This is a genomic window from Saccharobesus litoralis, from assembly GCF_003063625.1.
Taxonomy (GTDB): domain Bacteria; phylum Pseudomonadota; class Gammaproteobacteria; order Enterobacterales; family Alteromonadaceae; genus Saccharobesus; species Saccharobesus litoralis.
Map to the genome: position 1 here is coordinate 2,018,500 of NZ_CP026604.1, position 230,686 is coordinate 2,249,185.

At 41.9% G+C, this 230,686-nt stretch carries 118 protein-coding genes, 3 rRNA genes and 2 pseudogenes (2 of these 123 running past the window's edge); 72 read left to right on the forward strand and 51 right to left on the reverse strand.

Annotated elements, in window-relative coordinates:
* The 3 genes from C2869_RS07115 to C2869_RS07125 all read left to right on the forward strand — a co-directional run.
* Positions 1-3,002, forward strand: the 3' portion of a protein-coding gene (locus tag C2869_RS07115; RefSeq protein WP_108602289.1) for a glycosyl hydrolase. The gene continues 655 nt to the left of window position 1, outside the view; 3,002 of the gene's 3,657 nt are visible here — the last part of the coding sequence; its start codon lies off the left edge, out of view; the stop codon is at positions 3,000-3,002.
* Between the two features lie 335 nt (positions 3,003-3,337).
* Positions 3,338-4,885, forward strand: a complete 1,548-nt coding sequence (locus C2869_RS07120) for a BNR-4 repeat-containing protein (RefSeq protein WP_108602290.1) — start codon at positions 3,338-3,340, stop codon at positions 4,883-4,885.
* Between the two features lie 108 nt (positions 4,886-4,993).
* A complete protein-coding gene (locus tag C2869_RS07125) occupies positions 4,994-6,436 on the forward strand; it encodes a hypothetical protein (RefSeq protein ID WP_108602291.1) in 1,443 nt (480 codons plus the stop codon).
* Positions 6,437-6,516: 80 nt separating this feature from the next.
* Here the strand turns inward: C2869_RS07125 and C2869_RS07130 are convergent, their stop codons facing one another.
* The 8 genes from C2869_RS07130 to C2869_RS07165 all read right to left on the reverse strand — a co-directional run bounded on the left by C2869_RS07130 (position 6,517) and on the right by C2869_RS07165 (position 14,421).
* On the reverse strand, positions 6,517-7,989 hold the full coding sequence (locus C2869_RS07130) for an MORN repeat-containing protein (RefSeq protein ID WP_108602292.1): 1,473 nt from the start codon (positions 7,987-7,989) through the stop codon (positions 6,517-6,519).
* Positions 7,990-8,147: 158 nt separating this feature from the next.
* Positions 8,148-8,543, reverse strand: coding sequence for a hypothetical protein (locus C2869_RS07135; protein ID WP_108602293.1), 396 nt, complete (start codon positions 8,541-8,543; stop codon positions 8,148-8,150).
* A 167-nt stretch (positions 8,544-8,710) separates the two neighbouring features.
* A complete protein-coding gene (locus tag C2869_RS07140; protein WP_108602294.1) occupies positions 8,711-9,445 on the reverse strand; it encodes a hypothetical protein in 735 nt (244 codons plus the stop codon).
* 143 nt (positions 9,446-9,588) lie between these two features.
* Positions 9,589-10,548 (reverse strand): 5-oxoprolinase subunit C family protein, encoded by a 960-nt coding sequence (locus tag C2869_RS07145; protein ID WP_108602295.1) that lies wholly within the window; start codon positions 10,546-10,548, stop codon positions 9,589-9,591.
* A gap of 7 nt (positions 10,549-10,555) precedes the next feature.
* Positions 10,556-11,290 carry a 5-oxoprolinase subunit B family protein gene (locus tag C2869_RS07150; RefSeq protein WP_108602296.1) on the reverse strand — a complete coding sequence of 245 codons (735 nt, stop codon included), beginning with the start codon at positions 11,288-11,290 and terminating at the stop codon, positions 10,556-10,558.
* Between the two features lie 10 nt (positions 11,291-11,300).
* Entirely contained in the window at positions 11,301-12,035 is a 735-nt protein-coding gene (locus C2869_RS07155) for a 5-oxoprolinase subunit PxpA (RefSeq protein WP_108602297.1), read from the reverse strand.
* 186 nt (positions 12,036-12,221) lie between these two features.
* Positions 12,222-13,280: a GGDEF domain-containing protein gene (locus C2869_RS07160; RefSeq protein WP_108602298.1), complete on the reverse strand. Its 1,059-nt coding sequence runs from the start codon at positions 13,278-13,280 to the stop codon at positions 12,222-12,224.
* A gap of 547 nt (positions 13,281-13,827) precedes the next feature.
* Complete coding sequence (locus C2869_RS07165; protein ID WP_108602299.1) at positions 13,828-14,421, reverse strand: AhpA/YtjB family protein; 594 nt, start codon at positions 14,419-14,421, stop codon at positions 13,828-13,830.
* Positions 14,422-14,633: 212 nt separating this feature from the next.
* Between C2869_RS07165 and serB the strand changes: the two genes are divergently transcribed.
* Entirely contained in the window at positions 14,634-15,650 is a 1,017-nt protein-coding gene (gene serB, locus C2869_RS07170) for a phosphoserine phosphatase SerB (RefSeq protein WP_228710795.1), read from the forward strand.
* A 44-nt stretch (positions 15,651-15,694) separates the two neighbouring features.
* Here the strand turns inward: serB and C2869_RS07175 are convergent, their stop codons facing one another.
* The 3 genes from C2869_RS07175 to norR form a co-directional block, all read right to left on the reverse strand.
* Positions 15,695-16,423: an esterase family protein gene (locus C2869_RS07175; RefSeq protein ID WP_108602300.1), complete on the reverse strand. Its 729-nt coding sequence runs from the start codon at positions 16,421-16,423 to the stop codon at positions 15,695-15,697.
* Positions 16,424-16,438: 15 nt separating this feature from the next.
* On the reverse strand, positions 16,439-17,392 hold the full coding sequence (locus C2869_RS07180) for an acetylxylan esterase (protein WP_108602301.1): 954 nt from the start codon (positions 17,390-17,392) through the stop codon (positions 16,439-16,441).
* Positions 17,393-17,910: 518 nt separating this feature from the next.
* A complete protein-coding gene (gene norR / locus C2869_RS07190; RefSeq protein WP_108602303.1) occupies positions 17,911-19,506 on the reverse strand; it encodes a nitric oxide reductase transcriptional regulator NorR in 1,596 nt (531 codons plus the stop codon).
* Between the two features lie 357 nt (positions 19,507-19,863).
* Between norR and C2869_RS07195 the strand changes: the two genes are divergently transcribed.
* Both C2869_RS07195 and hmpA read left to right on the forward strand, forming a co-directional pair.
* The gene (locus tag C2869_RS07195; protein WP_108602304.1) at positions 19,864-21,075 is read left to right on the forward strand and encodes an NnrS family protein; all 1,212 of its coding nucleotides are present in this window, start codon (positions 19,864-19,866) and stop codon (positions 21,073-21,075) included.
* A 368-nt stretch (positions 21,076-21,443) separates the two neighbouring features.
* Positions 21,444-22,631, forward strand: a complete 1,188-nt coding sequence (gene hmpA / locus C2869_RS07200) for an NO-inducible flavohemoprotein (RefSeq protein ID WP_108602305.1) — start codon at positions 21,444-21,446, stop codon at positions 22,629-22,631.
* A 373-nt stretch (positions 22,632-23,004) separates the two neighbouring features.
* Here hmpA and C2869_RS07205 read toward each other — a convergent pair whose 3' ends face one another.
* Positions 23,005-23,769, reverse strand: coding sequence for an NUDIX domain-containing protein (locus C2869_RS07205; protein ID WP_108602306.1), 765 nt, complete (start codon positions 23,767-23,769; stop codon positions 23,005-23,007).
* 155 nt (positions 23,770-23,924) lie between these two features.
* On the opposite strand from C2869_RS07205, the gene C2869_RS07210 reads away from it, so the two are divergent.
* The 3 genes from C2869_RS07210 to C2869_RS07225 all read left to right on the forward strand — a co-directional run bounded on the left by C2869_RS07210 (position 23,925) and on the right by C2869_RS07225 (position 29,030).
* A complete protein-coding gene (locus tag C2869_RS07210; RefSeq protein WP_108602307.1) occupies positions 23,925-25,844 on the forward strand; it encodes a serine hydrolase domain-containing protein in 1,920 nt (639 codons plus the stop codon).
* Between the two features lie 1,307 nt (positions 25,845-27,151).
* Complete coding sequence (locus C2869_RS07220; RefSeq protein ID WP_159084079.1) at positions 27,152-28,258, forward strand: sensor histidine kinase; 1,107 nt, start codon at positions 27,152-27,154, stop codon at positions 28,256-28,258.
* 10 nt (positions 28,259-28,268) lie between these two features.
* Entirely contained in the window at positions 28,269-29,030 is a 762-nt protein-coding gene (locus C2869_RS07225; protein WP_108602310.1) for a LytR/AlgR family response regulator transcription factor, read from the forward strand.
* Between the two features lie 117 nt (positions 29,031-29,147).
* Here the strand turns inward: C2869_RS07225 and C2869_RS07230 are convergent, their stop codons facing one another.
* Positions 29,148-30,065, reverse strand: a complete 918-nt coding sequence (locus tag C2869_RS07230; protein WP_108602311.1) for a family 16 glycosylhydrolase — start codon at positions 30,063-30,065, stop codon at positions 29,148-29,150.
* Positions 30,066-30,256: 191 nt separating this feature from the next.
* Here C2869_RS07230 and C2869_RS07235 point away from each other — a divergent pair, with 191 nt between their 5' ends.
* The 8 genes from C2869_RS07235 (at position 30,257) to C2869_RS07270 (ending at position 42,568) form a co-directional block, all read left to right on the forward strand.
* Entirely contained in the window at positions 30,257-31,270 is a 1,014-nt protein-coding gene (locus C2869_RS07235) for a LamG domain-containing protein (protein ID WP_228710796.1), read from the forward strand.
* A 462-nt stretch (positions 31,271-31,732) separates the two neighbouring features.
* Complete coding sequence (locus tag C2869_RS07240) at positions 31,733-34,096, forward strand: beta-galactosidase (RefSeq protein WP_199915667.1); 2,364 nt, start codon at positions 31,733-31,735, stop codon at positions 34,094-34,096.
* Between the two features lie 174 nt (positions 34,097-34,270).
* On the forward strand, positions 34,271-35,425 hold the full coding sequence (locus tag C2869_RS07245; RefSeq protein ID WP_108602312.1) for a mandelate racemase/muconate lactonizing enzyme family protein: 1,155 nt from the start codon (positions 34,271-34,273) through the stop codon (positions 35,423-35,425).
* Positions 35,426-35,440: 15 nt separating this feature from the next.
* Positions 35,441-36,745 carry an MFS transporter gene (locus C2869_RS07250; RefSeq protein WP_108602313.1) on the forward strand — a complete coding sequence of 435 codons (1,305 nt, stop codon included), beginning with the start codon at positions 35,441-35,443 and terminating at the stop codon, positions 36,743-36,745.
* 2 nt (positions 36,746-36,747) lie between these two features.
* Positions 36,748-37,413 (forward strand): bifunctional 4-hydroxy-2-oxoglutarate aldolase/2-dehydro-3-deoxy-phosphogluconate aldolase, encoded by a 666-nt coding sequence (locus tag C2869_RS07255; RefSeq protein WP_108602314.1) that lies wholly within the window; start codon positions 36,748-36,750, stop codon positions 37,411-37,413.
* A gap of 180 nt (positions 37,414-37,593) precedes the next feature.
* The gene (locus C2869_RS07260) at positions 37,594-38,688 is read left to right on the forward strand and encodes an SMP-30/gluconolactonase/LRE family protein (protein WP_228710797.1); all 1,095 of its coding nucleotides are present in this window, start codon (positions 37,594-37,596) and stop codon (positions 38,686-38,688) included.
* Positions 38,689-38,839: 151 nt separating this feature from the next.
* Positions 38,840-39,502 carry a GntR family transcriptional regulator gene (locus C2869_RS07265; protein WP_108602315.1) on the forward strand — a complete coding sequence of 221 codons (663 nt, stop codon included), beginning with the start codon at positions 38,840-38,842 and terminating at the stop codon, positions 39,500-39,502.
* Between the two features lie 699 nt (positions 39,503-40,201).
* Complete coding sequence (locus C2869_RS07270; RefSeq protein WP_159084080.1) at positions 40,202-42,568, forward strand: glycosyl hydrolase family 28-related protein; 2,367 nt, start codon at positions 40,202-40,204, stop codon at positions 42,566-42,568.
* A 141-nt stretch (positions 42,569-42,709) separates the two neighbouring features.
* On the opposite strand, the gene C2869_RS07275 is transcribed toward C2869_RS07270, so the two are convergent.
* From C2869_RS07275 to C2869_RS07285, 3 genes are all read right to left on the reverse strand, one after another.
* Complete coding sequence (locus C2869_RS07275) at positions 42,710-45,862, reverse strand: chondroitinase-B domain-containing protein (protein ID WP_199915635.1); 3,153 nt, start codon at positions 45,860-45,862, stop codon at positions 42,710-42,712.
* Between the two features lie 241 nt (positions 45,863-46,103).
* Positions 46,104-46,976 (reverse strand): cation diffusion facilitator family transporter, encoded by an 873-nt coding sequence (locus tag C2869_RS07280; RefSeq protein WP_108602317.1) that lies wholly within the window; start codon positions 46,974-46,976, stop codon positions 46,104-46,106.
* Positions 46,977-47,151: 175 nt separating this feature from the next.
* Positions 47,152-47,397 (reverse strand): YfhL family 4Fe-4S dicluster ferredoxin, encoded by a 246-nt coding sequence (locus C2869_RS07285; protein WP_108602318.1) that lies wholly within the window; start codon positions 47,395-47,397, stop codon positions 47,152-47,154.
* A 250-nt stretch (positions 47,398-47,647) separates the two neighbouring features.
* On the opposite strand from C2869_RS07285, the gene C2869_RS07290 reads away from it, so the two are divergent.
* Positions 47,648-48,733, forward strand: coding sequence for a mechanosensitive ion channel family protein (locus C2869_RS07290; RefSeq protein ID WP_108602319.1), 1,086 nt, complete (start codon positions 47,648-47,650; stop codon positions 48,731-48,733).
* Between the two features lie 141 nt (positions 48,734-48,874).
* Here C2869_RS07290 and C2869_RS07295 read toward each other — a convergent pair whose 3' ends face one another.
* Positions 48,875-50,371 carry an AbgT family transporter gene (locus tag C2869_RS07295; RefSeq protein ID WP_108602320.1) on the reverse strand — a complete coding sequence of 499 codons (1,497 nt, stop codon included), beginning with the start codon at positions 50,369-50,371 and terminating at the stop codon, positions 48,875-48,877.
* 721 nt (positions 50,372-51,092) lie between these two features.
* Here C2869_RS07295 and C2869_RS07300 point away from each other — a divergent pair.
* The 3 genes from C2869_RS07300 to rrf all read left to right on the forward strand — a co-directional run bounded on the left by C2869_RS07300 (position 51,093) and on the right by rrf (position 56,070).
* Positions 51,093-52,622: ribosomal RNA gene (locus C2869_RS07300) — 16S ribosomal RNA — on the forward strand.
* Positions 52,623-52,918: 296 nt separating this feature from the next.
* A 23S ribosomal RNA gene (locus C2869_RS07305) occupies positions 52,919-55,791 on the forward strand.
* A 164-nt stretch (positions 55,792-55,955) separates the two neighbouring features.
* Positions 55,956-56,070 (forward strand): 5S ribosomal RNA (rrf, locus tag C2869_RS07310).
* The 16S, 23S and 5S rRNA genes sit together here, the layout of an rRNA operon.
* 194 nt (positions 56,071-56,264) lie before the next feature.
* Here the strand turns inward: rrf and C2869_RS07315 are convergent.
* Together C2869_RS07315 and C2869_RS07320 are read right to left on the reverse strand one after the other, a co-directional pair.
* On the reverse strand, positions 56,265-60,458 hold the full coding sequence (locus C2869_RS07315) for a calcium-binding protein (RefSeq protein ID WP_108602321.1): 4,194 nt from the start codon (positions 60,456-60,458) through the stop codon (positions 56,265-56,267).
* Between the two features lie 2 nt (positions 60,459-60,460).
* On the reverse strand, positions 60,461-64,585 hold the full coding sequence (locus C2869_RS07320) for a calcium-binding protein (RefSeq protein ID WP_108602322.1): 4,125 nt from the start codon (positions 64,583-64,585) through the stop codon (positions 60,461-60,463).
* A 297-nt stretch (positions 64,586-64,882) separates the two neighbouring features.
* Between C2869_RS07320 and C2869_RS07325 the strand changes: the two genes are divergently transcribed.
* The 6 genes from C2869_RS07325 to C2869_RS07350 all read left to right on the forward strand — a co-directional run bounded on the left by C2869_RS07325 (position 64,883) and on the right by C2869_RS07350 (position 124,279).
* Positions 64,883-104,515, forward strand: coding sequence for an Ig-like domain-containing protein (locus tag C2869_RS07325; RefSeq protein ID WP_159084081.1), 39,633 nt, complete (start codon positions 64,883-64,885; stop codon positions 104,513-104,515).
* A 52-nt stretch (positions 104,516-104,567) separates the two neighbouring features.
* Complete coding sequence (locus C2869_RS07330) at positions 104,568-105,389, forward strand: peptidylprolyl isomerase (RefSeq protein WP_159084082.1); 822 nt, start codon at positions 104,568-104,570, stop codon at positions 105,387-105,389.
* The gene (locus C2869_RS07335; RefSeq protein WP_108602325.1) at positions 105,389-106,240 is read left to right on the forward strand and encodes a peptidyl-prolyl cis-trans isomerase; all 852 of its coding nucleotides are present in this window, start codon (positions 105,389-105,391) and stop codon (positions 106,238-106,240) included. The genes C2869_RS07330 and C2869_RS07335 overlap by 1 nt, the downstream gene beginning before the upstream one ends.
* A 79-nt stretch (positions 106,241-106,319) precedes the next feature.
* Positions 106,320-116,921, forward strand: coding sequence for a thrombospondin type 3 repeat-containing protein (locus C2869_RS22815; RefSeq protein ID WP_108602326.1), 10,602 nt, complete (start codon positions 106,320-106,322; stop codon positions 116,919-116,921).
* Between the two features lie 6 nt (positions 116,922-116,927).
* Complete coding sequence (locus C2869_RS07345) at positions 116,928-123,428, forward strand: LamG-like jellyroll fold domain-containing protein (RefSeq protein ID WP_108602327.1); 6,501 nt, start codon at positions 116,928-116,930, stop codon at positions 123,426-123,428.
* On the forward strand, positions 123,413-124,279 hold the full coding sequence (locus tag C2869_RS07350) for a hypothetical protein (protein ID WP_108602328.1): 867 nt from the start codon (positions 123,413-123,415) through the stop codon (positions 124,277-124,279). Before C2869_RS07345 ends, C2869_RS07350 begins: the two co-directional genes overlap by 16 nt.
* A 204-nt stretch (positions 124,280-124,483) precedes the next feature.
* On the opposite strand, the pseudogene C2869_RS07355 reads toward C2869_RS07350, so the two are convergent.
* A pseudogene (locus C2869_RS07355) lies at positions 124,484-124,687 on the reverse strand (IS3 family transposase); the annotation flags it as partial.
* Between the two features lie 18 nt (positions 124,688-124,705).
* Positions 124,706-125,011, reverse strand: a pseudogene (locus C2869_RS07360) (transposase); the annotation flags it as partial.
* 90 nt (positions 125,012-125,101) lie between these two features.
* On the opposite strand from C2869_RS07360, the gene C2869_RS07365 reads away from it, so the two are divergent.
* The 6 genes from C2869_RS07365 (at position 125,102) to C2869_RS22980 (ending at position 133,720) form a co-directional block, all read left to right on the forward strand.
* Complete coding sequence (locus C2869_RS07365; protein ID WP_108602329.1) at positions 125,102-125,941, forward strand: REP-associated tyrosine transposase; 840 nt, start codon at positions 125,102-125,104, stop codon at positions 125,939-125,941.
* A 110-nt stretch (positions 125,942-126,051) separates the two neighbouring features.
* A complete protein-coding gene (locus C2869_RS07370) occupies positions 126,052-128,823 on the forward strand; it encodes a LamG-like jellyroll fold domain-containing protein (protein WP_159084083.1) in 2,772 nt (923 codons plus the stop codon).
* Between the two features lie 11 nt (positions 128,824-128,834).
* A complete protein-coding gene (locus tag C2869_RS07375; RefSeq protein WP_159084084.1) occupies positions 128,835-129,725 on the forward strand; it encodes a hypothetical protein in 891 nt (296 codons plus the stop codon).
* 248 nt (positions 129,726-129,973) lie between these two features.
* Positions 129,974-130,813 carry an REP-associated tyrosine transposase gene (locus tag C2869_RS07385; protein ID WP_108602333.1) on the forward strand — a complete coding sequence of 280 codons (840 nt, stop codon included), beginning with the start codon at positions 129,974-129,976 and terminating at the stop codon, positions 130,811-130,813.
* A gap of 84 nt (positions 130,814-130,897) precedes the next feature.
* Complete coding sequence (locus C2869_RS07390) at positions 130,898-133,573, forward strand: LamG domain-containing protein (protein ID WP_159084085.1); 2,676 nt, start codon at positions 130,898-130,900, stop codon at positions 133,571-133,573.
* Positions 133,574-133,585: 12 nt separating this feature from the next.
* Entirely contained in the window at positions 133,586-133,720 is a 135-nt protein-coding gene (locus C2869_RS22980) for a hypothetical protein (protein WP_268958811.1), read from the forward strand.
* On the opposite strand, the gene tnpC is transcribed toward C2869_RS22980, so the two are convergent.
* Genes tnpC through tnpA form a run of 3 tightly spaced genes read right to left on the reverse strand, consistent with a single transcriptional unit; the run spans position 133,709 to position 135,915 of the window.
* Complete coding sequence (gene tnpC / locus C2869_RS07395) at positions 133,709-135,256, reverse strand: IS66 family transposase (RefSeq protein ID WP_108602335.1); 1,548 nt, start codon at positions 135,254-135,256, stop codon at positions 133,709-133,711. The genes C2869_RS22980 and tnpC overlap by 12 nt on opposite strands.
* 27 nt (positions 135,257-135,283) lie before the next feature.
* Positions 135,284-135,619: an IS66 family insertion sequence element accessory protein TnpB gene (gene tnpB / locus C2869_RS07400; RefSeq protein WP_108602336.1), complete on the reverse strand. Its 336-nt coding sequence runs from the start codon at positions 135,617-135,619 to the stop codon at positions 135,284-135,286.
* Positions 135,616-135,915 (reverse strand): IS66 family insertion sequence element accessory protein TnpA, encoded by a 300-nt coding sequence (gene tnpA / locus C2869_RS07405; protein ID WP_108602337.1) that lies wholly within the window; start codon positions 135,913-135,915, stop codon positions 135,616-135,618. The genes tnpB and tnpA overlap by 4 nt, the downstream gene beginning before the upstream one ends.
* 185 nt (positions 135,916-136,100) lie before the next feature.
* On the opposite strand from tnpA, the gene C2869_RS07410 reads away from it, so the two are divergent.
* Positions 136,101-136,679, forward strand: coding sequence for a hypothetical protein (locus C2869_RS07410; RefSeq protein WP_108602338.1), 579 nt, complete (start codon positions 136,101-136,103; stop codon positions 136,677-136,679).
* A gap of 17 nt (positions 136,680-136,696) precedes the next feature.
* Positions 136,697-137,182, forward strand: a complete 486-nt coding sequence (locus C2869_RS07415; protein WP_159084086.1) for a hypothetical protein — start codon at positions 136,697-136,699, stop codon at positions 137,180-137,182.
* Between the two features lie 353 nt (positions 137,183-137,535).
* Here C2869_RS07415 and C2869_RS07420 read toward each other — a convergent pair whose 3' ends face one another.
* Positions 137,536-138,453 (reverse strand): integrase core domain-containing protein, encoded by a 918-nt coding sequence (locus C2869_RS07420; protein WP_108602340.1) that lies wholly within the window; start codon positions 138,451-138,453, stop codon positions 137,536-137,538.
* Positions 138,454-138,549: 96 nt separating this feature from the next.
* Here C2869_RS07420 and C2869_RS07425 point away from each other — a divergent pair, with 96 nt between their 5' ends.
* The 4 genes from C2869_RS07425 (at position 138,550) to C2869_RS07440 (ending at position 139,878) form a co-directional block, all read left to right on the forward strand.
* A complete protein-coding gene (locus C2869_RS07425) occupies positions 138,550-138,822 on the forward strand; it encodes a hypothetical protein (protein ID WP_108602341.1) in 273 nt (90 codons plus the stop codon).
* Positions 138,823-138,894: 72 nt separating this feature from the next.
* Complete coding sequence (relB, locus tag C2869_RS07430; RefSeq protein ID WP_108602342.1) at positions 138,895-139,107, forward strand: type II toxin-antitoxin system RelB family antitoxin; 213 nt, start codon at positions 138,895-138,897, stop codon at positions 139,105-139,107.
* Positions 139,091-139,366 (forward strand): type II toxin-antitoxin system RelE family toxin, encoded by a 276-nt coding sequence (locus C2869_RS07435; RefSeq protein WP_108602343.1) that lies wholly within the window; start codon positions 139,091-139,093, stop codon positions 139,364-139,366. The genes relB and C2869_RS07435 overlap by 17 nt, the downstream gene beginning before the upstream one ends.
* A gap of 179 nt (positions 139,367-139,545) precedes the next feature.
* Positions 139,546-139,878 carry a hypothetical protein gene (locus C2869_RS07440; protein WP_108602344.1) on the forward strand — a complete coding sequence of 111 codons (333 nt, stop codon included), beginning with the start codon at positions 139,546-139,548 and terminating at the stop codon, positions 139,876-139,878.
* A gap of 203 nt (positions 139,879-140,081) precedes the next feature.
* Here the strand turns inward: C2869_RS07440 and C2869_RS07445 are convergent, their stop codons facing one another.
* A complete protein-coding gene (locus tag C2869_RS07445; protein WP_108602345.1) occupies positions 140,082-141,008 on the reverse strand; it encodes an integrase core domain-containing protein in 927 nt (308 codons plus the stop codon).
* Positions 141,009-141,378: 370 nt separating this feature from the next.
* Between C2869_RS07445 and C2869_RS07450 the strand changes: the two genes are divergently transcribed.
* Complete coding sequence (locus C2869_RS07450) at positions 141,379-142,740, forward strand: ATP-binding protein (RefSeq protein ID WP_108602346.1); 1,362 nt, start codon at positions 141,379-141,381, stop codon at positions 142,738-142,740.
* Positions 142,741-142,822: 82 nt separating this feature from the next.
* Here C2869_RS07450 and C2869_RS07455 read toward each other — a convergent pair whose 3' ends face one another.
* The 7 genes from C2869_RS07455 to C2869_RS07485 all read right to left on the reverse strand — a co-directional run bounded on the left by C2869_RS07455 (position 142,823) and on the right by C2869_RS07485 (position 148,776).
* A complete protein-coding gene (locus C2869_RS07455) occupies positions 142,823-143,320 on the reverse strand; it encodes a hypothetical protein (protein WP_108602347.1) in 498 nt (165 codons plus the stop codon).
* A gap of 104 nt (positions 143,321-143,424) precedes the next feature.
* On the reverse strand, positions 143,425-144,429 hold the full coding sequence (gene nagB-II / locus C2869_RS07460; RefSeq protein WP_108602348.1) for a glucosamine-6-phosphate deaminase NagB-II: 1,005 nt from the start codon (positions 144,427-144,429) through the stop codon (positions 143,425-143,427).
* Between the two features lie 18 nt (positions 144,430-144,447).
* Entirely contained in the window at positions 144,448-145,350 is a 903-nt protein-coding gene (locus C2869_RS07465) for a BadF/BadG/BcrA/BcrD ATPase family protein (protein ID WP_108602349.1), read from the reverse strand.
* A gap of 17 nt (positions 145,351-145,367) precedes the next feature.
* Positions 145,368-145,943: a BON domain-containing protein gene (locus tag C2869_RS07470; protein WP_108602350.1), complete on the reverse strand. Its 576-nt coding sequence runs from the start codon at positions 145,941-145,943 to the stop codon at positions 145,368-145,370.
* 21 nt (positions 145,944-145,964) lie between these two features.
* Positions 145,965-146,552, reverse strand: a complete 588-nt coding sequence (locus tag C2869_RS07475; protein ID WP_108602351.1) for a D-sedoheptulose-7-phosphate isomerase — start codon at positions 146,550-146,552, stop codon at positions 145,965-145,967.
* A gap of 15 nt (positions 146,553-146,567) precedes the next feature.
* On the reverse strand, positions 146,568-146,966 hold the full coding sequence (locus C2869_RS07480) for a YraN family protein (RefSeq protein ID WP_108602352.1): 399 nt from the start codon (positions 146,964-146,966) through the stop codon (positions 146,568-146,570).
* Positions 146,932-148,776, reverse strand: a complete 1,845-nt coding sequence (locus C2869_RS07485) for a penicillin-binding protein activator (protein WP_108602353.1) — start codon at positions 148,774-148,776, stop codon at positions 146,932-146,934. The genes C2869_RS07480 and C2869_RS07485 overlap by 35 nt, the downstream gene beginning before the upstream one ends.
* A 196-nt stretch (positions 148,777-148,972) precedes the next feature.
* Between C2869_RS07485 and rsmI the strand changes: the two genes are divergently transcribed.
* Together rsmI and C2869_RS07495 are read left to right on the forward strand one after the other, a co-directional pair.
* A complete protein-coding gene (gene rsmI / locus C2869_RS07490; protein ID WP_108602354.1) occupies positions 148,973-149,806 on the forward strand; it encodes a 16S rRNA (cytidine(1402)-2'-O)-methyltransferase in 834 nt (277 codons plus the stop codon).
* 467 nt (positions 149,807-150,273) lie between these two features.
* Complete coding sequence (locus C2869_RS07495; RefSeq protein WP_108602355.1) at positions 150,274-151,176, forward strand: PhzF family phenazine biosynthesis protein; 903 nt, start codon at positions 150,274-150,276, stop codon at positions 151,174-151,176.
* A 263-nt stretch (positions 151,177-151,439) separates the two neighbouring features.
* On the opposite strand, the gene C2869_RS07500 is transcribed toward C2869_RS07495, so the two are convergent.
* Positions 151,440-153,785: a TonB-dependent receptor gene (locus C2869_RS07500; protein WP_108602356.1), complete on the reverse strand. Its 2,346-nt coding sequence runs from the start codon at positions 153,783-153,785 to the stop codon at positions 151,440-151,442.
* A 194-nt stretch (positions 153,786-153,979) separates the two neighbouring features.
* Between C2869_RS07500 and C2869_RS07505 the strand changes: the two genes are divergently transcribed.
* Positions 153,980-154,354, forward strand: a complete 375-nt coding sequence (locus tag C2869_RS07505) for a SemiSWEET family sugar transporter (protein WP_228710798.1) — start codon at positions 153,980-153,982, stop codon at positions 154,352-154,354.
* Positions 154,355-154,544: 190 nt separating this feature from the next.
* Here C2869_RS07505 and C2869_RS07510 read toward each other — a convergent pair whose 3' ends face one another.
* Positions 154,545-155,978: a sulfatase gene (locus C2869_RS07510; RefSeq protein WP_159084087.1), complete on the reverse strand. Its 1,434-nt coding sequence runs from the start codon at positions 155,976-155,978 to the stop codon at positions 154,545-154,547.
* Between the two features lie 191 nt (positions 155,979-156,169).
* Between C2869_RS07510 and C2869_RS07515 the strand changes: the two genes are divergently transcribed.
* The 6 genes from C2869_RS07515 to C2869_RS07540 all read left to right on the forward strand — a co-directional run bounded on the left by C2869_RS07515 (position 156,170) and on the right by C2869_RS07540 (position 165,378).
* Positions 156,170-158,560: a DUF5060 domain-containing protein gene (locus C2869_RS07515; protein WP_108602359.1), complete on the forward strand. Its 2,391-nt coding sequence runs from the start codon at positions 156,170-156,172 to the stop codon at positions 158,558-158,560.
* A gap of 124 nt (positions 158,561-158,684) precedes the next feature.
* Positions 158,685-159,458 carry an SDR family NAD(P)-dependent oxidoreductase gene (locus tag C2869_RS07520; protein WP_108602360.1) on the forward strand — a complete coding sequence of 258 codons (774 nt, stop codon included), beginning with the start codon at positions 158,685-158,687 and terminating at the stop codon, positions 159,456-159,458.
* Positions 159,459-159,917: 459 nt separating this feature from the next.
* The gene (locus tag C2869_RS07525; protein ID WP_108602361.1) at positions 159,918-161,582 is read left to right on the forward strand and encodes a ribulokinase; all 1,665 of its coding nucleotides are present in this window, start codon (positions 159,918-159,920) and stop codon (positions 161,580-161,582) included.
* Positions 161,582-162,274, forward strand: coding sequence for an L-ribulose-5-phosphate 4-epimerase (locus tag C2869_RS07530; RefSeq protein ID WP_108602362.1), 693 nt, complete (start codon positions 161,582-161,584; stop codon positions 162,272-162,274). The genes C2869_RS07525 and C2869_RS07530 overlap by 1 nt, the downstream gene beginning before the upstream one ends.
* A 44-nt stretch (positions 162,275-162,318) precedes the next feature.
* A complete protein-coding gene (araA, locus tag C2869_RS07535) occupies positions 162,319-163,821 on the forward strand; it encodes an L-arabinose isomerase (RefSeq protein ID WP_108602363.1) in 1,503 nt (500 codons plus the stop codon).
* Between the two features lie 318 nt (positions 163,822-164,139).
* Positions 164,140-165,378 carry a hypothetical protein gene (locus C2869_RS07540; protein ID WP_108602364.1) on the forward strand — a complete coding sequence of 413 codons (1,239 nt, stop codon included), beginning with the start codon at positions 164,140-164,142 and terminating at the stop codon, positions 165,376-165,378.
* 434 nt (positions 165,379-165,812) lie between these two features.
* On the opposite strand, the gene C2869_RS07545 is transcribed toward C2869_RS07540, so the two are convergent.
* On the reverse strand, positions 165,813-166,952 hold the full coding sequence (locus C2869_RS07545; protein ID WP_108601389.1) for an IS110 family RNA-guided transposase: 1,140 nt from the start codon (positions 166,950-166,952) through the stop codon (positions 165,813-165,815).
* A 192-nt stretch (positions 166,953-167,144) separates the two neighbouring features.
* On the opposite strand from C2869_RS07545, the gene C2869_RS07550 reads away from it, so the two are divergent.
* Together C2869_RS07550 and C2869_RS07555 are read left to right on the forward strand one after the other, a co-directional pair.
* Entirely contained in the window at positions 167,145-169,310 is a 2,166-nt protein-coding gene (locus C2869_RS07550) for a hypothetical protein (protein WP_108602365.1), read from the forward strand.
* A gap of 73 nt (positions 169,311-169,383) precedes the next feature.
* A complete protein-coding gene (locus C2869_RS07555; protein WP_108602366.1) occupies positions 169,384-169,755 on the forward strand; it encodes a hypothetical protein in 372 nt (123 codons plus the stop codon).
* A 93-nt stretch (positions 169,756-169,848) separates the two neighbouring features.
* On the opposite strand, the gene C2869_RS07560 is transcribed toward C2869_RS07555, so the two are convergent.
* From C2869_RS07560 to C2869_RS07575, 4 genes are all read right to left on the reverse strand, one after another.
* Positions 169,849-170,883: a glycoside hydrolase family 43 protein gene (locus C2869_RS07560; protein WP_159084088.1), complete on the reverse strand. Its 1,035-nt coding sequence runs from the start codon at positions 170,881-170,883 to the stop codon at positions 169,849-169,851.
* A gap of 295 nt (positions 170,884-171,178) precedes the next feature.
* Positions 171,179-172,018: a 3-keto-disaccharide hydrolase gene (locus C2869_RS07565; protein ID WP_108602368.1), complete on the reverse strand. Its 840-nt coding sequence runs from the start codon at positions 172,016-172,018 to the stop codon at positions 171,179-171,181.
* Positions 172,019-172,123: 105 nt separating this feature from the next.
* Positions 172,124-173,440 carry a glycoside hydrolase family 27 protein gene (locus tag C2869_RS07570; protein WP_108602369.1) on the reverse strand — a complete coding sequence of 439 codons (1,317 nt, stop codon included), beginning with the start codon at positions 173,438-173,440 and terminating at the stop codon, positions 172,124-172,126.
* A 17-nt stretch (positions 173,441-173,457) separates the two neighbouring features.
* The gene (locus tag C2869_RS07575) at positions 173,458-175,224 is read right to left on the reverse strand and encodes an SLC5 family protein (protein WP_159084089.1); all 1,767 of its coding nucleotides are present in this window, start codon (positions 175,222-175,224) and stop codon (positions 173,458-173,460) included.
* A 144-nt stretch (positions 175,225-175,368) separates the two neighbouring features.
* Between C2869_RS07575 and C2869_RS07580 the strand changes: the two genes are divergently transcribed.
* From C2869_RS07580 to C2869_RS07645, 14 genes are all read left to right on the forward strand, one after another.
* Entirely contained in the window at positions 175,369-176,583 is a 1,215-nt protein-coding gene (locus tag C2869_RS07580; protein WP_108602371.1) for a glycoside hydrolase family protein, read from the forward strand.
* Positions 176,584-176,705: 122 nt separating this feature from the next.
* Complete coding sequence (locus tag C2869_RS07585) at positions 176,706-177,422, forward strand: FadR/GntR family transcriptional regulator (RefSeq protein ID WP_108602372.1); 717 nt, start codon at positions 176,706-176,708, stop codon at positions 177,420-177,422.
* Positions 177,423-177,712: 290 nt separating this feature from the next.
* A complete protein-coding gene (locus tag C2869_RS07590; protein WP_108602373.1) occupies positions 177,713-179,302 on the forward strand; it encodes an arylsulfatase in 1,590 nt (529 codons plus the stop codon).
* Positions 179,303-179,362: 60 nt separating this feature from the next.
* Positions 179,363-180,847, forward strand: coding sequence for an arylsulfatase (locus C2869_RS07595; protein WP_108602374.1), 1,485 nt, complete (start codon positions 179,363-179,365; stop codon positions 180,845-180,847).
* Between the two features lie 18 nt (positions 180,848-180,865).
* Entirely contained in the window at positions 180,866-182,497 is a 1,632-nt protein-coding gene (locus C2869_RS07600) for a sodium:solute symporter (protein ID WP_108602375.1), read from the forward strand.
* A 407-nt stretch (positions 182,498-182,904) separates the two neighbouring features.
* Positions 182,905-184,905, forward strand: a complete 2,001-nt coding sequence (locus C2869_RS07605) for a winged helix-turn-helix domain-containing protein (protein WP_159084090.1) — start codon at positions 182,905-182,907, stop codon at positions 184,903-184,905.
* 431 nt (positions 184,906-185,336) lie between these two features.
* Entirely contained in the window at positions 185,337-186,332 is a 996-nt protein-coding gene (locus tag C2869_RS07610; RefSeq protein WP_108602377.1) for a family 43 glycosylhydrolase, read from the forward strand.
* A 137-nt stretch (positions 186,333-186,469) separates the two neighbouring features.
* Positions 186,470-188,020, forward strand: a complete 1,551-nt coding sequence (locus tag C2869_RS07615) for a sulfatase (protein WP_199915637.1) — start codon at positions 186,470-186,472, stop codon at positions 188,018-188,020.
* Entirely contained in the window at positions 188,020-189,468 is a 1,449-nt protein-coding gene (locus tag C2869_RS07620) for a sulfatase-like hydrolase/transferase (RefSeq protein WP_108602378.1), read from the forward strand. Before C2869_RS07615 ends, C2869_RS07620 begins: the two co-directional genes overlap by 1 nt.
* A gap of 44 nt (positions 189,469-189,512) precedes the next feature.
* On the forward strand, positions 189,513-190,949 hold the full coding sequence (locus tag C2869_RS07625) for a sulfatase family protein (protein WP_108602379.1): 1,437 nt from the start codon (positions 189,513-189,515) through the stop codon (positions 190,947-190,949).
* Positions 190,950-190,954: 5 nt separating this feature from the next.
* Positions 190,955-191,299 carry a glycoside hydrolase family protein gene (locus C2869_RS07630; RefSeq protein ID WP_108602380.1) on the forward strand — a complete coding sequence of 115 codons (345 nt, stop codon included), beginning with the start codon at positions 190,955-190,957 and terminating at the stop codon, positions 191,297-191,299.
* Between the two features lie 21 nt (positions 191,300-191,320).
* On the forward strand, positions 191,321-191,527 hold the full coding sequence (locus C2869_RS07635) for a hypothetical protein (protein WP_108602381.1): 207 nt from the start codon (positions 191,321-191,323) through the stop codon (positions 191,525-191,527).
* Positions 191,528-191,571: 44 nt separating this feature from the next.
* Positions 191,572-192,723 carry a cellulase family glycosylhydrolase gene (locus tag C2869_RS07640; RefSeq protein ID WP_108602382.1) on the forward strand — a complete coding sequence of 384 codons (1,152 nt, stop codon included), beginning with the start codon at positions 191,572-191,574 and terminating at the stop codon, positions 192,721-192,723.
* 110 nt (positions 192,724-192,833) lie between these two features.
* Positions 192,834-194,291 (forward strand): sulfatase family protein, encoded by a 1,458-nt coding sequence (locus tag C2869_RS07645; RefSeq protein ID WP_108602383.1) that lies wholly within the window; start codon positions 192,834-192,836, stop codon positions 194,289-194,291.
* Between the two features lie 266 nt (positions 194,292-194,557).
* Here the strand turns inward: C2869_RS07645 and C2869_RS07650 are convergent, their stop codons facing one another.
* Positions 194,558-197,263 carry a TonB-dependent receptor gene (locus tag C2869_RS07650; RefSeq protein ID WP_108602384.1) on the reverse strand — a complete coding sequence of 902 codons (2,706 nt, stop codon included), beginning with the start codon at positions 197,261-197,263 and terminating at the stop codon, positions 194,558-194,560.
* A gap of 190 nt (positions 197,264-197,453) precedes the next feature.
* On the reverse strand, positions 197,454-198,035 hold the full coding sequence (locus C2869_RS07655) for an RNA polymerase sigma factor (protein ID WP_228710799.1): 582 nt from the start codon (positions 198,033-198,035) through the stop codon (positions 197,454-197,456).
* Between the two features lie 402 nt (positions 198,036-198,437).
* On the opposite strand from C2869_RS07655, the gene C2869_RS07660 reads away from it, so the two are divergent.
* Entirely contained in the window at positions 198,438-199,418 is a 981-nt protein-coding gene (locus C2869_RS07660; RefSeq protein ID WP_159084091.1) for a winged helix-turn-helix domain-containing protein, read from the forward strand.
* Between the two features lie 11 nt (positions 199,419-199,429).
* Here the strand turns inward: C2869_RS07660 and C2869_RS07665 are convergent, their stop codons facing one another.
* The 4 genes from C2869_RS07665 to C2869_RS07680 all read right to left on the reverse strand — a co-directional run bounded on the left by C2869_RS07665 (position 199,430) and on the right by C2869_RS07680 (position 208,799).
* Positions 199,430-200,608: a hypothetical protein gene (locus tag C2869_RS07665; protein ID WP_159084092.1), complete on the reverse strand. Its 1,179-nt coding sequence runs from the start codon at positions 200,606-200,608 to the stop codon at positions 199,430-199,432.
* A gap of 251 nt (positions 200,609-200,859) precedes the next feature.
* Positions 200,860-202,002, reverse strand: coding sequence for a hypothetical protein (locus C2869_RS07670; protein WP_108602387.1), 1,143 nt, complete (start codon positions 202,000-202,002; stop codon positions 200,860-200,862).
* Positions 202,003-202,805: 803 nt separating this feature from the next.
* Positions 202,806-204,701 (reverse strand): hypothetical protein, encoded by a 1,896-nt coding sequence (locus tag C2869_RS07675; protein WP_108602388.1) that lies wholly within the window; start codon positions 204,699-204,701, stop codon positions 202,806-202,808.
* A 30-nt stretch (positions 204,702-204,731) separates the two neighbouring features.
* Positions 204,732-208,799, reverse strand: a complete 4,068-nt coding sequence (locus tag C2869_RS07680) for a hybrid sensor histidine kinase/response regulator transcription factor (protein WP_228710820.1) — start codon at positions 208,797-208,799, stop codon at positions 204,732-204,734.
* A gap of 672 nt (positions 208,800-209,471) precedes the next feature.
* Here C2869_RS07680 and C2869_RS07685 point away from each other — a divergent pair.
* The 5 genes from C2869_RS07685 (at position 209,472) to C2869_RS07705 (ending at position 222,737) form a co-directional block, all read left to right on the forward strand.
* Complete coding sequence (locus tag C2869_RS07685; protein WP_108602390.1) at positions 209,472-212,843, forward strand: TonB-dependent receptor; 3,372 nt, start codon at positions 209,472-209,474, stop codon at positions 212,841-212,843.
* 33 nt (positions 212,844-212,876) lie between these two features.
* Positions 212,877-215,615, forward strand: a complete 2,739-nt coding sequence (locus tag C2869_RS07690; RefSeq protein WP_108602391.1) for a hypothetical protein — start codon at positions 212,877-212,879, stop codon at positions 215,613-215,615.
* A gap of 128 nt (positions 215,616-215,743) precedes the next feature.
* Positions 215,744-218,491: a hypothetical protein gene (locus C2869_RS07695; protein WP_108602392.1), complete on the forward strand. Its 2,748-nt coding sequence runs from the start codon at positions 215,744-215,746 to the stop codon at positions 218,489-218,491.
* Between the two features lie 562 nt (positions 218,492-219,053).
* Positions 219,054-219,275: a cysteine-rich CWC family protein gene (locus C2869_RS07700; RefSeq protein ID WP_108602393.1), complete on the forward strand. Its 222-nt coding sequence runs from the start codon at positions 219,054-219,056 to the stop codon at positions 219,273-219,275.
* Positions 219,276-220,091: 816 nt separating this feature from the next.
* Positions 220,092-222,737, forward strand: a complete 2,646-nt coding sequence (locus tag C2869_RS07705; RefSeq protein ID WP_108602394.1) for a PKD domain-containing protein — start codon at positions 220,092-220,094, stop codon at positions 222,735-222,737.
* An 89-nt stretch (positions 222,738-222,826) separates the two neighbouring features.
* Here C2869_RS07705 and C2869_RS07710 read toward each other — a convergent pair whose 3' ends face one another.
* From C2869_RS07710 to C2869_RS07730, 5 genes are all read right to left on the reverse strand, one after another.
* Positions 222,827-223,876 (reverse strand): CNNM domain-containing protein, encoded by a 1,050-nt coding sequence (locus C2869_RS07710; RefSeq protein WP_108602395.1) that lies wholly within the window; start codon positions 223,874-223,876, stop codon positions 222,827-222,829.
* Between the two features lie 129 nt (positions 223,877-224,005).
* Positions 224,006-224,974: a hypothetical protein gene (locus C2869_RS07715; protein WP_108602396.1), complete on the reverse strand. Its 969-nt coding sequence runs from the start codon at positions 224,972-224,974 to the stop codon at positions 224,006-224,008.
* A 259-nt stretch (positions 224,975-225,233) separates the two neighbouring features.
* Positions 225,234-226,448, reverse strand: a complete 1,215-nt coding sequence (locus tag C2869_RS07720; protein WP_108602397.1) for a family 43 glycosylhydrolase — start codon at positions 226,446-226,448, stop codon at positions 225,234-225,236.
* Positions 226,449-226,483: 35 nt separating this feature from the next.
* On the reverse strand, positions 226,484-227,755 hold the full coding sequence (locus C2869_RS07725; RefSeq protein WP_159084094.1) for a nucleoside hydrolase-like domain-containing protein: 1,272 nt from the start codon (positions 227,753-227,755) through the stop codon (positions 226,484-226,486).
* A 375-nt stretch (positions 227,756-228,130) separates the two neighbouring features.
* Entirely contained in the window at positions 228,131-229,708 is a 1,578-nt protein-coding gene (locus C2869_RS07730) for an alpha-galactosidase (RefSeq protein ID WP_199915638.1), read from the reverse strand.
* Positions 229,709-230,456: 748 nt separating this feature from the next.
* Between C2869_RS07730 and C2869_RS07735 the strand changes: the two genes are divergently transcribed.
* Positions 230,457-230,686: the 5' end (the start) of a sulfatase family protein gene (locus tag C2869_RS07735; protein WP_159084095.1), read on the forward strand. Its footprint extends 1,189 nt past the window's final position; 230 of the gene's 1,419 nt are visible here — the first part of the coding sequence; the start codon lies at positions 230,457-230,459; its stop codon lies beyond the right edge, outside the window.

A 230,686-nucleotide genomic window follows, 5' to 3' on the forward strand; every position in this document is an offset into this window, starting at 1 on the left:
AATTACTGGCTTTTCAAACGCCAAAACAAGAGCAACAACGCTTGAGTTTTCAGCAAACAAAAGTCAAAGTTAAGTATCCACAACACTCTACGTTCGCGCACCCGAGCAACAATCCGCAGCAACTCATTGATGGCGATCATCAATCGGTTTATCTCTTTCCGACTGAAGTTATAGACACCAAAAACAGTCGGGTGCGGTTCGATTTTAAACACAATGAACTATTATCCGCTCGCACGTTAGAGATATACCCGCACGATACGTTTTCAGCTAAAGCAACTTTGTCGGCTAAACAAGCCAATGGTGAGTACAAAGTCATTAAAACCTTTGTTGTGCAAAGACCACGGAAAATGGCTGCGATTGGTCCCGATCACGACGCACCTATTGTGGTTAATTTTACTAAAACTCCAGCCAGCGAATTTCGCTTAACATTAAACAATATCAAACTGGGTCGCGGCGGCAAAAATAGTGTACCAGGCATTAAAGAATTGGTTTTATCCAGTGGCTATAAACTAGAACGCTATGTTGAGAAAAAGCTGGCTAAAGTCCACCCCACACCTCAACCTAAACACGATAGTTATCAATGGCCTACGCCTCTAGCAGCGGATGAGCCTAGCTTAGCTATCTCCGCTGAAAAAGTACTCGATATCAGCGAATTCATGAAAGGCGAGCGAGTCAATTGGTCAGTACCAAAAGGTGAAGAGTGGACAATGGTGCACTACTTTATGCGTTCAACGGGCACAACCAATGGCCCATCGAGCAAAAATGCCAAAGGGCCTGAAATAGATAAACTCAGCAAAGAGATTGCCCAATATCATTTTGATGCGTATATCGGCAAAATTTTACAGAGTATGCCAGCGCAAAAACGGACTGCATTTAAATATGCCGTGGTCGATAGTTACGAGCAAGGCGCGCAAAACTGGACCGATGGCTTTGCACAAAAATTTGAACAGCATTATGGCTATGATCCCATACCTTTCTTACCGGTTTACACGGGGCGTATTGTTAATAGTGCGGAACAAAGTGAGCGCTTTTTGTGGGATGTTCGGCGTATGGTCGCTGACCGCGTCTCTTATGAATACACGGCAGGTTTGCGCGAGCGCGCCCATCAGCATGGTTTAAAACTATGGTTAGAAAACTACGGCCACTGGGGCTTTCCAGGTGAGTTTTTACAATATGGTGGTCAAGCCGATATCGTTAGCGGTGAATTTTGGGCATCGGGTAATTTAGGCGCAATTGAGCTAAAAGCCGCGTCTTCAGCCGCCCATATTTACGGCCATAAAACGGTAATGTCGGAGTCTTTTACCGCAGGGCGTAGCGACAGTTTTATTAACCATCCATGGAACTTTAAAAAACGCGGCGATTGGTCGTTTGTTGAAGGTATTAACCACACTTTATTACATGTTTATATTCAACAAGCTTATGAAGATAAGTTGCCCGGGGTAAATGCTTGGTTTGGCTCAGAGTTTAATCGCCACAATACCTGGTTTGATTATATGGGTAGCTGGTTAGACTATGTTAAGCGTTGTAATTATTTAATGCAGCAAGGCCACTACGTGGCAGATATTATGTATTTTATTGGTGAAGATGCGCCGAAAATGACGGGCGCCTTGCAGCCAGCATTACCGGCTGGCTACGCCTACGACTTTATTAATGCCGAAGTCATTCTTAAAGGTTTATCGGTTGAAAATGGCGAGTTTGTGTTACCCAGTGGTATGCGCTTTAAACTACTGGTATTGCCGGATTCAAGCACAATGCGCCCTGCTGTATTAGAGAAAATACAATCGCTGGTTGCCGCGGGGGGCACTGTTTATGGGCCTAAACCTAAACAATCACCGAGTTTACAGGGTTATCCGCAAGTGGATCAGCAAATACAGGCGATGGCGAATACCTTGTGGCAGGCTATCGACGGTGAAAACGTCACACAGGCTAACTATGGTTTAGGGCAGGTGTTTTACCAAACGCCTGAGCAAGCGGATCTCGCCCAAGTTATGCAAACTATTTTGCGCCAGCCTGATTTGGCCGATTTACCTGCAGATGTCATTTGGAGCCATCGAAGCAGCAATACCCATGACATATTCTTTATTGCTAACCAAACGGATAGTCCGGTAAATATTAAGCCGAGTTTCCGCTTAAGCGCGAAATGGGCGCGGCCTCAATATTGGGATGCAGTAACAGGGCAAATGCAGACACTCGCTCAATATCAAATTGATAAAGGCCGCTTAACAATTCCCTTGTCTTTACAGGGCTTAGGATCTGCTTTTATTGTGTTTGAAAAATCTCATGCCAAATCACTATTGGCTTCTGACTCTGTGCAATCTATTCAAGCTATTGATCCGCAACAAGCTAAATATAGGCCGTTGGTTACAAGCGCCTTCGATAGCTCGGGTCAGCTTGTACTGGATATTCAAACTAACGGCAAATATCTGGTACACACCAATACCCGCCCAGCGCAAACACTAACTATCGACGATTTACCACCGAGTCAGGTTTTCACTACGCCATGGCAATTGACATTGACAGAGGGGCGCGATGTTGCAACCCAATTGCAGCTAAGCCAATTGGTGTCATTAACCGAATTAGAACCATTAGCATTAAAACATTATTCAGGTTCGATCATTTACCGTAATCAATTGGCCATGACCGACAATTTATTGCGCGACGATCAGCGCTGGATATTGGATCTAGGTCAAGTCGGCGTTATTGCAAAAGTAAATGTAAATGGTGTGGATTTGGACGATGTTTGGAGTCGACCTTTACAAGTCGACATTACGGACGCGCTGCAAGTTGGTAACAACCAAATTGAAATTAATGTTGCAACCACTTGGGTTAATCGCTTGGTCGGTGATCAAAAATATCCTGAGCAATTTCCAGATAGTGCACAAGCTAAGGCATTTAATAGTGAAATCACTTTTGCTAGTAAAGTCACCAAAGATACACCATTACAGCCAACCGGTTTAATTGGCCCTGTAAAACTTACCCCTTTACGTAAAGTTAAGCTTTAATTGCTAATGCTAAGAGAGCATTTAATTCGGTAATCCACCCAATGTAGCGCCGGCTTTATGCCGGCGAAAGAGTGCGCATTATTAAATTGAGACATATTTTTACATGAAGACGTGGCATGAGTGGGATAAACCCATCCTATGTAGGGCCGGCTTTATGCCGGCGAAAAAGTGCGCATTATTAAATTGAGACATATTTTTATATGAAGACGTGGCATGAATGGTGATAAACCCACCCCATGTAGGGCCGGCTTTATGCTGGCGAAAAATTACCTTATGACATGGGCATTTATGCCTATAGAAATTGAAATCAGTTGAACAAAATATTGAGAACTAAAATGCGAAATATCAAACAATATTTAACGGCTAGCTTAATGTGTTTATTAACCGCGAGTTGTGCTGTTACACAAGAGAAAAAACAAGAGAGTAAAAACGAGATTAGCCAAGGCCTAATTTACCTAGAACGCGAAGTAAAAGTTACCGATAGCGCCTTATTTTTTGACGGTAAAAAGCTCGGTAATGTGCGTAAGTCTGTAAATATAAAGAATGATCCCAATGGCAAGTATGATTACCAGTACGGTTCAGCAATTGCTCCTCACGGGGATGCAATTAAAACCTATCAACATTATGTGTTTATGACTTGGTATCGCGGTGGCAAGTATGACCGCCATATGATGTTATCACGCCTCAACCTTAAAACCGGTCAACTTAAGCATATTGAGTTTCCGCACCAACATACCGGCTTAGTTGGACGCTGGTGGATAGGGGAAACCCATAACACCATAGCCGTTGGTATAAGTCCTAAAGATGAAACCATTCATTTGGTGTTCGATTTACACGCATACAGCAAACACTCTGACACTGGCGGTAACGGCAGCTTTGCAAAAGACTATTTCCGTTATTCGTATAGTTTACCCGGTGCCGCCGCTGTTAGTGATGATGAATTTACCTTGGACTTATTTGTAAAAGATACTAGCAGCCATAGCGCTGGTCCGAATGACTATAATCACTTGTCAATGACAGGGGCGGAAGATCATGCCGCGCATTCCAAATTAACTTACCCTAAGTTTTTCTTAAATGATCAAGGCGATCTGTTTTTCTACATTCGTCAAGGCACCTCGCATGATGGTAAAGGCATTTTTAACTATTACAAAAGCAATGGTATTTGGTCGTCATTTAAAAGCATAAACAAACTTAACGTTAAGGAAGACGGCCTTGCTCATACTTGGAGCAACTATGGCAACATGAAGTTTGCTAACGGCAAACTGGGTTTTGCTTTTCAACCACGAATAAACAACAAAACGGACCGATACAAGTATCAAAATGGGGTTTATTTTATGTACTCGGATGATCCCATTGGTCAGTTACAATGGAAAAACTACAAAGGTCAAGACATTAACTTACCTTTGATAGATCCTAAACCGGCATTTGTCACAGAGCCGGGGGATTGGGTAACTAGTCAGCAGCCAAATAAAATTGTTATTACCGGTAGTTTTGATTGGACTATTACGCAAAAAGGCGATGTGCATATTATTAGTCGGGTACGTGATACCGAATACAAAAAAGACGTTTATTTGCATCATTATAAACCTGCTGGGCAAAGCGAATTTATCACCACAGATAAATTTGTCGGCGCTAAAAATCTTTATACCTCTGGCGATAATATTTACATTATCGGTTTAGATAATGGCCAACCTTATATTGAACAAGCAACAGGTGGTACCAACCAATTTAAGCGGGTATATCAAGGTAAAAAACAAGCGGCAGATTTCAAGAAAGGCATGGTTTATATTGCACAAGGTAAGCTTTATTACTACCTGTTAGCAGAAGGGCAGGGGGATAAACGTACCACTTACTTGCAAATTATCAATTTGGAAGGGCGTTAGCCATACACTTCTTACTTTCTCAATAATGCCCATTTTCAGTTTACTAAAGTGCTGCATGGGCATTTTAAATTCTCTACAAATGATAATGACCAATGGAATTCATCTTTAATGTTTAGTGCAAACCTTTCAATCTCGAAATTACTTTTAATTGCTTGTTTCACTAGTGTGCTATCAGCATGTGGTGGTGCCGGATCTTCTAATGCAGCAGATAGCGCAGCAGATAAAAGTAACGAGGAAACTCAAACGAATATTGATCCTCAAACTGATTTAGAAACTAAAGCTATCATGGCTTTATTCGATACTTGGGAAAAAGCAACTAATAGTGACGGTACTGTTGATGCCGAGCAGCTAACTAAAATACTACATGACGATTTTACGCTGCATGATGGACAAACCCAAAAAAAGGATATGATTGAAAGACTTAGTACGTTAAATGATGGTAGTTCTTTTGTTGGTTCTGTACCTGAAACGAGTCGACGGATAGAAACTTACGAAAATGTCAGTGTTAGTGATTTAAATATTGATGCTGGAACAGCTAACGTGAGTTTTAGGCCTTTTTCACAAGGCGAATACTCGCAGAATTTCAACTACAGTTGGCAAGCCATAAAACACCCTGCACATGGCTGGCAACTGCTAGGCGAACCATTGCCAATACTATTTAATAGCCCAACGGTGCACTGTGTAACTGATCATTACTTTGGTCATCCAACTTCCTCGTATATAGAGCGAACGGAGGAGGATTACACAAAAGCCTATTGTTATATGAATATTACCGCAAAAGATATTAATTGGGATAATAACTCTGCGTTTGGTATGGAGGAAGGTCAATTTAATTTAGGGGTTGGAAACTTAGTTTCCACCGTATTGCCGTTTGCCGCGATTAAAATTGAGGTAGTTTCACCTCAAAATGAAATACAACAAACATTATATTTGGCTAATGTTTTTTACGATGAAGCCGCAAGCTATTGTTATCAAAAAAGAAGCTGTTTTAGTTTAATCGACCCAAATGGCAAGGGCTTTGTTGAAAATTATAATAGTTCGTTTGACCATGATTTTAGTATTTTTCAAGAGGGCACAACCTTTCGCTACAGTGTCTATACCCAGCCGCTAGACTATTCAGATGCGACTAACCCTGTAGTTGATGAAGGTTCTTTAGCATTTCAGACTGAACGAACCATGTTAGCGCCGTCTTTCACGCTTGGTGAACTCGGTTCTTTTAATGAATACCCGCCATCGGTTGTTGAAAATACATTTTTAAATGGTGGTCAGCTCAATATTAGCTGGCAACGTCCTAATGGTTTGAATACTAAAATGATTCGTGTAAATACACATATTTTTAGTAACAATGGTGGTCGCATCAGAGATAATTATGAAATGAAAATAGTGGACAATGACAATAGCGCTACCGTGGATATGAGTGAGACCTTAGATAAATTAGCGCAAGCTGGTGGTCTAGCAGACGTCGATTCTAATTTGGTTGTTATCAGTGTAATATTTGCTGATCCTAGATCAGGAGCAACGAAGAAATTAAGTACTTCTGTTTATTTTTAGCAAGTACTTGCTTATTGATACTTGTATTAAAACAAGTATCAAAAAGCTAAATACTTAGTGCATGAGCGAGGCTGTTATCATTACCGTACAGGCACTGGGCTGGTTGCCGCGCCGCTAATATAGCGCCCGTCAACAAAGTCGCCTTCTTGTATGGTGCCATCGGTTTTAGTGAATTTACCTTTGCCAGAGCGTCTGTTGTCTATAAATTGTCCAGTATAGACTTCACCACTTGCCCAAGAGAATGTGCCAATACCGTCACGTTGACCTTTTTTAAAGTCACCAACATATTTATCGCCATTTGGCCAAATGTAAGTGCCTTTACCGGTTTGTTCATCATCTTGATACTCGCCGCTGTACTGCTCGCCATTAGCCCAAGTAAATACGCCTTTACCTGATTTGATACCGTTTAGCACATTTCCTGTGTATTTATTACCATTGGTCCACGTGAATGTACCGAAGCCTGTACGGCGATCTTGGTCAAAATCACCGACATATTGGTCGCCATCGGCCCAAGTAAATTTACCCTTGCCCGATTTTAAACCGGCCACAAAGTCTCCAACGTATTTATCGCCATTTGGCCACTTGTAGGTACCTTTGCCTTGCATTTTTCCTTCGGCGAATTTTCCGGCATACATTTCTTTGTTGGCAAAATAAAATACGCCTAATCCGGTACGCTTATCATCTAAAAAGTCACCTGAATATTTGTCCCCTTCAGGCCAAGTGATTGTTCCTTTTCCTGTACGCCGGCCGTTGACAAAATCGCCAGTATAGCTAATGCCATTAGTCCAAGTAATAGTGCCTTTGCCTTGCATTTTGTTGTTTACAAAGCTGCCTTTATAACCATTGCCGTTTGCCCAAGTAAATACACCTTCGCCAGTTCGTACACTATTAACCACATCGCCAGTATATGAATTACCGTTAGTCCATTTGTAAGTGCCTTTACCTGTTTGTTGATCGTTAAGGTAATCACCAGAGTAGGTTGCCCCATTTGCCCAAGTATAAAGTCCTTTGCCAGTTTTAATGTCGTTAACAAAGTCGCCTTCATAACTGTCGCCATTGGCTAAGGTTAGTTTGCCTTTGCCATGAAACTTACCGTCTACAAAATCGCCTGCGTACTTTAAGCCGTCGGCTTGGCTATAGTTGCCTTTACCGGTTTGCTGGCCGAGTTGATATGTTCCTGAATATTGGTTGCCATTAGTCCAAGTATATGTGCCTTGGCCATGAAACTTATTCTCGACAAAATCGCCTTGATAAACATCACCATTCTCAAGCGTGAGTTTTCCTTTACCATGTGCTTTGGTTTTACCGTCAACCTCTTGTGTTTCCCCTTCATAATGGCCATTGGTAAATGGGTCGTTTTTCGGGTTAGTGACATTACTTATGGCAGAACTCGCACTGTTTATACCGGCTTTAACAGATTGGCCGGCGCTATCTATGGTGTCCTTAACTGATTTACAGCCTGTTAAACTCAAGCTACAGATAAGTGAAAGGGTTAATAGGTTTTGTTTGAAATTACGCGATGGGGTTGCTGAGCTAAGGCTATACGACAACATTTTCGTCCTCTAAATGAATTTTACCTGTCGTGGTTAAGTTAATAATAGCGTAACTTGGCTAAGTGTTTAATTGTTATATTGAATTTACTGCGTTTCTGTTTTTATCTGGCAATGTTGAGCCGCTTGTTACTTGCTACAAAAAAGTGATCAAGTCAGGATTAAAAATAAATGGCCACGTTTTGTAATTGCCCCATCGCGTTATCATTCAAGGCTTGTTGGCGTTCAGCTTCGGTTAAAATACCAACAAACGGCGTTTGTCTACGCCATTTACGCATTTTAGGTGTGTCTTCAGCAATACCGGAAATAAACGCCTCTCGGCTAGTAACAGTTTCTAATACCGATAACCAGTGAATATAGGCACCGTATGTGAGTCGCCCTTGGGTTTTTCGCTGTTCAATGGTGGTAATAACTTGCGGGATTAGCTCTTGCTGCTGCCAAAGTTTTAGTGCAATAGCATGATGAATAGCCGTAATTTGTCGATCGATATTTTCGTCTTGAATGCTACGTTTTTTCGATTGATAAGGGCGTTTTTTCTTACGCTGCTGCGAAAACATTATCACATTTAGTTTAATACAAGGTTGATTCAGTATAGGTGTTAACTGTTCTTTTATCCAGTTGATGGTGCGCTTTTTATGGTTTTATGTATCGTATTGCAGGGTAAGTGTGATTGGGTTACACGTTTTATAACAATGGCGGTGCGAGCCGCCACTGTTTGGGCTGGTTAATCAATCTCAATTAAATTCAGTGCCATTTTACTTAAATAAAGACTGGTTTTGCCTTCAAAGCCGGAGTCGATACCTAACAAAATCCAAGCTTGACCATTTTCATCTGTCGTAAATTCTAGTGTTTTGTCTAAGCTGTTGCTGGTTATCATTTGATACTTTTCACCAGAGCAGTCTAAATTGGGGCCTGTTGCTGTACCTAATACGACCGCATTGTCACCGTCGTTGGCTTGTGAGCCAATATCCCAATTCATTCGATACATATCAGGCGTACCTTGCTCTATTTCAGAGACAGGTTCATCAATGCCTATACCCGCTTTTATGTACACACTGTCGCTGGGTGAGCCACCAATACCTGTGCAGTTTGGTCCATAATTAACCGCTAGTTTTAAGTAGAATATGGCAGCGTATGCTTGGTTAGCTTTTAAATCGTCCAGCGGCGCTTTTATATACATAAATAAGTCGTCGGAATAATTAACCCCGCTGAGTAAGTGACCTTCAGATTGCTGGTCTTCGCCGTGAGCTTGATAAGTAAAGCTACTAAATGGGGTACTGGTTAACTCATAGTTTTGCTCTTCGCCGACGGGGTAGTCAGCAAACCCTGCTGTCCATACATCTGAATCGACTGAAAATTGATGAGTGTAGGTTGTGGTATTTGATGTGTAATCGTCGTTGTTACAGCCAATAGCAATAAATGCAAATAGTGCGAACATAGAGTGTTTTAAGTTAAGCATAAGTCACCAGTTTAAAAATTGAGTAAAGAGTATTTAATTTTTAAGGTGCTATTAGCTTAAATTGTTTGCGGCGGTGTATTTGTAAAAGATTGTATTAAGGCTGTGAATTCTTGTAAGCCTTTCAGTTCAATTGTAACCCTTAGCTATAATTGAATAAGCTGTGTTTGCTTAAAACGCTGTTGCGCGAGCTGAATTAAATGCTGAGCATTGTCTAATGACACACTACAAAATTGTATGGTACACCCTGTTGTGGCTTGCATGATCTTGTCCATGTCGATGGATAACACGCTGCCTATTTTGGGATAGCCACCTATTGTTTGTCTATCTGGCCCTAACACTATTGGTTGACCATCAAGTGGGATCTGCACAGCGCCAAAACTAATGCCTTCTGAATATAAGTTTTCAATATCGTGCTTTATTGGTTCGCCGGTTAAGCGATAACCCATTCGATCAGCTTGTTGGCTGACATGGTAGGTTTGCGCAAAAAACTGCTTTATGGCAGCTTGACTAAATGCTTGGTACTGATAACCCAGCACAAGCCTGATAACTAAATGGCGCTTATAACTTGGGATTGCTTCTTGTGGTACGGCTTGTAAGGGCATAACACTAGCGCTTGGTCTGTTTACGGCTAATGTTTGGCTTGTTTGTAAACTTTGCCCTTGAGTTAATCCGCCGATAGCTTCACGACAAACGGTCGAGCGACTGCCCAGCACTAAAGGGGCTGCAAATCCGCCGTGTATCGCTAAATAAGCTCGGCATCCATGTTGTGCAAAGCCAAACTTTAAAATGTCGCCTCGCTTGATGCGATAGCTTTGCCAAGTTTTGATGGGTTGCTGGTTAAGGCTGACATTTTGCTCGGCACCCGTTATCGCAATACAAGAATCGTTTAAACAAGCTAACTCTAATCCACCTAAGGTTATTTCAATACAACAGGCGTTATCTGGGTTGTTGACTAGGCGGTTAGCCCATGCAAAAGCTTGTTTATCCGCTGCGCCGCCCGAAGTGAGCCCGAGATTAGCATGGCCATAGCGCCCGAGATCTTGCAACAAGCTGAGTGCACCAGCGTTAAGCACATTAAAAGCGGCGGTAGTATGGTTTTGCATATGGCGTTTAACCTTGATTTAACTGATTAATATCGGGTAGTTCGCCACCTAATGCTAAATATTCCGATTGGTTGATTGCTTGAAAACTTACCAACTGACCTATGCTAAAAGGCATGGGCGGATCTTGTTGCAAGTTAAATAACTGAGTAGGGCATAAGCCGATTATATTCCAGCCGCCAGGACTGCTTGCAGGGTAAATAGCGGTTTGTTGATCAGCAATGCCGACAGCCCCTTGTGGTACCCATTTTCGTGGTGTTGCTAAACGAGGCATAGCGATACGCTTATCGACCTCTGCTAAATAAGCGAAGCCGGGGGCAAAGCCGATTGCAGCTACGCGGTAGCTAGATTGGCTATGTATTTGAATAACATCTTCAACGGGCAAATTAGCCTGTTCGGCAATGGCCTGCAGATCAGGGCAATAAAGCGCATCATAATATACGGGCAAACAAAGGGTTTTAGCTTGCTCAAATTCCTGTTGTGTATCTAGGGTATTTAAGGTTTGGGTTGTTTGATCTAAGTAAGCTTTTGCTTGCTTGGCTTGAATCGCGCTTAAGTCATAAATAACTAGCAAAGAGGTAAATGACGCAATACTGTCTATAAGTGCTGTGCCAAACAGTTGTTTAACCCTTGCTTGATATTGCGCGATGCTAGCCGAGGTTGTGACATTACTGTATTGAGAAAAATACACGATATAGGCATTTTCACTAGCGACTTCAATAATGGGGAAAGGAGGCGTTAACATATTATTAAGGCTATAAACTAGACTGGCAAATTTGTTTGATTTGTTTAACTAGGGCAATGGACTCTGGGTTATCGCCATGCACACAGAGCGTATCAGCTTTAAGTGTTATGGTTTGGCCGGTGTTTGTTGTTACAGTGCCTCGCTGCTTAAGCTGTTCGACTTGCTGTAAAATTTGTTGCTTATCTAATACGGAACCGGCTTGGCTTCGGGGTTGTAAATAACCGTGGTCGTCATAACGCCTGTCAGCAAACGCCTCAAAAAACAGCTCAAGCCCAAGTTGCTCCGCTTGCTTAGCATGCTGTTCCGCTTTGCCTGTGGCTAAAATCATTAATTTTAATGGCTTTTTATAGCTAGCGACAGATTGCATAACGCTGGTTAATATTGCTTGGTCGCGCATCATGTCGTTATATAAAGCGCCATGGGGTTTCACATAGCTAACAGACTGGTTGTATATGCTGGCCATGCCATCGAGTGCTGCAATTTGATAATGCAGTAGATTAGTGAGTTCTGTGCTTGAGCATTGCATTGAACGACGGCCAAACCCTTGACGATCAGGGTACGAAGGGTGGGCGCCTATGATATTTTGGTTTAATTGCGTTAATTTAAGCGTATTGGCAATAACACAAGGGTCGCCGGCATGAAAGCCACAGGCAATATTGGCCATATCAACATGTGGTAATACATCGGTATCGAGCCCCATTTGCCACTGGCCATAGCTTTCACCAAGATCGCAATTTAAATACATACTAGAGTTGTGCGCTAACTATTTGCAAACGAGTATAACCTAAAGTGCTTGTTGCCACTACGTCATTACGACTTGTGTTATAGGTATCTTTGCGTGGTTAGCCAGTATACAAGATTTCGTTCTCGGCAAAGCTTTTAAGTTCCAGCATCCATGCTGGCAAAAATACCCAGTGTTTAACCGCTTGGGTTAAACGACTTGATTGCGGCCTTGTGATTTGGCGACGTATAAGTTCTCGTCAGCTTGTTTTAATGTTTGAGTTAAATCGTCATTTTGAGTTGCGCAGGCCACCCCAAAACTAGAGGTTAAATTTAAGTCGTGTGCTTGCAGCGCAATGGGACTGTTTTCTAATACTTGGCGAATGTTTTCGGCCACTTTATGCGCGACTTCCGCACCGGTTTGTGGAAAGAAAAACAAAAACTCTTCGCCGCCGGTGCGCGCAACAACGTCACTACTGCGGATGGTATTTTGAAATAACCCTGCAACGTGGCGCAATACTTCATCGCCTATATCATGACCAAATTTATCGTTAACTTGTTTGAAATGATCGATATCGGCCATGACAACCGCTAAAGGGAAATACTTGTCTGGGTGTTGGCTAATATCCGGCAGTAAAGATGAATCGATAAAGCGGCGATTAGGTAATTGACTGAGTTGATCTGTATTGGCTTGCAGTTGCCTGTCTTGATTGATGCGACTTAACTCAAAATGACTGCGCACTCGGAAAAATTCAGTAATGTAAATAATAACGACAGTACAAAAGTACGAGCTGAGAAAGCGGGTTTTATCGGCATGTGGGTAGTTTGCGGCAATCAACTCAGGATTGAATAATAAAAAGGCAAAAAGCCCGAGTAATACCAAATTAAAAATAGCGGCTAACCGATACCCCAACAATACAAACAGAACCAATGGGAAGGGATATAACCAATATAAAGCGGTATTTTCATGCCCTCCACCGTACAGTAAAAACAGCATAAATATCGATATGACTAAGCCGGTATTGAAACAAAACAGGTTTAGTAAATCGAACAAATAGGAGGTTAGAACATTAGTCACTAAAAAAGCGGCGGTTAAATATAATGTCCACTTTAAAAAATCATCATCACTGTTGAGGTGCTGGCTTGCAAAAAAAATAATTGCTACGCAGCCAAAGTAATTACAAAAGTAAAATACCCATTGTTTTCTGCGTGTTTCGACATTAGCGGCAGATTCACGATCTTTAAAATCATTCCACCAATCGGATTTCATTTAGTACTTCCTAAACCATTTTCAGAGCAAGAGCATTATTGTCTTGGTGTGTTATAGTCTTCTCGCTCAGATTTTATGGTTCATTGTCTGCGCTTACTCGCCCCAATCACATAATAGAGCATATGCTCATGGGGTCTCGAAGCTTGACGGCTTCCCCTAAAACCCGATCGCTTTGACTATTTTGACTATACAACTATGCTTAAACGTTACGCTCAGTTTTATTAATAAATTTGAATGTTTTTGTTTACTTGGTTTATTTGATAATTCAGGAGAAAAACATAAGCCAATAATAAGGCAAGATAGCCCGATAACTTATCTAGTGCTCCGACACAAAAGTTATGACATGTTGAGCTCGTTTTTATTCGCAATCATAAAGCGTGCGAGATTAAAGACCAATTCCATTGTAGAGCCGAATTTATTTCGGCTAACATAAGGTTTGTCGATGTAAAATCGAACCTACAATTTAGCAAATGGTTATAAATTCAACCGTTCAAAACTTTTGAGTTAAGGTACTAGTTTAGTACAAATTATTGAATTGATTAATTTTTTATCGACGTTTTGAAAATATCCGCGTAAATACAATACCAATAATAAAACACAGTAAAAGCATTAAGCGAGTTTGGCCGCTAAATTCCATATGAAATGGTAATGTTTGATTGTGAATAGCGTGATAATCGAACGTGACTCTTATATACGCTTGTATGGATCCATCGACCATTATGGGTTCAATAATGGGGATTAATTTGGTTTGTTGGGGATTTTCTTTTAAGCCAGTGGCTTGCAACACGCTTAATGCGTCGTCAGATTGCGCTAATACCACACCTTTAGCATCGTAAATATTGGCGTCAATTACGATCTTTGATTGGGCAAGATTATTCACGGCCATTTTCAATAATCTATCGTCAGCGGCTTGTTGGGCGAATAAATAGCTCAATTCAGCCTGCTTGACCATTTCACGGACAAGTGTGTTGGCTTGATGCTCGAATGTATCGCGTCCTTTGTCGAACGTAGTTGTCCAAACCGTCATTACGATTAAAATTAAACCTGCGCCAATACTGGTTTGTACCAGCTTTCGCCATGCCCAGCGGAGATTTTTTTGGCTATCTTTGGGTGGTGTTTCTATAAGCGAAGGTTGTTGCACGCTGACCTATATGAGTTATCTAGCGATTATCGATAGGTTAGATTATAAACTGGCGGTTCCGTGAAAGGCGAATTTTTCTGTCATTTTAGTCTTTTGCACCGTATTGGGTATAAGTCATATCCAGAAAATTAATAGCTGTCTTCGTTTTGGCATTTTAAAAACTGTCTATTTCGCTAAAATAGTGCGCAATTTTACAAGACTTAGGTTTATTTGTGTCTCAATATCAAACTCTTTCTTTACCTGCGAACCTACAGCATATCGCGTCGGCTTTCGCAAGCGTTGACCGCCAAGGTCAAGTGATCCAACTTAACCCGAACGATCCAAGCCAATATATTCTTGCTTCTCGTCACAATGGCACGAGCGTAACTGTTTATGGCAAAAAGTTTGATACTGTTGATTATCAGCAACTAGCAAGTCAATTGACCGACACTGGCCTAACCGGCGTGCAAATTATTGATGCGCTTGACGAACAGTCTGATGCGGCACTGAGCTTTATCTACCAAGGTGAACTAGCAGATACCACTTGGACAGCAATTAAAGAATGGGCATTAGCCAACACTTTGGATGTATGGCGCTTAGCTGAACGACCGACCATTAATCAACCCGGTCTTTTGTTAATGGATATGGATTCAACCACTATTAAAATTGAGTGTATTGATGAAATTGCAAAATTAGCGGGCGTGGGTGAAGAAGTGGCTGCCGTTACTGAAATGGCAATGCAAGGTAAATTGGATTTTGCTGAAAGCTTGCGTGGCCGTGTGGGTACGTTAGCCGGTTCAGATGAAAGCATCATTGCACAAGTTAAAGATAATTTACCATTAATGCATGGCCTAACGCGTTTAATTGCCGTACTTAAGCAGCACAATTGGCGTATTGCGATTGCATCTGGTGGGTTTACTTATTTTGCCGATAAACTTAAAGATGACTTAGGTTTAGATGCCGCAGTGGCCAATACATTAGAAATTGTTGATGGTAAGCTGACTGGTCAAGTGTTGGGCGGTATTGTTGATGCACAAGTTAAAGCTGACACGCTAGGTGAGTTAGCACAACAATTTGGTATTGATGCTAAGCAAACCGTCGCTATGGGTGATGGGGCTAACGATTTAGTCATGATGGCAGCAGCTAGCTTAGGTGTAGCGTTTGAGGCGAAACCCTTAGTTCAAGAAAAAGCTGACGTGGCAATTAACTTTTATGGCTTAGATGCCTTGCTCTATATTTTACAACGTTAGATTTTTAAAGAACCCGGCTTATTGGCCGGGTTTTTATTATCTGCTCACAAATATTCGGTGACCATGCGTCGCCAATAGTAACCGCGATGTGCGCGCTCTCGCCAAACATGTAATTCATGATCTATGCCTTTTTCATGCAATATTTGACTGAGATGTTTGTTATTTTCCAAAAACGGATCTTCTTCCCCTATCACCATCACAATATCCATATTCTTCAAGTTATTTAGTGTGTCGTTGCACTGTAAGTTAGGCAAAAAGTGGGTTGGAGTATTAAAGTAAACCTCATCATTGTAGTACCCGTCTAACAGGTCATCGAAATATTCAACTTGTAAGGTTAAATCGTAACGACCACTAAACGCACATAGCTTTTGGAAAAGGTGAGGGTGGCGAAAAGCCACGTTGGCAGCATGAAATGCGCCTAAACTACAGCCATGACTAATGGTGCAATAGTGGGGATTTTGCACATTCATAAAGGGCACGACTTCTTCAACAATATATTTTTCATATTGTTGATGGCGGGCAATTCGCCCACTCGGGTGCGCCCAAAAACAATAAAAGCTTTCTGCATCGACACTGTCGACACAAAATAATTGCATTTTACCAGATTCAATTTTGTCGCGAATGCGGTCTACCATACGGATGTTTTCGTATTCATAGAATCGGCCACCTCGAGTCGGAAAAACAAGGACTTTGGCACCAGCATGGCCGAATACCAGCATTTCCATATCGCGTTCCAAGTTGTGGCTCCACCACTTATGGTATTCTCTGTTCATAGTGTTTTCGATTAGTTAAATGGGAGAAAAAAACTCCACTAATTGTTGTCTTAACTCTATTTTTTGTTGTTCCTGAGTTGGATATTCAGCATGGCCTTCATCCAACACATAAAGATGTTTTTCACATTTTAGCGCATTATATACAGCAAACTGCCCCGGCGGTGCCACAACCGGATCTTTTAACGCTAATGCACAATGCACAGGCATATTAATGCGCTCAGCGGCATTGGCCGCATCAAAATATTTTAATGTATTGAGCAACATATCGGGCTTTTTCCGATAAAACTGCCTTAATGACTCGCCGCTTCCCCAAGTGGGTAACTTTAACCTAAGTTGATGGTTGCCAAATGTGGGTACATTAAAATGGGCTCGCGCTATTCGCTTTTCATAAGCCATGGCTAACGCGCCAACGCCACCGCTAAAGCTAACACCTAGGTAACCTAAGTGACCGGCTAAATAGGGGAAAAGAGCCAACAGACAAGACACGGCAAGCCAAGTGTCTTCTACGCAACCGCGTATGATATATCTATCGGGCTTATCTATGTCGTGTAGAACATGCCATTGCGGGTTACTGGATATCGGAAAGTTAGGGCTTTTTGATATTCCACGGCAGCAAGGAAAAAGAATAGCGGCATCATCAAATGGTAAGTTGTAATCAGGTTCGTCGCGCCCGCCATAGCCATGGCCCACAACAAAGCCACGCGTGGGTGGTTTGTCTTGTGGGATCAATATCCAGCCACCAATTTTCATGTCATTCGTGGAGATATACTGAATTTCAAACACACGCCAATTTTTATGAATGGCGCCTGTGTCGATAAATTTAGGTTTAGGTTGAATATCGTGGCAATCGGCGTAGGCATTTTGCCAAAATGAATCAAAGTCTTTTGGTGCTTCAGGCGTAGTTATAGCGAGAAGGTCGGTGAGAGAGTAACCATAGGAAGGGTCAAATTTTTCTGCTTGGTTCGACATTATAAATTATTGCTCAGACCTTATCTTACGCGCCCTGCGGAGAAAACAGTATTGCTAATTAAGTTAACATAACCACTGCTTATAACAATATCTTTTTAAGAAATAGAACAAGAAAAGTAAAATTAAACTCACTCCATCTAAATGGTTAACGGTCAGTTGTTGAGGCTGTAACAAGCTTTTAACTTAACCATGATCATTTATGTATATTTAACTTGTGTAGTTAACAAGGTGAGATTAAAACGATTTGTCATTATTCAGCGCAATGAAATTAATCTATTGGTTGTTGTGGGTAACAGTGGACGAGCATTTATGCTTGCAGGACCTGCAAACCAGTCAGCCCAGCAGAGCAAGATTACTATATTTTGTACCAGACAAATCTTAAGTTTTGTTATCCATGCCAGTACCAAAGTAGGGGGGCTGCCAAGTCTCGCCAAACAAGGCTTACTATGTTGTAACTTGTAGGGTGTTTGAAGCCACAACTTGAAATTCTGCATAGCTAGGGTTAGTTAACATGGAGATTAAAATGATTTTTTAACGCGTATCCCTAAGCGTTTTGCTAAACGGTTTAAGTTAGCTCTGTCGGTTTTTAATTCGCGAGCCGCTGCTGCCATATTAAAATCATTTTGTTGTAATGACTCAACGATGATTTGGCGTTGAAATGATTCTGTTGCCTCTTTTAACCCTAATGGTTGAGTTGCAACATGAGTTGATAAGTTAACTAATGGGTTAGGTTTGTCTGGCGTTGATATGGCGCTTGGCGGTGAAAGGTGCTCACTTGCCACATCCACATGGCTTAAATCGAGTTTGACTTGGCTGCTGTTTTGTTGATTTTTGGCTTTAACGGTTGCTCGGTCAATAACATGTTCTAGCTCTCGCACATTACCTGGCCAACTGTACTGATTCAACTGCGCTAATAAATCAGAACTAAATCTAACCTGTGTTAAGCCTAGTTTACGTCGCGCTTGTTCTGCGAAATACCCTGCAAGTAGGGTTATGTCAGTAAAGCGTTCGCGCAAGGCCGGAATTTTGATCGGGTAAACACTGAGCCTGTGATAGAGATCAGCGCGAAAACGACCTTGTTGTACTTCTTGTTTTAAATCGCGATTGGTTGCCGCTATAACACGGACATCAACTCTGGTAATTTGGTCTTGGCCGACTTTTTGTATTTCATTATTTTGCAATACTCTGAGTAATTTACTTTGCGCAGCTATGGGTAATTCGCCAATCTCGTCAAGGAATATTGTACCTTCATGAGCCAGTGCAAATTTACCGGCTCTGTCGGATTCAGCTCCTGTAAAAGCACCCTTAACATGGCCAAATAATTCACTTTCAATTAGGTTTTCAGGTAACGCGGCGCAGTTTACATAAACCAGAGGTTGTCGGGCACGCAATGATTTTTTATGCACATGGCGGGCGACTAATTCTTTACCCACGCCAGTTTCGCCCATAATTAGCACGGTAAAATTAGAAGGCGCAATAATATCCAGTTCATTACGTAAATCACGCATACCTTGACTATCACCAATCAGCTCGCCGCCATCACGCTGTAATGCGGCTTGGCTGAGTTCGGCAACCACTTGTTGAGAATGGGTAGCTTGCTGTTCGAGTAAATCTAAGGTTAACGCGGTATTTAATGTTGCCGCTGCAATAGCGGCAACTATATCTAAGGTGTGCTTAGGAATATTGTCGAATACCTTGGGGGTTAGGCTGTCTAAGGTTAATAGTCCAATCAATTGATCTTCAAAATACAGTGGGATCCCCATACAGGCGTGGATTGGTAACTCTCCTTTGCGATTTAACAAAAGCCCGTCATAAGGGTCGGGAAGCGGGCTATCGGCCGCAAAACGGGTTGCTTCGCGATGTTTGCAAATTTCGGTAAACCTAGGGTGTTCGTGAATAATAAATCGCCGGCCTAAGGTATCTCGGCTCAAGCCTATGGTTGCTAACGGTTTAAGCGTATCGCCCTGACAAGCTAATATGGCAACAGCATCGCAAGAAATCGTTTTACTGACTGTTGCAAGTAGTCGATTAAATCTATCTTGATTGACTAAGCAGCTAGCTAAATCCAACGCCAATTCAAGTAAAGCTTTGCTATTAATTTGCTCAGTGTTCATAACTATAGTCTTCCCGCTCAGATTTTATGGTTCATTGTCAGCGCTTACTCTCGACTTTGCTTACATGGATGTAAGTACTTAGGTTTCGTCTGGAACTAGAAACCTGCCCCTAAAACCCGATCGCTTTGACTAAATTCATGTATTTTGAGGTTTAGCGTTACGGTATCAATATAACTCTTATGAGTCAAAAAGACTCTGGTATTTTAGAGTCTAAATGACTCGATAAGTTGGTGTTTTAAAATTGTATTGAGTTAACTTGTTGATATTAATATAAAAAATAATATTGGAATGCCGTTTGCTCTTATCCTAATGAGTTAATCGAATGTATTCGTTTTTATTTAGAGAGCTATTGCTACTATGCTGCAAATATCAGAGCCAATAAATTCCCAAGCCGCTAGCCACAAAGTGTTTAGTTCACAAGCTTTGTTTGAATTGGCATTTAGGCCGTTCTTCTTGTTAGGTACTTTGTCTTCAATCGCAGCGCTAGGTTATTGGATATTAATGTTAAATGGCTATGCTGGTTTTTCTTTGTCGGGCTTAAATCCAGTTGTTTGGCACTTGCACGAAATGTTGTTTGGCTTTGGTGCGACAGTCGCGGTGGGCTTTCTATTAACGGCAGTGCAAACTTGGACAGGATTAAAAAGTATTAAAGGCTGGGCGTTAGCCAGCTTAGTCGGCTTATGGTTGGCAGTTAGGCTATTTATTTGGCATAACACGCCAGATAGCTTAGCGTTCGCTTTAGGGTTACAAACACTATGGTGGTTGGGCGTGATTGCGGCAATGGCTAATTTAGTTTGGCGTAGTCGCAACAGTCGTAATTATCTGTTTGTTCCTTTGTTAATTGCGTTAATGTTGGTTAACAACGCCATTTTATTGGCTGACATTCAAGCGAACGTACCTTTAGCTCTACATTTAGGTCGAGTTTGTGTTTTGCTTTTTGTGGTTATGATGAGTTTGGTGGGTGGTCGTGTTATTCCATTTTTTACTTCTCGCGGGGCGCAAGTTGGCAGCATACAGCCGATTCATTGGTTAGAGCAGGCAGTAGTGGTATCAAGCTTGTTAATGGTCGTAACCTATTTTGCTAGTTATTTTGTGGCCAGTTTGACGATATTCAGTCATGGCTTGATGCTTATCGCGGCGTTACTGCACATGGCGCGTACCTTTAATTGGCAAACAGCTAAAACCTTATTTGTTCCCCTTTTATGGTCGTTACACTTGGCATATCTTTCTATGGCTATTGGCCTTTTTCTGTTAGGGCTTAGCTATTTTGTAGAAGTGTTAACCCTAAGCAGTGCGATGCACGTGATTACTATTGGTGCGATCGGTTTAATGATATTTGCCATGATGGCACGGGTATCACTGGGCCATACAGGTCGAGTATTGCAGGTGCCGCTTTTAGTTGGCGTTATGTTTGGCTTGGTATTTGTCGCGTTACTGGCCCGAGTGGTATTGCCTGTCTGGTTAGATACCTTATTGGCGTGGAACATTAGTGTTGCTTGTTGGATAACAGCCAGTGGTATATTTTTATGGCGCTACATGCCAATTTTGACTCGCCCTAGAGTTCGTTAGAAAAGCGTAGAAAAGGTGTTATTTAAGTATTTATATTGATTGCTCCCCCCACTCTCTACTAACGCTATAAAAGCTGTAGAGCTAGCGCAGCACAAGGACGTGCAGTGCACCCAGTGGTCGTTATGTTTAATTTAGATTCAGGTGCAATTAATTCAGGAACAATCAATTCAGGACCACTAGAGAAAAGTACCCAATAATAAGACAAAAACTAGATTAAATCTGACCAAGATCAAATTGTAAAACCGCAAACAGGATAAAAATAAGACTGGTTAACAGTCAATGGCGCCTGTTTTTTGAAATACCCGAGCAATGACAAAGAAGCATTACGAGCGTATTTCTAAATAATAGAAAAATATAACGGAGTTATTATGCTAACAGAGCAACATATTGCCACCATCAAAAGTACTATTCCTATTTTAGAAGAAGCAGGGCCCGCATTAACCGCGCATTTTTATAAGCGCATGTTCGAGCAAGATCCTCAGGTTAAGCATATTTTTAATATGAGTAATCAACGCTCAGGTGGTCAACAGGCCGCTTTATTTGAAGCGATTGCCGCATATGCTAAAAATATTGAAAATTTAGGGGCGTTAACCGCTGCGGTTGAACGCATTGCGCATAAGCATACCAGTTTCAATGTGCAAGCCGAACATTATGAAATTGTTGGCAAGCACCTTATTGGTACGTTACACGATTTATTGGGCGAGGCTTTTACTCAACCCTTAGAAGATGCTTGGACAGCAGCATACCTGTTTTTGGCAAAAGTATTTATTGATAGAGAAGAACAACTATACAGCCAGAATGAAACCGCTCAAGGTGGCTGGCGTGGCTTACGAGACTTTACTGTAGTTGATAAAATACCAGAATCAAAATGGGTAACGAGTTTTGTACTCAAACCACTTGATGGCGGTGAAGTTGTTAGTTATCAAGCAGGACAATATTTAGGTTTGCAGCTAGAGCCAAGCGATTCTGAGTATAAGGAAATTCGTCAATACTCGTTATCAGATAAACCGTCTGCTGATCATTATCGCATTTCAGTTAAACGAGAAGCCAATGAGAATCCAGGGGTTATTTCTAACTATTTACATGACTGCGTTAATGTCGGTGATGTAGTTAAGGTGATGCCTCCGGCGGGTGACTTTTTCTTTGTCGATAAAAATGCTCCCGTTGTTTTAATTTCGGCGGGCGTTGGTGCAACGCCAATGCAAGCTATGCTAGAAACACTAGCCGCACAAGATTACCCACAATCAGTTAGCTATTTGTACGCCTGTGAAGATAAAAGTGAACATACTTTTGCTAAGCGTACAGCTGAGTTAACCCAAGCTAAAGCTTGGCAAAACTTCGCTTGGTATCGAACCAATAGCACTAAAGCACAAGGTGTAATAAATGGTTTAATGGAGTTAAAGCCGTTAGCTGAGCAGCTACCGTTAGCCGATGGCGATTTTTATATCTGTGGACCTGTCGCATTTATGCAGTTTATTAAAGGCCAATTGCTCGAACTTGGGGTGACAGAGACACAAATTCATTACGAAGTATTTGGTCCTCATAAAGGGTTATAAGGTTGATGCGGTGAAAATAGAACCATGTATTAGTACCGATATTTCACCGGTTTTCTTCCACTAGCTTCCTTCCACCAGCTCCTACTTAAGCGGACGGGTTGCTGTGGCCAAAGGCGGTCATAAGCAACCTTGTTCGCGGTTTTGTTCGCCGCTTTTAAATTTATTCTTGCGTAGGGTTTATGGTTTGTTAGCGCTTACTATCTATTGATGATTCATTTCTGTGGGTGAGCATTTATGCTTGCAGAGCCTGCACACCTTTCTAACCAAGAGACAAGGATGCAGGTAATTAAGATTTGCCGACAACAAAAATCTTGGATATTTGCAGAGACTCTAAACTAAAATCTGTGGTTTTGTTGGCTTTATTCTTTAGCTTTTATTTATGCTCGGCCAAAAAAATCTCATTTCTAGGTGTCGAGCCAAGTGGCTTATCAAAACGTTTTAAACCTTGGGCTTTAGCGAGTTTCGCGACTATGGTGCGGTTAAATTCGCTATTGGTTTCGTCAGCTAAAAAGCTGTCGATATCCAACCATCGTGCATCAAGAATTTCATCAGGTTGGCTAATAATAATTTCTTTGTTTAATGGTTTTAGCTTGCAAATAAAATAGATATTCGATTTACCGAAACGATAAGGGTGTTTCGTGCCAAAGCCCATGAGTGCTTCAAATTCGGTTTTAATACCTGTTTCTTCTTCGGTTTCTCGCATGGCGGCTTCGGCGATATCTTCACTCAATTCTACATGACCACCAGGTAGTTTAAAGCCGCCGACTTTTTGTGCCGAGTCTTTAACTAGCAATATCTGATTGTTATCGTTAATCACTAAGGCACCAGCACCGATTGAATGTGTAGGGACAAATGGCGCGTAAGCATTAGGCTGTAAACGTAAAATCAAGGTGATTTCTTGTTCTAAACAGTTATGAAAAACAAAACCTTGCTCAGTACAAATTGGAATGAATAGGGCTTGCTCATGGGTTAAGGTAAGCCAGACTAATTGTTTGCCATGCTGTTGAAAGGTGTCTAAAGAAATTAATAAAGACTCGGTAAATTCATCCACGTCCTTTGGAAGCTGGTGGCTATCAATAATAACACCATTAAACGGATCATACTTAAAGTCGAGCAATTGAGTGTTCCCATAAATCATATTTGCCCAGCAGTTTATAATTTTTAGTTGCCTGACACCACTTATCCCGATTATTTACCGCTTGGCACCTTTTTGCGCTGTTCAACTCATTTTGCTGCCATAGTTTAGCCATTGTTAAAACATTCATTGTTTAATGAGAAACTAAGGACAGAAACATGCAAGCTCTATCACTTTTACAAACAGTGCTTAAAAGCCGCGCGTTAAAGCAATTGATCATAGCGATAGCTACCGTAATCGTTTTCAGTACGGGCGTAAATGCCGAACAAAAACCACCAGAAAACATCGATGCATTAAAGGTTGCCGTGAATAACCTTGTTGAGCAAAGCCAAGCGCCAGCCGTGAGTTTAGGCGTTATCGAACAGGGTGAATTGGTGTGGGTACAAACTTACGGTTATGCCAACAAAGCGCAAAATATTGCTGCAACTAACGATACTCTATTTCGTATAGGCTCAGTTTCAAAAATGTTTGTGGCCTTGTCAGTTATGAAGTTGGTTGAACAAGGGCAACTCAATTTACAAGACAAACTGGCAGATTTAGCGCCCGAGATTGTATTTACTAATCAATGGGAAGATAAACATCCGATTAGATTAGTCCATTTACTTGAGCACACAACAGGCTGGCCCGATATTACATTGGCTGAATACGCAATGGATGGCAAAGATGCCGTATTAGCCGAAGTGTTAATGCGCTACCCAGAAACCCGCACTTCTCGCTGGCAGCCAGGAACACGCCACGCTTATAGCAATGTTGGTTCTGCTATTGCCGCTTTGATTGTCGAAAAAGTCACTGGGCAATTATTTGAAGACTATGTTGCGGGCCATTGGTTTAGGCCCTTGGGTATGCACAGTGCCACATACTTTGCAGCCACGCAGCCAACTAAAACCATGGCCACGGCTTACACTCCTAAAGGGGAAGAACCTTATTGGCATATTGCCTATCGCCCCGCTGGCTCTATTAACAGTACAGCTCAAGATATGACAAACTTGATCCAATTTTTTATTAATCGCGGTGCTGTTAACGGTCAAGCGTTATTGTCGCCTGCCAGTATCAAGCGTATGGAAACACCAAAAAGCAACTTAGGCGCTGAATTAGGGATAACTCATGGATACGGTTTAGCTAACTACTCGTCGGGTATTAAACGTATCGCGTTTCATGGGCATAATGGTGCAGTGACAGGGGCATTTGCAGAGTTGGCTTATTCACCGCAACTACAAAGTGGCTTTGTTGTATTAACCACAGGGCAAACCCCTGCTAATTGGCAGATTGCGCAAAAAATAAAACAATATTTGGCGCGAGATCAAAAAGTCGTTAAGCAAAACAACATGGCTTTGCCTCAAACCTTTGCTGATCTCAATGGCTACTATAAAAAAATTAACTATCGTAATGAGCATTCAGCGTTTATGTCAGATGTATTTGGCGTACATCAATTTTCGGTTGAGAATAACAAGTTCCGTAGCAAGCCATTGTTGGGCGGTTGGCTAAGTTCGGCCATTTGGTTAGATTCCGGCTCGGCAAATAGCAAGAGTACTGTGTTAACCGATGCTTGGGTTGGCTTACCTGCTGTCGCAAAAGTTATTGATCCACAAGTGGGTGAAGCCATTCAAGTCGGTAGTAATTTGTTTATACAACAAACGGCATGGCAGGTTTGGAGCAAATTATTATTGGTGATCTTAACTGTGGTTATTGCCTTGGGTTATCTTGTTTATGGACTGATTTGGTATGTGCGCTATATTAGCCAGCGCAATTTATCAGCTAGTCAGTTGTTAATTCGTCAATGGCCAACTTGGAATGCGCTGGTGTTTGTTGCTTGTGTTCTAGGTTCGGTATTTATTCCGGCAGTAATTGGCGTACATGGACTTAGTCAAATTGGTTTTTCAACCTTACTCATGTTTATATTCAGCAGTTTATATCCGTTAGTCGCTATAGCTGCGATAGTGCAGTTGCTACGCAACTGGCCAAAAAATAAGGTGACAGTGGGCTATGCTTGGGCATTGACAGTATGTTGTATGCATATTGCGGCTAATGTGTTGTTATATAGCTATGATAGTTTGTTTGTGCGAGTGTGGTTACTTTAGTACTCCGATACAAAAGTTATGACAGGTTGAGCTCGTTTTTATTAGTAATCTAAGTAGAAAAGCGTGCGAGATTAAAGATCCGTTCCATTGTTGGACTGAATTTGTAGGGCCGAATTTATTTCGGCTAACACAAGGTTTGTCGATGTGAAATTGACCCTACAATTTAGCAATTGGTTATAAATTCAACCGTTCAAAACTTTTGAGTTAAGGTATTAGAGCTTTTTAATTAACTTTGATTAGTTGACGTTGTTCAGTATAGGTAGGTCTTTAGACCGATGGGTACGCGAGTTACAAAGGTATAGATATTGGCCTGAAGGCCAACCTAGTACGCCCAACAGGGTGCTAAATCAGCATGGTGTAAGTCCATGTCAGAGTATGCCAAAGCTCTGTAGTTGAAAGTAACTGCGTCACTGTGAAGTGGGGTGGAGAGTAACTGGAAACGAAATACCAGTCCGTAGGAGACGAACCTGATTCGGTTTGATGTTGCGACGAGCCTTCTAGGTTATGGCGAAGTCTGGAACACACCTTATACGCTGTTTTGGTGGCTAAAGCGATATAAGGGCGGCATTGGATGGTTGAGGATGGAATGGTAGGAAGGTATAGCATCTGGACTGGGGATGGCTCCCGTTGGAGGTGACCGATGGGAGAGGTCAGAACCTTGATAGTACCGTGACGGCATCTTGGCTGCTATGGCCGCGTAGTCAGAAATGACTCGCATTATGCCCTTGAGTGGTCGTAACTCGCCTACGGCGTGTCTGAGATGTTCGTGAGAAGCTTGGTAAGCAAAGCCATGCTTAGGAAAGGAAGGTAGGAAGGAAGATATGTTTGGTATTGTAAAGGCGAACAACAGAGATGTTGACCTTACATATTACCGATTTGGTTAGAAGATAAGGAAAGTGAATACTCGTGAGAGTATTTGCACTTGTCATATAGATATCAAACATATGCTAGCGGCGTGGGCGGCTGCGCTAAAGATTTTGGTAAGTTATCTGAGCAATATCACGCATTTCACTGACTTGATGCCGTGATGGCGTAAGCTAGTCCCGATGTGGAAACGACCGACTGGAGAGCCGTATGCGGGAGAACCGCACGTGCGGTTCGGAGGGAGGGGCGAAAGTCCCTACCCCTATCAAGAAATTCAACTGAACATTTGGCTTCGTCGCCCTTTAATCAAACTTGTACCTAAGGGCACTGTCGTTTTAATCGAGGTTAGCTTAAGGCATACAATCAAGCAAAATGAGTAAAAGACCTTCGCATTTTTAAACAAGCAGGCTACAAGGACTAAAAGTAAAAAGATGATAAACAAAATGAATAACAAAATAGCACTGCAATTTTTCCCGCAAGAAAAGCTTTTTTGGCTATATCATTTTGCGGCTTATGGCTTATTTACGCTGTTTCAATCGGTTAATTTTTACCTGCGTGAAATGTTCTTCGGCTACAACATGTTGGCGACCGCTATCATGGTGCCCATTTTTACTTTCACCGTGCTGTTATTTCGCTGGGTATATAAAACACGACGTTGGCATGAGTTAGCTATGGGTAAGCAAATGGGTTTAGTTTTACTCAGTGCTTTTATTATGTCGATTATTGTTGTTTTGTTACTGTCTATTACGACACTGCCTTTTTATTGGCATGATTTGTTTAATGAAAAAATCGGCAAAATGGCAGGCTTTAGTAGTCCGATGCAAGGCTTTCTGCAGTTTTTTGTATCGAATGTCATTGCTCAAGCGTTTATCTGTGGCTTATGGGGTTATATGTACATTGGTGTCAGTTATAGCCGCCGCGCCAGACAAGCCGAGCTGGATGTACTGCGTTTAGAAAACAGTTTAAAAGAGGCGCAATTAATCAGCCTATCTAATCAACTTAATCCTCATTTCCTGTTTAACAGTTTAAATAATATTCGTTTTTTAATTCACGAAAATCCAGACCAAGCTGATGATATGGTTACTGCATTTTCGGAAATATTGCGTTATTCACTGACTCAAGGAAAACAAGAAAAAGTCAAATTGGCGCAAGAGCTAGAGATAGTTCAGCGTTATATTGAGATAGTCAGCGTGCAATTAGAACACAGGTTGGATTTTCAATTAACTAAACCCAATGGACATGGGGTGGATGAGTACGTATTGCCACCCATGACGTTACAATTACTGGTCGAAAATGCCATTAAACATGGGGTCGACAACATTCGGCAGGCGTCTACTCTTAATGTCGATATTAGCCTTGTCGAAAATCAAATATTTATCCAAGTGGTTAACCCTGTATTGCCACATACCAATAACATAGAGTCAACAGGCACTGGCTTGGCCAATATTCGCCAGCGTTTAAAACTGCTGTATGCTGATAACGCTGAGCTAATGACACAATTACAAGATAATCAATTTACGGCTCGGTTGACTTTACCCGCAGAAAAATAGGGACATGATAATGAAAGCGTTAATTGTTGAAGACTCTCGTTTAGCTCGCGAAGGGCTGGCAAGAATGTTAGCTAATCACTCAGAAGTGGAAGTGATTGGCACGGCGGCTAATGTTGCAGAGGCGTTGCAAATTATTCAGCAAACCGATGTTGAGTTGCTATTTCTTGATATTCACATGCCAGAAGAAAATGGTTTTGATTTGCTAGGTCAGTTGGCCTATCAACCTAAAGTTATTTTTACTACGGCTTATTCTGAATATGCTATCCAGTCTTTTGAATACAATACCATTGACTATCTGTTAAAACCCATCAGTAAAGCCCGTTTGGCAACCGCAATCAACAAATTACTTAAAGCTGAACCGACAGCAAGCAATGATTCTCAAATAGCTAGCGATGTCGTTGTTAGTGATGCAGTGGCAAGTGAAGTAGAAGAAAAATTGAGTTTGGACAGTAAAATTTTCGTTAAAGACGGTGATGAATGTCATCTGATCAGTTTAAGGGAAATAGAATACATAGAAAGTTGTAAAAACTATGTCAGGGTGTTTTTTGGCGGGCACAATGCGTTTATTAAAAAGTCGCTTAGTCAGGTGGAATCTAGGTTACCCGCTCGTTGTTTTTTTCGTGCCAATCGCCAGTATATTATTAACCTCAATTTTGTTAGCCAGATAAATGAGAATTTAACCGATGGCTATGATGTAAAATTACAAGGGGGCAGGTTGATAGACGTGTCGCGTCGCAACGCCAGTAAAATGAAAGAATTATTAAGCTTGTAAACGGCTATATGTAGCCAAAGTGTACAGCTAACCTTTACGTATACTGAGCATACACAGGGCATATACTCTGCGTATGCCAAGGCTAGCTTCAATACTGATTATTTGTACTCATTTAGGTTAAACATCTACAGGTTTGTACACTCTTACCCAATCAACATACATTTTATTTTTAGTCTCGTCGGCTAATTCTTCATCTGTTGCGACATGGCCTTTTTTCGAACGCCAATCATGATCTTCTATATCAAAAATAATGTGCATAGGGCGATCTAAGCCTAAGTTTTCAGGGTCATTAATATCTTTGCGACGTAATTCACGAACTAATTTGCCATCGATATAAAAATCCACTGTCCAAGCGTCACGCCAATATGCGCCAAACGTATGGTAATCCAAGCGATAAGGTTCGTTATTGGGTAGGGTAAATTTTTTCGGCGTGTGTAAATCTTTAATGATGTCGTTAGTTTCAGGATCACGAATAAATACGTGGTAGTTCGTTGACGCTCGCAAGGCGAAATACTCGTGATCAGGGCGATCACTGCCATATATTTCTAATATATCCATTTCCCGTTTGCTGTCATTACTGAGCAACCAAATATTTGATGATAATACTTGATTCGCGACTTTTATTTTTGCTTCGATAAACACCGGATAGGTAACTGGTTGCTTAGATGTCACAATGCCAGTATTAACTCGATTAGAGTTGGGTTTACGCGACGCGCTAAGGACTAAATTACCGTTAGCAATATTTGAGTTATTAGTACTCCATTCGGTTAAGCCAGGACCACGCCAACCACTCATATATTTGTCTTGCCAGTTTTGCGTGAATTCGGCTGATTTTCCTTGATAATTAAAGCTATCCGAAAATTCCTCTATCAATTGCCAAGATTGGTTTTTATCTAAAGTAGCCGGAATAGGCTCAGAATGCCAATCCGGTTTTGACTCGGTATTTTTCGTACTATCATTTGTTGTAGTAAAGCAGCCTGACAGCAGCAAAGTTGACGCAGCTACTCCACTCAGTAATGTGTTATTTAATGTCATATATAAAAATTATTATTTGTTTTTGATTTCATGTTAACAATACGCAATTTACAATATCTGTCAAGATTTTAATCTGGATAAGTTGATTTTGATGCCGTTAAAAGCATGGTTTTGTCAGTTTTGCTTGGCCAACACTTGCAAAAGCCATTTATTAATATATTGTTAAGTCTTTTAGATATTTTGGTATACATATGATAGTTAACAATGAGCGGTGCTATTGGGCTTTACTTTTGGCTTTAGGCTTATCTTTAACAGCATGCGGTGGTGGCGGTTCAGAATCCCCACCTATTGTCGATACCGCCAACGGTAATCAGCAGAAAGAGCAAGAACCTGAGCAAAAAGAGCCGGAAGATAAAGAAGAACAAAAAGACGAAGAGCCTCAAGCGGTATTTATTGATGTTGATGCTGCAAATGCCAGCAACCCGAGTTTTACTTCTTTTAATGACACCACGCCTACAGGTATGAAGTGGCAAAAAGTCGACGAATTATCAGATGAATTTACCGCTTGGGATAATAATAAGTGGGTTAAAACCAACTGGAATTACGGCAATACTCCAGTCAATATGCTTAATAAAAATTCAGGGGTAAGCGATGGTAATTTGTGGATAAAAGCCACGCTTGATGATAGTGGCACAGACCAATGGTTTGAAACGTCACGCGTGCGCTCGCGCGCTAAAATTAAATTCCCTATGTATACAGAAAGTCGCATAAAAACCGCACACATTTCAGCCTATAACACCTTTTGGTTGAATAACGGTAATATTGATGACAGAGACGAGATCGATATTATCGAGAATAACTCTAACCCATCTACTGATTACAATAACCCAGATTACCCATGGCAAATGCACTCGCAATATTTTGTGGTGAAAAATGGCGTAACTGAGCGTAATAAAGGCAATTTTGATAATCGCAATTTATCCGATGGTAACAAGTTGAAAGGGGTTAAATGGAACGAAGCGTATCATGTGTACGGCGCGTGGTGGAAAGATGAGCACAACGTACAATTTTACTTAAATGGCGAACCTGCTGGCAGTATTAAAACCAAACAACCTTTCACTTTAGAACAGCACTTGATTTGGGATCTTTGGACACAAGACTCATCTTGGGTAGGTGGTTTACCTGCTAAAGCCGATCTTAAAGATGAAACTCGTAACACCATGAAAATAGACTGGGTCAGAACCTGGCGTTTGGTGGCTGAGTAATCTTTTTTGTTTAGATAGTTTTATCCACGTTCGAAAATAGAAAAATGGGATTAACCAAACTTCATTAACTTGAGGAAAGGTTGGTTAATCCCACAAACAACACACACGATAAAGACAAGCTCGCACACAAGTGCGGCTCGTTTAGTAAGACGAGCCTAAATCATTTTTCCGCTATTAGTTTTTGACAATTTTTTATCTAATTTTTAACTGCTGTTTATTATCCTCGATCTTTCACACCTCATGTTTTCCTCTACAGGCCAGTAATGGCGAGGTTTTCTCTGCAATCTAAACTCAATATCCGACCTAAGTAAAAACCTATTTATGTTCAATAAATAAGCTAAAAATTCAAATTATGTGTAATTTATTATTGTTTGTGTGTAAATAACCTGTATATTGTTAACCAGATGTAACGATAAACAACACACAATCAGTATTAATTTCTAAAAGTCGGAGTAGCACTTGATGAAACAACAAGGTGTGATTGCACTATTAATGGCTAGCAGCCTAACCGTGGGTTGTGTGCCGGAACAGTCAACGGTTAAAAACGACCAGGCAACAGCAAAGGGCGAAAATTTAAATTCGAACGCTAAAACTAATAATGCGGATAATCAGGTTTTGACCTTGCTTGATTTTGAATCATCCTCTTTGCCTGATGTTGTCGTGGTTGAAAATGGTTTAGCTAAACCGATACACAAAACGCAAAATCAAGCCGGTGTGACCAGTGGCAATCAAGCGCTTTCTATTCAGTTTTTAGCCAAAGAAAACTATAAATCGTCAATCAGCTTTAAACCTAAAACGCCGTGGGATTGGAGTGAGTTAGGCGATTTTAGTTTAGCGATGGATATTAGTAATCCGTTAGATGAGTCAACGCATATTTTTGGTCAAGTGTTTGACAAAAAAGGCCAAACCCATACCCGTAGTGTCGTTATTCCTAAACGTTCCAGTAATACTTATTACATAGAGCTAAAAGGGCATGATTTAACCTTAGAAACCGGTATCCGCTCTAATCCACCTTCATGGCAATCAGATGATCAGCAATTTATATGGCGCTGGGGTACTAAGCAATTAGACGTAAGTGCGATTAGCGCCGTTAAATTAAGCGTTACGAGTTTGTTAAACGACAAGCCTTTAATTATTGACAACCTACGTTTGATTAAAAACCCGCCAGTCGATGGCAATTACTTAGCTAATTTAGTAGATGAATTTGGTCAAAGTACCCGCACTGACTTTAAGCAAAAAATTGATTCGTTAGCTGAATTAAACCAAGTGTCACAGCAAGAGCTCGCCAGTTTAGATGGCCAGTTAATGCCAGACAGATCTAAATTCGGTGGCTGGAAAACAGGCCCTAAATTACAAGCAACAGGTTTTTTCCGTACCGAAAAAATAGGTGATACATGGACCTTGGTCGATCCCGAAGGGTATTTGTTTTTCTCTCACGGAATTGCCAACGTTCGCATGGCGAATACGTCTACCATGACCGGAGTCGATTTTAAACGCGGTATTGTGGCGCGCGCAGCGGATGATGTAACACCTGAAGATTCAAAAGGATTAAATGGCGTGAGTGTTGAAGCTCAGCAGAGTGCTTATGTGAGTTCAGCGCTGCGACGCGACATGTTTAGTTGGTTGCCGTCTTACGATGATCCGTTAGCACGTCATTATGGTTATCGACGTGAAGTGCATAGCGGTGCATTAGATAAAGGTGAAACTTACAGTTTTTATCAAGCTAATTTGCAGCGTAAATATGGTGATAATTTTATTGAACAATGGCGAGATGTCACCGTTGATCGCATGATCAATTGGGGTTTTACCTCATTTGGTAATTGGATCGATCCTATGTTTTATCATCTTGATCGCTTTGCCTATTTTGCTAATGGTTGGATCATAGGTGATTTCAAAAAAGTCAGTTCAGGTGCCGATTATTGGTCGCCATTGCCGGATCCTTTTGACCCTGTATTTCGTGAACGCGCAGCGGCCACCGTGGCGGTAATTGCCGATGAGGTTAAGCAAAACCCATGGTGCATTGGCATATTTATCGACAATGAAAAAAGCTGGGGTATGACAGGTAGCCATGAAGGTCGTTATGGTGTGGTTATTCATACGCTGGGTCGATCCAGTCAAGATAGCCCAACGAAAGCGGTATTTAGTCAGTTGATGAAAGATAAATATGGCGATATTCGTCAATTAAGTGAAGCGTGGCAACAACCCATTACCTCATGGCAAGCGTTTGATGCTGGCATCGCTACGCAAGATTTTACCCCTGCGCAGTTACAAGACTTTGCCTTGCTGCTAGAAACCTACGCCGCCGAGTATTTTAAAATTGTAAAGCAAGAGGTTAAGAAAAAACTGCCTAATCATCTTTATATGGGCGCGCGCTTTGCTGATTGGGGAATGACACCTGAAATAGTTAGCGCGGCTGCCAAACATGTCGATGTCATGAGCTACAACTTTTATAAAGAAGGCTTGCATGCTAAGCATTGGCAATTTCTTAAAGACGTAGACATGCCTAGCATCATTGGTGAGTTCCATGTTGGCGCAACTGATACAGGCCTGTTAAATCCCGGCTTAGTCCATGCGCAAAGCCAACAAGACAGAGCAAACATGTACAGCGATTACATGAACACTGTGATCCCAAATGATTATTTTGTTGGCGCACACTGGTTTCAATACACAGATTCACCACTGACGGGGCGCGCCTATGATGGCGAAAACTACAATGTTGGTTTTGTTAGCGTTACTGACACGCCATACCAAGAAATAGTTGAGGCTACCAAGAGCATAATGCGAGATATTTACCCCAATAAATATGGCCATTTGGTGGCTAAGTAAGGTTGAAGTGGCGAGGCTTAAGCCTTGCTATGTTTGGTAGGTTGGGCTGAAGAATGAAGCCCAACAAAACTAATGCTTGTGATGGACTTAAGTTAACCGCATTGGCATCAATGCTCACAAAATAAATAGGGGTCGAGGCAAGCCTCGACCTACAAAATATTGCTAGGAAATAAAATGAAAATTACCAATGTAAAAGCATACGGCTTTTGGGCCTGCTTTCGTAATGTTTGTTTAGTTAAAGTGGAAACCGATGAAGGTATTTATGGTTGGGGCGAATCAGGATTATCAGGACGCGAAAGAGCGGTAATAGGCGCGGTTGAACATTTCCGTGAATTTTTAATTGGTCAAGATCCGCGCAATATTGGCGCACTTTGGCAAGAGATGTACCGTAGCCAATATTTTGAAGGCGGACGAGTACTCTCTGCTGCTATTGCTGCTATTGATATTGCTTTGCATGACTTGGTAGCCAAAAGTTTAAACGTACCGGTTTATCAATTATTGGGTGGTAAACAACGAGAAGCGATCCCCTTGTTTGCGACAAGCATTAAACCCATGGGACCGGAACTGATTGACGACTTGCTAAAACTAAAAATGCAAGGTTGGGAAGTATTACGCACAACCACTGGGGTACATGGTACGGCTAATCAACCTACGTTATTTGAGCCACGCCAATCAATCAGTCAATGTGCAGAATGGTTAATTAAAGCCCGCGAAGTATTGGGTAAGGAGATCACCCTAGGTATCGATTATCACCATCGATTATCTGTGCCTGAAACGGTTTCATTTATACAACGTATGCCAACGGGCACTATCGATTTTATCGAGGAACCTATTCGTGATGAATCGCCACAAGCTTATAAAGCGTTGCGCAGTATGTGTGATGTGCCGTTTGCGATAGGAGAAGAGTTTGCCAGTAAGTGGGACTTTATGCCGTATACCGATGCGGCGTTAACCAATTTTGGCCGAGTCGATATTTGCAATGCGGGCGGTTTTACTGAATCAATGAAAATAGCAGCGATGTGTGAACTGCATTATATCGACATGATGCCACATAATCCGTTAAGCCCAGTGTGTACCGCAGCTTCTATTCATTACTGTGCAGCCATTAATAACTTAAGTTGGTTGGAATTACCGCCTTATGATGGTGACATGAGCGACTACGATAAGTTCTTTGTAAATCGCCCTCAAGTGGTTGGCAATGCATTACCTGTACTAAATGAACCTGGGCTAGGTATCGATGTTAATGAAGATCTGATTAAAGATTTAGACTTTAAATACTGGGAAGCGCCAAGGTTGCACAAGGCTGATGGCTCTTATACAAACTGGTAAAAACGGAGCGCAAAAATGCAAACTGTTTCGCAAGAAAATTCAATTGCCACAAGCCACAAACGCTATCAAATATTAGTGCTGATTTTTATTAGCGTAGTGATCAACTATATGGATCGCACCAATATTTCTGTGGCGGCTTCTGCTTTGTCGGATGAGTTATCCTTATCTGCGGTGCAAATGGGCTTAATTTTTTCCGCATTTGGTTGGACTTACTCCGTATTGCAAATACCCGGTGGCTTGGCGGTGGATGTTGTCAAAGTGCGGATTTTATATCCATTTATTCTCATCGCTTGGTCATTGGCGACATTAGTACAAGGCTTGGTTAGCTCTTTTGCCGCGTTAATTGGTTGTCGTATGGCAATAGGGGTGTTTGAGGCGCCTTCATACCCTTGTAATAACAAAATTGTCACTAGCTGGTTTCCGGAAAACGAGCGGGCGTCTGCCATTGCTATTTACACCTCAGGCCAATTTATTGGTTTAGCGTTTTTAATGCCAGTATTGGCCTTGATCCAAGATCAGTTCGGCTGGCGAGGGTTGTTTATTATCTCGGGGCTAATTGGCATTGTTTGGGCGGTAATTTGGTATGTGTTTTATCGTGATCCACAAGATCATCCAAACGTTAGCGAGCGAGAACTTGCGTTAATTGAGCAAGATAAAACCGACCAAGAAAATACTAATAAAGAACAAGCTGAAGAAAAGCCTAAATTTAGCAGCGCCGACTTTGTTAAGGTTTTTTCTAGTAAAAAGCTTTGGGGGATCTATATTGGGCAATTCTGTTTAGGTGGCGTGTTAATTTTCTTCCTCACTTGGTTTCCTACTTACCTAGTTGAATATCGCAATCTTGATTTTATTAAATCAGGCTTTTTAGCCTCTTTGCCCTTTTTAGCCGCATTTTGTGGTGTGTTGGTATCCGGTTTTTTATCAGACTTTTTAGTCCGACGTGGGATCTCGAAAGAAGTATCACGTAAAACGCCGATAGTGATCGGTATGTTACTTAGCATGTGTATAGTCGGTGCCAATTATACCGACGATACGTTTTGGATTATTACCTTTTTATCGATTGCCTTTTTTGGTAATGGCTTGTCGTCTATTGCTTGGGTGTTTGTATCGTTATTGGCACCCAAACGCTTGGTTGGCTTAGTTGGTGGTTGCTTTAATGCAATAGGAGGCTTGTCAGCGGTCACCGTACCTATTGTGATTGGTTGGTTAGTTAATGACGGTGACTTTAAACCGGCACTTCTGTTTATTGCGAGCTTAGCGGCTATCGGCACCTGTTCTTACCTATTTTTAGTCGGCAAAATCGACAAGTTAGAGGATTAAATATGACTCAGCTCAACCCGCAAATCCAAGATAAACAAATTCAGCGTCAGCATAGTGCAGAACTTATTCGCGCCGCTAAATTTGTCGCAATTATTCGTTTAGCTAAGTTTGAAGAGATAGCACCAGTGATTGAATGCTTAGTCGCTGGTGGCATTAAAGTGTTAGAAGTGACAGCCAATACGCCGTGTTATCTTGATGCCATAGACCAAGCTCGCGATTTATACCCAGATGTATTGATTGGGGCTGGTACTATTATTAATTTAGAGCGAGCTCGACTGGCGATCGCGGCCGGTGCTCAGTTTTTAGTAACACCCAATACTAAACCCGAAATTGTGGAATATGCTCATCAACAGGGAGTGCCTGTTCTTTTGGGGGCGCTAACGCCGACAGACATTATTGCGGCATTAGACTGCGGAGCCGATTTTATTAAGGTGTTTCCCGCAGGCTCTATGGGCATTGATTATTTTAAAGATTTAAAAGGCCCTTATTCAGACATTGATTTAATGCCAGTAGGAGGGGTTAATGTTGATAATGTTCAAGATTGGTTTGCTGCCGGTGCTGTGGGCGTTGGCGTAGGTAATGACTTAACGCAAGCGGTTTATAGCGAACAGGACAAACTGCAACGCATTGCTCATGTGAAAAAGTATTTAGATCAAGTACCGATTTAGCAGTCAGCGAGTTGGAACATGTCGAAATTTATTTCGACAAAAGCAGCAGGGCAGTTACAGACTAGCTTGATTATTTGCAATCTTTGTCGAGGCGCTAATAACATTTGTCGCTTCGTCCTTTGCCGAATGCGCAAGGCAATAATCAGCATCAATACTAAACAGGTAAGTAAAATAAAAACTATGATGAAAATAAACCTTTTAAAGCAAACTAAGCGCAAAACTAAAAACGCTTGGCTAAGCCAAGTGTTGCTTTTAACGCTTGCTAGTGGCCTAACCGCTTGTCAAATGACGCAACACGAGCCTGTCACTGTTGAGCATCAGCCAATCCGTGTGATTAACAATAGCGTTGAAATTTACTCTGCAGAAGCAGAGCAATTTTTATCAACAGATACGCCATTGCAAGTGCTAAGCGAGGGATACAAGTGGACAGAAGGCCCATTGTGGGTTGCCGATACGAGTTTAGCGAGTCAAGGTTATTTGCTATTTTCGGATATTCCCAACAACAAAATTTATCAATATATTCCGGGCCAAGGCACGGCTTTATATTTACAGCCTTCCGGTGCAACGGGGTTAGTTGATGGGGATTATGGCCAAGGTTCAAACGGTTTGCTGCTCAATCAACAAAATCAATTAGTGTTAATGCAGCAAGGTGATAGGCGTGTAGCGGTTATGCAAAGTGCGTTAAGCGCACCGCAACCTAAGTTCAAAACCTTGGCTGGCTATTATCAAGGTAAGCGCTTAAATAGCCCTAACGACGCCGTTTATGATAGCCAAGGTAACTTATACTTTACGGATCCTCCTTATGGTTTGGCCAAAATCTTACAAGATGAGCGCAAAGCGTTAGATTTTCAGGGCGTGTATCGTTTGAGTAACCAAGGGCAATTAACCTTACTGGATGACGAGATCACCTTCCCTAATGGTATTGGATTGTCACCAGATGGCAAAACATTATATGTGGCCGTTTCTGATATTAATAACCCAGTTTGGTATGCCTACGATGTTGCTAATAATGGCCAAGTGACGAATAAGCGTGTGTTTTTTGATGCTAAACAGCCTAATCAAAAACCACACGGTTTACCTGATGGTATGGCGGTGCATTCCAACGGCACGTTGTTTGCGACAGGGCCAGATGGCGTTTGGCTATTTAACCCCAAAGGGCAAGTCATTGCTAAAGTTAAAACGGGTAAATTAACCGCCAACTGCACGCTAGCAGAAAACGAAAAAGCCTTGTATTTAAGTGCGCATGACACCTTAATGCGCATACCACTTAAGTAACAACAAAACTTAAACGGATAAAAATTAAAGCTCAGGTGGCTTAAGTTAGCCACCTTGTTTAAAATACACGACGATCCATATTGTTGCGGGTTGGGCTTTAGCTTTATTACCTTGCAAACACAACTTCAGCCACTCTATTTTGTATAAAACTATGCCAGAACCTGTTACGCCGCCAGCAATGTCTCCATTGTTATTAAATGATAATTCAATATATGCGCAAATATTAAATGACATTGCCGAAGGCGTGTATATCAGTGGTGATCGCCTAGTCACCACGAGTTTGGCCAAGCGTTATCACACAAGTATCAATCCTGTTCGTGAGGCATTAAAACAGTTACAAGGAGAAGGGTTTGTTACTGTACAGCCCAATAGTGGTGCCCGGGTCGCAAAATTTGAATATGCGACTATGCGCGATGTATTTGAGTTACTTGCGTTGTTAGAGCCTTATTTGCTTGAGTGGTTTGTCACTGAACATAGCCAAGAGCAACTGGAAAAAGTAATAGCCATTCAAGGTGAAATGGAAAAGCTAACCGAAGCCGAGCACTTAACTTATCGAGCCTACGATAATCAATTTCATTGGTATATTTACAGCTGTCATTATAACCAAACCACAGTCGAGCTATGGCGGCAAAAACGTTTAATGTTACACGCCATGCACGCCAGCTTAACGTTAACTCAATCGCGTATGCAGCAAAGTATTTCGGAGCATAGGCAGTTGATCCAAGCCATCAGTAAGCGCGATGTTGATCAAGCTTTGTCTATTCTTAATGGCCATATTTCACATAGTGGTCAGTATTGGTCGCGTTACTTATAACTACTCAGCGTAATATGTTTTACGTGCCTTATTGCTAATTAACTCATCTTTGCCGAGCTTGCATGGGTGCAGATCTGTCTCTTGATCACAAGTTTCAGAAGCGTTCTTTTACGTCAAAAGGTTGAAATTTTATCACCTAGGCTTAGGAAAATACCCTCGTCATCCTCGCGCATGCGGGGAGCCAGCGACTTTTGTTGGATAAACATAGTTTGGTTTAAGTAAAAGCCACTGGGTTCCTGCCTGCACGGATGCAGGTACCAAAAGTAGGCGCTTTAAGCGAGGGGCGATAGCAGGACGCGGTAGCTTTGACGGCTTTGCTTACATGGATGTAAGTACTTAGGTTTCGTCTGGAACTAGAAACCTGCCCCTAAAACCCGATCGCTTTGTCTATAGTTACGAAAATTTTTACTTTCTATCATTCACTTCTTTATAGCAATTAAATCAAGAGCTTAGCTCAATCCATTGAATACATCATATGTATTCAATGTTATTATCTTGTTAAAAATATTGAAATGGGTGTTTAAATTATCTTTTTTTGTGATAAGTTATTTGGGCAATCGCTTGTTCAGTGACTGATGTTAGATGCTCAATATTAGGTATTTAACATTAAGCATCTAACAAATATCTCTATAGAAACGCGTTTTGCACACTCATACACAAAACACATTGGCAAATGAGAAATGACAAATGGGAAGCACTATGATTAATCGAAATGATAAACTGCGTGGCGTAAACAAAAGAATAATTAAAAATACGTCAATAGTTAGAAAAGGTTTGGCGATAAGTGCAAGCGCTTTCGCTTTGGTGGTAGGACAAGCTTATGCTGCTGATTTAGCAAAGCCTTCTACTTACAGCGATCACAGCAGTGCATGGCAAGGTAACTATGCTAATGCCTATGATGGTAATAATGGTAATGAAGCAAGAGCTAATTCGCGCGGCACGGCATCTGATGTTTGGCTTGAGTTTGATTTTGCTAGCCAACATACCAACTTCGATATTACCTTTTTAGAAGATAATAGTTATCCGTATGCGGTTTCTCGCTGGAAAGTACAAGGTTGGCAAAATGGTCAGTGGACTGATTTACCTTCGGGCTGGCAAGCTCACAACAGTACTGATCTCGATCCGGCTTATCCAATAGATAGCAGTTATAGAACAGACAAAATGCGGGTTTTATTCCAAGCCGGTAGTGGCAATGAAGTGGGATTAAACGAATTGAACATAGCGGGTGATCCCGTGTCTTCAACTGTTGAATTAGCAACCACGGCTAACTTAACCGATTTAACTCCAGCGTGGTGGAGCAATCATGTTAACGTGTTAGATGATGTTGACACTAATATCGGTCAATCTAGCGCCCGCGAAGTGTATATGGAGTTTGACTTCGGTGCGACATACAGCAATTTTGATATTTCGTTCCTAGAAGATAATGTCTATCCGTATGCGGTATCGCGTTGGAAAATACAAGGCTGGCAAAACGGTGCATGGCAAGATATAGCAGGCTGGCAAGCGCATAACAGCACAAGCTTCGCCCCTGTTTATCCAATAGCTAGCAACTATGCGACCGATAAAATGCGCGTGTATTTTCAGGCGTCTACGGATGAGCGCGTTGGTGTCAATGAGTTAAATATTATTGGTACGCCACAAGGGGCGGGTGGATCAGGGCCCACACCTATTGTTGATAGCCAATTTTATACTGAGCCAACCCAGTCAAGCGGCACTTTTAACTTGGTTAACGACTATGGTGTCAATAACTCTGATACCTCAGATGACACGGCTTTACTGCAGCAAGCACTAGACGAAATTAGCGCATTGCCACAGGGCGGTAAGTTATTTATTCCGGCGGGCGATTACTATTTACTGGATGTCAAATTACGCTCTAACGTGCATTTGGATATTGCATCCGGTGCTACTATTTACCCAACTTGGAATGGCGATGGTCGCAACCACCGTATTTTTGAATTGGGAACCGTGCGTGACGGTGTTACCGAGCCGAAAGTGGAAAACTTTAGTTTGATTGGACGCAATAATGGTTTTGTGGTGGATTTTACTCAATCGAACGATCCGAATCTCGCCGTGTTTAACATGGGCGATATGCAAAACTTCAAAATTTCTAATATTCGTATCAAAGATAAAAAAACCATCTTCGCATCGTTTTTAGTTGGTGTGACACGTAAAGGTAATAATTTATATTGGCCTAAAGACGGTATTATCGAAAAAATTACCCAAACCGATGCATTATTTGGTTACGGTGTTATTCAAACTTATGGCGCTGATAATATTCTGTTTCGTGATTTAGACGGTGAGGGCGGTATTACACTGCGCATGGAAACCGATAACCTTGTGATGAAAGACTTAAAACAAGGCGGTATTCGTAACATTTACGCGGAAAATATCAAATGTACAGATGGTTTAGCAGCAGTTATGTTTGGCCCACACTTCATGCAAAACGGTGCGGTGCAAGTCAACGGGGTAGAGGCTAACGGTTGTGGTTTTGCCGTGCGGGTTGATACCGGCTATGTTGAACTGTTTAGTCCTGCTAACGAAACCCATACAAGAGACAGTTGGAAAGCGGCGGTGAACGCTGAGCTAGGTAGCGGCTGTGCGGCTACGCCATATGCACGTGGCAATGGCGGTACGCGTTGGGCTGCGCGAATTAATGATGTTGGCAACTGTTTAACCAATGTTTACAACAACTACGGCCTTAAACCCGGCACCTTCGAAACGTCTGATATCTATAATGTTAACGCAACATTTGGTACAGATGCTCATCTTAAGCAAGATCAGTTGGATTACTTTGAATTAAGCAACCCTACCTGTGACAACGTATGTTTACCAACGACTAGCCAATGGTCAAAGCAAGGACAAATATACTTAGGCCCATCGTTAGGTGGTGTGATAGATAAAACAGTTGATGGCAAAAGCTACGACTTTGATGTCAATATTCATAATCTAAATATGAGTGGCTATCCAACGCCTTCGCACGTTACGGTAGATAACAATACATCAAGCTCTCGTGTCTGTAGTTATTATGGTATGAGTGCTTGCCCAAATAGTCGCTGGAACAAGTAAATCGAATAAATAAGGGACATTCGACCTTGGATGTTTTCACGTAAAACGTGAAGGCACTTAGAGGGTAATCTTGCGAGAAGACTGTAAAAGGCGGTCTCGCTCTTTGAGCTAGCCGCCTTTTTAATTTAACCTATTTTGTTGCTAGTTGGCTGCTTGAGTGTGCGACACTAAACGCAAGCTATCGAATAATGCCACATCGCCTGCGATAGGACTGCCATCATAGGTTAGGCTAAAGTCATCAACTCGGATCTCTGAGCCATCTCCTTGATACTGCGCGAACACAGTTAGCTTGGTATTAGTGCCTGAGTTAAATGTCAGGGTTGTTTGTCTAAAGCTGTCATCCCCTTTAGGTGCATCACCTAATTGACTAACATCAGCAATATGACTGGCTAAAATGTTGGCGATATCCGTTGTGTAAACACCGTATTTAACTTGTGCGTCTTTGTTACTTTTTTCCAGCACGTACATAGATAAGGTGTAGTCAGTGTTGGCTAACACATCGATTTCTTGCGCGATGTAAGGATCATGTGGCGTACCATTATCCCCTTTGGTGCTGTCGTACTTAAATTTAATAGAGCCATCTGCGCCTGAGGCTGAATTGCTCGAATCTTGCACCTGACCTATGCCAGAACCTTCATACACTTGCCAATCCGTTTGCTTGTTATCAAAATTTGCATTAAGAATATTCGCCTTTTGTTTTACGGTGTCGTCCATGACGGCGCGCAATGTGGCTTGGGTTGCACTACCTGAATGGAAGCTAACGCTGGTAAATTGATAATTGCTGTTATTGACATCTGTACTATAGGTTTGGCCGTCAACCACGACACTTAAACGACCAATACCTTTAATAAATGCTGAAAAGGTGTAGTACGTATTGGCTTGTATATAGACATTTTGTTCTATATTGGCATTGACCGAATCTAATTTAATACTCGCGCCTCGAGAAAAAACATCTTGCGTATCTGAGGTGATCTGTGCGCCATTATTTGTCCAACCTGATGTATCACCTGTGTCAAAGTCGTGATTGCTTATCATCACTTTTTTCACATAGCCTTTACTGTAGGCTGGTCGATAGCTTTTCGGCCCAACTTGGCTGGCTGTCAGTGGGGCCATTGTGACACTGTCGTTTGACGAGGTATCGGCACCGACTAGGTTCGTAGATGAGCGCGATTGGCCGTCCATGTCATGGGTTGGTAAGGTAAAGTTACCTATTGCTACATTGGTGTCGGCGTCTAAATAGCTGCTATTGCTACTAGGGCGGTATAGGTTGTCGCTGGCGAGCTCTAGTTGAGGATCGCTAAAAGTTAAACCACTAATAGAGCTAGCACCGTTGTCAGCTAAGCTTTGACCATAAACCGTATTGTTAGAAAAGGTCGAGTTGCTCGGCATGTCATTGGCATTTTTGACAACAGCACCTATTGCATTGGCAATGAGATTATTGACAAAATAAACACTATCGGCTTTGGTACTTTCTTTACCGCCAAATACATTTAAGCTGTTTACACTGTCGACTATGGTGTTATGTGCCACTAAAACGTTTTCAACATCCTGATAGCCATTGCTAGTTGAACCGTTTGAACTGGTTAATACAATGCCTCCATTCCAATTCGAGTTTTGATAACGCGCTCCCTGCACATAGTTATTTACCACTGTATGATTTCCATCGACAATACGAATACCGCCTGAGAATGGGTGGTCGTCACCAAAAATAAAGTTATTGTTAATAGTGGCGTATTCACCGTGGCGAGTAACAATAGATCCGTAGCTATCGCGGATCGTATTATGGCTAATGGTGTTGTTACCGGATTTGTTAGAGATAACCTCAGCTTCACCTTGAATGCGCTCGAAATAGTTGTATTTGACTTGGCTATACGAGTCGCCCATATGCGAATCGCTGGTGCCAATGCGAATGGCTTCATATTCGTTATCACTGCTGGCGGCATAGGCTTGGCCATTGACTGGAGGGCGATCACCAAAATAGTTATGGTCGATAATGGCATGGTCCACTTCCATGTCTTTTATATCGACACCATCGGGCTTATAGCGGTCGATCGCTAACAAAGCGCCACGGGTCGTTTTACCCGCAAACCAGTTGTGATCGATTCGGTTGTATGCACCATAGATATACAACCATTTTGTACTGTCAGTTAACCCTTCATCCATGTCGATAATGGCATTTTCGGTAATACGGCAGTAATTACAGGGCGTGCTGCTGTTGGCACGAGTTTGAATGATGGTGTTGTCAATAGTACCATCTTTAAACACAAAGCCTTGCAACACCACGTATTCACCTGTCATCGCCACCGCAACTTCACCACCTATGATGACCTTACCGGGCTCTTCAGCCGCGATGGTGATAGGTTTATCCGCACTACCCACGCCACCAAACTCTAAATCGAGTCCAGTATAGTTGCCTGCGGCTAAACATAAGGTTTCACCAGGCGTCATCGTGAAACTAGCTGCGCTTTCTAGCTGGTATATTGAGTTTACTGTTTGCGTACAGTTAATGGTTGGGACAGTATCATCCGGCGTTGTCACAATTGATGGTTGGCTTGCGATGCCTTTGACCTCAATCGAGATTGCACTGGCGGTGCCATCAACCGAGTAAATGTAAATATCCTCATACAGTTGATTACCGTCAGTTAAATTACTGATCTCTGGTTTACTTACGTTCAATTGGTAATTCCAATTTCCGCTACTATCAATTGAGAATTGTCCATATGTGGTACTAACGTTAGTTTGTACTTGGACAGCGTCTTCGCCTGTGTCGATATCGCTAACGGTTAACTTGCCTGAAACCGCTTGACTGTGGTTTTGGTTAATACTTACCGCACTGTCACCGCTAAAAGTGGCCGCATGGTTGGTTTGTTGATTTTCAGCACCGTTTATTTTTATGTTAATGGTGACTTTGGTGCCATCAACTGAGCTAATTTGAAAGGTGTCTGTAATGGTTTGACCTAAGCTAAGCGCTTTAACATCGGCGTTGGTGCGATCAAGTTCGTATATCCAGTTACCGCTAGCGCTGACTTCATAAGTACCATACTGGCTAGCTGTGGCTGGTACGACGGTAAATTGCGCTTCGCCTTCATCTGGATCGTCAATAGTCAACTGGCGGTTTACTGTGATGTCGTTGGGTTCGGTAACCGTGGCCGTGATATCACCTGTGATCTTGGCTGCCGTATTTTGTTTAGGTTGCTGAATATCATCATCTACAGTGGTGGTGTCTTCACTACCCGATCCGCAACCCATTAATGCCGCTGTTAAAAATGTTGCTAAGCTGGTCCTTTTTATCATAACTTCACCTTTGGTCATTCCAATTTTAGTTAAGTCTACATTTGGTATGTATTATTGGTTGATCAAAAATGTAATGTCAATGTTAATTTAACGTTGTTTTTAGTTTGTTTGTTTTTACCAATTAGACGGCGCTTCCTCGCTTATCAAGTTGAGGTGGAGCAGATTTATATTTAGTTATTTTCAGAAATGGATAGGTGAGACTATAAGGAAACTTAAAATTTAAAGGATACGTGCCGTGTGATTAAACTGGATCTTGATGCAAAATAACTTCTATTTTGGGATAGCGTTGTTTTAGTGCTAATTCCGCATTGGTAGTGATAGCATGGGCTTGTTCTAGTGGTAATGTTTTGTCTATTTCAAGATGACATTGCACAAACCAAGTATGACCTGCATCACGAGTGCGTAAATCATGAAACCCTTTAATGCCTTGTACTTGTGAAATTTGTTGTGTTATTTGTTCCACTACATGAGATTCAAGTTCGTGATCCATCAAGGCATTGACTGACAGTTTTAAAATTTGCCAAGCGCCTGATACTAAGTATATCGCAATGGCAATCGCAAACCAGCCATCGAAACCTTGATAGCCGAATGCGACTAAACTGAATAATACCAGCACTCCTGTATTCATGAGTAGATCACTACGGTAATGCAAGCTATCTGCTTTAACCGCCAAACTATTGGTTTGCTTTACTACCCAGCTTTGAAAAATAATTAAAATACCAGTGACTAACACTGAGAATAAACTGGCATAAATTCCCCAAACCGGAAACGCGATAGAGGTGCTCGTTTGCCCAAGCTTTTCAACGCTGTGTAATACCAACAACACACAGGAACCGAGAATAAAAGCGCTTTGTGCTAAACCTGCTATGGCCTCTGCTTTACCATGACCAAACTTATGATTATCATCGGCTGGTGTTAGCGCGATACGAATGGCAATAAGATTGGTTAATGATGCCAACATATCAAACACAGAATCAGACAAGGAAGCCAATAGGGTTGCCGAGCCAGTTACATACCAAGCAAAGCCTTTAAAGAGTAACATGAGTAATGCCGCGCTAATGGCGGCATAGGATGCAAGCTTAACTAAGCGTTTATAGTTGCTGTTGTCTGACAAAAAAGTCTCCTAGGTTTGATTGGCTAAAGTGGCTGGAGATTTGCTTTCCTATTTTAATATTACCTTAGATTCTCGACCTTTACCGAGGCCAGCGTGGACCTTCCAAGTATACGAAATTGATTGCTTCTTTGAGAATAGCACCAATTATGCAAGCATAAATGCTCGTCACAAAGCATTAACTGGTTAATGCGACAAATTTTTCGGCAAGCTGTTCTGTGGTTTCTTTACGTATAGGATCTTGGATAATGCAATCAGTCGAGCATACGGCAACACATTGTGGCTCGTCATAGTGACCGACACATTCCGTACATTTATCTGGATTAATTTCGTATATCTCTTTACCCATAAAAATGGCTTCGTTAGGGCATTCAGGCTCGCACATATCACAATTGATACAGTTGGATTCTATTAGTAGGGCCATGGCATTGTTTTCCTTTGAAAATGTAATAAGGACAAAGGTAGATGAAGTGCGTTTGTCTATTTATATTGTCATTGTTTGTTATCCATTTTAGCCTATTTCCTCCCTTTGCTTATTTAACACATATCAAACTTTTCTTGTTATTTGCTCGACTTTGCGAATTTTTATTGGCTTAGCTAAGGCTGCATATAAACGGCTAATTGGACACAAGATTGCATGTGCTTGCTTATCCATTTGTCAATTTGAGGTCTTTATGGATAAAAACACCATTTTTGAAGAGATCGCTAGCCTGTTTCCGAGTTGGCTAATTGATTTATCTATCGTATTTATCCTTATGGCGGGACTACTTTTTATCAAACGCATTATTTTTGTGCAACTGATGAAATTAGCGGCTAGAAAACGCAATGATGTAACGCAATTGATTATTAAGTCCACCAAAACGCCATTGGACTTAGTTATCTTATGTGTTGGTTTGGTATTAGGTAGTCGATTGTATTCAAATAATGGATACATTTTTTCGTGGATGCCAGATAACGGGCTGACAATTGTATATAAAATTTTGTTAGTGCTAGCTGTTGTTTTGTTTATTGATCGATTTGTTTATGAGTTGGTTAGAAAATTTGCTAAGCATTCAATTACCTTGCGAAATAGCCGGGGGGTGATTCAAGCCATTAGTCACGGTATAGTATTCGGTGTTGGATTGTTAACCTTGCTCAGTACACTTGGCATTTCAGTTACCCCTATTATTGCTTCATTAGGTATTACCTCACTTGCCATTGCATTGGCGTTAAGGCCAACACTAGAAAACTTATTCTCTGGTGTTCAATTAATTATGGATAAACCAATCCGCATTGGTGACTTTGTTGAACTCGATTCAGGTGAACAAGGCTTTGTTGATAAAATAGGCTGGCGCTCTACGTGGATCAGGATGCTTCCTAATAATACCGTCATTATACCTAACAGTGTGTTATCGCAATCTAAGGTTATTAATTATTTTTACCCAGAAAAAGAGTTGTCGGTGCCTGTTGATGTCAGCGTTCACTATAATTCTGACTTGGAGTTTGTTGAAAAAGTCACACTCGAAGTCGCTAAAACTGTCTTAACAGACCATGATTGGGGAGTAACCGATTATGAAACCTTTGTTGTTTACACATCGTTTGGTGATTCAAGTGTTAACTTTACGGTAATGTTACGAGCCAAAGAGTATTTTAATCGTTTCTGGCTTAAATCAGCTTTTATAAAAGCTTTACATAAACGGTATGAGCAAGAGGGTATTGTTATTCCGTTTCCCATTAGTGCCATTAATCTAGAGCAAGAAGGCGCTAATAAAGTCCTGTAAAGTTGCCAATAAACTTATTTTATAAAATGAAAGAAGTTAAATGCTGGCTTATTTAAAGTGTCGGTTTGGAGCTCAGCACCTTACTTCCTTGTAAGCACTGGTTATCAAGATAATCTTCACATTAAATTTCAATACCAACAGTTAAAACCCAAAAGGCAAATCCGTTAACCACCATACAGCAAAAAGTATCGTCCATATAAACGCGATCGAGATAGAAATCGGGAACATCCACGCGATTAAGGTTCCTAATCCTGCATTAGGGATATAGCGTTGCACAAAAGCTAAAACGACTGCCAAATAGGGCATTAATGGGGTAATTACATTTGTGCTACTGTCTGCAATTCGATAAGCAGCCTGAGTCTTGGCCGGATCGATATCTAGTAACATAAACATAGGAACAAACGTTGGGGCGATTAATGCCCATTTGGCAGAGGCGCTGCCAATAAATAAATTAAGCAACATTACCATTATCATGAAGCCAATGAGTAGGGCGAGACGGTTGATGTCTAACGCATGGAGTAATTCAGCTCCTTGAATTGCGAGCACTTGACCAATACCGCTCCAAGAGAATAAAGCGACAAATTGAGCGGCAAAAAACATCAGTACGAGATAGCCACTTAAACTAGCAAAGCTTTCTTCCATTGCACGGACTACATCACTAAAAGAATTGAATCTGCCTTTTTTATAGCCGTACACACATCCCAAACAAGCGGAAACAAGTGCGATATAAACGACAATGCCTTTCATAAATACAGAATCGAGTATACCTTGAGTCTCTGGGTTACGTAGTACGCCATTTTCTGGTAGCAATCCGATTAGGGTTAAACTAACGATCAAAGCTAAAGTGGCTAACGTATATAAACTAGCGTTAGATTTAACTTGAGTACTACTAACCGTATTTATATTTTCTGATGGCACTTGATAGCTGTGTTGGGTGATCACGGGCTCAATTAGCCGGTTGACGATGAAAGTGATCACCTGAGCTATTATTAAAGTTGACGCAGCCATAAACCAATAGTTAGCACCGGCGTTAATTTCTATCTGGGGATTAATTAGTTGCGCAGCGTTTTGAGTGATACCAGCCATTATCGCGTCAAACGGACCAATTAAAAAATTAGCGCTAAAGCCAGCAGAGACACCCGCGAAACAGGCGACTATACCGATAACAGGATGACGACCTGCAGTATGAAAAAGTACGCCTGCCAATGGAATTAAAATAACGTAACCCGAATCAACCGCGACATTTGAAAGAATGCCAGCTAAAACGACCATCAACGTCAGCGCATTGTTTTTTGCTTTTAATACCATTCGAGATAATACAGCATCTATCAATCCGCTCTTTTCCGCTATACCTAAACCCAGTAGGGCAATCATGACAGAGCCTACAGGCGCGAAACCGGTAAAGTTGGTGACCATTTTAGACCAAAATAAATTTAGCCCTTCAACAGATAATAAGTTTGTAACGACTAAAGGTTGTTTTGTAATGGGATGAAGGGCCTGCCAATTTAGATAACTGCCAAGCGCAGAAAACACCAATACGACTAATATAAGATAGATAAACAACAATACAGGGTGCGGAAGTTTGTTTGCTAAACGTTCGAGTTTAACTAATGAGTTTACTAATAAGCTTTGCTGCATAACTGAATTATCTTTTATTAACTAAGTAAGGTTTGAATTAAAGATACGCATCATCTATTCGCAAATCAATTGGCCAAAACTAGCAACTGTGTTCGTTGTTACATTAAGCAATTAAGATATTACTGGTTTATCAATTGAAAATCGTAAAAGATAAACTTTCGGCCTTACTTAAAAAGATAGAAAAATAGCTTAAATGGTGAATTTTCTAATTAAGAAGCCTAAAAAGTGAGTTTTTATAACAGGCTATTTACATCAAGGCCTTATTTGACCGTATATAGCGCAGTATTTGAGCAAAAAGACAAAAGGTCAAATTATTTCAAATTTATTTCAAAAAAGTGCTTGACCAAAAATGAAAACTCCCTAAAATGCGCGCCACACAACGACGGGGCAGCAAACAAACGGTTTTACCAAGTTTTGTTACCCATAGCTAAAAAGCTAACGTCGAAAAAACGATGTCAAAAAAGTTTAAAACTGCTGTTGACATCAAAGAGGTTTAGCGTAGAATGCGCGCCTCACTTCAGGGCGCTGGTCTTGAGGAAGCACTTTAAAAGTGCAGTTCTTTAACAATTTGGTAGCTTACTTATCTGTGTGGGCACTCGTAAATATTCAGGTATAAAAAATTACTTGATGAAGAATGAGTGACTTATACAGTCTTAAAACTTACTTCAACGACTTTGGTTGTTGAGTAAAAAATCAGAATTCATTGAGACCCAGATTTACTTTTTTGAAGAGTTTGATCATGGCTCAGATTGAACGCTGGCGGCAGGCCTAACACATGCAAGTCGAGCGGTAACATTTCTAGCTTGCTAGAAGATGACGAGCGGCGGACGGGTGAGTAATGCTTGGGGATGTGCCTTGAGGTGGAGGATAACCATTGGAAACGATGGCTAATACTGCATAGTATCTTCGGATTAAAGGGGGCTTTTAGCTCTCGCCTTTAGATCAACCCAAGTGGGATTAGCTTGTTGGTGAGGTAATGGCTCACCAAGGCGACGATCCCTAGCTGGTCTGAGAGGATGATCAGCCACACTGGAACTGAGACACGGTCCAGACTCCTACGGGAGGCAGCAGTGGGGAATATTGCACAATGGGGGAAACCCTGATGCAGCCATGCCGCGTGTGTGAAGAAGGCCTTAGGGTTGTAAAGCACTTTCAGTTGTGAGGAAAGTTGTGCGGTTAATACCCGTATGATGTGACGTTAGCAACAGAAGAAGCACCGGCTAACTCCGTGCCAGCAGCCGCGGTAATACGGAGGGTGCGAGCGTTAATCGGAATTACTGGGCGTAAAGCGAGCGTAGGCGGCTAGATAAGTTGGATGTGAAAAACCGGGGCTTAACCTCGGCCGTGCATTCAAAACTGTCTGGCTAGAGTCCTGTAGAGGGGGGTAGAATTTCAGGTGTAGCGGTGAAATGCGTAGAGATCTGAAGGAATACCAGTGGCGAAGGCGGCCCCCTGGACAGTGACTGACGCTGAGGTTCGAAAGCGTGGGTAGCGAACAGGATTAGATACCCTGGTAGTCCACGCCGTAAACGATGTCTACTAGCTGTTTGTGTTCTTGAAACGTGAGTGGCGCAGCTAACGCACTAAGTAGACCGCCTGGGGAGTACGGTCGCAAGATTAAAACTCAAATGAATTGACGGGGGCCCGCACAAGCGGTGGAGCATGTGGTTTAATTCGATGCAACGCGAAGAACCTTACCATCCCTTGACATCCTACGAAATTAGCAGAGATGCTTTTGTGCCTTCGGGAGCGTAGAGACAGGTGCTGCATGGCTGTCGTCAGCTCGTGTTGTGAAATGTTGGGTTAAGTCCCGCAACGAGCGCAACCCTTATCCTTAGTTGCCAGCGATTAGGTCGGGAACTCTAAGGAGACTGCCGGTGACAAACCGGAGGAAGGTGGGGACGACGTCAAGTCATCATGGCCCTTACGGGATGGGCTACACACGTGCTACAATGGACGGTACAGAGGGCGGCGAGCCAGCGATGGTTAGCGAATCCCTTAAAGCCGTTCGTAGTCCGGATTGGGGTCTGCAACTCGACCCCATGAAGTCGGAATCGCTAGTAATCGCAGATCAGAATGCTGCGGTGAATACGTTCCCGGGCCTTGTACACACCGCCCGTCACACCATGGGAGTGGGCTGCACCAGAAGTGGATAGCTTAATAATGGGCGTTCACCACGGTGTGGTTCATGACTGGGGTGAAGTCGTAACAAGGTAGCCCTAGGGGAACCTGGGGCTGGATCACCTCCTTACCTAAGACTTGAAATTTACTGAGTGTTCACACAGATAAGCAGTTACCAAAGTGGTTAGAGACCAAATCATTGACTCATCTAAATTGAGTTAATCAGTTTGGTTTCTCATCGAATTTCGTTCCTGACGAATTCGATATACCTACATCCTTGTAGGCAACCAAATGTTCTTTAACAATTAGGCAAAAGTAATAAGTTCATCCATATAGTGAATTTAGTATTCAAAATTTAATAGGCGCGTGAAAGTGTCATTTTGATTTATACGATTTGAATAATCGAAAGGTTATTTCGGGTTGTATGGTTAAGTGACTAAGCGTACACGGTGGATGCCTTGGCAGTTAGAGGCGATGAAGGACGTGTTAATCTGCGATAAGCCTGGACGAGTTGATAAAACGCGTTGAGTCCAGGATTTCCGAATGGGGCAACCCACTCTTAGGAGTATCTTGCACTGAATACATAGGTGTAAGAGGCGAACCCGGAGAACTGAAACATCTAAGTACCCGGAGGAAAAGAAATCAATTGAGATACCCTTAGTAGCGGCGAGCGAACGGGGTTCAGCCGAGATATTACACTTCAGCAGAACATTCTGGAAAGTTTGACCATAGTAGGTGATAGTCCTGTATGCGAAAAAGTGTAATATCCATATTAAGTAGGTCGGGACACGTGATATCTTGACTGAAGATGGGGGGACCATCCTCCAAGGCTAAATACTCCTAACTGACCGATAGTGAACCAGTACCGTGAGGGAAAGGCGAAAAGAACCCCTGTGAGGGGAGTGAAATAGAACCTGAAACCGTGTACGTACAAGCAGTGGGAGCAACTTCGTGTTGTGACTGCGTACCTTTTGTATAATGGGTCAGCGACTTATATTCAGTAGCAAGGTTAACCGTTTAGGGGAGCCGTAGCGAAAGCGAGTGTTAACTGCGCGTTGAGTTGCTGGGTATAGACCCGAAACCCGGCGATCTACCCATGGGCAGGTTGAAGGTTGAGTAACATCAACTGGAGGACCGAACCCACTAACGTTGAAAAGTTAGGGGATGACCTGTGGGTCGGAGTGAAAGGCTAATCAAGCCGGGAGATAGCTGGTTCTCCCCGAAATCTATTTAGGTAGAGCCTCGGACGAATACCATTGGGGGTAGAGCACTGTTAAGGCTAGGGGGTCATCCCGACTTACCAACCCTTTGCAAACTCCGAATACCAATGAGTACTATCCGGGAGACACACGACGGGTGCTAACGTCCGCCGTGAAGAGGGCAACAACCCAGACCGCCAGCTAAGGTCCCAAAGTCATAGTTAAGTGGGAAACGATGTGGAAAGGCATAGACAGCCAGGAGGTTGGCTTAGAAGCAGCCACCCTTTAAAGAAAGCGTAATAGCTCACTGGTCGAGTCGGTCTGCGCGGAAGATGTAACGGGGCTAAACTATGCACCGAAGCTGCGGCTACATGCTTTGCATGTGGGGTAGGGGAGCGTTCTGTAAGCTGTTGAAGGTGAGTTGTAAAGCTTGCTGGAGGTATCAGAAGTGCGAATGCTGACATGAGTAACGATAATGGGGGTGAAAAACCTCCACGCCGAAAGACCAAGGTTTCCTATCCCATGCTAATCAGGGTAGGGTAAGCCGGCCCCTAAGGCGAGGCCGAATGGCGTAGTCGATGGGAAACGGGTTAATATTCCCGTGCTTGAATATATTGCGATGTGGGGACGGAGAAGGCTAATTCATCGTGGCGTTGGTAGTCCACGTGAAAGTATGTAGGCTGGAAAACTAGGCAAATCCGGTTTTCTAAGGCTGAGATACGAGACGAGACTCTACGGAGTTGAAGTGAATGATGCCATGCTTCCAGGAAAATCCGCTAAGCTTCAGATATATTCGAACCGTACTCCAAACCGACACAGGTGGTCAGGTAGAGAATACTAAGGCGCTTGAGAGAACTCGGGTGAAGGAACTAGGCAAAATAGTACCGTAACTTCGGGAGAAGGTACGCTGTTGTTTGTTAAGCCCTTGCGGTGTAAGCGAACGACAGTCGCAGTGACCAGGTGGCTGGAACTGTTTATTAAAAACACAGCACTGTGCAAAATCGCAAGATGACGTATACGGTGTGACACCTGCCCGGTGCCGGAAGGTTAATTGATGGGGTTATCTTCGGAGAAGCTCTTGATCGAAGCCCCGGTAAACGGCGGCCGTAACTATAACGGTCCTAAGGTAGCGAAATTCCTTGTCGGGTAAGTTCCGACCTGCACGAATGGTGTAATCATGGCCACGCTGTCTCCACCCGAGACTCAGTGAAATTGAAATCGCAGTGAAGATGCTGTGTACCCGCGGCTAGACGGAAAGACCCCGTGAACCTTTACTACAGCTTGGCAGTGAACATTGAGCCTACATGTGTAGGATAGGTGGGAGGCTTTGAAGCAGTGTCGCCAGATATTGTGGAGCCATCCTTGAAATACCACCCTTGTATGTTTGATGTTCTAACCTCGTTCCCTGAATCGGGAATAGGGACACTGCCTGGTGGGTAGTTTGACTGGGGCGGTCTCCTCCCAAATAGTAACGGAGGAGCACGAAGGTTGACTAAGTACGGTCGGACATCGTACGGTTAGTGCAATGGCAGAAGTCAGCTTAACTGCGAGACAGACACGTCGAGCAGGTGCGAAAGCAGGTCATAGTGATCCGGTGGTTCTGAATGGAAGGGCCATCGCTCAACGGATAAAAGGTACTCCGGGGATAACAGGCTGATACCGCCCAAGAGTTCATATCGACGGCGGTGTTTGGCACCTCGATGTCGGCTCATCACATCCTGGGGCTGAAGTCGGTCCCAAGGGTATGGCTGTTCGCCATTTAAAGTGGTACGCGAGCTGGGTTTAGAACGTCGTGAGACAGTTCGGTCCCTATCTGCCGTGGGCGTTTGAGAATTGAGAGGGGCTGCTCCTAGTACGAGAGGACCGGAGTGGACGAACCTCTGGTGTTCCGGTTGTATTGCCAAGTGCACTGCCGGGTAGCTATGTTCGGAATCGATAACCGCTGAAAGCATCTAAGCGGGAAGCGAGCCTCGAGATGAGTTCTCACTGGACTTTAAGTCCCTAAAGGGTTGTTGGAGACTACAACGTTGATAGGCAGGGTGTGTAAGAGTTGTGAGGCTTTGAGCTAACCTGTACTAATTGCCCGTGAGGCTTAACCATACAACGCCGAAGTGGCTTTGGCAGTAATTGTTCCAGACAATTACATTGCACTTCCTCCATCCATGGAGGTCGTGTGAGAAATGACACTAAAGACCCTATTAATAAATACTAAACGAACTATAAAGAACGAACTTATTACAAGCCTAATTGTTTAACAGTTTATGCCTGACGGCGATAGCATTGCGGAACCACCTGACTCCATCTCGAACTCAGAAGTGAAACGCAATTGCGGCGATGGTAGTGTGGGAGGTCCCATGTGAGAGTAGCACACTGTCAGGCTCTTATTCGAAAAGAAGCCCTTAGCGAAAGCTAAGGGCTTTTTACGTTATGGCTAAAACTATACCGAGGTAGGCGAGCATTTATGCTTGCAAGCTTTGATAAAACGCCACTGCTTCTACAGTAAATCTTCGTTAAAGTGTTTCACTAGCGTCTCTAACACCTCATACATAGCTAAGCCTTGTGCAAATTCATCTTCATTGACTTCTAAGGTTTGGATCGTCATGGATAGTGCCATAGTTATGCCGCCCCGAGCTAGTGCGATATAAGTGCCAAATATCATGGCCGTCACCATGACCAAATAAAATAATGTCTTCGCCATCTCCGGTGTAGATGGTGTCGTTTCCGCTTCCACCATCTAGTGTGTCATTTCCGTTATGACCGTAAATGATATCGTTTCCGCCTTGACCTTTAATGGTGTCGTTAAGGCTCATGCCGTTGATAACATCATCGTTATCCGTTCCGGTAAAAATACGATGGAATAGGTTTGTTTCATTCCACGTTGTACCATCTGCGAAGGAAGCTTGCGAGAAACGATACCTGTAATTATCATCTTTAAAGTAATTGACAACATTGGCAGTATCTCCGCTAGAGATCAAAGTTAGTATTAAGTCGTCGCCAATTCGTTGGAATTGAATATCATTTTCTAACACACCTTCTTTAAAGTGCAGCTCGTTACGCCGCCCCGAGCTAGTGCGATATAAGTGCCAAATATCATGGCCATCACCATGACCAAATAAAATAATGTCTTCGCCATCTCCGGTGTAGATGGTGTCGTTACCTGTTCCACCGTCTAGTGTGTCATTTCCGTTATGACCGTAAATGATATCGTTTCCGCCTTGACCTTTAATGGTGTCGTTAAGGCTCATGCCATTGATAACGTCATCGCCCTCGGTTCCAGTAAAAATACGATGGAACAGGTTTGTTTCATTCCACGTTGTGCCATCTGCGAAGGAAGCCTGTGAGAAACGATACCGATAGTTGTCATCTTTAAAGTAATTGATAGCATTGGCGGTATCTCCGCTAGAGACCAAAGTTAGCAATAAATCATCGCCAACTCGTTGAAATTGAATATCACTTTCCAGCACACCTTCTTTAAAATACAGCTCGTTCCGTCGCCCCGTGCTGGTACGATATAGATGCCAAATATTGTGGCCGTCGCCATACCCAAACAAAATGATATCTTCGCCGTCACCTGTGTAGATGGTGTCGTTACCTGTTCCACCGTCTAGTGTGTCATTTCCGTTATGACCGTAAATGATATCGTTTCCGCCTTGACCTTTAATGGTGTCGTTAAGGCTCATGCCGTTGATAACATCATCGTTATCCGTTCCGGTAAAAATACGATGGAATAGGTTTGTTTCATTCCACGTTGTACCATCTGCGAAGGAAGCTTGCGAGAAACGATACCTGTAATTATCATCTTTAAAGTAATTGACAACATTGGCAGTATCTCCGCTAGAGATCAAAGTTAGTATTAAGTCGTCGCCAATTCGTTGGAATTGAATATCATTTTCTAACACACCTTCTTTAAAGTGCAGCTCGTTACGCCGCCCCGAGCTAGTGCGATATAAGTGCCAAATATCATGGCCATCACCATGACCAAATAAAATAATGTCTTCGCCATCTCCGGTGTAGATGGTGTCGTTTCCGCTTCCACCATCTAGAGTGTCATTGCCGGAACGCCCGTCTAAGGTATCATTCCCAGCATTACCGTACATGACATCGCCATAACCATTTAATCCAACAAAGGAATCATCACCAGAGCCACCAGTAAAAATTCGTTCAAGCACTTGGGTTTTATTCCATGTTGTCCCATCTTCAAACACGACGTTGTGTATGCGATAGATGTGTTCAGAGTTTTTAAAGAAATCGACAACGGTGGCAGTGGCCTGATTTTCGTTTAACGAGATAATTAGGTTATCGTTGTCCTGTATCAGTGCGATATCGTCAGGGGTGACACCTGGTTTGAATTGGAGTGTGGTGGTGTAGTTTGTGCCCCAGTGGTAATTCTTCAGATGCCAAGAGTCATGACCATCATCAAATCCAAATAGAAGGGTGTTGTTATGAAACCCAGTATAAATGGTATCATTGCCTTCGCCGCCATCTAGCGTGTCGTGTCCATCACCACCGTATAACGTATCATCGCCAGTATCACCGTAAAGCATATCATTGCCGGAACGCCCGTCTAAGGTGTCATTCCCAGCGTTTCCGTGCATGACATCGCCATAACCATTTAATCCAACAAAGGAATCATCACTAGAGCCACCAGTAAAAATTTGCTCAAGCACTTGGTTTTTATTCCATGTGGTACCATCTTCGAACACTATATTGTGTATGCGATAGATGTGTTCAGAGTTTTTAAAGAAATCGACAACGGTGGCAGTGGCCTGATTTTCGTTTAGCGAGATAATCAGGTTATCGTTATCTTGAATCAGTGCGATATTGCTAGGTGTGACACCTGATTTAAATTGGAGTGTTGTGGTGTAGCTTGTACCCCAGTGGTAATTCTTCAGATGCCAAGAGTCATGACCATCATCAAATCCAAATAGAAGGGTGTTGTTATGAAACCCAGTATAAATGGTATCATTGCCTTCGCCGCCATCTAGCGTGTCGTGTCCATCACCACCGTATAACGTATCATCGCCAGTATCACCGTAAAGCATATCATTGCCGGAACGCCCGTCTAAGGTGTCATTCCCAGCGTTTCCGTGCATGACATCGCCATAACCATTTAATCCAACAAAGGAATCATCACTAGAGCCACCAGTAAAAATTTGCTCAAGCACTTGGTTTTTATTCCATGTGGTACCATCTTCGAACACTATATTGTGTATGCGATAGATATGTTCAGAGTTTTTAAAGAAATCGACAACGGTGGCAGTGGCCTGATTTTCGTTTAACGAGATAATTAGGTTATCGTTGTCCTGCTTCAGTGCGATATCGTCAGGGGTGACACCTGGTTTGAACTGGAGTGTGGTGGTGTAGTTTGTGCCCCAGTGGTAATTCTTCAGATGCCAAGAGTCATGACCATCATCAAATCCAAATAGAAGGGTATTGTTATGAAATCCAGTGTATATTGTGTCATTACCAGCCCCGCCATCTAAGGTGTCGTGTCCATCACCACCGTATAACGTATCATCACCTTCACCACCGTATAGCATATCATTGCCGGAACGCCCGTCTAAGGTATCATTTCCAGCGTTTCCGTGCATGACATCACCAATGCCATTTAGCCCAACAAAGGAATCATCACCAGAGTCACCAGTAAAAATTTGCTCAAGCACTTGGTTTTTATTCCATGTGGTACCATCTTCGAACACTATATTGTGTATGCGATAGATATGTTCAGAGTTTTTAAAGAAATCGGCAACGGTGGCAGTGGCCTGATTTTCGTTTAGCGAGATAATCAGGTTATCGTTATCTTGAATCAGTGCGATATCGCTAGGTGTGACACCTGATTTAAATTGGAGTGTTGTGTTGTAGCTTGTGCCCCAGTGGTAATTTTTTAGATGCCATGAGTCATGTCCATCATCAAATCCAAATAGAAGGGTATTGTTATGAAATCCAGTGTATATCGTGTCATTACCAGCCCCGCCATCTAAGGTATCGTGTCCATCACCACCCAATATTAAATCGTGGCTTTGAGTTCCTATTAAAATGTTACTGGCATTATCACCGTTGATAATTTCGCCTATATTTCCTTCATCTATTTCGAGATCATAAAAGGCATCAAACCGATCTGGGTCTTGCTCTTCGACGGCAATAAAATATTCTCCGGGTTGAAGGATTTGCCTAATTGAAAAGTGATCTTGGTTATCACTAAAATCTGAATAAATAAGCTGGCAATTGGTGTTGTAGAGTTTTCCAATTGTGTTGGCTTCGCCCGTTGTCGTTAATTCTACAAATTGTGTTTCATTAAGAGTAAATTTGAAGAAATCTTTATCACCTGCGAATCGAATATCTTCGTTAGCAAAAACATAGTTTAACGGTATCTCTCTAGCGCTATTGCAGTCATTTCCTATGTCGCATTGAGGGTGTTGTACACTGATTAAGCCAGTTGCTTGACCATTAGTATTTAGCTCAATAATCGGAATACCATTTATTTTTCCTTCGTAAAATAGTTCAGCCTTAGGATGCTCAATAAACCACTCGTGTTTGGCAATAGCGATAAATATATCGTCTGGTATTACAGCCAAACTTTTTGATTTTGTTACTGGATACCAAAGGTAATCTAGCGTGTCTTCACAATTAGATTGCTCAAGACTAGCAATTTGAAGACCAGATTCTTTGGGATGCCAGCTTTTAGCTAACCAAACTTCTCTTGCTAATAGGCTCTCCGTAAACAAAAAGAATAAAGTTAAAACTACATATAAAATCCATTTCATCATTTTTACAACATGCTTTTAATTGCTTCGTAATTCCACTGAGTATCATCACTAGCAAACTCAATTGATTCTAGTCGGTATGCATAATATTCACCTTGGAAATAAGCAGAGACGATAACTTGGTCGGTTGAATTATTAATGGATAGGTGCAATGCATTACCTTGCCGAGAGACCGAGATATCGGAGGGTAGAATAGGATCTGCGAACAATAATTTAGGTTTATTAGATGATGAACAACATCGGTCGACATTAATAGTATCTTGTCCATCTCCAGGGCTAAAATGGATGACAGGGGAGTTGTATCGAACATTGATAATGTCATTACCGAGTCCGCCATAGATATGGTCATTGCCATTGCTCAAATGTATGGTGTCATCGCCTTCACCTGCATAGACAGTGTCATTACCGCTATTAGGGGTGATAGTGTCATTGCCTTTTCCTCCATAGAAGGTTTCACTTAACGTGTTGAAACCCACTATGGTGTCGTCATTATCAGTTCCTGCATTTAATACGGTGGTCAATGCTGCCCAATCCCATACAGTACCATCACTAGCAAACTCAATTGATTCTAGTCGGTATGCATAATATTCACCTTGGAAATAAGCAGAGACGATAACTTGGTCGGTTGAATTATTAATGGATAGGTGCAATGCATTACCTTGCCGAGAGACCGAGATATCGGAGGGTAGAATAGGATCTGCGAACAATAATTTAGGTTTATTAGATGATGAACAACATCGGTCGACATTAATAGTATCTTGTCCATCTCCAAGGCTAAAATGGATGACAGGGGAGTTGTATCGAACATTGATAATGTCATTACCGAGTCCGCCATAGATATGGTCATTGCCATTGCTCAAATGTATGGTGTCATCGCCTTCACCTGCATAGACAGTGTCATTACCGCTATTAGGGGTGATAGTGTCATTGCCTTTTCCTCCATAGAAGGTTTCACTTAACGTGTTGAAACCCACTATGGTGTCGTCATTATCAGTTCCTGCATTTAATACGGTGGTCAATGCTGCCCAATCCCATACAGTACCATCACTAGCAAACTCAATTGATTCTAGTCGGTATGCATAATATTCACCTTGGAAATAAGCAGAGACGATAACTTGGTCGGTTGAATTATTAATGGATAGGTGCAATGCATTACCTTGCCGAGAGACCGAGATATCGGAGGGTAGAATAGGATCTGCGAACAATAATTTAGGTTTATTAGATGATGAACAACATCGGTCGACATTAATAGTATCTTGTCCATCTCCAGGGCTAAAATGGATGACAGGGGAGTTGTATCGAACATTGATAATGTCATTACCGAGTCCGCCATAGATATGGTCATTGCCATTGCTCAAATGTATGGTGTCATCGCCTTCACCTGCATAGACAGTGTCATTACCGCTATTAGGGGTGATAGTGTCATTGCCTTTTCCTCCATAGAAGGTTTCACTTAACGTGTTGAAACCCACTATGGTGTCGTCATTATCAGTTCCTGCATTTAATACGGTGGTCAATGCTGCCCAATCCCATACAGTACCATCACTAGCAAACTCAATTGATTCTAGTCGGTATGCATAATATTCACCTTGGAAATAAGCAGAGACGATAACTTGGTCGGTTGAATTATTAATGGATAGGTGCAATGCATTACCTTGCCGAGAGACCGAGATATCGGAGGGTAGAATAGGATCTGCGAACAATAATTTAGGTTTATTAGATGATGAACAACATCGGTCGACATTAATAGTATCTTGTCCATCTCCAGGGCTAAAATGGATGACAGGGGAGTTGTATCGAACATTGATAATGTCATTACCGAGTCCGCCATAGATATGGTCATTGCCATTGCTCAAATGTATGGTGTCATCGCCTTCACCTGCATAGACAGTGTCATTACCGCTATTAGGGGTGATAGTGTCATTGCCTTTTCCTCCATAGAAGGTTTCACTTAACGTGTTGAAACCCACTATGGTGTCGTCATTATCAGTTCCTGCATTTAATACGGTGGTCAATGCTGCCCAATCCCATACAGTACCATCATTAGCAAACTCAATTGATTCTAGTCGGTATGCATAATATTCACCTTGGAAATAAGCAGAGACGATAACTTGGTCGGTTGAATTATTAATGGATAGGTGTAATGCATTACCTTGCCGAGAGACCGAGATATCGGAGGGTAGAATAGGATCTGCGAACAATAATTTAGGTTTATTAGATGATGAACAACATCGGTCGACATTAATAGTATCTTGTCCATCTCCAAGGCTAAAATGGATGACAGGGGAGTTGTATCGAACATTGATAATGTCATTACCGAGTCCGCCATAGATATGGTCATTGCCATTGCTCAAATGTATGGTGTCATCGCCTTCACCTGCATAGACAGTGTCATTACCGCTATTAGGGGTGATAGTGTCATTGCCTTTTCCTCCATAGAAGGTTTCACTTAACGTGTTGAAACCCACTATGGTGTCGTCATTATCAGTTCCTGCATTTAATACGGTGGTCAATGCTGCCCAATCCCATACAGTACCATCACTAGCAAACTCAATTGATTCTAGTCGGTATGCATAATATTCACCTTGGAAATAAGCAGAGACGATAACTTGGTCGGTTGAATTATTAATGGATAGGTGCAATGCATTACCTTGCCGAGAGACCGAGATATCGGAGGGTAGAATAGGATCTGCGAACAATAATTTAGGTTTATTAGATGATGAACAACATCGGTCGACATTAATAGTATCTTGTCCATCTCCAAGGCTAAAATGGATGACAGGGGAGTTGTATCGAACATTGATAATGTCATTACCGAGTCCGCCATAGATATGGTCATTGCCATTGCTCAAATGTATGGTGTCATCGCCTTCACCTGCATAGACAGTGTCATTACCGCTATTAGGGGTGATAGTGTCATTGCCTTTTCCTCCATAGAAGGTTTCACTTAACGTGTTGAAACCCACTATGGTGTCGTCATTATCAGTTCCTGCATTTAATACGGTGGTCAATGCTGCCCAATCCCATACAGTACCATCACTAGCAAACTCAATTGATTCTAGTCGGTATGCATAATATTCACCTTGGAAATAAGCAGAGACGATAACTTGGTCGGTTGAATTATTAATGGATAGGTGCAATGCATTACCTTGCCGAGAGACCGAGATATCGGAGGGTAGAATAGGATCTGCGAACAATAATTTAGGTTTATTAGATGATGAACAACATCGGTCGACATTAATAGTATCTTGTCCATCTCCAGGGCTAAAATGGATGACAGGGGAGTTGTATCGAACATTGATAATGTCATTACCTAGACCGCCATAAATTTGGTCATCACCAGATACTTGATTTATCACATCACCAAAATCTGTCCCAACAATGGTTTGATCATCAGAAGTGTCGTTAAATGTTTTTGCACTAGCTCCGGCCACCAAATGCAAATCATAGTAGTCTCCAAAATGTTCACTATCTTGATCTTGCAATTGAATATAGTAGTCACCGGGTTGCAGAATACGTTCGATATTAAAGTTATTGGTTTGATCAAAGCCCTGGCTGACTTGAATAGATTGGCAACTGGAGTTTAAAAGGGTGCCAATTACATTTGCTTCACCTGTCGAGTAGAGCTCAATGGTTTTAAGCTCTTCAACATTAAACTTGAAGACGTCTTTATCACCAGCGTAGCGGATATCTTCGTTGGTAAAAACATAATCAAGCGGTACTTGTCTCGCTGTATTACATGAATCGCCAATATCGCATTGTGGATGCTGTACGCTGACTAAACCAGATGAAATACCTCGGGTGTCTAATTGGATAACGGGAATGCCGTTTTTTTTGCCTTCGTAATACAGTTTTGCGTTTGGGTGATCAACAAACCACTCGTGGCTGGCTATGGCAATAAAGATGTCTTCTGGTATATCAGAATGACTTAAACTTTTTGATTCAGTGACCTGATACCAGAGGTAATCTGCAGTATCTTCACAACTTGATAGGCTTAATTTTGCGGTTTGAATACTTGCCGAGTTTGCTTTGTTCTGCCATTGCTGCGCTAACCATACTTCCCTTGCTTGGTTAAGCGATGCAAAACACATAAGTAAAATAAAGATTGAAACTTTTGTGTTTAAAAACATGTTTATTATCTCTTCCCTGACTCAGTTAAATCAAACTGATGAATACTCTTAAATTTATAAATAAATTTCTTAATTGGGGGATTCTACCATTAGTAAATAAACCACTTATATTTGTTAGTTATAAATCCTGTAAAAATGATTAGCTATATTTGTAAGGGTTTTAGGTTTGCTTAAGCTTAATTCCCTTGTTTTTGCTGTTTTAAAATAGTTTAATTGCGGTGTGTAACACCCCCTTAGATACAACGGATGTATTATCCCTCAAAATAAATAGACTTATTTAGAATGAAATTTCCCTTTTTGAAAGCGCTTGTAGTTACTTGTAGTGCGTTGCCTCTAGCTTTTGCTTGGGGTGCTAATAAAGATATACGTGTTAATGGCAGTTTGGTAACTGAGTCACAACAGCAAAGTTACTATTTAGTTGTTGACCAATGCTCGCAAATTACACAAATAGCCACACAAACGAATATGGGCTTCAGTGACGCAGAACTTTCTGATTTAGTTCATATCGATACAGATACTTGTCAATTTAAGTTTAACCAAGCAGATGAGTATAAATGGCAGCCTGCTGTTAAGTTGACTTATGCAGATGGCATTGTTGAACAAGTGACGGAATCGTTTAGTTGGGAGCAAACGGCACCAGAGATCAGTATTCAAGCGATAGACTTAGTTGAAGTAGCAGGGGAGCAAGGGGTTGCTATTTCGATTATTGCATCAGATAACACTGATCTAACGCGCCTTTCAGCTAATGTTTTAGGGCTTAAAGCATCTGATTTAAAATCTGTTGGTGGTGTTATTGATGACGCCAAACAAACTGCATTTATTCAAGAACAAGAGTTAATTCTACACCCACAGTACGATGGACAATCTGAATATTCTTTCTTTTTTCCATTCAGTCAAAATTTAAGTCAGGCAGAGTTTGCGGCTAATGGTCTATTGGTTTTAACTGTTAGTGCAGAAGATGCAAGCGGCAATATTAATAGCTATTCCGATGTAAGATTAGCCGGCGATAATATTTCGGAGGAGGTGCTTGGTTTTTCAGTATCGCCACAAAGTATCACCATTACTGATCTTCTTCAGTCTGTTAGCATTTTACCGGAAGTGGAATTTGAATTTAGAGGTGCAACACTATTACCCGGCGCAGGAAACGGAGTCACTTATACATCAAGCCAACCTGATTTGGTTGATGTTACTGCGGCAGGTGTGGTGTACGCTAAACGAGATGCACAAGGCGAAACGGCCGACATTTATGTAAATTATCCCGGCCAAGCCCAGCAAGTGGTTTCTGTTGAAGTCAACTCAGCAAGGCAGTTAAGTGGGTTTGCATTTAGTAGCGACAACAGTTTATCTAACCTTAGTTTATCGCAACTAAATCAAGATTTTGAATTGCCTGAAATTTACGCTGTTTTTGATGATGGCAGTATCAATCAAATTTCTAATCAGTTTGATATTTCAATTAGTTTACCTTCACAAGCCAATGGCTTACTTAGTTTATCGCAGGATGGCACTAGTATTCGCGCGCTTCAGCCAGTAGCTGAACATTTAGCTCAACCGCTGACAGTGACCTGGTTAGATAACCCAGCCATCAATGGTCAACTCTTGGTCAGTGCGACGGATGCATTGCCCAATATTACTTTGTCAGCCGCCAATCAGGTGGTTATCAATAACGACTTACTAGTTAACGCGCAAGTATCTGACGATGTTGGTATCGAATATGTTGAGTTTTATCTACATGGGCAGTTAGTAAACAAGGATGGCAAAGCACCTTATCAGTTGAATTTGCCTGTTGTGTCAGAATGGCTAGGTACCGAGTTAGCCATAACCGCCATTGCTTACGACAGTCGTTATCAACAAGGTTTTTCTAATGTGGTTAAAGCCGTTGTACAGAATAAGAAATCGATTGATGTGCCCGAATATTTATTTGAAAAGCCCGTTAATAGTCAACGCATAGTGGAACAAAGTGCTAGTGCATTACAGATAAGTGTGTTGCTAGGTGATAAAGAAAGTGTCAGAAACTTTAAGTCGGGTATATCGGCAGTTGAATTTTTTATTGATGATGCATCGGTAGGTAAAGTTCGTGTTCCCTTGGTAGATATTCGAAAAGAGCAAACTCTGCAAGGTGAACAAGAACTCGTTTACGAGACTTGGATGCTGGATTGGGTTGCACCAGATATCAGTTTAAGAGAAACCAGTACCACTATTTACGCTCATGTCTACGTTGGCAACGAGTTTGAAAAATCGGAAACACGGTTGATTAAACTCGTTGAGAACCAATCACCAGTCGCGACTATATTATCGCCAGTGCAAGGTAATGATGTGGTAGCGGGGCAAACTTTAAAGGTTAAAGCGATCATTGCTGACGATACTTTATTTCTTGGCACCAATGTTCAGCTATTAGTGAATGGCAGCAAGCTACAAGAACAAGATATTTTAGACCCCAGCAAACAAACATCTGATTTATTTGCGCAAAGCGAACAGGTGGAATTCGAATTTCCTGTGCTAGCTGAATCGGTAGGTAGTAGTTTAGATATTCAATTAATTGTTACGGATGTTAATAACCAAAGGGTAAATACTGAGCCCATTAAAGTAGTGGTTGCCAATGATCAGCCGCCGACTGCAGCCATCTCGCATCCGTCAATAGGAGCACAGTTTATTGGCGGTCAAGCTATCGAAATTAGAGCATCTGCAACAGACGACGTTTTAGTTTCTAAAGTCGATTTTTATTTGAACGGCGCATTGCTAAATAGTGATGGTTCCGCTCCTTACCGCGCAGTTTTTGAAGCGCCCACTGTCACTAGTGTTACACAACAATACGAAGTATCTGCTGTTGTTTACGACAATCAAAACCAATCAGCGACCTCACAAGTCGTTACCTTTACTGTTGGTAAAGATGCCCAACCACCTGTAGTCAATTTAGTTTCTCCCGTTATCAATGGGAATTTTGGCGAATCAGCGGTTGCTAAAGTGACTGAAGGCAGCAGTCATTTATTAAAAATTGCTGGCTATGACAATGTTAAAGCGCAAAGCTATGTTGTTTCTGGTGTGCGTTATAACGCTGGTCAAGTTGAAATTACTGGTGATAGTAATAACCAAGTCACTGAACAAGTGTTTGCCTTGCAGCAAATTCCTGACGGGCTGAACGCGTACTCGGCGTATATGCGTTTTGTTGCGCCAATATTTGAAGGTAAAAACGGCGAATCGCTTGATCTTTACCCTATTACGATTGAAGTAAAAGATGCGGTCGGTAATGCTAGCGTTCAGTTCGTTTATATTGGCGTTATCGCAGACGCTATTCCAGAAATAAAAGATGTTCAGCTTGATAAAGCGAGCTACTTTACTAGTGATATTGCTAACTTGGATGTTTTCGCTAGTGATGATGTCGAAATAAATGCATTCGAAATTGAAGTCCTGCAAGGTGAGCAATCACTGTGGCAAGCAAGGCAAGACGAGTCGACGGGGTTAATACCTGGCATAAATGGCAAAGCAAGTTTTGCCATTAACTTGGCCGATTTCAACTTAACTAATGCTAGCGCTGCATTAGCGATAAAAGTCACTGCCTTTGATAGCTCAAATCATGTCTCTGACGCTTATGAGTTGGCGCTGCCTTTAATTGCCGACCAAACAGCGCCAATTGTTTCTATTAACTCGCCGCAATTGGGTACAACTTTATACCGAAACCTTACTCAAATTTTCCATTTTGTGGCGAAAGACAATAGTGCGATTGCCAATATTCAATTCTCAGTTGGTGGTCAGGTATTCGATTTTGACCCTGCGGACTCTGGGCAAAATACTAAGCAATACACAGGGCAGTTTAGTTACTTATTGCCAGATAATGCGTCTAATTTAACCGTGTCAGCTGTTATTACAGATAGCCATGGCAATCAGTCTTCACCTAGTTGGCGATTCGATGTTGCTCAAAATACACCGCCGCAAGTGGACTTTGTGTTACCGGCTGCCGGCACTGGTTACTTTGAAGGTGAGCAATTTTATGCTGCGATTAATGTGCTTGATGATGAACAAGCCATTGATGGAATTACTTTGGAGTTTATCGACGGCGACAGTCAAACTTTTGCAGCCAATATATCATCAAGCCAAGTGCAACAGGCGCTAGATGCGGGTAAGCCAGTATCGGTTGCCTTAACTATGCCTAGTTCTAGCAGTGAAACGATCCAACTTAGTGCTAAAGCTAATGACAACCTAGGCCAAGAAGGCCAAGCCCTATTAAATCTTCAAGTATTGCAAGATACCAAAGCGCCTAAACTCAGTGTGACTGAACCGACAGAATCTATTCAGGTTAGTGTAGATCAGGATTTCATTGTGTCAGGAACGGCTATTGACGATGTTGTCGTTGATGAAATTGTAGTACAGATCTTGTTAGAAAATGACTCAGTAGTCGATTTACCTTGGAAGACAATTACCCGCGACGACAGGCAAGAAGAAATTGAAGTTGCTAATCCACTTAGCCTTGGTGGCATTGCAGTCTCACGTCAGTTTGTTTCAGACTTTAATGGTACACTTAATTTAGACTTTGCCAGTTGGCAGCAATATATTGGCCAATCGCTGACTTTACGTATTCTCGCAAATGACAAAGGGGTTAATGCTAGTGCGCCAATTTTAATTGACCTTGAATTACTGGCTGATGAACAAGCACCAGTCATTGATTTGGTTTCGCCTGGCACAACTGAACTGACAGAGCGACAACATATCGCTTTTATCGCTGCGATTAAAGATAACTTGTTGTTAGCGTCCGCTAGCATTCGTTTGCTAGATGGTGAACAAGAACTCATGTTTTGGCAACAAGACAATATCGAAAGTGCCAGCATTCAACCATCAAAAGAACAAGTCACCTTCGATTTATCTGCCATAGGCACGATAGATAGCAATGGCCATGAATTAACCTTAAAGGTCTTGGCAAGTGATATCTTTGGTAATCAATCTAGTCTAGAGCATACATTTACGGTTTTACCAGACCAAGCCCCGAATATTGCAATATTTAATACCGAACCTGCCGCCCCGGTTATTGGCCAGCCACTACTGGTTCAAGCTCAAATATCAGACGACTACGCGCCAAGTGATGAGCCAATATTAGTTTGGCCTTTTGTTTCAACTTTTTCAGATGAAGTCTTAGCCACTAAAGTCGATAGCCGCCTTTCTGAACATCAAGTCACGACATCACTGACGCTTAATAGCCCAGTTAACGCAGATTTAGGCGTTATGTTAGGCAGTGAACCACTATTAAGCGCTTCCAGCGATACATTGACATTGAATTCTGTCAAAGCGGCTACGCAATTGGAGTTATTACAACTGTCGGTAGCGCAAGGGGTGGTTTTTGAATACGAGATCACGAAAGCGACGGATAATGTCTGTCCAACACAAATTACTACGTGGCGAGAGAGCTCAGCTGATTTAGATCTTAATACTTTAGCTGCTGATGCATCTTGGCTTGAGATCCAACCTATTTGGCTAAGTGCGACTGGCAACGAGCCTATTTACTTGTCTAAGATCCGCTTAGATAAAAACAAACAAAATGTTGCTGAATATATAGGTGAACAAAACCGCCAAAGTGTTAATAAACATAGTTGGTTAATTAGCCTTGAGTTTGATTTTGTTGATAGCCTAGGTAATACAGGCAATAAAACCTCATGGATTGCTTATCCAACCTATACCTTTGCATCGTCTAACACCAAAGAAACCCGGGTCAACGAACAATTTAATCAATTAATTCCAACCCAACATATTACGCAGCCGAGTCGCTTAAATATTAGTTTATTAGGTTACGACAGGAATGTTGTTCATCAAGCCGCAGCCAATGCCATGGATTCTTATTCGTTTAATCTATTAAACGATAGCGAGTTACCACAAATTAGTTGGCTGCAACCTGTTACTGATGCTGTTTTACGTCCAGGTCAAAAAATAGCGTTAAAAACCAATGCTGAAGATAATTCCAACAATATCAAACAGGTCGATTTCTTGTTTGAAGGGGAGTTGATCGCACAATATTCGCCAGCCTTGAATCAGGCTAATGCTGAAATTTTGTATGAAACACCAGACGATTTAGTTGCCGGGCAAGTTGTTGAATTTAATGCAATTGCGTTTGATACCCAAGGTAACTCCAACAGCCAGACATTGCGTTTGGCGACCGATGTTAATCAAGCGCCGATACTTGAACTCAACCAGTTTAAGTCACATCGTGAAATTACAGACAAAGCCAGACTCGAATATGGTGAGTTCTGGGTAAGAAACGGTGGTGAATTTTCGCTTAACTTAACGGCTATCGACGATACAGGCCTTGCACAATATGCGTTTTACCGAATTGAAACGGATGGTTCTAAGACGCTAATCACTAGCAATACGTGGTCTAGTGAGTGTCATCAAAAATTTGTGTTAAACCAAACCTTTGTTTTAAATACTGTATTTGAACAAAATGAGCCGACAGAATATTTAATTGAACTAATCGATAACATAGGTCAAAAAACGGTTAGGCAAATACTCGTCAATCCTCTGCAAAATGTCGCGCCAAGTATAAAAATAACTAGTCCTACTGAACAACAAATGGTCGTTGCTGGCACATTCAATATGGTCGCCACGGCTATTATGGTGGATGATTTAGCTTTGGATTTGGACAAAATCCAAATCTTGGTAGACGGTATTCCAGCCGACTTAAAATCAGCAGGTGTGACGCCGTCAACAAGCGCTAAAAACCAAGCCTTGGATAAAATATACGACGATCTGAAAAAGCGTTACGGGCAACATATTGCCGAAGAGCTTGTCGTTACAAAGCAAGGTGATATTCGAACCAAGTCTTGGATATTGTCCATTCCGGATACGGTTATTCGGGCAAATCAAGATGTTGAACTGGTTGTCAAAATAGAGGATGAAGACCAAGCGATTGGCACCGACACTATTACTTTTATCGGCGCAGCCGATGTTATTGCTCCAGAAATCGCGATTGTTGATCCAGAAATTGGTTATCTGGCCACAGAGGGTTCAAATTTACAGTTTGCCGTTCGAGGTTTAGATAACGTTAAAGTCAATCAGATCGATGCGAAATATACCTTTGTTGCTCGTGACAAGGGTCAAGATTATGTCGCTGATTTAACGCCTGAAGTGAAGTTTTCTTACACGAGTATTCCGGCTCGTGACACTAATCCGGTAACGACACAAAGCATTGATTCTCCTGTGTTTAAACAATTAGTGTCGATCCCTAAGTTGCAAGAACTTAAAGATCAGTACTTCTCACAGACATTAAGCGAAAGTGCGGAATTATTTTTAAGGTTAGAGGCAAAAGCGTTCGATGCTGCTGGCAACCAATCGTTAAAAGATCCAACTCATGGCGTGATTGGTTTCACCCAACGTGATATCAAGCTGAAGTTGGACGAGAGACCTGTTATCGATGTAAAAGAGCCTGTTGCCGGTGCAAGTGTCGTTGAACAAAGTAAATTAGCGGTTAATGTCACCGCGTTTGACGACATAGGGATTAGCTATGTTGAACTGAATGTCACCAATGATGTCGGTCAATCTGTTTACCAGTTTAAGCAATATGCCGCACCGTTTAGCTTCCTATTCGATGTGCCTGCAATTGATGCTAATACTCAGAACTTAACGCTTACTGTAACTGCTTTGGATACCTATGGAGAAGAGACGGGGATCCTTGATGGTCATCAGGTGTCTGAATCATTCTCGGTTAGTTTGGTACGCGATGAGCCACCTATTGTTGAAATCGCTGCTCCAAAAAACCATGATGCCTTCTTAGAAGGTGAAAACATCTTGGTCCAGCTAAATGCAATTGATGACATTGGTATTAGCAGCACAACCTTGTATGTGGAAGGTCTAGTTACGGGTGATCTGCAATTAGTTGATCAACGTGCGCCTTTTGAATTCTTACTGCCTATTCCTTATGGGCAAAGTGGCACCCCGATCCGTTTATCGGCTGATACTGTTGAAACACGTTTTGTTGGTGTGGCTCAGACAGCGCAGAGCTCGGTTATAGAGATAAATATTGATAAAGACGTTGAATCGCCAACGCTAACGGTGAGGCAACCTATTGCAGCTGCACAAATTGCAGAACAATCCAGCTTGGGTTACCAACTCGAAGTTTTAGACAATGTTGATGTTGCCAGCGTGCAAGTTCGATTGCTTGCCGATAAAGATAATAGCAATGATTTTGATGAATCAGAGGTTATTCACAGCCGTACTTTAGTCAACGCGCCTTGGTATGGTTCGATAGATCTGCAAACCATTGATAGTTATGCACCAGAGCTGGCTGTAACTGAGAAAGGTTTAAATTTACGCTTCGAAGCCACCGCATTTGATGGTGCGGGCAATAATACCGTGGTCAATGTGTCGGCAACGTTAATCACAAACCAACCTCCACAGATTAGTAGCATCTCAGTATTAGATAAACGTGGCTTTAGTATTGCGGCAGACCAAGTCACCGTCGGCAGGGATATTACCTTAGCTGTTAATGCAGCCGACCCTGAAAAGGGCGTACGCCAAGTTAATCTTTATCGAGCCATTAACCCTGCTTCGGATCAAGACTTTAAGCTGATTGGTTCAAGCAGTAATGCACCATTCCAGTTCGCACAATCGACAAGTGAATTTAACGTTGGTGAAACGCTAGTTTACAAAGCCGTTGCCATTGATATCGATGGTTACGAATCGACTCTGCAAGATTCTATTAGCCAAGAAATCACCCTAGTTGCTGATATGGCACCGAGTGTAGATATCATTAAGCCATTCAATGATGAGTCGTTTATTATCGCAGGGCAAAGCTTTGAAGTGCTGGCTGAAACCCAAGATGACCTTGGCTATGAGGGTATAGACAGAGTTGAGTTTTGGGTTAACGATGTTTTATACACCAGTGTTAATCAGTCACTGTCTGAGTTAACGGGTAGTGCAGCGCAATTTAATGTTTTCCGCGCTGAAATTCTGCCGCCAGAAAACGTTGATGGTTTAGTCATTGTTGCCGTCGCCTATGATGTTTTGGGGCAGTCTGCATCTAGCCAAGCTATTCGAGTCGGGCAATTACAAGATACAGTACAGCCAGAAATTGTTGCGGTAGAGCCTATAGACGGGGAAATATTAACGTCAGGCGACGCATTATCTCCGTTGGTTGTGGTGCGTGATATTGGCTCTGAACAAGATAGGCAAGTATTCCAAACCTACCGTCGTGAATATCAAGATTCTAACGAGTCATGGGTTACGTTAGCTGAGCTTGAAATCGAATTGTTAAAGCAAAGCCAATTGCCAACTCTGTATCAAACTGAACAACAAACCTATCGTCATGCTTATTTTGGTAGTATGGCTGATGGCAATATATTGCAACGTAGCTTTAAACGTAACGAGAGAGTTAGGGTTATTACTCGTGTTGTTACCGCGCAGCACACGGTTGAACATGAAACTTATTATGAAGTTGGATTAACATTAGCAGAACAGGTTTACCTGCAAACCACGGCAGAGGACACTGGTACCAATAAAGCGGTTTATCAAACAGCGTTGCAGCAGTTTAGCCAAGTTGATAATCAACAAAGCCTAGTAGCCGCTTGGTCAACAGCACCGGCTTTACAAAGTGCGGCTATTTTACCTACTCCAAGCAATCCTAAAGATGTACTAAAAGCACCTGAATACACGGGTCTTTGGTTGGCCGATTATTTTGATTCGAGCTTGCCACCACAGAATGCAGAGCGAGCTGTTTACTCTTCACTGGTCAATGGCGCAGCAGAGATCTTCCGCGGAACCATTACTGATTTAGACAGCGATGCGCAATTTGTGCTAGCGGCTAAGTCAGGCGTGACATGCTTCACCAAGTGTGATGACAATCCAACCGCAATCGATTTTGTTGCAGAGCTAGAAACTGAAATCGCAGAGTTTTCCGAAACTGGTGCAACCTACTATGACGAACTAGGTGCTGAATTACTGATTTTTGGCAGACAAAATGGTGACGAGCAATTTGGTATCCCTTATTTGTTACAAGGTCGGATTAACTTGCCTTATGACGAAGTCTATGCAGTTGAAAAAGTTGGACAGCTTGCTCTAGTCGCTAACGGTAATGGCGGCGTTCAGGTTATCAATATCGAGGATCCGCAGATCCCTTATCATGTTGATTTTATTAAACCGGATGGTTACGTACGCGACGTTAAAGTTTATCAAGGTTTTGCGGTTATCGCTTCATCATGGGATGGCGTAGCGATTGCTGATTTACAACAGCCGGGTTTACCTATTATTGCCAAAGTGGACACGGCAGGGATAGCGAATCGTTTAGTCGTTGATGGTAACAAGGTATACGTGACAGATACTCTTGTCGATGGCAATACCAATGCGTTTCACGTTATTGATATTGCAGACCCGTATCAACCTAAGCTGATTAGAACCATAGAAACGGACGTAGATAGGCAAGATCTACAATCGATTGGTGGGTATGCAATCAAAGCGCTAGGGCAGCAAGTATGGGTCAGTGCTTGGCGTCATGACCAAGAAGCGAACAAGGCCGAAAATGTTGTTAGCTTGTATAATCTATCAGCGGATACCACTCAAGATATCAGTGTGCCACTTGTCGTTAATCGACCTATTAGCGCAAATGATGTTGTGGTTAATCAAATCGATTTTGCCGCAGGTAAAATTCAATTTGCAGCGGGTAAAAAAGGTATTGCTTCAGTCAACTTGCCACAACTGAGTGTTCTTGGTCATCAGCCTCAGCAATCACAAACCCAAGTTTCAACTCAATTATCAACAATAGAAATCGAGCTGTCCGGTTACCTTGATAGCAGTATCGATTTAAGTTCATATGTTCGGGTTAATTTAGGTCATGCTACGCTAGGGCAAGATATTACCGAAGATTTTACCCTGACTGTGATACCGCTTGAGGGTGATGTTGTTGGTCGAAAATTACAGTTAACCCCAAGCACTGAGTTATTCGAAAACCAATCGTACCATGTCACGCTTGAACAAGGTTTGCCGCAATTTTCTGGTTATCCGTTAGCGGCTGACTATACCTTAAGTTTTTATACTCAATCTGTTGCGGGTGAAATAGAGCCGAAAATTCTTGGGGTTCAGCCTAGTAAGGGCGACGTTAAAGGTGGCACTGAGTTAATTATTCAGGGTCACAATCTGTCTGCTGATTATCAAGTTTGGTTAGCGGGACAAGAACTCACCGTCAAAAACTTTATCGCTGCACAAGACTCAGATGATTTTGATCGCTTGGTTGTCGAGACATTACCGAGCTATGCAGGCTCAGCTTCGTTAGTGGTTAAGTCATCTAGTGGCTTGCAAGATGAATTAGTCGGCGCTTTTACCTATGTTGATGAATTGCGCATTAGTTTTGTTACCCCAGCCGTGGTTAATGTCAATCAAACCGGTGTGGATGATAGGGTAGATGTTATCGGCTATGGTTTTAGCCCAGATATGCAAATTACCCTGTTGCAAGCTAATAAACCTGAAACCGCTATAACGTTAAGCACAGATGATGACTCGGTTGATTTATATTCGTCTGAACGCTTCAGCGTATCCTTACCTGATTTCGGAGAGCAGTATCGTGGATTTGCTGACCTGCAAATATCAGATTCACGCGGACGCGTAGCATGGTTACCCAATGCTATTTTTTACGGCCAGTTATCTAACGATAAAACAATTGATACACGTAGCCCGCTAGAGCAAGCTGATATTAGCCGCTTGTTAAATGGTGACGGATCCTTATATGCCGAATTAGATAAGCTGCCTCCGGGTAAGATTACCGATTTGCAAGTCGATCACGAGTTGAACCTTATCTATGTTCTTGGTCAAGGGATCTTGAAGTTAAAGCCTGAGCTGCAGCCGTCATCTATCACCGAAGTATCTGATTTCGAAAATTACTATGCGCCAGGCTGGCTTGCGGTTGTTCATTATCAAGATGAGCTGGTTGAACAAGCAGCCACTATGCATGGCTTAGGTTATTACGACCTGCCGCAAGACGTCGACCCGATTGCTATAACAATGAGTGACGACCACTTGTACGTCAGTGCCCAAGGAAAACACTTCTCGTTTATCGATACCCAATATGAAGATGCTGCGCACCTGTTTGTTTTCGATCGAATTCAGTCGTTGCCCAATCAAGAAAATGGTCAAGAAAGTGAGCAAGAAACCAGAAGTTTGGTTTATTCGACTACCTTGGCGCTATCACAAGCTCCGAGCAAGTTATTGGTTGTTGATAATTTACTAATTGCGGCCAGTGAAGATTCAGGGATCAATCTATATATTCGAGATGGTAATCGCGTATCTGCGCTTAAAACTATTGCAACCTTGGTCACGGCTGATCAGCAAGTTAAGTTTAACGTTATTGATATGGCCGTTGTGGATCAGCGTTTAATTTTTACCGCGGATTCAAGTGAAGGCGCCCAGCTTGGTCGATTTAGTTTAGACCTTAGACTACCGCATTTACCTATTACTAAAATTGACAATATAAGTGAGCAATTTGCGGTTAATGACAATTTAAATATTGGCCATCATTCGGCTTCTATACTAGCTAAGGATATTTGGTCTCAGAACCAGCCGAACGAAGTTGGAGTTATTGATACCTTTGGATTTTCTGTTCCGGGGCGTTTAGTCGCTATAAACAGTCTAGCTAACACAGCGACACAAGCTAGACTGGTGCCGGGCAGTGAAACCCAACCGCAAGCAGCATATATCTCGATATTTGATACTGAAAACCATGATGTTCTGCGCATGGCGGATATGTATGAATTGTTTGAATGTCAGGGCAACGATTGCCTAGTTGCTCAGTCTCGATTGAGTCAAGATGGCTTGATTGTTTCTGCTTGGAATAGCAACAAAAACCACTCGCATCTATCCATAACAGATACTTTGCTCAATGACTTAGTCGCAGTACAACCGGCTATTGAATCTAAGTTCGACCCGGCTACTAATATTGTTCTACAGTTTGCTCAAGCTGTTAAAGTTCCAGAAGGTCAAACCGCTCAAGAGTTTGTCGATACTTATATCCAATTTGTGCAATTAGATGGTTCTGAAACAGGTATCCCTGTTGCTTTTGACTTCAACTTGCAAGATAACCAAATTGAATTGATCCCTGCTAACGAGTTACTAGCAAATTCTCAGTACCAAATTCGCCTAAGTTCAGAGCCGTTAAGCCGCCGTTCTCTCGGTCTAGTTAATCAAACGATAAATTTCGGTACCGCGAATGCCTCGGGTATTCCACCACAAATTGTTGAAGTACAAACCAAAGGTATTTCTATATATGGCGGTGAATTAAAAATATTAGTTAAAGATGGCGAGCAAGCAAAGTTTGAAGTGGCGACAGGTAACGCTACGGTAACAGCTGAAGAAATCGTCAGCGATGGCACTCTTTATACATTACAGATCCCCGCTAGCTTGGCTGGTTCTTCATATATCAAGGTTGTAAACAGCAACGGTATGTCTGATTCGTTACTTGGGGCTTTTGTTTATATTGAGCCTCTGGTGTTATTGGATCTTGATGTCACTTCGGGCAGCTTAGCCGGAGGTCAAAAAGTACGAATCAACGGCCGTGGTTTCACACCGGGTGCACAAAATATAGAAGTTAGATTTGGTGATGTTCTCGCAGCCGATTACAAAGTTCTCGATAATCAAACTCTGGAAGTCACTGCACCAGCCAATCGTATTGGTCAAGTTGATGTATCAGTTAACTACATAGGTGGCGAACGCTTAACACTGGGCAATGCATTTACTTATCAACAACCGAGCCAAGCCAACATAAGTGGGCAAGGGATTGTACGAGACACCTGGCTTGATCCTACTGGTAGCTACTTATTCGTCGCTGCGAGTCAGTTTGGTGTTTATGTTTATCATATCGATGGTTCGAGTTTCGTTAATAATGCTGAAAATCCTCTAACACCAGCCGACTTATTAGAAACCATTGATATGGATGGTGACGGTGTCGAAGATCGTCTTGTTTCACATATTGAATTACCACAAGGGTGGCAGGCAACTTCGATTCAAGGCTATTTTGAACGCAGTGCTGATAAAGTCTTTGTTACTGCCAATCAAATAGGTTCAGCAGGCAGATCGCAAGCCAGTAAGTTATTTATATACGCTTTTGATGAGTTGCAACCGTCTCGAACTCACTTGGTAGCAGATTATCCTCTAATTGGAACATCTGCGACCTCAGTGATTGCCAATAACCATAAAGTGCTAGTCGCAAACGGAGAGCAAGGTGTCGTCGTTGTCGATGGCTACTTGCACAGTAAACTATACCAAGTTGACCAATTAATCTTACCTAACCAGCACTTTGCTCTAGATATTGTTGAACACGAATTGCCACACGATAGCTCCGTTTATTATGTTGCATCTGGTGATTACGACTTCGCGCAACAACTCGTTACAACGGACGATGTTAGTTCGGGTGGCATTTATGTTGTATCAAACAATGCTGTGGATGGCTTTAATACCATCGCCAGCATACCTTATCCAGCATCAAAACTAGTTATCGAGGGTAACTACTTATATGCAGCGGCTGGCGAGTTGGGCTTATTAATTATTGATGTCAGTCAGCCTCACGAGCCTCGATTACTGACTCGAATCGATACATTAGGCGCGATCCATGATGTCGCTATACAAGGTAATTTGCTTTACGTCGCGCTTGGTAACAATGGTGTTACAGCATTAGATGTTAGCCGACCTAGTCAACCTGTTGTATTAGAGAGCTTACAAGCGCAACAAGGTTACGCAACAACACAAATTATAAGTACGCCATACTCAATAATTGGTTCAGGTTATACCGTTCTGGAAGGTAAATCGTTAAATCGTGTTTCTACATACAATGATGTTGCACTTAAAGTTCATGCTGTCGAGCCTAGTTCAAAAATTGTGTTTGCGGATGATGACGCTGGCGCGATTAGAGTTAGATTTAATAAAGACATCGCCGAATACAGTAATAACCAAGACAAGTTTGTTTTAACCCACAATGGCCAACTTGTTAACTCACGAGTTGAATTGGTTGGTAACGATGCCATCGTGTATCCACTGCCTAGCCAGTCAATCGATGATGGAGCATCACTGCAGCTGGATATTCTGCAAGGTGTTAAATCAGTTAAACCTGTTAGCGGCGGCTACATAACTTTATATGAATTACAGCAAGGGCAAGCACATAGTTTTACTTGGTTAAATACACAAGTCGAGCAATCTGAGTTGCAAATTGGTCAAGTGTTGCCGCGTCGTATGTTAGTGGCGAGCTCACAACAATTTACTGTGGGTGTGGTTGGTTTACCTGCTCAATATGACAGTTTGAAAGTGTATATTGGTGGGGTACAAGCGTCTATTATTGAAGTGCGCCAAGATCAAGATAACGAACGAGTCGCCTTGATAGATGCTGAAGTTAATCATATTAGTCAGCCGGGTTTATACAAGGTTAGAGTTGAAGCTGAGTTTGCTGGTGTAAGTAAACTTGCGGAACGTAATGGTGCCTTCGTTGTCGATGAAGCTCTTAGCATTGAACACTTGCAACCAAGCTGGACGCAGCCTAATGGCGGTGAGTGGATCACCTTGTCGGGCACTGGATTTGAACCGGGTAATACGGTTATGCCGGGTATCAATATTTCTGTCGGCTCAACGCCGGTAACTGATATCAAAGTCGAATCGAGCAATTCATTACGTTTTGTTGCACCAAGATCACTGCCAGGCAAATACAATTTAGTTGTCAGTAACCGTTATGGTGATGAAGTCACCAGCGATATCGTTCAGCTTGGTTATGGCTTACGTAAATTCAGCCACGTTAAAGGCGAAAATGTTAACCCTGTCGATATATGGGTAGATCAAGATTCTGGTGTGGCTATTTCATCGTCTGGTTACTATGTCGATGGTCATAATACGCAGTTAATAGACTCGGTTAACTTTGTTGAAAAACTCCTAGCTGTTAGTTACAACTTGCAAGATGTCACTCGTCCTGTGATGGTTGGAGGTGCTAGTTCCTTACCATCAGATCCAGCAAAAATTGCTGAAATAGTTGAAACCAATAGAGTACGACAAATAGCGGTTAAACAAATATTGAAAGATCCGTTAACCGATCAAGAACAGAACTATATAGCCTCTAGCAACGACTATTCTTATACCTTTGCAGTAGATTCAATCCAATTACAAGCAACAACTGAGCTAGAAGAAGATGTACTTCGCAAGCGTTTATATGTCAGTTCGGGTGCGGGTGGTATTGCAAAACTTAACTTGGACGAGCAACGCGGGCTGCAAGTTATTAATCAAGAAAATGTCGGTGGTTTAGTATCTGGCTTTGTTGTTGAAGATGACTTGTTGCTGGCGGCTACCTATAGCTCAACTGCAAAAGCGCCTGATATGGTTTGTCAATTTGGTGTTGGAGCAGGCAGTTCAGGAAGTTCAGTTGAAATTAACTATGCGGACCCAAGTGATCCGGTTCGCTTGCCGACCTATTATCAAGCGAATGGCTCAGCGGTTAGCTTTATCAATGCTAATGGGCAATTAGTCTCAGGTGGTGTTGCTGGCGGCACAACTTGGCAAATGGGGCCTCCATGTCCGGAACGTCACACTGCAGAACAAGTTCAAGCGACAGTAGATACACAACACAATTTAGTTATCCAATCTTTAACAGATCCAAGTCTGCTACGTGAGATCCCATTTGCATCCAATATTTATGATGCCGTGCAATATGGTCAGCATCTAATCACAGCACATGGCGACACAGGTGTAGCTATATTCCCTATCGAGCAGCCAGATAGTAAAACTTGGTTGCAAATTAATTCTGATATTCAGTCTGCGCCATTTAGTGCGGTCAAACTAAGTTTATACGCAAATTTATTGATTGTATCAGGTGACCAAGGAGGCTTTGCGGTATACGACCTAGTTAATTTAAGTGAGCCAGAACTGGTTAGTGCCGGTAACACAGAAAAAACGCTAGCAACAGATATATTTAAGCAAGGTTTGCTATTGGCTAGTCGTAAACAAGGTGTGACGAGCATGGAGCTGCCGGGGGCTGTCGTGCTTGATTTTAACGTTAGCCAGCTAGGAGCATTAAGCCAAAGCCAACCATTGAAATTCCGCTTCAATCAATTTGTAGAATTGGATTCAGTGCAACTGACATTACTTGATACTGCCGGTAATGCGGTTGACTTTAGTTTGTCACCGCTTGATAGCAATGGCACAAGTGCTAGTCAGTATGCTGTAACTATTAATTCAGTTTTGGATCAAAGTGCTGAGCAATTGTTGTCTTTACAAGTCGCCGATGTCAGAACAGTTGCTGGCACGGGTTTATGGCGATCAGTACAACTTGAATTCTATTTAAGTCAAGATATTCAACCGCAAATCAGTCACATTGAGAACGGGATTGTCCATCATGGCCATGAACAAAATATTGATATAGTCGGTAGCGGGTTTACCTCGGATAGCGAAGTTTATTTGGGGCCATATCTAGTCGACAGTATTTTTGTGGATGAAAATCTCTTACAAGTAAATTCTAAGAATCTTGAGCTATTGCCTTTAGTGCAAGGTCATCAAGTTAGTATTTCAGTTAACAATGGTTCCCTGAAAGATATCTATCTTGGCGGTGTGGTTTATTTAGCAAATAGCCTTGAAGCTGAGTTAAATCTCTCGCGTACTTCGGGCAATATGCAAGGTGGCTATAAAATCGCTGTAAGTGCTGATTCTCCAGTCATTGCGCCGGGTAGTAAAATAATGTTGCGCGATGTATTAGGCAATGAAATTGTTACGCAATTAGCTGATGCCGGGAGTAGCAATCGTGACTTGAAAGATGATGTAGTGACTCCGCAGTTATTTGAATTTATAGCTCCAGCGGTCGAAGTTCCGGGTATCTACCAAGTGGCGTTACTCATGGCGGGGCAAGAGGTTTCAGTCGGTGAATTCAGCTATACCCTTCCAGCGGGCGAAAGCATTGATTTACCAAACTATCCACCTATGCAAATTGGTGCATTAGCTAATGTTGATGATTTGCTTTATGTTGGCGTAAAAGGTGGAACAGTTGCACCATCTAATCCTTATCTAATGGAAGCAGGGATTGAAATTTACGACCTTTCCATTCAAGAGCAACCTATTCGTTTAGCGCAACTGAGCCTATCAGAGCCAGCACATCAATTAGCCATTGCTGACTCATTGGCCTTTGTCGCCAATGGAGCTAATGGCTTAACTGTGGTTGATGTTGGCCAAACTGAGCAGCCTTTTATCGTTAAGCATTTACCAATTGCCGGTTACAGAACGGTAGATTTGACGCTAGATCAATCAAGTGGTGTTTTAGCTGCGTTATCAATTAGTGATTTGGGTGATGGCTTCATTCGTTTCTTTGACATTAGTGATCCAGAATTTGATCAGCCTCTAGGTTATCAAACAATACAATTTAGCCAAGGTACTCTAGTTGGCCAACCGCAATCTATGTCTTGGTTCGAAGGTGCGTTATACGTTGTGTTTACACAAGATGGTAAGCAAAAACTCGCCGTATTTGAGCAACTGGCACAGTCTAATTTTGAGCCAACGATATTTGAGTTAGGTGAGAACAATGCAACTGGCTTAACGCGTTTGCAAGTCGTTGCAGGGCAAATTACGGTAGGTGATAACGACGGCCTGACTATGTATCAATATGTTGAAGGTCAAGGCTATCAAAGATATTACTGGCAACAAGCGAGCGATGCCTCGGTATTAGCTGATGTTCAAGGTAACATTTTAACTTCGGATGGCGATGGCGTCGTATTCTTGCCAGCTAGCCAATTAGCCATAACTAAGGTAACGCCGACAACTGGCGAAAATTTAGCGCAGCAAGAAGTCATATCGATTCGATTGAATGGCAGAATTAATACTCAGCCAGAGCATTTGCAACAAGTCGTTGAACTATCGACCAATGGCCAACCACTGCAACCAACTGACTATACTATCGTGGCAACTAACTTTATTTCAGGTGCCGAATTGTTGATTGAAATTCACCAAGGTGTTGATATATCAAGTGGTGTTTCGTTAAGGGTCGATAGCGACTTACAAAGTGTAAATGGCAACACATTAGCGCTAGCTTACAACCGACATTTCAACTATATCGATGACACGCGTCCGCAAATTAATCGTGTCGCACGTCAAGTCAGTGATCAAGGCTCTCTAAAGGACTCGGGACATTATTTCCATGCTGATGGAACTGAGCTTGCCAAATTATATGGGCTTGGGTTTGGAACGGATGCTCAAGCTATTCAAGTTACCGTAGGGGACATCCAGATTGATGCCAGTGATATCTCTCAGGTTACTGATAGCGAGATCACATTCGAATTTCCACAATGGGTTTCGGCTAATGTGGTGGCACCGTTAACCGTTGAAATCAATAAAGCCGGTTTGTCTGCCAGAAAAGTCGGTGCCGCGCTAATAATGCCGCAGCTAGCGTTACAAGATATGAATCCGCCGACAGGTCCACCACAAGGCGGTAATCAAATCACGCTTAATGGTTATGGATTTAACCCAAATACGCAAATTTTCATCAATAACAAACCTGTTAACCACTATCAGTCAGAATCTAGTTGGTTAGCGAATATTACTGCGCCATCTGGTCAATTTGGTTATGCGGATATCACAGCGGTTAATCCACAATTCCCAGATGAAGTTGCAACCCTAAAAGACTACTTCTATGCCGGTAAAGAATTAGCCAGTGTTGATGTGGCTGGTGAAGAACAGTCACCGCTATCTAATATTGTTGCTGATGAGCAATTGCTTTACTTGCTTAGCGGTGGTGGTTATCAGGTATTTGATAACCAAGGAGAGGTAATCTCGGAATTAACCACTAACAATGCGATGTTAATGGTTGCTGATGTCAGTAACCCAGTCGCGCCAAACGTTATAAGTAAAGAAACTGCTGCTGAAACTCAACCTTACCATTTCAAAACCAGTTTAGCGCCTAGCGGTTTTACCCATACGGTTAAGACTGAGCAGTTCTTATACGCGGCAGGCAGCAAAACCTTAACCCAATTTGATTTGACCTTGTCAGCCGAGCCAAGCCTGCATCGAACTTATCAAATGACTGCGCCTATTACTGGGTTGGCAAGTGACGGTAGGCTAATTTTTGTTGCGACTCAAGATGACGTATCAGTTTTCCGTTTAGATGAAAAGTTAGAACTAGAGCGGATTAAACAGCTAACTAGCCAAGAACTGGGTGCTGCGGTTGATTTAATCAAAGTAGCTGAAGATAAATTGTGGTTAGTGCAAAACCAAATTAATCAACTACAAGCCATTGAATTGGTGACAGGTTTATACCAGATTGAGAATAGTATTAAGTTGACTGATCAATTTGGTTTTAGCTATGCGGCTGACGATATCATTATTCACGGTGATTTAGCGTTTATTTCCACCGGCTCTCAGGCGACTGTTGAATTGTTCGATAGTGCGGCGCAATCTGAAAATGCGCATCTAGCCAGTTTGAATTTATCCTACCTTATTCGCCAAGGCGATATATATGCAGGCAAACTGCTGCGTAGCGGCCAAACACTATATATAGCGGCTGGGCATGGCGACTTGCAACTGTTTGATATATCTAGTTGGTTAAACCAGAACTATCGAAGCAGACCAAAGTTAGTTCATTACTTTGCGGTGACAGGTGCGGTTAATGATGTGGCTATTGGCCCAGGTGTTATCTACGCGGCCACGTCTTATGCTCAGAACCATCGTGGAGAGGCGATAGAGAGCCCTGTTCCACAAGGTCAAAGTTATGCACGCTTGGGTGGTGGTTTAAATACAATTGAAAATGATAGATTAGATATCATTGAGCAAAATCCAGATGTTGGCGGTGTATTAACCCAAGGTGAATATATCACCCTAAGTTTTAACCGCATCTTAGACCAAAATCAGTTCCAACAATCGGCGCAACAGCTATTTAGTCTAACCTTGGACGGTGTTCCTGTAGTTGGTACTTGGCAGCATAAGCTTAGCCAGTGGGGTAGCGAAGTATACTTCGTACCAGCGCAACCACTAGAAGATAAAAAGCGCTACTTACTTACTGTTAGCCAATTAGTGTCCGATCTAAACGGAGTGAAACTAGGCGCTGATTACCGCAGTTACTTAATTAACCAAAATAGCCAATCGCTGTCGATTGATAGAGTTGAACCACAGCAAGCCAGTTGGCGCGGTGGCGAAATCATTAGTCTATTTGGTCAAGGTTTTAGTGTTGATACAGTTGTGCAATTGGGCCAGCAAGTATTAGAAAATGACCAATTTACCTTGGTCAGTGACAGTGAAATTCAGCTAACCATTCCAACATTAGATACGTCGCCAACTGAGAATTTATTGGTTGGCCTGCGCGTCAGCCAAGATTGGTTATCTGCGCAATTACCAGCAGCTTTTACTTATATTGCAGACCCAAGTATTGAACAGATTGGTGAATATACAGACAACCGATTAGTTGATGCTGATAAGTCATTACATTTGGGGCAATACAACCGTATTGGCATCCGTGGCGCTGGGTTAAGCAATATCACCCAAGTTTGGATCAATGATGTTTTAGCAAGTGACGTCAAATTAGTTGATGAGCAAACCTTGAGTGTTGCCATCCCGAATAACATGGTCGGCTCACTGCGTATTGCCGTGTCCAATAGTACCAATCGATTAGATCAAGTGATTGATGAGTCATTATTTGTTTATTTGCCAGTTAACGAATACAGCCGGTCTGGTGTCACTGATATGGCACGAGCTGGGGATATTGTCGTTAGTGCAATTGGCGCGGATATCTACTTACAATCGACTTTAGCCGATAGTTCACCAGTGTTATTAAGTCGTACAACACTTCAATCAAGTATCAAAAATATTGCGCTTGATAAACGTTATATTGCCGCGCAACTGCAAAATGGTAACGTCGTTTTACTGGACTATATAAACCCGTATGCCCCAGAAACGATCCATCAAATCTATAACCAAACGCAGCTGGATTTCAGCAATTTAACGATAGATAGCGGCGTGTTGTTTGCTCAAGTTAATTCCAGTTTATATCAGGCTAATACCAACAGCCCTAACTGGCAGCCAGCGTTAGACAATGTCGAACAATGGCAATTGTTCGATGGCGAGTTAATTTTGGCGTCTGGCTCTGAAATAGTAGTGTTAGATGCTGGGATCATTACCAACGAAAAAGCGCGTTTTGACAGTCAGCAAAATGTTGAACAGCTGATTGTAACTGCCGACAACTTATTGTTGGTAGGCGATGATAGCTTGGCGTTATGGCAACGCAATGGCAGCTACTTTGCCCCTAGCTATGAATTGCTAGGTCATACGAGTTTTGTCAAAGAGGGCATTTGGCAGCTAAGCGGAGAATTAGCCGCACTATTTAGCGAAGGTCAGATCCAGTTATTTGATTTAGATGCGTCTGCTGGCCAACTGACTATTAATGAGCTACTGACTTTGGATGCCGATGCTATTCGTTTAGATAAGTTGGCAACAACCAATTTACGAGGCAGTTACCTTGATTGGTTGCAATCGGGCAAGCTCTACCATCAAGCATTACCACTGCCTAATATGTGGCGCGATAAGCGCCGCGATATCTACACTGAATATGCAGCTTTAGCTTTCAATATTGCAGGCCAGAATCTAGCTTGGAGTAATGTCGAACTAAACGTCGAGAGCAATAACCTAGAGCATCAGGGCTTTAGCCAAATTAATGGTCGCCAACTAGCCTTTACACCGCTTGAAAGCTGGGTATTAGATAGCCATGTAACCAGTCACTTATTTAATCAGCCAACGCAGAGTATAGACGGCGCGCAAGTGCAATTTGACCAAAGCGTTAATCAGCAAGTCGCCAACATACTACCGACCGAAGATGCTTATTTAGAAAAGCTGACACCTAACTACACTATCACTGGGCGGGCAACCGACTTTAGTTTAGCTGGCGTTAATCTGCACTTACTCGAATCTATTCAAATCGGTAACCAGACCTTTAGCCAAGCAGATTTTGAAGTAGACAGTAGTGGCCAAGTGATACGTTTCAGCCATGCATTTAGCGATGCCGCGTTACTGAGTGTTGAAGCAAGCTACGCAGATAAACAAGTCGCTTTGCCAGCTGCATTGCAGGTTGATCAGGCGTTAGCCATTAGTGCTATATATTCAGACAACAACATTGCTAATGACAGACTAAGCGATAGTGGTGGTAATAGAATTACAGTAGCTGGTAAAGGGCTAAAAGGACAACTGGGTGTTCACTTAGTGTTGGCTGATGGCAGCCAGCCGTTATCTAATACTAATAAAGTTAGTTACGAATTAAGTGCCGGTCAGCTGAGTTTTGTGGCGCCAGCAGCAATACCCGATTTTGAGTATCGCGTTGTTATCACCAAACCATCGACGCAAGAGCAGCATTCCTCTTCTACAACCATGCTTGGAGTTGATGATACTAAGCCAAGGTTCGTTTCGTTACAGGCGCTTAGCTACTTTAAACCGCTAACTTTAACCTTTAACGAAAATATATCTATTAGTGATTTTACCGTTATCAAATCAAAGCAGGATTATTCGGTTGCGCCAGATGAGGATATTTCTGCACGCTTTGCTCTTAATGTTATAGATAACCAAGTTAGCTTGGCGCTTAAACCTAACCAAGTACTTGAGCATAATGCAGTTTATACCGCGCAATTGCAGGGCATTGCCGATTTAGCTGGCAATCAAGTTCTAAACTATAGTCAGGCTTTAGTTGATGGTAATTGGCAAAGTGCGTTTATAGCAGAAGACAGGTTAGCACCAAGAAATACGCAGTTAACTAGTCAAGGTGAAGCACTGTCGCTATCTGTGTCACTAACAAGAGGCCGCAGTTATAGCTTTGAATTAAGCGCTGAAGATAACTATCAGGCGCAATTAACCCATAAATATAGGGTGTCTACCGATGGCGGTGTTAGTTTTGGTAATGAGTTATCCGCAACACAAGGCCGTTTTGAGTTAAGAATTTTAGAAGCGTTTGCTCCGCAATTAGTGGTAAGAACTAAAACCATTGATGGTAATGGTAACTTCTCCGAAGCAAGCTTTAACGCTAGTATCGTCGATCCTAATATTCAAATTTCAGCAGTGAGTACAACGCCACTCGAAGTCGAAGAACTAACGGCTTCTCAAGTGAAGTTTGAATTTACCGGTGACACGGACTTAATTAATAGCGCCGATATCAGAATCAACCAAAGCTGGTATCACGCAGAACTGCATCACCAAGGTTTAGGCAATGCCTATGCTCAAGTTCAGCATTTAAACGGCAGTATTCCGCTTGATGGTCAAGGGTCTAAGCCTGATACCTATCAACAACCTGTCGAAATCCAAGCTTTCTTCGGCTACACCGGAGTTAAAGTTATTGAAGATAGCTTTACTTTATACAAAGACAAAACACCGCCGACGATTAGTTTAGTATCGCCGCAGGATGGCGATAGGATCCCGCTTAATGAAGAAACCGAGTTACTATTCCAAACGTTTGATAAGTACGGCATAGACAAAGTCGAAATATCGTTTGATGCGGGCGCTACCTATATCGAAAGTGACTTTGTGAATTCACACTCGCTTGAGCCAACATCCACCGATCCTGTTTCAGTATACGCCCGTGCTATTGATACCAACGGCAATATTAGTTCAGTTGAACAGGTTACATTACAGCCATTTGATGCTGCTCTCGGCGAGCCAGAGGTAAGGTTAATTCATCCGGCTAATGGCTCGGTATGGCGTGAAAAACAGGCGTTAGAAATCGAAGTGTTATTACGCAATCTTGATAGTGCCCAGCTTAATATTTTGGTCGGTGGTGATCCGGATCACGTTAATAATCAAACCATTAACTTGGAACGTACGGCAGATTTACCCGAGCGCTTTAAGCAAAGCATCCAATTACCAGCAACAGGGCAAGATCTTGTCTTGTTGCTTGAGCTTTCGCATCAAGGCCTAGTCGACCGCAAGTTTATTAATGTTCTGGCCGATGGCAGCGTTGAGCAAGAAGTTGAGTTAGTCACTTCACCTTCAAGTCAGGTTTTACAAGGGGCTAGTGTTTTAGTTGCAGCTAAGTTGCCTGAGGATATGCCAGACTTTGCAGAAGACTCAGAACTTAAGATTATTGATGGTAAAAACAGTGTTGAATCCACTCGAAAACTGGATGGCAAGTCTTGGGTTTACAGCACAAATTACGATAGTGGCAGTTTGACGATTGAAAGCCGCTTGCGTGATGTGTCTGGTAACGAAAAACTGCAATCTACTTCAATTGAGAAATTAGCGTTCTTAGACGAACAACAGCATATCGAACTACAAATAGACGATAAGCTGCAAGCAATTGATTTCCTTGACGCAATACCTGGTCAGCAACAATTTGTGGCTGGTATTAATCAACTGCAGGGCGGATTGCAAATTCGCTTAGGTGCAACCAGCTTAATTGAGCAAAACCAAGGTTCTGTTTTGCAATTGGCGGTTAATGGTCAAGGCATATGGGCGGTTATCGACGAAAACGGTAATCAAGATTTATTACGTTGGGATCTAAACGGTACTGCGATCAGCCAGCAACGTTTATTCGGCGATGTTAAGTTAATCTCGGATAACTATGTAGTTGTGCAATTGGCCGACAAACTGCAAGTTTGGATGGTCGATAGCAATGCGTTAGTTCCGCTTAAGTTAATGAGCTTAGATAGTCAGTTAGTTGACTTAGTCGAGCTAGCTGATGATCTTTGGTTACTTACTGAGTTCAGCTTGCAACGAATTGGCACTGATTTAAGTTCACTTGAAGCTCAAGTTGTAGCCACTTGGGAAGCCAAGCCGGGTGCGTATAAGCTAGCCATTAATGAAACACAAATAGAGCAGTGGACTAAATCAGCTGTCTATCCATTTGTAGTCAGTGGTGCTGATTTAATTGAACTTGATGCAATATCAACAGACCATGAATTGTTAGCTATCGCCCGTTTTGCTGATGTTGAAGCTAAACAAATCGTCTCGGCTAACTATGGTGCTTTATGGCGTTTATCAAATAGCAATCAAACACTTGGTTACTTGCAAGGTATTGAAAAGCTCAGCGCCAATAGCCAGTTTGCTTGGTTTACCGACGGTCAAAGCATTTGGCGTCAACAATGGTCGGCTCGTTCATTAGATGTCCCAGTTATCGCAACTGAGGAATTACCTCATTATCTGCAGATAGGGGTGTCTGATCCGCAAGCGCAAGTTTGGTTTGAAGATAATAATGGCCAATTACTGGCAAGCAAAACGCAAAGATTGGCAGACAAAGTTGTTCATTTGGTTGCTCGTAGTCATTTTGCCAACAGTGTAATCGTAAAAGTGCAACAGCGCGGTGGCGATATCATTGAACAGGTGCTGAGCTTAAATGAAAGCCCATATGCTAATGTACTGACGCAACTGCCAACCGATAAGCATTATGCTAGCGACGCTTTATTACCTGCCAAAGTTGCGTTATCGAGCGATGCTCGAATCAATAGCTATCAAGTCAGTCATTCTGGTTTAAACCAAGCTTTTGTTAGCCAAGGTAGTGATCTAGCCGGTTGGATTAGATTATCAAATCAAGCTAATCAAACCACTGATATCGAGTTAAACGGTGGCGATTATAGCGCGGCAATAACAACCGCGGTGATCGAACCCGAGCAAGGCCAAATCAAGTTACTTGCACCAGCCAATAACAGTCGCTTTACCGAGGGTGATTGGCTCGATGCACAATTCCAAGTTAATGGATATGAGACAAACGAGTTCGCCTTTGTAGAAGTGGCGTTATTAGATTTCAATCGCAATGTTGTCAGCAATTGGGTGGTAAACCAACAACTAGGTAGCGTTTCATTCCGTCTTTCGGCTGTGTCAGAAAGTGACGCTTATTATTTGCGCACTCGTGCATACCGATTAGATGATTACGCCTTTGTGGAAGATGAAGTGGGTATTCGAGTCTTGCCGCAGCAAAGCAAAATTGCTTATCAAGTGAACGGCATTCCAGACAGTATCTTTGTCGATTCGAATCTAAACATTGAAGTTCAAGAGACTGGTTCTCAACAAATTAAGAATGCTGATATTCAAGTATTTGCTGCCGATGGAAGTCTAATCGCTAGCGAGTTATTCCGTTTGCAAATGCAAGTGCCGATTACTGACAAACTCATAGTGCAAATTAACTTGGATGATGGTTTAGGCAACGTTGAGCAATATCGGGAAGATATTTTGGTGTTGTCGCCATGGACATTACAAACAGCGGATAACAATATTGATTTCAGCGTGGTGCTGAATGCCAGTGATGATGTTTACTTCTTCAGAGAAGCAGAGCTAGTTAACCAAGCTGGTGATATTCTGCATAGCTTTGATGCTGAAGTTACCGCGGCTACCTTCCTACATGACAGATTGTTGGTTGCTTTACAGGGTATTGGACTGCGCTTTTTTGAAATAGTGGTCAATCAAGATACTAACCGCAAATCATTAAGATTCTTGGGTGAACACAAAGTTGATGAGCAAATCAATCAGCTCGCCCATTATGGTGAAACCGTTTTAGCTTATACCCAAGGTGGTTCGTTACTGAAATATAAAGTATCGGGTAATGCCTTAGTGCTTGATAGTGTGAAAGCCTATAGCGCAATGATTAATTTAAGTGCGATAGAAGATGGCTTTAACTTGGTATTACAAAACCAAGTTATCAAATTGAATAGCCAAGGCCAGAGGGTATCTTCGAATAATCTAAATAATATAGCCGCTAGCATAGAGCTTGAGACTGGTTTATGGTTAATAGACAAACGTGGTCGTTTGCTCAATTTAAATAATGGCTCTGTGAGGACACACGAGGTAAGTGTTAATGCTCATAGCTTGTTAAGTTACAGCCATTATTTAATTGCATTAGATAAAATTAATGACCTGTTAACGGTTATTGATATTGATAATCCGCATAACCCACGCGTGGTATCGGCGAATGAAGTGGTACTGGGTGACCATTTAACTAAAGCCAAATTCATCGCGGGACGCTTGTATTTGCCAACTGCAACCGATCTAGATTTAGATATAGCTGCGCGTGTGCCGAACAGCTTATATCGCACAGCGCAAGTTAAAGGCAATGCGGTTGACGTCGCCATGAATCAAGGCAGCGTGCTAACTGCGTTTGAAGCCTATGGCGCGGTATTACAAACAGAATTGCCATTTAGCAGCAGTCAAACGGTATTACCGGGTGAATATGCTGGCGTAGTCAGTAAAACGTTGCTACAGCCAACTCAACACTTGTCTTACTACAATCAAGCAAACGATACATTAACCCTAATTGCTGAAAATCAGTCGTTAACTAAGCGAAAACTAAACCACTACCAAGCAAGATTCTATAGCGATATTGATCTTTATTGGTTGGATAACAAGATCAAGTTTAAGCAAGGTAATGTCCAGAGTGAAGTTGAACTAGATGCAGGTGAACAGCTAGCACAAGTTTATCAATGGCGTGGTAAATATGTGGCGGTCAGTCGCCATAAGGTTTATCTGATCTCAACGGGTGAATTGCCAATAGATGAGTTCAATTTACAAATCAACTTGCTGTTTGCATCCGATGAACCAATAGAGCAATTAACCCTAGCTAATGATTATTTAGTGATGGCCGTGGCCAATAATTTAATCCGCTACGACTTAAATCAAAATACCAGCTCGTCAATCGCTTACACCGATCAGTTAATTGATATTCAATTTGCGCAGGGCTGTATTTGGTTTAGCACGCTTAATGACCTTAACCGGGTAGCGCTAGATAATTGGACGGTTTCAGAAAACCTATACACTGCAACCGCTCCAATTAAAGGCTTGTCGGTTAATAACAGTCATGTTGCTTTAGCCCTAGGTTTGCAAGGTACTGAGCTTGTCTCTATTCCGCACACTAGCTTAAACGCAAGTACCGCACTAGCTGTGCCAGTTGATGTGCAGAACTTACAACCGGGTGAGTGGATAAAACTGGGTGTAACATCACCGGAAAATATTGACTCGGTTAGTTATTTTATTAACGAACAGTTGGTGGCGAGATCGAATAGCTATCCGTTTGCCGTAAACATACAACTGCCTGCCGAGTTAAAGAATGGTAGATGGTTTGATATTAAAGCGCAGTTTAGCAATTTACACGGCGAGGCTAATCAAACTTCTGTGGTGCGAGGCTATTTAAGAGGTGATGCATTACCGGCTAATGATTTTAGTGTTGAATTGCAAATGGCAGCCTTAAGTTACATGCCTAAACCGCATCATATGCAGGCGTTTGTTTACAACAGCGTAGAAGCTATCAAACAAGTTGAGTTTTATATTGCCAGCGATGCAAATGGCCCGTATGAACTTATGCGTAAGCATTATGGTCCTGAATATATAGTGACTAAAGCAGTTGAAGCAAATGATCCTAATACTTGGGTCAAAGTGCGAGCTGTTGATATTTACGGTAATTATGCGGAATCATCACCGCAGCAATTTACCCGAGTTAATGACTTATTCCCGCCGCAGCTGTCTATGCAGCCACAAAATCCAGTGTTGTTAGGCTCCACGTCAACAATGTCTGTCTTGCCGGAAAGTGGTGAACTGAACTTGGAATTCAGTGTGCAAGATGACCGCAGTGATATTGAACTCGCCTTATTAAAACGTAATGGTGTATTAGTATGGGCTGGGTTTACTTCCGGGGTCTATCAATATACAGATGCGGATCTCATTGCAGGACAAGATTATTTGTATGAGTTGACTGCAGTGGATAATGCCACCCAGCAACAAGCACTTAGCCACACTGTAAGAGTTGTGGAAGACAAAGCACCTACAATAACTGATGTGCAAATACCAAGTGAAATTCTTGAAAGCTCTGGCTTTAACCTAGAGTTTAATGCAACCGATGATGTCGCGCTGCAACAAGTCAAAGTCACTTGGCCAAATTACGAAGTGGTTCGAGATATTCAAGGCGCTCAGCAGCAAAGCTTTAGCATTGCCTTAGCTGATATTCGTGGGCCGCAGCAGCGATTGCAAAATGTTCTGTCTAGCACAGCGGTAATTGAAGTTACTGATAGTTTTGGTCAGGTTACTCGCAGTGATCACATTGTCACGGTTAAACCTGATTTGGCTCCTGACGCCTCATTAGTCACAGTGATTATGGAACCATATGCTATCTACGACAGTAATATTAGCTATCAACTTATTGGCCTTGAATCGGCTGATGACGGTGGCTTAGCGCAACTAAGAGTTGATTTAGTTAACTTAGATACTGAGCAACGATCGTCAGTATGTACCAATAGTACGCTGCAAAACTGTCAGCAATCGCAATATCATCAAGGCGCTATTTCATCTCCTGATAAACCAGTTGCCAACAATAGCCATAGATATCAGTTTGAACTAACCGATGGGTTGCAACAATCAGATAGAACAGCAGAGCAAATCGTTAACTTTACTCATAGACCAAACTTATTACGCTTTGTTAGCACAGAGCAACCGGGTGTTAACTTAGGTACGCTCCTAGCTGGCATTGGCGGCTCGTTCCAAGTTGAAGTATTAGATTCCGCTTCGTCTGCAATACCACTTCAAAATATTGAATGGAAATTAATAGGCGGACAAAGTGACGTCAATTTAGGCTCGTCAACAAGTGACGCGGCAGGTATCGCCTCATTGCATTGGGATGCCAACGGTTTAAGCGCAGGCACTTATCAAATCGAAGCCTCTTTGCGTGATTGGCCAACATTCCCAGCCACTGTATTTAGTATCGATGTGTTACCGGGTACGCCACAAAAAGTCAGAATAGAGCACATTGCCGATACGATTGCGGGAGAGGCTTTCTCTATTAGAGCGACCTTGTTAGATGCTGCGAACAACTTGGTCTACACCGAGAATGAGCTGAGATTAACGTTTGCTACCAACCATAGTGATTTTGTTATTCCGTTTGCTGAGCATGTTAACTTTGTCATGATGGGTGATTATCCAGCTGCTGACTTGGCATTTAATGCCGGTTTAGGTGAGTTGCAAATGCAAGCGACGACATTAGCGGGTAATTACCAGTTAACGGTTCTTGATGAGTACGGCCAAAACTACCCGGTAGAGTATTTTATTGAGCTTCAAGATACGCAGGCGACAGATGTTTCATACCTGCCTATTAATGTTCAAGCTTCATCAGCTACTGGCTTTACTATAAAGCAAATAGCCCAAACCAACTCAGCACAAGGTCGAGAAGACGTGTTAGAAGTGGGGGAAAGTGCTCAACTGGAAATACAATTAGTTGATGAGTTTGGCAACGCCGTTTCGAAAATCAGGGATGATAGTCAGCAAAGTCTTAATTCGCAAAATGATACTTGGCAAGATGCAAACTTTAATCTTGATATCGCCGCCAGTGAGTTTGGACTAATTAACGGCACTGCCGATAATGCATCAATATCGCTGCAATCCGGCCAAGCATCAATCAATATTGAAGCGCAGCAGCCAGCCGAAATAGAGATTGGTCTAAATAGTCAGGACAGTGACTTAACGCTTGATTTAAATGCGAAGCAAGTTTTAGTGTTCTCGAAAACGTTGCCAGCGATTTATACAGCAAGTTTTGTGCAGCTGGTTGATAGTCTGGCGTTGCCGTTAGATATTGAGTTTAACGAAGCCGTAGAACTCGCTTTTGGTGACGAATACTTAATGGTGTTGGATGAAGCCTCGCAGGTGGTTTCTGGCAGCACAGAACAAGTATCTGACACTGTATTAAGATTTACTCCAGAGCAAGACTTGCAGCTTAATCAGTGTTTCTCGGTTGATACACAATCTAGTGTGCTTATCGGTGTCGCTGAGCGAGATCCTGTTTTACCGCAAGTATTTAGTGCTTGTACGCCGCAAATCGGCTTATCAACACCACCAACTCATTCTGTGTTGGAGAACAGCCAAGTTAGCTTGCCAATCGTTTACGGCACAGGCATTCAGGCGTCAGAGTTAGTTAATGGTCAAATATCAATTAACTCAGACATGCAGCCGCTGTATTTTGAAACGCCGCAATTTACGGTTCCTGATGCAACTAGCTTGGGTTGGCAAGATGGACAAACGATTGAAATCAGTGTCAGTGCGAGTCGTTTTGAGCAAAGTGTTAGTGTTGCAAACCGTTTAAGTTATCAGGTTCTAACGGCAACAGGCGACTATGATAACGACGGCCTAGATAATGCGTTAGAGCTTAGTTTAGGTCTAAAACCTGACTCTGCTGATAGTGACGGTAACGACATTCTTGATGGTCAAGAAGACAGTGATAACGATGGCTTATCAAATATTGACGAAGTTAGCTACGGTAGCCAGCCAAATGTCGCCGACACCGATGGTGATGGCATCAGTGATGGTGACGAAGTCAATCGTGATGGCACAGATCCCCTCAGCCAAGATACGGACAATGATGGACTGTCTGATTTGGCGGAATTTGAGTTTGGCTCTAATCCGTTAGATGAAAACAGCCGAGCGTTAGATACCACAGCTATTACTGCCATTAGCTTAGCGCAAACTCAGTTTGATTATGATAAGAGTGCCGATACCGGCAATATTGTCTTAACAGTACATGCGACCATTAGCATTAATGATCAGGAATTCACCATTGATGTTAGCGATGTCGGCTTTTATCCATTAGATTTCAGTAGTGCAGACCATGCAGTAGCCGAGCCTGTGATTGGTGGTTTTTATCCAGTCGGTGAAGGCAGTACTACTTTAACTGTATCCTTGGGTGAGCATCAGGCAAACGCATCTTTAAATGTATTAGATGCAGTTTATCTGGGTGAGAACGCAGTATGGGAAAACTTACAACAAGATTATTTGCGCAAGGTACGCGTAGGGAACTTAACCGTGCGTGGTACAAACCAGGTATCAATAACGGGTAACTTGTTGGTCGAAGGTGATCTCATTATTGAAGAAGGCGCTAGCCTCGAGCTTATCGTTGACCACGTTACAGTACAAAATGACTTGAGTTTAGCAAATTCCAGCTCGGTACAATTCTTATCTAGCGCGTTGCCGCAAAATTCAGAAAGCGAACCCAAGTTACCATTTGACTTGGTATACAGCGGAGCCGATGTTCAAGTCGCAGGTACATTGCAATTAGCCGGCTCAATTCGTGCTGCTGAATTGCAAATAACAGGTGATATCGACGTAACTGGCAATGGTGCACTTGAAGCCTACGGTATCTCTGCCAACGCGATGATCCTGAACAATGCAGCACTTGCCGTCAAGGTCAGAGATGATATTTCTCTTACCAACAACTTGTCGTTATCCAGCAGTACCATCACCCACCTTAACGATAGTGACGTTAAGCCATATGCAACACAATGGCGAATAGCGGGCGATCTAATTGCTACGGATAGCTCAATTACCGCTAAACATGATGTCGAGATAGATATTGCCGCAATGGCAAATTGCTTTGGCGCTAGCGCAGGCTTGGGTGCTCTAGGTGAAGATAAGTGTGTAATCAGCCATTATTTAGATACGCAGAGTTTAGGTTTAGGAGGCTCGCGCAACGGCAACACAGTAGTAACCGGTGGTGCTATTCAAATTGAAGCTGCCAATGTTCAAGTTTCAGGTACACAGACATTTATTGATGTATCGCCAGTTGGCGGTGCAGCTGGGGCATTTGGTTTAAATACCCAGTCTATAGATGTATCTGGCTTCAGTGGTGTATTCGTTGATGCTAGTGGCGCAAATCGTCATATTATTGATGCGAGCGAGTTGGCTTACGCTAATTCTGGCGGTCGAGTGGTCATTAATACTGCTAGCGTGATTGGCGATATAGATTGGGCGCAGCAGGTTAATACCCAAGCCGGTTCGTTGACCATTCCAGCTCAATTACTTTCACTATTCGCAGATTGTGAAGATCAAGATTGCTATCAAACACAAGGCGTCGTGGAACTTAGCCCTGCTGCCAGTGGAACGTTAGTCCTGACAATAAATAATGATTCCGCTTTGATTTCACAAGGCAATGACAGCTTTGTCGCACAAGGGGTAAGCCTAGCTAACCACACTGTATTGCCAAGCCAAATGCAGACAGTCGGTTATCATTTTGTTGATAGTGCAGCTGTTGATGAAAACGGCTTAGTTATTGATGTTAGTGGAACACCTTGGTTAAACAGCTTAGGCGATGTGTTACCACTAACGGGAGTTGAAGTTGAACTGAATACTGGTGCTAGCACAGAAGTTGTCACCATCCACCATAATACAGAGTCGCAGCTGGTAACGGATATCCCAGCTTCTATCAATATTATAGACATTGTCAGTATTCGTGGTATTCATCGCTTTACCCAAATCGAGCTTGGCCATAGCTATTGGCATTTCGGTCAAGACAAGCTGCAAGTGTTAGATGTTGCAGGTAGTAAACTACATAACTCGCAAAATGATAGTTTGGATATTCAATCTAGAATTCAAGCCGCAGAAGTTTCTGATGCGCTGGCCTTGCGCGTATTGACCCATGGTGGCCGAATTAAGGTCGAGCAGGAGCTTAACTTTATCGGACGAGAATACCTGCGCCCTGAAGAAGTTGACACTGAAACCAATGAAGTCACAGTGCTTGATATTCCGCCTGTTGAAATCGTCGCAAGCCAGATTAATTTTGATGGTGATTTGTTACTCAACGATGCTTTAACTTGGGGCTTAGCTGCAAATAGCATTAACGTAAATGGTAATTTCACTTTACAAAACCAAGCCACTTTAACCTTGCCGCGAACAGAAGTTCAGGGCAATCAACCATATGCTTTAAACCTTAACGTAACAGGTGATATCAGTATCGCCCGCCCTGAATTAGCGGATGGTCATTTAAGCTTGGTTGCGCGTGGTTACTTACCGCAAGTAGGTGAGTTTACTCAGTCAGTATATGGCTTAACCCAAGCTAGTGATGCTGGTTTTGGGGCTGTGATTGATGATAGCAATAGCAAATTAATCCAAAGCTTACTGCCTATTGTTGCGCCTGACAACATGCTTGGCGCTGGTCAAGCCAAGATTACAGCTAATCAAGCATTAGTTAGCCATGATATTGATTTAAGCGGCCAGTCTCACGATTACGTTGTGGTGCAATCGCCAAGTGCCGGTAGTTTAGTCTTTAATCTTCAGCAAGCTGATATCTATGGACTGATTGATGCCCGAGCTGGTGTAGCAAATAAAGCCAATGCAAAAGTAGGCTTGCCGGGTAAGGTAATAATTAACGCTACAAATACGAGTCTCTCTGGCTACCAGTTAAACCAAGCCAGTAATAACAGTGCTGCTGCATCCAGCTTAATTAAGCTGGATAGCAACTCAACATCAGCAATAGAAGCCTACTTTGGTAATCCGCAGTTGGCCATGAGTTGTAGTAAAGCCCAAGGCTGTGAGGTGCAAACCATTAAATTACCAAGCTTTGGCCAACGCCTCGCTAACAACGCAGTGCACTTAGGTAGACAACAATGGCAAATAGACGTGAATGCGGATTGGTCGGTTTCACCTGACGTGTTTGCTCAACACCAAATCGCTTTTGATATAAACAATGTTGCCAATAGTCTTGCGCAAATTTCAGAGGTTGAGGAGCTAGGTAATAATCAATATCGAGTTACATTAGAGACAGAGACTGATTTAGCCGACATTGCTCAACAGCCGATAATTGGTGTATATCAATTTACTAGCCTTAATTTAGCTTCGAACGTCGAATTGGATTTTGGTGATGACTACCTATTACTGACTGAAAACAGTACACTGGATCTGGCTAACAATAGCCTAATCAAAGTTAAAGAGTCTTCTGCTGACGCGATTGAGAAATTGGCGGCGAGTGATGCAGGTATTTATCAACCACAAATTTATTTAGATAGCTTGCCAGATATAGCAGGTGAAGACAGTTATCGCTTTAGTGCTGAAGATATATCTTTAGCCGCTGGCAGCTTAGCAGCAGAGAATAAAGGCTATCAGTTTAATGCGAGCAACAATATTAATGTCACCGACTTAATGGTGCAATCCAATGCCAATGTCAATTTAATCGCGCAAAACAAAGTCAACTTCTCTGGTGATTTAACATTGACCTCTGGTTCTTGGACTTATCTGTATTCAGGGCAGCCATTGGTTATTCAAGGCGATTTAACGCTGGATAGCGGTTCATTCCTGCGAATTGAATCAAATGCTGGTATTCAAGTTCTTGGCAATATCGATATCGCGTCTGACGCTACTTTAAGTTTAGCTGGTGGTATGCCGGGCTTAGTATTAGATGTTGCTGGTAATGTCGATATTAACGGTGAAATAAAAGCTATTAGTCATCAATTTGATTTTGCTCCGGGTGAAAATTGCCACGCTGGTCAAGCAAATGAAATAACCGATGCCAATAACCAAAATACGGACAGTAACATTGACTGCCAATTCGGTTATTTCCGTAAACCAGCTTATCCTTCGCAAGGGCATGGTGATGGCGGTTATCTGAAACTCATCGCCAATCAAGTTACACTGAACGGTACTATTAATGCCGCTAATCAAGGCGATGCAACTTATGTCGGTGGTAGTGTTGTTATTGAAGCCGATAGTTTCACGGGCAGTACTCAAGGTATTATCAATGTTTCTGGCTCAGATGGCGTTGGTGCGGGTCGTATAGCGGTTAAGTCGCCACTTAATACTTATTTAGGTGAGTATCAAACTGTGCGAAATGGTAATCATCTAGGTGCCGGTGTTGGAACCTTGTTCTTACAAAATAGTGCCACTGACTTAGGTCATTTAATTGTAGACGGTGGCGTGACTGAAGTCAGCGACATAAGTCAGGCTAAAGTCTACTCAACTTCTATTCGCAATGTTGGTGAAGGTGACGTTGGCTGTATTGAATCACTTGGTCAAGACAGATACAAAATTTCACCACAAGGCTTATGTGCAGAGACTTGGCCAACGCTTAATGGCTCAACGACTGAGGGGCAATTGCATTATCAGTTATTAGAACTTACGCACGACGCTACGCGTATCAATATCAACACCTTACCGCTCGGTGGGGCGACACCTAAAGTTGCTATTTATGCTGGTGATATTGATGACGTAACAGGCTTAACACCAGAGTATCAAAATACCATTGAGACTCATCGTCACTGTGGTCACGATACAACCGAAGCTGAAGCGCAAGTTTACCTTCCAGCAGGCCAATACACTTTGGTGGTATCAGATATAGACGACTGTGCAAAACCGGCTGTCGATTACCATATTGCTTTCAATCAGCCTGAAATTTTATGGCATGACTCAATTGTTAATCCGATGCAAAGCTTGATGGGGCGTTTTGTTGATTTATCCGGAGATAGCCAAGAACATTTGGAAATTATAGCTAATGATAACTTTAGCTTTACGGTAGAAAGTAGCGAAGACATCAGTGCAATAACTGGAAAATATCAAGGTGTGATCCCACTTAGAGCGTTATCAGTGGTTGGCGGTGCTGCTGTTGACCTAGGTAAGGACAGGGTAACGGTATCTGAGCCAGAAAATTCACTATTTGATAGTGATTCTGCGATTCGTATAGCCGCAATGGGACAAAACTTTGTTAATCGTATTGTTGATTCGGGTATTGCTGCAGAATTGACCGGCCCTTTGATACTCACTGCCCAGCATTTCAATAATGAAAGCAAAACCTTCGAAGCAGATGAAATTATTATTCAAGGTAATTTTTCACTAGAGTCTAATGCGGATGTAACAATTATTAGTCAGACACTTGTTATCGAAGGCAGTGTCGCGATTGAAAACAATGCTCGTCTAAACTTGAATGTTACGGGTACAGCTGTTGTGAAAGGGGATCTTCAATTAATTAATAATTCTCATATTCGGAGTGATGCAAATCTGGATATTAATGTTCAAGGTAATATTTATATTGACGAGTGGTCTTCAATTTCTTCTTATAATTTTATTGGTTCTACAAAGTATCAGTGCCATGCCACCTATATTAATCAATACATTGATGAACCTGAGAATCCAGCTTCATGTATATCTGGTTACTATCGCTTTGCTAATACCATTGGAGTTCGGTCTCAAGAGTTCTTTGCTACAGCAGGTGGAGTTGTTTCGTTATCGGCAAAAGAAATTGAGCTGGAAGGGAAATTGCTTGCTGACGGAATAGCAGAAATAGGTACGGCAAGTGGCGGGTCAATTAATGTAGTTGCTGAGCGAATGAGGTTTGGTTCAAATGCCGAAATAGATACCAGTGGCGTTAGCGATAATCGATATTTTTATAGAATCAATGCAGGTCGAATAGCTTTGCAAGTTGATGAGTTAGTCGACTTCAATCATGAGCGGCACATAGAAAATAAAGGTGGAACTACTTTTTATAAACAGATATCTGACCAACACGGTCATCTAATTGTTAACAGCGATACTTTTATTCGCGGAGCTGGTAAGCATGAAATTAAGTGTGTTGAGTCGGTCGGCGATGATTTATGGAAAATCGGAGTTAATGATTGCGGGCATGCTGACAAGACCCCTTGGCATGATAGCGAAGAAAATTATGCCCAAAGTTTAGTTGGCCGTTTTGTAGTACTAGACATTGATGATCCTAACGCACCTGTTTATGAGGTTTATGCCAATACTAGTGAAAGCTTGGTTATACAAACTAACGATAACCTAGAATCTTATATTGGTAAAACGCTGATAGGTAAAGTGCAGTTCGATTCGTTAACAGTAAAAGAAGAAACTTATTTTAATATTGATGTAGGTGATAATTGGTTGTCAGTTGATATTTTCAAAGTAGATGATGTCGTCTCGGATTTTTATGTTGGTGCCTATCGTCTTGATATTTACACCCCGGCAACTATTTCAAATATTAGATACTTTGACACTGAAGTGCGAGGTGAAGTAAATGTTTGGGGTGACGTTATATTTCAAGGGCTAGGTATTTTCAGTCCTTTGAATTTAAATATTTCTGGTGACGTAACATTCACCAATTCTATCTATTCATATTCATTTGATGAAAAAGGTATTGAGATTAATGCAACAGGTAACGTTACGTTTAACGATAGTGTTGATACCCCGTCTGTGACAGTAAATAGTGAAGGTACTATAACGGTTAACGAATACATTTCTGCCAAATGGGTTGTGTCAAGCTGGGGCTTCGATCAATCTGGTGATGTTTCCAACTATCATTTACCAGATCGCATAGCAGGTTATTGCCACGCATCAGTACCTTGGTTGTTTACCGAAGAACAAATGAAAGCATGCACTTTAGGAAACTTTCACACCGCTACTACACCGGGCTTTTTAGGGTATTCAGATTGGGATGAACTTGGCAGTGTGATTAGCTTAAATGCTAAACATGTAGTTTTAAACGAGTTATTGACAACTTGGTATTCAGACAATAACGGTGAAATCAACATCCATGCAGATAAATTATCTATAACTAATAAAAGAGCGTATTTAGGAACATACAGCTATGGTAATTATAACGGTGCTGACTATCATGTTGGTGGCAGGATCGCTATTTATACAGATGAAGTAGAGGTATTGATAGATGGTATTGCTGGAACGACTGAAGATTTAATTGCTGAAATCTATAACTTCGGTGGAACGACTTATATTGAAGAAGGCGGCTATAGTTCACTTTTAGTTGATAACGACGCTGACCAACCTTACTCGAATGTAACCTATATTCGAGGCATGGGGAAACATGTCATTCGGTGTATAGAAGCGTTAGGATCTGACTTATGGTCGATTAGTATTGATGAATGTGGTGAGGAATTAACCCCTGAGTGGTATAGTAGTAAAACTAGGCCTGAATTGAGCTTAGAAGGGATGTTTGTTTCTTTGGATATTGCCAACCGAAGTAGCAGTGTATACAAGGTCGAATCTAACACAAGTAATGCATTAATCGTGTCAAGCTCTGATGATTTGACCGCTTTCTTAGGTAAAACTTTGCAAGGTTATATCAGTTTAAATGAGTTGCGAGCCACTTCAGGCAGCTTTGTTCATTTCTCTGATAACTATGTGGAAGTTAGCGATGTTGTTGTTTGTGATGCCTCGAGTAAAGTTTTAGTCAGTGATGATTCGATATCTCTGGTTGAATCTTTGCAAGCGGTAAATCCAGATTGTCGAGTATCAGAAATGCCTGATGTTCCCGCGTATTCGATTCCCTGATGTCAAATTAATAAAAATGGAAATAAAGTTAGTAACAAATTGGAGCTACAAAATGAAATTACCTAGTCTAATGTTGGCTTTGAGCCTTGCCACATTATCTGCTTGTTCTGATTCGCCATCTACAATTGCTAAAGTAGGTGATACTGGTATTACTCAACAAGAGTTTGATGCTTACTTAGGGTTAAAAAAATTAAGAAACCTATCAACTGAAGACAAAGCCAAACACTTGCAGGTATACGCTGAACGCAAGGCTTTAGTTCAAGCAATCGAAGATAGTAAAAAAGTTAATATTGCCAAAATCGATGCTGAAGTTGCTGATGTAAAGCGTAATTTGGTGGTTTCTCAGTATTTAGATAGCTATTTAACTCAACAGGTTTCAGATCAAGCTGTGCGCAATTATTACGCACAAAATCAGCAAGAATTTGCTAGCCGCAAAGCCAAAGTGTCCCATATTCTTATTCGTACAAATGCTCAAACCAGTGAAGAATTAAGAGCAGAAAAACTTAAGTTAATCCAAGAAGCTCACCTAAAAGCTAAGCAAGGTGCTGATTTTGCTTCACTCGTTAATGAGTATTCAGAGGACAGAGTCTCGGCGAAAAAAGGTGGTTCATTAGGTTGGGTGACAGATAAAGCGATCGCGCCTAACTTTTCTCACCAAGCATTTAAAGTATTGCAAGAAGGTGAAATTTCAGACCCGTTTATCACAAGTTTTGGCTATCACATTATCAAGCTCGACGCCGCACCAAGCATAGTTCAAAAGCCGTTTGAACAAGTGCGTGGCGATATTCGCCGTAAATTACGCCAAATGGCTAAAGAAGCTGAGCTGACTCGGCTTAAGCAAAGTGTTGATGTAAAGCTGATGGAAAATAGCTAATGTTGTCTCTTCGTTCTATCTCTTTGTGCTTTGCTTCATTGAGTGTTTGCTTATTAGCTGCGTGCAGCAAACAACAAACTGAACAAGCCGTTGTCGATCCTGTAGTCGCGACGGTTAATGGCTCCAATATTTTGCAAAGCCAACTGGACTTTGAGTTGGAGCGCACGTTAAGTAATGTGCCAGATATATTTGTTGATGAGCGAGTCAAAGGTCGAGTGCTAGATTCATTAGTTTTGTCACAATTAATGGCGCAATTGCAATCAAGTGGTATGGACGAAAGCGAGTTGTCTGAATTAGATAAAGAAGTTGCCGCATTTCGTCAGAAAAAACTGGTTGAGCGCTATATCCGCAACCATGTTGAAGCATCGCCTGTTACTAAACAGCAAGTGCAAGACTACTACCAAAATAACTTAGACGAGTTTGGTCAAAAAGATATTAAGTTTTGGCGGCGGATCCGAGTAGAAGGTGCGACTAATCACCCTGAAGCACAGAATATAGCCAAAACCTTATCCGCAGTTGCATCGAGTAGTCATTTTAAGCAAGTGACATTAGCCGGGGTTAACTTTGTTGTAACCGAAGGGACTAATGAGCAAGACAACTTGTCACCGACATTTGCAAAGTTATTAAACGCTACAAATAGCGGCCAAATTAGTGACTTACAAATTGATGGCAACGCTATGTATCGATTAGCGGTAACAAAAACTTATTTGCAACCTGCCAAGCCACTTAATCAAGTTAAAAGAGAAATTCAAAAGCGTTTGTCGCAGCAAGCGTGGAAGCGAGCAATCAAGGCGCATGGCGATAAGTTAAGAGCGCAAGCAGATATATCTTTGGTTCCAGAAGCGAGCTAATAGTCAGGCAAATAATGGTCAGGCAAAAAACTTAAATGGAATAAGCAACACAGGACTTTAATCAGGACAATCATCACCCATGTTAAAAAGGAAATTGAAACCAATCAGCCGTGTTGCGCGGATGTGGATTACTTACGCCATTTTTTGTTTGCTGGCGTTTGTGGTGCAGCCAGTAAAAGCCAATCAAGCCATTACCGACCAGGTTGCGGGTTGGAACCTGCGCGCATTTAACCTGAGTGCTGAAGCAAGGGAGCTGGAACTTGCCCAACAAATTCGTTTACAGCCACAAAATCGAAGTTTAGTCCCCCAATTATCCTCTTTGTCCACCCAGAATGAGTTGTTAGTTATTTCTGGTCGCATTCAAACACAAACTGATGATTTTAATCTGGTCATTAATAGTAATTTGCCAGGTTTTGTTCGCATAAACCAAAGGCAATATGCGCTCGAACCTTCACTAGCATTTAGCCAAGCAATCGACGTTAATCAAATTAATCAAGTGCAGATCATTCTGCAAAATACAGATTCAATCCTGCCTGTTGTTGACGCCAGCCTGCAAAGTCAAAGTACTTCAATAACCGCTGATTCTGCAATCGTTAACTCTATTCGCGACAGTCATACCTTAGACAGTGATAGCGACGGTTACCATAACGCTATTGATGCATTTCCGCTAAACCCAAGTGAATGGTCAGATTGGGACAACGATGGATTAGGTGACAATGCCGATGAAGATATTGATGGTGACGGTTTAGCCAATCAGCTAGATGCCATGCCGTTCAATGCCAAAGAGCAAAAAGATACAGACCAAGATGGTATCGGCGATAATACAGACGATGATATCGACGGAGACGCAATTGCTAACCAAGATGATGCTTTTCCTTTAGATAAAAATGCGGCAATCGACACCGATTCAGATGGCATAGCTGATTACTTAGATGACGATATCGACAACGATGGCACGCCAAACCAAAGCGATAAATTTCCTTACCAAGCGCAATACCAAAAAGACACGGATGCCGACAGTATCCCCGATGCCATTGATACCGACATCGATGGTGATGGTATCAGCAATGATATCGATGCTTTTCCTCAAGACGCAACAGCATGGTATGATATCGATAATGACGGTATTGCTGATGGCAATGACCCTGATATTGATGGTGATGGTGTTGTTAACGAATTAGATGCTTTTCCGCACAATGTTAATGCCAAAGCTGATTCGGACAATGATGGTATTGCCGATATTCATGACGCTGATCGCGATGGTGATGGCATAAGCAATGAGCAAGACTTTTTCGCATCGGATCCAACGACTTGGGCTGATTCTGATCAAGACGGTATAGCTGACCAAGCCGACTCGGATATTGATGGTGACGGTATTAACAATGAGCAAGATGCGTTTGCCTATAACCCTCAGTTCAACAAGGATACCGACAAAGACGGTATTCCCGATAGCCAAGACTTAGATAAAGATGGCGATGGTGTTCAAGACGACAATGACACTTTTCCGCTAGATGGCAGTGAATGGCTTGATACTGATAATGACGGTTTAGGTGATAACCAAGACTCAGATATAGACGGCGATGGTGTAACGAATGTTCAAGATGCCTTTGTTTATAATGCTTCCGAGTTTAGTGACCTTGATCAAGATGGTATTGGTGACAATGCCGATACGGATAAAGACGGCGACGGCGTAACTAACGGCCAAGATACTTTTCCAACTAACAAATCAGAATGGCAAGATTGGGATAATGACGGTATTGGCAGTCAAGCCGATACCGATTGGGATAATGACGGCGTAGTTAACAGCAATGATGCCTTCCCTTATGATCCAACAGAAAACCAAGATTTAGACCAAGATGGTATTGGCGACAATACCGACCAAGACATAGATGGCGATGGCATTGTTAATCAGCAAGATGCATTTCCAACCAATGCCGCTGAGCAACAAGATTGGGATGGCGACGGTATTGGCGCAAAAACTGATCAGGATTGGGACAATGATGGTGTCGCTAACTCATTAGATCGTTTTGTATTTAATGCCAATGAATTTAGTGATTTTGATCAGGATGGCGTTGGCGACAACTTAGATAACGATGATGATAACGACGGTGTTGCTGATGTTAATGATGCCTTTCCCAAAAATGTTTTAGCATGGTCAGATATCGACAGTGATGGTCAACCCGACCAAACTGACGAAGACCGCGATGGCGATGGCATAAAAAACCAACTGGATTTCTTTCCTAACGACCCGCAAGAAAGCGCCGATATGGACGGTGATGGTATTGGCGATAATGCCGACCAAGACCGTGACGGCGATACATTTAGTGTGCTGTATGACAAATTCCCTGATGACGCTAGCGAGTGGGCTGATCTTGATTTAGATGGCATTGGCGACAACTCAGATCCAGATCGCGATGGTGACGGATATCTCAACGAATATGATGCTTACCCCAATAACAAAGACAAACACGTATATGAAATTGGCCCAGACCTAGATAACGACGGCTTAGGCGATGATGTCGACCCTGATATTGATGGTGACCATATACTTAATGAGCTAGATGCTTGGCCGCGAGATAAGAAAAAAGGTTTAGACTCCGACGGTGATGGAAAGCCCGATAACAAAGACAATGATATCGATGGTGATCGAATCAATAATCGACGAGACAAGTTCCCGTTACTTGCTAGCGAATGGCAAGATTCAGATCGTGATGGATTGGGCGATAACACGGATCCGGATCGCGATGGCGACGGTATCGCTAATCATTTAGATGCCTTTCCCGATGATAAACGTGAGTGGCAAGATTTCGATAACGATGGTCGCGGCGATAATAAAGATAATGACGACGATAACGATGGCACCAACGACAAACGCGATAAATTTCCTTACAACGCCCAATTACAAAAAGATACCGATGGTGACGGTATCGATGATAGCCAAGACAACGATATAGATAACGATGGCGTGCCTAATGAGTTTGACGCTTTTCCAAATAATCGAGCGGAATGGTCAGACTTTGATGGCGATAAACGTGGTGATAACTCAGATAAAGATTGGGACAATGATGGTGTAGCTAACCATCTTGATGCTTTTCCATTTAACTCACGCGAACGAGCCGATATCGACGGTGATGGCTTAGGCGATTACGCTGACGATGATAAAGATGGTGATAGCTTTCCTGACTATCGGGACCCTTTCCCCAATGACGGCAGTGAATGGATAGATAGCGATTGGGATGGTATTGGTAACAATTCAGATCCGGATATTGATGGTGACGGCGTTGCCAATGAGCAAGATGCCTTTCCTTATAATCGCCAAGAACAATCAGATCTCGACGGCGATAATATTGGCGATAATCGTGACCAAGACAGAGACGGAGATACTTATGCTAACTGGGCTGATGCATTTCCTGATGACCCAACCGAATGGTTAGATATTGATCGTGATGGCATTGGTGACAATACCGATCCGGATCGCGACAACGACGGTATTCTCAACGAAGTTGATGAAATCCCCAATGGTATTTGGTTTAAATGGAAGAAAAAGCGTGATCGCCCAGATATGGATGGAGATGGTATTCCAGACTGGTGGGACTGGGATAAAGACGGTGATGGTATTGGCAACTGGGCTGATGCTTTCCCATTAGATAACACGCGCCATAAAGATACCGATCGTGATGGTATTGCCGACCAAGATGACCATGATATTGATGGCGATGGTGTCTTTAATGAATTGGACTTCTTCCCTGAAAACAAACGACTTAGCAAAGATACCGATGGTGATGGTTTTGCCGATGCTAGAGATTGGGATATCGACGGTGATCAAATTGAAAACTACAACGACCAGTTCCCGCTTAACTCGGCAGAAGTTCGCGACAATGACAAAGACGGCATTGGTGATCACTATGATCAAGACTTAGATAACGACAATGTTATTAACGCATTAGATGCCTTTGATTTCGACCCGTATGAGACAGCCGATATCGACAAAGATGGTATAGGTGACAATGCCGACCAAGACTTAGATGGCGATTTAATGCCGGATCAATGGGATGCGTTCCCTAGTAATGGATTGGCGTACCGTGATTCAGATGGCGACGGCATTGATGACAGTATCGACTCTGATCGTGATGGTGACGGCGTTGCTAATGACGATGATGCTTTCCCAGATAATGGCAATGAAAATGCTGACTTTGATGGCGATGGTGTTGGCGATAATACCGATCACGATATCGATAATGATAAACGTCACAACCTAATTGATGCTTTCCCTTATGATAAAAAAGAATGGGTTGATACGGATGGCGACGGCATAGGCGACAAAGCCGATAAAGACATCGATGGCGATGGTGTGACTAACAGAAAAGATAAATTCCCAACGTCAAATGTAGATTGGAGTGATTTAGACAAAGATGGTATCGGCGACAACAGTGATCCTGATATCGATGGCGATGGTACACCAAATGATAAAGACGATTTGCCTCTGGATAAACGTGACTTTTCTGATATTGATAAAGACGGTATTGGTGACACTCGTGATCCAGACATAGACGGTGACGGCATCCCTAATGAGGATGATCCACTCCCGTCAGGTTTGGGCAAAGATTTAGATAATGACGGCATTCCGGATGATCAGGATCCTGATAGAGACGGTGATGGTGTTATTAACGTTAATGACGCTTTCCCTGAAGATAAATCAGATTACTTAGACACCGACCAAGACGGTATTGGTGATAAAACCGACACAGATAAAGATGGTGACGGTGTATTAAATGCCAACGATCCTTTCCCAGCTGTTGCTTTATGGTTTACCGACAGCGATAAGGATGGTGTTGATGACAGTCGCGACTCTGATATCGACGGTGACTTTGTTGATGACGCGCAAGATGCTTTCCCGAATGACGCGAGTGAATGGCGTGATTTTGATAATGACCAAATTGGCGACTTAACCGATGCGGATATCGACGGTGATAATATTCCTAACGAATCCGATGCCTTTGCTTACAACCCATTAGAGTGGGTAGATAGCGACTTTGATGGCATAGGTGATAATCAAGATACCGATTGGGACAACGATGGTGTAGCAAATACCAGCGATGCTTTCGCTAACAATGCCAGTGAATGGCGTGATACCGATGGTGATGGCATTGGTGATAACAGCGATCCTGATATTGATGGTGATGGCGTACCTAATACAACTGATAAGTTTAGATTTAACGCTGAATATGCTCTTGATTTAGATAACGACAATATCCCAAATGCAATTGATACTGACAAAGACGGTGATCAAGTACTAGATATTCTAGATGCCTTCCCAACCGATCCTTTGGCTAAGTTTGATTTAGACTTAGATGGCAACGCGGATAGCAACGACTCTGATATTGATGGAGACGGGGTAGCAAATAACCTAGACGCGTTCCCAACTAACGCCAATGCGACAGTCGATACAGATAGTGATGGCGTTGCAGATAACGACGATTTAGATAAAGACAACGATGGTTATGTCGACTCCCTTGATAGCTTTGTATTAGATCCAAGCGAATGGCGTGATACTGATGGTGATGGAATTGGTGATAATAGTGATCCTGATATCGACAACGATGGCGTCGACAATGCAGATGACGCCTTTGTTACCAATGCATCAGCGAGCAAAGACTTAGATAACGATGGCGTTAGTGATGTTTTAGATACGGATATCGACGGTGATGGTATCGCTAATGTCTTAGACCAATTCGCTGAAGATGCAGCCTACTGGCGCGATACCGACAGTGATGGTATTGCCGACCAAAATGATCCTGATATTGATAATGACGGCGTTGCCAACGAGCAAGACCTGTACCCAACTAATGCCGCTGATTGGCGAGATAGCGATGCAGATGGTATTGCCGACAGTGTTGATATAGACCGCGATGGTGATGGCGTTAATAACTCGCTGGATGCCTTTGTTGATGATGCAACTGAATGGCTGGACTCAGACGCTGACTTAATCGGCGACAATAGTGATGACGACATTGATGGCGATGGAGTGTTGAATGCACAAGACAGCTTCCCAACTAATCCTAACGAGAGCACTGACTTTGATGTAGATGGGTTAGGCAATGCTATCGACCAAGACGATGATGGCGATAAATGGCTAGATCATCTTGATGCATTGCCCTTAAACGCCCTTGAATGGTTAGATACAGATCAGGATGGTGACGGTGATAATCATGATCCTGATATTGACAATGATGGCGTAGCCAACGCGCTAGATGCGTTCCCAACTAATCCAACTGAAAGCAAAGACAGCGACAACGATGGTGAAGGCGATAATTCAGATATAGAACGTGATGGCGATTCTGTTCTCAATACACTTGATGCTTTCCCAGATTTGGCAACCGAATGGACGGATATCGACGCGGATGGTCTGGGTGATAACCAAGATACTGATCGTGATAACGATGGCGCTCTAAATACTGATGATGCCTTTGCGTGGGACAGTCGTTATCAAGCCGATTTAGACGGCGACCTAATACCAGATGTTATCGACAGTGATCGTGATGGCGACCAAGTCGCTAACGACCTTGATGTATTTCCCGATGACGCTAGTGAATGGACTGATTTAGACAATGATGGCATTGGTGATAATAGTGATCCGGATCGTGATGGTGACCAAATAGCCAACGAGTCTGACGTATTCCCTGATGATGCTAGCGAGTGGGCAGACCTAGATAGCGATGGTATTGGTGACAATAGTGATCCCGATCGTGATGGTGATCAAGTAGCCAATGAGCTAGACGTATTCCCTAATGATGCTAGCGAATGGGCTGACTTAGACAAGGATGGTATTGGTGACAATAGTGACCCAGATCGCGATGGCGACCAAGTGGCTAATGAGTCTGATGCTTTCCCTAATGACGCTTCTGAATGGGCTGATTTAGATGGTGACGGCATAGGTGATAACAGTGATACCGATCGCGATGGTGATCAAATTGCCAATGAACAAGATGTATATCCGAATGATGTTTCACGCCAAACCTTAGAAGGTATAGCTAGCCTCTCAGTTGTTCAGCAAGATTATCTTGTTGAACTTAACTGGCCTAATTTCGCCGAGCAGCATATTGGCGTTACCAGTATCGCCAATCAATTTATTGTGCAACGTGCGGACTGGCAGCCTAATAATACTAACGTCGATTATCAAACCTTAACCACGCTAGATATTAGCGCCCAAACTTATACCGATACCTCGGTTGAAAATGGTAAGGCATACAAATACCGCCTATTAACTATTGCCAATACCTGGCAAAGCCCAACCCAAGGTTTAGCGGAACAGTTTGTTAGCTATAACGATATTCAAATCGCGCAACCGCAACTAGTACAAGAGTTTGATTCAATTGATATCGCTTGGCAGGCGTCGAGTACTTTAGGTGATATCGCCGATGAATACGTAATTTGGCGCCAACTTGGTCAAGATTTGGGGTGGCAACAAGTGGCTATCCTTAGTACTAACAATCAAATACAAGGCCAATGGCAAGATTTAGCGCCGATTGCTGATACTTTGCATCAATACCGGGTACAAGCGCGATTAAATCACTTTAATCCGATTACTAATACCACGGTAAGTAATGACGGCAATTACTCGGCAGTTCGTCAGCATATTCAACCCAAGTTAATACAAGCCGAGCTAATGCAGACGGCGAACGCTAATGTTTGGGGGGCGTCGCCAAATTATATTCGTTATATAGCCGTTGATAGCCGCCGTAATCTTCAAATTGTTGGACAGGTGTCAAATGCCATCGCTGATGTAGAATTGAGATTAGAATCCAGTTTAGGGCAAAGTGCTAATCTAATAGCCGTTAATGACGAACAGTTTGAACTAGAGTTGCCGGTAACTAGTAGTACAGAAACTTGGACTATGACAGTAACCTCGGTTACTGCTAGTCAAAAACAGCGTGCAACCATACAGCTAAATGTTGTTGAAGATCCTGTACTGCCAACGCTGCAACTCAATGCCAATCAAACCACGACCGAGCAAAGCACTATCGCCTTATCTGGGCAAGTAAACGACAACTTGGGTATTAGCCAAGTGCGCTTAATTAACTTAAATAACGATAGTCGCTACGCTGCACAACTTGAGTCGCCAACCGATACTAATCAGCAGGAACCGCTCAGTTTTAGTGGTCAAGTCTTATTAGATTGGGGCGACAATGCTATTGTGGTAGAAGTAACAGATATCGTGGGTAATGTTTATCGCCAGCAGCTTGCTGTAGAGCGCTTAAATGTAAGCTTACCTGTCTTATCCCTATCGACACCTGTCGCCAACAGCCAAGTTGATCAAGCTGAACTAACGGTAAGCGGTACGGTGCAAACTGATTTAGCACCATCGCAATTCACTGTGTCATTTGCTGGGCAGCAAGCTAGCTTGCAACGCCTAAGTGAGCGTTTGTACCAGTTTAGCTTTGTGGCGGTGACGCTAGCTGAAGGTGAAAACCAAATAAGTGTTACCTCAGAGTCTGTCGCCGGTAACGACCAAGTTGGCACTAAGGTGACGTTTGTGCCGCCTATAGTGGCCGAACTACCACAACTTCATATCATATCGCCGCAACCAAATAGCCAATTGAATAATAGTAACTTTTTGTTGGCAGGTAATATTATTTCGACTTTACCGCCAGCACTGACTATTGATGGTGTGGTTGTCGATTTACAACAAGTGTCTGCTAATAAATACGAGTTTAGATTTGGTGCTAGTTTTGACCCTAGCAATAACCAGCAAAGCTGGCACTTACAGGCCAGCCATGCCGTTGGTCAGTCCAGCCAAAACGTGACTTACAGCCAAGACAGTCTAGCGCCAACATTATTGGTTGATAATGCCTTACAAGCTCCACCATTAGTGAATACCTTGTTTGATAACCCATACACTATTAGTGGCACCTTGGTAGAGGCGAATCAACCGCGTTTATTACTCAATGGCTCATCCATAACCCTAACACCGGGCGCACAGGCTAACGAATGGCAATTTACTACTAATGTGCAGTTAACCGACAGTGCGCCTAGTGATATTAATTTAGTGGCCTTAGATGGTGCCGGTAACCGAGCTGAACTAAGCTGGATAGCGCAGTCAAGCTTGCGCGCCAACATAGATATTATTACGCCGCAAGCCCAGCAAAACTTTGTCGCACAAGCTGGCGATAGCTTGCTGTCATTGCGCGTGGCGGCGGAATTAACCGCCAATCACGCCGATATTCAACACTTGCAATTGCAAGTCAATAACGCCGCAGGTGACAATGCATTTAGCCAGCAACAAGTTTGGCAAGATGGTTTAATTAACCTTGAGGTGGATAGCCCGGTGCAAACGGGTGATTACACCTTATTCTTACAAGCGCGGGATAGCGGTGGACAAATACTGGCTCAACAAAGCGTGCAATACCAAGTTACCAATGAGCAAGATATTAGCCTTGCGGTTGTGCAACATAGCCCACAAGTCGCCGCTACTAAAGTCAACTACAACCAACCCTTGCAACTGACATTTAATAAGGTAATCGACCCGCAACAGTTAAGCATCAGTGTAAAACAAACATTAAATGGTAAAGCTTGGGTTAGCCAAGATGCATCGGGTACCAGCCCTTTAATGTCGCAAGGCGCGAGCTTACAAACCGTTAATAAAAATCAACAAGCCGTCACAGGTCAAATCGCCTTATCGCCAGATGGCAAATTAGTGAGCTATTACCCTGATACCCCATTTGATTATGGTGCCAAAGTGTTTGTTGAAGTTAACTATGACGAGCAAGAAATGCTCAGATACACCTATAGCATTCAACCCTTACCGACCTTTATCGACGGCGCGATTGTTGATGTGCAACGTAATCCACTCGTTAACTACCGAGTGGCCATTAGTGATGCCTTTGCTAACGAGCAAAGTGAGTTGCCAATCCAGACTGCAACCAATGGTGATGGCGTATACGGTTTTGGCTATACGGATACCCTTACTGATAACGACGAACCACTGGCCTCGGGTGATTACTTATTGCAGGTAAGCCCTGATATTGATGGCAGCTTAGTATCGGTTCAACATTTTGTGTCGATAACTGCCAATCAGCGCAACGCCTTGTCACAAATTACCGTACCGACCCTAAATAACCTTATCGCTAATCTGCTAGTAAGTGGTAATTCGCAACATAGTTTGGCACAAGGCGACCTCATTTTAGATTTAAACCAAGCGCAACTTGATTATCAAGGCCAAGCGCAAATGACAGTGATTGCCTATGGCCTAGACCTAATGCAATCCAATATGAAAATGGCGCAACGCTTAGCACCGCTCTATTTGTACGGCATACAACCGCAAGGCATTCAAGTGCAAGGGCAGATAGGTATTGATATGCAAGCGCCTTGGTTAAATGGCTCGACACAATACTTGCCGGAAGATGGCCAGTTTGTATTGGTATTTGGTCGTGCCACTGGCACCAATAGCTTAACGGTAGTCGGGGTTGCTGAGGTTAACGGCAGTCGCTTAGTTAGCCAACAGCTTGAGTCTTTAACCAGTTTAGACTTTATCGGATTTGGTTTACTAACCGCACAGCAGCAAGAGTTTGCGCTCCAATATCAACAGCAAGAAATAAGCCTTGCCCAATTAATCAGTGCTGTTAGCAGTGATGCATCAACACAGCTTAGCCAAACCCAAACAAATGGACTTGCAGGAGAATAATAAAACATGGCGTTGTTTAACTTAACATTTACCGACCGCAAATTCTGCGTTAAACACTGCAGTGTATGGTTATTGGGCTTGCTACTGCTATCGAGTTTATTTGTTTCCAAAATAAGTGTGGCGGCTGGCGGTTTCGATATCTGGAATGCTCAACATGGTTTTGTGGTGGGGCGCTCACTGATTTTATCTGAGTCAGGCAATTTAATTTGGGCAGAATATGATGAAAACGGTGGCGTAGTTAATCGTAGTTTTGCGGTACAAGAAGGCGATTTATCTAAAGGTTATGTGCTGCCTGCTAATGAGGTTTTAGCGCTTGTCCAAGTTTATCAACAATTACTGCAAGCCAACCCTGGCGCAGAACTGATTGATGCTAAAGCCTATCAAGCACTAGAGTACACCGCGCGCAATGGTCATAAAGTGATAAAACCAGCCACTAATGGCTACCGCTATTTTCTGGTTAAACCAGAAACCGCCATTTTGACGGGGTTAGAGTCGCCATTTTTAATGGGCTTTAAGTTTGATGTTGAAAGCGCAGTGGGCGCAGTTAGCGGTGGTGATAAGGCGGTATTGTTTGATAATCAACATCAAGTCGCCTTAACCAGCCCTTATACCGTATCACCGCTTAGTGGCTTTTACCGTGGTGAAGAAGACGGTGCACGTTTAGAAAATACCAGCCAACCCTATATGCCTATCTCTGGCGCTGGGGTTGAAATTATCGCACCGTTTCCCGGCTTCGCCACCACAGATGAAAACGGCTTATATCAAGCTCAGTATGGGGTATTGCCGTGTCCAGGTTTTGATTTTAGTTATACCACCCCAGCGGTAACCGAGGTTTGGTATAGCGCGTGGACACCCACAGGGCGTAAACCGCTTATGTTCCCGCAATTTCATCCGGGTTACACTTTATGCCAAGGCTCATTAGACAACCTGCAATACAGTAATACCTCGCTAACCGGCATAATGATGAATGTGCACTTACAGAGTATTATAGCTTCTCTACCTAGCGTGTTAACTTATCCGAGCAATTTTTATATTGATGCCCAGCTAATCAGTGGTGAACTGTTTTTAGCGAATCCGGGCAGTTCAATCGAGCTTGCGGCCAGCACAGAATACAAGTACCAAACGCCCAATTTCACCCAACGTACAACGAGTGTTAATGACTTTGACCAAGACGGTATAATCGACATTCATAAACAGGGCGACAACGTTATTCAATACGCGGGTGTTTTGGTTGATGGTGAGTTTGTGTGTGAAACTGAAGCAGACAAACAAACCCACTATGGCGTGTACTTATCGAGCAATAGCAGTGGCGAAACACCCGCTTGTGATAGCGACACAAACCTATTAACCCCAGTACCGGATTTAGTGCGTTTAATTGACCACAGCGCCGATTTAACTCACCAAGGCCTGCTATCCACCATCAGTAAAGAAGACCTGCAAGATACCGATATTTACGTATTTCGCAGTGGCAATGGCCAATTATTAATGGAGCAAAAAGGCCTAGCTGAATACGTAGTATCACCATTTAACCCTGGAACGCTTTTTGGTGTAAGCGAAAACGGCTTAACCTTTAGTAGCCTTATTCGTGGCTTTGATGGTTATGCGCAAACATTGTGGGGTTCTAACCCTTATAGTGAATACCTTAGCCACAGTAATATCAATCTTAATATTGCCAATGGTAGTTATGAGTCATTAGCACCGGGTGAGCCGATAGAGATTATCGCCATTAATCGTAAAACGGGTTATATGGGCAGCACTCGCAGCACCTTAGGCCAATTTAACTCAGGTGGGGTGGGCTATAGCGAAAATGTTATAGTAATGACGCCACCCAACCTCAAGGTAAAAGCCACGCGTAAATACAAAACGGAACACAACCTTGGCGAAAGTGATAGACCTAATGAGCACACCATTGCCTTTGAAGGCTCTGCGGCGAATACCGACACCTTAGTCACCATTGAAGTTGAATGGCTAAACCAAGATGGTACACCGTTACCACCGGGCTTGGCTGATTACGGATTCACCGGGCGTTTAGTTAAAGTCACCGACAGTGGCATGGAGCTAACCGAAGTTGGGCATTTTGATATTACTCCGGGTAAGCGTATTGAAAACGTACAAATCCCCACTGACCATGAATACAGTGAAACCTTCTACCTACAAATATCGGCTAAACCGCAACACGAGAATCCGACATTTGGTGATTTAGGTGCCAGTCCCGATGGGCCATTACAATATCGCCCTAAACACTATGTACCCTTTAAAGTGCCGGTTTATGATGAAGTGCTAGATGAACTTCAAAAAACACAATACAACGCCTTAAAAGCCGCGGGTGAACAAAACCTCACACCACCTGAAACCCAATACCAATATCGCTACCGCCCCGAGTATCAATTTAGTTTATTGGACTTTGAGCTTAAAAACTTTAAACGACAAACTGAAAATGACGGCACCGTCGCGATTGGCAGTGATGACAAAGGCTATATGATATCCAGTGATGATGTCGCGATTGATATCTTGTTTAGTATTAGTGATTATCAAACTGACGACTTAGAGCCTTTACCCTTTTTAGGCATAGGCCAACAACTGGTGATGGAAGTTGGCGGCAAAGAAGTTGAACTCACCTTAGGCGATGACCAACAACTGACCTTTAATAACCCGGCTGATTTACACCAACTAGAAGGCGAAGATTTTTTATTCCTACAACTGTACGACAACCAAGACCCAGATAATATCTTATGGGAATATGCGTTTCAGATGCTAACCGCCGATACCCGCTGGGCAGGGTATGACAATATAGGTGAAGACGGCACGATATATGTGAGTGCGGATGAGTTAGAGGTTCCCCTGCAAGGATTGATTGTTGGATATGATGAAGATTTAGGACCCGCGGACCTTAAATGGAAAACCACAGGCGCAGGGTCTGGAACCACTCAAGCTGATAGCCAAAACAACACCTCACTTGGCTATTCCTCTGCGACATTCACTGCCGATTGTACGGCTGGCTCAGTTAATACTGCAGAGATAATGTACGGGGACACGAAAGCCACCGTTGGCCCGATTGAAACCTTACCGGGTAAACCCGATTCAACCATTATCAGGGTTAATGGAACCCGAGTTACCGAAGCGACAACAGATTTAAAAACCTACCTGCTAGGCCATAAACCCATCCCAATAGAAATTACGGTAAAAGACCAATGCGGTAACTTAGTCAGTGACGGCACCAGTGTCGAGATAAGCATTGAAGGCCACGCGGTAGTAACAGTTGATGACCCGGGCACCATTGACGGAAAAGTCTACGCAACCGTTGAAGGCGCCTCGTTACCGAGTACTGATAACTTCTTAGTGGTGAAAAGTGGAACCGTACCGCAAATCAAAGTCCCGTTTGTGGTACAGCCATTAACAGTTGAGATTAGCGACTACCTTATCAGCATGGAAGACCGCAGTATTCAGCCCATCACAGTTACGGTAACCGATGACGACGGTGACGTTGTGGTGGATAAAGAAGTCATTTTTGAAAGCAATGGTGGTCGATTTAAACAAGGTATTGTCACCACTAACAGTGACGGTATTGCCACAGGTTACCTGCACACAGGCTTTCACCCAATTGACGACCTAAAAATATCAGCCAGAGTAGGGCTAACATTTGGTGATACGGTAACAAGCAAAGTCATCCCACAAACAGAGGGGAATGGTTACCTACAAACTAAAGATGCTGTGGTGGTGGGTGATGAAACCCAAGCAGGGCACGCAGAATACACCCGCTATGATGGTGCCAATATCGCATTAGCCTATGACACCCAAGCCAATATAACCATTAACGGCACGATAGGGCAAAGCCATGAAATCACCTTAGGGACATTGGCCGACCCCAACTTAATGCCATTAGCGGTATACCACTTAAACGAAGCAGCAGATGATGCTGACACCATCACCGAAGCCACAGGTACGCTGGCGACCAGTGCCTATAATACCGAGCTATCAAACGACCACCCAAGTGCAGGTTACAGTACCTACTTTAATCAGCAGCAAAGCAGTTACCTATCAGCCCCCCTGACAGACAAAATTAAACCGACCAATGGCGTTAGCTTTAGGGTAGATATAAAACCACAAACCCAACTCAATGCAGCACAACAAACGGCAGATATATTTAATATGGCGGGCGGCGCGCATAAGCTGACGCTCAACCAAGATAACACCTTAAGTTACACCATATATAACGATGCAGGTGAACAAACAGTTACATCAGCGCCTATAAACCTAAACCAATGGTACCAAGTGGCAGGGCAATACCATAATGGTCAGTTAACACTACAAATAAATGGCACCCAATATAAACAAGCCACAAATAACAGTGCCTTAAACTACGGAATTACCAGTAAAGGATTAACGGTAGGTGAAGGTTATACCGGTTATATCAGTAGCTTAAAATTCTTTAACCCTAACAGTGCGCCGTTAGTTACGTTTAATAATAACCAAACAACTCAAACGGTTAACTTAAACCAAACGAGCCAAGACTTAAGCATAAAAAGTACAGGCTTACTGAATGCCAATAACCAACAGCTAAACCAACTGCGTATTGGGGTAAACCACCAAGGGCAACAAACCTATGTAAGTGTTATCAGTAAATCACTGTTCACCCAACTCTCCAGCTATCAACTAAACACCTTGCAACCACAAGGTTACCCAACGGTTTACCAACGACAGCAATACCAAGGTATCCCGTTTATCCCAATGGCGCATGCCAACATATTTGACTTTAGCTGGGATGACGCCTTTGATAGTTTAAAAAGTGTGGCAGGGTTTATCTTACCGTTTGAAGCCATAGGTACCTTTTACGAACAAACCAACTACTTAATGGATGGCGACAGCCGCTTTGATGAACTAGAGTTAGCCTTGGCGGGTATAGAAATACTCACCATAATCCCGATAGCTAAACCACTACTGGCGATAACCAAACCGTTAAAGCTGTTTATTAGGCCACTGAAAAGCAGTAACCCTAAATTCATAAAAGCGCTGGGTGATGTAATTGGTAAACTGGGAGATGACATTGTTAAAGGTAAGTTTGATAAGGCGATAAATTTACTGCCAATGATGTTAATTATGGGTGAAATGCTCAGCGATGCAGAAGCACGGCAAGGGCTAATGGTAATGGTTAATTCGATTACCAGTGCAGATGATATCTTTGCGTGGGCAGATTATTTGAGTTTGCCTGCTGATGGTTGGGAGGGGGATGAAGTACCTGAAGTTGTTTTAAACCCTTCGTACCCAGAAGACGCTTTTTATGGTGTGCCTTTTATAAACAAGGCGTGGGCAGCTAAAACTAGGTCTCGTATCAATGGTGTAGAAATTGGAAAAATGTTTACTGATATAAACAAACAATTTAAAAGTAAACTAAGTGACGATCCTACGCTATTGACCAATACATTAAAAAATATAGGAAAGCCAATGCGGCGAACAAAAGTTGTGGCTATGAGAAAGCTTGTATTTAACAAAAACATGTTAAAAAGTTCATTGTCGATAATGGGGTTTGCAGGAAGTAAAAACTTGGTTAACTTGATTAAAAATGGAACTGGTATGCGAATGTCTCCTTTATCATTTATCGGAGTTATTTCTTACTTAGAAACTAGAATGAATAGTGAGGTTTGTAAGGAATTACCTAACTGTAAGTATATTTCCAGTATACAGTTACAAAACAAAATCCGTACAAAATATGCTTTGGCATTAGGTAACTATTTAGCTGGTAATATTACTAGTCTAGCTAATCAAGAAGTGGGTGCCGCATTTCATTTAGCAATGATTGCTGTAAAGCATTTTGAATATGAAGCAACAGGAAAAAATGCAATCGTAGGTATAGAATCTACAAAAAATATTCCAATCTATCAATATACTTCTACCAAGAATAACTCCGTTGACGTTGTCGATGAAAAAACACGATATGTTGATATAGTTCTAGCTGGGAAATCTAAAGAAGTATGGGTTGAAGTTAAAAGTTTAGAAGGTCCATTCGTATCTGATAAATGGAGACAATGGAGACCTCTTCGGCAACCAAAACATAATGCCAATATGAAGCAATTTAGTCTCGATCGAATTGGAGCAACATTTAACGAATTTATTGGTGCAAACAATCCATTGTATAATAAAGCTGAACGTATTGAATGGTGGTTACAGAGTTTTCAAAATAAAACTAAGAGACAAGGAAATAAAATAAATGGGTATCGAAGAAATGATATCTCAAAGTTAGATAACATTTTGGCGAAATTTCCAACCTCTAAGCTATTGCAAGCAAGTTTTGGCTTAAAAGATAAATCGGACAATACCAAGTTTGCAAAAAATGTTAAAGATGGTTGTTTCATCAATACATTTTCAATAAAAAACTGGTTAAAGAGCCCGTCCGTGAAAAACGTATTATTACAAGGTTTTGCGCAAGAGCTTATAGATGAGTTTGCTGATGACACATTTGAAGCTGCAAATATAGATCCCGAGGAATTATCACTATGTCAGATACAATAAATAAACTTAACGAGATAATTAATAAATCTGCTTGGTTGGTAGAGGATAAAGAATGGATAAAAAACCGCAAAACTAAGTGGCGAGATTTGAGTAGGGCATTAAAGCAAGATAAAAAAATGAGCTCTAAAGAACTCGCGTTTTACAAAAGCTACTACATAACAGGTTTTTTAGATGCACAAGTCTACGAATCTCGTTGCCCTGATTTATACACATTATATTTAATGATGTTTCATGCTGATCAAAATGAAAGTAGCTTGACTAATCTATATCTACAATTAGTTGGATACCTTTGTGATGAAAGAAGTTTGATTGGTGAGTTTTGCAGAATTCAGCCTAGTGTATCCCTTGGCCATAGCGAAAAAGGATACTTTGACGGTAAGGAATCAGTTTATTGTAAACTTCTATATGGTGAAACGGCGTCAGATTTTTCGTCAACTATGGAAGCAAATAGTTCTTTGTTTTTCGTGGGTTTTTGTCAAGAGAGTATTGAATTATTACTTTCGGAAAACTCTTATATCCATTCTATTTATTTTTATCTCGTAGATTTTTCTTTTTATACTGCAATAAATACTGAATTTGAAAGGGCTCCTAATCATGTTTACATAAGTCAATTTTTGCAATTGATAGTTGCTTATGAACAATTAGATCCTTTTAAAGACTCTGATTTAGAACGCCATACATCTGCTTGGAGGTTGGTTAAAGCTGTAAGGGAAAAACTTCAACAAAGTAACTTACCGGACAAGCTAAGGGAAATGTGGGAATTCACTCAAACTGAAAAAGGAAAAACTCAAAGATTTGAATATTTTCAAGACAGATACCCAATATTAAAGCAACTTGCTGACAGTGCTTAATTTTAAAATGTATTGTTTGACTGAGTGACCCCGGAGTTTCTGACTTTGCTAAGCATGGGTTATTTGATGATGCCTAAGAACTAATAGAACTGGAGTTAGATTGATGTACTGGCTAACAAACGATATAAACTGGATGAAGCAACGAACGTCTGATTGGAAGGTTATTAGGAAACTGACCTGGTCAACCATTTTGTGACAACTCAGTTAAGCAGCTTTCTGTAATTGTGCCATTTCTGCCTCATATTCATTCGGGCTCTTGTAGCCTAAATAAGAATGAAGCCGTGTGCTATTATAAAACATGGTGATGTAGCTTAGTATGTCCTGCTGGGCTTCGTGTCGAGTTTGATAGTGCTGCCATTGAACTCGCTCTTGCTTTAAACTACCAAAGAAGCTTTCTACAACCGCATTGACGCTCCTATGTCAAGGTCAGCTTAACTTAGAAAGGTCTGATACGATAATTGGATATAGCTCTCTAGCTATATAACGCTTCAAGCAACGCTGAATTTCTTTATTTGATTTCCCTTCTGACGAACGTTTTTCTACGTATTTCCTTGTTCTAAAGTCACTTCTCATTCTTATCAAGGCCACTGTCCATAAGGCATTGTTGGCATCTCTAGCTCCTCCACGATTAAGCCTGTGGCGTTGTTTTTTACCAGATGAGGCATCCAATGGACTAACGCCACATAAAGCAGCAAACGATGATTCTTTTCTTAGACGCTCAGGGTTATCACCGGTGAATTCCGGGGTCAGGTCTTTACTTTTGCGTAATTTATAAATTGAACTAGACTTGGATGTCATGAATATAGATAAAAGGATTTTGTTATGGCTAGGCCGCTGCGCATTGAATTTGACGGCGCGTTTTATCATGTAACGTCACGGGGTAATGCGCGTCAAGACATCTACCTCGAACCGCAAGATTACCTATTGTTTCTCGATACACTTGGCGATGTTTGTCAGCGCTACAATTGGCGAATACATGCCTATTGTTTGATGACAAATCACTATCATTTAGTGGTTGAAACGCCAGAAGGAAACCTGTCTTTAGGAATGCGCCAACTCAATGGTGTTTACACTCAAAGATTTAATCGAAAACGTGGTCGCAGTGGTCATGTGTTTCAAGGCCGCTTCAAAAGTATCTTGGTTGATTCAGATACCTACTATAAAACTCTTATTCGATACGTTATTCAAAATCCGCTTCGCGCCAAGATGGTTAATCACGTAAGTCAGTATAATTGGAGTAGTTATCCAGCCATGGTAGGTATGTGCAATAATCCAGACTGGTTAGTGAGAAAAACCGTATTAGCGCGTTTTGCCAAACCAGAAGCCAAAGCTATTGAGCTTTTTAAACATTGTATAGAGCAACAATCAGAAGCTGATTTTTGGCAAGCCATTAGTCATCAGATATTTTTGGGCGATGAAGCATTTGCTAAGCGTTATTTGCCCAACGACAATGAGCAACCTGTAATTAGTGAAATACCCAATGTCCAGCAAAGGCGACAAGCAGAGTCATTAGCGTATTATCAAAAAACGTACCCCAAAAGAAGTGAGGCGATAGTTGCAGCTTATCAAAGTGGCGGTTATACGCAGAAGAAAATAGCAGACTATTTTGGATTACATTACACAACTGTGAGCAGGATAATAAAGAAGGCTGATAATGTGTGATGCAAAAGTAAAGACCTGACCCCGGAGTTCCATTTGGTGATACGGTAACAAGCGAAATTAAACCGAAAACCAATGGTAATAGTTACCTACAAACCAAAGATGCTGTGGTGGTGGGTGATGAAACCCAAGCAGGGCACGCAGAATACACCCGCTATGATGGCGCTGAGATTGGATTAAGTTACGATGTAGAAGGTGATATTCAAGTTTACGGCGAAGTTGGTCAACAAACCGAAATACAACTAGGGACATTAGCCGACCCCAACTTAATGCCATTAGTATCCTATTCACTCAATATGCCGTTAGATGAAGATGGCACCACCATTGAAGCGACTGGTCAGTTAGACACACTTGCCTACAATACACAATTGGTAGAAGACCACCCAATCGCGGGCATGAGCTACTACTTTAACCAAGAAGACGATAGCTATTTGTCTGCCCCAGCGCAAGACAATATTAAACCTACAGATGCGGTTAGCTTTAGGGTAGACATCAAACCACAAACCAGTGGTGGAGAGGTGTTTAGTATAGCCGGCGGGGCGCACAAATTAATGGTAAATAGCGACAACAGCCTAACTTACACCATACACAATGCCCAAGGTAAACACGAAGTCACTTCAGCACCACTTACTCAACAGCAATGGCACGAAGTAGCTGGACAATACCACAAGGGTAAACTGACCTTACAAGTTAATAGTCAAATTAACCAATCTGACGTTGATAACAGTACACTAAACTATGGTATTACCAGCAAAGGCTTAACCGTTGGGGAACAATACACAGGCCATATTAGTGGCCTTAGGTTCTTTAACCCCAATAGCCAGCCGTTAGTCACCTTTGATGATGGCAGCACCCAAAAAGCGCTAACACTCGCCAACACTCAAACCGACTTAAAGGTTAAAAGTAATGGCCAACTCAATGCCAATGGCCAGAGCATGCAACACCTAAGAGTTGGGATTAACTACCACGGGCAAAAAACCTATGTAGGCGTGGTGGACAAGACCTTGTTTACGCAGATTGCGTCTTACCAATATGAGCGTTATAAGCCTGAAGGTTATGCCTTGGTTTATGAGCGTAAAAAATATGTAGGTGTCCCTTTTATTCCAACTGCTCATGCTTTTAGTTTTAGCGATGTTTGGGAAGGGGCAACATCGGCGGTTAAAGGTGCTGTCAGCTTTTTGATTCCGTTTGAATCCCTGCAAGAATTTTACAAACAAGCTAACTACCTTATTAAAGACGACAGCCGTTTCGATTCGTTTGAAATGGCAATGGCGGGTATAGAAATATTTACCATAATACCAGTAGCAAAACCGTTGAAAGCTTTAACGTTTGCTATGAAAAAAATATTCCGGCCTCTAAAAGGTAAACCGTTTATGGGGGCACTTGGTGGAGTGGTAGGAAAACTGGGTGAAGACGTTATCAACGGCAAGTTTGACCGGGTTATCGATATGTTGCCTATGTTGATAATTGTAGGTGAAATGGCCTTAAACTCCGAAGCGAGAGAGAGTCTACTAATTTTAGTAGACTCAATTTCCAGTGCAGATGATATTTTTATTTGGGCAGACTATTTAAAAGAATCAATAAACGATGATGACCCACTAGCATTAGACAATAATCTTGCTATGGCGCCGCCAAGTCTATTGTCAACAGCATTATTTGGTTCGGTGGCGTATGCGAAAAACAGGGCGAAAAAAGACGAAAACGATAAATTAGAAAACGCTGCTAAAGCATCTCGAAAACTCGTAAAAACCTTGAGCAAATTTAAGAATTTACCTAACAAACAAAAACTTGTAGAAGGTGTTGAATCGGCAGTAAAAGCCATGAAAGGAGCGACTACCAAGGAATTTAAGTCCTTTTTAAAATCTGAAAAAGCGTTAAGTGCAGCTATGGGAATAGGTTCAGCGGCATTTGTAAGGTTATTAAAAAATAGCGGTAACTTACGTATGTCGCCAGCGACTATTGTTGGTTTACTGGCCTATATAGAATCTCGTCGAGAGCCAGACATTTGCACATCAACTAACGGATGTATTCCTTTCGATAGTGAGGTTAGAAGAAAAATATTATCAAATTTATATTTTAACGCCTTTACGCGCGCCATATTCACTGACCAATATGGTGAACCTAGTAACTCAGGCGCCTTATTTCAATTAATGATGGTATCAATTAATCATTTAAGCTATGAGTTAGGTGATAGTGCAAATAAGGTTGTTGATATTGAGAGTACATTTAAATTAAATCTTTATGGTCAAAACAAACTTGGTGTCGAACGACTCGTAGGAAAACAAGAACGGCGTATAGATATAGTTTTGGCGGGAAGTAATCCTAGCGGTGAGCTAGGTGTAAGTAATAAATGGATAGAAGTTAAATCACTAAGTGGTTATAAACGCAATAGCAGCACAGGGGCATGGCGAGAGTCTGGATTTGCTAAAAAACTTTGGGCACGTTATGAATGGGCAGATAGAAAGACCAGCCAAAAGGGGAAGGTGTATACCCCGCTTGGTAGTGTACATAAAGAGTTCTTTTTAGATCGCGTTGCCCAAAACGGTTATGAAGACAATAAGATTTTTAAATCTGATATCCAATGGTATTTACAATCTTTCACTAGAGCTACAGTGAAGGGTTATGACAAAAATCAAATCAAGTATGCCAGAGAGCAAATAAGGCAACTACCAACATCAAAGCCACACAACGATGGGCGACATTATATATCGCTTGGCTTTGAGCACGAGCTTACAGATAATGTTAACTATTTTGTTGGTAGTACTCTTTCACTATTTAGTATTAAATCTTGGATATTGAAGGAAGCATCGGATGAAGCACTTGATTTACTGTTTGAAGATTTTCCTAAAGAAGCAATAGAGAAGTTAATGCAAGTCAATTATTAATGAGTATATGTATGGATATATCAGCTTGGAAAACAGACGATAAGCGTTGGGTAAAAGAACGCAAGGCTCAGTGGCGAATATTAAAAAAGAAGTTACTTCAACTCACGGGCATTGAAGGTGGCTATCCAATAAAATCGTTAGAAAAATACTTTTTAACTGGAAAGTTTGAATTAAGTGGCGTTGAAAACCCAATTATGGGAAATGTCTTTAATGGTGGTGTGTTTATCGAATTTTGGTTACACCCGGATCATAGTGAAGAAAACTTTGACCGCATCATTGAAAATTATAAACAAGCATGCTTAGAAGAAAACGTATCTTTCTTAGGGCGTCAAATTGGTCAATGGCGATATTTCTTAAGTATGATGGGCGGAGGTAGTTACACTGAGTTAGCTTTCCCTGATCGCTATCAATTTGATCTCGAAGAAGGCAGTTTTTTTGATAACTTGGAATATTTAGTATATGAAAAGCTGGTGCCTCACAGATTTACTAAAGATCACTATTCAAACTTAAATCAAAAGGAATTTTCAGAAGCTGCAAAACATGAGTTTTACCTGACATTAGCAGGGCTTAAAGTTGTTATTTTTGCAGAAGGTAGATTGATTCCGTTTAGTTTATCGTTCAAACGAGTTCCTTACTTTCACGACACTCTGCATTGTGGTTATTATAGGGTCAAAGGCTTTGACATGTTTGTTAAAGTTGTCGATATGATTATTGATTCTCCAGATGAATTCGATCCCTTGCAAGTAAAAATGGCTAAGGAGATAGCAGATGTTTTTGAAGACCCAGAGCTGCCTGAGGAGTTGCGTGACGATTTAGTTTTAATCCGAAGTGGCGGTAAATATAGGCCAGATACCGTATGGACAGATCAAAATTATAAAGATAGTCATTTAAAGCGCCCTTAATAATGAAATGTTTCGGTTGTCTCGTTCGTATCGTTCAGACAACCACCACGTTTCAAATGCTCACCGCCGATAGCCCAAATAGTGCATCACTCGGATATAGCACTGCGACCTTTACGGCCGATTGTACCGCAGGTGCAATCAACACAGCCGTGGTGCAATATGAACTCCGGGGTCAGGTCTTTATTTTTGCGTTATTTATAAATTGAACTAGACTTGAATGTCATGAATATAGATAAAAGGATTTTATTATGGCTAGGCCACTGCGCATTGAATTTGACGGCGCGTTTTATCATGTAACGTCACGGGGTAATGCGCGTCAAGACATCTACCTCGAACCGCAAGACTACCTATTGTTTCTCGATACACTTGGTGATGTTTGTAAACGCCACAATTGGCGAATACATGCCTACTGTTTGATGACAAATCACTATCATTTAGTGGTTGAAACACCGGAAGGAAACCTATCTTTAGGTATGCGCCAACTTAATGGTGTTTACACTCAAAGATTTAATCGAAAACGTGGTCGCAGTGGTCATGTGTTTCAAGGCCGCTTCAAAAGTATATTGGTTGATTCAGATACCTACTATAAAACCCTTATTCGATACGTTATTCAAAATCCGCTTCGCGCCAAGATGGTAAATCACGTAAGTCAGTATAATTGGAGTAGTTATCCAGCTATGGTTGGTATGTGCAATAATCCAGACTGGTTAGTGAGAAAAACCGTATTAGCGCGTTTTGCCAAATCAGAAGCCAAAGCGATTGAGCTTTTTAAACATTGTATAGAGCAACAATCAGAAGCTGATTTTTGGCAAGCCATTAGTCATCAGATATTTTTGGGCGATGAAGCATTTGCAAAGCGTTATTTGCCCAACGACAATGAGCAACCTGTAATTAGTGAAATACCCAATGTACAGCAAAGGCGACAGGCAGAGCCATTAGCGTATTATCAAAAAACGTACACCAAAAGAAGTGAGGCGATAGTTGCAGCTTATCGAAGTGGTGGTTATACGCAGAAGAAAATAGCAGACTATTTTGGATTACATTACACAACTGTGAGCAGGATAATAAAGAAAGCTGACAATGTGTGATGCAAAAGTAAAGACCTGACCCCGGAGTTTTTGACCCCGGAGTTTTCCAATCTTGCGCCGATTGCAAGTTGGGGGATGCATGAAGTGGATCGAGATAAAAAGTATGCGTTGGAGCATAACAACCTACACCCAGCACTGATAAACTATGCGGAGCATACGCGTCTACATCCTAATGGTGTAGGCAAAAGCCTCTACTTTAATCGTAATGCACACCTAAAATCTGAAGATAAAGACACAGGTGAAAAGATTTACCTGCCTTCTAGTTTATCTGTTGTTAATCAAAGCCAACTTCGTCCAGAAAATGGCCTAGGTATTCGTTTAGATATGCGGCCGGGATTGCTAAAAGATGAAGATTCGGATGATACCTTTATCCAAAAAGGCGGAATGCTCGTCGATATTGCAGGGGGTACACAAACCTTAAAGTTGAATGATGCTTTCGAACTGGAATTCTCGGTACACAACAACACAGGCAAACACCTTGTTAAGTCAGCTCCCCTTAGTCATGACGCTTGGTATAAAGTAGCTGCTCGTTACTATCAAGGTAAATTGACCTTGCAGGTTAACGACACTACCTATGAACAAAGCACAGATGGTAGCGACCTTAATTACTCAGTGACCACCAAAGGCGTTGTTATTGGAGAGAATTTTACAGGCCACTTAAGCCGAGTAAAAATCTATGATTGGCGCAGTCAGCCTCTTGTTGCGTTTGCTGATGGCAGTTACAGCAAAACCTTAACCTACATACAAGATGATACCCAAAGTGTCACCTTAGTGAGTTCAGGGCAACTGCACCAGCAAGCAGGCAGTCAAATAAGCTTGGTTCGCGTAGGTTTTAATCAAAACCAATACCAAGGGTTTGTTGGGGTAATGAGCCTTGCCCATTACGAAGCTGTGGGCACTCAAATGATAGCAACGCGTATTTTTGAGAACGCGCCAGAGTATGCCTACTTTGATAACCAATACAATAGCAATCCATACGTACCTCAAATCCCATTTATTAGCCAAGCCCATGCTAATTGGGTGGTCGATTGGGTAGTGGATAATGCTTATGACATCGTAGTGGGTGCTATCGGTTTCTTAATTCCGTATGAAGAAACTATCTCGATGTTTAAGCAAGTGTATTACCTAGCTACGGGTGATGAGCAGTTTGATTCAATGCAATTGACGCTAGATACCTTGGGGGTATTGACCGTATTTCCAGCTGCTAAAGTATTCTCTCCTGTTATTAAGTCCTTACGAGGGTTTATGAAAACGGCTAAAGGAATAAACCCTAAGTTTGTTAAATCATTGGCCGGGGTAATAGGTAAAATCGGTAAAAAGCTGATGAAGGGAGATCTTGATACTCTCCTTAATATATTACCCATGGTCATTATTGTTGGTGATATGCTCAGTAATGAAGAGTCGCGCCAAGCGCTAAACATTCTAATTAAATCGGTGCAAAGTGATGAAGATATATTTGTTTGGGCTGAGTATTTAGGTTTACCTACAGATGGTTGGGAAGGAGATGAACCGCCGCCTGTAGTATTAAATAGGCAGCTAGAAAAAGTCGATAACTTCTACGCTTTCCCATTCGTGCAGGTAGCATACGCGTCTAAAGGTAAAAGCAATAAAGGTAAATTAGTCAATACAAGTAAATTGACAAAGTCATTGCGATTAGCCGCTAAGCAACTCAGCAAAAATGGCTTGGTAGAAGTCGATGGTAAAAAATTAGTATCTTCTATAAAAGGAGTTACAGAGGGTATCAAGAAAACGGATTGGCCGAGTGTACGTAAAATTGCACACTCTCCAGTTACTCTAACGGGAGTGCTTTCTGCTGGTCGACAAGGAGCGCAGAAAATTCTTAGCAGATCACGAAATTTGCGCATGTCACCTTTGTCGATTATGGCTATTTTAACCTACTTGGAAACGAGAAATGTTGACACATGTTCTAATCAAGATCCGATTTGTAAGCCTTTAGAGCTTAGAGTGAGAGAAGAATTACCAAAATTATATGCCAGAGCTTTTACACCATCATTGGTGCAAGATGACAAAGAATATGTGTCTGCATATCGGGAATCAGGTTATTTGTTTCAGATTGCCATGTTAGCGGCTCGCCATTTACAATACGAAATCAGTGGACTACCTGAAGATAGAGTTGTTGCAATTGAAGCGCCAAGACCAATTAAATTGTTCAAGTATAATCGTAGAGCAATACCTTTGGGTGAGACGTTTACTCGAAAAGTTGATATTGTTCTGGCTGGGAAAAATACTAGTGTTGTCGACACGAATAACGTGTGGTTGGAGCTAAAATCTTATAAATATCAATCCAATAAAACGACCTTTGAATCGTATTGGAAGCAATGGAATATTAATAAAAGTACTTACAGTAACCATCGAGAATTTTTCTTTGATCGCGTGGGAACAACCGATAATGAGTTAAAAGGGGTTGAAGAAGAAGGAGTTGCTGTTGCTACAAACTTTGAATGGTATTTTCAGGATTTTAAACGCCGGGCAATACGGGGTTATTCAAGTAAAGAGCTAGATAGTGTGGCAGAGTGGGTAAGAAAATTACCCAAATCCAAAGAGGGTATCCAGCATGCTAGCTTGGGTTATAAAGACGGAAAAGAAAATCGTACCAAGTTCACACAGAAGGACGCGCGTAAAAAGCTAAAACCTCATAATGTTAAAACGTGGCTTTTGGGCACGGCAAAAGGTGTACTGCTTGCCAACGTTAATGATGATCTAATAGATGAGTTGATTGATAAAAGTGACCAATTTTAGAAGAGCTATAAAATGAATCAAACTATAAATACTGACGAGATACAAGAGCGTAAAAAACGCTGGAAAGAATTTGCTAAATTAATAGACAAGATCGGCAGTAATAACGTAACCGATCAATCAGCAGTTAGATCTTCCCTATTCAGCTAGATCTGACGTTATAAAATGATCTTTGAATTTCTCTTTCCACACACGAGGGGTTAGATCGATAACATCTTTGGCAGGGTGCAAGCTGACGCGTTGTAATACATCAACTAAGTAATGGTAAGGGTTAACGCCTTGTAAGCGACAAGTCACCATCAAGCTTTGTAAGTAACCTAATTGCTTGGCACCGATTTCACTCCAACAGAATAGATAATTTTTCCGCCCCATTGGAATAACACGCAATGCACGTTCAAGATGATTGGTATCCAAAGGAACATTGGGGTTCGCCAGAAATACCTTCAGCTCTGTTTCACGTTCAGCCGCATAATTGAGAGCTTTACTTAATGGATTGCTAGGCAGTAATTCTGGCCGTTGGCGTTGTTGGTAAACCCAGTTAAAGAAGGCGCTAACAACGGGTTCACTATCTTTAGTGCGTGTTTCTTGTATTTGCTCAGCACAAGCTTGTTTTTGGCGTAAGCCTTCTTCAATTTTATACAGTGCGCCAATATAGGCTAACGCTTGTTGTACCTCATCAGGCTCTGTTTTCAATGCTTTATCAAAGGCTCGCCGAGTATGCGCCCAACAGGCGGCATGCATAACAGTTTGGTCTTGTTCATTTAACTGAAGTACGGTTTTAGTGTAAGCCTGATAGCCATCTGTCAGCAAGGTGCCATTAAAGCCATCAAGCTGTTCAATCGCATGCTGTTTTCCTCGACTTATCGACCAAGTAAACGCCACCTCATCTTGTTCACCATAAATGGGCCAGAAGTAGGTTTGTTTCATTTTGCCTTTGCTTTTTCGTCCCGCTTTTATCGGCACTTCATCCATCGCCAATACATTGCTTTGCAGAATGTGTTGCTTCATGGCTTGGGCAATAGGTGTGAGTAAGTCGATGGCTTTTTGTACCCAGTTAATCAAACTGGCTCGACTCACTTGTACTCCCGCATCTAGCATACGTTGATGTTGGCGATACAGGGGTAAATGGTAAACCGCTTTATCAACCAGTAAACCAGCTAGCAAGGAAACATCAGCATAACAGCCGTCTAAGACATTAGTCGGCGCTGCTGGTGTATTCACGGTTTGATTGGCTTTATGGCGAACAACAGGGCGACGGTAAATGAGTACCGTATAACTACCAGGCTGTTGCGCTAAACGCGTGGTGTCCTTAAAGCCTATAATTTCATACTGTTCTGCATCGTCACCTTGTAACTCTGGTGCCGATAGCTCAATCACTTTTTGAGGGACAGTGTCATCGAAGCGTAACCCAGAGTCATTGACTTCATCACCGGTACGCTGGGTATGAGACTTGCGCTTATGCGCTTTAACGTCAGTGGCCTCGGGTTTCAGGCCTTCTGGTGCATCTCCCACAAATAAGGTGGATTGATGTGGGTTGTCGACTAATTGCTTTTCAGACTTTTGACCAAACAGCTGACGTTTAAACCAGTCGAGTTGTTGCTGAAGGTGGGCGTTATGCTCAACTAATTGAGTAATAACCTCATCTTTTTCAACAGTGTTTAAGTGACTGATTTGACTTGTTTTCATGGGGCGTAATTATACTAAAATCCCCCTTTAAAGTCGCGTATTCCTTGGTTTTTCTTGCCATTTTATTCCGCCAATCAAGCATTGTAATTGTGGCCAATCCAGTTGAACATTTGGCTCATCACCTTTGACGGTATGAAAGGTACCTCGCTCCAATCGCTTTGCCCATAAACAATAACCACCTTGCTGATAATAGAGTAATTTAATGTGGGTACGCTTTCGATTGACGAATACAAACAGCTCACCGCTGTTGGCACGTCTGCCTACCTTGGTTTGCGCTAACGCGGCTAACCCATCAAATTGTTTACGCATATCAACGGGTTGGTTGTAGAGCCAAATGGGTAAGTCACAATGCAAGTTAATCAAGAGGTGGCTCGCATATTCAGCACTACGCCACCAGGAAGGGTTAATTCAATATTCCATTGTTTGGTATCTGTTGAATGATGATTGACTGATATAGCTTGCCAATGGTCAGTTGACGCTGAAAACTCAATATCGTTCTCGCTATTCGTCGCAGGTAATGGCTCGATCCGCTTTCGCCATTTGTAAAAGTTGGAAATTGTCAGCTTGTGTTGTTTGCAAAATTGAGTGACGGTTAATCCGCTGGCGTGGAATTGACTAAATATTAATTGCCAGTCTTCAATTGTACGTTGTTTTCCCATCTTCGTTTCTCATTGATTAAGTTGGCAAACAGTTTACGCGAGTTGGGATCGCTTTAAAGACGGCTTAAATTGATCGGTTACGTAATAACCGCTATCATTATAAATATCTAGAGCAATTTTACTTAACAGGGGAAGAAGATGCAGAGCACCCGGTAGATTCTTTTCATGGAGCTCCATTAATTGAGATGCTACTTACACAAGATCAATCGATCGACAATTTACTGAAAATCAAAAAAAAATATTCACCACATCCTAGGTGGGGAGATGGGCATTGGGCTGATGCAAAAAGATATTATAAAGAAAGAATGGATGACTGGCGAAGTCAAAAAAACCAATTCAGTAACGGCACTATGTTGGGGGGCGGAGAAATTGAGCATGAGCTATTTAAACTTTTTTATCCCCAAAGAGTCGAACCCAATGAGTTTAAAAGTGCACAGGAATTACAAGCTTGGGCTGAAAAAAAGTGCTCAGGTTTAGCGTATGTTTTACTAGATTTTTTTGAGCGTGACCAACCTCCTAGTTCTAGTTTTTATATGAAGTGGTGGCTACCTTACTGGTGTGATTGCATAAATTATGGCTTTAAAGAAGATGAAGTCTATGAATGGATGATCGAAGCTATGCTAGCAGTGCAAGCAAAACCAGATAAGTTTACACCACTGCAAGTCGAGCTAGCGGATAAGATATTTGCTATTGCTGAAGATGATTCAATAAACCCAGAATTTAGGAAACACTTTGCTGACTGCAAAGCTGCTTTGAGCAAATAATAAAATTAAAGGACACAATGATGGAACATTACTTGAGTTTTTACACAAGAACAGAACAATCTATTGATGCTATCAAACAAATACTTTCGGTAAACACTGAGTGGGAAAAAAGAAACATAAAGGCTGGTATTGTTAGCTTTGGTTTTATGTCAGGTTCAGATTATGAAATTTATATTGAAGATGTATGTCGTGATTTAAAAGAACTTGGCATTACTTCTGTACGAATTGCGGTAACGGGTGACGAAGACCCTTGGTTAGAACTAACGTCAATTGAAGGTGAGGAACAAACAACTTGTCAAATTGAGTTTGGGCTGTTTGACTATCTTTCTGAGTGTGAGGGGGAAGACGAATTAACTCCGACATTGAAAAAAGCACAGGAGTTAGGTCCAGATGCTTATTTTCTCCCCATGTATCAACAATGGAAAAAAGGCTTTGAAAAAGCGAGTTTTAAATCTCTAGATGAGATCTATGAACAGATAATTGACAGCTGTGAGGGTAATTAATTCAAAAATTCGGCAGTAGGTAGCTCTATAATGCCACAAAGTATGGCCAACAACTGGTATTAGAGGTCGGCGGACGCGAAGACTTCTTATTCCTGCAACTGTTGTCCCGTTCGCATCGTTCGGACAACTATTAGCTCAAAAATTAGGCTGTTTTAAAAAATAAACCAGCCTAAATTACCCTCAAATCCCGATCAAAATTTGCAAATCTCTCAGTAAATCCACAAATAAATAAACCAGTTTGTTTGAAATTTAAATGAATCTCAAAACCCAAGCATGCCTCAGCCTCGCAAACTACGAACGACATTTATTCAAATTTTAAAAAGAGCGAACTTTCCTAAAAAATCTAAAAACAGCTAATCCGGAAAATAAAAGCCGCTTAAAACGCCATCCCAATCTGATACCCAAACCGGTTGGTTTTTATGATTGTGTGGTTTATTGGTAAAGGTTTCCATCGGTGTTTGACCGTTAAGTTGGCTATGCGGCCTAATATGGTTATACCAAATTTGATAGCGTAAAAGCTCAGTTTGTAAGTTACAACAAGGCGTAAAATCAACCTGCCGCCACAATTGCTTAAACGAACCAAAACAGCGCTCAATACGGCCATTTTGCCAAGGGCTGGCGATATTGGTTGTTTGTGGTTTAATGCCTAATAACCAATATGCTTTTTTCAAAAACTTGGCTGTAAAGCAAGCCTCGTTATCGGTGCGGATCGCTTTTGGTACGCCAAATTGTTTAAAGATTTGAACTAAAGTACGCAGTAATGTTAGTGCACTTTTATTATTGATATTTTGTAGCTTCAGTAAAGCGCGTGAGCCATGATCGATAATGCCTAACACTAAATGTTGTTTTTTGTTTAGCGTGACAAAGGTTAAATCCATCCCCCATGTTTGGTTGACTGCGACAGGCTTTGGCTTTCTATGTTTAATATTTCTGCGTTTCACAGCCACAGCGTATTGATTAGCCTTTAGCTTTTCATAAACAAAGGTTTTACTAACCGTGTGGCCTTGATGTTGATAAAGCCGATTAAAGGTTAAAGCAATCGTGCCACAACCGACATTGGGTAAATGCGCTTTAAGATAAATCACTTTATCAATCACCCACTGCGGCTTTTTCTGGTTTTTAGGGTAGGGCAATATGACTTCTTTGAGTTTATTGTGAGTAAGCGTTGCCGTTCTTCGATGATGTGTTTTAGGAAACCAGACATCTTTAATTTGTTTGAATAAAACTTTCCAGATTAATGCCAAATAGCGCAGCCATCTTCCTTTGAACATTTCCTTCCTTAGTTAGTTTTTGTTTTAAAATCCCCTTATAATAAAACGTTTGTTATGAAATAATCCAAACACGCTCATTGATGAGTTCACAAAGGAATGGCTCGACTTATTTTTTTGATCGGTTTGATCACCCTATCTAATTTACTTTTTACCAAACTCAGCCTTGCTGCTGGCGGTTTCGATATTTGGCATGTACAATTTGGTTTTGTGGTGGGGCGCTCACTGATTTTGTCTGAGTCAGGCAACCTAATTGGGCAGAAAAAATTGATGATGGGTTTCTATGTTAAAAATTACCAACTTGAAAAGGAATATCAAACCTTAGCAAAGTTCGCTGAATTACTGCAAATGTTAGAGAATGAAGAAGATTAAAAAGTAGATAATTGCCATTTAATTAAAAGAGCGTAGAATTACATGTATGACAAGTAAATCATGAGGTTTAAAATGTTATCGTTACGTCTACCTGTAGAAATAGAAGATCGATTATCTAATTTGGCGCAAACAACTGGGCGTACCAAAACTTACTATGCCAAAGAAGCTATATTAAGATATTTGGATGAAATGGAAGATGTGTATATTGCCCTAGATAGATTAGAAAAACCAGGAAAACGCTGGACACAAGAAGAAGTGGAGCAGCAACTTGGCTTGGAAGATTGAATGGGATGACCACGCCCTAAAAGACTTAAAAAAATTAGACAAACAAACGCAAAAAGACATTGTTAAATATCTTAAAACACGAATATCGACAGCCGATTCACCAAGGCAATTTGGCAAATCCTTGGTAGGAGACAAGATCGGCTTGTGGCGTTATAGAGTTAAAGACTATCGCATCATTTGCAAAATAGAGGACGATAGATTAGTGGTTGTTGTATTGAGGACTAGCCATAGAAAAAATGTATACAGGTTAGATATTTAAGTAAGTATCAAACGCCAAGCTTCACTGAGCGTAAATATAATACCGAACACAACCTTGGCGAAAGTGATAGACCTAATGAGCACACCATTGCCTTTGAAGGCTCTGCGGCGAATACCGACACCTTAGTCACCATTGAAGTTGAATGGCTAAACCAAGATGGTACACCGTTACCACCGGGCTTGGCTGATTACGGATTCACCGGGCGTTTAGTTAAAGTCACCGACAGTGGCATGGAGCTAACCGAAGTTGGGCATTTTGATATTACTCCGGGTAAGCGTATTGAAAACGTACAAATCCCCACTGACCATGAATACAGTGAAACCTTCTACCTACAAATATCGGCTAAACCGCAACACGAGAATCCGACATTTGGTGATTTAGGTGCCAGTCCCGATGGGCCATTACAATATCGCCCTAAACACTATGTACCCTTTAAAGTGCCGGTTTATGATGAAGTGCTAGATGTCCCGTTCGCATCGTTCACACAATTACCTGCTCAAAAATCAGGCTGATTTATAAATCAATCAGCCTAAATTACCCTCAAACGCCTAACATAATTCGCAAATTTCTCAGTAAACCCACAAATAAACAAACCACATTGTTCGAAATTCAAACAAATTTAAAAACCCAAGCATGCCTATACCTCGTAAACTACGAACGGCATTTATTCAATTTGTAAAATTACTATTCCTCATTTTCTAACCTTACAACACAGCTAATCCGGAAAATAAAAGCCGCTTAGTACGCCATCCCAATCTGAAACCCAAACCGGTGGGCTTTTTTGATTGTGTGGTTTGTTAGAAAAAGCTTCTATCGGTGTTAGGCCGTTGAGTTGGCTATGTGGCCTGACATGGTTATACCAAGTTTGATAGCGCGAAAGCTCAGTTTGTAAGTCACAACAAGGCGCAAAATCAACCTGCCGCCACAATTGCTTAAACGAACCAAAACAACGCTCAATTCGGCCATTTTGCCAAGGGCTAGCGATATTGGTGGTTTGTGGCTTAATGCCTAGTATCCAAAACGCTTTTTTCAAAAACTTGGCATTAAAGCAAGCCTCGTTATCGGTGCGGATCGCTTTTGGTATGCCGAATTGCTTAAAGGTTTGAACTAATGCACGCAGTAACGTTAACGCACTTTTATTATTGAGATTTTGTAGCTTCAATAAAGCGCGCGAGCCATGGTCGATAATACCCAATACTAGGTGTTGTTGTTTGTTTAGCGTGACACACGTTAAATCCAACCCCCATGTATGGTTGACCGTAATAGGTTTGGGCTTTTTTCGTTTTATTGCTCTGCGTTTCACTGCCACAGCATATTGATTGGCTTTTAACTTTTCATAAACAAAGGTTTTACTGACCGTTTGGCCTTGATGTTGATAAAGCCGATTAAAGGTTAAAGCAATCGTGCCACAACCCACATTGGGCAAATGCGCTTTTAGGTAAATAATTTTATCAATCACCCATTGTGGCTTTTTCTGGTTTTTAGGTTGAGATTCAGGAGGTGTTGTTTTGATATTTTTGTGAGTCCGAAAATCCGCTTTTCGCTGAACAGCACGTATTTTATAAAACCAGACACCTTTAATTCGCCTGAATAATATATTCCAGATTAATGCTAAATAGTGCAGCCATCGTCCTTTGTTCATTTACTTCCTTAGTTATTACCCGCTTGAAATCCCCTTATGTTAAATTGTTTATTATGAAATAATCCAAACACGCTCATTAATGAGTTCACATAGGAATGGCGATTTGATCTCGCTATCTAACTTTTTACGGTCAATTACAGTTACACCTAAGGCTTAGATATTTGGAATGCTAAGGACTGTATGGGTTAGCTGCTGAGTTCCTGCTGCTGAATTCTATAAAACACAATCAATTGTCAATTGAGGAGATTATTAAGCTCGGCCTTCATATAAACTAAAATGAGTTAAGCTAATTTAAATTAGCTTAACTCATTTTAGTTTGTTTTTTTATTGTGTTAGTATTTTTACTAAATTTTCAATGCTCGGTGTCTAAATGAAGAAATTCTACAACAGACAGTCAGAATTAACGCAATTGACGAGTGTGTCAGCCAATATTGAATCAACAAATGGTCAGCTCAGTGTACTTGTTGGTAAACGCCGCGTAGGTAAAACAAGATTACTTAAAGAAGCTTTGTTTCGCGATAATCAGCAGCGCACTTTATACTTATTTATTAGTCGCAAAAGCGAAAGTATGTTGGTAAAAGAGTTTGCTGACCTGATTGTTACCGAACTTGGAGCAAAGTTTTTTAAACCTGACACCCTGCGAGATGTATTTGAGTATCTCTTGGATTATTCAACACAAAGACCGCTCACCGTGATTATTGATGAATTTCAAGACATCCAACGTGTTAATGACTCTCTGTTTTCTGATTTACAAAACCTATGGGGTTCATACAAGGCTGAATCCATGATGCACTTAGTGTGCTGCGGTAGTATGTACAACATGATGACTAAGATCTTTAAGGAAAAAGATGAGCCATTGATGAATCGAGATGACAGGTTTTTTCATATAAAACCGTTAAAGCCTTCAATAATCAAAGCCATTATGCAGGATGTTGGTGTGTTCTCAGCCGAGAGAATGCTTGAATGGTGGTGTTTGTCTGGAGGTATTCCTAAGTACTTAGAGTGGTTATCGTATTCTACGCAAAATGATTCTGTGTTTGATTATGTTATTTCGAGCTCTTCGCCATTTATGAAAGAGGGTTTACATCGATTAGTGGAAGATTTTGGCGCTGAGCATGCACATTACTTTGATATTCTCAATGCAATTGCTCGCGGTAAAACCTCGCGTTCAGACATTAAAAACTATGTGGATGCCGGAATTGACGTTCATTTGGAACGACTTGAAAAAAACTTTAATGTTGTAAGCAAATACAAACCAATATCATCTAAGGAAACGACAAGAGATACCCGTTTCTCGATTGAAGATCCGTTTCTTAATTTCTGGTTCACGTTTATTCATTCAAACGCTAGCGCGGTTGAAATGGATAATTTTGATTACATCAAAGCTCATATAAAACGCGACTTTTCAACTTTTTCTGGTTTGCAACTAGAAGGGCTATTTAAAGCGATCCTTGCTGAATCCAACCAGTTTAATCAGATTGGAAGTTATTGGAATAACAAGGGTAGAGACGAGATAGATATTGTCGCTATTAACAAGCTCGATAAGATAGTGTTAATCGCTGAAGTTAAGCGCAATCAAAGTAAATATGATGAAGCTAAATTGATTGGCAAAGCTCAGGGGCTGCTTGCCAAGATGAACTTGAGCGAACACAAAGTTAGCTATCGTGGTTTCTCACTTGATAACCTTGAACAGGTAATGGAAGAGTTTAAGCCAAGGTTTGATGGTAATTGATATTAACTCGATTGGAAAATCGGCTCTATATAAAGGCCGATGTATTAAAAGCCATCGGCCTAAATTAAAACAATTCTTCTAGCTAGTTTTTGCTACTTGCCTCAGCGACTTGTTCAAAGTGCATAAGCACTTCTTCTATTTCGTGTGCCATCTGCTTACGTGTTAACGGGCTGTCTTGTTCAGTTTTGGCCATTACAGTAACTGTGGCTGGGTGAACTAATAAATCTTTCGCATGATAGCAACTGGCGTTTTTCATGGCTGGTAATTTACCGTCAGCGTGATAGTCGGCTTCAATGGCATCTAAGTCGAGCGTTTGCATTAAGTCAGCAGCGGCTAACACTGCATTTATGTATTCTTTACATTCTGGATGACGAGGTAAAAATAAGCCTAAAACGATTTTGGCTTGTGCAACGAGTTTTTGTGATCCTAGAGCGATAGAATCAAATTTAGCGTCTTTTGATTGGCTTAAAACAGATTGAGCAATATTCTTATATTCCGCCCATTGGTCTTGTGGTTCATTTTTCGAACAGGCTGTCGTTAACAATACGCCCGTTGCTAAGGCTACTAGTGATTTTCGCATAATGTATTACCTATTGATTTTTTCTAAATGATAACGCTTATCATTTTCTCTATCAATAGTGCGATGGTAATAACTGCTCACTGTTACATATGTAAAAATTAGCGTTAGAAGGTTTTGATCATTTTTTGCATACCTGGTGGTCGGTCTGGATCAATGCCGCGTTCAATAGCGACATTAGCTATATCTAAATAAAAGCGCTGTAATAATGTAAGAGGGGCTAAGCGTTCTGGGCAATTGAAAATGGGTTGTTTGAGCTTGTGAACGGTTAAACCGGCATCAATAAATTCTTGAATTTGTTGTTGGTGTTTAGCAAAGGCTTCGTCGCGTAAATCGACACTGAGTAAACCGAGCTTTTTGTCAATCATACCGACTGCGCCGTGGGCAAACTCCGCTGAACTGAAAGGTTCTGCGTGTATGCAGCAATTACCCATTAACTTCATGGTGATTTCTTTGGCAATGGCATAACCAAATCCTCTGCCGAGTACAGCACAATGTTCAATTGAGTTTAACATGGCGTTGGTGATGATCGGCTCTGATTGGCAAGCTTGTTCCATTAAGTCGGGTAATTTGTATAAAGCTGAGCTGAGCTCTTTGTTGTGGGTCCATTTAGCCACTAATTGCAATAATGCTGATAAGGTAGTGAGCACTGTTTTAGTTGCTCCTATCACTTTCTGGCCACCGGCTTTTAGTGGTAACAATACATCGCACTCTTCTGCCAATGGCGAATTTTCGTCATTGACTAAGCCGACAACATAGGCACCTGAGAGTTTTGCCATTCTAGCTTGGTCAATTACATCTTGGCTGCGTCCAGACTGGCTAATCATTAATACTAAGGCGCCGTCTAATTTTATTGAACTTCCATAAGCACTCGTTACAGAAGGGGTCGCGCCAACCACAGGAATACCGGTTTCAATTTCAAACAAATATTTAGCAAAAGAGCCTGCGTGATCTGATGAACCGCGACCAACAATATAGATAAATTTAGGCGAAACTAAACGTAAATGAGACCCTAGCTTGTCTGTTGTGTGATCGTTTTCTTCAAGTTGATTGGCTATTCGCTCTGGTGTTTCCAAGGCTTCTTGTACAAATAGGGGAGTTGATGCAGTCATGATATTTATGTCTCAAGCTTAAGCTTTAAGGTTTGCTTGTTGGCATTGTTGCGCGTAAAAAACGGCGCCATATTCCGGAGGGTTTTGTGCCGGCGATAGTTGGTCGACAAGAGTCTGGTCTAACCAAGGCAAGTATAAAGGCGCTAGCCCACCGAGTAGGGTTAACCCCTCGGGTTTAGTCGCAAGTAACTTTTTAATCATGGCGTTAATATAATACGCCGCTTCGCGCAATAGTGCAGTGGCTAGCGCATCACCTTGATCAGCCGCACTAAATACTAACGGCGCTAATAAGGAAAATTTAGCTGAGTTAGCCGCCTCAAATTGACTATATATTTGCATCGCGTCTGGAGCCGATTGTTCAATAACGGCTTGGCTTAACATACTGGCGGGGCTTAGCTCATCTAATACCTCTAAGGTATGTTGCACCGCGTGCAGACCCAGCCAAGCACCAGAACCTTTATCTCCTAGTTTAAAACCATGGCCGCCTAACATTAAAAAGTCGTCTTGAGATTGATTTTCGGTTATTGAAACACCGCACGAACCTGTTCCCAATATGATGGCTGCACCAAAGCGACTATTGTGCGCGCCGTAACAGGCAATATGTAAATCGGTAGTTACGTGTAAAGAAGCAAAGGGTTGTTGCCAAGCAAGTAATGCTTGCTTAGCTTTGGGGTCATTGGCCCCGGCAACGCCTGCGCCCACGGCAAATTGTTCGAGCGGTAAGTGGCTTAAACCTGAATTAAATATGGCTAACTTGCAAGCTTCTATAATGGCTTGTTTAGCTTTAGGTAAATTTAACGCGATATTAGCGGGTCCGGCAAGCCCAGTGCTTAGGTAAGTTTGTTTGGCAATATCGTACACTATGGCTTTACATTTGCTGCCACCGCCGTCTACGCCTATTAGGTAGTTTGGTTTTGCCATTTGGGCCACTCAATGCTTTATTGGGTTTTAACGCGTTCGAATACGTCAATTACTTTTATCACACCGCGTACATTACGTGCTACTTCAATCGCTTGTTGAGCCTCGCTATCATTAACTAAGCCCATTAAGAATACTTCATTGTTTTCTGTGTAAACTTTGACATGCGATCCATCAAGCTTTTCAGCGGTGAGTAATTGTTTTTTGACTTTGGTCGAAATCCAAGCATCGTCGGCATGAACTTCTAGGCCCACCGGTTTACCAATGCGAATTTGATTAAACACGTTACGTACATTGCGGTTATTGTGTACTAATTGCTCTACTTGCAAGCTTAGATGACGCGAGGGCGCTTGGCCGACAATCAGCACATTTCGATTAAAACTTATAAAGGCCACATTGACTATTTTATACAGTTCAGGGGACTCGCCCAGTGCATTGTTTAATTTAAATTCTATTTCACTGTCTTCAATTTGTGCGCCTAATGAGCGCCTATCGTGAGCGGTTGAAACCGCTCCCGCTGCCCCTGCTACGACTAGCGCTGCGCAGCCTTGTAATAAAAAACATAAGCTTAAAATAACGAGTAAAGACTTTTTCATTTTTCTTCTTCTTGGTAAAAGTTATTGGCTTCCTGGAAATAAGGTATTGACGATGGCGTCGCATAAGCAATGTGCGATAAGTTGTTGCACTTCAACAATTCGCACGGGTTTGTTAGCGGGTATTTTTATTTCTATGTCATTAGTGCTGATCAAACCAGCGACTTCTCCACCGTCGTCACCGGTAATCGCAATGATGATCATATCGTTAGCAACCGCTGCTTCCATGGTGCGGGTTAACACGGCATTATTAGGGTCGCTCGCTAATACTAATAAAACGTCTCCTGGTTGGGCGACGATTTTTAATTGTTCAGCATAAATATATTCAGCCTGATTGTAGCCTGCAGATACCGATAATTGGGTATTATTGCCTTGCAGTAATACAGCCGGCAAGCTAGGACGAGTTGCCCCCGCAGGTTGAACCAGCATAGAGGTAAAGGTTGCAGCGACACCGTAGGCAATACCATCACCACAGCATATAACTTTTTTATCCTGTAGTAGGCAGTTTACTATGGTTTGTGCTGCATTTTCGATAGCGTCGGCTAACATATCAGCCGCGACTATTTTACTTTGAATACTTTCGGTAAAACTTTGTTTGATTAGGTCTTGCATAAAAACTAATAATTATTAAAAAGCGTTTTTAATCCAGTTGATATTTTGCGGGCTTCCGTCAAAGGCAATGATATCAAAGCGAAAAAATGTATGTTGGCTATTTAAGCCTTGGGCCTGCATATAATGCTGTGCCGTTTTGCGCAGCGTTTTTTGTTTGGTTTTCGTTACGCTAGCGGCTGCACTACCAAATTGGTCTGATTGTCGATAGCGTACTTCAATAAATACTAATTTACCCTTGTCGTTGGCGATTAAATCTAACTCGCCACCCTTTATTTGGTAATTTTCTGCCAGTACCTTAAGGCCCTGTTGGCTAATAAAGCGCTTGGCTTCTTGCTCAAATGAGGCGCCACGTAATCGAGACGACACTTTTGTAACAACATTAGTGAACAGGTTTAAATTCGACGACTTGCTCATTTTTATACTGCGCCCATGCGAGTTGACGGCTAACCATGCCATTGGGTTCAACTAATAATTTGCCACTTAAACCGATATGATGAAAGCCTGAAAACGCGCGCATTTGCGCTAGGTGCGGTATAATACGAAAGCTGTCGTAACCAAATGCAAATAAGCGCGCGGCTTTATCATCGTTACCATTCCACAGTTGTTGCATTTCACTGGCTAGGGTAACTTCTTGTTTACGGGTTGGCAGTACCCAAGGCATTTCACTGAAACTAATACCATTTAAATCTTTTAAATCGGCAATGGTTAAATCGGAACTAAAGCCATTAGACGTAGTATAAATGGGCGAAGGTTTAGCAAAAGGAGCCGTGTTAATATCGACATAAGGCTTTAATAACTTTATTTGCGCCGTATTGCCATATACATAAATTAAATCGACATCTTGGCGGTTACGCGCGTCAGACTCAAAATTGCTTGGGTTGCCAAGTAACGCTTTAATGGTTTTTATTCGCTGTTTACTCGCGTCTGTTTCCATTAAATATTCAACTGAGGCTTTTATTTCTTGGCTGTTTTTAAAATAGGCGACTTCAGGCTCTATGTTAGTCAGTTCAGTAAATTCGCTGATAAAGGTTTCAGCAACTCGTTTGCCATAACTGTTATTTGCTGCAATCACGATAGGGTGCTGATAACCAATTTCTGCTAGCTTTTGCGCGGCTTGGCGAGCTTCACTTTCCGGCGATAGGCTAAATGCGTAATGCATTTTGTCAAGCGCGAGTTCGTCTAATTGGTTTAGTAGTAAAATCGGGATTTGGGTAAATTTTTGTTGAACTGCTTCTATATTCGATTTGAGTAAAGGGCCAATAATAAAGTCAGTTTCCAATTCCAGTGTGGCAATATCTGTGTTGTTGGTATCAACAAAAGTTAGTGTATCTAAACTTAATAGATTTTGCTGACTATAATAGCCAGCCATAATCCCTTGCTGGACCACTTGCCCTTGGCGAGCGAATTTACCTGATAAAGGTAAAAATACCGTAACGTTTTTCGGGCGATAAGGTTCAGTTTCAAGCGCGGCTAATAAGCTGTCAGGTAATTGGCTTGCAGCGGGATGCCCTTGATATTGTGCTTGCCAATGGCGAATATTAACCAACATTTGTTTGGGGGTGTCAGCGTAGGTTCGGGTTATATTCAGTAGATTTAACCAGCCGGAAAGTTGTTTTTCTTGCTCATTGTCAAAGGCTCGTAAACCTTCGGTGCCTAGTTGTGTTATCTGCGCCCACGTATCATCACTATTTTGGGTTAAACCGGTTTGATCGTCTGTCGCAATATATTGCCGAGCGCCAATTAACGCCTTGGCTGCTGCTAAATGATGCTGTGTATGGCTAGCTGAGGTCACTTTTACTTGCCATACACGTTGTTCAAACCCTTGAATAATAGGTAAGTCTTTAGCCAAATTAAAACTTAACTGATATTGCTTTAAGCCAGTTAAAGCTTCGGCCTTAAATAATGTGAATTGATTTTGCATAAACGGACTGAGCAATTCGCTATTGAGCTGCTCAAGTAATGCGTGTGCTTTAGCGTATTCACCTTGCTTTAACCAAGCGTCGGCTGCACGTGTATACCAAATAGTGGATTGCGACGGGTTACTTGCTTCATTGGCTCGTTGTAAGTAATCGGCAACGGTTAGTTCCGGTTTTTTTTCAACGACAGGTGTTTCTAATTGTGGCTTAGGTTGATTTACCTGAGCGGGTTTTTCAGGAGTACTACCGCAAGCAACGAGTAATGCAATACTTGAAATTAAACTGAAGGCACGTGATACACGCTTCATTCCATTTCTATCCTTAAGGCCTTAGATATTAGCAATAGTTTACTATAGCCAGTTATATGGCTCCACAGTCAGTAATTACAAGCACCTGCTTATTTTGGAATGGCTTATATTTAAAACTGAGTATACAGTCGTAAATTAGCGATATTAACGTATAATCGCCGACCAGATTGAATACTCAGCAGGTTTAAAACCGAAAATGGCAGACATTGGCACCTTATACGTAGTTGCAACCCCAATAGGTAATCTTGGCGATATTACCGCAAGGGCAATTCAAACTTTATCTGATGTGGATTACGTGGCCGCAGAAGACACACGTGTCGCAAAAAAGCTGTTTAGTCAGTTTGAAATTAAAACGCCGTTAATTGCCTATCATGATCACAACGAAACTGAGCAGAGTGATAAACTCATTTATCGTTTAAAACAAGGTGAAAACTTAGCATTAATCTCGGATGCAGGCACGCCGCTGATTAATGATCCTGGTTACGTTATAGTTAAAGCCTGTCGTGAACATAATATTAAAGTGGTGCCTATTCCAGGAGCCAGTGCAGTTGTTACAGCACTATGTGCAGCCGGCGTTGCCACTGACCAGTTTTATTACGGTGGCTTTTTACCGGCCAAAAGTAAAGCGCGCTGCGATGTGTTAGCAACATTAGTTGAACGCGATTATTGTTCTGTATATTACGAATCAACTCACCGTATTTTAGCTAGCTTAGACGATATGCAAAAAGTATTGGGCGATGAACGTCATATTGTCATTGCCCGCGAGTTAACTAAAACCTTTGAAACAATAAAAGCCGGTGCAGTTAGTGACGTGATTGCATGGATCAAGGCCGACCATAATCAACAAAAAGGCGAGTTTGTAGTGATTGTTGAGGGGGTAAAACAAGCGGCTCAAATGGATGACAAAGCTAAAAATCTACTTAAAACGCTGCAACAGCATTTACCACCTAAAACCGCTGCCGGTATCGTTGCCGACACATTCGGCTTAAAGAAAAAAGATGTTTATCAATATGGCTTAGGGCTCGAGTAGAAAATATATTGGCGTATGGCTGGACTCATAGTCAAAGCGATCAGGTTTTAGGGGCAGGTTTCTAGTTCCAGACGAAACCTAATTACCTACATCCATGTAGGCAAAGCCGTCAAAGCTACCGCATCCTTGCTCTCGCTCCTTACCTACATCCATGTAGGCAAGCTTCGAGGCCCCATGAGCATATGCTCTACTATGTGATTGGGGTTGCCTAAAGGGATTTAGGTATTAGGACGACGCAGGAGCCACAGGTTTCCTGTTCCCGACGAAACCTAAGTACTTACATCCATGTAAGCAAAGTCGAGAGTAAGCGCTGACAATGAACCATAAGACCTGAGCGAGAAGACTATATTCCTGCTAAAGCCGAGCTTTCAACTTATATAAAGGCTTGCTAATCGCCTTGTCGTTTCAAAATGGATAAATTTATTTTAAATATTGACCTCATTTAAAATTCTGTGTTTGTTCATCTTATGCCTAACAAAAGTGTTACTTATTATATTTGCGACGTATTTACTCAAAGTCAGTTTGGTGGGAACCAACTAGCGGTTATTCCGGATGCAGCGGGCTTGAGTGATGTTCAAATGCAAAAAATAGCGGCTGAGTTTAATTTTCCTGAAACCACCTTTGTTTTACCTGTATCAGAAAAAGCAAAACAAGCGGGATGTGACTTTCAAGTACGTATATTTACACCCACACAAGAGTTACCGTTTGCAGGACACCCCAATTTAGGTACAGCTTTTGTTTTACACCAAGCTGGATTGTTAGCAGGTGAACGCCAACAAGTCATTTTTGATGAGTTAGCAGGTAAGGTCGCGATAGAATTTATAGGTGATGGCAAGGAGGCGTTGCGTTATCAACTAACGAGCCCAGAGTCGTTTAGCCGAAAAGAAACTGTTGACGTTGAACTTGTGGCTGGTGCTATCGGTTTATCAGCCAATGATATTACGCTAGAGAACCATCAACCTGTAGTTGCCTCAGTTGGCTTGCCTTTTATATTTGTTGAGTTAAATAACTTACAGGCTTTGGCGGCTGTTACGTTAAATCTTAGTGTTTTTCAGCAATTGGCTCACCCCGTTCATGTATATGCAAAACAAGCCAATCAGCGTATACAAGCTCGTATGTTTGCCCCTATGTTAGGCGTTAACGAAGATCCAGCAACGGGCAGTGCTAATTGTGCTTTAGCAGCATTGCTAGCCGAGTTAGATAATAGTGAAAGCGGTCAATTTAATTGGCAAGTTACTCAAGGTGTTGAAATGGGCAGGGAGAGCGAGCTATTCATCAGCGCACATAAAAACAATGGGCTAGTGACCTCTGCAAAAGTCGCGGGGCACTGTGTTTTAGTCAGTAAGGGAGAGTTCTTTTTATCAACCTAGAATCTTGTATCTTTGCAATTTAATTTTGATTAGTTGAAACAAGGCTGGCTATTCAGGCACCTACTCTTGGTGCCCGCAGGATAGCAGGTACTACAAAGGCAATAGATACCTGATTTCTCAGGTATAACGGTAATTTTTTATACCTTTGGTAGAAAATACCCCTCTATTTACAAACACGCTGCATAGTTACATACAGATTAAATAAATAACGTCAGACTGGTTGACGTCTTTTTAGTTTCTGATTTTCTGACACGGCGACAGTCTTACCAATTTACCTTGAGACTAACGCCTAATTGGCGAACGCCATCACTTGGGTTACACATGAGAATGCCAGATAAGTCAGAGCGAGAGGCTTGAGTTGGATCATCTAGGGCATCAATTTGTAAGCAAGTTTTTTCTCGGGTGATGTTTTGGGCCCATAACGACACTATAGTTTGCGAATTTAGGTTCAAATTGAACCGTGCATTAGCATAAAACTGGCTATTTTTGGTGGAGAATGGATCATCAGCGTAATTGAGCGAATCGACTTGCTTAGCAATATATTGCCCTTCGATTAAGGCACTCGCGGCCCCTAAACGAGTTGAGAATTGTTGTTCCAATCTAACCGTGGCGCTGTATTTGGGAATATTTTGTAAACCATGGCCTTGCTCAACGTTTGTTAGCAATCCTGCGTCAGTAATTTCACTAGTTAAATAACCTAAATTGGTTGATAGTAGGGTTTGTTCCAGTAGTTGCCAGTCAATTTCTAACTCAGCTCCCGCAAGTTTGGTTTCAGGAATATTGACAAAGCCCGGGATACCGTCGACTACATCAAAGGTTTGTAAGTCTTGCCAATTATAGTGAAATATCGCGCTATTGACGCGCAATTGTCGGTTGTTCCACCACGATTTAAACCCTATTTCATAGGCTTGAATTTCTTCAGGGCCAACGGGGCGTTCAACATCACCAAAAAAAGCGGCTAAGGCACGTGAATCAAAGCCACCAGATTTAAAGCCTGTGGAATGACTGACATAGCCATAAACTAAATCGTCAAATTGGTGACGAAAACGAATGTCGTAAACCAGTTTGTCTGTTTCTAAATTAAGATTTGGAAAATCTAAAACACAGGGTACGCCGTTGCTAGGTGGGCATTGAGTCTGGGTATCGCCTGTTTCATTGAGTACGATATGTCGGTCAATAAACTGTTGTGCGGGAAATTTGTCTAGCGGAGTACGGATAACACCAAAATGAGAGTTAGCCGACTTTTTATTGGATATTTGCCGAAGACCAATCGAAACAGATTGTTTTGCGGTTAACTCATAATCGAAAATACCATATAAGGACAGATCGTTGTCCTGTTGGTCTAAAATATTATGTGGTGTGATCTGGGCGCCATTAGCAATGACTTGGCGTCTGACGTTAGTGGTTTGTAGCATGTCTTCAGTGAAATAATATAGCCCTACAACCCAATCAAAGCGGTTATCGTCTAACGAAGTTAAGCGTAACTCGTGGCTACTTTGCTCAAATTGCGAGTCTTGATAGGCAATAAAGCGCAAAGTCACTTCGCCACTAAAATCTTCAGAAAACTGAACTTGGGTATTATCCCATGCTGAAATTAAGTCTAGTTTAAACGTTGTAAACTCATGACTTAAACTGAGTTGCAGACCATCATGTTCAACCTGCTGTTTAACAGGAGAAACATCATATAACGTATGCCAGTCATCAGAAGATGGGTTAAATCCAGAAGGGGTAACACAGTTAACCTTTTGATTAAATTGACTACCTTTTAGTATTTCTTGGGTTGAACAAGCTTGGCTAGGATCATTGGGATCGCGCAAGCCAACCGCTTTGTGGCCTAAGCCTTTTCCTTGATTACGGGCACCATGCCATTTAATGAGTAGCTCTGTATCTTGGCTTAAATCGAATGCCAATTGCGCGCGCCATGCAGTTTTGTCAATTTCTCCGAGTTTTTCGCCTTCTCGCTCTGGTGCCATGTTGGTAAACAACCCATCGCGAGCTTGAGTATTAATCGCGAGTCGAGCTGCACTGTATTCGCTAATGTCAAAGCCGACAGCCGCTTGTAAATTATGTGCGTTGTATTGGGCCAAACTCGCATTGATACTTGCATCCAAACCACCGCCTATTTGCGGCTTTTTTGAAATGTAATGAATCGCGCCGCCCATGCTATTGCGACCAAATAAGGTATTTTGAGGGCCTCGTAAAATTTCTATCCGCTCAATGTCAAATACGTTAGCCACGCCCGTATAAGGGTTACTTAACGACACATCGTCGCTATAAATACCTACTGCTCTGCTGACATTGCCATGAAAATTATTGGTTCCTACGCCACGAATAGAAAAACCAGCGTTTACATTATTCGTCGCATTACGGCTTAAATTGGCCATATGGTCTAATACTTGATCGGCTGAGCCTATATTTAGATTTTCAATCTGTTTTTCACCTAGGGCTTGCATGGAGGCAGCGACAGCATGTTGCTCTTCTAAGCGTTTGGTTGCTGTGACTTTAATCACTTCTATTTCAGCAAGACAAATGTTGGGCAAAAAGAAGGCGGAAACAAAGATGCTACTTGTTAGATAGTTAAAATTGACTCGAAAAAAGGTTTTTTTCATGGTGTTTTTCTTAACAATGACATAGCAATATATAGTCTTCTCGCTCAGGTCTTATGGTTCATTGTCAGCGCTTACTCGCCCCAATCACATAATAAAGCATATGCTCATGGGGACTCGAAGCTTGACGGCTTCCCCTAAAACCTGATCACTTTGACTATAGTTCTGGTGAGTTGCTTTAATCTTAGTGGATGATTGTGACAATAGGCAAACTGAGCGTTAATCTTAAAGCGCTATCGTGTTTACTCTTTTTTTATAATACAATTGAGACAGTCCTTCTCCTTCGTATTCTTTTTATGGATCTCATCGATACACTTGGTTTTGTTGCCGCAATTTGTACAACTATTTCATTTATCCCTCAAGCGATAAAAGTGTTAAAAACAGGCGAAACTAAAGCTTTGTCTGTCACCATGTATAGCTTGTTTACTTTTGGTGTTGCGCTGTGGTTGGCTTATGGCTGGATTAAAAATGATGCAGCGATGATTTTTGCTAATACCATCACTCTTGTATTGGCGATCGCTATTTTGTACCAAATTGTGCGAAATTTACGCTCTGATAAATCAGAGCGCTAAATAACAGCCTATAAGCGCGTTAAATATGTCGGGGGTAGATTAGTACCAATGTCATTAAGTTAACGGCATTGGATTTTAATCTTCTTCCACTCGGCATCTAATTACTCTGTATTTGCAGGAGTAAATCCTGCCCTCATTAAAAACCTACATAGTGCACCTACAGGGTTACAGAAAATCACACTTGGTACAATTAATCCGTCACCATTTTTGATTTCTTTAATTTATTGTATTTAGGATCGCCACCATAAATCTTAGCCGCGTCTTGCCATTGGCGATTCAAGCTTGGGATCATGGCTTTTAGCTCAACTTGCTTGGCTTTATATTTATCGCTTCCGGCTTTGTTATACCACTCGTATGGATCATTGCTGTGGTCGTAAAATTCTTCACCACCTTGGCGATAACTAATATAGCGATAGTGCTGGTAGCGGATCGCGTGATTATTAAAGCCTTGAGTCGTAATTGCAGGTTGTGTCCAACTGGCGTTTGGCTGGCTTAATAGTTTAACTAGACTGTCGCCTTCAACAAAATCCGGTGCTTTAGTATGAGTTAACTCGGCAAGCGTCGGCCACAAACTTTGTAAATCAACTGGGGTGTCGGTTTTACTATTCGGTTTTGTTACCCCTGGTGCATACCAAACATACGGGGTGCGAGTGGCTTCTTCCCATAAAGCAAATTTACGCCAGCGATGCTTTTCACCTAAGTGCCAACCGTGATCGCCCCATAATACCACTATGGTATTGTCAGCATTTGGTCCTTGCTCTAAAGCATCTAAAATACGACCCACTTGCACATCGGCATAAGTCACAGAGGCGAGATAGCCTTGAATAGCGCTTTTCCAGCTACCTTCTTCTAATATCATATCGTGTTCGGATTTATTAGAAGGCTCGTAAGGTAAATCATCTAAATCATTTTTGATATGAGGTGGGATCTTAATGTTATCCAGCGGATACATATCAAAATATTTCTTTGGTACATGCCAAGGTAGGTGAGGGCGAAATATACCGGCGGCGATAAAGAAAGGCTTATCGTGTTGTTTGCTCACTTCATCTGCGGCCCAACGCGCGACATGGTAATCCCAAATGGCATCATCACCGGTTGCCATTTGGACAATGGAAAGCTTACCGTTCTTGTATTTTTTACTTGGCCCATCTGCTTTTGCTAACTCGGCATCAATTTTATCTTGGCCTTCTAGTTGGTACTTTTGTTTTAAAGTTTTAGCTAATAAATAAAAGTCCCATTCTTCGTCACGGATCACCCTATCGTTATGGAAAATTTTGCCACCACCCAATACTGAATAGCCATTTTGTTTGTAAAAGGCTGGCAAGCTCTGGCCTGAACCAACGACCGATCGCCAATCTCGGCCATTTTCATAAATTCCACTGGTTGATGGACGTAAACCCGTCATCATCGCCGCACGTGTAGCGTTGCATATGGCTGAGGGTGAATAGGCGCGATGAAAGCTCATGCCTTTGGCTGCTAACCGATCAATATTGGGTGTGATGGCTTGTTTATTGCGCCCTAAATGGCCGACCCAGTGATTGAGATCATCAACAGATATCATTAATACATTGGGGCGCTCTGGTGTCTTGGCCGCTGCTATGGATTGAAAGCTAGCGAGAGTCACTATTAATCCCAAAGTTATGTAAATATGGTTTTTTATTGATTGTTTTATGTGCATGCTTGTCGACTTAATATTGTTAAAGCAAAGTTAAATTCGTAGCAAAGAATAAAGATAATTTATTTGTAATACAATATTAGATTTGGTTAAGATAAGAAAAGATCAACATCATCGTAACGCCCTAAACGGAACTAAAAATGCAAAAACAATTACAACTATGGCGATTATTTAGCTTACTGCTAATCAGCTTTTTTTGCGCTAACGTATATGCAGCTTTGCCTACCTATCAGGTGATTGCTGGCGACTTGATGGTACAGGGTACCGGTTATCACTATCTGAGCGATGGCAGAATTGGTATTAGCCCAAAGCAAGGTCAAACTGTCGCTAAAATTAGTTCTACCGTACCTATGGGCAACGGTCGTTTTGATATTCGCTTATACACCTTAGGTGATAAACAAGGCCAATCTCGCTACCAAGTTAAAATTGGCAACAACGAGTTACCTGAGTTTGTGCAGCCTAAAACAAATAAAGAGCAAGACAGTTCGAAAAAATTTGTTAAGACCTGGCACAGTGTTGAAATCAATGAAGGTGAAGTTTTCAGCGTAACGGCTTTTAACGCTAGTCATGATAATAAGTCGTTTAGTCGCGCAGCGTGGCATAAAATTGAATTTATCGCACTTGATGGTGATCCAGGTAAAGCCAAATCGAATATTAGCCAAATTCGCAGCCAACAACAGATTGAATCAGGACCAGCGTTGCTGCAACCAAGAAAAGCTGATGGCAAAGGGCAGGTGCAAATTTTTGGTGAATTAAAACAGTGGCATGCGGTGGGTATTGCGTTAGATGGCCCATTTGCTTATGAGCAAGATTTAAATCCTAATCCGTTTGTTGATTACCGTATGCAAGTAACGTTTAGCCATGAGTCAGGTGTGCCAACCTTTAATGTCCCCGGCTATTTTGCGGCTGATGGCAATGCGGCAGAAAGCTCGGCTGATTCAGGTAATAAATGGCACGCCATGTTATCACCGGATAAAGCGGGAAAATGGTTTTATCAAATTAGCTTTGTTAAAGGTGAAGATGCTGCAATTAACCCGCAAAGTGGCACGGCTTTAACTCCTTATCATGGTCAGTCTGGTTATTTTCATGTTCACCCGTCTGATAAAACAGGTCGGGATTTTCGTAGTAAAGGTCGGTTGCAATACATAGGTGGTCACTACTTACGTTTTGCAGGTAGCGGTGAATATTTTATTAAAGCAGGTCCCGATGCACCTGAAACATTTCTCGCTTATACCGATTTTGACAATACTTTAGGTATGAAACCCAATTTGCCTTTAAAAACCTGGCAACCTCACGCGCAGGATGCTAAGCCAACTGATCCCACTTGGCAAAAGGGTAAAGGTAAAAACATTCTTGGCGCGATCAATTATTTAGCTGATGTTGGCGCTAATGCCTTCTCATTTTTAACTTACAATGCTGCGGGTGACGGCGACAATGTTTGGCCTTATGTAGAGCGTAACGGCAAGTTACACTTTGATGTGTCTAAATTAGCACAATGGGATCGCGTATTTAGTCATGCGCAAAACCAAGGCATATTCTTACATTTTAAATTGCAAGAAAACGAAAGTGATGACAATCGCCGTGGCGCTGCTAAAAAGCCTGCTAATATCCCAGAGTCACTAGACGGTGGCCTTTTAGGTACAGAGCGCAAGTTGTATTTACGTGAAATAATTGCCCGCTATAGCCATCACTTAGCCTTGAACTGGAACCTAGGTGAAGAGAATACACAAAGCTATAGTGAACAGCGTGATATGGCGGCGTATATTGCCAATTTAGATCCTTACAATCATTTACGTGTGATCCATTCTTTCCCTTCTCAACAAAAAGCTGTGTATTTAAATTTATTGGGTAGCCAGTCAGATGTCATGGGGGCGTCTTTGCAAAATCATTGGAATAGTGCCCACGAGAAAACCTTATTTTGGTTAGAACAATCTCGTGCCGCCGGTAAAGCTTGGGTTGTAGCGAATGATGAGCAAAACCCTGCAGGTTTGGGGGTGCCACCAGACCCCGGTTATAAAGGCTTTGACGGTTGGGCTATACATAATAAAAATCGTTACAACCTGCACGATATACGTAAACGTACCCTATGGGGCAATATTATGGCTGGTGGTGCAGGCGTTGAATATTATTTTGGCTATCGCTTAGCGGAAAACGATTTAAAAGCGCAAGACTTGCGCAGTCGACATCTATCTTGGCGTTATGCGGCACATGCTGTCGATTTTTTCCAACAGCATAAAATACCAGTACAGCGTATGCGCAACCAAAACCATTTATTGGTTAAAGGGCAAAGCAAGCCTTACGTATTGGCGGCCGACAATGAAGTTTACTTGGTTTATTTGCCTGTCGGCGGTAATAGCCAACTCGATTTAAGTCAGGCAAACGGTAACTTTTCATTGTCTTGGTACAACCCAAGAACAGGCGGTAAGCTTATACAAACTAGCCTTAAGCGCTTAAAAGCTGGAACGGTAGTCGATTTAGGCAATCCACCTAAAGATGATAAAGAAGACTGGTTAGCCGTTATTCGTAAATGATAGTAAGTAATGTTCAACCTTCTATTTGCGGGGGTGAACCTTTGCTAGCTTTGTATACTAATAATCGCTATGCTTAGTAACAAATAATTAACAATAGCACACAACACCAATTGACAAATTGTAAATGCATTTAACCAATATATACCCAAGCCTAAAAGACAAGGTGGTTTTAATTACAGGTGGAGCATCAGGGATTGGCGCCAATTTAGTTGAAGCCTTTTGCGCACAGCACGCTAAAGTTGCTTTTATCGATGTGATGGATGTGCCAGCGCAAAAGCTCACCGACTATATAGAGCGTAAAGAAGATTCTAGTATTCCCAATTATTATCGCTGCGATTTAATGGATATTGCTAGCTTGCAAGCGACTATTGCCCAAATCGCCGAGGATTTAGGGCCAGTTCATGTTCTTATCAATAATGCAGCCAATGATGATAGGCATGATTTTAAAGAGGTCACTGTAGAGTATTGGGACGAGCGCATTGCGGTTAACTTACGCCATTACTTTTTTGCTGCCCAAGCGGTTTATCCGCAAATGAAAGAGCTAGGTGGTGGTTCAATTATCAACTTTGGTTCTATGAGTTGGTATGCTACCCATGGTGGTATGCCAGGCTACACCAGCTCTAAAGCGGCAATTGAAGGAATGACGCGTGGTTTAGCAAGGGATATGGGGGCTGATAGAATTCGGGTTAATACCTTAGTGCCCGGTTGGGTAATGACTCCACGCCAGCTACAAAATTCACTGGCTGATGAATCCGCTCGAGAGAAAGTCAGAGATTCACAATGTTTAAATGAATTTGTTATTCCAGAGAATATCTCAGCCATGGCGCTGTTCTTGGCATCAGACGATAGCCGCATGTGCACCTCGCAGCATTTTATTGTTGATGGTGGGATTATTTAGGTATTTTAGAATATTCAACTAGCTGAGAGAGGGCAGCGTATCTCGGCTATGATATTTAACGCTCCTTTGTAGGGTAGAATTTATTCTACCAACGCATTATTAATCGCTAAGACCAAGTTGTCACCGCCAAATTAGTTAGCGGACAATTCTTTAAATACCGCCCTAGGGTATATTTTCCGAGCTTCGCAAGCATAAATGCTCGCCACAGGTATTCAACCAATTTCTCTATACATTTTTCCATATTTGTAACTTGACTGTTAAATTTTTAATTGTATTATAATAGTAAGTAAGCGGTATCGAATTAGCACGTCATTACAGTGGTGGTTTAACGAATCATACCGTCGTTTGATCCGGTGAATTTAAATAAAGTCGTTAAATAAAAACGGTCGATAGGGTTCACTTTTTTATTAATGTTAATGTATTATAAAAGTATAGTAATCTGTTTTAGAGGATTAGAGTATGGTTTCATATGCACTTGGCCTGGACTTTGGCTCAGATTCAGTAAGAGCCTTGTTAGTGGATACCCAATCGGGTCAAGAGGTCGCGACTCATGTTGTTTATTACCCGCGTTGGGCTAAAGGTTTGTATTGTGAACCTGCTCGTGACCAATTTCGTCAACACCCTCTTGATTACATTGAATCAACAGAACAAGTGTTAGCTGCACTTTGGCAAAAAGCACCAGCGGGCGCTGGTCAGCAAGTGATTGGTTTAAGCTTTGATACCACAGGTTCAACGCCAGTCGCTGTCGATAAAGACGGTGTTGCGTTGGCGCTTAAACCTGAATTTGCTGAAAACCCCAATGCTATGTTCGTGTTGTGGAAAGACCACACCGCGGTTAAAGAAGCAGCGGAATTTACAGATGCAGCAAACAAGGCTCAAGAAAACTATTTGAAGTTTGAAGGTGGAATTTATTCTTCAGAATGGTATTGGTCAAAAGCGTTACACGTAATGCGCAGCGATGCCTCAGTAGCTGAAGAAGTATATATGTGGGTTGAACATTGTGATTGGTTACCTGCGTTATTAACGGGTAAAAGTCATCCAGAACAACTGCCGATGGGGCGTTGTGCAGCAGGCCACAAGATGATGTGGCATGAAAGCTGGGGCGGTTTCCCACCTAACGAATTCTTCAAAGCAGTTGATCCTATTTTAGATGGATTAGTTGAGCGTTTACCTAAAGATACCTATGCATCAGATAATGCAGTAGGCGAGTTAACCCCAGATTGGGCGGACAAACTGGGTTTACCTGTCGGCATTCCAGTGGGCTTTGGTGCTTTTGATTGTCATATGGGTGCCGTAGCGGCCAATGTTAAGCCAGGTGTATTAACCAAGATTATGGGTACGTCAACCTGTGATATCACAGTAGGTACTTATCAAGACGTTGGTGACAACTGTATACCGGGTATTTGTGGCCAAGTTGATGGTTCAGTGGTACCAGGCATGATTGGCCTTGAAGCCGGTCAGTCAGCATTTGGTGATTTATACGCTTGGTTCCGTAAATTAGTAAATGGCCCTGCTAAACAACTTATCGCACAAGCGCCTTATATTGACGAGGCAACGAAGCAAAAGCTGGCTGAAGATATTGATGAGCAAACCCTAATTGTATTAAGCGAAGAAGCAATTAAATTTGCGCCGGGTCAGGTCGGTATTACCGCAGTTGACTGGGTAAATGGTCGCCGTACTCCAGATGCTGACCAAACGGTAGCTGGCGCCATTACGGGCTTAAAAATGGGCTCGGGTGCAGCAGAAACTTTCCGTGGTTTAGTTGAAGCGACTGCATTTGGCGCTCGTGCCATTATCGAACGCTTCCGTGAGCACAACATTGCTGTTGATTCTGTTGTGGCAATTGGTGGTATTTCAAAAAAATCTGACTTAGTTATGCAGATTTGTGCCGATGTTTGGAAATGTCCAATCGACGTTTTAGAAAGTGACCAAAGCTGCGCACTCGGTGCTGCAATTTTTGCCGCTAAAATCGGTGGTGCTTACCCAGACGTTGCCAGTGCGCAAGAAGTCATGGCGTCTAAGGTTTGCAAAACCTACCAACCAAATTCTGAAAATTCAGCGATTTACGACCAACTTTATCAAGATTATCTGGCACTGGGTGCCTTCGTTAATGGGAGCAAATAATGAGCTATTTAGAGCTTAAGCGTCAGGCTTTTGAAGCCAATATGGAATTGAACGCGCGTGGTTTAGTTATTTACACCTGGGGCAATGTATCACAGCTAGATCGCGATGCTGGCGTGATGGCAATTAAACCAAGTGGTGTGCCTTACGAAGAGCTAAAGCCAGAGCATATGGTAATCGTTGATATGGACAACAAGATTGTTGAAGGTTCTATGCGTCCGTCATCAGACACTAAGACTCACACACACTTATATCGTCACTTCGATGACATTGGTGGCGTGACGCATACTCATTCTACTTATGCTACGGCATGGGCTCAGGCGCAAACGCCGATCCCTTGTTATGGCACTACTCATGCAGATTTTGTCTACGGCGAAGTACCTTGCACTGCGGCAATGACAGATGCACAAGTAGAGCGAGATTATGAAGAAGAAACTGGTGTGCAAATAACTGACCGCTTCGCCAACTTAAAACCATTGGAAGTGCCAATGGTGATAGTTGCTGGACATGCTCCTTTTACTTGGGGTGTAAACGCAGAAAAGGCCGTTTATCACGCAGTGGTTTTAGAGGAATTAGCCAAGATGGCGTCGTTAACCCTAGAAGTTAATCAACGCGCGCCATTACTTAGCCAAGCGGTTTTAAATAAGCATTACAACCGCAAACACGGCAAAAACGCTTATTACGGCCAGAAGTAATTAGTTGAATAAGCGCAAGCAAACAGATTTGTATTGAGGTATTTATGAAAATTTATGGTGATAAGTCGATTTGGTTTGTAACTGGATCACAACATTTATATGGCCCTGGTGTTTTACAACAAGTGGTTGAAAACAGTCAGGAAATTGCATCTTCATTAACATCATCTGATGTTATTCCAGCAGAGATCATAAGCAAAGGCGTGGTTACTACACCAGACGAGATCGCTGATGTATGTCAGGCGGCTAACAGCGATAAAAACTGTGTTGGTTTAATTTTATGGATGCATACGTTCTCGCCAGCCAAAATGTGGATCAAAGGTTTATCACTATTAAATAAGCCTTACATGCATTTGCATACTCAGTTTGGTGCCGAGTTACCTTGGGCTGACATCAACATGAACTATATGAACCTCAACCAAAGTGCTCATGGTGATCGCGAGTTTGGTTTTATCGGTACGCGTTTACGTCAAGAGCGTAAAGTGGTTGTAGGTCATTGGTCGAGCGAGTCTGTGCAAGCACAAATTGACGATTGGATCCGTGCCGCTATGGGTTGGAACGAAGCTCAAACTTTAAAGGTTGCGCGTTTTGGCGACAACATGCGTCAAGTTGCAGTAACCGAAGGTGATAAAGTTGCTGCTCAAATCAAATTTGGCTACGAAGTACACGCGTTTGGTTTAGGCGATTTGGCCAAGTATTGTGAAGCCGTTACTGATGAGCAAATTGATGCCACGGTTGCTGAATACAAAAATGACTTCGTTATCGACGAAGCTGTATGGGCAGATGCCGAGCAAGTTGAAGCGTTTCGTAATGAAGCGCGTTTAGAGCTAGGTATGGAAGCATTCTTTGAAAAAGGCGGCTTTAAAGCATTCACTAACTGTTTTGAAAACTTAACCGGTATTAGTGGTTTACCTGGTTTAGCCACACAACGTTTGATGGCTAAAGGCTATGGTTACGGCGGTGAAGGCGACTGGAAAACAGCTGCGATGACACGCATTGTTAAAGTCATGGCACAAGGTCGTGAAGGTGGTACTTCATTTATGGAAGACTACACTTATCACTTTGGCGCTAAAGACCAAGTATTGGGCGCGCATATGCTAGAAGTCTGTCCGACTATTGCAGCTAACAAGCCAACGGCGGTTGTTGCTCGTCATACCATAGGTATCAAGAAAGATATTGCCCGTTTACTGTTTACTGGTAAGCCGGGTAGAGCTCTAAATATTTCTAAAATCGATATGGGAACACGTTTCCGTATTATCGTTAACGAAGTTGATACGGTTGAGCCACCAGCAGAATTACCAAACCTGCCAGTGGCTACAGCATTATGGGAGCCATGTCCAAACCTTGAAGTTGCTGGTGCAGCTTGGATCCACGCCGGTGGTGCGCACCACAGCACTTATACGCAAGGTGTCAGCACGCAAGTGATTAATGACTTTGCTGAAATGGCTGATGTTGAGATGGTAGTTATCGACAACGATACTAAGGTTAATGAGTTTAAGCAAACCTTACGTCATAACGCGATTTACTATCACCTAAACTTAGGTATTTAGTACTTTTTCAAAAAGAATTAATCGGTTGTATTTGTTGATCGAATCATTGCCGTTAACTTAAGCCTATGTAGGTTGGTGCTGAGCTTGCGAAGCCCAACACCAGCCTTGGTTTTGTTGGGCTTCATTCTTCAGCCCAACCTTCTACGAAAATCGTTAGTCTAAGCGCTTTGACCGTTAAGCCGACGAAAAAAAATATAAAGCATACACATAAAGAATCACGATTAAGGCCGGCATGGGTTGTCATATTGGCTTTAAAGCAAGTTTAAAACAGAACACATATTTGCGGCTTGTACCCGTTAAATATGGAGGATGATTCAAATGAAATTAGCACACTCATTAGTAGCACTATCTATTGTCGCAAGCTTAGGTCTTGCCGGTTGTAACAGCACGGGTAGCGACCAGCAAGCTAGCGTTTCAGGTAAAAAATCGTTAGAACAACGTATTGACGACAAAACCTTCCCTGCGGTATTCCAAGCCTGGAACCCGCTGGATATGGAAGAAAAATATCCAACCACGACTCACGAACAATTTTTAAATAATGCAGCCAAGCATAGTTTGTTGTGGGAAGAGCCAGTTAGCCAATTAGGTTTTAACACTAAGCTTGTTATGGGCTTAGTTTGGGATCATAAATATGCTGGTTTAGCGACGAGTTTCACTAAGGAATCGTTGGCTGTTGCACAAGCTAACCAAGCGTATTTGCTGAACAAAAACCCTAATATGGTGACCCTGTTTGAAGTGCGCTGGCGCGATGCACCGGGTAGTTATTTGCCTGAAAACAGCGAGTATTGGTTACGCGATGATAAGGGCAACCGTGTAGCGGGTTGGACAGGGGGGCCAGAGCCATATTATATGCTGAATTATAAAAATGAAGCTTTCCAAAAACGTTTAGGCGAGCAAGCCAAAGCCGTTATTGATTCAGGTATATACGATGGTGTTATGTTGGACTGGAGTGGCTATCTACCTATCGTCAAAATTGTGCGTGAATACATGGGAGAAGACGGATTATTAACCGTTAATATCCATGATGAAATCGACAAGGGCGAGAAGTACAAAGAATACATCAACGGTGCCTTCATGGAATGTGGTCCAAACGGTCGCATGCCAAACGTGGAAAAGAAACTTTGTACATGGGAAAGCATGGCGAAGTCGCTTAAATTCTACGAAGAAAACCTACGCAAACCAACGGTTAATGCGTTAGAAGCCTGGGGCGAGCGTCACGACTTGCAAAGCATGCGTGCGGTAACCACGCTTGGTTTAACTCACAGTGATGCCTATGTATTGTTTGCTGATTACAACCCAATACCAACACCTGATCATATGCATGATTGGTATGACTTCTGGGACTTAGATTTAGGTGATCCGCAAGGCAAAGGTCAGGAACAGCAAGATGGTTCATATCGTCGTCAGTTCGAAAAAGCCGTGGTTTATTACAACCCTGAAGGCAATAAAACCATAGAGCTTGAGTTCAACTTGCCACATCGTTCAGCGGCAACCGGTAAAGTCGGCACCGAGTTTACTATTCCAGCGCAAGACGGTGATGTGTTTTATAGCTTGTAACTAGCTGAAGATTTGTGGGTGAGGCTTTAGCCTTACAAAGCCCAACATCTATCATAGTTCTGTTGGGATTCATTCTTCAGCCCAACCTTCTATGAAGGACAGGAAGTCAATACCCAACCTTTAATTTATAAAAATCTCTTATGCTCTTTCTTCAAACCATAAGCTTTTTCCCATTTTTGAAGTTAATCAATTGCCCAGATTAATTTATTCGTGCTACTCAACATCAAGTGTGAGCGCAACCACCTTCTATCCGTTCCAGCCCTAAGCTGGCTACCTCAAACTGCATTCGTATGTGCAGTGAAATCTGGTTGAAGGTGCCCCTTCTACAAAAACGGTCAAGCTTGGCTTACCAAGGTTGGGCACGAGCACCTTCTCACAATCGTTAACGTTAATTCCTTATGTGTTTGTTGTCATTTGTGACTGCCTCTGTGCAATTAACCTTCCGTTAATTGTGCACCCTCGGGAATAACACCATGCTCAAGGTAACGCCACAGAGCCACTAATAATTTTCTCGCGAGCGCGACTATTCCCACTCTTCGCATCCGCTTGCTGCCTTTGTCAAAGCGCTCCTTAAACCATTGACTTAATTTGCTGCCTTTTTGGTAACGTAACCACAGCCAAGCAAACTCTATCATGACCTTGCGCACCCGCTTATTGCCTGCTTTACTTATTCCCTGTTCGCGTTGGCTGTCTCCGCTGTCATAAGGTGTTGGAGTTAATCCCGCACAACTCCCCACTTGCTTAGCGTTTTTGAAATCTCGCCAGCTAAAAAATTCTGCAACTAAGTACCAACTGGTTTGCCATCCTACGGCTTTGAGTTGCATCATTTGCTCTATCTGTTTTTCCATACTGCCGTCTTGGGCTTGGGTAACTCGCTCTTTTTGTAACGCTTCAAGTTCTTTCACTTGATTATCTACCATGACATAGCGCTCGTATTCGCGTTGTAATTCGTTCTTCGTATCAACTGGAATGTCATACCCCGTGACGGCGCCTTTAAGTTTAGGCAGTAATGTTTTTAAATCTTTTATGTTTGCTAGCCGTATGCCATGCAGAAAAAGTAAAGATTTTATCCTTGTTGAATGCGCCCCTCGCTCTTCGATTAATCGCCCTCGTTCGCGTTGTAATCGTCGTTTATCTTCTTGCTCAATAGTCGGGACTCTAACAGGCCTCATTGCCGTCAAATCACCTGAACAATAACGAATGAGTAGTCTGTTTAAGGCTTTTACGTCCACACCATCACTTTTGACTTGGCGTTGACGCCGATTCACTTCAATAGCGGCTGAGTCAATCACATAATTGGTGATATTTTCTTTTTCCAATGCTCTGTGTATCCAAAACCCATCTCGACCCGCTTCGTAACAGCTAAAAACCGGACAGTCTGGTGTGCATTTTAGTTTTTCTTTTGCCAGTTCAATTTCTGCAAGTAGGCTATTCCAATCACCAGCATCAATCGTTTTCTGTCTGAGCTTAACTTTATTACTAAATCCTAGCTTCCAGCTTTTTGCACTTAATTCAAAAGCAAGGTACAAAATATTTGAATTTGCGTTATCTTTATCTTGAAGGACAGTATTCATCTTTATTCACCTTTTTTGGTTTTGTCACCTTAAGGTTAGTCGATATACTGTCCTTCATAGTTTCTACATGTTTGCCTTCTAAGCACCTTATATATTCATCAAGCATGCATATATAAGGTGCTTTTTATTGCATGAGTTACAACATCATTCTTACCTTCATACATTGAATGCATTCGACTAAGTGGTATACCTATGGGTCACAATAAGTATCTATTTAACTCAATCAAATGTTTTATCCGAGGACTATTTTTAATTCCTTTGGTGGTTGCTGCCGATGCTCAATCTGCACAGCTTGACTACAACCAAAGCGCTAATCAGGTAGAAATTAAAACCAACAGCGAAACCTTGTTGGTATCGCCAACTCAAGGCTTATGGTCTATTGCCCACAATAGCCAAGGCTTGGCTGATTTAGACTACCAACATGCTCAAATTGACCAAGTCGAAGTCAATGGCGAATGGCAAATATATTCTGGCAAGCTGATCACTGACCAAGGAATTTGGTTATTGCGTGATGCCTGCAAAGCCGAGAACGATCGAATTAAATGTATACGCCGCTATCATTGGACGGGTGATGAGCAACTTAACAATATCGTATTATCCGTTCGCTGGTTAGCAACTCACCAACGAAAACTGCAACGTCAAACTCAAGTTGTTATGCCAAGCTTGGTTTATCATGGCAACCCTTCTGCTAAACGCAATGATCCCAATCGTATCGCCCATTTAAATGCTCAGCCCGGTGAATTTGTTCAGTATGAAGAGCACAGATTTTCTATGCCATTTGTCAGCTTAGAGTGGCCGCAATCGGTAACTAACAAACAATCGCCTTATTTAGGAGCAGCGCTGCATACATTACCAAGTGAATTAAGCCATGCAAACCGTAGTGATTTATGGTGGTCGCTTGGTGTTGAGCATCAAACTGATTATACAGAGTTACGTCTACTATCTGGTCCCATCGGTTATAATCGACAAGCTGACGTGAGCAAGCTATATCAGAAAAAGTCCGCGCCTTATCCCAATGCCACCATCAAGGTTCAACCAGGGCAGATAATAGAAAAAACTTATTACTTACAAGCCTATCCTGTCGAGCAACAAGGCCAAGGGTTTGTAAAGCCGATGCAAACTTCTATCGATATATTCCAGCCATCTGCTACCCAAGGTTACCCAGAATTTGACGCTATAGTGCAAGACAAACTGAGGTTTTTACAAAGCCGCTATTTAGAAAGTAGTGACTATGCTGGCTTTAATATGTTTGATAACAACTTTCGCCAGCAAATTGTTATGGGCTGGGCAGGGCAATCAGAAGCACCGGGCTATGCATTACTGGTGCTGGGTAAAAAACACCAACGCAAAGACTGGATAGCGCAAGCACAAAAGTCACTCGATTTTTTAACTCAAGCTAAATTTGCAGACGACTATGGTTTTACCGTTAGCTATAAAATCAAACAACAAAAATGGCAGTACCACGCGTTTAGACCACACAAACTATTCGATCCCGTTTCACAAGGTCAGGCGATGTATATGTTTGCTAAAGCGATTCAAGTGGGCCAAGAGTTAAACCGAGGTTATGAAGATTACCAAGTCGATACCAGTAAATGGCAAACCTTCTTTAAGCAAGCTGCGGACTTTCATGCCAAACGCATTTTAAAAGAAGATTGGCAGCCGGTTTCGACTAACGAAGCTTTTGTTATTGCGCCATTGGCGTTAGGGGCGATTTTGTTTAATGAACCTAAATATCAGCAAGCGGCTATTAAGGCTGGTCAGCATTATGCGCAGCGTCATTTGAGTATGCAGGAGCCTTATTGGGGCGGCACTTTAGATGCAATTGGTGAAGATAAAGAAGGCGCATGGGGGGCTTTTCAAGCCTTTATGTCACTCTATGATTTGACTGGCGAAACTGAATACCTGTCATGGGCAGAACATGCAGCTAACGTTATGCTGACGTATACCGTGGTTTGGGATATTCCTATGCCAGCAGGGCGCTTGGCCGATCATCAATTTAAATCCACCGGGTGGACAGCGGTTTCGCCACAAAATCAACATTTGGATGTGTACGGAGTACTTACCACTCCCTTGTTATACCGCTTAGCGCAATTAACCAATAATGATCAACTTAAACGTCTAGCTAAAGTCATGTATTTAAGTTGTGGCCAATTAATTGATCCTATGGGCTCTCAAGGCGAACAAATTCAACAAACTAACTTTGTGCAGAGTAGCCACAATATAAAACAAGCGGGTGATGCTGTCGATCCCAGTCATTTTCGTGGTGGCTATTCCGAAGAGTGGACAGTACTTTGGATCACAGCTCATTTTTTAACAGCGGCTGCGATGTTTGAAGAACAGTTGGCAAAATTTGATTAGTTTTGCTTAAAAATGTATATTTCGAATCCAAAGTTATATCGACCGTAAATTATTATTTTAAAAGGAAATTTTCATGAGACTCTTAGTTTTAGCTCTTTCAGCAGCACTAACCGCGTGTAGTTCAACGCCTTATAACCCATTCGAAGATGAGAAGATAGTTAAAAGCAATTATTGCCAAAGCCATCTTAAAACCTTGGTCGAAAACAATGCCTTTATGGAAGTTAAAACTATGGTTGATAGGCAGTGTAATAATTTAGTAGTTAGAGGTTGGGCGAAAGGCAGAATATCCAGTAAGTTTAATAAGCGTTGTAAAGCCTCTTATCAGTATTACGTGCAGCGCCCAGCATTGTATAAAGTCGCGCGTAATTTTATTGTTGCAGGTTGTTATCCAGAAAACCCTGATTTCTATCAATGGCCGCAGGCTAGCGCAGTTAGCAAAAAGTAAGAAAGACGTTTAAAAGATGATTTAGCGCTGTAGGTTTAGTTAGGAATCACCTACAGCATATACACCTAAATTTCATGCCCTTTGGCGTTACTCTTACCACTCAACGGTTTGTGGCTGCCAGCTTAAGTTTAAATTGAGTTGACCATTATCCGACCAAATCATCCTATCGATATACAGATGTTCTCCAGCATTGGGTCCTGAATTAAACTTAGCGAAACAGCTAAACCAATCTTTGCCGTCAGGCCCTTCAAATGGGTGACAATGGTTGAGCTCATCGTAAGGACAGCCCTGTGTTTGATTACACAATGATGAACCAAATATTGGATTACGTGAGTCTTTGGTGTAAGGCCCCCATATGTTATCGGCAGTGGCGAGGCCAATCCCTATCTCATCACCAACAAGGTATTTACCCACCACCCATAGGTAGTATTTGCCGTTGCGCTTAAACAAAGCCGGACCTTCGTTGAGCCTTGCATCCCAGTTGCCTTTTTCACCAAACGGGTATATCTGTTTGCGCTCACCAATTGGTTTGCCAGTATTCAGATCAACTTGGGTTAGCCAACCGCCGGTATTAACGCTGTAGACCTTACCATCGTCATCTTTAAATAAATGTGTGTCGTTGGGGGAGGCGATAGGTTTATCTGCGGTTAATACTTGATAGTCGCCAAGTATTTCATCAGCTACTAACAATGCTCCACCGCGAGCGCGTTTGCGGGGAATATCCGAAGTAGGGCAGTTAAAGGTTATGTAGAATTTACCGTCGTAATGACGTAATTCAGGCGCCCATAAATTTTCGGTACACCAAGTTACAGGCTCACCAACTTTAGCTATGGTCTTAGCGTGAACCCACTGCGTTAGATTGCCTGATACCCATATATTGACAGTCTCATGCCGCTGTTTACGGCCAGTTGCCGTGAGATAGTATTTGTTTTGATATTTAAGGATTGTTGGATCGCGGATCTCGTCATCAGCGACTTTAATTGGGTTTTGGTAGGTAAAGCTATTTAGCGTTGGTGATTGGGTTTTTGTTTTATTCTCTGGATTTGGTGTGGAATTCGGCGCACAGGCACTTAGCCACACAATTGTTAGACATAGTGCTGCCATTAATTTGGTTTTTGTATTTTTCATAGGTTTTGTTTTATATCGATAATATACTGCCATGATCACCAAGGGATAGGAAAATACCCTCGTCATTGCCGTGCCTACAGGATGTAGGTACTTAGGTTTCGTCTGGAACAAGAAACCTGCGAATGCGGTAATCCAGCGACTTTTGTTGGATAAACCTAGTTAGGTTTAATCAAAAAGACACTGGGTTCCTGCCTTCGCAGGAAAGACGGTACTGTTTTAACCATTGTGCAGTTTTAAAAAGCGCGCTTTAAAATCTGTCATTGGTTAAAGATTGCTTGCAGGTGTAAAACCTGCCCTAGAATGGATCACTGTCTATGATCTTTCTTATTTTTATATTGCGATAAAACACTTCGGCACCTTCTGCTTGCAAAACAATCTTGCCTTGGGTCAAAGGTAGCCATTGATTTTGCTCAGCTTGCCAGTATTTAAAGTCTTGAATACGCATATTGATTTGGCCATTAACCATATGAATGGCTTTGTCGCCACGTACAATAATGTCCATGCGATTCCAACCGGGGTGTTCTGCTACTCGGTCGTGTTTAATGCGTTTAATTTTGTTGGCTGTGCCATGCGTTTTCCATACACCACCTAACCACTCAGGTTGATAATCCCAAGAAGACACTGAGCCTTTCGGGTTATGCAAATAGCTGGTGGGATCAACAAAGGTACTGACTTGGGTGCCTATGGTATAAGTATCGCCGCTATCACCTTGTTGGATCTGGCTTTCAACACTTAAGGGCCATGCGGGTTTGCCAAAGCCGTGGGCGTGATATAACAAGCCAGCGTCTTTCAGCAAATTCACTCGTGGTTGATATTTACCATGGCCCCATTTGTATTCGAGCGAAAAACGGTAATGGCTAAAGCTTTGCTCGGTTTCGATGGCGGCGTAAGGCTGGGCGCTTTTGTGTTCAGCATTGGGGTAAACATGGATAACCCCATTTTTAACCTTGAAAAAGTTGGAAGCAGGTTGAGTTTGCCCTTCAGCGTATTTGATAAAGTAACTGCGCCAACCATCGAGATTTTTGCCATTAAATAAAGGTTGCCAGTCTTTGCTGAGATTTAAATCTGCGGCATTTGCAGCAGGTAGGCAAAGCAAAATACCAGATAGAGTTATTGTTTTTGTTGTCTTTTTCATAGCTGTAGGTCGAAATTTATTTCGACACCTTTGTTATGCAAGACTTATCGCTAAATCTTGCTTATCTTTTATACAGTATTGTCGAGTTAAAACTCGACCTACAATTTAAACCTTCAACACCACAACATCGTGCGGCTTAATCGCTACGGTGACGGCATTGCCTTCCAGTTGCACCTCGTAGCGCTGCCATAGCTCCTCGGCTGAATCGGCTGTTAAACCCACTTCAGCAAGGTTTAATGTAACTTGGGTGGTACTGTCATTTTTATTAAATAACGCGACATAGCTATTGTCTGATTTAGTGCTATCCGCAGCCCAAACATCGATACCGTTATCGCTTTTAACTAAACGGTTGTTTGTTGAATACTTGTTAATAGCTAACACAGCATCATTTTGCAGTAGCTTAATGGTGTCGCTGTCGGTTGTCGGTAAATCTGCGCCAATCATTAATGGTGAGCGCGCCATACACCATAAACTCATCAAGGTGTGTAACTCTTCGCTGTTGAAGTTCGATTGACGGTTGGTACCACCCGATTCGCCGCGTGGTAAGTAGCCGATAGGCAACATGTCGGCGTCTGGCCAATGACCTTCGGTTGCGAACTCTGCCCATATAGCACAGCGCTCCATTTGTTTTTTCAATGAACCCCATTCATCCCAAAAATCGGCTGATATGCGCCATAAGTTTGAGTTGCTGCGAAGGTGATTAATCAATGTGGTTTCTGGGCCACCTGGAGATAGGCTTAATACCATTTCACGACCACAGGTTTTAATTGCTTGGCTAATACCTTCAATATCGTCAATACGATAAGGCGAGCCATTACCTGTGGGTGAACCGTCACTATTTTCGACTTCGTGCCATGCATTAACGTCGTCAGCTTTAATGTAATCCACACCCCACTGCGCATATAGCTCAAAAATTGAATCGTAGTATGCTTGTGCTTCAGGCTTCGCAAAGTTCAAGGTACGTAGGCTATTAAACCAAGGGCAGGCTTCACGTTCGTAAGCAATTTGATCCGCAGTAACATTTGTACCTTTAACTGGCGTTTTTTGCGCGACGGCTTTCATAGGTAAACCACGCATAATATGAATACCAAATTTTAAACCCAGTGAGTGGATGTAATCTGCAATTGGTTTTAAGCCTTTGCCACCTTTTGATGAAGGAAATTTTTCTGGGCAAGGAATAAAACGACCAAATTCGTCGATTTCGACCGGAATATCCACTTGCTTGTAGGTTTCGTGGGTTGCGCTAGGGCAATACCAACCTAGATCTAACACGACATATTCCCAGCCGTGTTGTTTAAGGTTTTTGGCAATAAAGTCTGCGTTTGCTTTTAGCTCGTCTTCGTTAATGCTAACGCTGTAGCAGTCCCAACTGTTCCAGCCCATAGGCGGAGTTTGCGCTAAATGAGAATTAAAATAAGCCATGATTCGAAACTCTTAAATTATAAAATGATTGAAAATAAGATGATGAAGCTCAGCATCAGCACGATAGACATGCCAGACCAAAGGCCGACATGGTTGTACCATTTAGTACCTAAACCTTCGTTAAAATTCATACCTTTAAAGTTAAAGGTTAAATCGTCAGTTACTTGCTCAGGACGCGGTTTCGGTGTGATATAAGCTAAACCGACGCATAACAACATACAGAACGCCCAGTTAAGCACACCTTGGTTAGCGTAAGGTTCGAGCAGAGCAGGGGCAGTACCTGAGTTAACCCAAATTTTAACTGCAATACCGAAGACAAAACCGACACTAACTGTAGTAAGAGCCGCTTTACCGCCTAAGCGTTTCCAGAATGTACCTAACAAGAATACGGCTGAGAACGGCGGAGCAAAGAAGGTAAACAGCTCTTGTATATAGGCAAACAAGCTGACTTTTTGTGTACTGATCCAAATCCCTAATGCGATTGAACCAAGCAAGATAACTGCAGTAATTAAACGACCTAAACCAACCAAGCTTTGCTCTGTAGCATCTGGTTTAAAGAAGCGTTTAAAAAAGTCCATGGTAATAACTGCAGAAGTAGAGGTTAGTACCGCGCTAACTGTTGATTGAATAGCACCAAATAACGCCGCCATTAATAGGCCTTTTAAACCCAGTGGGATAACTTCAACAATTAGGGTTATATAGGTTTGATCCGCAGCTTGGCGTACATCATTAATGGTTTCGCCATTTAAAATAATTTCTGGGCGCATTGCGAAATAGATTAAGCCTGGCATGACGACGATAAACGGCAGTAACAGCTTTAAGTAGGCGGCAAAGGTAATGCCCATACGCGCGTGGTATACGTTTTTCGCTGCAAATACACGTTGAATTAAGAATTGGTTAATGACGGTGTACCACAAGCCAATATAGAAGAAACTTAATACCCAGTGAGTCCATGGTACGAGTTGGTGAGATAAAGGTTGAATAACCGATAGACGCTCGTAGTTATCTTGACCTACCGCTTCTTGGCTCATGTGAGCGACGGCTTCTTTCCATACTCCGGTTTCAGCCGTATTGCGTTCAACCATGGTGCTAAAGCCCGCGAAAATATCACCGTGACCCAGGGCGTTTAAGCCATAGAAAGTCACTGCAGTACCACCGACAATCATGACGATAATGGTCAGTAAATCCATCCAAGCGACTGATTTTAATCCACCCCAAATCGCCCAAACACCAGCAGCTAAACCAATAATGGCGATTGATAAATAAAGGCCTTGAGGACCTTCTTCCCAACCCATTAAACCATTGATATCTAAAATGGCGTCTAACGCTAAACCACCGCCGTAAATAACTGGCGCTAAAAAAGCAAAGATATTAGCGATGACCGTTACAATAGCGAAGAAAACCCGCATACCGGTATTAAAGCGGCGCTCTAAAAACTCTGGTGCGGTAAAAACTTTGGCCGAGAACAGGAAAGGGATAAATATCCAAATCATAAAGGTGAAGGCAATAACCGTACTCCATTCACCGGTTGCCACAGCAATGCCATAAATAAATGCCGCACCGACTAAACCAATAAAATGCTCGGTACTGATATTGGCAGCAATATAAGAAGAACCCACTACATACCAAGGTAAGCTGCGCCCTGCTAAAAAATAATCTTCAGAGCTTTCGGCTGGCGCAGACTTATTACGCCGCCCCGCTAAATATCCCACTAAACTTAATAATGCAAAATAACCGATAAAGGAAAGCCAGTCCGCCGGTTGTAAAGCTATGGATTCAATCACACGCACACCTTTTATAATTTACTGTTTTTGTTGGTTCAATCTATTTAAAGTGACACCAAATATCAGCAATGTGTTAAAAATGTTAATTATTATTGAGATATTATAGTATAATTAATCTGGTGTACAGTTTTTAGAGAGAATTCCATGCGAGTCAATCAACATTTATCCCGTAAACTTGTGGTGAGTTTACTGCCGCTATTGGTATCCTGTGCAAACGTGGCTCAGCCATTGCCCAGTGTGCATCCTAGTTTAAATGCCAGTAACAGTCGTTGGGATGAAGCCAGTCAAACTTTAACCATTACTCAATCGGTAACTTTTGCTAATAAAAGTGTCGATGTTGCAAACGACAAAGCACTAGATGAAGTCATGGAAGATTTTTATTGGACTATTCCAAAAAATATTAAAAAGGTCGTAATCGGTGAGAATGTTACCGTAACTGGGCATTTTCGTTTTAGTGACGAGCAAGTGCTAACAGGTCAAGATAGATTTACCAGTCGTATTTTTGGTACTAATACTAAGGCTTGGGCACGCGGCTTAAACCAAAAACAAGACAAAGGAACAACCTGTGCACGTAACGGAAAACCGGGTGCTGTAGCGGGTGATGATAGGATCCACGATTGTCAAAAATGGCAATACGGCGGGGTGAGTGTAGAGTCTAATGCACCCGTCAAAGCTAGCTATACCATTAAAAATTTAACGATTGAAAACCCTCGTACTTACGCTATTACGGCTATTCGTCATCGCATGATTGTCGATGGGGTTAATATTATCAATACCAGACCTTACCCTGACTACCAGAGCAATTCTGATGGTATTGGTGGTGGGCCTGGGAGTCGGGTGACTAACACTTATATTGATACTTGGGATGATTCAATCAAGCTGTATAAAGACGGTATGCATGTGGAAAACGTTACCATTATACATAACCCCAATGGCTCACCGTTTCAATTGGGTTGGGGCAATAAAAAACCTGCAAACTTTACGCTGAAAAACATTAAGGTTATTCAAGCTAAACCAAGTAAACGTAATCGTTTTAACTTAGCTTTGTTCGCTAATTCGGGTGGAAAAATCGCATCAACAGTTAACATTGATGGTTTTATCGCTGATTATGAATCAACTGCGATATTAAACAAATGTGGTGAAAACCAAGTCATGCCATTTGCTTATATCTCAAACCCACAATCGACATTGACATTAAACGTTGCTGATAACGCTGCTTTGCAAATTAACGCGCCCGCTAAAGTTTGCGGTAAAGGAAAAGTGCTTGGGTTAAGTGATTTTAATGCCAAGCAAGCTGTTACCCTTAAACGGGGAAATATTGCTAAAGTCACAGGCTGTTTGCAATGTGAACCGAAATAAACGGCGAGTTATTTTAAGACAGCCAGCTAGCACTATGCGTGGTGCTAGCTATATCTATGTTATTACTATAAGATTAGCTTAATGTAAGAATAAAAATATCCTTTTTGTACGCAGGAATAGGTATGGCGGTTTTAGAAAGAAATCATAATTTATCTCAACGAATGACTAAAGAGCTGGGGCGCGGTATTGTCTGTGGCGAATATTCAATGGAAGATGGCTTACCCTCGGAAGCTGAATTATGTGATGAATTTGGTGTAAGCCGTACCGCGGTGCGTGAAGCGGTAAAAATGCTCTCTGCTAAAGGTTTGATTTCGAGTCGTCCGCGTCAAGGTATTCGAATTCTTCCGCAAGTTGAATGGAACCTACTGGATTCAGATGTTTTGACTTGGTCATTAGAAGGTAAAGTGTCATTGCACGTACTTAAAGAGTATTTGCAAATGCGTATGGGTATTGAGCCAGAAGCTGCCGCCCTAGCAGCACGTTACGCTAAGCCAGAAAACATTGCTGCCATTGAAGATGCATTAGCGCGTATGAAATCAGCATTTGAAACAGAAGACAGCGAAGCTGAACTTGAAGCGGATATCGATTTTCACGTTGGTATTTTATACGCGACAGGCAACCGCTTTTATATTCATATGCGTGACTTTACCCGCACTGCGCTTAAGGTCAGTATTCAGCATACCACACCGATTAAAGCCGACCCTATGGGTATTGTTGATGATCACGGCAAGGTACTAAACGCGATTAAAGCCGGTAATGCCGAACGCGCTAAAAACACCATGTTCTTACTCATCGATGAAGCCATCACCTTCATCGAACAAGAGATAGCTAAGCTTTAATATTGTAGGTCGGACGTGTACGTCCGACACATCCTAAATCTTATTGTAGGCGAGCATTTATGCTTGCGAACTTGCAAGCATAAACATAGGTGCAAGACTGCAGTCTTGCCTGCAAACCAACCCCAAAAAACGCAAGACCGCCAAAAGTAGGGGCTTGGAAGCCAAGTCTCGCCAACAATCCAATTGTTAAATCTTGTTAAACATGTTTTCTAGCAAATTAAATTAATTGTATTATAATATCCTTAGTGTTAAATTAAAGTTATTGAACAAAGCAGTTTAGGAAAGTAACAATGCGTAAATTGAATGGTTACATGACCGCGGCGCTAGCGGCGTTGTCTATCCAGTTAACAGGTTGTGGTAGTGAGTCGACTAGCCAACCAGCAGCCAAAGCACCAGCCCCAGTTGCCAAACCCACCACTTTGGCTCAAGCAGAAGCTAAGCAACCGAATATTATCTTTATTTTAGCTGATGATATTGGATATGCCGACTTAAGTACCAATGGCCAGAAACATTTTTCTACACCTAAATTAGATACTATGGCTGAGCAAGGCTTAAAGTTTACTAACTTTTATGCGGGTTCAGCGGTATGTGCACCTTCTCGTTCGGTATTAATGACGGGCATGCATAATGGTCGCACACCGGTTCGTGCTAACTACATGACCATTCCGCAAGAAGATGGCAGTAACGTTTATCAAGGTCGTAGTTTTAAAAATGATGAAGTCTTAGTTTCTGAAGTGCTTAAAGATGCCGGTTATACCACGGGTGTTGTTGGTAAATGGGGACTTGGCGAAGCGCATGATGAAGGTCATCCTAACAAACAAGGTTTTGATTATTTTTATGGCTATTTAAACCACGTTCATGCTCATAACCACTACACTCATTTTTTATGGCGTAATAACCAGCGCATTGATTTAAAGAACAAAACCCAAAAAGTGGAATGTAACTATTGTTCTAAGTTTGGCTTTGATGGTGATGTAACCCCTATGGAGCAGCGCTTTGAATATGTTGATAGCTTGCTTCGAGACGAAGCGGTTGATTTTATCGAGCGTAGCGCCAAAAAAGATCAGCCATTCTTCCTCTATTATTCTCTGATTTCTCCGCACGCTAATAACGAAGCCGAGCAAGTAGATTGGGCGCATGGTATGGAAGTGCCAGACTATGGTGAATTTGATGGTAAAGATTGGCCAGAAACCGCCAAAGGCTATGCTGCTATGATGCGCCATATCGATAATTCAGTTGGCAACATTATGGATAAGCTAAAAGCGCTAGGCATTGACGATAACACGATTGTGATCTTCTCTGGTGACAATGGCCCACATGCAGAAGGTGGTAATAATCCTGATTTCTTCGATTCGAATGGTGAATTACGCGGCATTAAGCGTGACCTTTACGAAGGCGGTATTCGTATGCCAACTCTCGCTTGGGGGCCAGGTATTGTACCTGCGGGTAAAGAGTCAGACCATATTGGTTACTTTGGTGATGTGATGGCAACTTTTGCTGAACTAGCAGGAACCAAAGCGCCAGACAATCTTGATTCTTTAAGCTTTGCACCAGAGCTAACAGGTCAGTTTGATAAACAAGCTGAACATGATTATCTATATTGGGAATTCCATTTACACGGTTCTTCACAAGCGGTACGCCAAGGCAACTGGAAAGCGATCCGCTTACCGTTGATGACAGGACCAATCGAGCTTTATGATTTAAGCAAGGATCCAAGTGAAACCACTAACGTAGCGGCACAAAACCCTGAGTTAGTGGCTAAGTTTGCTAAGATCATGGCTGAAAACCACGAGCCACACGCATACTGGCCAATTAGCAAAAGCGACCAAAGCCCTGATCGCCAGCGCAATCCTATCTTTAAAGACATTGCTAAAAACTAATTAAAACTAAAGGAGCCAAGGCACTTGTCTTGGCTCTCTTAGCAAACGGACTCACACTAAATGAAAAACACGATCAAACACGTGGCTGTTTGGGCTGCGCTTTCGTCTGTGGCTTTGGTTGGATGTAACTCTGAATCACCAACGGCAAAGACGGAAACGGCTCCTGTAGCGGCTAAACAAAAAGACCAGCGTCTCAATATTATTTGGGTGATGGCAGATGACTTAGGTTACGGCGACTTAGGCAGCTATGGTCAAACCAAAATTAAAACCCCACATCTTGACCGCATGGCGGCTGAAGGTTTGCGTTTTACTGATATGTATGCAGGTACAACGGTTTGTGCACCGTCGCGCTCGGTATTAATGACAGGTTTGCATATGGGACATACCCCCGTGCGCGGTAATGCCGACAAGACTATTCAAACTCTAGCACCAGAAGACGTCACTGTAGCTGAAGTGTTACAAGATGCAGGTTACGAAACGGCACTTATTGGTAAGTGGGGCCTAGGTGATGACGGCAATACTGGCTTACCGAATGACCAAGGTTTTGATTACTTCTTTGGTTATTTAAACCAAGTCCATGCGCATAATCACTACCCAGATTTTTTATGGCGTAACAAAGAAAAAGTGGCACTATCTAATGTGGTTGAACCTAGCCCATTCCCGTACATGTCGTTCCATGGTGGGGTTGCTAAGCCAGAAAATCGTAAAGTTTATTCAAGCGATTTATTCTACGAAGAATCGGTCGAATTTATCGAACAAAATAGCGATAAGCCGTTCTTCCTATTTGTGTCGTTAACTTCGCCGCACGCCAATAACGAAGCTGAAAAAGTTGATTGGGCGCATGGTATGGAAGTGCCTCATTATGGTCAGTATGCCGATTTAGATTGGGCTGAACCTGCGAAAGGTTATGCTGCTATGGTGAGCCATATTGACGATGGTGTTGGCAAAATAATGCAAACGTTAAAGAAACAAGGCATTGCCGATAACACCATTCTTATCTTCACCTCAGATAACGGTCCGCACGAAGAAGGCGGTAACGACCCTTACTTCTTTAACTCGTCAGGTCCATTTAGTGGTACTAAACGTGCGTTAACTGATGGCGGTATTCGTATGCCATTTATCGCTTGGGGGCCGGGTGTCGTACCGACAGGTAAAGTAAGCGAGCATATTGGTTACTTTGGTGACTTAATGGCAACGGCCGGTGAAATGGCTGGTGTTAAAGTGGCTGATAACTTGGATAGTGTTTCAATGTTGCCGGTATTAACAGGTAAAGATGACAAGCAACAACAACATGAAATGTTGTACTTCGAATTTTATGAAATGGGCGGTATTCAAGCCGTGCGTTATGGCGATTACAAAGCTATTCGAACCCCATTTTTTACCGGTGATATTACCTTGTTCAACGTTGAGCAAGATCCAAAAGAATTAAACGATATTGCGGCGCAGCACCCTGAGCTGATCGCTCGCATTAATGAATTTATGAATACAGCGCATGTTCCTGATCCGCGCTGGAAGCCCTCGGCCGGTGCTGCTGGCCGAGATTAATCGATAGGTGTATGAAATATGATTGAATTGAGTCTTTTAGATTGGCTAGTGCTGGCAGGCTTTTTTGCCCTGATAGCCGCTGTTGTTTGGTTCTCGATGCGTTCCAAAGAAGAAGATACAACAGATTACTTTTTAGCGGGTCGTAACGCAACTTGGCTAACCATAGGTGCGTCAATATTCGCATCAAACATTGGTTCTGAGCACTTGGTTGGTTTATCAGGAGCTGGAGCTTCTTCGGGTATGGCGTTAGCCCACTGGGAATTGCAGTCTTACATCATCTTGTTGTTAGGTTGGTTTTTTGTACCGTTTTATTGGAGCTCTAAGGTATACACCATGCCAGAGTTCTTACAACGTCGTTTTTCTGAGCGTTCACGTACGTTTTTAGCGGCCATCTCTATTGTCAGTTATGTATTAACTAAAGTGGCAGTAACGGTTTATGCGGGCGCTTTGGTACTGCAAACCTTATTAGGCATCGACACCATTTGGGGTATCGACTTCTTCTGGATTGCGGCTATCGGTATGGTGGTTGTGACTGGTATCTACACAGTATTGGGTGGTATGAAAGCCATTATGTGGACTTCAGTTCTACAAACACCAGTGCTATTAATTGGCTCGATTATTATTCTTTGGGTTGGTTTAGATAAAGTCGGTGGCTGGGCTGAAGTTGAACGTATCAACGCTAGCAATATGCACCTTATTCGCCCTTGGGACGATCCTGAATTTCCATGGCCTGGCATTATTTTTGGTTCATTTATTATTGGTTTCTGGTACTGGTGTACCGACCAATATATCGTACAACGTGTATTGTCAGCTAAAGGCATTAAAGAAGCACGTCGCGGCACTATGTTCGCGGGTTATTTAAAACTATTACCGGTATTTATCTTCTTAGTGCCAGGCATGATCGCGTTTGCTTTAAAGCAAAAAGGCCTAATTAGCTACGATGCATCCGATGCGGCTTTTGCTACCTTAGTCAGTGAGTTATTGCCAGCAGGTGTTAAAGGTATCGTGATTGGTGGCTTATTAGCGGCATTAATGTCGTCATTGGCGTCGTTATTTAACTCGTCAGCGACCTTGTTCACTATCGATTTTTATAAGAAGTTTCACCCACAAGCATCAGAAAAACACTTATTGCATATTGGTCGTTTAGCCACAGTTGGTATTGTGATCTTAGGTATGCTGTGGATCCCGTTAATGTTGGCGTTAAGCGCAAACTTATTTGAATACTTACAACAAGTTCAAGCGTTAATTGCACCGGGCATTGCCGCTGTGTTCTTATTAGGTATTTGTAGTAAGCGTATTACCGAAGCGGCTGCATTCTGGGGCTTAGTGATTGGCTTTATCTTAGGTATGGTGCGCTTGGTATTAAGCTTCTTTGCCGAAAGCGTAAAAGAACTACCGGTTATCGGTTGGTACGCGAACGAGAACTGGTTGTACATCTGTATCTTCTTGTTTGTGGTTATCACAGCCTTGATTATCTTAATCAGTATGTTCACCCCAGGTAAGTCTGATGAAGAGCTGAAAGGCTTAACCTTTACCACTATGCCAAAAGAACAAGTTGCTGAAATCAAAGCGGGTGTCGATAAATGGGACATCATCCATACTGCTGGCATTATCGGTATTACTGTGTTCATTTACTGGCGCTTCTTCTAAGCGCTAACTAGCGCGCTCCTTGTCCTTTTTTTAAATAGAAGGGGCAGGGTGCAAACAGTTTTAGGCCTAGGGCAACGGCTTGTTTTAATGTGTGTCGACAAGCCTAATCCTACGCGAGCGGCGTAAGCATTATTAATGCTTACGCCGCTTTTTTATACCAAGCTGATGTAAAAAATTGGATTAGTCTAGCTACTCGCTATCAACGCTTACCTTCAATGTCAAACACTCCAACTCTGGCGCGATCCTTGTCTGTTTCTTACATATTCTATCTTTAGATAATATAGGGGTGATTAATAGCCTTAATTATTAAACGAAATGTTCATAATTATTTATATTTGTATTATATTAATATTTAAGTTGTCAGAGAGATGTTAATGTCTAAATAGTGATTTATGGATCAGAACTAAGTGAGCACAATCCCTAAGAAAAGAACATCCTTTCAATTTGGTGCTTTTATGGTTGACCCCAACAGTGATCAAATTTCATTTGCTGGGCAGACTAACAAAGTTGAACCAAAAGTGATGGCGGTTTTATTGTATTTAATCGATAACCGTTGTCGGGTTGTGAGTGTAGAAGAGATATTGTCTGCCGTTTGGAGTGGGGTTGTCGTAACTCCCCAAACAGCTCAGAGGTGTATCTCTGTTTTGCGCAAACTTTTTAGTCAAGCTGACGATGGTCGTGATTATATTAAAACTTACGTCAAAAAAGGTTATCAGATAGGTGTCGCTCCAGATCTTGAGCAAGAAAAAATCGCCGCCCGCAGCCGATCTACGGCATATTGGATTTTGCCATTACTGCTTGTTATCGTTTTACTGACAGTATTTTGGAATAAAAAGCAAACAAGCTATGAACAAGTTATTTTCCCCCATGAAAGCCAAGTGGCTACTTATGCTTTACACCCTAACAAAGCCATAGTCGCTTACATTAAACGCGATCCGTTTAGTACAAACGGGGCCATTTGGCTGGGTGATACCAATAACCCCAGAGAAATTGCCAAAATTGGCCATATTTTACCTACAGCGCAAATTGATTGGTCGCCTGATGGTCAGTCCCTGCTGGTGATGGTCAACAAAAAAATTACGATATTCAAACTAAATGATAGGTTAGATACGATTGTTGATAAAAGCATTGTATTAAGTGAAGCAGATTATCGTTATAGGCAAGCAGATTATTTAGATGAAAACCACGCTCTAATTACGCGACTACCGCGCAGTCACGGAGTTTATGATTTATATAAACTCAATTTACAAACCAAGCAATTGTCTCGCGTTTTAGCTGATTCGGGGGTTAGCGCTTTTGCGTTAAATAAGCAATTAATTGCTTATGTTCATCGCAATGGTGAAATTTGGCATGTGAAGGTTTTCGATTTGACCCTACACAAAGAGATTGCCAATCAGGTATTTAAACAGGTAATTCGAGATATTGAGTGGTTAAGTGATGATATGGGTCTTATTGCGCATGTTGCACAAAATGAACTTTATATCATTCCACTAGCTGGTAAGCCGCAAAGGATAGCAAACTACCCAGAAGCCTATGTTGAAGAAATTGAATTGGGACAAAGACAGCAACTATATTATCTTAAAAAATCTAGCATTAAAAAACTATATCTAGGCCAAGCTAATGTCTGCTGCAGTTCGGTATTACCAACAGAGAATATTGCGCAATATCATGCCGTATGGGATCCGCTCGGTAAATCATTTGCTTATGTTACGACAACCCAAGGTACTTCCCAAGTTTGGCTATATTCTGGCGGGATTCATCGCCAGTTAACTCAATTTACACAGCAGCAGAAGTTAGCCAACCTAAATTGGTCAAGTGATGGTCATTGGTTGTTGTTTAAGGTAAATGACGACATTTATGCTTACTCATTATTATTGAGTACTGGCAATACATTGTTATCGGATGTCTATTTCTCGAAGCCACTTGGATTTAATAAAAATAAAGAATTTTTTTATTATCTTGATACAAATGGCTATCAAGATCGTGTTTGGAAAGTGTCACTAGCGGATACCAGTAAACAAAAAGTGTTAACTCTGGCTGATGATACTCAAGTTGTGAGTAGTAATGGGAATATTTTTTATTTAGGAAAAGGTAAAAATCAGCTTTATATGTTTGATGGTCAAACTAATCATTTATTAGACTCTGAGTTTCCTGACGACGCGACATTGCACTCTGCTAATGCTCAAGCCGTGTTTTATTTTTTAAATCGGCCTGGCAGCATGAAAAATATATGGCAATGGGACTTAACAACGCGTGAGCAAAAAATTGTTGTACCAAGACTCAGTTATAGTGGCGACGTCCTGAGTATATCACCTCAGCAAAAAGTGGTTTACGGGCAAGATATTGAAACGAAACGCAAATTATATAAACGACAACTTGCCCCGCTACTAGCGCCTTTCAATCGCTGATGCAATACAGGCTCAAAGATAACGATTAAGAAGTTCAAAGCGCTGAATTTTATTAATGTTTTTTATTTGACTGCAGGTCATTAGTGTAAATGTTTTTTGACTTGAAGCAACTTATCAATTGGGAAAATAAATATAAAAACTCTATTTTTCTAAATTAAAAACAAAACCTTAAGTTGTTTTTAGGGTGAGTTTATAGGCTAAAGTATTCCTAAAGTTTTTAGCAAAATTAAGGTTTGCTTGAGATCGTTTCTTGTTAGGTATGTTGCTATAGATTTTGAACAAAACGCTTTTTATGATTTGAACGAAAAGGTACACGGCGTTACTTGTTTTTCAGCTCGTTTTACCACTGGGCAGCAAATGTCGCTTGTACTAAAGGGTTACATTTGAAAAGCATAGCTAATGCTTCACAGCAAACTTGATTGAGAGTAAACATGAAAAAAAACATTTTATCTTTTGCTTCACTTTGTTTTGTAGTGTCTTGTTCGTTAACGTCACCGCAAACGCCTGATAAAAATTACAATTATGTGATTGATGATGCGGCAGACCCCCATGCTATTGTCGAAGACGGTACTGTATACGTATACCCAACGCATGATCAGTGGAAACGAAAGTTTTACGCTTTCTCGTCTCGTGATTTAGTTAATTGGCAACGTCATGGGCCGATTCTTGATTTTAAGGATATCTCTTGGTTACCAACCAAAAAACGCCCATGGGCACCGGGTATGATCCAAAAAGACGGTAAATACTATTTTTATTATTCTGCTGGCCCTATGCCATCTTATATTGGGGTTGCTGTTTCAGATTCACCGATTGGACGTTTTAAAGACTCGGGTGCAGCATTGGTAAAAGACCAAAATCAGCATAAAGATCCTGCTCAACGTCAAGGACGCCGTTTTGAAGCAATTGATCCTATGGCTTATCACGATCCTGTTAGTGGCAAATATTATTTGTATACAGGAGGAAGCGCTGGTTCTACGTTAAGAGTATTTGAGCTTAATGACGACATGGTTAGCATCAAACGAGAAATTAATGTTGAAACGCCGCAAAATTTTACTGAGGGTGCCTTTATTCATTACCACAACGGTATGTATCACTTCACCTATAGCCATGGTCGTTTCAATAAGGACAGTTACTCAATTTATTACTCAACGTCAAAGACACCGGTTGGTCCATGGACATATCGCGGCAACTTAATGAAAAGTGATGATAAATTTAAAGGCCCTGGACATCATTCCATTATTAAAAATAGTAAAACCGATAAGTGGTATATCGTTTATCACCGCTGGGAAAATGTTGAAGGTAAAGGGCCTTATCGCAAACCAGGCAATCCTCGTAAAACGGCCATTGAAGAAATGTTTTATGACGAAAACGGGCTAATTAAACCCATTCCTATGACAGCGAAAGGCGTAGGTAAAGTTACGTTTTAGTGTTTATTTTAATAACCCAATCAATCTAATGACAGCTGGCTGGTTGACAGGCTTGCAATGAATAGTACGGGTGATGTTGTTGAGCAATTTAGATAGGTTGATGGCCTCAGCCTTATCACCGTCGATAAGAGTTAATTATGAAGTTTAAACAATCACTATGCATGGCATTTACAATATGGTTGCTGTTGGGGTGTAGTATATCGAGCACTCAGATTCCAACTGAAAAAAAAACAACCAACACAAGTGCAACTCAGCCTAATGTTTTGATGATTTTGGTGGATGACCTAAAGCCAGCGTTAGGTGTGTATGGTGATCCAATCGCCATCAGTCCTAATATAGATAAGCTTGCCGCACAAGGCATGCGCTTTGAACGAGCTTATGTCAATCAAGCTGTTTGTATGGCATCAAGATATAATTTAATGTTAGGTAGCCGTTCAACTAGTTCTGGCTTATATAATTTTGGTGTATCGCTACGGGAGCGATATCCTCAAGCGTTAACTCTGCCCCAGCTGTTTAAGTCAGCTGGTTATCATGCTGAAGCCATGGGGAAAGTTTATCATATCGGTCACGGAACGATTGATGATACGGCCAGTTGGAGTCGGCCACATCGCGCTGACAAGGTAATTGAATATATTCTCCCACAAAGTACTGGGGGGACCATTACACGTGAAGAAGGCATGTTTACCAATGCATCTTGGCGAGATGGTATTAATAACATGAAACGCCCGCGCGGCGCAGCTTGGGAGGCACCAGATGTATTGGATGAAGCCTATGCTGATGGTCGAATAGCCACTCATGCAGTTAATCGCTTACACGAGCTAAAAAAAAGTGGGCAGAAGTTTTTTATGGCAGTGGGTTTTGCACGGCCTCATCTACCGTTTTCGGCACCTAAAAAATATTGGGATGCCTATGATCCGGCTAAGTTTGCCATGCCTCAGTTTATTAATGACCCCAAAGGCGCCCCTCAATTTGCGGTAAAAAGGCAAATGGAGATCAACAATTTTACACCAGTAAACCCTAAAAAACGTATCGTTAAAGACGAAGCATTAACCAGAAACCTAATACATGGTTATTACGCAAGTATGAGTTATATGGATGCCCAACTAGGGCGAGTTATAGATGCATTGAAGGTGACAGGGCTAGATAAAAATACGATTGTTGTACTGTGGGGGGATCATGGCTATCACTTAGGTGATCATGGTTCTTGGACTAAACATTCAAATTATGAGCAAGCTACCCATATCCCGCTGTTGATGGTTGTGCCGGGCGTGACTGAGCCAGGGAGTGTAACCAAACAAATAACAGAAACGGTTGATATTTATCCAACATTAGCAGAATTAGCAGGGATCAGTATTCCAAAAACACAACAGGCTATAGATGGAACCAGTATGTTGCCTGTGTTGCAGAATGCTAACAAGCGCTTGAGAGATCACGCTTATCATGTATGGCGTAATCCTCGTTATACAGGGCTTGCGATTAGAACTGAGCGTTATCGATTGGTAAAATGGCTCTCAAACAAAGGGCTCGAACCTATCATAGAGTTATATGACTACCAACAGGACCCTTTAGAAACCGAAAATGTCGCTAGTAAAATGCCTCAATTAGTGCAAAAACTGGAAGCGACGTTAGCAAAACACCCACAACATGCTGCGCTATTTAAGCCTAAGAAAAATAAGCAGAGGCAGTAATGGCAAAGTTAATTAGTCTAATGTTGGTTGTATGTGTCGGTTTGATATTGGTGGCTTGCACATCTACCGAGAAAAAGGCGACAAACAAGATCGTAGCAAACCGCCCTAATGTTGTAGTTATATTTATTGATGATTTGGGTTATGGCGATATTAGCGCATTTGGCAATACCCAAGTTGCGACTGCTAATATTGACCGACTGGCTAAAGAAGGGAAAAAATTCACGCAATTTTATGCCAACTCTCCGATATGTTCGCCGTCTAGGGCGGCGTTAAAAACGGGAGTGTATCCGCATCGTGAACGGATTAATTCATTCTTAGAAAGTCGCCGCTATAATCAGCAGCGATATATGGCAGACTATATGTCAACTGAGCGTTTGACTTATGCACGTCTTTTTCAGCAAGCAGGGTATGCCACGGCACATTTTGGTAAATGGCACATAGGTGGAGGGCGCGATGTTGATGACGCACCGTTGCCTACTGCCTACGGTTATGATGAAACTTTAGTATCATTCGAAGGATTGGGTGATCGCATTTTATGGCAAAAGCATGGTAACCAAAAATTAAGTTGGAATTATCCAGCTGACAAGGGAAAAATTTTTTCTTTGCCTAAACATCAAACTACCCAAACTTATGTTGACCGAGCGATCGACTTTATTCAACGCCACAAAAATCAGCCCTTTTTGGTTAACATGTTTCCGAATGACGTGCATGATGCTCATAACCCATCCAAGGAGCAATTGGCTAAATGGCAAGGTAAAGGACGCCACTCAAAAGAAGACCGTTTTTTCGCCATACTAGATGCCATGGACCAACAAATTGGCCGTTTGCTTAATGCGATTGATGAAGCTGGAGTTGCAGATAACACCATTGTTATTTTTACGTCAGACAATGGTCCTACTGATTGGCATCATTATTATAAACAAAATATGACACCGCCGCCCGGCTCTACAGGTCCTTTTTTTGGGCGTAAGTGGAGTTTATATGAAGGCGGTATCCGCATGCCTTTTCTTATACGTTGGCCTTTGAAAATACAAGCCGCAACGGTCAATGACTCAACCTGGTTTAGTGCAATTGATTTATTGCCAAGCTTAGCCAGCATGGCGGGTTTACCTCTTCCCGAACAAACGAAGCTTGATGGTATCAATATGGCTGATGCCTTGTTAGGAGGCAATCAACGTCGAGATAAGCCTATCTTTTGGGAATACGGTGTTTACCGAACCATTAAACCAGGCTTACAGGCACATCGCAGTCCTCGATTAGCCATGCGTGATGGAGATTATAAATTGTTGATGGATCCTAATGGTTCTAGGCTCATGTTGTTTAACTTATTGGCTGATCCCGGTGAAACTATGAATCTAGCAAAGGAGCAACCCCAGCAGGTAGCAAGCATGAAACCGCGTTTATTAGCTTGGTGGCAAGAAATGAATAGCTACCTAAATCCGCATTGATAACGGCGCTGTAATCAATACGATACAACATTGACGAGTAATTAATGAACACACGACTTTACATTACCATATCTGCGTTGGTCTTAATGGCAACGAATACGTTAGCTAAACAGCCCAATTTTCTAATTTTTGTTGCCGATGATCTGACTTTTCGTGATATTGGGGTCTATGGCAATCCAGATGTTAAAACACCAAACATTGATAGTTTTGCTGAACAAGGACTGAAATTTGACTATGCTTTTTCTAGCTCAGCGATGTGTGCTCCAACCAGAATGTCTCTGTATTCGGGATTACAACCTGTACGCAGTGGCGCACACCCCAACCACGGCAAAGTGTATGCCGGTACGCGGAGTTTACCTAATTACCTGAGGCCTTTGGGGTATCGTGTGGCATTGATGGGTAAACGCCATGAAGCACCTCATGCCAGTTTTAGCTTTGACTATCTTGGTGGTAGGCATGGTGATACCAAAAAAAATCAACAAGACTTAGATTTGACTTTAGCTCAGACGTTTTTTGCCGAAACTCAGCAACCATGGGCATTGGTTGTTGCGTCTAATCAACCGCATACTCCTTGGTTTAGAGGAGATAAATCTGCTTACCCACCTGAAACGTTAACCGTGCCGGACGGCTTAGTCGATACGCTGCAAACCCGACGAGCTTTAAGTGCATATTATGCAGAGATAACCTACATGGACCAGCAATTTGGTACTATTTTGCGCATGCTGGCGCAATCAGGTGCGGCAGATAACACTTTGGTGATGTTTTTATCTGAGCAAGGTTCCAACTTTCCTTTTGCCAAATGGACTTTGTACGACAATGGACACCGAGCTGCAGCATTGTTTCGCTGGCCTGGCAAGATAAAGCCCGCGCAACGTACCTTGGCAATAATGCAATATGTGGATGTACTACCCACCTTAATCGAAGCGGCTGGCGGGCATACTACGGGGATGCCACTGGATGGAAAAAGTTTGTTGAATGTCTTACTAAAACCTCAGCGTCGCCATCGTGATTACGCATTTGCTATTCAGACCACGCGAGGTATTTATTCTGGCTCAGCGTCGTTTCCTATTCGCACCGTACGTGATGAAAACTATCGTTTGATCTGGAATCTTAACTATCAACAAGCTTTTTCCAATACTGTTGTAAAACGCAAAGGGCCGTTACGTACACTCCAATCTTGGTATGACAAAGGAGGGAGTGCGTTAAATCGAGCAAATGCTTATTTGTATCGCCCAGAGTTTGAGCTTTATGACTTAAATAACGATCCGTTTGAACTCAACAATTTAGCAGGAAAAAAATCATTACACTCAGAGCAGAGTCGGTTGTATCAAGCATTGCAGAGTTGGATGCTCCAGCAAGGAGATCAAGGGATCGTTACTGAAATGATGGCACTGGACAGACAAGCGCCTAATGGGCGTTATTACCCTAAAGGGATCCCAGAAGATGGTTTGGCCATTGATTGGGACTATCAAGGGCTTTAGTGCGTATGTTGAGTAAAGTGTTAGAAAAGTCTGTTTGGACAGCACTGATCTTGAGTTTAAGTTTAAGTGCTTGGGCTTATAGCCCTGAGTTTTCCGATGAAAAAATCGTGCCTGTAAAGGGAAATGCTGTAGCGAAATTTTTTTCGTTGCAAAAGCAGGATCGTCAACTGGCATTCAATGAAGATATGGCAGCGTATCAAGGTAAGAAAAAAGACATCTGGCCAAGCGATCGTAAAATGGGTCATGAAGGTACTGATAGCCTTTATTATACCAGAGCTAACTACATACTAGGCCCATACTCAGAGCATAAGTGGGTAGGGCGTTTTTTAGGCCTTGGTGCACCTTTTTAGGAACATCAGGACCGTTGATGGATGACCGCTTTTATCAATGGTAAATGTGTGCCTTACGATAAATTGATTAAACAAAAAGACCAAGGCGATATCGCTTATACCGGTACTAAAAATGGAGCCATGCTGGTACCTATTACTATTAGCAAAGATGAATTAGGTGAAGTGCGATTTACAGTTAAAGATCGACGTTTTGCTAGCCTTGAACCAGAAGAAGTACAGCAATTTTAAACCAGGTAAGTTTAATGATAGCTGTGTGCATATGTGAGGAAACCATGAAACAAATACACCAATGGATCATTGTCATCAGCCTTTTATTGCTGAGTGCATGCTCTACAACTTATGTTGATACCTCTACTCAACCCGCAAAACGTTGGACTGAGCAAAAAGCCAATCAATGGTATAGCAATATTAAATGGCCAGTAGGCGCTAATTTTGTGCCATCGACCGCGGTTAACCAACTCGAAATGTGGCAGGAAGATACATTTGATCCAATGACTATTGATAAGGAATTGGCGTGGGCGGCGAGTATTGGCATGAACACCATGCGGGTATTCTTACATAACTTAGCGTGGCAGCAAGATCCTAGTGGCTTTTTAGATCGAGTTGATCAGTATCTTGCTATTGCTGAAAAACATAACATAGCGACTATGTTTGTATTTTTCGATAGTGTATGGGATCCAGAACCAAGCGTTGGGGTACAGCGCCCTGCGCGGCCTCATGTTCATAACTCGGGTTGGCTGCAGTCGCCGGGCAAATCTATTCTCTTAAATGAAAACAAGCAGATGGCATTAGCACCTTATGTTAAGTCGGTACTGACGCGTTATAAAAATGACAAGCGAGTTTTACTCTGGGATCTTTATAACGAGCCTGACAATGACAATCGCAACACTTATGGCGGTGCGAGTTTAACGCCAGATATTGCTGATAATAAGTCGCGATATGCGCTGAGTTTAATGAAAAAGGCCATGGCTTGGGCAAGAGAGGTGGATCCATCACAGCCAATAACAATAGGCGTGTGGGGTAATCCCAATTGGATTAACAACCCAACGGCACTAGAGCGATATTCACTGCAAGAGTCAGATGTAATTTCATTTCATAGTTATGGCAAAAAGCCGTTTACTGAACGTATTATTCGGCACTTGCAAAGCTACAACCGTCCGCTGTTTTGTACCGAGTATATGGCGCGTCCTACAGGGTCAACGTTCGAAGCAATATTACCATTATTTAAACAACACAAAATTGCTGCTTACAATTGGGGATTAGTCGCAGGCAAAACCCAAACCCAATATCCGTGGAATTCATGGCAACGCCAATATAAAACTGAGCCCAAGGTTTGGTTTCATGATATTTTTCGAGCCAATGGAACCCCCTATCGTCAACAAGAAGTTGACCTTATTAAAGCGTTGACCCAGCAGATACCTTAGACCCTGTAAACGAAATATTCTCAAACGATAAATTTAAAAAATTACTCACTAAAACGCTGAAGCAAAGTTTGAGTTTGGCAGAGCTTCAGCGCATTTTTGGACAATAAGATATGTCATTAAAACCAAATTTCGGAGCGAAAGTGTTACGCAAATTAATAGACTTGGTATGTGTCTTAATACTGACGTTAATTTCAGTTTCGAGCCATGCTAAACAACCACCCAATATTATGATTTATCTAGCTGATGATTTATCTCAACGTGATATAAGTGTTTACGGCAATGAGTTTATTGCTACGCCTGAATTAGAAAAAATAGCCGCGAGTGGTTTGGTGTTTAACCATGCTTATGTTGCTTCGCCTGCGTGTGCGCCTAGTCGTGCGGCAATGTTAACTGGGTTAATGCCTGCTAAAAATGGCGCAGAAGAAAACCATCAATATCCACGCAAGGGAATAAAGAGCCTTATTCTGAACTTGAAAGCACTGGGGTATGAGGTTGCTGCTTTTGGTAAAGTTGCCCATGGCAGTAAAGCAAGAGGTGAAAGCTTTGGCTTTGACTATTATAAGCCGCATTCCAACCTATATAACTACGATAATATCGGAAAATTAGAACGTATGGTTGGACAGTTTTTAAAAAATCGTCGCTCAAACCGCCCCTTGTGTCTATTTGTGGGAACCACTAATCCTCATGTTCCATGGAATGATCCTATAGTCGATTATGACCCTAATCACGTTGAACTTCCGCCTAAGTTTTTAGACACGCCGCAAACGCGGCGTCATCGAGCTAAGTATTATCAACAAATTAAAACCTTAGATCAGTTAGCCGGACGTTTATTTAAAATGAAAACTCAGCACCTTGGCGACAATACCTTGTTTATTCACAGTGCTGATCATGGTTCGCAATGGCCTTTTGGTAAATGGACACTGTATGATTATGGTACTCGCGTACCTTTTATCGCCCACTGGCCGGGTAAAATCAAGCCAGGGTATACAAACGCCATGGTTAGTTGGGTTGATTTGCTGCCAACCGTTATTGAGATAGCAGGTGGCTCAGCGCCAGACAATATTGATGGTCGTTCATTTAAACCTGTGTTGCTGGGTGATTCAAACCAACATAGAACAGAAATTTATACAACTACAACGGCGGATGGTGACAAGAATATCTATCCAAGTAGAGCGCTCCGAACTGCTAAATGGAAGTTAATTCATAATATTCACCCAGAGTACGCTTTTACTAATCATAGCGATTTATTACGCCGAGACGGTGCGGGCATGTATTGGCATGAATGGTGGGAGCTAGGCCAAGTTAATCCTAAAGCGATGGAAAAAATAATGGATTATTACAGCAACCCAGAGTTTGAGCTTTATAACATAGAGGATGACCCTTGGGAGATGAATAACTTGATTGATAAACCAGAAGTACAGTTCATTGTTAAATCATTTAAATTAAAATTACATAGTTGGATGCAAGAGCAAGGCGATAAGGTTAATAATAAACAAACACCCCGTTTATTAAATAAAACAGAAAGTTGGCAAACGGTATTGCAAGCGAAAAAAAGCTTAGTTAATTAGCTCTAGTGATTTGACGATAAGTTTTTGGGGCTAGGTTAGCATCAGAGCAACACATAAGTGTTAATAAGGTAATAGATGAGCTTGTTACTATTACCATTACTGAAAGATACGCCTACACGCGCTCTCAAGTTAGAGCAAATAAAGGCAGTGCGGGTACTGCATTGAATATTTTAAAGTTAAAAGCTTCAGAATAAGCAAATGCTAAAAAGTACAAACACCATCCAAACAGTAGGCTCCACAAATAGAGCCTACTAAATCGTTACTCGTTAGAAGCGGGCGCGAATACCTGCGCCAATTCGACGACCGGCATATTCAACTTGGAATACGCGTCCGAATGATTGCTCGCGGATAGTACCTTCATCGGTTAAGTTAATGCCTTCGAAGAACATGCTAACTTTTTCACTTAAGTCATAACTAGCATTGAGATCCCATTGGCCATAAGCTCGTCCATATTGGGCATCATTACCGCCGCCATTAGCGCGATAAATAAAGCGGTCACGCCAGTTATAAGCTAAACGAATTCCAAAGCCCTCTTTTTCGTAAAAGCCAATGATGTTGTAGGAATATTTGGCGAATCCTTCAACACCATCCTCTGTGGGTAGGGCAAAAGTAGCGAGGCGACTTTGATCGGTTTCAGTTGTATTGTCCCCCGAAGAAGAATCGGCATAGGTATAGTTAGCTTGGATACCATAGCCGTCTAACATGCCTGCAAAATTGTAAAGCCCTGCTAATTCTAAGCCTGTGATTTTGCCACCATCATTATTTTGAAAGCGATTATCTATTGCTAATAATCGTCCTAAGCCGGGCACATCGTAGCCAGTATCTAAGTTAGTCGAGACTTGAGTTATACCGGTAGTAATGTCTTTTGAAAATAAGCCGACACTTGCGCCATTGCCGTTTTCGCCATAGTACTCTAAGCTCAAATCCACTTGGTTGGCTTGGAATGGCTCTAGGTGTGGGTTAGAACCTGAAATACTAAAGTTCTCGAAGTTACCATTGACACTAGACTGCACGGATGAAGCAAACATGCCGGGCGCTGTCATAACCTTTGATGCGGCAAAACGAGCCACTAAGTCATCAGTTACATCGTATCTAATATTTAGGCTAGGTAATACAGTACTAAAATCTTTAGATACAGAAAGAGATTCTTTTTCGCCAATGAAATTAAGGTTTGCCCCTCCTGGATTTTCGATTGTGGAGCTATTGAAAACCAAATCTTGCGCTGTACCTGATGTTGTACGCTCAAGAGATACATAGCGTAAACCGATATTAGCAGACCAAGCCTGCGTGCCTAAATCGCCAGAAAAGTTAGCGCGTGCATAAAGTGAAGTTGAATCTTCTTTGGTTTCAAAAGATTCACGGTCACTTTGCGCTAAGTTGGCAATTTCAGGATCAATATTGGTCGCTAATGCTAGAAACTCATTGGGATCAAATGTAACCCAAGCTCGTGGAAAGTTTCCTGGTTCTTGTTCCATATAGTTATCAAATGGGAAGGGTTTGAATAGACTGTTTGGTAAATCAACTTTACTGGTATTACGACTACAACCTAAGCGACACCAAGTCGGTTGATTAGACAGCGCTAATTGTGATTTTTCACGCTCTGACTGGTAAACACCAGCTTGTACAGATTCAAACATACCCATGTCAACTGCATAGTCGACATCAAATCTCAATTCAAAAACCGAATCATCACGTTGTTGTTCTCGTAAACCAACAAAGTGAGCTTGGAATAAAGAAGGATCTTCTAGGTTAGTTCCTGGCGTTTGAATATCTGGGATAGTATTACCTGTGGTTGAGTCCAAGGTGTATTCGAAGAAGGCGCCAGGTGTTAGTTGATCCTTACGATTTACATTTTCTGCTTCTGAATAGGCAATATCTAATTCAACTGATAGTTGATCACTTAACGTACCTTGCCAGTTCAAGCCAAACATGGTGGTTTCGGTATCGTCTTGGAAAGGGCGTACTTCAACATCATTAGGGTTATTTGGCGCATTAAACTTAACAAATGTGCCATTGTCATCCAATACAGGGTTTAAGCGGACCGTGCCGCCTTCGGGCGAAAATTGCACGCCATAGCGAGTTTGGAAATTTCCAAAATCAATTAACATGGTATCGAAAGTGATGGTGTGGTCGGCCGTGGGTCGCCATTGAAACGTACCGGCTAAACTCAGACGTTCACGATTTTCGACTTCGGCAGTAAAATTGGGTTTGCCTGGGTGACGGCCGAACAAATCTTTGCCATCTACACCATCTGAATCCACTTTTCTGTATGCATAAGCACCAGCTTGAATATCTAGACGATCAATTCGTGTTTCTCTGTCGTCATAAGCCGCAGCAAATAATAAACCCATGGTGTCATCGTTGAACGTAGTGCTGAATAAACCCGAAAGGCGAGGGCTCCATTGTTCAGAAATACTTTGTTGAGTCATTTTCGCCGAGCCAACAAGAGTTGTACCTGGGTTGCTTAATGGGCGTGCGCCTTCCATATTGATGGTAGAACCTATGCCACCTTCAACTAAGTCTGCTGTTGGTGATTTATGAATTTGTACACCGGAGATTAATTCTGGCGCTAAAACCTGAAAGTCAAAGTCACGGCCCGTGTTGGTAGTTGCGATAAGACGGTTGTTATAGCGAACCGCATTAAAAGCCGGACCAAAACCACGTACGGTTACACCCGTACCTTCACCATTTGAGCGATCAATCGTTACGCCTGAAATACGCTGTAATGATTCGGCAACGTTTTGATCAGGGAATTTACCTATATCTTCCGCGGTAATGGCATCTACCACACTATCGGCACTGCGTTTAACATCCATCGCCTTGATTAAACTGGCGCGAATACCGCGAACTTCAATTATTTCTGTTTCTTCCAATTCGTTCGCGAAAGAAAAAGAAGATAGGCTAACTGCTACTAGTGTGCTTGAAGTCAAGATTGCTTGGCATATCTTGTTTTTTACAAACTTTGTTGTCATGAATTTTTCCAGTGTATTATTATATTAATATTAAATTTAGGCGAAATTTTGTTATCGCCTTGTTACAAAACGAATCAGACAATATTTTCCCTCATGGGAATTTGGAAAAATTTATTTTTTGTGGGATGAAAAACGATGTGTTGTTTAAATTATGTAGCAGCGCTGAGTTAGCGTATTAACTGTTAATTGACTAAATAAACCCGCGTTCACGCATGTATTGGCCGCATTTTTTAAATCCGTTAGAAATATGCTTTTCTACGGTTTTTTCGGCGATATTGAGTTCTTGGGCAATTTCTTTTTGGCTATAACCAAAGACGCGTTTTAACACAAAAGCTTTACGCGTTTGTGTTGGCAGTAAGCTAACCGCTTGGCAAAAAGTGGCGAGTTCTTGGTTATTTTGCGCTTGGGTGCAGGTGTCGTGACTCGGATTAAATATCTCTTCAACCCCAGTTTCAAACGACTCATCATAACCTGAGACTAGCCGTGTTTCAGCTCGCTTTAAGTAATCTAAGGCTAAATTTTTTGCCGTTTTCATCATAAATGATCTTGGATTGTGTAAATCATTAGAGTCGACTTGCTGGCAAACTTTGACATAGGTTTCTTGCACTATGTCTTCAACTTCTTTGGAAGGGACAATAATCGAGACTAATTGAGTGAGATTGTCACGTGCACTTAAATAGACTTGATATATTTGCTTGTTCTGATGTTCCATATTCCCTGCTTTAAAATATACCCAATTGGCTTGCTGCAGCTTGGTATCTGAATTTATCAATCATGTAATTTTTCCAGATACAAAATTTTAACAAATATATATGAGTTATTATATTATAAATTTAAGTTTGATTAAAAATTGATTTTAGCTGTTATTGTTACTTGTTTTTAGATTTAGTGTACGGCAGTGAAAACGCGAGTATTTGTTTTTGATTAAAGGCTAAGCCCTTTATATACCGCTTTTTTCATGTTGTGTTTATCTCTTAGGCTTATCTGATTAATTACAATAGAAAGGCTTTTTATCAGTAATCGGGTTATCAAAATATGACAATGAAATAACGTACTTAGGCGTATTTATTAATCGTAATTCTACTTTTATTGTGACTTTAACTAGATTTAATGGAGGTTTTGTATTACAAATATCTGAGTTTGCTATTATTAATTTAATAAAGCTGTACTATTCGTGACAAAATCCATGACATCTGATGATTTTTACTTAGCCTTGATTAAGGTTGAACCAAGCTATAATCGAATTTCGGTGCAAGGCCAGCAAATTGGTCTTGAATCAAAGTCCATGGCTGTATTGAATTACCTTGCGTTACGTCATCCGCGTGTTGTCAGCATTGATGAGTTATTAGAGCAAGTTTGGCTTGGTATGGTGGTTAGCAAGCAGTCGGTGCAGCGTTGTATTTGTCTTTTGCGCAAAGCGCTGCATGATCTTGAGCCTGACACTATTTTTATTAAAACCTTTCCTAAACTGGGTTATAAGCTTGAGGTGGAGCCTAGTTTTGCTAGCCCAGAACAGACTCCATTTAGCTCGGTTTCGAACCTTGATGCGACCAACAGGCGAGCGGCTGTTCGGAGAACCAAGTTTAGCTTGATGCTGGGGGTTGGTGGTTTAGTCGCGTGTTCTAGTCTTCCTCTTACTTATGTTAGTTACTCTGCCATGCAAACATTTGAATCCCCCAATATAGAGGTGTTAAATGAATATCGTCATGTATTTGCGGTTAGCGCCGAACTTGGTTTTAACGCTTATGTCGATCCTGAGCTAAATAGCTATAAAATAAGAGTTAGAGATAGAGAAACTCAACAAGATTGGAGCGTTTTTGAATTTGATGGTAGGGAATTACAAAATTTACAATTAGCTTGGCGTTGGCAAACTCACTCACTTTTTGCGATTTTCTCCGATCAGCAAAATATGAGTCAGCTTATGGCTTTTGACTTAGATTTAATTAATCAGCAAGTGATTGCTAGACGGCTTTTGTTGAATGACCCTTACCACACCTATCGAAGCCTAGAGCAATTTGATGAAAATTTTCTTCTTGCAGCTAGACACCCTCATCAAGAATTCGAACCTCAATTTTATTTAATTAATATTGATACTGGTCGAATCATTCCTTTTAAGTCACGTGCGGAAAGTGCGCAGGATGAAAACGCCAGTTAACTATTAGCCAGTTAACTATTAGCCCTAGAATCGATAATCACTTGGCGCGCTATCTGCTGTAGTGTTTCACTGGGTAACTGACTAACATACCAATCTATATCAATATCGGGTTGGCTGAGTAAATAATCTGTGTATTGAGTGATAAATCGCTGCTGGTGATAAGTCGATCTAAGCCAAGACAATACATAATTTACATCCTGCTTTTGACTAAATGAATAAAAGATATCTTGATTTAGCAGCCAGTCGTAAAACGTTGGCTCGTGACCAAAGTAATCAAATCCGAGTTGTAAGGTTTGCTCTGCATCAAGCACTGTTAACTCGTTAAAAGCCAGCGAATATGCAGCCTGATTTTGGCTATTATCGCCGATCGTGTGGAATACTTGCTGAATTATGTAGTCAACATCTCTATCTTTATTTGTCTCAACAATTACCTCGACCAATAAGTTTAAGCTGTCTTGCTTGTTGAGATCATTAATGAGTGCCAAGTCATTCCTTAATGTAACGGATTGCTGGACAATTCCTTGATTGAGTATGGCATTAATCACATTTGGTGAGGATATCCAGTTAGGCTGTTCAAGCAGCCATAATCGCGCTTGAATATAATTTTCAGTTAGAATTTGTTCAATAAAGCTTAGCCCTAATCCAGTGTTAAGACTGTCAAAATAGCCAGCCTGTTGCCAATAGTGAATTAAGTCGGCATCAATTGAGAATGCTTCGACTAATAGTACTTGCTGGATTTGTAATTTATTAGGTTTAACAATGGCTCTTTCAATTAACCCCCAGCTATGTTGACCATGTAACTGAATTAGCTCGCTTATTACTTGCCGTTGCAGTATGAAAATCTGCGTGCTGCTATCAAGCGGTTGTGCAAAGGCTTGGGCTAATAAAATCCGTGGTTCGCTTTGCAGCCAAGCTTGAGTGTAATTAATAAACTGCTGTTGGTCTTGATGCCATAACTGGATCAATTGATTGATATTAAAACTAGTGTACTGGTGCTGAGTGGTACTTGAGTGTTGGCGTATTTTTTCTATATCAGTTTCTCTGTTGTTTGTTTCCCTTTCAGGATGCATGAATGGATTTTCAAGGTTAGTAAGTTTAGGTTGCTCTGTTTGGCACAATAAATAAAAGGTGCTAGTTATCATAGATACTAATACGAGCACTTTGATCGAAAGCGCCTTTAGAATAGTCATACAGCGTACCTTTTATATGTTGTATCAATAAAATCAGTTAATCATTAAGTCACGATCTTGAATGTTATAAACTCGTCATTGTGGCGAACGCCGCAATCCAGTGGCTTTGGATATGTAAACCCGACTACATATTTCATGCCATTGCACACTGAAAAAAGGCACTGGATGCCGGGGCAAGCCCGGCATGACGAGGTTTATTTTTTTATGACCATACAAATCGTTTAACTGATCATTTTTATCATGACAAACAGCTAACAACCACAGCCAGTAACTAGACTTGGATTGCCAAAGTTGTAGTAGTTTTTAACCGCCCAAACGCCATTCATTTTCGCAGAGGCTTGGCCATTGCCTTGCTTGGCAGCAGGCGCTGATAGTTTAACGTTGGCGCCGTCGAGACTCTTTAAAGTGAGTTTAGAAGAGCTACTGCCTTTCATTACAATAAGCGGTAAATTGACTTTTCCACCGTTGTACCACAGCTTTTTATTAGAGCTGTATTCGGCGCGCAAACCTGAAGTATTAACCGTCGCATTAACTGTGCCGCCTGAGTTAGAGAATAAGGCTAAATTAAAGTGACCATTAGGATCTTGCCCTTGTTTAACTAATACATTATGTAAGTTATGAGTTGTGGTAGGTTTATCGCCCCAACCAAGCTGAAATGGTGCGCCATTGGAGTTATGAACTATGGTTACATTTTTAACATAAGTGTTGTTGGCATAAAGCTTAATGGCATCATCCCAAGTATCAATTTTGGTATTGGTAATTCGCGTGTTGGGGCCACCGCCTATGCCGTCTGAGTTACTGCGAAAATCATTAGTTCGCGTATTTAGAATGGTGACTCTATCGACATTTAAAGGCTGCTTTAACGCTGTAATTGCGTAAGTACGGGCATTGACGATAGTTAGGCTTTTAACTTTATACTGCGCGCTAGCTGATGCGTTGTAGTCAACACTGATTGCGCCATATTTCCATTTCTCGCAGTCATGCACGCGGTCATTACCCTTAGCACCTGCAGAGCAGCTGGTGGCAGGGTCGGGTACACCATCAGGCCCATGAGCCCATGCCTTGGTATTGGTACCAAAAATTTTACTGGTATTACGGTTACCGCCTTTTATGGTCATTGGCGCTTTTAACCTAAAGCCACCGGTTACCGTAACATTAGAATTGATATGCACAGTTTTAATACTCGTTGGCACAGTCCAGTAAAAGCCTTCTTTATTATTGTCATTACCAAACGATACCGATTTTTTGATCGTTAAGGTTTTACTGGTTGCATTCCAACTGGCGTTTGAGGTGTTTAAGCTGCTATGCACACCACTTGGCAGATTGGCGAATGCATATTGTGACAGAGATAAACTGGCTAAGGTCGCAGCCATCAGCATATGTTTTAATTTCATTTTTATTCTCCTAGATTGTTGTTAGTGCTTGATAAGCCTCTTGATGCTAGGCAAGAAAAAACAGGGAAAAAACACGCAAATGAAATGGTAAAGATTTAATCAGCTTACCTAAGGATTAGATAAACAAAATTGACTCTGTTGGTATATTTAACAATGAGAATAGATAAGGAAAGTCAGTCTTTGCTGAATCGAAAAACCTTAGTCGTCTTTGTTAGAAGTGTGTTTAAGGTGACGTTGTGGTATTAGTCGGTTTAAAGACTAGGTTAGCTAAAATTAAGGTGTTGTGACATCGTCAGTAAAGATGCAAATCTCGATAACCTAGAGGGAACAATAGATGTAATTTTCATTAAGCAAAACGGAAGTGAAGAAGATATTTCTGCTGAGTTTAATCTACACTTTTAAGCATAGATATGTGGGTAAAAAAAAGCGCCCCAAACGGGCGCTGAACAAAGCATACACATAAGATTTGATTTTCATCAAACCCTAATGGTGGTTAACTTTTTGTTTATTCACAACCAGTCAACACAGGATTAAATTTAACGATTTACAGGATTTAATTCATTGACCATATTGCTCCTTATATTGCCTTTTTGCCCTTAATCGACCTATAGGTGACTTAGTTGGTCACAGTGGGAAGTGTGGTCGTTAAATTGTTGACTTCAGAGGTTATTTCTCTGTAGTCATAACCTAAAATATAGCGATTTAATGAGCATTGTTAGGAACGTTTAGTGGGTTTTAATAAAAGACGCTGGGCCCCTGCGTTCGCAGGGGTGACGTTTAAAAATCTAACCTATGTTTTAAATTTAGATATTGTATTTTCCAGTTCTAAATTGTCGAACTACAAAAAGCCCTAGCAACACCAGTAAATAGCCTAAACTACCGCCGCCACTGCTTTGCTTGTTATCTGCATCCAGCTCTGGTTTAGGTTCGGGGGTTGGATCAGGCTCCGGAGTGGGCTCTGGACTTGGTTGCGGATCGGGTTCTGGAGTCGGTTCAGGATCTGGAGTTGGTTCAGGATCAGGGGTAGGTACAGGATCTGGGGTAGGATCGGGTTGTTGATTATCACAGCCTAAAAATCGAATATCTTTGCTGGTTGGGTTATCAATTTCAAAGTAATCCAATTTGTTGCTATCGGTTACACAAGTATTGGCAATGGTGACATTTTTAAATGAGACGTTTTGAATATAGAAAATTTTATCACCGTCAGATGATGGGTTCGTATCGCCACGCAATAACCCTTTTTTGCCAGGCAATAATCCATCAACCGTAATATTTTCTAACTCTAAATCGCCAATATAACCAACATTGGCATCGGCGACTTGCACTGCTATATTTTTACCGCCGTATGAGCGAGGCTTTAAGTTGACCAAGCCAGGGATCAAACCTTCAATGCGAATATCTTTAACACGGGTGACTTGATCAGGGTTGGCTGGATATTTATAAGGTTTATAGTCATAGCCAACTTGTGCCATAACTAGGCTATTGTTGTTGGCTAATTTAGTCCATTCAGGGTTAATAATATCGATATTTTGCATTGTCGATCCCCCTGATTTATAGCTGTTGCTATTGGCTTCGCCACCCCAGCCGTAAGTTAGGATCCCGCCATTATGGCCAGCCCAAAGTACAGAATCTTTGATGGTTAACCCAAAGTTATAGAAGTGATCATCAACTGGGCGTAAAAAGCTGTTGCTGACAACTGACTTATGGCCAATACGTACTGCATCGTTATTAGCATGCCAACCAAACATTTTTATATTGTTAAGCGTATTGTTCCAGTTACCGACAATGCCATGAAAGGGCGCGTCCATATACATAATGCCGTCAATTGTAGAATTGTTGTAAAGGTGGATTAATTCGCCAATTCTAAAGCCATCGTAGCCGGGGTGATCTTTCCAAAGATATTGGCGACCAGTAAGAATACCGCGGCCAAATATTTTCACGCCGTTTACATTCTGTGGCGCGTCAATATAACCTTCAACAAAAGCGCCGGGGGCAAAATACACTTGTTGATTAGCGCTTAACTCTAGCTTGCCGCGATCACTAATCACTTCGCCTGTGGCGTTAAAATCAGCCAAGTTATGATAGCCGGTGTCAAAATAGATGGTTTGTGCGTTTTCAATATCATGCGCGCTGACATCGTTCGTATATTTTACTACGCCGTTAGCGTTGATATTGGGTACATCCGTTTCAGGTGTATCGACAAATATCATCAGCATATGCTTGATCCATTTATGCTCGGGCGTTTGATTGTCGGCGTGAACAAAGTTAACTGAGATAAATTTTTGATTACTATCTAAGTCAAAATTAACGGTTTTGCTGTTTTGAAAGTTAGCATTGAGTTGGTAGCTTCTGGGAGCTAGTTTGACTTCACTCGCATTGGCACCAAACAGTTTGTTAACTTCAATATTAATGGTTTTGCCCATTTCCGGTTGGTAGTTAAACCAAGCAAAAGAAAAACTGCGGCCCTGCATTTCGGCTTTCATCCAATTGCTTGGATAATCGAGAGGCGACATTAATACTGTAATATTTTGTTTATTGTTGTTCTCGTCGGTGACGGCCACAGTGTACTTGTCTGAAACTATCGCCTGACCATTGGCTGTTGGCCATTGGTAGGTCTCTATTGCAGCAAAGACTTTATTAGAAAATATAATACTACAAAAGAGTAGCGTGCGGATAAGCGCATATAAAGGTTTGGACATAAGTGTGCTTCCTATGGTTTTTTAATTTTTCTAGTTCGTTTGTTTTAAAACCGATGTTCTGAATTCTGATGGCGTACAGGCAAAGCGTTTTTTAAAGGCGCGATAAAAAGGACTTTGTTCTGTATAGCCAATTTGCAGGGCAACGCTTTTAATCGCACAGTCTTGCTGGCTTAACAGATACTTGGCCTTATCCAGTCTGAAATCACGAATATAGTCGGCAGGCGAGGTATTGGTTATCGCTTTAAACTTACGATAAAAAGCACTTTTGCTAATCCCCATTTCTAACGCCAGTTTTTCGGCATTAAACCCAGAGTGTTCGTAGTTGTTGTCAATAATGGCCTGAAAGCGCTCGATAAATTGCTGCTCTTCAAAGCTGAGGGTTATTGGGGACGCTGCATCTAAATCGTCACCTGTTGCTGCATGGTTAGATTCTCGTTGTGTCGACTGGTTGCCGTTATTAGTGCCGTTATTGTTGGCGTTATGACTACTAAGGCTTGATGCCGAGCTAATGTTGCTTTGTCTTACTAAATTTAGCTTGTGCTCAACTGATTGTGCTACTGTTTTTAAACTTTCTATATGGTTATTGATTTTTATCTTGAGTAATTCTGTCGATACAGGTTTTTGTAAGTAGTCAATTGCCCCGTAAGACAAACCTTGCTGCTCGCTTTCTTTTGAGGAGAGCGATGTTTGTAAAATAACTGGGATATGGCTGGTCGCTAGGTTTTGTTTTAAGCGATGGCAAAGCTGAATACCGTCTAGTTCACCCGGCATAATAATGTCTGACACAATAATATCTGGTGCAATTTTGTTGGCAATTTCAAAGCCTTCGCTGCCATTTTTGGCCCAGATCACCTTGTAGTCGTCTTGCAATTCGCTTTGAATAAATTGGCCAAGTTCTGGTTGGTCTTCAATGAGTAATACAACCGGTTTATTACTGTTTTCTAGGTCGTTTAGCTCAGATTCATCGATCTTGATTTCTGTTTGTTGGCTAGCGAACCGTTGAGTGGGAATGCGCACTGTAAAGCAACTGCCAAACTCAGGTTGAGCGTTTTCTTCTTTGTCGTGCTTTGTATGTACAGGACTGGTGACCTTAATACTACCACCTAACAATTCAACCAGTTCTTTAACTAAAGCAAGGCCAACCCCAAAGCTAACTTGCTTGCTACCTAGGGTGCGATGGCATGTGTAAAAGGGATCGAATATTTCTTTAACCTGATCTTTTGGTATACCTTCGCCTTGGTCGGTCACGCTAAACAGGATCTCTAATGGTAACTTTGATTTTGTATTGCTGCCAAAGCTCAGATTAATGCTGATGTCGGAGCCGTTAGGTGAGTATTTCACCGCATTGGATATCAAGTTTTCGATAATCTTACGTAACGCATCTTGGTCAATTTGGCAAAGGAATTCAGTTGTATCACAGTGGAATTGAATGCTTTGTTGCTTATGCTCGGCGATATTACTGAAGTTGGCGCAAATCATTTTACAAAAACTGACGAGTTCACAGGTTTTCGGTAAAAGCATTAAGTGGCCTGATTGTGACTTGCGATAGTCCAAAAGCTGATCAACCAACTCGTTTAAGCGGATTGCATTGTTTAACGCCAAATCAACGGTTTGATTGTCTGCACCATTGGCTAGCTGTTCACGCGCAAGCTTTTCCAACGGTCCAATGACTAATGACAGTGGTGTTCTTAATTCATGTGAGATATTGGTTAAGAATTTTAAACGCGCTTTATCTAATACCGATATATGTCGCACGCGCTGTACCAGCAGGGCGATAATCAGGCCGGCAATAACGATAGGGAAGAGTATGATTAATGCTTTAAACCACAGTGTTTGCCAAAATGGCTGGACAATAGTAAAGGCTAAAGCTGCAGGGGTCGGGTCGATGTTGCCATGACTATCGCGCGCTTTAACTTCGATATTATATTCACCAGCGGGTAAATTATTGAAAAGTTGGCTGGTGTCAAAACTAAACTCCGACCAATGTGCTAATTCTTGTTCACTGTTGTCATTTTGTCTATCAATTAAACGAAAACTGTATTCGAGTTTAGCGGTTGGTGTTTCTGAAAGGTAGTCTTGCCCGTGCCAAGCCAGATAAATCGATTGATTGTACTCTTGCTGTTTTTGCTTAATGTTGACTAGGGTGTTGGGCGCTTTGCTATTCAGTTGATAGCGTATGGTTTTTAAACCAAAATTTTTGGTATCTGGATAATCTTTACGGTAAATCCAATTAGTATTAAAAAAGCTAACCCAAATAGCTCCGTCTTGGCTCTGTTTTAAGGTGCGTCCACGACGCTCGCCTGTGGCATAAGGCAAATCAATTGCAAACCAGCGCTGGCCGTCAAATTTTACCGCACCAACGTCAGTTAACGCCAAATAGTGGCCTTGTTGTAGTTTTAATAGATTAGAGATTTTATTGGTTAAAAAGCCATTAGAGCGATTAATTGACGACCATTGTTTTCCATTATATTTAATAAGACCGCCGCCCCAAGTTGCCGACAGTATGTGCTGGTTATCATCAATGATCACGTCGTCGATCCAACCGGTTTTCAGTTCTAGTGGCAGTTTAAGCGATTTAAATTGATAGTTGTTATATTGGCGTAGACGGTGACCATTTAAAATCAGTTGGTTGTCATCTAAAACTATGATATTGCTAACTTTGTGGTAATCAATTTCAAATAGTTTATCACGCAGACCATTTGGTGTTTTAGTGATTTCCAATAAGGTTGATTTGTATAACTCGAGATCGCGTTTATCGTCGTTGGAACCAAAATAAAACTTGTTATTTTTACCTTCGATTGGCGATAAATAATGAATAGATTTACCAAACTCAGGGTAGAAATACTGTCGCCAAATGTGGCCATTGAAATAACTGATTGCGGCTTGTTGATTATGTGAGCCGGCTACCCAAATATGACCTTGGCTGTCACATAACACGCTAGATGGGTATTGAATAATATTGTCGCTGCTATCAAAGGCATACCAGAGCTTTTTCTGTTCAGAAAATTGTACTAACTGATTTTGGTTAGACAGAAAAAAATCGTCGCCATTGGGCGCTTCACATTGGAAGAGAAGGTCTTGATAAACCTTAGGATTAGTATGATTATCAGGAAAGCGTTTTATACTGGCGCCAGGTTCAATTAACCAGATATGCCCGTCCGGTGATTGTTTAAATGTGACCCCATCAAAGTCACCGGTGATCCTATGTTGCTCATAGTCTTGTTGTTGCCAAGTGAGCCCTTTGTCTTGCGAGAACAGGATTTGTTTACCTGCGGGCAAAATATAGTCGCCACTGGCTGTTTCGAATAGCGAGTGGTTTTGGCCTTGGGAGCGCACATGGTGCGGTAATTTGACGGGGTGCCAGCGAGATTCTCCGACTTTTAGGCGACGTGTTGCACTGGAATACTCGCGATTCATTACCCACATGCTTAAATCCGATAACTGGGTAATATGACCATTAAAACCAATCTCTTTAGCATGTTTAGAACGCATTAGTTGTGGCCACTGCCGTTTTAAATGCACAGCGCCTTCGTGTACCGAGTAGCGGCTTACGGTGCCAGTTTGACCGCCCAACAGCCAAATGTCGCCAAGGTGATCGATAGCCAATGATGAGATCCATTGATGTTCGGTATCGAACAAACTGACTTGGTCTTGGTAAATTCTGACAATTTTGGATTCGGCGGCAAACCAAATTGCGCCAAGCTTATCTTCGTGGCCATCATTGATATAGTATTCGGTTTTATTGGAATACAGTGGCGTACCTTGCATTAAGGCTTGCCAATTTGTGCCATCGTATTTATAGATGGCATTTTTAGCTATGGCATATACAGCGCCGTTTCTGGCGACTTTTACTAGGCGAAACTCACTGGTCTCAATACCGTGTTCGATACCAAACTTAGTTAAGGTATAGCCGTCATAAAACATGACACCTTCGATTGAGGCGATCCACAGCTGGCTATTGGCATCAAAGTCCAAGTTTTTAACTAAACGACTTGGTATCGCTTCAATCACATGCCATTTGGCTGGATTGGCTAACACGCTTGGGATCTTGGGTTTGTAAATCGTTTTAGCGTGCAGAGAGCAGGCGAACACAAGCATGATGAACAAGCTAGTCACCTTAAATATCAAATTTACTCGCCAAACTTTCGCCATTTTCTACCTGTAAACCCGAGTTTTTCAATTTTTGATTAGTTGAGACAAGGCTAGCTATTTTTGTAGGTTCGACGCTTGCGTCGTATTTTGAGCTTTGACGAAGCAGCAGCTTCGACCTACAAAAGATCCATAGCATTTTTCACCTACCCAAAACCGTAAATGTTGCCACTTCGTTAAATTACATGTGGGAACATATCATGATTTTATTGTATTACAAAATAAGTGTTTTTGTTAGGCGGGGTAATAGGGTAAATATTGAAAATTCTGCCTAAATGTAAAGTTAATTAACGTAAATACCTGATATTAATATATAAATTAAGTTTTAAAACCCTGTCTATCAATCATGACTATAAATCGCAAAACGCTAAATTTAGTTTATTTGTATGTCAAATTGTAAGTTTGGTCAATACAAAGGTAAGGATTGTCAATGTTTCGATTAACAAAAACCTTTAAGTTTTAACAAAAGGAAAACGAACGAAGTCAGTTCGTGTCGTTACGGCCTTTTATGGTTTTAAACCGGGAAAATAAATACTCATACCCAAAGTACAGGACGTGCAAATAACACAAACCGTGACACGCACAATTATTTGTAAGCACGAAAAAGTAGGTGGAACAAATATGTTCAAGCAAAACCCATTAGCCAAGCACATTCGATTGAGCTTGCTGGCTTCTCTGGCCATATCTTATGTGCCTTTATCTTATGCACAAGAAGCCACAGCCGACAATAACAACAATCAAAATCAACAAGAAGCTGAAGATACCGAAGTCATTTCTGTGACAGGTGTTCGTAACTCATTACGCGATGCGGCGTTTTTGAAAAAATCAGCTGAGCAAATCATGGATGCCATCGCTGCAGAAGATATTGGTCAATTACCTGATAACAATATCGCAGAAGCATTACAGCGTGTTACCGGCTTGCAGATTGGCCGCGACGATACCGGTGCCGGTTCCAATTTCCAGGTGCGTGGTCTTTCGCAAAACCGAGTCGAGGTCAACGGCCAAAGTATGGCATCTGCCGATGAAACGCGCTCAGCTTCATTTAATAATGTTGATTCAGCGCTATTTAAAGCGATAGAAGTTTATAAGTCGCCAACTGCCGATATGGTTGAAGGGGCAATTGGTGCGACTATCCGTCTTAAAACGTTTAAACCCTTAGACAAGAAAAACGGCTTTGTTAACTTAAATGTGCAAGGTACGCAAGACGATTTAGTTGACGATACCGGTAGTAAAATTTCACTAGCGGCTGCCGAGCGTTGGGACTCAGACAGTATTGGTCAATTTGGTATTTTATTTAATGTATCAAATGAAGAGCGTTTTGCTGAAACCCATGAAATGAAAACTAACTGGTCGCCTGCGCTTACTCAACAAATCGACAATAATAGGTTTCTTAATGGTAGTTTACGCCCAGCAACAATTAATGCTGCAGGTGAACGCGTTGATTTATTGTCATCGGATGCGAGCGTTCCTTATGCCGCTTATCGTCCTGAAGATCTTGAGCTAGCCAGTAAAGGCTTTGAGCAAACTAACTTATCAATTGATACCACCATTCAGTGGGCGCCGACCGAAGATCTTGAAATTACCTTATTTGGTCAAACTTCGGATTTTGAGCGTATCGCCACCGATCAAGTAATGAAGTACGGTACGCGTCACCAAGATAACGAAGTTTTAGATTACGATTTAATCGCCACAGAACGCAATGACACACCGACTATTTTAGGTGCTTGGACTCGTCCAGCACAAAGCTTTGAATATCAAAAAAGTCAGGAATATGTAAATGCATTGGCGCTAAATAGCCCGCTAGCCGAAGGCTTAGCGTATTATGTGCCGGTATTAGATCCAGTTGAACGATATATTGTGCAATCAGCCACGGTTAGCCCAACTGGCAGTCCCTATCACGCACCCGTTGCTAGTCAATATAGCTCGTCTATTAGTAACACCAAAACCAATACTTATAGTTTGGGCTTTAAATACTTTATAAATGATGGGTTATCGTTAGAAGCCAAGTATGCATTTTCAGAAGCCAAAAGCGACAACGATGGCATAGCACAACGTTTAAGCCCAGGTACAACAACAACCGATACAGCGGCTAATTCATTGGCTCAAGCCTATACCTATTACGATTTTAGTCCCACTGTTGATTTACCCGAATTTGGCGTAATTGCGGTTGACAGTAACAATTACACTTCTCGTAATTTGTCAGAAGATTTAAATAATCCCTCTTTGTATGCATTACATAATGGTTGGGGATTTTTGACCCAATCAACCAACCAAAAAGACGAACTCAGTTTAGATTTTGATTGGAATGTTGACGGAAACTTTATTACCAAAGTTGAGTTTGGGGCACGCTTTGCCAACAATCATATTAAGCGCTCTAAGCAAGAATTGAAGTTTATCAACTTTGGCACCAATTCCATTTTTTCGACTAACTGGCGCGCGTATGACCGCGATTTATCGGTAAGACCACAAGGTGAAAAAGTCACAGGTAACGACAAAATTGCGTTGGAATTTGCAGAGCAAGTCATGGCAGAAGAGTACGGAATCGACAACTATTTTTCTCGTCATTTAACTTTGAGTCCTAAGCTGTTTCCAAACACTGATGGCGCCAATTTTGATCAATGGATGACATTTAATTTAGGTCATAACGATTTTAAACAACTGTTATTGGGCGCATTTCCGGGGCGTGCCGGTGATTGCTTGATTTTTGATAAGGATGCCAGTCAATGTAATACCGAATTATATGAATTCCCAGACGCAGAAGATGTGAACAGCAGAGGCTACAATGAATTTGACCATGTACTCACTATTCCTAAAGCGCAATATGTTAAAGATGGCTCTTACCCTTATTTGATCACCGAAGAAACCCGCGCATTGTACGGCAAGGTTAACTTCGAAAATGAAGTGTTTACTATTCCGGTCTCGGGTAATTTTGGTGTGCGTTACGTAGAAACAGAAACAACGTCATTGGGTGTGCATACCACTCGTTTCCTTAACGATGAAGATAAACAGCTTAAGGATTTAGATGGTTTAGATGTCGAACAATACGACCCGCTATATTTTACCAACGAGTATAGCAATTTACTGCCGTCACTTAATGTTAACTTCCTTGTGACAGACGATATGTTTATTAGGGTGGCTATGGCTAAAACCATGTCGCGTCCTAACCCAACTGACTTATCGCCGTCGTTAGATTTACCTAACTATTCATGGACAGCCAAACTGGGTAATCCAGGACTAGAACCACAAGAAGCGACTAACTTTGATTTTTCTTGGGAGTGGTATATCAATGATACCAACACCTTATCGGCAGCGATTTTTGCTAAGGAATTAGAAAACTTCTTAACTTTACGTCACTACACTATTTTCTCGCCAGCTGATCGTAATGGCGATGGTGACTTTAGAAACGACCCTGTAACAGTTAGCCAACCGTTTAACGGTGGTGACGGCAAAATTAAAGGTATTGAGTTAGCTGCGTTACATACGTTTGATTATTTACCTGGCTTTTTAAGCGGCTTTGGGGTGCAAGCGAACTACACGTTTACCGATAGTTCACAAGATTCGGGCTCCAGTCAGTTAGATGGCTCAACCTTACCTGTATTTAACTTGTCACAAGATAGTTACAACTTGTCAGTGTTTTACGACAAATATGGCTTTAACTTCCGTGCGGCATACAACTATCGAACCGAGAATCTCAACGGTAGCTCTACCGCGGGTACCGATCCGCAATTGTATGTTGATGCTTTGAGTTATGAAGATCCCAAAGCCGTACCGTCTCTTGGTATTCAATTACCCGAGTGGAATGACGAATTTGCGACCTTAGATTTATCGGCCAGTTATAAATATAAGAATGTTCGAGTGTACTTACAGGCTCGCAATGTGCTGTCAGAAGCCAATCGCCGCTATGTAGGTGATATGACGACAACCAAGCATATTTTAAGTCGTTACCAAGAAACAGGCGCAAATTATGTAGCCGGCGTAAGCGTAAACTTTTAATTCAAGCTGACAGCTTAATTGTTAGGAAAAATCATGAAAAACAATCTATTTATTTATTCCAGCTTGTCAGCTGCCTTAGTGTTAGCTGGCTGCAGTGCTGATTTAGAACCAACCGATATTCAAGTCGAAGAGAAACTCGAGCCAAACGATGTGTTATTTCGTTCTGGAAAAGGTACTTTTAGCCGTGGCACTCGATTAGAAGTAAAAGGGGATGCCAATACACTTTCTCAAGTTTCTTACTACTACTTGGATGAAGGTTCGGATTCAACTAAAGGCCAAAATGCCGATAGTTTGGCGCAAACCATGACTTACCCTGTGACGGGCTTAAGCGTTGATAGCAAAACGGCAATCTCGATTAAATCCGTTTCGGAGATATCCGGTACCTGTTTTGACCCTGCGGTACTTAGCTATTTTGATTCTTATACTTCATGTCAGAATGAAGGCCAATATACCAATGCTGCTGACGAAGTGATTAGCGTGGTTGCGGACAGTACTGATGTGAGTGGTCAAAATCTATTTCAGTACGAGTTAAGAACCCATATACCACTTAACGAAACAAAAGAAATTGGTACTGCCCAAGCGTTAACCCAAGAAGACGGGTTACTCGATAACGGTACAGTTATCGTGCCGACCTTTAACCTTAGCGATCAAGATTGGAACAAACTTTATCGTGCGGTTATGAGCGTTGGAGGCTTAGATTATGAATTTATGGTACGCACCGGTTCTCGTAATCCTGTGGTTGATATAACTGAAGGTTTCTTAGAGCGAGATGTAAATAACTGGCGTCCTGGTCGCACGGTAACGCGTGACTTCCAAGGTCAAGTTTTTAATACTCGTGCCCCTGTGGTGATCGAAAAAGACAGTAAGGACTACTCGGTTAAGTATCAACTTGGCCTTGATGGTGATTTAATTGAATATACACAACCTTTCTATGTACGCGCGGGTAAAAATGTGTTCTTGCATATCACGACACCCGAAGGTTCGTTTGAACAAAGTTACACGACTAAGGTAACGATAGGTGAGGTGACGCCAGCGTTAGACGAGCATGGTGTACTTATCGAAGGCGACGATACTACAACAGATAACACGCATGTAGATACCTTGGTTATTAATAACCATGCTCAAGATTATGTGCCTGGACCAAGCACAGATATTCACTTTCCACCGCTGCGTTCAGCAACCGCTAACGACAGTGTGACCTTGCGTGCCACGACTTATATCAATATGGATCAGGCGGAGTTTAGCGAGCAAGCCGACATTGCAGTTACGGCTATTGTTTTACAGCAAACCAATGCGGCGGGTGAGCCAATAGGCGGTGTTGATCCTGTGACTATTCCGGCAGACCAGTTGGTCTATATGCCCGAAAAAAGTAAAACCGTTAGCGTTTCAGGGCGCGATATTGAGCTAAAAGCGTATGACTGGCAAACGCAAATGGATGTATCTGGTACGGCGTCTAACTATTATTTCACCGTGGTGGGTAAGTCAGATTTAGCTGGAATTAAACCGAGTGTATCTGAGCCTACATTTATTCATATTGAAAAAAACGCGACCTTAAGTCATTACCCCCAAAGCTCAGCCAATATCTATTTTAATCAGCTGACGGATATTACCGTTGATACGCGTAATGCTGCTAACCCAACTATTTTAATGTCGGATAACTCGACATTGGCCGGAAAGGGTAAAGCGATTATTTGGAAAGCACCGATGGACCTTAGTGCATCTGCCAGTTGTGCTGCATCAACAACTGAAGTGGTGCACGGTGTGCAAGTTAACCATGTTAAACCAGAAATTGGTGGTGTGTTTATTGGTCATTGGACTTGGCGTTTAGGTTATATCACAGATGATGAGTTGTCGGGCACCTTAACCGGTATGGATCCCCGTTTAAGTGTGGCTTGGCGTGCGCCACGTCGTCCGGCACATATGGCGTTTAGTCATACTGGGGATGTGTTGTATATGGCATCGCAATCGATCTGGAATTTTAATGTCGATTTTCAGCATTTTGTTGGTACTCAGGAATTTAAATTTGCCGTTGACGGTGAAGGTAAGTTTAGCTTTAACCGCAGCAATGGCGGTCAATACGTAAATAACAACAACCGCGGGCCATTCCGTGGTGCGTTAGCCAAAGAAACTAACAGCAACGAAGATGCAGGTGGTGAAGTGAATAATGGCTTCTCGTTAGACGCTTACACCATTGAAAAAACAGACGGCGATGGTAACTCATATTTGCAGGATTGGATCTTGTCTTTAGATGGGGTTGATAACGGTACAGGTGACGACGCTAATCGTGGTAACACAGGTGAAGTTTACTTGCGTAAAGTTGCGGTGCCTGCGGCGATGAAAGATATCTATCAAGTCGATGCTGAAAATAACCACACCATTATTTCTTTAGTTGATGAAAATAATATGCCGATTACGTTAGAGCGCGCCAATGCGATAGCGGTAGATGATAAGCGCGGATTTGCTTATATCTCAGTACCAGAGCAAGGCGGAGATTTAGATGCTGATGTGATCTGGAAAGTGGATTTACAAGATATTGAAGATCCACTAGTCACTACGTGGCAAGCGACTAAGTTAGCCAGTAATGAAGGCTTAGATAAAGAATCACCTATGTTAATGGGGCGGATTTCTTCGTTCGCAATGGAAGGTGGGCTCGACATGATTTTAGCAACGGACAAAGAGCAACGAGCAGTATGGGCAATAGACCCGATTTCGGGCGACCGTGTTTATCTGTTGAAGAGCTCGAATGTTGAGCCAGTTAATACGTGTAACTAAGGCGTAGTGCGCATTCAGTTAGCGCAAAGCGCTCAAATAAAGCTGAGTCTCGTAATTAATGCTAATAGCGGTGCCTTGTAAGGCACCGCGGAAACGTCCTCATTAGATAAGATTTTTGGAGTTTTTCGATGACAACTCATCAAACACAAATCAAATATGTCGCCGCGTTGATTTCAGCGGCATTGTTAGCGGGTTGTAGTGATGATAACCCTCAGCAGCCTAGCTATATGAAAGATAGCCAGCCTGAAAGTTTAAACGCGCAAAGTTTTGTACCACAGTTGGTTGCTGGGGAAGACAACTGGCATCAAGCCGATACAGTTTCAGCAGGTAAATTGTACAAATGGCAAGTGGCTGAACCTGTCAGTGGTTTAGATAAATTTGCTTCACATAAATTTAGTATTTCCTCTACCACAGGTTTAGATGGTAAAGCTGGTACGGGTGACGGCACTGTGCTAGTGCCACACCCTGACCGTTGTCCGGCAGATGACGATTACATGGTGGAGGAGTCAGTACCTTATGTGGTGGCCAAACTACTGGTATCGAACTCGGATACTAAACAAAGCGTATTAAATGGCGATTCACTTGATTTCGCTTTTGCTATACCCGAAAACCGTTATGGCATTGAGTACAATGCGACATTGGAATATGCAGGCCAGCAACACCAATTTAATCTAACCACGGCGGGTAAAAATGACGTAATACCGGACGAACTTAACTTTAAAGACAAGGTTTTTTATGACGAATCCGGCGTTGTTGAGGTTAAACGTACTGCTGATGGTGATGATAGTAATAGTTTTGTATTGACCGATGTTGCTGATGAGCAGATTTTGCGTTTTGAGTTGCAAGATGCGGTTGGCGGTATGGACGCTTTCCACAAAGTAGACTTTACCTTTACTGGTGATGATAATATGTTCACTTTTGACGGCCAGCAATTTATTGCGACGTTAGAAAAAAACCTAGAGTTTGAACAAGGCCAGTCATACAAGTCTGTGTGGCCAGTCGTTAGGCAAACAACCTCAGGTGGTAGTAGCAAAGCAATGTATAACGCTTGTGCGCAAGCGGATAACGACATTGAAGTTTATGTTGCTATTCCTGATAAAACGTTTGCCAAAACCTATAGTGCAAAAATTGAATGGCCTGACGGTAATGGCGGAGTGCACACCTACAACTTTAGTGTTACCACAGCGGCGGAAGACCTAAACGTTGATACCGACATTAATGTATTACGTCAGCAAGAATACGACTTAGCTGTAGATAGTGACTATATTGTTGACGTGCCAATTACCGGCATTAACAACAAGGTTATGGTATCAATATCAGGTGATGATTGGGTCAGCTTCTCGGTTAATGGCGGTGACTTTACTCAAGAGCCAACCGAGATTGACGAAGGCGATACCTTACAAGTTAAATACGATATCACCAGCTTTAAGCAATCAGCTGAGTACACAGCAGGTGATGAGTATTATCATGAGTTTAATCCAGTGCTAAGCATAGGTGATCAAACCTTTACTGGTTATGGTCGCACCATTGCCAATCCAGAATGGCCAGCATTACAAGCTAAAGTTGCCTTTCCTGCAGTCGCTTCGGCGACAATGGCGGACACAATAACTGTGCGCGGTTTATCACAGTTAGTGTTGCCTGACACTTTCACAGGCGATGCGCCAACTTGGACCGCTGATAATTTAACAATATCGGTTAATGGCAGTGATTTTGTTGCAGTTGATGCATTGGCCGCCAATGGTGATTGGACACATAGCGTTACTTTGGCTGATGGTGAAAACACGATAGTACTTCGCCCAAGTGCTCCAGCTGGGTTAGCAGAAAGCAGTCCGTATACCTTTAAAGTGACTAAGTTAGCTACAGCTGACGAAGCCTATCCAGCGAATTTGCCGCTGCCGACTCAGGACGATGATATTAACGCTAATGCAAGACAAGGATTTGGCTTGTTAGAAGATGTGGCGATTGATACTAAGCAGGGTACGCCAGTCTTTTATATCGTTGATCAAAATGATATGGACTTAGCTAACTTTTGGGATGATAAAAATAAACGTGATGACCAAATCTTTGTGTTTGATCCTACCAAGCCAGAACAGCTAAATCCATTGTTTGAAACCTTATTTACCGAAGCGGAATATATCTTTGATATCGCGCTAAATAACAATGCACAAGGCAATTACATCTTTACAGCCGAACATTGGGCTGGCGCTAAAACTTACGACATTAGCGCGACGCAGCCATTAGATGCCACAGCCCCAGTTAGCAAACTATCTGGCGGTACGGACACAGGTAAAAGCGTGCACGGCGCAGTGTTTTCAGTACAAAACGACAAGGTGTTTGTTAGTGGTAACGATGGTTTAGGTGTACATAGCTTTGACCCAACTACTGGTACTTTGGGCGCCATTGTTTATATCAACAATGTTAAACAAAGCAAAGCGATTGATAACTATGTTGCGGCCAATGGTGATGAGTACGTGATTATCTCTGCACGTAATAATGCCAATACTTGGGTAACTAAAATTAACCAAGCTGATATTGCGGCTTCAACCACCACGCAAATCACCTTTGCTCACCTTAACGGCACGGCATTTAATGGCAAGCTAGAAGATTTAACCATAGACGATAAAACCGCAACGGCTTATATCGCCGATGGCAACAAAATTTATCAGTTTAGCCTAGCCAATATCGACGCCTTAGTAGCAGGTACCGAGAATGCCGACATCAGTGAAGTGACGTTAACTCATTCATTAGGCAGCTTGGTGTCTTTGGTTAAAGAAAAAGACCTAGGCTATTTAGTGGCACTCGATGAAGGCGATAAAGCGCTATTAGCCATTGATCCTGTCACCAAAGAGACGGTGTATTTGATTAATAGCCAGTAGGTTGGTTAGCTGAAACAAGGTTAGTTATTTTGGGTTCGACGTTCGCTTAAAGTGCCTACTTTTGGTGCCTGTATGGATAGCAGGGACTTAGGGTTTGTCTGGAACAAAATCCTGCGCGTCGTAATTAAAGTCTTTGACGAAGCAGTAGCTTTGACCTACATGGATGTAGGGAATGCCGTTAAGCGTCTGGAACTGCGCACGGCGCCCTACAACATATTCAACTGATTATTTTTTTATAGAAGCAGCAATAGCGAAATATTGAAGCGGCCAATTGGGCCGCTTTATATGTTTAAGGGGGGTACTATTTCATATTAGCAGAGGTCTAAGATTGAAACTGTCTAATTAAAAATTACACCCTCATCCTGAGCGAAGTCGAAGGGTCGTGAGTATCTTAGATAAAATAAACTCTTCGTTTGATATTGACGTAAGGGTGATCTGTATTTAATGCTTTTTGACATGAAGCTCGTAGCCATTGCCAAGAATTTACTGATTGCTACCTGACTTAAAGTTCAATAGTTTATACTGCATATATAGAGTTAATAGAGCCTAGCTAGAGTCTTCAATGAGTCAAACCGAATACGTTTCACCAGAAAAATGTCCCTTGTGTAATCAAGCCAATTTTTGCGGTAATTTATCTAATGACGATAGTAAGCCGTGCTGGTGTATGGATGACAACATTTCATTTCCTGGCGAGCTATTGCAGCTAGTCCCATCAGAAGCGCAAGGAAAAGCCTGTATATGCAAAGCCTGTGCGCAAAAGTTTCAACAAGTAAAAGCACTTTAAGGTAAGGGCGGCTCGCGAAACTTCAGGTAACCAGCACACCCCAATTGTAGGGCGGGTTTTATACCCGCTAACACTTGGTAACTTATGCACTCTGTATTTGCAGGAGTAAATCCTGCCCTACGAAATATAGTTTTCGGAGCTTTACGTTAAATATCCGACAACCTGCAAACCCCAATTGTAGGGCGGGTTTTATACCCGCTAACACTTGGTAACTTATGCACTCTGTATTTGCAGGAGTAAATCCTGCCCTACGAAATATAGTTTTCGGAGCTTTACGTTAAATATCCGACAACCTGCAAACCCCAATTGTAGGGCGGGTTTAATACACGCTAACACTTGGTAACTTATGCACTCTGCACTTGCAGAGTGCATAAACCTTTACAAATAAGCCCGTTTGATTTGTTAAATTTTAAACAAACATGTTCATTAATTTTTATATTTGTATTATATTAATATTAAAGTAAGTGAAATGATAAACAGATTGATATTGTTCTGTTGTTCTGAACAGCCACAGAGCTGAGGTTATTCAAATAAAGGTCGCTTAATTGCCGTTTTTGTAAGAGTTAAATTTAATTTGTAACCAGGGCGATTTTATTTTTGTAAAGCGCAGTCACTTAGCCAAGTGAAGCAGGGTTTGATTACACAAGGCGATGAATCAGTAGGGCCGTTTTTCGGTGTGGTGTGATGTTTAGAACAACTAGCAATATCGGCCAATAAGAATCTAGATAAAACACATAACAACAAAACTCAGTGATAGGTATTACCGCACACACAAAATAAATTCGCGTGGTTCCTATCAATATTTAAAGGTAGCACATGAAAAATTTTTTCAATTATCGTGGCATGGCAAGTTTAGCTATGCTGGCTCTAACCGCGTGTGGTGGTGGCGGTTCTGATAGTTCTAATGAAAGTAAAAATCAAGCACCTACCATCGTCGTATCAAACCAAACGGTTAATGAAAACAGTCCTGTTGTTATTAACGCGACCGCCAGCGATAGTGACGGCACCATACAAAGCTATGATTGGCAGCAAATATCAGGTAAACAAATGTCTGTTAGTGGGGGTAATACCTCAACAATTCAATTTACGGCACCAGATATTGATGCGGATGAAAGTCTAGTATTTCGTTTAACGGTGACAGATGATGTGGGGGCTAGCAGTAGCCAACAAGTTAGTGTTTTGGTTAAAAAAGTCAATCAGGTTCCTACTGTGTCAGCAGGAGATGACCAGCACGGTGATGAAGGGCAGACCATACAATTGGTAGCAACTGGCAATGATAAAGACGGGACTGTTAGTTACCGTTGGAGTCAAGTTTCAGGAGATATAGGGCAATTTTCTGATCCTAATGCTGCTGAGCCGATGTTTACATTGCCAAATATTAATGTCGATACACAGCTAACTTTAATGGTTGAAGTGACAGATAACGACGGCGCAAAAGCAACGGATTTAATGACCGTTTTTGCACGCTGGGTTAATGCCGCACCTGTGGTCGATGCAGGAGCTGATCAGGATGCCATTTCAGGCAAACAAGTTACGTTAAGCGGAACCGTGACGGACCCTGAAAATGGGTTGCAAGCTGTGCAATGGCAGCAAACGAGTGGCCCTGCCGTGCAAATATTGGATCCCAAATCGAGCCAAACTGAATTTGTCGCCCCTTTAGTTACCGAAGAAACTTTACTTTCGTTCACATTAACGGCAACTGATATACAAGGTTTAACGACTAGCGATGTTATTACGGTTAACGTTAAAGCTTCTTTGGCGATAGCTGAGCCTGATCGAACGACGGATTTACAAATTTACACCTTTGGTGAGTTACCAAGCGAAGATTTATCAGACAAATTTGACGTGAGTATTGATGGTAAATCGTTAACCGTGTTGCAAACCATCCCACCGATTGCTGCTATGTCGCCAAAAATAAAGCCAGGTACAAAAGATGGCGCCGACTCATATCGTGACACTAATCGATCTTTTGCTTGGTCACAGTTTTCATTCGATGCAGCGGCAACATCAGTCGATGTCACTATTGAAAAGCTAGCTGATGCTGGCTCGGTAACCGATATTTTAGTGCGCCCAACTGCGTTGGCTGGTGTGGCTTATCAAATCATAGAAAAAGACCTAGCCGCTAAAACAATCAAAATCCGTGTATTGCAATCTAACCGTAAGTTATCGGTAGAGTTTAAAGATAATCGCTATGCACCGTTAAAAGATATTCCTTTGGATGCGTTACTGCTATTTGCTGATCGAACTGAGCGAGAAGATATTGCGCCAGTACCAGATAAAAGCGCAAACACGACTTATGTGGTTGAAAATGGCGATGTATTTGATCGGGAAGTAGCTAAAACGAAGCAGGTTGTTTATTTCGCTCCAGGAACGCATAACATTAGTTATTGGCAAGTGCCATCTAACGTAAAACAAGTCTATTTAGCTGGCGGTGCGTATGTGATGGGGGCGATTAATGCTGATCACAATGCTGGACCAAGCAAAGGCTACACCATATCGGGGCGAGGGGTTATTTCAGGTGAAAAATTTCCGTGGCGAGCGGATAAAACCAAATACTATGTGGGCAGCACATTACCACTATCAGAGCGTGTGTGCGTCAATAGTGATGGTTACTCTGATGGTTGTCCAAGAGAAGGCATCAAGCTGCTGGATGCAGAACAGGACGAGCTAACGGTGGAAGGCCTGACCTTGGTTAATGGCTCGTTTTATGTGTTCGGTGCTGAGGCAGATAGCAATAATTCATGGGCAAAAATCAGCAATATTAAAATGCTAGGTAACTGGCGTTATAACAATGATGGCTTTGACGTGGGCACAGGTACCGAGATGACGGACTGTTTTGTGTCGCCTATGGATGATGCTTTTAAAATTTATCACTCAAATGCGGTTATTAAAGATTGTGTTGTTTGGCAAATGGATAACGGCGGCATGTTTCAGTTTGGTTGGTTCCCTAAAACCGTTAAAAATGTGTTGATTGAAAATATTCATGTACTGCATACCGAATGGACAGGTTTAAATAAAAACCGTGGTTTAGCCAACCTGACAGAGCGTCCAGCCGGAGACTCACGAACGGGTAAAATTTCGGATATTACCTTACGTAATGTTTGGATGGAGGGGCCGACATCTCGTGTCATTTATTTAAGAAATGAGTTTTACCCTAACCAATCTTATGACAACTGGCTGTTTGAAAATATTCATGTCGATTACATGCCGACTTATAACGAGTTAGTCAGTATTAAGAACGAGAAGCTTAATGGCCAAACCATAGGTGGTAATGGGCAACTGCAAAGCTCACTATTATTAAATGCAATTGAAGATTTTAATAACGGTAATGGCAGTATCAAAAATATTCGCTTTAAAAATTTCAATATCAATGGTGCGTTAATAACAAACGACAATGCCAGCACTATAGGTTTATTTGATAAGTTGCAAACCGATAACACCAGTGACGTGAATTTCGAATAATTCGACTAAAATGATATTTAAAGCAAGCCTATTGAGGACTTCATATAAATGGAACCTTAATAGTTTTGCTTTTAATGATTAAGGTAATTTTATTCTGGCTCTCCATTGTCTTTCGCTTCACGTAATCTATCGCGGAATTTATTTTTAGCGAGTGCCTGCATATCTTCAACCGGATCGCGTTCGTCGACTATTTCACGGCCAATTAGGGTTTCGATTGCATCTTCTAAGGTGACCACCCCCTCTGTTTGACCGAATTCATCTTCAACTAAAAATAAATGGGCATTGCGCTTAATAAATAGGTCGAGCAATTTATGGACAGATAATTTATCTGAAACCCGAAAAATGGGTTTTATGTAGTTAGCAATGGGATCGTTGCCTTTACCATTTCGCTCTGCGTCAAATAGGTCAATACGAATGACTTTGCCAGTGACATTGTCTTTGTTATCCGCATATACGGGGATCCGGCTAAATTGTCCCGTATCTGGATTGTTGAGCGCTTCGGTCACTGTGGTGTTTTCATCTAGCATATGGACAACAGTGCGTGGGGTTAATATTTGGTCTGTGGTTTTATCGCGTAGTGTGAGTACATTGGAAAGATAAGCGTTTTCTTGTGAAAACAGGACGCCGTCTTTATGACTAAGTGAGGCTAATGCGATGATTTCATCGCGTGTAATTTCGTTGTCTGCGTTTTTGCTAAATAACTTGGTGATACCTGTAGAAACCCAAACTAATGGGTAAACTATTTTTACCAGAGCAGAAATAACAAATGCCGATGGAATCGCTAATCGCTGCCAAAAGGTCGCTCCTAGGGTTTTGGGAATGATCTCTGAACAATAAAGAATAACCAAGGTTAATAATACAGCAATTAAGGTTTCCCATTCATGACCAAATACTTGAACGGCTTGTGAACCAACACCCGCTGCGCCCATGGTGTGGGCAAAAGTGTTGAGTATTAAAATACTGGAAAGGGATTCATCCATGCTATTTTTGGTTTGCATCAATTGATTACCCGCACGCGGACTTTCGCTTTTCATTTTTTCAATATAGCTGGGGGTAACCGATAGCAATACAGCTTCAAGTATGGAGCATAAAAAAGACACGCCAATGGCTACGGCTAAGTAGATAAATAATAATGTCATGATGATTATATAATTCCGTTAATTAACCTGACTATTCTTAGCATTTGCGAGAGCTTAAGTAAACGCCTGATTTTTAGGGGCTTTGCTTTAGCCTAAAGAATGATATCTAAGCCCCTTCAAACGACATAATTATTCACTGACTGAATTGGCCTCTAAATCGCGTAATTCAGCTATATCGAAATTGTATTGTTGGTACTGAGGATCAATTTCATGAATAAAAGGGTTATCTAGCTCTATTATATGTCTTTGGCTAAGGCGCGTACGCTTAATACTTTCGCCGTAGTAGTTGAACCATAGTTGCTGAAATTTGCCAGATTCATACGCTAGCTTCAAGCCGCGCATAACACGCTGAGCATTAGCTATGTTGTCTTTTGCTGTAAAGTAAAAACGAGGCATGGGGTAGTGCAGTGCAATGTTTTGTTCGAGTACTAGTTTGGGGTACTTAGGTTTAAAATTTCGGTACTCGTGTAGCCATTCGTTAGCCCCTCTAAAAAAATATTCAGCGCGTTGACTGGCGATCATGGCAAACATGTTATCGTACTTAGATACGGTGAATACGTTAATTCCATTGTGTTTCAAAATTTGTGTATCTAGCCAACCTATACCTTGTACTGTGCGATGTCGTGATAATTGCACTAAATCATTAGGTGGTTTGAGATTATTGTTGTTAGCCACAAAGCTGACTCGATAACCGACAATGCCACGCTCAAGTGGAAACTCAACGGCATGCAGTTGTTTTAAGAGATCGTTGCGTGCTGAAAACTTAATAAAAAAGTTGTGGCCGTAAAATCCCTTAATTGCTAACACCTCTGTTCGCTTTAAATTGACGTGGGTTTGACCCGATTGGTCGGCTTGATGGGTCGGTTGTAATTTAAACGGGGTTGGGTGTTGGTCTTGGGTAAGGCTAAGCGCTAATTGTAATAGTTCAATTTCGTATTGATTGCGCTGGTCTTTGCTGTCCATTGCTGCCATATGAACAAATATTTCAGGTTGTTGCGCATAGGCAATTTGACTGGTTAAAGTTAGCAGCCAAACGAATAATACACCTACCTGTGTCAATTGTTTTACTGGTTTGCAAGGTTTGGTGCTATTGATCATTTATATCGCTTATTCTAAATTTTAAAAAATCCTTTTATTCAGTTAAATATTTTATCAATTTATTTAAAGTCACTGTTCCAGAGCACAGTGCGCGCTGGATCGAGTTATAGTTATTGTAGCGTATTTATCACTATTTAGTACTTTGCAAAATTGCGCAACTTCTGTGTAGAAACTGGCGCAGTTAGGTAACTGCGCCACATTTTACATAAATAATAGCCTAGCGGTTTTATTACTATGTTTTTACGCCAAACAGATATTGTTAAAACTGTTGCACCTCTTCTGGCCCTGGATATTTATACCTCTCATCAAGCACGTCAAAATATACATCCCCCTTTGTATCTAGTTTGGGTTCTATCGGTACTAACATAAAACCACTGCTCATTGGGGTGATGGCTTTGTCAGCTTGATTGGTTAGATGTTTGATTTGCTCGTGGCTATAGACATTGCCGTTTTTAAACGCCGTTACCCACCAATTACCTTGTTTGTCTTTGAAAGGTGTTCCATGACCCAAAAAACGCCCTAAAAATTTTCGGTCACTGTATGGGCCTTGCAGATTATCGGCTGTAGCATAATACATATTGTAGCTGCCATGGCGCATTTTATCAGTACTCCAACCCGTACCAAAAATGACATACTTGTCAAAAATTTTCACCATAGATAAGCCTTCATGACCTATCTTACGATTGGCTGGGTCTACTCTAAATGATGGTCCGGCGAATTGATCTAAACTGGGTTGCATTGGCGTAACTTCATACGCTTTACTGAGTAAATATACGCTGTTGTCATCATCGACAAAAAAAGTTGGATCGTGACGGTGGCCAAAACTAGAACCAGGGTAAGGTTCAGCATAAGGGCCCATTGGGTTGTCGGCAATTAATAAGTTGGCGCGTTTCACGCTAGTTGTATGAGTGATCACCCATTTGTTGTTTATGTAGTGGAGCTCCGGCGCCCACATCATGGGTTTACGTCCCAATGCTTTGCCGCGTTCGCTAAGTTCGTCTTTCCAACTTAAATTAGCAAATCTAAATGGCACGCCGAGTAACTGCCAGTCTAGTAAGTCTTTACTGCGCCAAATTTCAACCCCTTCAGTTAAATGATTATTGGGATCACCGCCTTCAATTCTGTCTAGGCGGGTGCCTGTATAATAGTAGTAATCATCAGGCCCGAGCATAATATAAGGATCACGTAAAAATAAGCCGTTAAAAAATTGTACGGCTTGTTTTCGTTCAGCCAATTGCTGTCGTTGCTCGGCAGAGGCTATAAATTGTTTGGGTACAATATTAGGGCCGGTAAGTGGCGGTGCCATTGTTGCTTGAATAGCTTTTTCTGTTGCCATTCCCGTACTAGCGGGTTTATTTGCGGAGGACGGGTTAGCAGTACTTGAATCAGCAGAGTTTGGTCCAGAAATATTGAGTTGACAGGCACTAAGCAGGCTCGTTATCAGGGCGACAGATAGTGTGGTTAATTTATTCATGCTTGGTTCTTTTTTCTTTTAGTTTGTTTAGGTTTTTATAGCCAATACTGTTTTTGCCAATCACCATAGCTGACAACAACTTGGTAAGATTTTTCGGCTTTAACAGGGATTTGTAACTCTTGGTTACCAAAGCTGAATTTACCGTTTTTGACTTCAGCTCCTGAATTATCAAAAACTTGATAATTCATATCAGCGTAGGGGGCGTAAACCTCGTACTTACCTTTCTTTTTATACACATAGGTAAAAAACTCGCTTAGGTGTTCTTTGGTAAATGGACTACCTGCTGCTGCGTTATTTCGCTGTGCTAAATCTTGCATCATCGCCGGTGCGGCATCATAGAATCGCTTAACATTGTCGCGCTCTTGGTCAATGCTTAAGCTGCCATCGTTAGGATAGGTTTGGGTATTGACCGGGTATAAGTTAGTTAGCAACCAATGGGTCGCTGCATCGCTTTGATCTGGCTTGCCGTAATAGAACTTACCTCGTAAAAATAGCTGACCTAGGCGACTGTTTTCAAATTGTTCCATTTGCTCAAAGTTAACTGAACCGTTAACCAAGCCTTTTTGCCCAGCCGAGCCCACTTCGATAAATTTAACGTTAGGCTCTTTTAATGCGATTTGATGCATATAGTCGCAGGCAGGGTAATCATCCCAACAGTTTGCCACTTTAAACGGTTGCTCAACGCTACCTTGTGAAAGCTGAGATTTAGTCCAGTGTGAAATGACTGTGATATTGCTTAATGTCTTGTGATCGCCAGTATCTAACAAATGCTTAATGGCAATCGCAGGCTCTGTGATTGGCCCCCAAGATAACACTGCTACAGGGTTGTTTTTAGCGAAATTGATTAATTGTTTTACCGTATTAAATTCGGATAAATCTGAGTAGTCACGCTTAGGGTTAAACTGATGTGGATTGGTTTTTTGGGTTAAACTTGACCATTGAAAATTAATTTCGGATTGTGCATTTGGGAACTGTTGTTGTAAGCGTTTAATATCTGAACGATAAGCATTAACAAAAGTCTGCTCGACAAAAGGCATGGGATTTTGCAGGTTTATACGATTAGTTGAACCGACAACTACTGAAACGATGTTAAATCGATCTGCGTTAAGTAAAAATGATGCCAGCGATACTATGTCATCGGGATCGGTTTGTGGGTGACCACCGCTACGTCTATCGCGAGGGTCGGATAAATCGCTATATACCCAGACGTTGGGTTTATCGCTAGTCATTTGTGATGGCTTATTTACGTTGCTACAGCTAGCTAGCGTTAAACAAGCACATAAAGACAAAAGGATGCGAATAGACATAGGCATCTCCTAAAATTTTTATTGTAGGTCGACCCTCGCTTAAAGCGCCTACTTTTGGTGGGTCGACAAAGGTTGAGAACATAAAGCAATGTTGCAGCTGAAAACCAAGTCGTTAGCAGCTTCACTGCCGTCGTTGAAATAAATTATCTACACGGATGTAGGGGAATTTTTGTAGGTTCGACGCTCGCGTCGTATTTTTGCCTTTGACGAAGCAGCAGCTTCGACCTACAAGGAATTCAACTGTTCTCCGTTTTCAAAAACACTTGCTATCTTTTGAGTTCGTGTCTTTGTCGGTATAAAACCGACCCTACAAAGAAATTAAATTAACTCTAAAAATAAAAAGCCGAGCGGGTTTGGCTCGGCTTAGATTCGTGATTATTGGTTGTTATGCTTACGCTTGCCTGTTGGTGGTACCCAAGCTTCAGATGAACCTGGAATACGTGAGAAGCGATATAAGCCCGCGCCATGTGGTGGTAGTTCAACCGAGAATTTAACTTCAGCTTCACCTATTTGTTTCTGTGCCCAAAGGTCACGAACTTTGTAAGCACCGCGCATATCTTCCATTTCAAACTTAAAGCCGACTTCTTTGGCTTTCGAGCCTAAGTTGAATAGTGCAATAAACTTGTCACCGTTTGCTGGGTCTTCAGCATACCAAGCCGCATAATAGGCGTCTTTATCACCTTTCTTATCTGTTTCTTGGTCAACACGGATAATTTGACGGTTGTTAGTACTGTTTTGGTTTACGTAAAGCACTTCGTCATTTTTGAAGAAGGTTTTAATTTCTTCCATCGGAGTTGTGGTTAGCTCGGCACCTATCATTAACGGTGAACGTGCCATGCTAAATAAGGTCATCAAGCTATATTTTTCGTCGGTAGTGAATTTAGACATACGCTCTTTACCATGCGGTCTATCATCAAGCGATAAACGACCAAATGGGATCATGTCAGCGTCTGGCCAAGTACCACCACCAATAAACGGCGACCATTTATCTAATAACTGGAAGCTACGACTTAAATCTTCCCAGCGATCCCAGAAATCGGCAGAAACACGCCACATGTTGGCATTTTTTTCTAAGTGATTAGCATGAGCAATTGGTGCTTCACCACAAGATAAACTTAACACCATAGGACGCCCTGAGTTATCTATCGCTTTACGCATCATTTCGATTTCGCCAGCGAAATAGCTGTGGAAAGGTGCACCACATGAACCCATCATGTCGTCAGCTTTAATATAATCTACGCCCCATTCAGCGTATTGCTCGAACATAGCATTGTAAAACTCTTGCGCGCCTTCGTTACGTTGATCAATACCGAACATATTGTTTAACCAACCGGCGTGATCATTAAATTTACCAATGTCACGTGCGGTTTTATCTGTACCTTTGATTGGCGTATCTAAATACCAAGCTTGGCGGTGCATACCACGCATAATATGAATACCAAATTTCATACCTTTGCTATGCACGTAATCAGCTAATGGCTTAAAGCCTTTACCACCAGCAGATGACGGGAAGCGTTCAGGAGCGGGTTGTAAACGACCATATTCATCAAGTGTTACCGCTTCAGGGTATTTCATTGACCCATCTTCATTTAAACGAATGTTCGGGTGACCAACACGGCGAACATAGCTGTCTTTAGTATTGTACGCACCCGGTTCAGGGTTCCACCATATATAGTCGATAACGGCATATTCCCAACCATGCTCAAGTAAATTCTCTGCCATAAAATCTACTGTTTTACGGTAGTCTTCTTCAGTTACGCGACTATCCCAAGCATCAAAACTGTTCCAACCTAACGGTGGCTTTTCTGCCACTTTAGTTAACAAGCTAGTTGTGTTGTCTTGTGCAGCAGGCGAACTAACTTGGCTCGATGTTTCTGAGCTTGTCATATTGCAGCCAGTAAGCACTGCCAATGAAAGCGCCGAAACTGCCGAAATGGTGGTTAATAAATTCATAAAGTCCCCGTTCGGTTTTATATACGTGTGTGAAGTATATATCGTGTTGCTAATTTGTGAATGTTATATAATAATACAAATAAGTTTGGTGTTTATCAAATTATTTTAGTTAAGAAGTGCAAACAATTGGTTAACAAGTCTGTAGGTCGAGGCTTGCCTCGACAATGCGACGTGCACGTCGAATAACACAGGCGTTCAGTTGGTTGCAAATTCAACCACCGCCAAATTGGGTTGAATAGGTAGAACAATAAAACCTGCTGTTTGTAAGCATGATGCTTGATAAGCGTGTTTTGCGGTGGGTAGTTTTGTGTATTTGAGTATTTCCGGTTAATGCGACGTACACGACGCGCTAGCAAGGTGTTGTAGGTTCGACGTGTACGTCGAATAACACAAGCGTTCAGTTGGATGCAAATTCAACCACCGCCAAATTGGGTTGAATAGGTAGAACAATAAAACCTGCTATTTGTAAGCATGATGCTTGATAAGCGTGTTTTGCGGTGGGTAGTTTTGTGTATTTGAGTATTTCCGGTTAATGCGACCTAAAAGAGTGCTTCATAAATAAGTTCACACTGAGCTTGTCGAAGTGTTTTTAATTGAAAAAGTAACAAGACTTCGACTGCTTCGCGCTCAGTCTGAAGGGCATTGTTAACCTAAACAATAACGAGGCTATGTTGTGATAAAGCGAATTTTTATAAGGCAAAAAGCCAAACAACTTACATTCAGGTTTAAGGCACTGCTGGCTATAACCTTGAGCCTTTTTGCCTTTGTCGGGATACCGCAAGTTTTAGCTAAACCAGTAAATAAGCCCAATATCATTATCTATGTAACTGATGACCAAGGGTTAGAAACCTTGGGCATTTATGGTGGTAAAGATGTTCCGACACCACATTTAGATAGCTTTGCTAAGCAAGGCGTTTACTTTACTCATGCGTTTGCCTCAGCCTCTAGTTGTGCTGTTAGTCGTGCCAATATACTTTC

Coding starts and splice junctions, on each gene's coding strand:
- C2869_RS07120 (WP_108602290.1), top strand. CDS start 3,338: ATGCGAAATATCAAACAATATTTAACGGCTAGCTTAATGTGTTTATTA.
- C2869_RS07125 (WP_108602291.1), top strand. CDS start 4,994: ATGTTTAGTGCAAACCTTTCAATCTCGAAATTACTTTTAATTGCTTGT.
- C2869_RS07130 (WP_108602292.1), bottom strand. CDS start 7,989: ATGTTGTCGTATAGCCTTAGCTCAGCAACCCCATCGCGTAATTTCAAA.
- C2869_RS07135 (WP_108602293.1), bottom strand. CDS start 8,543: ATGTTTTCGCAGCAGCGTAAGAAAAAACGCCCTTATCAATCGAAAAAA.
- C2869_RS07140 (WP_108602294.1), bottom strand. CDS start 9,445: ATGCTTAACTTAAAACACTCTATGTTCGCACTATTTGCATTTATTGCT.
- C2869_RS07145 (WP_108602295.1), bottom strand. CDS start 10,548: ATGCAAAACCATACTACCGCCGCTTTTAATGTGCTTAACGCTGGTGCA.
- C2869_RS07150 (WP_108602296.1), bottom strand. CDS start 11,290: ATGTTAACGCCTCCTTTCCCCATTATTGAAGTCGCTAGTGAAAATGCC.
- C2869_RS07155 (WP_108602297.1), bottom strand. CDS start 12,035: ATGTATTTAAATTGCGATCTTGGTGAAAGCTATGGCCAGTGGCAAATG.
- C2869_RS07160 (WP_108602298.1), bottom strand. CDS start 13,280: ATGAAATCCGATTGGTGGAATGATTTTAAAGATCGTGAATCTGCCGCT.
- C2869_RS07175 (WP_108602300.1), bottom strand. CDS start 16,423: ATGAACAGAGAATACCATAAGTGGTGGAGCCACAACTTGGAACGCGAT.
- C2869_RS07180 (WP_108602301.1), bottom strand. CDS start 17,392: ATGTCGAACCAAGCAGAAAAATTTGACCCTTCCTATGGTTACTCTCTC.
- norR (WP_108602303.1), bottom strand. CDS start 19,506: ATGAACACTGAGCAAATTAATAGCAAAGCTTTACTTGAATTGGCGTTG.
- C2869_RS07195 (WP_108602304.1), top strand. CDS start 19,864: ATGCTGCAAATATCAGAGCCAATAAATTCCCAAGCCGCTAGCCACAAA.
- hmpA (WP_108602305.1), top strand. CDS start 21,444: ATGCTAACAGAGCAACATATTGCCACCATCAAAAGTACTATTCCTATT.
- C2869_RS07205 (WP_108602306.1), bottom strand. CDS start 23,769: ATGATTTATGGGAACACTCAATTGCTCGACTTTAAGTATGATCCGTTT.
- C2869_RS07210 (WP_108602307.1), top strand. CDS start 23,925: ATGCAAGCTCTATCACTTTTACAAACAGTGCTTAAAAGCCGCGCGTTA.
- C2869_RS07220 (WP_159084079.1), top strand. CDS start 27,152: ATGAATAACAAAATAGCACTGCAATTTTTCCCGCAAGAAAAGCTTTTT.
- C2869_RS07225 (WP_108602310.1), top strand. CDS start 28,269: ATGAAAGCGTTAATTGTTGAAGACTCTCGTTTAGCTCGCGAAGGGCTG.
- C2869_RS07230 (WP_108602311.1), bottom strand. CDS start 30,065: ATGACATTAAATAACACATTACTGAGTGGAGTAGCTGCGTCAACTTTG.
- C2869_RS07235 (WP_228710796.1), top strand. CDS start 30,257: ATGATAGTTAACAATGAGCGGTGCTATTGGGCTTTACTTTTGGCTTTA.
- C2869_RS07240 (WP_199915667.1), top strand. CDS start 31,733: ATGAAACAACAAGGTGTGATTGCACTATTAATGGCTAGCAGCCTAACC.
- C2869_RS07245 (WP_108602312.1), top strand. CDS start 34,271: ATGAAAATTACCAATGTAAAAGCATACGGCTTTTGGGCCTGCTTTCGT.
- C2869_RS07250 (WP_108602313.1), top strand. CDS start 35,441: ATGCAAACTGTTTCGCAAGAAAATTCAATTGCCACAAGCCACAAACGC.
- C2869_RS07255 (WP_108602314.1), top strand. CDS start 36,748: ATGACTCAGCTCAACCCGCAAATCCAAGATAAACAAATTCAGCGTCAG.
- C2869_RS07260 (WP_228710797.1), top strand. CDS start 37,594: ATGATGAAAATAAACCTTTTAAAGCAAACTAAGCGCAAAACTAAAAAC.
- C2869_RS07265 (WP_108602315.1), top strand. CDS start 38,840: ATGCCAGAACCTGTTACGCCGCCAGCAATGTCTCCATTGTTATTAAAT.
- C2869_RS07270 (WP_159084080.1), top strand. CDS start 40,202: ATGATTAATCGAAATGATAAACTGCGTGGCGTAAACAAAAGAATAATT.
- C2869_RS07275 (WP_199915635.1), bottom strand. CDS start 45,862: ATGATAAAAAGGACCAGCTTAGCAACATTTTTAACAGCGGCATTAATG.
- C2869_RS07285 (WP_108602318.1), bottom strand. CDS start 47,397: ATGGCCCTACTAATAGAATCCAACTGTATCAATTGTGATATGTGCGAG.
- C2869_RS07290 (WP_108602319.1), top strand. CDS start 47,648: ATGGATAAAAACACCATTTTTGAAGAGATCGCTAGCCTGTTTCCGAGT.
- C2869_RS07295 (WP_108602320.1), bottom strand. CDS start 50,371: ATGCAGCAAAGCTTATTAGTAAACTCATTAGTTAAACTCGAACGTTTA.
- C2869_RS07315 (WP_108602321.1), bottom strand. CDS start 60,458: ATGATGAAATGGATTTTATATGTAGTTTTAACTTTATTCTTTTTGTTT.
- C2869_RS07320 (WP_108602322.1), bottom strand. CDS start 64,585: ATGTTTTTAAACACAAAAGTTTCAATCTTTATTTTACTTATGTGTTTT.
- C2869_RS07330 (WP_159084082.1), top strand. CDS start 104,568: ATGAAATTACCTAGTCTAATGTTGGCTTTGAGCCTTGCCACATTATCT.
- C2869_RS07335 (WP_108602325.1), top strand. CDS start 105,389: ATGTTGTCTCTTCGTTCTATCTCTTTGTGCTTTGCTTCATTGAGTGTT.
- C2869_RS22815 (WP_108602326.1), top strand. CDS start 106,320: ATGTTAAAAAGGAAATTGAAACCAATCAGCCGTGTTGCGCGGATGTGG.
- C2869_RS07345 (WP_108602327.1), top strand. CDS start 116,928: ATGGCGTTGTTTAACTTAACATTTACCGACCGCAAATTCTGCGTTAAA.
- C2869_RS07350 (WP_108602328.1), top strand. CDS start 123,413: ATGTCAGATACAATAAATAAACTTAACGAGATAATTAATAAATCTGCT.
- C2869_RS07365 (WP_108602329.1), top strand. CDS start 125,102: ATGGCTAGGCCGCTGCGCATTGAATTTGACGGCGCGTTTTATCATGTA.
- C2869_RS07375 (WP_159084084.1), top strand. CDS start 128,835: ATGGATATATCAGCTTGGAAAACAGACGATAAGCGTTGGGTAAAAGAA.
- C2869_RS07385 (WP_108602333.1), top strand. CDS start 129,974: ATGGCTAGGCCACTGCGCATTGAATTTGACGGCGCGTTTTATCATGTA.
- C2869_RS22980 (WP_268958811.1), top strand. CDS start 133,586: ATGAATCAAACTATAAATACTGACGAGATACAAGAGCGTAAAAAACGC.
- tnpC (WP_108602335.1), bottom strand. CDS start 135,256: ATGAAAACAAGTCAAATCAGTCACTTAAACACTGTTGAAAAAGATGAG.
- tnpA (WP_108602337.1), bottom strand. CDS start 135,915: ATGGGAAAACAACGTACAATTGAAGACTGGCAATTAATATTTAGTCAA.
- C2869_RS07410 (WP_108602338.1), top strand. CDS start 136,101: ATGCTACTTACACAAGATCAATCGATCGACAATTTACTGAAAATCAAA.
- C2869_RS07415 (WP_159084086.1), top strand. CDS start 136,697: ATGATGGAACATTACTTGAGTTTTTACACAAGAACAGAACAATCTATT.
- C2869_RS07420 (WP_108602340.1), bottom strand. CDS start 138,453: ATGTTCAAAGGAAGATGGCTGCGCTATTTGGCATTAATCTGGAAAGTT.
- C2869_RS07425 (WP_108602341.1), top strand. CDS start 138,550: ATGGCTCGACTTATTTTTTTGATCGGTTTGATCACCCTATCTAATTTA.
- relB (WP_108602342.1), top strand. CDS start 138,895: ATGTTATCGTTACGTCTACCTGTAGAAATAGAAGATCGATTATCTAAT.
- C2869_RS07445 (WP_108602345.1), bottom strand. CDS start 141,008: ATGAACAAAGGACGATGGCTGCACTATTTAGCATTAATCTGGAATATA.
- C2869_RS07450 (WP_108602346.1), top strand. CDS start 141,379: ATGAAGAAATTCTACAACAGACAGTCAGAATTAACGCAATTGACGAGT.
- C2869_RS07455 (WP_108602347.1), bottom strand. CDS start 143,320: ATGCGAAAATCACTAGTAGCCTTAGCAACGGGCGTATTGTTAACGACA.
- nagB-II (WP_108602348.1), bottom strand. CDS start 144,429: ATGACTGCATCAACTCCCCTATTTGTACAAGAAGCCTTGGAAACACCA.
- C2869_RS07465 (WP_108602349.1), bottom strand. CDS start 145,350: ATGGCAAAACCAAACTACCTAATAGGCGTAGACGGCGGTGGCAGCAAA.
- C2869_RS07470 (WP_108602350.1), bottom strand. CDS start 145,943: ATGAAAAAGTCTTTACTCGTTATTTTAAGCTTATGTTTTTTATTACAA.
- C2869_RS07475 (WP_108602351.1), bottom strand. CDS start 146,552: ATGCAAGACCTAATCAAACAAAGTTTTACCGAAAGTATTCAAAGTAAA.
- C2869_RS07480 (WP_108602352.1), bottom strand. CDS start 146,966: ATGAGCAAGTCGTCGAATTTAAACCTGTTCACTAATGTTGTTACAAAA.
- C2869_RS07485 (WP_108602353.1), bottom strand. CDS start 148,776: ATGAAGCGTGTATCACGTGCCTTCAGTTTAATTTCAAGTATTGCATTA.
- rsmI (WP_108602354.1), top strand. CDS start 148,973: ATGGCAGACATTGGCACCTTATACGTAGTTGCAACCCCAATAGGTAAT.
- C2869_RS07495 (WP_108602355.1), top strand. CDS start 150,274: ATGCCTAACAAAAGTGTTACTTATTATATTTGCGACGTATTTACTCAA.
- C2869_RS07500 (WP_108602356.1), bottom strand. CDS start 153,785: ATGAAAAAAACCTTTTTTCGAGTCAATTTTAACTATCTAACAAGTAGC.
- C2869_RS07515 (WP_108602359.1), top strand. CDS start 156,170: ATGCAAAAACAATTACAACTATGGCGATTATTTAGCTTACTGCTAATC.
- C2869_RS07520 (WP_108602360.1), top strand. CDS start 158,685: ATGCATTTAACCAATATATACCCAAGCCTAAAAGACAAGGTGGTTTTA.
- C2869_RS07525 (WP_108602361.1), top strand. CDS start 159,918: ATGGTTTCATATGCACTTGGCCTGGACTTTGGCTCAGATTCAGTAAGA.
- C2869_RS07530 (WP_108602362.1), top strand. CDS start 161,582: ATGAGCTATTTAGAGCTTAAGCGTCAGGCTTTTGAAGCCAATATGGAA.
- araA (WP_108602363.1), top strand. CDS start 162,319: ATGAAAATTTATGGTGATAAGTCGATTTGGTTTGTAACTGGATCACAA.
- C2869_RS07540 (WP_108602364.1), top strand. CDS start 164,140: ATGAAATTAGCACACTCATTAGTAGCACTATCTATTGTCGCAAGCTTA.
- C2869_RS07545 (WP_108601389.1), bottom strand. CDS start 166,952: ATGAATACTGTCCTTCAAGATAAAGATAACGCAAATTCAAATATTTTG.
- C2869_RS07550 (WP_108602365.1), top strand. CDS start 167,145: ATGGGTCACAATAAGTATCTATTTAACTCAATCAAATGTTTTATCCGA.
- C2869_RS07555 (WP_108602366.1), top strand. CDS start 169,384: ATGAGACTCTTAGTTTTAGCTCTTTCAGCAGCACTAACCGCGTGTAGT.
- C2869_RS07560 (WP_159084088.1), bottom strand. CDS start 170,883: ATGAAAAATACAAAAACCAAATTAATGGCAGCACTATGTCTAACAATT.
- C2869_RS07565 (WP_108602368.1), bottom strand. CDS start 172,018: ATGAAAAAGACAACAAAAACAATAACTCTATCTGGTATTTTGCTTTGC.
- C2869_RS07570 (WP_108602369.1), bottom strand. CDS start 173,440: ATGGCTTATTTTAATTCTCATTTAGCGCAAACTCCGCCTATGGGCTGG.
- C2869_RS07580 (WP_108602371.1), top strand. CDS start 175,369: ATGCGAGTCAATCAACATTTATCCCGTAAACTTGTGGTGAGTTTACTG.
- C2869_RS07585 (WP_108602372.1), top strand. CDS start 176,706: ATGGCGGTTTTAGAAAGAAATCATAATTTATCTCAACGAATGACTAAA.
- C2869_RS07590 (WP_108602373.1), top strand. CDS start 177,713: ATGCGTAAATTGAATGGTTACATGACCGCGGCGCTAGCGGCGTTGTCT.
- C2869_RS07595 (WP_108602374.1), top strand. CDS start 179,363: ATGAAAAACACGATCAAACACGTGGCTGTTTGGGCTGCGCTTTCGTCT.
- C2869_RS07600 (WP_108602375.1), top strand. CDS start 180,866: ATGATTGAATTGAGTCTTTTAGATTGGCTAGTGCTGGCAGGCTTTTTT.
- C2869_RS07610 (WP_108602377.1), top strand. CDS start 185,337: ATGAAAAAAAACATTTTATCTTTTGCTTCACTTTGTTTTGTAGTGTCT.
- C2869_RS07615 (WP_199915637.1), top strand. CDS start 186,470: ATGAAGTTTAAACAATCACTATGCATGGCATTTACAATATGGTTGCTG.
- C2869_RS07620 (WP_108602378.1), top strand. CDS start 188,020: ATGGCAAAGTTAATTAGTCTAATGTTGGTTGTATGTGTCGGTTTGATA.
- C2869_RS07625 (WP_108602379.1), top strand. CDS start 189,513: ATGAACACACGACTTTACATTACCATATCTGCGTTGGTCTTAATGGCA.
- C2869_RS07630 (WP_108602380.1), top strand. CDS start 190,955: ATGTTGAGTAAAGTGTTAGAAAAGTCTGTTTGGACAGCACTGATCTTG.
- C2869_RS07635 (WP_108602381.1), top strand. CDS start 191,321: ATGACCGCTTTTATCAATGGTAAATGTGTGCCTTACGATAAATTGATT.
- C2869_RS07640 (WP_108602382.1), top strand. CDS start 191,572: ATGAAACAAATACACCAATGGATCATTGTCATCAGCCTTTTATTGCTG.
- C2869_RS07645 (WP_108602383.1), top strand. CDS start 192,834: ATGTCATTAAAACCAAATTTCGGAGCGAAAGTGTTACGCAAATTAATA.
- C2869_RS07650 (WP_108602384.1), bottom strand. CDS start 197,263: ATGACAACAAAGTTTGTAAAAAACAAGATATGCCAAGCAATCTTGACT.
- C2869_RS07665 (WP_159084092.1), bottom strand. CDS start 200,608: ATGACTATTCTAAAGGCGCTTTCGATCAAAGTGCTCGTATTAGTATCT.
- C2869_RS07670 (WP_108602387.1), bottom strand. CDS start 202,002: ATGAAATTAAAACATATGCTGATGGCTGCGACCTTAGCCAGTTTATCT.
- C2869_RS07675 (WP_108602388.1), bottom strand. CDS start 204,701: ATGTCCAAACCTTTATATGCGCTTATCCGCACGCTACTCTTTTGTAGT.
- C2869_RS07680 (WP_228710820.1), bottom strand. CDS start 208,799: ATGCTTGTGTTCGCCTGCTCTCTGCACGCTAAAACGATTTACAAACCC.
- C2869_RS07685 (WP_108602390.1), top strand. CDS start 209,472: ATGTTCAAGCAAAACCCATTAGCCAAGCACATTCGATTGAGCTTGCTG.
- C2869_RS07690 (WP_108602391.1), top strand. CDS start 212,877: ATGAAAAACAATCTATTTATTTATTCCAGCTTGTCAGCTGCCTTAGTG.
- C2869_RS07695 (WP_108602392.1), top strand. CDS start 215,744: ATGACAACTCATCAAACACAAATCAAATATGTCGCCGCGTTGATTTCA.
- C2869_RS07700 (WP_108602393.1), top strand. CDS start 219,054: ATGAGTCAAACCGAATACGTTTCACCAGAAAAATGTCCCTTGTGTAAT.
- C2869_RS07705 (WP_108602394.1), top strand. CDS start 220,092: ATGAAAAATTTTTTCAATTATCGTGGCATGGCAAGTTTAGCTATGCTG.
- C2869_RS07710 (WP_108602395.1), bottom strand. CDS start 223,876: ATGACATTATTATTTATCTACTTAGCCGTAGCCATTGGCGTGTCTTTT.
- C2869_RS07715 (WP_108602396.1), bottom strand. CDS start 224,974: ATGATCAATAGCACCAAACCTTGCAAACCAGTAAAACAATTGACACAG.
- C2869_RS07720 (WP_108602397.1), bottom strand. CDS start 226,448: ATGAATAAATTAACCACACTATCTGTCGCCCTGATAACGAGCCTGCTT.
- C2869_RS07725 (WP_159084094.1), bottom strand. CDS start 227,755: ATGTCTATTCGCATCCTTTTGTCTTTATGTGCTTGTTTAACGCTAGCT.
- C2869_RS07730 (WP_199915638.1), bottom strand. CDS start 229,708: ATGAATTTATTAACCACCATTTCGGCAGTTTCGGCGCTTTCATTGGCA.